This is a genomic window from Campylobacter concisus, assembly GCF_050447505.1.
Classification (GTDB): Bacteria; Campylobacterota; Campylobacteria; order Campylobacterales; family Campylobacteraceae; genus Campylobacter_A; species Campylobacter_A concisus_BP.
In genome coordinates this window covers 1,606,602-1,837,287 of sequence record NZ_JALMFZ010000001.1, presented here as the reverse complement: position 1 = coordinate 1,837,287, position 230,686 = coordinate 1,606,602, and the positions used below count along the sequence as shown (strand labels likewise).

The following is a 230,686-nucleotide window of genomic DNA, read 5'->3' as shown; positions in this document are numbered from 1 at the left end:
TGCGTAAATATCTTAGGCTCGTGCTTTGGCTCGACCTCGCCGCTAAGCGTGGATAGAAGTAGCGGCAAAGAGTATAGGCTAAATTTCCCAGTCCTTGCCATAAGCGACGTGGTAAAGGCGCAGATGAGGCTATTTAGCGAGCTTGGCATCACGAGGGCAAGAGCCGTGATAGGTGGCAGTCTTGGCGGTATGCAGGCACTTTGCTACGCTATCGAGTTTTCAGAATTTGCGCAAGATATCATAATGCTTGCAAGCACCTATCAGACAAAGCCTTGGGCGATAGCGTTTAATAAAATCGCCATCGAAGCCATTTTAAACGATGAAAATTTTAAAAACGGCGAATACGACGCAGAATTTATAAGAAAAAATGGGCTAAAAGGTATGGCTTACGGCAGGATGGCAGGGCACATCAGCTTCTTAAGCCCTGATAGCATGGATAAGAAATTTGGACGCAACTATGTTGAAACTGATGGCCTTTACGATCTTTTTGGACATTTTCAGGTCGATCGCTACATGGAGTATAACGGCTACAACTTCCCAAAGAGGTTTGACCCGCTAAGCTACCTATATATCGTAAAGATGATGAATATCTTTGACTGCACAAGGCACTACGATAGCCTAAAAGACGCCCTTACACCGATCAAAGCAAATTTGCACCTTATCGCATTTAAAGGCGATCTACTCTTTCCGCCAAGCTGCATGAGAGAAATTTACGACGCACTTTGCGAGATGGGGCGGGAGGCAAAGACAAATTTTGTAGAGATAGATAGCAATTACGGCCACGACGCCTTTTTGGTCGAGATAGAAAAATTTGATGGATATATAAAAAATATATTAAAAGGATAGAAAATGGAGCAAAAAGAGCAAAGTTTTGAAGAAAAATTAGCCCTTGCAGATAAAATTTTAAACGATCTAAATAAAGATGATGTGAGCTTAGAAAACAGCATAAAGCTACACGAGCAGGGCAAAAAGCTTTTAAACGAGGCAAGAGAAATTTTAGAAAACGCAAAGCTTAGCATAAAGCAGGTGGATGATGAGTAAAATTTGCGCCCTTCAGCTACCAACGCAGCCTTTAAGCGAGGCGAGGCTTGATTATTACCTTAAAATTTGCGCGGATGAAAACGCAAGGCTGGTTGTGCTTGGCGAATACGTGCTAAATAGCTTCTTTAAAGAGCTTGCCACCATGCCAAAAAGCCTCATAAAAGAGCAGAGCGAGCGCAAAAAAGAGGCGCTATTTGCGATGGCAAAAAAGTATGATCTAAACATCATCGCGCCTATCATAAATTTAAAAGGCAAAGAAATTTTTAAGAGCCTAGCTAAATTTAGCCCAACGCAAGTAAAGCTATACGATCAGCAGATCCTCATGCCTTACGCGCACTGGAACGAGGCGAAGTTTTTTAGCAATGCAAGCGATGAGCTAAATTTACCTATCTTTACCTACGATAAATTTAAAGTTGGTGTCATGTTTGGCTTCGAGGCGCATTTTGACATTTGCTGGGCGTATATGAGCGCTAAAAAGGTCGATATCGTGCTTGTGCCAACGGCTTGCACGTTTTTCTCGCAGGCGCGCTGGGAGGAGCTTTTAAAGGTTAGAGCCTTTACTAACAACGTTTATGTGCTTAGAGTAAACCGCGTGGGGAGCCACAAGAGCGAGGATGAGCAGTGGAGTTTTTACGGCGACTCGATGCTCATTAGCCCATTTGGCGAGGTCAAAAACAGGCTTGGCAAAAATGAAGAGATGATGATCGATGAGCTTAGCAAAAAGGAGCTTAGCGAGGCTAGAAGCACCTGGGGCTTTATGCAGATAGAGGCTAAATTTAAAAGATGAAGCGCTGCGCCTGGGCCAAAAAGAGCGAATTTAGCAAGAGCTATCACGACTTTGAGTGGGGCAGAGCGGTCAAAGATGATAAGAAATTCTTTGAAATGCTCATTTTAGAGGGCTTTCAAGCAGGCCTTAGCTGGGACTATGTGCTACGAAAAAGAGCTGGGCTTGCTCAAATTTTAGACGGCTTTGACGCAAAAAAGATCGCTAGCTACGATGAAACAAAGCTTCAAAGTCTTTTAAGTGATGATAGAGCGATCAAAAACCGACTTAAAATTTACTCCCTGCCAAAAAATGCCAAGGCTTTTTTAGAGCTTTGTGCCGAGTTTGGCTCGTTTTATAACTACATCTATAAATTTACAAATGGTAAGCGCGTCATAAATGACATAAAAAGTGCCAAAGACATGCCAGCAAGTAGCGAGCTCTCTAAGCGCATCTCAAAAGATATGAAAAAGCGCGGCTTTAAATTTGTAGGCGCTGTGATCATCTACTCGTTTTTACAAGGCGTTGGCGTCATCGACGATCACGAAAATGAGTGCTTTTGCAAAGGAATTTCGGAGTGAAATTTGAAACGAAGCGAAGTTGAAAAATATATAAAAGAGAAATTTGACATTTTAGGGGAGCAAATTTTTCCAAAATATCCAAATTTTAGTGTCTTTCGTCACAAGAAAAACAAGAAGTGGTTTGCGCTACTTATGCAGCTAAGTACAAGCAAGCTAGGTCTTAAAAGTGACGAAGTGATAGATGTTTTAAATCTAAAATGCAGTCCAGATCTAGCCATGGTGCTAGTTGATGAGAGGCAAATTTTTAAGGCATATCACATGAATAAAAAGCACTGGATCAGTGTAAATTTAAACTCCAAAATCTCACAAAAAACAGTTTTTGACCTGATAGATGAAAGCTTTAGCTTAAGCAAATAAAAGCCATTTTCAGCCTTAAATTTAGTAGTTTTTGTTAAAATCACGAAAAACTTAAGGATAAAATTTGCAAGAGCTAAATAACGAGATCAGAAAAGTCCATTTCATAGGCATCGGTGGCATCGGCATCTCAGCCATCGCTAGATTTTTACACGAAAAAGGCCACAAGATAAGCGGCAGCGACATCAAAGAGAGCAAGACGACGCTTGAACTTCAAAATGAGGGCATCGAGGTCATCACGCCGCACTGCAAAGAGGCGATAAAAGACCAAGACTTTGTGGTCTATTCAGCTGCGATAAAAGAGGATAACATTGAGCTAGTAGAGGCTAGAAGAAAGGGCATAAAGTGCTTTTCAAGAAAAGAAATTTTGCCTTATGTGCTTGAAGATAAGTGCGTTTTTGCAGTTGCTGGCGCACACGGCAAGAGCACGACTTCAGCGATGCTAGCAAGCCTAATTGAAGGCTCAGTCATCATCGGCGCCATCTCAAAGCAGTTTGGCTCAAATATGCGCTACGCCAAAAGCGATAACGTCGTATTTGAGGCTGATGAGAGCGACTCAAGCTTTCTAAACTCAAACCCATATCTAGCCATCGTCACCAACGCAGAGCCAGAGCACATGGAGCACTACGACTACGATCTAGCTAAATTTTACGCAGCCTACAAGGGCTTTTTGGAGCGTGCAAAGGTTAGAGTGATAAACGCTGAGGATGAGTTTTTAAGCACTCTTAAGCTTGATGCGATCAGGCTTTATCCAAGCAGTGATATCACTGAGCTAACAATGGTTGTAAGAGACTATCAGCCATACACCAGCTTTAATCTTAAAAATTTAGGCAAATTTGAAGCCTTTGGCATGGGCGAGCACATCGCTATAGACGCATCTTTGGCCATTCTAGCTGCGATGCACGAGACGCCGCTAAAAGATATCAGAGAAAATTTACTAAATTTTAAAGGCATCAAAAAGCGTTTTGACATCCTTAGTGCAAACAAGAATTTCGTCCTAATAGACGACTACGCGCACCATCCAACCGAGATAAAAGCGACGCTAAAATCAGTCTTTGAATACGCCAAAATTTTAGGTATTAAGAGCGTTACAGCGATATTTCAGCCACACCGCTACACAAGGCTTAGCACAAATTTAGCTGGCTTTAAAGAGTGCTTTAAGGGCGTTGATGAGCTTGTCATCTTGCCAGTTTATGCAGCTGGAGAAAATCCGATCGAAGTTGATATGAAGAGCGAATTTAGCGAGTATAACCCGATCTTTACCGACAAGGTTGAGAGGGTTGAAGAAGGGATAGAATTTACAGATGAATTTGGCGTGAAAAACCGCCTAAGTGACGGCATAGTAGTTGGCTTTGGAGCGGGCGATATCAGCGTGCAGCTAAGAGGCGGATATTAATGGATCTAAGTAGTTTCAAGCCTCAAGATGAAAATGAAATTTTAAAAGAGATAAAAGAAAAAGAGCTAAGCGAGGATGAAATTTCAAGCCTTATAAATTTAGGCAAAAAAGATATCTTGATCGCGCTTGCAAGGTCGCAAAAACTAAATAGCGCCCAGATAAAAGAGATGCTGCCAAATGCCCCCTATCTAGCCGTTTGCTTGCTGGTTGAAAAGCAAGATATAAGCGAGGTTAGGGCTGAAATTTTAGAAAAGATCAAGCCTCATGCTGAGCTTTACAAAGAGCTCATCGCAAAGTATAAAGGCGTGAAATGGTAAGAAATTTGATAATAATCGCTGGCGTGATGCTGCTTTTTGGAGCGATCTGGGCGATAAAAGATGAAAAGATAAGCAAAGGCGTTAAAGCGCTCGTTAGCGCGGTGCTTGTAGCGATCCTTGTTTGCGTCTATTTTTACGAGCAAAATTTATCAAAAAACGAGGACGCCATCTCAAAGCTAGTGACTGACTTTAAGCAGGGCAAAACACTAAAATGCGGCGAATACAACGTAAGCGCTGAGAAATTTAACTACGAATTTGGCACGGCTTCATTTTTGCCAAAGCGAGAATTTAGCGATCTCTCAGGCGTCATCGTGCCTATAAAAAGTTGTGAGCAATGACTGAAGAGATATTTTTAAAGCTCGATCTTGGCGAGTATCTGGATAAATTTAACTCATTTTTAGCAAGGCAAAAACCGCTATTTTTACAAGGCGACAGCAAGATCCACTTTGAAAACATTAGCGAGCTTTCAAAGTATGATTTTAAGGCGCCTGACGAGATAAAAGAGCTTGATGACGCGCTTATGAGACTTAGCAAGCAAGCAGTGCTTCACATCAGCGAAATTTACGAGTTTGCAAAGATCATTAAGTATTTTTCATATCTAAAAAAGCAAAAATTTGAAGGCAGGCTTGGCGAGTGGATCGCAAAGGTTGAAATCCCTGAAGCGATGAGCCAGATGGCAAACAGCTTTGATGAAAACGGCGAGTTTAGCGACAGCGTAGATGAGAGATTTGCTGCGATAAAGCAGGCATTTAGCGAGAAAAAGCGCCAGATCGACGCTGAACTTAAAAAGCTCATCTACTCAAAGCACATCACACCCTATCTAGTCGATACCCAGACGCACTACATCAACTCACAAGAGGCACTTTTGGTGCGTGGCGGCTTTAATCACGCCCTAAAAGGCACCGTGATCGCTAGAAGCTCAGGCGGCTACTTCTACGTCGCACCTGCAAGCACTGAGCGCCTAAAAAAGGAGCAAAGCGAGCTACTTGATAAAAAAGAGGAGATCATTTTTGAGCACTGTAAGAAATTTAGCTTGCAAATGAGCAAGAGCCTACTCTTTTTGAAATTTATAAATAATGCTTTTGATCAGTTTGATGCGTATCAAGCGCGTGTAAATTTGGCTAGATCGCGCGACTATGAGTTTGTTTTGCCAAATAGCTCGCACGTTATCAAGCTTGAGAAATTTGCCCACCCAGCGCTTAAAAATCCAAAGAGCGTGAGTGTGGATTTTAGCAAAAAGGTGCTCCTCATTACCGGCGTAAATGCTGGCGGTAAGTCAATGCTTTTAAAATCGATCATCTCAGCCACGCTACTTGCAAAGTATCTGCTGCCTATGCGTATCGACGCAAACCGCTCAAGTATCGGCTCTTTTAAAGAATTTGACGCTATTATCGAAGATCCGCAAAGTGTGAAAAACGACATCTCAACCTTTGCTGGCAGAATGGTGCATTTTGCAAAGCTTTTTACTAAAAAATCGATCATCATCGGTATCGACGAGATCGAGCTTGGCACCGACTTTGAGGAGGCTGCGAGCTTGTATGGCGTCATGATAGAGCGCCTCATCACTCAAGATATCAAAATGATCATCACGACCCACCACAAGCGCCTTGCGATGTTGCTAGCTAAGAATCCAGAGGTTGAGCTAGTGGCGGCACTTTACGACGAGGCGGCTCAAAGGCCTAAATTTGAGTTTTTAAAGGGCACGATCGGCAAGTCTTATGCCTTTGAAACTGCGGCAAGATACGGCATATCTCAAAATTTAGTGGCGCAGGCAAAGAAAATTTATGGCGAAGATAAAGAGAATTTAAACGAGATCATCACAAAGACGCTAAATTTACAAACCAAGCTTGATGAGGGGATAAAAGAGGTCACGGCAAAAGAGGAGCGGCTGGAGCGCTTGCTTGAGGAGCAAAAAGAGCTAAAAGAGAAAAATGAGATCAGGCTAAATGCGACTATTTCGCGCCTTGAAAAAGAGTATTATGAAGCGATAAATGCGGCAAAAGCTGTTATAAATTTCAAGGATATAAAAGACAAACAAAGAGCGCTAAATGTGGCAAATGAGAAAAAAGCTGCTATCGTTAAGCCTAAAAAAACTGAACGCGAGAGCCTAAAAGTGGGCGATAGAGTGAAGTATGAAAATATAAAAGGCACGGTTTTAAGCATCTCTAAAAATGACGCGATGATCGAGTCAAATGGCATAAATTTGCGCGTGCCACTCGAGCTTTTAAGAAAAAATGGCAACGAAGTGGTCTTGCCTAAAAAAGGCGGCGTAAGTTTAAGCGTAGATAAGCCAAAAACGGCCTCGCTTTCGCTTGATCTGCACGGCATGAGAGCTGACGAGGCGATAGCTAAGCTTGATAAATTTATCTCAGATAGTCTTGTTATGGGATTTGATGAGGTTAGCGTATTTCACGGCATCGGCACTGGCAAGCTTGCCTTTGCTGTTAAAAATTTCTTAAAAGAGCATCCAAGCGTGAAAGAATTTCACGATGCACCGGCAAATCAAGGCGGATACGGTGCAAAGATCGTTAAGCTTTGAGCTAAATTTTTAATTAAAAAATGAAAGAAATTTTTTATTTAGCTTGGATATAATCCAGTAGAAAAATTTAAATTTAAGAAAGGAAGTTTAAACTTTATGCCAAGCGACGAATCGCAAAAAAAGCACTTTAGTATGGTTAAAACCGTCACTTTGGTCGTGGTTTTGCTTCTTGCTTTCTTTGTAACTGAAAATTTAACGATCTACTCGTATAAATACAATAATGCGCTCTCTACAAACAACTTTGACCTTAAAAAAAAGACCGAGTATCTAACATCTCAATATGTAAATTACCTTAAAAATATAAGTAAATTTAACATTATAGATTTTCAAAATCATATAACCGACAATGCCGTTGGCGATATCTTTTTACTAAAAGAAAATGGCAAAAATGGCTTTAAGATAGAGGCATCGTCAGATAAAAGCCTCGTAAATAAAGACTACGAAGACAAGAGCTGTGGCGACATCTACTCGCATGATTTTCAAAAGGATTATTTCTGGGCTGAAATTTTGCCAGAAAACAGTGCCAAAGTATGTATGTTTGTCGCCGTAAATGACTATATTTTGGGCTTTAAAGCGCATATCGATCAAAGGATAACTGGCACTAGCGACCAATTTTATTTTCAGTGGCTGATGAAAAACATGACTCTTACTTTGATCTTAAGCTCGATTGGTCTATTTTTAGGGCTTGCAGTCTGTCTTTGGTTTGTATTTAAGTATCTAAACATCAAATTTGACTATCTAAAAGTAAAAGAAGAGAGCACTACTAAGATCGCCCAGCTACAAGAGAAGCTATATATCGATCCGATGACTGGGCTTTTTAACAAGGCAGCGCTCATAAAAGATGTGAGCGAGTATAAATATCCAAAAGTGATACTTATGGATATCGATGATTTTGGCAAGATGAACGACTACTACGGCAAATACGTGTGCGACCAGATACTAAAACAGATGGCAAATCTCATCAAAGAATTTGCAAAAAATGAGAATATGAAGGCTTATTGTATCGAGGCGGACAGATTTGCTTTAGTTGAAGACAACAACGACTTTATCGACAGATACGAGGAGCTAGCTGAAAATTTACTAGATATCTTTAAAGGCAGGATGCTTAGCATAAAAGATGAAAATGGCGTAGAGGTCGATGATATAGAAATTCACAACACCATAGGCTTTGCGCTTGATAGCGATCAGACTTTAAGAAAGGCAACCATCGCGTTAAAATCAGCCAAATCACTCGATAAAGACTATGTTTGCTACTTTAAAGGGCTAAGTCAAAAAGATGAATACGCAAATCAGATCGAGCGCTCAAAGCTTATCCAAAACGCTACGATAAACGACAACATCGTGCCGTATTTTCAGCCGATATTTGACGAGAAAAAGATCCCTATAAAATATGAATGCTTAATAAGAATTTTAGACCGCGACGACGTCATCTCGCCAAGCGTATTTTTGGATATCTCAAAGCGTATCAAGCGTTATGCAGACCTTGAAAAACAGCTCATTAAAAAGTGCTTTGAGCACCTCACTGAAGATCCAAATTTGGTTCTTTCTATAAATTTAAGCAGCCGAGATATGATAGATGGCGACGTTAGCGCACTTGTTTTAAATTTACTAAACAAGCACAATGTCGCTGGTAGGATAGTTTTTGAGATAGTTGAAGACGAGGAGCTAAAGAGTGCTGAGCGCGTCTCGGTCTTTATCGAGCGAGCAAAGAGCATGGGCGCTATGATAGCGATTGATGACTTTGGCTCTGGCTACTCAAATTTCTCTTACATCATAAAGATCAAGCCAGACTACGTGAAGATCGATGGCTCTATCATCAAAGACATCGATATCAATAAAGACTCATACGCCATCGCAAGCGCGATCGTGGCATTTGCAAAGGATCTTGGCATAAAAACGATCGCAGAGTATGTTCATTCTAAAGAAATCTTTAACGTCTGTAAGGAGATAGGCATCGACGAATTCCAGGGATTTTACTTGGGACTTCCTTCTAAAAAGGCGTTTTAGTGGTAGTTGGCTTTTTAAAAGAGCTTTTAAAATTTCGTTCTATCACGCCAGATGACGCTGGAAGTTTGGAGTTTATCGCTAAATTTTTGCCAGACTTTGAGGCGAAATTTATAGAAAAAAACGGCACTAACAATCTCATACTTTCTAAAATTTATGGAGACGGGGAGCATCTAGCCTTTGCAGGACACGTCGATGTCGTGCCGCCAGGTGATGGCTGGGAGAGCGAGCCATTTACCCCACTAGAAAAAGATGGCTACATCTACGCAAGGGGCGCGCAGGATATGAAAAGCGGCGTGGCTGCCTTTGCTTGTGCTGCTAAAGATGCAAAATTTGATGGCAAACTAAGCCTCATCTTAACAAGTGACGAAGAGAGCGATGGCACTTACGGCACGCCTTTAGCGCTTGAATATCTGCGTGAGATAGGGGATCTGCCCAAATTTTGCGTCGTGGCTGAGCCAACTTGTGATAAGAAATTTGGCGATAGCATAAAGGTCGGCAGACGTGGCTCGATAAATGGCAAGATCGTGATAAAGGGTGTTCAAGGCCACGTGGCATACCCAGAAAAATGCGTAAATCCAGTAAATTTGATAGCTCCACTTTTAAGTAAGATAGCTGACCATGATATGGACGGAGGGAGCGAGTTTTTTAGCCCAAGTAAGATCGTGGTAACGGACATTCGTGGTGGCATGCAGGTTTGCAACGTCACGCCAAGCGAGCTTAGCATAATGTTTAACGTTAGAAACTCAAATTTAACCGATGTAAATGACGTTGAGAGCTATCTTAGAAGCGTTTTAGATGGGCTTAGTTACGAGCTTAGTATAAAGCAAAGCTCAAAGAGATTTTTAACGAACAAAGATAGCAAGATCGTAAGAAATTTAATGGCATCTGTCACAAAGATCACTGGCGTTACGCCACTTTTAAATACAAAAGGTGGCACGAGCGATGCTAGGCACTTTGCTGAATTTGGTGTAAATGCGATAGAATTTGGCGTCATAAACGACCGCATACACGCCAAAAACGAACGAGTTAGCGTTGATGAAATAAATAAACTTTATGAAGTTTTTAAAGACCTCATAGAAAATTTTCACTAATCTCATTTGTCGTCAAATAGTTAAATTTAACCGACACTTCTAGCTTTTATAAGATAAATTTAAAAAACAGCTACATTTTACCTGAGAGTGAAACCACTTGCAAAGGCGATAGGACTTTTGCCAACTATCATTGCTATTTTATTTTTGATAGCACTTATCTTTGGTCTAAAACTTGGCGAAAATGGCGCATTATTTAGCTCAGAAAAAGGCCCAGGCTCACAGCATGCAAATTTATTTATCTCGCTTATTTGTGCCATCATCATCGGCGCATTTATGCAAAGAAGTAAATTTTGCTCAGTGGGAGCTATCAGTAAAATTTTTGAACGTGACTTCTCGATGTTTTATGGCATAGTCTCTATCGTTCTTTTTGCAAGCATCACAAATTTAGTGCTAGATCAATACAAATTTGGCTTTGAGGCTCAGCTCTTTTGTTTTAGGCATGGGAGCTGGAGCTGCTATAAGTCACAACTTCGTGCTTGCAAGCTCAGGTGCTGGCATCACACCTTTTGCTCCTTATGCTGTAGTAACCCTTATATCTACGCTATTTACGTTGAATTTTTCACTAAAAAGTTTAACTGAATTTGGCTGCTTTTGCAGGTTTTTGCTTATAAATTTTGAAGTTAAATTTTGGAGAAATTTAGCCACCAAAGTGGCTAAATTTGAAGTTATCTTAGGATTTGAATTTTTGCTTTTGCGCGGAGTTTTTCGAAGTAATCACTCATTAATTTTTCTTGCTCACCTTGATAAAGCTCGTTTATAACGTTATCTTTTACATCAGCAAAGCTTGGTGTGTATGAGCCGATCTTCTCTTTTACTAAAAACATATCAAAACTGTCAGGTCCTTGCAAAGGCTGTGTGTAGTCGCCGTTATTTGTGCTTGAGATGATCGCAGCAAGTCTTGGGTCTATGCTTTGATAGTCCAAGCTTACCTCTTGTGTTTGCACGCCGTCTAGTAGCTTTAGACTTGTCTTTTGAGCTTCAAGCAGATCAGGGTCTTTTGCTCTATAAACTACGACTCTAGCGGTGCTAAAGACCTTAAATTTATCAGGATTAGCGTCAAAATATGCCTTTGCTTTTTGCTCGTTTATGTTTTTGCCAGCCTCAGCAGCTATGCTTTTATAAAGTTTTTCTTGAAGCATCTTGTGCTCTAAGTTGTTTTTAAAGTCCAAAAAGTCCATGCCTTGAGCTTGGATAGAGTTTCTAAACTGCGAATTTGTCATGCCATTTTGCTTTGCGATCGCCTCGATCCTGTCGTTTAGCTCAAAAGGTGTCACGCTTAAATTTAAGTTTTTTATCTGCGCATCTTCAAGCCTATCTCTGATAAGCAAATTTAAAGCGTCCTGCTCTGTTGTCTTTAGCTGTTCCTTCAAGCTATAAACCTCGTAAAGCGTGATAGGCTCGTTCTCCACGATAGCTGCGATGCCGTTTATCATCTGAGCTGAATATAAATTTAAGGCACTTAACACGCCAGCAGCCAAAAAGAGCAATTTTTTCATAATGAAACCTTTATTTAAGTATTTAGTAAATATAATTTTGGGCAATTATAACATAAAAATAAGGCACAAAATGATAGTTACTAGATTTGCTCCGTCGCCTACTGGATACCTACATATAGGCGGACTTAGGACAGCTCTTTATAATTATTTATACGCAAGAGCTAACAATGGAAAATTTCTGCTCCGCATCGAAGATACTGACTTAAAACGAAACTCAGAAGAAGCCACGCAAGCGATAAAAGAGGCATTTGCTTGGTGCAAGCTAGATCACGACGGCGAAGTGACCTATCAGTCAAAGAGATTTGATCTTTACAAAGAGTACGTTAAAAAGCTGCTTGATGAGGGCAAAGCCTACAAATGTTACATGAGCAAAGAGGAGCTTGAGGAGCTTAGAGCTAGTCAAGAGGCAAGAAAAGAGCGCCCAAAATATGATAATAGATATAGAGATTTTACTGGCACGCCTCCAGCTGGTATCGAGCCAGTCATCCGTATAAAAGCCCCACTTAGCGGCGAGATCGTCATACATGATGGCATAAAGGGCGAGGTTAAATTTAAGGTTGAAGATATCTTAGACGACTTCATCATCGCTAGAAGCGACGGCACGCCAACATATAACTTCACAGTTGTGATAGACGATGCGCTAATGGGCGTCACAGACGTTATTCGCGGCGATGATCACCTCTCAAATACCCCAAAACAGATCGTTCTTTACGAGGCGCTTGGCTTTAAGGTGCCAAAATTTTATCACGTCGCTATGATAAACGGCGAGGACGGCAAAAAGCTTAGCAAAAGGCATGGTGCCACTGACGTTATGGAGTACAAAAAGATGGGCTACTTGCCTGAAGCGCTCTTAAATTTTCTCGTTCGTCTTGGCTGGAGCCACGGCGATGATGAGATTTTTACTATCGAGGATATGCTCAAATACTTTAATCCAAACGATATCAACAAAAGCTCAAGCACCTATAACGCTCAAAAGCTTGACTGGCTAAATTCTCACTACATAAAAACTTTGCCTTACGAGAGGCTAGCGCACGATATGCTCGAGTTTGGCGTTGATTTTAGGGCTTTGGCAAAGGGTGAGCTACTGCTAAATTCACTCCGTGAGAGATCAAAGACACTAATTGAAATGGCAAATAGCGCAAATGCTATCATCAACGCTCCAAAAAGCTACGACGAGAAAGCTTGGGCTAAATTTATAAATGAAAATAGCAAAGAAATTTTGGCGAAATTTGCTCAAATTTTAGACCGTGACCTTGACGCAAAGGGCTATGAGGAGCTAACTAATAAATTTTTAGAGCAAAATGGCTTAAAACTAAAAGACCTAGCTCAGGCCCTAAGGATAGCGCTAACTGGCTCAAGCGTGAGCCCAAGCATATTTGAGGTGCTTGAAGTAGTAGGTAGCAACGAGATCAAAAACAGAATACAAAATTTATTAAAGGAAGAGAAATGACACATGTAACTAAAGAAGAGGCACTAAACTACCACATCGGCGGTAAGATCGAGATCAGGGTAAAGACACCTTGCGAGACTTCAAGAGACCTTTCAATGGCCTATACACCAGGCGTTGCTGAGCCATGCCGTGAGATAAATGCAGACACTGAACTAGCTTATAAATATACAAACAAAGCAAATTTGGTGGCTGTCATTACTGATGGCACGGCTGTTCTTGGACTTGGTGACATCGGCGCTATCGCTGGCAAGCCAGTTATGGAGGGCAAGGCGGTGCTATTTAAGAAATTTGCAAACGTTGATGCCTTTGACATCGAGCTAGACGAGCATGATCCTGATAAGATCGTTGAGATTTGCAAGGCTCTTGCTCCTACATTTGGCGGTATAAATTTAGAAGATATCCGCGCTCCAAAGTGCTTTGAGATAGAAAGAAAGCTTCAAGAAGCAGTCGATATCCCTGTAATGCACGACGATCAGCACGGCACAGCGATGATAACAAGCGCTGGCATTATAAATGCGATGGAAATTTCTGGCAAAGATATATCTAAGATAAAGATCGTAGTTAGCGGCGCAGGTGCAGCTGGCATCGCTTGCGCAAAGATGTATAAAGCACTTGGCGCAAAACACATCGTGATGATAGATAGTAAAGGCGTCATCCACTCAAAAAGAACAGACCTAACTCCAGAAAAGGTTGAATTTGCGCTTGAGACTGAGGATAGGACACTAGCTGATGCGATGAAAGGCGCTGATATGTTTTTAGGTCTTTCTAAGCCTGGCGTTGTGACAAAAGAGATGGTTGCGTCGATGAACAAAGAGCCTATCATCTTCGCTTTGGCAAACCCAGTGCCTGAAATCTTCCCAGAGGACGTCGTAGCTGTAAGAGATGACGTTATGATGGGTACAGGCAGAAGCGACTATCCTAACCAAGTAAATAACGTTTTGGGCTTTCCGTTTATCTTTAGAGGCGCGCTTGATGTTAGAGCTAAAAAGATCACTGAAAATATGAAAATGGCAGCAGCTAAAGCACTTGCTCAGCTTGCAAAAGAGCCAGTGCCAGCTGAAGTTTTAAAAGCAAGTGGCGTTAGCGAGTTAAAATTTGGCAAAGAGTACATCATCCCAAAACCATTTGACAAGCGCGTGCTAACAGCGGTCGCTCCAGCAGTTGCAAAAGCTGCAGTTGAAGATGGCGTAGCGAGAGTAAAAGATTTTGATGTTGAGGCTTATAAAGCCAAACTTGCAAAAGGTTTTTAATCAAATTTAGCCCAAATTTGGGCTAAATTCTCCTCTTGGCATTTTGTAAAAGACAAACCTTGTAAAAACAGTAAATTTAAGGACAAAAAATGCAAAACGTGAAGCTCATCTCACACCCATTGATCGAGCATAAATTAACAATCTTACGTGATAAAAACACCCAGCCTTTTCAGTTTCGCATGCTAGTTGATGAGATCAGCTACCTTATGATCTTTGAGGCGACTAGAAATTTAAAGGTAAAAGATGTCAAAGTCCAAACACCAGTTGCGGTGGCAGACGCAAAAAGACTAACTACAAAGGTGATGATATGCCCTATTTTAAGGGCTGCTCTTGGCATGCTTGATAGCGTCTTTACCATCATACCAGATGCGAGCGTTGGCTTTTTGGGCTTTCAGCGAAACGAAGAGACAGCGCAGGCTGAGTTTTTCTACGCAAAGCTTCCAAAAGACGCAAAAGAGCGCATGGCCATCATCATCGACCCTATGTTTGCGACTGGTGGCACGGCGATAGACGCGGTTAAGTTCTTGCGTGAAAAGGGCGTTAAAGAGATCAAATTTATCTCTATCATCGCTGCACCTGAGGGACTAAAGAGATTTAGTGAAATTTACCCAGACGTCGAGGTATATACGGCATCGATCGATGAGAAACTAAACGAGAAAAACTACATCGTTCCAGGTCTTGGTGACGCTGGCGATAGAGTTTTTAACACTCTTTAAGGGCTAAATTTGAATAAAAGACTTTTGCCAGCCTTAGTTGCCTTTGTTATTGCCATCATCATCGGCACCTTCTTTTTTTCAAAAGAGGGCGGTGAGGCAAATAAAAACGCTCAAATTTTACTTGAGCAGCTTAATAAAGAGGGGCAAAAGAGCCAAAGCCTCGCAGAAAATGGCTCATATACCTCAAAAGACGAGGTCGCACTTTATATCTATAAATTTAACAAGCTACCAAAGAATTTCATAACCAAAAAAGAGGCACTTGAACTTGGCTGGGACGCAAAAAGCGGAAATTTATGGCAGATAAGCGGTGGCAAAAGCATCGGTGGGGATAGATTTTCAAACCGAGAAAAGAGGCTGCCTGAGGCTGATGGTAGAAAGTGGTTTGAGTGCGATGTAAATTATAATGGCGGCAGGCGCGGCGCTGAGAGAATTTTATACTCAAACGACGGGCTTATCTACTACACGCCCGATCACTACGAGCATTTTTACCTGCTTTATGAGAAGAGGATGCAATGAAAAGCGTGATCTTAGATGCTAAAAAGATGCTCGAAAAAGAAAAAATGCATGAGTATTTTGCTAAGAAATTTGACCTGCCAGAGTACTACGGCAAAAATTTAGACGCGCTCTTTGACTGCCTTTGCGAGATAAATGAGCCAACGCTCATAAAGCTAAAAAACGAAAATGCTTTGGATGATGGCACAAAAGAGAGCTTAACCCAGCTATTTCGTGATGTTTGCAGTGAAAACGCGCTAGTTAAATTTGAGCTTGTAAAAGATGAAAAATGATATTTGGAAAGATTGATTATCTAAATTTACTCCCATTTCACGTATTTTTAAAATCAGCCCCACTAAGCTCTCAGATAAAAAAGGCTATCGAGTTTAAAAAGGGCGTGCCAAGCAAGCTAAACAGAGCCCTAAATGCCAGAAAGATCGACGCTGCGGTCATATCAAGCATAGCTAGCAAAAAGGCAAATTTAAAGAAGCTAAATTTTGGAATAGTCGCCAAAAAAGATGTAAAAAGCGTGCTTGTGCGCAAAAACTCAGCCCCAAAGCCAGATCCTGCCTCAGCTAGCTCAAACGCCCTAGCCAAGGTGCTTAAGCTAAATGGCGAGGTGATCATAGGTGACAGAGCGCTAAAGGCATACTTAAATGAGGGCAAAGAGTACTTTTACGACCTTGGTCAAATTTGGCACGAAAAGACAAATTTGCCCTTTGTTTTTGGTAGATTTTCTTACGTAAAAAATGGCTCGTTTTACAAAAAGCTAGTCGCAAAATTTTTACAAAAAAATGTAAAAATCCCAAATTATATATTAGCCCAGTATGCCAAAAGCCGCGACATAAGCGAGCAAGATATCAAGTGGTATTTGAAATTTATAAGCTACAAGATCGGCCCAAAAGAGCAAAAATCACTCCGAAAATTTTTTAAAGAACATAGGTTTTTAAGAGAGGTAAAGTAAGTTAAATTTACTAGCATTATTTCTTTGCTATATTTGACCTTATAAATGGCGAAGATAACGAGGCTCGATACGCAATTTAATAAATTTTAAATATATTTTTAAATTTTAAGCTAGTATTAACTTTAGCGTGAAATTTATGTTATAAAGATTTACTACAATTACACACAAAGCAAATCATTTTTGTTATTCCTTTTACTGATTTAAGCCTTGGTTTTTGCCAAGGCTTTTTCTAAATTTTATAAGTCTTACGAGTAAGGTTTATAAAATTTATCTAAAGGAGATGTTATGAGAAAGACTTTGTGTTCTGTTGCGCTTGCTTCTGCACTTTGTACGGCTGCTTTTGCCATTGGTGGTCCAAGCGGAGCTAAACTTGACTACGCTATAACTGGGCAGATCGGCGAAGTAGTGGTAAATCCTTACGACACAGCGCCTCTTACTGCAGTCATCAAAAATGGCGGCTACACACTAAGCAACGCTAAGGTCACTATCGTGCCAAAACAAGGCGGTCAAACTATAAGCTACAAAGTGGCTGACAAGCATCTTCGCACACATGGTGGCATCCCAGTTTTTGGTATGTACCCTGACTATCAAAACACCGTTGAAGTCGAGTACGACAAGAGCTACAAGGGCAAGACTGAGCATATAAAAGAGAGCTATAAAATTTACGCCCCAGCTATCTACCTAGAGAGTGCTGGCACGCCAAATCAAAAGGGCGCGCTATTTGATAAGATCGAGGTTACTAAGCCTGCGAGTGCTAAATTTGCAAACCGCCTCTACTACGTAAATAACTTTGTAAATAAAACAGGCAAGGGCACAAAAGTCGTTTGGAACAACCCAGCTGGCGGTGCGATCGAGTGGAACTACAGCCCAAATAACTTCATCCTTGATACAAAAGGCGAGGTTAGATGGTACCTTGAGCCAAGTAAAATTTACGATCTTAAACAGCCATTTCACGCTGGTGTAATGATGGGCTTTAAGCAAAATGACGACGGTGCGATGACTTGGGGATATGGCCAAAGATACGCAAAATACGACATCATGGGTAGAGAAATTTTCAACCGCGAGCTACCAGCTAGCTACAACGACTTCTCTCACTCAATGGATGTAGCACAAAACGGGCACTACTTCTTGCGTGTGGCAAATGCTGACTACAAAAGGGCTGATGGTAAAAACGTAAGAACAGTGCGCGACGTGATCGTCGAGCTTGACCGCGACGGCAACGTAGTTGATGACTTTAGACTATATGAAATTTTAGATCCTTACCGCGATATCGTGCTAAAAACGCTTGATCAAGGCGCAGTTTGCTTAAATATAGACGCTAAAAAAGCAGGTCATACTGCAAGCTCTGATGAGCTTCAGTCTATGGATACACACGATCAGTGGGGCGACATAGTTGGCGCAGGTCCAGGACGCAACTGGGCGCACGTAAATAGCGTGGATTACGACCCAAGCGATGATAGTATCATCATCTCAAGCCGCCACCAAGACGCAGTTATAAAGATCGGCCGTGATAAACAAGTAAAATGGATCATGGGCGCTCACAAGGGCTGGAGCGATAAATTTAAAGATAAACTACTTCAACCAGTTGATAGCAAAGGCAACAAAATAGTCTGCGAAGATGAGTACTCAAAATGCCCAGGATACGAGAGCGACAAAGGTGGCTTTGACTGGCAATGGACGCAACACACGGCATTTAGGATAGATAGCAAGTCTAAAAAAGGCGAAATTTATCTAAGTGTTTTTGACAACGGCGACACGAGGGGCATGGAGCAACCAGCCATCGCTGGCATGAAGTACTCTCGCGCGGTCGTTTATAAGATCGATGAGAACAAAAAGACCGTTGAGCAGATCTGGGAGTACGGCAAAGAGCGCGGCAAAGAGTGGTATAGCTCAGTTACTAGCCTTACGCAGTATCAAGATGACCTTGATAGCGTGATGGTCTATTCAGCTGTTGCTGGCATGCAGTTTGACATCGCAAAAGGTCGCCCAGTAGGACTTCCTAGCCCACACATCGATGAGTTTGAGTGGGGCGCAAAAGAGCCTAGCATCGAGATAAAGATGACAAATGCTATGGGCTATCAGGCGTTTCCATTTAGCTTGCAAAAAGCTTTTGAGAAATAAAAATTTTCCTCCTTTGCTTTGGCAAGGGAGGCTTTTTGGTTTTGTGTGATTTTAAAATTTATTTGCTATTTTGCTCTTTTAAAACAACCTTTGCATTTTTCCCTTTTTTACAAAATTCCAGAAATTCTCTTCCATTTTTTGTATCGTCATTTAGCCCTATGCATCCAAAACCTCTCTCATCATGCGGATAAAGTGCTAAATTTAGGCTTGGAAAGATAAAAAAGCACCACTCATTTAAGGAGTATGTGTAGAGCATGAGTAGTTTAGCCAGATCTTTGATCTCATCAAATTTCAAAGCATCTATCCTAAGGCAGATGGCAGGTAGCAAAATCTCACCATCTAAACCAAGGTCAAAGTGCTCATTTAGCTCTTGCAAGATGCCTAGCTTTTTAAATTTATCGTGCAAATGTTTTATTTCAAGCGTTTCATCGCTCAAGTTAGTATCGTCGTAGTTTAAGGCGCTTATGACAAATACCTCTTTTTTAAATTTATTAAAATATTTATCAAAAAGCTTTAGCGCGGTATCTACACCAGAAGCCCAGCTTTCATCCTCTATCTCAAAAAAGCCTATCCAGTTTTTAGAGTGGCTAAAGGAGTTAAAATTTATATCGCTAAGCTTTAGAGCCTTATTTATCAAGCTTGATGATTTTTCCATTTTGTTTAATGCACTCTTGCAAGAGCTCTATAAACTAAGAGCCTCTCGCATAGAAATTTCTATCTTTTTCTCATCAAGGCTGCTGTTATAAAATAAATTTAATGCTAAAACCGCTTGGTACAAGAGCATATCAGCTCCGTATTTGCATGCTAAATTTTGCCTTTTAGCCTCTTTTAAAAATGGCGTTTGCTTGCCGTATATCACATCAAATGCAAATTTAGCGCTTTTTAAAATGCCATCTAAAATCTCTTTTGGTGCTGGCAAAAGATCATCTTTTAGCCCTGCTGAGGTCGAATTTACCACCAGATCAAATTTATGCTCTTTATAGTCATCCCAGCTAAAGCACTCATAGTGATCTTTAAATTTATCAAGTCTTGCCTTGCTTCTATTTAGTATGCAAACATCTATGTTTTTCGATCTAAGTGCGTAGGCTAGGGCATTTGCGGTGCCTCCAGCTCCAAGGATGATAGCGCTTTTTGCCTCTTTGAAATTTGATATCGCTTTTAAAAAGCCAGGTGCGTCAGTGTTGTAGGCATAAATTTTCTCATTTTTTAGCACCAAGGTGTTTGCAGAGCCTATTTTTTGGGCTGTCTCTGAGGCGTCGTCGGCTAAATTTAGAGCAAATTCTTTATGTGGGAGTGTGACATTTGCGCCGTTTAGTTTTAGGGATTTAAATTTATTGATTAGCTCATTGCCATCTTTTAGCAAAACCCTAGTATATAGGGCATCAAGAGCTAGATCGGCAATGGCTTTGTTGTGTAGTCTTGGAGATACCGAGTGAGCTATCGGATCTCCAAAAACTGCGAAGGTTTTCATTTTGCTCTAAAGACAAAAGCGTCTTTATTGACATCTTTTCTTATGTCATTTACAGCTTTTTGTAGCCCTTTTTCATCAAATGGACCAACTAAAATTTTAGTTAGCTCGCCAGCTTTTATAGTTTTGTAGCTATAACCTTTGGCTGCTATTTTTTTCATATAGTCGGCATTTGGGTTAAATTTGCTAGTTGCAAATACTTGAACATAAGAGCCTTTTGCAACGCTCTCGGCTTTTGCTGGAGCTTCAACTTTTTTCTCCACTTTTTCTGCTTTTGCAGGAGCTTCAACCTTTTTTTCTACCTTAGTTTCAGGTTTTTTCTCAGCTTTAGTTTCAGCTTTCTTCTCTGCTTTTGCCTCAGTTTTGGCTGGCTTTGCTTCAGCTTTTTTCTCTGCTTTAGCTTCGCTTTTTGTTTCAGCTTTTTTAGCTGGAGCTTCTACCTTTGTCTCAGCTTTTTTAGGTGTTTCAGCTGGATGCTCGACAGCTTTTACTACCTCTTTTGGCTCTTCAGTTTTAGGAGCTGATTTTGCACCTTCTTTGTCTTTTAGCTTTTTGATCATATCTTCAAAATCATCTTGTTGCTTGTTTTCAGGCACGATAGGCACTTGCTCGAAAAGTTGAGTATCGCCTTTTTTAACATCTGAATTTGTATCTTGTGCAGGCACCTGTGTATCGACTGGCTGCTCTGCTGGCACTGGAGGCAGAACTAGTCTTGAGTCAGCTTCGTTTTGTGCTTGTGTTGAGTCGCCTGAGTTTATAAGCTTCATGGCTACGATGATGATTAAAAATAGTATAACAAGAGCTGCTATAAACATAAGAAGTTTCTTTAGTTTCGCGCCCTTTGCCTCATCATCTTTTTCTAAAAGTATATCTTTTAACTCTTCGTTTTCCATTATCTCTCCTTACATATATTTTGACCAACTTGCCCCGCGCTCTTTTTGATAGAGGTTATATGGCAAAGTTAGGATGTTAAATTCTTTTGGCATGTCGATATTTGGGAACATTCTCCACTCTTTGGCTAACTTTTGTGAGAGCTTTGCGCTTAGCATATTTGCAAGCGTACAAGCCTCATTTAGCGTAGTGTGACCTTTATGCACATAAAGGTGTAAATGTCCTGGCGTCTTGGTCTCGTAGGCTGTGAAATTTATAAAGCCTTCTTCTCTTAAAAGAAGTTGAGCTCTATGCCAAAACCTATCTGGAGTTCTGCCGTTGTAGTCAAAGACTATATTTTCGACCTTGTCACTTGCATTGATTAGCGAGTGGGCGATTATAGCTTTGCCCTCTTCATGCTCTTTTATGACACTATAAGTTAGTGGTTCGTTGATCTTTTCAAATTTATCAAAGAAAATTTTACCCTTATACTCTATCTTATTGACGATCGTGTCACGTTTGATGTAGTAGTGGGTTGTTATTATCTTTATAAGAGATGTATCAATACTTTGCATCAAAATGTCGCTTTATCATAGATTATAAATTTATGAGCAAGATCGACTAGTTCGGCTTTTGTCTTCTCTTGCAAAGAGGTGTTGTTAATATCGCTTAGAACGTCGGCGATCTTGTTTGCTATTAGCTCAAATTCAGCCTCTTTCATGCCACGAGCTGTAAGAGCTGGGCTACCTACACGTATGCCGCTTGTGATAAACGGACTTCTTGTCTCACCTGGGACTGTGTTTTTATTTACTGTTATGCCGGCATTTCCAAGAGCGATATCTGCGTCTTTTCCACTAAAATCGCGGTTTAAGAAGCTCATTAGGATTAGGTGGTTATCAGTGCCGCCACTTACTAGATCAAAGCCTCTGCTTATTAGCACTTCGCCAAGTTTTTTAGCGTTTGCTTTTACTTGTTTAGCATAAATTTTCCACTCAGGGCTAAGGTTGTGCTTAAAGCCAACTGCTTTTGCAGCGATGACATGAACTAGTGGTCCGCCCTGGATGCCTGGGAATATAGAAGAGTTTATCTTTTTAGCGTACTCTTCGTTGTTTGTCATGATGATGCCGCCTCTTGGGCCTCTTAGAGTTTTATGCGTAGTTGAGCTTACGACGTCGCAGTGTGGGAAAGGATTTTGATGCTCACCGGCTACGACTAGGCCAGCGATGTGGGCAACGTCTGCAAAAAGTATCGCGCCAACAGCGTCAGCTATCTCTCTAAATTTCTTAAACTCGATCTCTCTTGTGTATGCGCTCGCGCCACAAACGATCATCTTTGGTTTTACTATCTTTGCGATATCCATAACTCTATCGTAGTTTATGCGACCATCAAGCTCAACGCCGTAAAAGAAGCTCTCATACATCTTGCCAGAGCTGCTTACCTTTGCGCCGTGTGTTAGGTGTCCGCCGTGGCTTAGATCCATGCCTAAAATTTTATCGCCTGGGTTAAGCAAAGCACCATAAACGCCTTGGTTTGCCTGAGAGCCTGAGTTTGGCTGAACGTTTGCAAATTCGCATCCAAAAAGCTCTTTGCATCTATCGATCGCGATTTGCTCGATCTCATCGACAAATTCGCAGCCACCATAATATCTCTTGCCAGGGTAGCCTTCGGCGTATTTGTTTGTTAGGATTGAACCCATCACCTCCATGACTTCTGGATATGTGAAATTTTCGCTAGCGATCATCTCAAGGTGGTCACACTGGCGTTTTAACTCTAAATTTACTAGGTCGTAAATATCTTTATCATAGCTTTGCAAACTCATTTTTCGTTCTCCTTTGTCTCAGTTTTTAGTGGCCTCATCGCTGGGAAGAGGACAACGTCGCGTATTGATTTTTTATCTGTTAAAAGCATGACAAGCCTATCGATGCCTATGCCTTCGCCTGCAACTGGTGGCATGCCGTATCCTAGGGCTTTTACATAGTCCTCGTCCATCTCGTGAGCCTCGTCATCGCCTGCATTTTTAGCGTCGATCTGCGCTTTAAAGCGGTTGTATTGATCAATTGGATCATTTAGCTCGTTAAAGCCATTTGCCAGCTCTCTACCAGCGATAAATAGCTCAAATCTCTCTGCTACGTCAGGATTTGTGTCGCTTCTTCTTGAAAGTGGGCTTATAGAGATCGGATAGTCGATGACAAAAGTTGGGTGTATTAGCTTGCTCTCTACGTAGTTATCAAAAAGTTCAGCCTGCAAGTGGCCAAGGTCAAGCTTCTCGTTTGCCTCAAAGCCATCAGCTCTTAGTTTTGCTAAAATTTTATCTTTATCACTTACGACATCTTCAGCAAGTCCGCCTATCTCAACTAAGGCTTTTTTATAGCTTATGCGTTTAAATGGCTTGCTAAAATCAATCTCCATGCCATCAAAATTTATCACTTTCTCCATGCCAAGTTTTTCTAAAATGACATTAAATAGATCCTCTGTGATGCCCATTAGATCATGGTAGTTGTGGTATGCCCAGTAAAACTCTATGCTTGTAAATTCAGGGTTGTGGGTTAGATCCATACCCTCATTTCTGAAGTTTCTATTCATCTCATAAACAGCTTCAAAACCGCCAACTACAAGGCGTTTTAGATATAGCTCGGGAGCGATTCTTAGGTATCTCTCAACTCCAAGAGCGTTGTGAAATGTCACAAATGGTTTTGCATTTGCGCCGCCAGCTATTGGGTGAAGCATCGGAGTTTCAACCTCTAAAAAGCCCTTTTCTTCAAAAAATCTTCTAATCGTGCTTATAATCACCGAGCGCTTTTTAAAGTCAGCCCTAACTTCAGGGTTCATTATCATATCAAGGTATCTTTGGCGGTATCTTGTCTCTACATCAACTAGCCCGTGGTACTTCTCTGGAAGCGGACTTATTGATTTTGTAGCTAAGCTAAGCTCATTTACATGCATTGAAAATTCGCCAGTTTTTGTTATAAAAGCGTAGCCTCTAACATAGACGATATCGCCTATTTCTACATATTTCTTAACGATTTTAAACCACTCTGGATCAAGCGTCTTGTTGCTAAAATAAATTTGTAAATTTCCATTTTCGTCTTCGATGTTTGCAAAGACCGCTTTACCAGCGTCACGGATCAGCTTTATCCTGCCTGCAAGGCCAACTAGCTGCCCCTCTGCTTTTTTCTCTTCTGTATCTTTTATATAGTTAAATTTAAGTCTAAATTTAGAGATATTCATATCTCTTCTAAGAAAATGTGGATATGGATTTATGCCTAAATTTCTAAGCTCATCTATGCTTTCTAATCTTTGAATTTCGTGTTGGTTGTCAAATATCACCTTACTTTCCCTTTATATTATTTTTTGAACATTTTTCGCAAATTCCATAAAGCTGCATCATGTGACCAGTTAGTTTAAAGCCATGCTCTTTTGCGATGCTTATCTGCCTTTTTTCTATCATAGTATCTTCAAACTCTATGATAAGGCCGCATTTTCTGCATATCATGTGGTCGTGGTGTGGCTTTGTGGCAAGCTCAAATTTCTTGCCTTGCGAACCAAAGCTAATAGATGTTACCATCTCTGATTCTTCAAGTAAATTTAGCGTTCTATAAACGGTTGCGATGCCGATATTTAGCTCAGGGTAGGTCTCTTTTATAAAAAGATATAGCCTCTCTGGCGTAAAGTGTTCGTCGTTGTTATAAAGCGTTTTTAGCAAAATTTCACGCTGTTTTGTATATTTTAAACCATTGTCGCGAAGAACTCTTTTAAATTTCTCAAGTAACGCATCGTATTCTAAATTTTCTATCATCTCACTCCCCTTTGGTGACGTTTGTGTCGGTATTTGTGCTCGCATTTGCATCCATTGATATAAACGCGTCAGTTTTGTTTGTATCCTTTGGTCTTGCTACCATTTCGTCTATTTCGTTTTTGATATTTTTCATATCGACGTTTGTTATCCATCTGCCAGTCTCAAGTAAAAGCGGATAAACCTTGCTGTTTGTAAAGTATGGCTCGATCATTTTGTTTAGCGAAGTGCCTGACATCACGGCAACAACTGCTGAAAATGTGAGGAAAATTTTGCCACTTCCCATGACAAATCCACCAAGCCTATCTAAAAAGCCAAGCCCACTTACTGAAACTATCTTTGATAAAAATTTACCAACCAGCAGACAAACCAGCCAAAAAACTAGCCAAAGTCCGATAAATGCGACAAACTGCAGCAACGAAGCATTTTCAAATTTATATATATTTTTACTTATAAAACCCTCAGCCACATCTGAAAACCTGCTAGCAACAACTAAACCTCCGATAAGTCCGATGAGCCCAAAAGTCTCTTTTATGAGGCCATTTATTATGCCCTTTACGCCCAGCATCAAGACAAGGGCGATAATGATAATGTCAAACCAAGTTACTAAATCCATCATACAGTTCCTATTAAATTTTGAAGTTCTTGCTGGCTAGTTGAGTAGGCTAGCGCGTTTTCTTTTGTGATCAAGCCCTCTTTTAGCGCTTTCATCAGTGCTTGAGTCTGCGTGCTCATGCCAGTTTGTTGCTGATTTAGCTGCATTTGAGAGTAAATTTGATGCACTTTGTTTTCGCGTATCAAGTTTGATATCGCCATGTTATTTATCAAAATTTCATGTACAGCACACCTTCCGCCGCCTATTTTTGGTATCAGACTTTGTGAGATGACGGCAGTTAGCGAAACGCTAAGCATATTTCTTACTTGAAGCTGCTCGCTTCCATCGAAGCTATCAACGATCCTATTTATAGTTTGTATAGTCGAGTTTGTGTGAAGCGTGCCAAAGACTAGGTGTCCAGTCTCAGCCGCTGTAATGGCTGTAGAGATCGTCTCTCTATCCCTCATCTCGCCCACAAGTATGATATCAGGGTCTTCACGAAGTGCAAATTTTAGCGCTTTTGAGTAAGAGTGCGTGTCGGTGCCTATATTTCTATGTGAAAATAGCGCTTTTTTGTTGTTATGTACAAACTCAACTGGGTCCTCAACGGTAATGATGTGCTTTCTATAATTTAAATTTATCTCATTAAGCATCGCCGCAAGCGTTGTTGATTTACCACTGCCCGTTGGTCCAGTAACTAGAATAAGGCCTTTTTCTCGTTTGATGATATATTTAAAAATTTGTGGTGCATTTAGATCATCAAGCGAAGGTATATCGATAGGTATGATACGAAAAGCTGCCGCTAGATCACCATTCATCGTGTAGTAGTAGTTGCCACGAAAGCGGCCGATATTTGGAAGCTCTATGGCAAAGTCAAGCTCTTTGTTGTTCTCAAGCTCGCTTTTTTGGGCGTCTGTGATAAGCGCGTAGCATAAATTTTCTATATCTTTGCCACTTAGCACGCCAAATTCAAGTGGCCTTAAAGTACCATCTATCCTTATTTGTGGCTCAGACCTTGAGACTAGGTGAAGGTCACTAGCTTTATTAAAAACAACGGTTTTTAGAAGCGTTTGGATGTCACCAGAGAGATTGCTCTCTGATGCTTTGATTTGAGCGTCCGAGCTTTGTGCTCTTAGTTGTTCGATTAGATCCATATTTTACTCTATGATCTTTGGCACGGCAAAAAAGTGTCCTTCGCGTGAAGGGGCGTGCTTTAAAATTTCATCTACAACGTCACTTAAATGTGGTTCATCTTCTCTTAATGGAGTGCCGCCTTTTATAGAGCTAACTACGGCCTCATCGCTGCTTAGATCAAGCTCGTTTAAAACATCGACAAAAGATACGATTTCACTTAATTGCTTCTTGATCTCTTCTCTTTTTTCATCATTAATTTGTAATGCTGAGAGTTTTTCTAGTTTATTTAAGAGAGTGTCGTCTATTTGCATTATTAAGCAACCTTTTAATTGATTTTGAGGCATTATATCACATTCAAGCTTTAATTTTGGGCTACTTTTAATTTAATTATGCTAAAATCTGCGAATTAAAATTTTTCAAAAACAAGGAAAAACGTTGGCTATAAAAGAAGACTTAACCGAGATAAAAAAAGAGATCGACGCTCAAGAGCAGTTTCTTGAGGGTATGATCAAGGGAGAGCGTTTTTTTAGGAAATACAAAACTTTGCTGATCGTGCTATGCGTGGTAGCTATCGTCGCACTCATAGGATTTTACGCTAGTAAGGTTTTAAACGACAACAGAGTTGAGGAGGCAAATTTAGCCTATTCAAAGCTTATCTTAAACCCAAATGACGCAAGTGCTTTAAATGTTTTAAAGGAGAAAGAGCCAAGCTTATATGCACTTTTTTCACTTGGGCAAATGCTCGATAAAAACGATACAAAAGGCATTAGCGAGCTTGTAAATTTAAAAGTAAATCCGATCGTAAAAGATATCATTCTTTCACAAACTGGCGATGCGAATACTCAAATTTTAAGCGAATATAACGCACTTTTAAAAGGTTTTGAGCTTTTAAAACAAAACAAAATCAAAGAGGCAAATGTGGAATTTGACAAGATCGCACTTGACTCACAACTACAAACTTTAGTTAAAAATTTAAAACACTATCAGGGAATAAAATAATGAAAAAACTTACACTATTCTTGGCATTTGCCATGGCTTTAGTTCTAAGCGGATGCGGCACAAAAAGACAATATTTTGAGCCTGCGCAAACTTCTGGTGAGATATCTTTGTCAAAAGATCTTCCTTCTTACATCAAATCAGCAAATGCAAATGGCGCAACGCTTGATAATGGCAACATAATCACTAAAAATGGGCTAAATAAAAGCGTTACCTTGCCTGAAAATTTCAACTTCTTAAACGAAAACAATGGCTTTGTCATCTCAGCTAGCATAAATGGCGATCTAAACGTGACTGATCCTAGCGGTCACAGCGTTTATAGCGGTAAATTTCCAACTGCGATCGTAGCAGCCTCGCTTGATCAAAACCAACTTGCGGCCATCAGTGCATCAAACCACATCTATCTAATCGACATCAACACAGCTACTACACTAATGGAGTATAGCTCATCTGACATCGCTGCGGTTGATTCAAGAGTTGTGGCACCTTATTTTATGAGCTCGCTCATCGTATATCCAGCACTAGATGGCAAAATTTACATCGTGCAAAAAGATAGTGGTAGAATTTTACGTGACGTTGTCGTAAGCTCTGAAAATTTCTTTAATAACATCATATTTTTAGGCGTTGAGGGCGATAACCTAATCGCAGCAACAGCTAAAAAACTAATCGTCATCAACCCAAGTCAGACAGTCTATTATGACGGCGAGATCAAAGATGTGCTAGTTCATAACGATGAAATTTACATCTTTAAAAAAGATGGCACGATCGTAAGAACAGACCTCATGCTAAAAGAGCAAAATAAGGTAAATTTCAAATTTGCTATCTTCTCAGCAGCTACTATCATCAACAATAAGCTTTATGTCATCGAAAAAACAGGCTATGTTATAAAGACAAATTTAGACCTTAGCGGAGCTGAAATTTATGAATTTAGTGACGAGATAAAAGATAAAAGCTTCATGGGCAATGGTGCATTTTACTACGATAACGAGTATGTTAATCTAGGGCAATGAACCAAAAAATTTGGGAGCTTTTCGAAGCTAAAAAGATCTTGCTAAGGGATCTAAAAAGACTTGACCTTAGCGAATTTACCAAGAAACGCTCTTTTGAAGCGTTTTTTGGTGTTGATACAAAAAATTTCTACGAGATCGTTTTTTTAAGAAGTGCAAAGAGCAGGCTTTTGCTCAAAGAAGCCAGCGAGATAAATGAAATTTGCACTAAATTTGAAGAAAAATTTCAAACCAAGATCAAAAAACGTGTGATCTTTTACAACTCTCAAATTTGCTCAAAATCCCTAAACTACTTAAAAGAAGAAGGCTGGAGCTGTTATGATTTTGTGTGATATCGGCAACACCAACGCCTCTTTTTTGCAAAATGGCAAGATCACACACATAAAAGTTAGTGAATTTAAAAACTACAAGCCAGACGAAAAGGTCTATTTTATCTGCGTAAATGAAGAAATTTTGCGCATGATAGATGATGACGAAATGTTTGTAAATTTAGAGCCTTACTTTGAGATAGACACGATCTATCAAGGTCTAGGTGTAGATAGAAAAGCAGGGTGCTATATGATAAATGATGGTGTTATAGTAGATGCTGGAAGTGCTATAACCGTCGATATAATGGCAAACTCACTTCATCTTGGCGGCTACATCTTGCCTGGCATCTCAACTATGTTAAATGCCTATAAAAGCATCTCGCCACGCCTTGATGTGACGCTAAATTCGCAAATAGACATCGATGCGTTGCCTCAAAAGACGAGCGACGCTGTGAGTTATGGCATCATAAAGCCCATTATCACGCTTATTTCAAAGTTAGCAGGTAGTAAAAAAGTCTATTTTACTGGCGGGGATGGTGACTTTTTGTCTAAATTTTTTAAAAATGCCATTTGCGACAAGATGCTGATCTTTCGCGCCATGCAAAAAATAATCGATGAGAAAAAGGAAATTTTAAAATGATAACAGTAGCCTTGCCAAAGGGCAGGATCGCAGAAGATACACTTGAAATTTTTAGAAAAATTTTTGGTTCGAGCTTTATGTTTGAGGATAGAAAACTCATCCTTGAAGAGGGAAATTTTAGATTTTTAATGGTTCGCAACCAAGACATACCAACATACGTCACTGAAGGAGCTGCAGATATCGGCGTGGTCGGCCTTGACGTGCTTGAAGAGCATAAGCCAAATGTAGTGAGGCTACTTGATCTGCAAATAGGCAAGTGCAAGGTCTGCATCGGCATAAAAAACAAAGATGAGCTTGACTTTTCAAGGTCTGAGTTAAAGATCGCTACTAAGATGCCAAATATCACGAGAAACTACTTTGCCAAGCTTGCCGTTGGCGTGAAGATCATCAAGCTTTATGGCTCGATCGAGCTTGCACCGCTTGTTGGGCTAAGTGACGCAATCGTCGATGTGGTAGAGACAGGCTCAACCATGAAGCAAAATGGGCTAAAAGTGGCTGGCGATATCATGCAAAGCTCAGCCTATCTGATCGCAAATAAAAATAGCTTCATCATCAAAAAAGATGAAATTTTGGAGCTTTATCAAAAGATAAAAGATGAAATTTCAAAGTAAAATTTGAAATTTTGGCTTCTAAATTTAAAAACGCCTAAATTTATCCACTTTGAAGTTAGTAAATTTAAGTTCATAGGGTATTAAATTTACACGGCTTACTTTGTCTAATTTTTTAAAAAACTTTGCTATTAAAATTTGGGCAAATCAAAAGTCGCAGCCGCTACTAAATTTACAAGTTAAATTTGAAGTTATTTGGTTGGGTTTGTGTGTCGCTATGATAGGTTTTAGTTTTATAGTCAAATTTTATTTTGGCGTGATGAAATTTGATGTAGATGAGGCAGGTTTAAATTTAAAAAAACTAATTTTACAGAAGCTACTTAAAGCAAAGCGTTTAAATTTCAAAACCTATTTTTAAAAGACTTTGCTATTAAAATTTGGGCAAATCAAAAGTTGTAACCGCCACTAAAGTTACAAGTTAAATTTGAATATTTTTATTGAGTAGTGGAGTAGGTAAGCTTTATGGTTAGGCTTGTGGGCTATCTTAAATTTTTATTTCAGACCGACTAAATTTTATATAGGTAAAGCCAGTTTAAATTTAGAAAACATAACCAATGTCGTAGAGGCTGTTTAAAAGCAAAACGTTTAAATTTCAAAACCTAATAAATTTAGCCTAAATTTTCCCGCCAAACATTTCATACATCGCTTTTTCTTCGCCCCAAAGCTCGCGGTGCTTTTTGATGGACGACTTGATAGCGTTTACGAGATAGAGCACGTCCTCTTTTGTATGCGTGTAGTGCATGCTCACCCTTACAAAACCTGGTTTTTTCTCTAAGATTTTATTCTCTTTAAGCCCTAGCAGATCAAAAGCGTAAGGCCCAGCGCACATCACGCCAGCGCGACTTTGTATGCCGTAGTCGTTGCTAAGTGTTGCGGCAAAGTCATATGGCGAAATGTCACGCACATTAAATGAAAAAATAGGCAGTTTTTCTGCACTTTTAGGACCATAAATGGTGATATCTTCGATGCTGCTAAGCTCTTTTTCAAAGAAATTTGCCAGCTCCTCTTCGCGTGCTTTGATATTTTCCACTCCGACACTTGCTTGCAGGCTGTAAGCTAGGCTTGCTCGCACCAGCCCCAAGATAGATGGCGTGCCAGCCTCTTCAAGCTGCTCGGCATTTTTTATAAAAAGGTGCTTTGATGGCGTCGCAATAGCGATAGTGCCACCACCTGCAAAGCTTGGGATATCGCTTGTATAAAGCTCTTTTTTGATCGCCAAAAGACCACAACTCCCAACTCCTCCAAGTAGCTTGTGGGGCGAGAAAAAGGCTGCGTCAAAGTAGGCGGAGTCTAAAATTTCATGCGAGCTGGTCGCTGCGCAGTCAAATGCCACCACCCCGCCAAATTTTTTAACGAGCGAGTAAATTTTCTTGTAGTCAGTTTTCACACCTGTGACGTTTGAGGCGGCGCTAAAGCAAGCGATGATCTTTCTTTTTGCGTTTAGTTTTAGCGTCCTCTCAAGCATCACGTAGTCTATCTCACCGTTTTCATCAAGCAAGGTGCGCTCGCAGTCGCAAAGCCCTTCACGAAAGCTGATCTCGTTTGAGTGGTGCTCATAGGGGCCAACAAGCACGAGTGGTAAATTTACGCTTCTTAAATTTGCTTCGCCGATCAAGGCTCTTGTTGTTGGTGGCAGATAAATTCCCATTATCTCTTGAAATTTCTTTATCGCAGCCGTTGCGCCTTGACCTGTTGCTATTAGATAAAAGCTCTCATCAAGTCCCAAAAGCTCCTTTAGCTCAGCCCTTGCGTTTTCATAGCGTTTTTGCGTTAGCACAGCGCTTGAACTGCTGTCTGAGTGAGTGTTTGCGTATGTTTTTAAAAATTTTGAAATTTCATCTTCGATAGGCGCATAGGCAAGACCTGAGGCCGTGTAGTCAAAATAGTAAATTCCATCTTTTAAAATGATATTTTTTCTTACTTCATCTATGGTTGGCACGATTTTCCTTTTGGTTAAAAGCGCGATTATAATGAAATTTTGTATAAAGTGAGGTTACAAGCGGGCAGGGCGCCCACTCGCGTGTGTTTATTTGTTTAAGAAGTTTTTCTCTAACCACTCGTTAGCTTTTGCTTCACTCTCAAATCTTTGGCTCTTAGCAACTTGGTTTGCACCCTCGTAGAAACGGATACGAATACCGTCTTGAACGCTATCGATCTTGATTCTAGTGATCTTATCTTTGTTTAGATAAGTCCTGTCATTTAGTTTTACATACATGTTTTTCTCCTTTTAAAAATTTGGTTTATTTTTTATCGTTTTTCTTCTCGTCTTGTTTTAAAAATAGCTCTTTAAAGCGCTTATTTGCGTAGTCTTCGATGTCATTTTGAAGCTGTTTATAAGCGTTTATGAGCTCATGGGCCCTATCATTTAGCGTAGTGCCAGCGCTATCTCCGCCACCTTGCTTGGTCGTAAAGAGATCTTCTTTTAAATTTTTTTGCAAAATTTGTAGGTGCGACCAGCATTTTTTATAGTTCATACCTAAAATTTCAGCTGCCTTTGATATCGAGCCAACCTCGGCTATAACGTCTAAAACCTCGGTTTTGCCCTTGCCAAATATAAGCTCGCCTTCGTCGTTTTCTATCCAAGTCTTTGTCTTTACTCTCATCTTTTTGCCTTTCTTTTCCTTAAAACAGCCTAGCTGACAGTACTTCACGTCAAAGCCGTAGTCTCTAAGCGTCGATCGCATGGTCTTTAGCCCGCCGTTAGCCGCCGCCATATCCCTTGCATCTTTGCAAAAAACTCTACCCTTTTCGTCGCTCACTTCTTTTAGTTTTAGTGACAATGTAAATTTACCGCGGTCTTTATCTAGGGCGCCAAACTGCCCAAGCTCGCAGTTGTCTATCTTGATGCCAAGTCTGGTTGCCTCGTCGCTTACCTCGCCAACCTCTATGCCAAGCTTGTTTGCGATCTTAAAAGCCGTTCCGCAGTCAAGTTTGCCGCTTTTATTTAGCGTTTGTTTTATTAGCTCTTCTAAATTTTTACTCATAAATTCTCTCTTCGCCGCTATAAACGTTGATATTTTCGCCCCTTGCAAAGCCACAAAGCGTCAGCTCAAATTTACGAGCGATCACCACGCCAAGGCTAGTCGGTGCTGTCCTTGAGATAAGCGCTGGCACCCCGTGCATAACAGCCTTTGCGACCATCTCTGAGCTAAGCCTGCCACTCACCATCAAAAATGAATTTGCTAAGTTAGCTCCGTCTAAAACAGCCTTGCCAACAGCCTTGTCTATCGTGTTGTGCTGAGCGATATCCTCACCTATGTAAAATTTATCTTCGCTCACAAAAAGCTTTGCCGTATGCACGCAGCCAGTCATCTCATAAAGCTCGCACTGCGTGTAGAACTCACTCATTTGAGCAAGGATCATATCTTTGTTAAATTTAGCCCCGCTTTTTACAGCTCTTGCCGCCATCGCTTGTGGGTCGATATTTGCCGTTGAGCTTCTGCCACAGCCACTTATTATGACCTTTTCTTCGTCAAACTGCTCTAGCCGTTTTTTATTCACTTTGGCGCTTACATAGACGCTTAACTCGTCGCTTGAGAGCCTAACTTCGGCTATGTCCTCTGGCTTTGTGATGACGTTTTCACTGATCAAATAGCCCACAGCAAGCGCCTTTTGATCCGTTGGCGTTGCCATAACGGCACCAAATTTTTTGTCATTTATGTAAATTTCAAGCTTGATCTCACGCACCAAGATATCATCAACCTGCGCTTTTTGCTCGCCTTTATATTTGATGATCTGCGTTTTATAAATCGGTTCCATCTTGCTCCTTGAAGTTTTCACAAATGATAGCCCAAAAAGCTAAATTTAATTTTGGATTGTAGTAAAAACTTGCTTAAACAAAGCAAAAAGCTTAAACACATTTTGATACGAAATAAACGTTATTGTAATTAAAATTTGATATGCAAAATAGGCATATTTCTTAAAGTATAAAATTAGAGAAAATAACAAATTTTATAGGTGCAAAAAGCACCTATAAATTTACGCTTTTAGTTTTAGTCTGTCGCCAGCGTAGTAAGCGATCTTCCAAACAGTAGTTTGTTTTAGGTTCTTTTCGCCGTAACCTCTTGCAGCAACTCTGTCATTGTAGATTTTTTCGATCACATCTGACTCGCCAACTAGTAGAGCTTTTGTAGAGCACATCGCAGCACAAACTGGCACCTTGCCCTCAGAAATTCTATCTTGTCCATATACTTCGCGCTCTTCTTCACTATTAGTTGGTAGCGGACCGCCTGCACACATGGTACATTTATCCATTACGCCTCTTGCACCAAAGGCACCATCTTTAGGGAATTGTGGCGCACCAAATGGGCAAGCATATAAGCAGTATCCACAACCTATGCAGATATCTTTATCGTGAAGCACGATGCCATCAGCTCTGATGTAGAAACAATCAACCGGACAAACAAGCGAACAAGGCGCGTCTTCGCAGTGCATACATGCTATTGACGTTGAAATTTCTTTACCTGGCACACCTTCATTTAGCGTTATAACGCGGCGTCTTCTAACGCCGATAGGTAGTTCATGAGCTTCATCACATGCTACTGCGCAGCCGTTGCAATCAATGCATCTATCTGTGTCGCAGTAAAATTTAAGTCTATTGTTATCGTTAAATGCGCTCATATTATGCCCTTTCTATGCGGCAAAGACCGCCTTTTGTTTCTGGAATTTGAGTGACTATGTCATATCCGTAGTTTGTTACGGTATTTGCGCTCTCGCCAACTGCAAAAGGTCTTGTTCCCTCAGGGAAATTTCCAGTCATATCAACACCTTGCATATATCCAGCCCAGTGGAATGGCAAGAAGATCATATTAGGCTTAACCGATGGCACGATCCTTGCGCGAACCTTGATCTTAGTGCCCTCAGGTGAATGAACCCAAACAAAATCCCAATTTTTAATGCCATGTTTAGCCGCTAGCTCTGGGTGGATGTCGGCAAACATCTCAGGCGTAATGCGTGATAGATACTTACTAGCACGCGTCTCCATACCAGCACCACTGAAATTTACGAGACGAGCTGTAATAAGGTTGATAGGGAATTCTTTTGAGAAGTCCTTACTTTGTTGCAAGCTCTTATACTTCGTATATACGCGGTAGTGATTTGGTTTATCCTCAAAGCTTGGATATTTTTGCGCAAGATCTTGACGCTGTGAGTGGATAGGCTCTCTATGCTGAGGTATCTGATCAACAAATGTCCAAACTATCGCTCTAGCACGTGCATTGCCGTATGGAGCTATGCCCTTTTGCATACATTTTTCAGCGATTATGCCACTGCCATCAGTCGCCCATGTAGCGCCCATTTTTTCGCGCTCTTCATCTGTAAGTTTTATACCAAGAACCTCTTCGATATTTTTCTTAGTTATCTCAGGATATCCGCCATTTATCGCACCTTGTGCTGGAGCAGAGCCCTCAGCGGCAAGCTGATTAACGCCGTTATGCTCTAGGCCAAAGCGGTTTCTAAATCCCATACCACCTTGCATTACTGGTTTGCTTATATCATATAAATTTGGACTACCAGGGTGCTTTTCCGTCCAGCAAGGCCATGGCAAGCCGTAATACTCACCAGCTACATCAGTGCCCTCTTTGCCCATAAGTGTTTTTTCATCAAATTTATCCCAGTTCTCTTGGTGGCGTTTTAGGCGTTCAGGTGTCCAGCCTGTAAGTCCGATACTTTTTACGATATTTGCTATCTCGCGTGTAGCAGCTTCTGGCCACTCTATTTTACCATCAGCGTCCCTTATAGTGCGAGTTAGCTCATCATAGAAGCCTATGCGTTTAGCTAGTTCAAATAAAACTTCATGATCTGGCATGCTCTCATAAAGTGGCTTACATACTTGGCTTCTCCATTGACCACTTCTGTTTGTAGCTACGACTGTGCCGCTAGTTTCATATTGAGTTGCTGCTGGGAGAAGATAAACGCCATCTTTTTTATTAGTGATAACGCCAGCATCATTTACAAATGGATCCATAAGCACTAAAAGCTCAAGCCCGTCAAGACCCTCTTGAACCTTTGCTTGCTGTGCAGTAGATGTTATGCCGTTACCTATAACTACAAGAGCTTTTAGGCTATCGCCTGCGTTTTCGATAGCGTCGTTGCCATCTTTGCCATCAAGCACACCAGCCCACCAGCGAGCTAGGGTAAATCCAGGCTTCATCATCCACTCTGGTTTTACGAAATTTCCTTGTAGCCACTCGTAATCCACCTTCCACATTTTGGCAAAATATTTCCATGTAGCTTCGTTTTTAGCGTAGTATCCAGGCAAGCTGTCAGGTGCGTTTGCCATGTCGCTAGCGCCCTGAACGTTGTCGTGGCCTCTTAGGATGTTGCATCCGCCGCCACTTACGCCCATGTTGCCAAGAACTAGTTGCAAGATCGGAGCTATACGAGTATTTGAGCTGCCTATTGTGTGCTGAGTTAGACCCATCGCCCAAACGACTGAGCCAGGGCGGTTTTTAGCATAAATTTCTGTGATCTCTTTTAGCGTTGCAGCGCTCACTCCAGTCACATCTTCAACAACTTCTGGTGTCCATTTTGCAGCCTCTTTGCGGATCTCATCGATGCCGTATGTGCGCTCATCTATAAATTTCTTATCTTCCCAGCCATTTTCAAAGATGAGATTCATCATCCCATACATAAATGGTATGTCTGTGCCTGGGCGAATTTGTGCGAAATAATCAGCCTTTGCTGCGGTTCTTGTATATCTTGGATCAACAACGATCAGCTTTGCGCCATTATTCTCTTTTGCTTTTAAAAAGTGTCTAAAGCCAACTGGGTGATTTACCGCTGGATTTGCACCGATTATAAAGATAGACTTCGCGTTTTGGATATCTCCAAGGTGATTTGTCATAGCTCCATAACCCCACGTATTCGCCACACCGGCGACTGTTGCGCTATGTCAAATTCTAGCTTGGTGATCTAGGTTGTTTGTCCCAAACATCGCAGAGAATTTACTGATGTAGTAGCTCTGCTCGTTGCTATCTTTTGCTGATCCTAAGAACATTACTTGCTCTGGATTTTTCTCGCGGTAAGCTTTTAGCTTTGCACCGATCTCGTCAAGTGCTTGCGTCATAGAGATGCGTTGCCACTTGCCACCAACTTTTTTCATCGGATATTTTACACGGCAGTGTGAGCGCACCATATCGATAACGTCTGCACCTTTACAGCAGTGACCACCAGCACTTACTGGGTGATCTTGTGCTACTTCTTGACGCACCCATACACCATTTTCTACCTCTGCTAGCACTCCGCATCCTACAGAGCAAACTGTGCAGACAGTTTTTACTATTTTTGAGTCTGGAAATGGGTTTGCCATCTCTTGAGCTGTTGCTTCTCTTGTGACATTGCTTGCTGCAAAGCCGGCCGCGCCACAAGTACTTGCTAATGCAGCCATTTTTAAAAACGATCTACGACCGATGTTGTTTGGCGTAGTGTTTAATCTAGCTTCAGACATTTTCATCCTTTCTTAAATTTCTATCAAATTTTATTTTGCTTGTTTGTAGTAAAGTTCCCAGTATTTGCTTCTTTTGTAAAGCACTTCGGTCTTTTTACTCTTTCCTGATTTTAAATTTTCATTAGCATTTGCTGCTACAGCACCGCTTGCTGCTACAGCGCCAACTAGACCGACTTTTTTTAGAAATTCGCGTCTATTTTGCATATGTACCCTCCGTTCTTAGTTTTCTTATCCTATTTTTTTCTCTTCTTATGCTTTCAGATCTTGAAAGACCATCGCTCTTTTTGTGGTCTATCTTGACTGGTTTTGGTGAGTTTAGTGCCACGCGCTCAAACGCGATAAATTCGTTTAGCAAAACGGCCACATCCTTGTAAATTTCACTATTTTTATGCTCATATAAATTCTCTATAAACTCATCAATGTTTGGATTTATAATATTTTTAAAAAGCTCCTCTTCGCACTCGTCAAATTTACCGATAAACTCGTTCATAAGTGTAAAGACAAAGCCTACATTATCTTCATTCTCTTTAAATTTACTCTCATCTCTTCTGATGTTTGTCTTAGCCAAAATTTTACGCACATCAGCACAAGCATGACCCACTTCATAACCCTCATCGTAAAAAGAGAGCGAATTTCGAAGCGGACTTGGCGGAGTGTGAAAAATGTCATCAAATTCGGTGATCAAATTCTCTGGATTTTTTTCATTAAATTTACTTTTTATATTTGCAACAGCTCGCGATACTTCATCGTTTAGGCTGTATTCTTCTATGAGATCAAGCATTTTACTAAGACCATCAAATCTCTTTTCATCTTCACTAAATACGAAGAATTTAGAGAAAGTAGCGTAGTAAAGTTTTCTGCCAGCTGCAAATTCCTCTTTTGTGCTCACCTTTTTCCTTAAATAGTTTTTTAACGACACTGAAACTATACAATTAATTGCCTTATTAATGTGGCTTAAAATAAAATAAATTAGAAAAGTTAAAAAAAGCTTAAATATGCCTTATATGCATATTTAAAAACGCCATTTTTAGGGAGTTATATAAGATATGATTTTTTAGCAGGATTATTAAAATTTAGCTATTTTTTGATATCCATTTTTAAATTTGGACTAAATTTAAAGAGTGGGAGTAAATTTTACTCCAAAGCTAACATAGAGCCATCTTCAAATTCTAAAAATACCCTCTCGCCGATCTTTGTAATTTCATCATCGTGGCTAAAAATTTTGATCAAAAAGTCGCCAACTTTGACCTTCAAAAGCTTTTCATCACCCATGTAGAGCGAGGCCGAGTGCAAAATCCCTGAAATTTGACCCTCACCACCTATTTTAGAAATTTTTATCTTGCTTGGGTTGATCGTGATTTTACTTTTGCCTTTAAAATTTAAAGGCAAATTTAACTTTGCTTCGTCGCCAAAGCTTAGCACACCATCCTCTATCTCGAAGATATTTTTGTATTCAAACTCGCAGACCTTGCCTTTGTGTAAAAACACGCACTCGTTTGCTAGCATGCTAAGCCACTTCTCGTCGTGACTTGCGATGACAAAGCCGCAGCCATATCTCTCGTGCATCAAATTTATGGCCTTGCTAAAGAGCTTTGAAGTGCCGATATCAACGCTATTTGTCGGCTCATCAAGCAGATAAAATGGCACCCTTAAAGAAAGTGCAAGTGCAAATGCGATGCGCTGCGTCTGACCAGAGCTTAGCTCAAAGTGGCGCTTGTCTAAAAATTTCTCATCAAGTCCCACAAGAGCGAGTGCTTCGCTGGTTCGCTCCTCAAATTCGCTTAGTAAATTTCTACTTTTTAAAATGGCTTTGAAATTTTCTCTAACACTTCTTTTTAAAAGGGCAGGCTCAGGCAGCAAAACGCAAATTTTACGCAGCATTTCAAGGCTTGGCCTATTTTCACCCCAAAGTGAAATTTCGCCACTATCTTGGCTTTGCAGGCGTGAGAGCACTCTTATTAGCGTGCTTTTGCCACTGCCATTACTGCCCATTAGAGCGGTTATCTTTTTAGTATTTATATCAAGGCTTGGGATATTTAGGATCTCGCTTTTGCCGTAGCTTAGGTGTAAATTTCTTATCTTTATCAAAATTTGCTCCTATTTATCTAGTTTTTTGAGCGCAAAGATCGCTAAATTTACTAAAAATGCGATGAATATCAAAACCATGGCAAGCGCAATACCCATGGCAAATTCGCCCTTGTTCGTCTCAAGCGAAACGGCTGTGGTGATCGTTCTAGTAAAGTACTTGATGTTGCCACCTATCATCATCGCAACGCCCACTTCAGCCACGATCCTGCCGTAGGCGGTGGCGATAACGACCATAAGGGCGTAGCGCAGCTCGTAAAGCACACAGCAAACTAGCCTTGCTGGCGCAAGGCGTAAATTTAGGATAGTTAGATAGTGCTTTTTCTCCATATTTTCAACCACGCTTGCAGTAAGCGAGATGATGATAGGAAGGGCAAGCACAAACTGACCCAGCATGACCGCTTTTAGCGTAAAGAGTAAATTTAAGCTGCCAAGCGGGCCGTTTCTAGTGATAAATGCATATAAAATAAGACCGATCGCAACTGTTGGCATGGCAAGAGCCGTGTCACTTAAAAGGCGTAAAATTTTGCGGCCCCTAAAGTCATAAAAGCCAAGCATGAAACCAAGTGGAAAGCCCACAATAACAGCAAGAAGTATCGACACGCTTGATGTGTAAAGGGTAGCCTTTATGGCTGAATATGTTTCAAGGTTGCCGTTTAAAAGTAGATTAAAGGCTTCTGTAAAGCCATTAAGTAAAAAATCCAATTATTCTTTCCTAGCATATTTCTTAAGATTATTTTAAATGTGCTATAATATCACAATTTTTTTTAAAGGAGAAAAATGAAAAAGATTATTTTAGGCTCACTAGCAGCCGCAGTTTTGGCGTTTGGCGCTGATAATGAACTAATCATGGCGACTACAACAAGTACAGATAACACTGGCTTGCTTGATGCGATCTATCCAGCTTATAAAGCAAAAACAGGTGTTGATATAAAATGGACAGCTGTTGGTACAGGCGCAGCTCTAAAGCTTGGCGAAGACTGCAACGCTGACATACTTTTCGTTCACTCACCAAAAGTTGAGAAAGAATTTGTAGAAAAAGGCTTTGGCTTAAAAAGAAATGCCGTAATGTACAATGACTTCGTCGTTATCGCTGATAAATCAATCGCTGATAAATTTAAAGGTAAAGATATCAAACAAAGCTTTGAGCTCATCAAAAAAGATGGTATCAAATTCTTCTCACGTGGTGACAAATCAGGCACAGACAATAAAGAAAAAGGCATCTGGAAAAAGATCGCTGGCGAAGTCCCTGAAAAAGATAGCTGGTATATGCAAACAGGTCAAGGCATGCTAGCTACGATAAATGCTGCTGCTGAGCAAAAAGGCGTTACATTTACTGACCGCGGTACTTACATTAAATATGAAGCAAACCAAAAAGGTCATCCTGAGATGGTCATCATCAACGAGGGCGACAACGACCTTAAAAACTTCTACTCTCTAATCGCAGTAAATCCAAAACACTGCCCTAAAACTGACATCGAGAATGCAGAGAAATTTATAAAATGGGCGACAAGCGAAGAGGGTCAGAAATTTATAGGCGACTTCAAACTTCTTGATAAGCCACTTTTCACTCCAGACGCAAACACACGCAAAAACTAATTCAAAGGGCGAGCAATCGCCCATTTTTTTATAAATTTTCATATTTTTTAAATTTATTTTTAATCACTTAAACTAAAAAACCAAATTCAAAATAAGACAAAAACAGCAAAAAGCTCCGTAAATTCAGCGTCAAAGAAATATGCAAATTTTGCATATTTACTTAAAAGAAAATTAAAAAAAAATATTAGTTTTAAAAATAATTTTATATTCTAAGGTATATAATAACCGAGTTATTAGAAATATTACTTGAAAGGAAATCTATGCAAAAGATTGTTCAAACAACCTGTCCGTATTGCGGAACTGGTTGCGGCATAGACCTTATCGTAGAAAACGGTAGGATAGTCGATGCGAAGCCAACAGACAACCATCATGTAAATGACGGCGAGTTGTGCTTAAAAGGTATGTTTGGTTGGGAATTTGTAAATTCTCCAAAACGTTTAACTAAACCAATGATGAGAAAACTAAACGGAGAGTTTAACAAAGAGGGCAAACTTGAAGAGGTTAGCTTTGAAGAGGTTTATGAATTTTTAGGAAAGACTTTTAAAAATAGCGTTGAAAAATATGGTCCAAGCTCTATCATGGGCTTTAGTTCGGCTCGTTCAAACAACGAAGACAACTATGTATTTCAAAAATTCTTTCGTGCTTTAGGAAGTAACAACGTAGATCACTGCGCTCGTCTTTGACACGCTCCAACAGTGGCAGGTCTTGCCAGCACCCTTGGAAACGGAACGATGACAAACGATCTTGTTGAATTTGCGACTGATACAGATGTATTTTTACTAATAGGCACAAACACAAGCGAATGCCACCCTATCATCGCTATGCAGATGCAAAGAGGCTTAGAGCGTGGTGCAAAAATGATCGTTGTGGATCCAAAACGCACCGATATGGCTAAAAAAGCCGATATATTCTTGCAAATTCCAGTTGGCTCAAACATCAAAACACTAAATACAATGATGAACGTCATCATCTCTGAAAATTTACAAGATACAGAATTTATCGAAAAATATGCAGAGGGTTTTGAGTATCTAAAAGAAGCGGTAAAAGACTTCACTCCTGAGAGATTTGAGCGTGAGACTGGCGTCAAAAAAGAGCTTATCACTGAGGCTGCTAGGATGTATGCAAAAGCTGGCAGTGCTGCTATTTGCTACACTATGGGTATCACTCAGTTTAGCGACGGCACATCAAATGTCTTCTCGCTTTCAAATTTAGCGATCCTAACAGGAAATTTAGGTAAAAAAGGCGCTGGAGTAAATCCACTTCGTGGACAAAACAATGTTCAAGGCTCATGCGATATGGGCGCACTACCTAACGTCATCCCAGCAGGTGCAGTAAATAGCGCTTACGCACAAGAGCAAGCTCGCAAAGTTTGGCACTTCGAGCTTAATCCAGTGCCCGGCTTTAAACTAACATACGCACCTGATAAGATGGATAGCGGCGAGCTAAAAGTGCTTTACGTTTACGGCGAAAACCCTGTTATGAGTGACCCTTGGACAGAGCACTTTGTGCATGCTACGCATCACCTAGACTGTTTCATCGTGCAAGATCTATTTTTCACTGAAAGTGCTCAAAAGGCCGATGTCGTCTTACCAGCAGCTGGTTGGGGCGAGAAAGATGGAACATTTATCAACACATCTCGCCGCGTTCAAAGAACTAGAAAAGCAAGCGAACCAGTAGGTGGCGTAGAGCCTGACTGGAAAGTAGTTTGCAACATCGCAAAAGCTATGGGACTTGAGGGATTTGACTTCTTAAGCGCAGAAGAGGTTTGGGACGAGCTTAGAAAACTAATGCCTAAATTCTTCGGCGGTATCAGCTACTATAGGCTTGAAAAACTAGGTGGCATCAGCTGGCCATGCCCTGATGAAGATCACCCAGGCACACCTGATCTCTATACCGATCACAAATCAATGCTACCTGATGGTAAATTCCGCCTAGCTCCAGTACTTTACGCTGACGATAAAGATAAGCGTGCGAGCATGGAGGCTGAATTTAAAGCCAAAATGCATATACCTGATGGCTATCCAGTAGGCTCAGGTGCGATGAGCGAAGTACCTGATGAGGTCTATCCTTGCTTATTTACAACAGGTAGAAAAGTTTATCACTACCACACTGGTACGATGACAAGAGAGTGCCCACCGCTAGAGTATGGTGCTGGTATCGAAGGTCCGCTAATCGAAGTAAGCCCTGATATCGCAAGAGAAAGAGAGCTAGAAGATGGCTGCTACGCAATGGTAGAGAATAAACGTGGTAGGATCGCAGCTAAACTTCGCGTAAATCCTGACCTTAGAGAAAGCACGATATTTACGACTTTCCACTATAGTGAGGCTGACGGTAACGAGCTTGCAAACGCACAAGACCACGACCCACTCTCAGGTATCACACCTCTTAAGATCACTATAGCTAACATAAAAAAATTAAGCGAAGAAGAGTATATAGCATTTAGACAACAAAACGAGATGTCTATGCACTCTGAAAAACCTTATCTTTCACCTGTTAGATCATAATTTCAAGGGCGCAATGCCCTTGAATTTTTAATTCAAATTTTCATAGCAAATCAACTTTTATTAATTAAATTTTTCTATTGTTTTAGATGAAATCTCATAGTAAGAATGGGTTGTTTTTATAAAATTGCTATGAAGTGCTATCTCTATTTTTTCTTTCACATCTATCAAGGCTCTTAGACTTTTAAAGCTTGTATGCGTCGGCTAAAAGCGTTGTTGGCTTTAACTTTTAAATTCTGTGATCACTAATTGGCGTGAGAGTTTAGGTATTATTTTTCTTTTAGCTGACTAAGGCAAAATTTTTGGCTGTTTTTGAATTGTCACCCAAATACTCAATATTTTTATGTATCGTAATTTGCCTATATTTGCTAACGCCTCCTTTTTGCTTGGCAGTCTTAACATTTATAAATTTTATGCCATCTTCTTCGCCTACGCTTTTACTATCAAGTTGCCAAATTTCATTAAGTCTTAGCCCAGTATGAAGAGCAAACATCATATAGTTTCGTAGATCAAGCCTTTTTGTAGCAAAAACTATTTTTAATTCATCTAGACTAAAGTTATCTTTTGGTGACTTCTCGTCGGCTGAAATTTTAAAAGATGTAAGCATTTTAAAAGGATTGGTCGTGAGCTTGCCCATCTTTATGGCATAGTCAAAGAGCCTCTTTGAGTAAGATGTGTAGTTGTTGATGGTCTTTTTATTAAGCTTTTTGCTAGCTAGAGTTGTTTGAAAATTTTCAGCATCGCTGTAGATAAACTCTTTACCTTGATGATCTTTAAAAAACTCATCAAGGAGCTTGCCAGTCTTAATATAATAGCCCTTGGTCTTATCACTAGATTTTAGCTTTAAACACTCTGTTTGCGCATATCTTTTAGCTACTGCTTCAAAAGATAGCGGCGAGGTTTCTTTTGGATTTAAAGATGCATCCAATAATGTTTTGAGCTCTTTTTCAAGCTTTTCTTCTGGAGCCACTAGATTATAAAATTTAGCTATCACCTCTTGTGAGAGCTCTTTATATTCGCTAACATCTAAAAATATGCCATTTTGTTTAATGCACCGCTCATTTAGTCTTTTAATGTTTATCAAGGCTCTTAGGCTTTTAGAGTTTGTATGTGTTGTGGTTATCTTTTTAGCAAGAGCTTCGTTGGCTGCGGCTTTTATAGAATTTGCCAGTTTTACCGCCTCATCTAGATCTTTTGTGAAAAGGCAAAATTTAACAGTTAGCTTTTTGCTATCTTTAAGAGCGGTATCAAAAAAGTAAAAATTTGGTCTGTTGGGAACCTTGGTGATCAATCTAGAGCTCATAGAATGATCCAAATAGTTTCTGTAACAAAAGTGCAAATTTTCTGTAACAAAGCTGATTTGTCTGAAATTTAAGACAAAAATATCTGCTAATAAATGCAGTTAAAACATCGAAATTTAGGGAAGTTTGGAAAAAAAATATTGTGTTGGTGGCGGACAGAGAGGGATTTGAACCCTCGAGCCCCGATTAAGAGCTGCACCCTTAGCAGGGGTGTGGTTTCAGCCGCTCACCCATCTGTCCATGTTTATGAAAAATTTTATTAAAAAGAAATGGTGGTTAGAGGCAGAATCGAACTGCCGACACGCAGATTTTCAGTCTGCTGCTCTACCGACTGAGCTATCCAACCACCTTGATAAAAGAAATTGGATTATACATTTTAAATATTTAAACTAAGTTTAAAAATATACAAGAAGCTTTTGTTTTTAAGAAATTTAAATCTAAAACTATAATTTTTAGCCTGACAGAGTTAAATTTAATGCACCAAATTTACTACACTTACATCTTTATCTATCTCGATAAAAAATGTTTGTGCGCCAGCTCCGCTGCCGTATGTGCCTTTATAGACTTGATTTATTGCATGTCCGCTAGCATCTACGTCTACTTGGTTGTGCGTATCGCCTGAAGCGCTATGTTTTAAATTTAGTGCTGCCACTTCGCTGTCTGTTGCTTGTGTGAAGATAGTGCCTTTGCCCTCTAGCGCCACTTTGTCGTTATTGTCGCCTTTGATCTTCAGCACGGTATTTACACTTTTTAGCCCACCATCTGTTACTTGTCGGTCTATGATATCAAGCACGCTTTTAGCATCCAGTCCTATCGAAACCGCCTGAGTGCTCTTGCTACCAAGCTGTAAAATTTCAAAGCTCTTTAGTTTATCATTTAGATCATCCACTCTGCTAAGATCGATATTTTCAGTAAAGATGAGCGTATCAACGCCACCTTTTGCGTCTATCTTGTTGCCTTCGTAGGTAAATGTATTGTTTTGATCATCTCCCTCGTGAGTGATCTTGATATTTTTATCTATCTCAACGAAAAATGTTTTTGTGTTAGCTCCATCAGTGTATGTGCCCTTATAGACGTGATTTACCGGAGTGTCGTAGGAGTCGATAATTGGCTTACCGCTTGCATCTTTATATGTTTTCCACACATCTGGGTTATGCGCCGAATCTGGTTGAAATTCTCTTACATGTCCGTTACTGTCAGTTTCTACTTTGTTGTAGCTGCCACCTATGGCTTTGCTGTGCTTCCAGTTTAGTAAAGTCACCTCTTCATTTGTTGCTAATTCAAATTTGTTTGTGCCATCGTTTATTAGTTTTACGATATCGTTGCTATCCCCTAGTATTTTTAAAACTGTGTTTATGCTTTCAGTGCCAGATACGGTTGTTAGGGTTGAGTATTCGCCCTCTGTTATCTTTGTTGTTCTAGAGTCTATTATGTCAAGAATATTTTTTGTGTTAAATGATATTGAAACAGCTTGATTTTCTGTGCCTAGCTGCAGGCGTTCGAAGCTTTTTAGGTTATCATTTAAATTACTCACCTTTTCTAATTTTGTATCTTCAACAAATATTAGTTTATCTACGCCACCTTTTGCATCTATGCTCTTGCCATTGTAGATAAAGACATCGTTTAGATTACTTCCTTCAAGAGTATCTGTGTTGTGTTTGAGATGTATTACTTTGTTAAAGTCATCCGTGTCATCGCCAAAATATTTTGTCGGCTTACTACTATCTTTTTCTTGATTTATTAAGCTTCTATATCCTTTTTTACCAGCTATAAGACCATCTTTTTCATCGCTAACATATCCTTTATCATGTAGGGCTTTTACATAGCTATCACTAAAAAGGTGCGTGCCACTACCCTCTGAGCCTATTATTTTATAGTCGCTAGCATTTTGTGACCTTTTCTTGATCATTATGTCCAAGAATGTATCTTGCGTCCTATCAACATAATCAACCTCTATCCTATAAAATCCTTTTTTAAGATTATAAATATGATTGCCTCCGTGAGGACCATTGTCGCCTGAACCAAACCAATACGCCCACTTTCCAAAACTTTCATCTGCTATTTTTACATCTACCATATCTTGAAAGTGCTTTGCTGCTATGTTGTATTGACCATCTTCTTTTATATATATCCAACCTTTCATTTTCATGATCAGATCAGTTCCTATAGGCTCCGCCTCCTCAAGGACGTAGTTTCCTGTCTTGTTTAGATTATAATGCGCCCCAGTGTGATCGGTATCACTTGCTTCTGGAGAGTGACCCACCTTTGCTATATCGTTTGTGTTTAGCTCACCTGCGTGTGGTCTTGTTGATTTTAGCTTCCAGTCTTTACCTCCTTGAAAAGAAAGCTCATTATAAGTAGTAGTAGCACTTACGCCAGTTCCTGCCCATTTGGTCCATGCCTCGTAGTGATTTGCTACGTGGTATCCATATCCTCCAGGTGAGATATTGTCCGCTCTTGGACCAGTCGTAACTGCTGGGTCATACGACCAAAATTTTGTATTAGTGCAGTCAAAAAACCACATATCAACATCAAGGCCTTTATTTGCCACCATAGTCACGGTTTGAACGGCTAAATTTCCCGCATCATCTAGTCTTTCAACGATGTAGTTTTTACTGCCAGTGTTTTGCGCTACGTTAAAGCTTCCAGAGTAGCTTAAATTTCTATCAAGTGTTAGTGTCGTCTTCTCAGATGTCTCAGCGTCTATGACCTCTACATCTTTTGATTTTTCATCGTGTGGATTGTTTGCAGCTTCGCCTTTGCCGCTAAAATTTATAGTGTAGTTGCCAGAGCTGTTTTTTATATTATCAAAGTCAGATTCTATTAGCTTGTCAGGCTTTGAGTCAAGATCGACTGTGATAGTTAGGTTATCATCTCTTTGAGGCACGCCGTCAGTCCCTACGTAGGTAGCGTCTATGATGTGGTGAGTTCTATCTAGCTTTTTGCCAACCTTTTCAAAGTCTGCTATGACGGTATTGTTTTCGATCTTAGCTATAAAGCTATCGCTTAGACCTCCATTTTCGTCTTTTATCTCGATTAGCACGTAGCCCTTGCCATCACTTGTGGTGTCAGGCTTATTTATGCCAAATTTAATGTATGGCTGTTCGTCATTCGTAAGAGCGATGTTGTAGTTTATCTTTTGGGTCGAATTTGACTCATACTGGCTTGTCGAGATGATATGCTCGTAGTTCTCTTCGTTTAGGTATTTTGCGGAGTGGATATCGGCATTATCTATCTTTGTAACAAGTTTTACATCATCTATATAGTCAAGCACTCCAAAGGCAAATAGCCTACCGCTTGAAGTGCCTGATATTGCACTTCCATCATCTTTTATAAGGGTCGCATCGACTAGGGTCGGACGCTTGCTACTTACCGTCACGTCTGGTATGGTGATAGCGCCGTCACTTATCACTTTTATATCGCTTGGATCTTTTTTGTTTATCATATGCACGCCGTCACCATCTAGGATGTAGCTCACGGTTGATTGTTTGTTGGTAAGTGGGTTTAGGATGCTTATCTTTAGCTCATCTTTTGGCACTGCGCTACTTGGGAGATAGACCTTTACATCAGAGGTCGTTATAGATCCGGTGGTGTCATCTATGAGCCCATCTCCGTCAGCGTCTTTGACAAATTTAGCCACTGGGCTGTCACTAAATTTTATCTCATTTGTGTCGCTCTCGCCTTTGTTGCCAGCCTTGTCCATCATGGTCGTCGTTATGCTTGTGGTTTTGCCATGCTCTATTGGCACTGTGATCTTAAATTTACCATCATTTAGTGGCACTTCATTGTGATCAGGGGCGATTATCTTGCCATTAGTGTATGTGTAAATTTTGTGCGTTTTACTGCCGTCTGGGTTGGTGACATCGATGGCTATCTTATCGCCTTCTTTTATCACGCTTGGGATTTTTATAGATGCCTCAGTTTTTGTTGGGTCGCCGTCATTGTATCTATTTTCTGAAGTGTCTATCTTGCCATCTGGTGTTCTATTACTAGAGCCCAAGTCACTATCAAAGCTTATCTTAGCTGATTTTGGAGGTGGAGTTACTACTACACTTGGGGTTGTTTGGCTGCTTGAGCCATTTGGTTTTGGCGTGCCATGCTCGTCATTAACCGTTGTGCTTATAGATACACTTGAGCTAGGTGTCACTGGCACGCTTACACCTGGCACTTCAAATTTACCATTAACTATTGGCACTACTACGCTTGGGTTATTTTTATCATAAACGCTTGTGCCATCGTCGCTTACGACAAATTCTTTTGGCGAGCCACCTATGTTGATAGTGACGCTCTCTTTTGGCTTTATGGTGCGAGGTAAATTTATCTCAACCTTTGAAGTGCCGTCACCTATCTCGTCGCTACTTATTAGCCCATCGCCGTTTTTATCAGCTGTTAGCGTCACTTTGACGGTGTCACTTACATTGCTGCTTGGCGTAGTGCTTGTGGCTGAGACGTTGCCAAATTTATCAACTACGCCAGTTTCTATGCTGCTTCCTGCCGTGATGTTTGCGATGTTTGGCACGCTAAAGCTAACCGCGCCATTTTCATCGGTTGTAAATGTATAGGTGTTGCCGTCCTCGTCAGTAGCCGTGCCATTTTCTTTATCTAGCGTAAATTTCTTCTCAACTGGTGGTTTGCCTGGTTCATTTAGCTTAAACGTGATCTTATCTCCAGTGCTAAGCTCGTCAGGCACTATAAATTTCATACCGCTAGTTTGCGTGCCGCTGCCATATCCTAGCTCGGTCGCATCTATCACGCCGTCGCCATTTTTATCAAGATCAAGCGTGGCTGTCACTTTTGAGATAGCCGGCGTGTCGTTTAGCTCATAAGCAGTTGGCGGCGCGGTAAATGTCTTGCCACCAGTGGTGTATGAGCTTGTCACGGTTGTTTTGCCATGGTTTAAAATTTCAACCTCAGTGATCTCTGCCTTGCCATTTACGATAGGTATAGGAGGTGCTCCAGTAGGCGTGCCAGTGCTATCAACTGGGATTAACTCGTTTGTAGCAGTATTTATTTTGTAGTTGCTAGTTTTGCCACCACCTTTCATATTTGTCTTTATTGTGATGATGTCGCCATTTTTGGCAACGTCTGGGATATCAACGCCTATGCTTGTGATGATTTTCTTGCCATCAGGAGTTTTTGGTAGCGAGTTTAGCTGAGCTCCTCCTAAAAAGCCTTTTTTCTCGCCAGTGTCGCTTGTGAGGTTGAAATTTAGCACGATGTTTGGCTCCGGAGGTACATAAGTGCCAGGATTTATAAATGTGTTATTGATAGGAGGTATGTATGTGTCATAGTTTATGACGTTGTTATTGGTTGCACTAGTATTTGACTCTAGTTTGTTAGACCCAGCGTATGAGACCCCACCGATCTTAGCCTCGCCAACTGGCCATTTGACCTCGTCATGCCTAGCTTCAAGAGCGCGCAAACCAGTGTAGAAGTCATAGATATTTGAGTAGTGGCCACCTAGTTCAAATTTGATGCCACCACTGCCCACTGAAGCAGAGTATTGCGATGATGAGCCGTGAGAAGATAGCTCTTGATGGGAGATTTGATCATCGTCATTTGCGTGTTCTTTGTGGTTTTCAAGGATGTTTGCGTTTTTTGGGATGACTAGCTCGCCTTTGTGCTCAGCAAAGACATTTATAGTGTGAAATACCGAGCTAAAGCCGACATAAGCCTTTTCGCCGTCATCAAAAACAATGGTAAGGTTCGAGTTTTCGCTCGTTTTTATATCATCACCAAGGTAAATTTCATCGCCTTTGTGCAGCACCCTCATAGTGCCGTCCCTGCTTATGGCGATGGCTTCACCCTTGATCTTTTTGATAACGCCGATCCTTATGGCGTCAAAATTTGGCATTTTTTCATCCCTGTAAAATGTGTGTATTGTAGTATCGGAAAACTCTTAAAATTTATATAGTTTGGTGGCGTTTTAGGATGAGGTTTAAATTTTTGATAAATTTACTACATCACCTCGACATGCACATTTTTGTCTATCTCTACGAAAAATGTCTGCCCAGCGTCGTTTTTGCCTCTATAGACTTGATTGACCGCGTCGCCACTTGGCTCTATTGTGAGCTTGTTATAATCAGCTCCGATGACGCTATGCTTTGTATTTAGGGCGGCTACTTCGCCATTTGTGGCCTTTACGAAATTTCCAACTAGCTGCACCACGTCGTCACTATCTCCTGAAATTTTAAGGATGGTGTTTAGGCTCTCTAAGCCATCAGGTCCTTTGGTAGGGTTGGAGTCTATCATGTCGATTATGTTTTGCCCGTTTAGCTTTAGCTTCACGGCCTTTGTGTGATCAAGCTCGATGCGCTCAAAGCTCTCAAGGCGCTTATCTAGCTCCTCGATCCTTGTTAGATCCACGTTTTGGGTAAAAAGTAGCGTGTCTTTACCGCCTTTTGCGTCGATATCGTGTGAGTTAAAGATAAATTTATCATCATCGTTGCTGCCAACGTCTTTAGTGCCTTCAAATTTTAGGTCATATTTCTCATTAAAGTCATTTGCATTGCTACCAAATATAGTGCCATCAGGCTTATTTGCTGCCTTATAAAACGTATCGCTCTCTTTTGTCACAAGATGATTGTGTTCAAGAGCCTCCATGTAGGCATTGCTGACTAGTTTTATGTTAGGGTCATCTGAAATAATTTTATTAGTAGGGCTGATGCCAGAGAATGCTGTAAAATTATAACTATATCTATCATCAGATACTTCTATATGTACTTTATAAAAGCCGTAGTCTTCTGTTAAATTTAGGCTACTTGTGCTTACGCCTTGTGAGGCATTGCCTTCATCTCTGCCGCCATTTTTACTTGCCGATCCAAATGGCTGCCATGAAATTTCTCTACCATCAAATTCAAACTTAATACTTTGCCTTTCAGGCTTTGCATCATAATAAAAATTGTTAATATCACTACGATTTTTTATAAATATCCAGCCATCCATGCTGACCATTACTCCATCTGCTGTTATCTTGGACTCATATAGTTTATAGTGTCCGTTTAAATTGTGTGGCTTGAATGGGCTAGTCATATTTTCGCTTAGTCTATCATTGGCATAGTCTGCATTTGAAGCTCTGCCTATCCTAGCGAGCTCCATAGCTGTCGGAGTACGGTCGCGTAGTCTGCTAGCTTTAGCTGAATCTGATGTGTCGAAATATCCAGGATCAGCCTGTTGCCCACTATAGTAATATAGGTCATTAAAAGTACTTGTCGCACTTACGTGATGGCTTGCACTCCACTCTTTTAGTATGCTTTTGCTATTATGCTCTATATCATAATAATCAAGCCCTCGCCCATGGTTTCTAGTTGAGTCATAAAGCCATATATCTGCGTCTAGTCCTCTGTTTGTGACATTTAACACATTTATGGTATCTATAAATGGCTCTTCTTTTGGCTCTGCAGCGCCGCCGCTTTTTTCTACCAGCGTGCTAGAGGCGCCTGAGACGCTTTTTAGCTCGCTTGGCTGGGCGCTACTTACGTTTGACTCTAAAGATCTGTGTTGGTTGTAAATTTGATGGATATTTGCGCTATGTCCGCTTGTGACAAAGCTCGCCGCGCTTAGAGATATGCCCTCACTCGCCGATGATCCATATCCGCTCTCGCTCTCGCCTTTTTCTTCTGCTGGTTTTGTTGAAATTTTTAAAATTTCATCGAAATTTATGCTTTGATGAGCGCTTAAATTTACCTGCTCGCCATCTTCTAAAGTGATCTTGGCGTCTAAATTTTTAGTAAAAATTTTCTGATCAGCGTAAATCTCATCGCCATCTTTTAGCATTTTTATGCTTCCATCTTGGCTTATGACGTAAATTTCACCCTGAATGTCTTTTATGATCAGTTTTTTATCTTTCATATCTTTCCTTGTTTTAGTCTAAGCCATATCGGATAAATTTATAAAATATGTATAGCTAAGGTTTTATTTTGTGGGGATTGTAGTGAAAGATGCTAGGTATTATCATTGTTTTACGTCAAAGTAATATCTATAAATTTATCATTTTTTGGTGAGTGTTTGGACTATTTGTAGTTTATTTTGGTTTTTATAAAACCATATTAAAATCACGGATACTCAAAACCAAATTCATATTCTTTTAAGTGCCGTCTATAGGTATATTAAATGTAGCCTTATATGAGTTTTTCATATCTGAGTCTTTATTTTTAACTAAAGAGCTGCTCTCATATATACTCTTATCACCGCAGTGGTGAAGATATACCTTATCTATATCACTAGCTTCACCTTTTTCGTTTTCAATGATGAGATTATCTAGTGTTAGAGCTAGGCTTGAGCTAGATGTTGATGTAGGTACTACATTGTTACCAAGAGCTAGACGAAGCTTCATATCAAACATAGCTGAGTCTTTATCATCTCTAAGGGTAAAGTTATTCTCCTTAGCGAAATTTAGAAGGTTGAAATTTAGATATTCGTCTTTAGATGAGGGGAGGTGGAAGTGGCTCATCTTTACAACACCATCTTCTAGCTTGTACTCTATCTCATCGCTACTTTGTCTTATACTAGTAAAGCAAGCACCCTTTGTCTTGTTTTTATCATCTTTGCCATCATCGTTTTCTTTATAGAGGATCACACTATCTGACTTGGTCTTTGCATTTTTAAATTTGATATCTCTATCAGACGAAGCGCCTTTGCTCTCTTTTTCGTAAGAGTCAAATTTAAAGTCAGTGAGTATTAGCTCGCATAAATTGTGTTTTATCACGGATACTCAAAGCCAAATTCGTATTCTTTTAAAATTCCACCAGAAAAGACAAATTTTTCATAGTAAAGTGGCATGTCGAATTCTTGCAAAAGTTTGCTTTCATTTTGTTCAGTGGTATAGGTAACAGTAGTTGTGTCATTTTCCTCTAGTATGTCGTTTGGCTTGCCAAGTTTTTTTAAAATTTGCTCTTGTTTGTCGCCAAGTTTGATACCAGAATTTGTAGTAAATTCTTTGAGTTTGCTGAAATTTATATAGTCTTTAGTCAAATTTTTATCATAAAATTTGACGTTTATCCTTTGAATTTCGCCGTTACCTCCACAGCAAAAATCAAGCGTCATGATCTGCGTTTTTTCTAAATTTATAAAGCTTGCCTTTTCGCCATCTAAAAAATATTTGACATTTTTTAGAGCTAAATTTTTATTAGATAAAATTTTGCCTACATTTATTTTGTCTATGCTTGTTGTGCGAGGTAAATTTTCGCTAGCTATTAAATTTAGAAAGCCTAAAAGTATATATAATATTAAAAAGCGTTTCACTGTGTTATTCCTTTACTGTAATTTTTTTGGTGGTTTAGAATTGTTTGGATTGTTTTCTATATTGATAGTAGCCTGAATATTCCTTTTTTGTTTTAGTAAATTTTTTAGAGTTTTCTCAAATTCCAAAAGTTCTTCTTGGGTACCAGTAACTCCAATACAACCAAGAGTACCTTTATTATTACCATCAGGGTGGATTCTTAGAAGTGATCTTTCGGTTTCAAATTGTGGATTTAGATTGAAGCTGAAGCCTACTCCAAGAATATTCATGCCAGGATTATAATCTTTGTCTTTTCTTCTGTTTCTATATGTGTCAACCGTGTACTCTCCATTTTGTGGAGCACCACTTCCAAAGCCACCAGCAACCATATTAATAGACAGAATAGTATCTTCATTTTCCCTTAAAAGTAAAAGTCCATTGCCCATTTTACTGGTTTCCATTGTTCTTTCAATTAATATATTATATGTTTTATTATTTAAATCAACCCCAACCCCTCTATCCCCATCCACCCACATACCTTTATCTACTCTTGTTATGCTCTTTGACTCATTAAAAGAGTTTATAAAGCTATTCATATTATCTTTGCTTAGTAGGTTGATGCCATATTTGGTATCTTGGTTTATCTTTGTTTTACCTGTTTGGTTTGTATTGCTTTGGTTTTGATTGTTTGCGGAATTTACTTCATCTATATAAATTTGATATCTCTTATTTGTACTATCTTCACTCTTTAGCTCTTTAGTAAGTTTGTCATCTTCATAGATATTTATATCCTGTGCTGACATATCTTTATTTATATATAAGTAGCCACTTTTATTTACTAAGGCATCATCATGATTTAGACTAGCTTTAAAGCTCTTCTCTTTTATAGCATGCTCAAACTCATATATGATGAGCTTATCATCTTTAAATTTAATATATAGAGGTATCTTTATATCTATCCTTATATGGTTTTTACCATATACGCTTTGGTATTTAAATTTATCCTTCTCTCCTTCAAGATATGCAAAAAATACTATAGTATGACCACCTTGCTTTAGCCTCTCTAGATCATCTTTTTTTATAAGATCTGAAATTTTAAATCTTATCTCTTTACCTTTTTGATCTTTTAAGGCTACAGCTTCTCTAGGTTGTTTCTTTGATAGCTCGTTATATTCTATGGTTTTTATCACCATATATCCCCAAAGTACCTCTTTATACCTCTTGCTACCTTTTTCTTGTTTATATATAGCCTTTAAACTTATCTCTTCATTTGTCTTAAATGGATACTGGCTATCAGATACTACATTTACTATATGATCTGTTATATCTCTTAAAGATACCTTGTTTGTATAGCTATAACTATCACCACTTTTATCTTTATATCCTATAGATATGATAGCTGTACCAGTGTAGGCATGTATCCCTTTGGTATCATAAATTTTGCTTAGATCACTTGAATAGACTATAAGCTTAGTATCTTTCTTATCATCTCTATCTATAGGGATATTAAATGTAGCTGTATATGAGTTTTTGATATCTGAGCCTTTATTTTTAACTAAAGAGCTGCTCTCATATATACTCTTATCACCGCAGTGGTGAAGATATATCTTATCTATATCACTAGCTTCACCTTTTTCGTTTTCAATGATGAGATTATTTAGTGTTAGAGCAAGGCTTGAACTAGATGTTGATGTAGGTACTACATTGTTACCAAGAGCTAGACGAAGCTTCATATCAAACATAGCTGAGTCTTTATCATCTCTAAGGGTAAAGTTATTTTCCTTAGCGAAATTTAGAAGGTTGAAATTTAGATATTCGTCTTTAGATGAGGGGAGGGAGAAGTGGCTCATCTTTACAACGCCATCTTCTAGCTTGTACTCTATCTCATCGCTACTTTGTCTTATACTAGTAAAGCAAGCGCCCTTTGTCTTGTTTTTATCGTCTTTGCCATCATCGTTTTCTTTATAAAGGATCACACTATCTGACTTTGTCTTTGCGTTTTTAAATTTGATATCTCTATCAGATGAAGCGCCTTTGTTCTCTTTTTCGTAAGAGTCAAATTTAAAGTCAGTGAGTATTAGCTCGCATAAATTTAGCTTGCCATAGTTTGGTCTGCTAGGATTTAGCTCTTTTGGGTTTAGCTCGCTGCAGTCAAATTCTGTTTGGCTGGCTAACACTATGGTAAAGTTGCTCTTTTTAGGCTGAAATATCCTAATAGGAGTAGCCGTCTTTATAGGGCAGAGTATGAGCATATCCTCTTGTTTATAAAGCTCTTCTTCTCTTCTTTTTAGGAGTTTGTTTATCCTTGAAGCGTTAGATGTAGAAGAGGAGGTTAAATTTACGCAGTAGATATTTTCGGTACTAAATTTATTTGATGTTTGGGAGGCTAAAAGAGAATTTAGCTTATCGGCAAATGGCTTAAATAGCTCCTCGCACTTTGAAGCGGTGCCGTTTGATCTCTCTTCGTCTTTTTGCATAAATTCTAAGTGAGTGACGTCTTCTTTGTGCTCTTTGCCGTTTTTGTCTTTTGTTTGACTATTAATTATTATAGTCCTCATCTTTTTTTAAGCTATTGCTGATATTTGTTTTGTAGCTTCTTGTAAAATTTTTCAAAGCTCGCAGGTAGCATTTTATCTATTTCTTTAAGTTTGGATAGGAATTCTTCTTGTTCTATCTGTTGTAAATCATCGCTTTTAAAAATAGTTTTTCCTTGCTTAAAAACGTTTAAATACATTTTTCCACCAGACATTATGTCGCCATAAATTTCATATATGTAGTTTGAATTTTTAAATTTATATCCCATCAAGCGCTCATTTACACTATTTTTTATCGGTGTGGGTTTTGATAAAATTTCTAAACTTTTGGCATTTCTTTTATTTACCCCAAAATAACCACCATTTGTACAATGTGTGTCACCCTCACATTCAAACATTGGAATAGCTATTAAAAATTTTTCATTTTCATAGTAATACCCGAATTTGTCAGCCTTGATAAATGCAAAGAATAAATTGATTAAAATAAAAAATCTAAAAACTATCATAAGTTCTTTCTATTAAAATTTACTGCAAAATAGTAATTACAAAATCACGCACGCTAGCCCTATTTATCAAATTTTAAGTATTTACTATCGCAATCTTCAAAATGATTATACTCGTTCATAGAGTTTCCGTAGTTTTGTATGACTATACTACCATTTTCATACACTCCGCCAATCTTTTTAAATTTTATGTAAAATCCACCTTCGCCGTTGCTTTTTATGCTTGATATATAGCCTTGTGATTTTGTCTGATTATTATCAACTATCTTGTAAAAATGCTTTGCCTTATTGGTATTTTTCGTTATTTCTATTGAAATATTACAAGGCTCATTCTTGTAAATCCCCGTTAAATTTATATCTTTTGCGCAGGCATTATGCGCTATAAAGGCTAGCACCATAAAATAAAAAATAAATATCTTGTTTGTCATATCTATCCACTCTTTTTTAAGTGCATTATATCTATTTAACAAAGGCAAAACTATATCTTTTTGATCTTCCCATTCTCAAATTTATATTTTCTTTCATTTGATAGTTTTCCGCTACTTTTAAAATTTGGCTCACCATTGTTGGTTAGTGCATTTTTGTGTGGTTTGTCTATTATCAAGATGCCTTCATTGGTGACTTCGAAAAATGGCACACTCGTGCACCAATCTATCTCACCTTGAAATTTTATCTTGTCGTCATCTTTCTTTTCAAAAATTCTCAAAGAGCCGTGTCCGCTGCAGGCGGCATAGTTTTGTATGTCTTGAAATATCCACACTTCGCTACGATTAAATTTGGTATAAAAGATCAAATTTGGTTCAAGCTCATACTCGCACTCCCTGCTATAAATCTCTTCATCATTTATACTTATGGAGCATTTGTTATCCTTGCTGTATGTTTCTATGCTTAAGTTTTTGGCATTAGAAAATATAGCTAAAAGTAGCAATAAGTATAAAAAACTAGTTTTTGACATCATTTTTTCTATTCTCTGGTAAAACTAAATGACCATTTTTGTCAATGAGTGAGTATTGCACGAGCATGATATATAGCATATCATCTATCTGTGGGTAGTCGTCATCATAGTGGTAACTTTTGTATTTTTGTAAAAAGTCGTTGTTTATTTCAGCTCTTTTTACATCTCTTGGTATGCTACCATTTTCTATCGGTACATATTTTAAAGTATCTTCAAATACCTCTTTAAATTTCTCGTAGTCTTTGCCGTAAATTCTTTTAAATAGCTCTTTATTGTTCTCATAAAGCATTAAAGATAGCTTAGCAGTGTACTCTCTATAGAAATTCTTTATGCAGTAGATACTTTCAGATACAAAAAATACTGACTTAGCAATAAAGCTATAGTCATACTCTTTTTTTGAGTATCTAATGCACTCTTTTTTGCTATCTTTTATCCTTTCTCTAGCTACCTTTTGAGCTTTGTCTTTTAAATTTGGAGCTTCTTTTATTATTAGATTATAAAGATCAGCAAAATAGTTATCCCTAAAAGAGTTATAGTCTGACTGGCATATAAAGTCTTCTAAGGAGTATTTTTTAAATTTATACTTTCCTTTGGTATCATAGCAGGCAAAGCTTGGCTTGCTTTTTGTGCCGTAATCTCTCCAGGGGCTTGAATCATAATCACTTAGTTGGCAAAAATCATTATTAAATTTATTGATAGCATTTTCAGGGCTTAAAGGTTCAAAAGCGCTTAAATTTAAACTAGCAATCAGGGCTAACAATATAGTTTTAAATTTCATCACAATATTCTACTTATTTAAATATATTTACTTTTAAATACGTTACTCAAATTACCTAAATTACTGCTTATTTTTATAAAAGTTTTTTCTTATGTCATTAAGAATTTTTGGAGTGATTTGATTTATATAAAGTCTATTCTTTTTACCATGATCTGTGTAGTAGTTTTCTATTTTATTAAATTTTTCATCGTTTGTAGGTTCATCTATATATCCAAATTTCCAAAAGTACTCATACAAATAAAATTCTGAGGCTAAATTTTTAAAAAGTATATAAAAATCTACTATGTTTCCGTTTCTATCTTGTGTTCCGCCTTTAAACTCAATTATATTGCCATTGGCCGTAACGCTCCACATAGACATATCGTCATAACAAAAACTCCATTTTTTTATCTTGTCTTTGCAAATAATGGCGCACTCTTTTATATCTATTGCCCGACCTAGATTGTCTTCATTATAATCACGTAAAACTTTTACAGAATAGTCATCATTGCCTATTTTAAAATAATAATTAGATGCGTCTTTGTATTTAAAATTTGGTATTTCATCTTTTCCCATACCATTGCAAGCCAGCAATAATATTAATAAAAATGCACTATTTAAAAATTTGAAAAAATTCATATTCTATGATCCCTCAATAATGTATCCATCGGGATTTTTTATTAGAAATTTTTTAACAGCATCCGCGTCATATCCTTCGCAATCGCCTTCACACTGAAAGTCTATGATTTTTGTTAGAGGTGAAATAATGATCGAATTTTCTTTTTTGTTTAACTCATAGCAGCTAGTTAAGTTGCTATTTGTGCCATTTAAAGAGTAGCTATTGATGACACAAAGATTTTTCTTTTTATTTATATCCGTAAAAAACACTGACTTTGTTTCATCAAAGATATCTATAATGTCAGGTTCTATTAAGGTTTTATCCGTGTTTAAAAGCGCCATTTGTGTTTTGTTGTTTTGTGTTTTTAAAAACGCAAGTACAGCTAAAGCACCGTCTAGTTTTACTACGACTGGTTTATGAGGCATTGTATCTTTGCTATCTATTTTGCATTGCTCCCAGTCATCTTTTATCCATTGGCTTTGAAGCTTTTTAGAGATAAACATGCAGTTTATTTCGGCTCTATTGGCATTTTTTGGAGGCTCGTACGCATATAAATTTAAACTCATTAGAAAGCTTAATAATAGTATGGTTTTAAATTTCATAGCTATTTTATAGGTGTATCGCAAGGTGTTCTTTTTGATATGCTTTTTAGCTTCATCTTGCCATTTTTAAGTGTTTTTAGTACAAAATACTCTTGTTTGCAAATATCTGTATCATTTTCTAGGTACTGAACTAGCATTAGAGTGCTATCTTCTCTAGTGGTAAGCAAAGTATATCCTGCTAAAAAATTATTCCCAACTGCAAAGTTGGCAAGATTATTATCAAATTTACTCATTCCATCTACTTTTACGCTCTTGCCTGCACTTAAGTCCTCAACTGTTCTATAATAACAACTAGTGCCACAGCTATGCGTGACTATCATATACTTACCTGCAAAATTTACGTAAAAATCTTGCTGATTACCTACGTATTTACCGGCACTATCTCTATATTTTCCTTCTTCATCTTTTTTGTAACTATTTGGAATTTTTATCTCACCTTTATATACTTCTTTAACCTTATATTTGTCAAATTTAGCTTCCAGTTTTTGCTCCAGCTCAGCACCAAAAGCTGATGTGAGCAAAGCAAAAATAAGCACCATTCTATTTAACTTCATAACATCTCCTTTAATCTAAAAATCTTTTAATCTCTTCATCATCTATAGCCAAGTCACTTATGTCTCTTTTTTCTAATTCCAAATGATGCATATAGTGTTCCAAAAACTCTTCCATAGTTATAGTTCTCTGTTTATATGGAGAATCTGGCATACTAGCCCATTCTCGATTTAATCTTTTATTTATACTGTCTGTTCTACTCCTAACTGCCTCATCAATTTTGTCATTAATTATTAGTTTTAGAGCGTCTCTTGTATGTTTTATTAATACAAGACATGCTTTGTCCTGATTTGCTGGTGAAAAATCAGTGATATTGTAAGTTTTTCCGTACTTTTTGATAATTGTATCCCAAGTATCAGGCATTATCTGATAGGCTCCGGCAGCAGTTGAATTAACAGATTTTACATAATATCTTGGATGATCTGAAAAGTCTTTTCCGTAATCTTTAGTAAATAACTTTCCACCGACATTTATTTCGTATCCGTTATTTCCACTTGTTCCTTCGCCGTATTTTATGGCACACATAAAGGCTCTTATTCTAAGGATTCTAATATCTCCATCCGTCTTTACCCCAACCCCTCTATCCCCATCCACCCACATACCTTTATCTACTCTAGTTATGCTCTTTGATTCATTAAAAGAGTTTATAAAGCTATCCATATTATCTTTGCTTAGTAGGTTGATACCATACTTGGTATCTTTATTTATCTTTGTTTGACCTGTTTGGTTTGTATTGCTTTGGTTTTGATAGTTTGTGGAATTTGCTTCATCTATGTAAATTTGATATCTCTTATTTGTACTATCTTCACTCTTTAGCCCTTTAGTAAGTTTGTCATCTTCATAGATATTTATATCTTGCTTAGATATATCTTTATCTATATATAAGTAGCCACTTTTATTTACTAAGGCATCATCATGATTTAGACTAGCTTTAAAACTCTTCTCTTTTATAGCATGCTCAAATTCATATATGATTAGCTTATCATCTTTAAATTTAATATATAGAGGTATCTTTATATCTATCCTTATATGGTTTTTACCATATACGCTTTTGTATTTAAATTTATCCTTCTCCCCTTCAAGATATGCAAAAAATACTATAGTATGACCACCTTGCTTTAGCTTATCTAGATCATCTTTTTTTATAAGATCTGAAATTTTAAATCTTATCTCTTTACCCTTTTTATCTTTTAGCTCTACCACCTCTCTAGGTTTTTCTTTAGATACTTCGTTATACTCTATGCTCTTTATCACCATATATCCCCAAAGTACCTCTTTATATCTCTTGTCTCCTTTTTCTTGTTTATATATAGCCTTTAGGCTTATCTCTTCATTTGTCTTAAATGGATACTCATTATCAGAGACTACATTTACTATATGATCTGTTATATCTCTTAAAGATACCTTGTTTGTATGGTTATAGCTACCACCACTTTTATCTTTATATCCTATAGATATGATAGCTGTACCAGTATAGGCATGTATGCTTTTAGTATCATAAATTTTACTTAGATCAGATGAATAGACTATAAGCTTAGTATCTTTCTTATCATTTCTATCTATAGGGATATTAAATGTAGCCCTATATGAGTTTTTCATATCTGAGTCTTTATTTTTAACTAAAGATGTACTCTCATATATACTCTTATCACCGCAGTGGTGAAGATATACCTTATCTATATCACTAGCTTCACCTTTTTCGTTTTCAATGATGAGATTATCTAGTGTTAGAGCTAGGCTTGAGCTAGATGTTGATGTAGGTTCTGCATTATTACCAAGAGCTAGACGAAGCTTCATATCAAACATAGCTGAGTCTTTATCATCTCTAAGGGTAAAGTTATTCTCCTTAGCGAAATTTAGAAGGTTGAAATTTAGATATTCATCTTTAGATGAGGGGAGGGGGAAGTTATGAAGAGTAGGCACACTACTCCTCTTTTCTATTCTCTGGCAAAACTAAATGACCATTTTCGTCTATTAGAGAGTATTGGACTAATACTATATAAATTAGATCATGGATTTTGTAATTACCATAATTGCCAGTATAGTCATCATATTTTCTTAGGAATTCGGCATATGGGGCATTGTCTGTTTTTCTTATATGTGTTATTTCTGGAGTAGAGTGGATTATGGGTACATACTTTAAAGTATTTTCAAATACCTCTTTAAATTTCTCATAGTCTTCGCCATAAATTCTACTAAAAAGCTCTTTATCATTTTTATAGAGCATAAGTGCAAGTTTTGCAGTGGAGTTTCTATAGTAAGATCTAGTACAATGGATAGAATTGCCGACACTATAATTATATTTAACCCGTACATAAAAATATTTAGAATGCCCATCTATGCACTCTTTTTTAGTTTTAGCTATCCTCTCTCTAGCTATCTTTTGAGCTTTTTCTTTTAAATTTGGATTTTCTTTTACGATTAGATTATAAAGATCAGCAAAGTAGTTATCCCTAAAAGCAAGAAATTTGGACTGACAAACAAAGTCTTCTAAGGAGTACTCTTTAAATTTATACTTGCCTTTAGCATCAGAACAATTAAAGCTGGGTAATATCTTAGTGCCATAATCGTTAAAAGAATAGTCATCACCAGTAAAAAATTCGTCTTCGATCTGTTCAAAATTTTCGATCACTTTTTTGGTAGCTATACTAGGATTCATAGGCTCAAATCCATATAAATTAAGGCTAACTACTAAAAATAAAAATACTAATTTTACAAATTTCATACTTCAGTCCTTTATTTAAATTTCTTAAATATATTTGCTTCTCTTATACGTTTATAAGAGTTTATTCTTAATTGTTTATTGCCATCATCTGCTCCAGGATTAACTACTTTTGTTACTTTATTTACTACGTCTTCATTATTTGAATCTGATTTGCTTTCGTCGGCTTTTTCATAAATCTTTCTTTTCTCGGCCCAATAATATGCAGCCGACACAAAAGCATAGGTTTTATTCTCAGCTACCAGCTCTGGATTATCTACAAAGCTTACTTCATCTCCTACTAAATTAATTTTATGTGCGAATGTATTAAATTTGGTATATATTTCCCTGCCAGTTATTTGTATTATCCCTCTGCCTCTATATTTCCAGCCATCGCCTTCTTCGGTATTGCCAAGTCGCAAGTCTTTAGGTCTATTTTCATCAGCATATCCTAGATTGGCTATTGCTTCTTGATTGGCTTTTTGAATTATTTCCCCTTTTTTGTTTTCTATTCTTCCTACATCCTTGCTTCTATCATAATTATTTTTAAAATAGCCAATATTAGACCCCACAAGACCTTTCACGCTATAATTTAATCTCTCTGTCAGGTTTGGAAAACTACTTTCTACCTCCACTGCGCATTGCCCAAAAAAATGCTCCAATCTATTTCTAGTATCAAGCTTATATTTTATATACATTTGAATTCCATCTTCATCATCTCTTCTATTTAGCTCATCTACCATCTCTTGTAATATATATTCTTGATTTGCTTTTGTATTTATAAATACCTGCTTTAGCATACTTAGCGTAAAAGGATAGTCTTTGATCTCTATTAAAATATTTGCCTCCTTATCCCCATCCACCCACATACCTTTATCTACTCTTGTTATGCTCTTTGACTCATTAAAAGAGTTGATAAAGCTATTCATATTATCTTTGCTTAGTAGGTTGATACCATACTTGGTATCTTGGTTTATCTTTGTTTGAGCTGTTTGGTTTGTGTTGCTTTGGTTTTGATTGTTTGCGGAATTTGCTTCATCTATGTAAATTTGATATCTCTTATTTGTACTATCTTCACTCTTTAGCCCTTTAGTAAGTTTGTCATCTTCATAGATATTTATATCTTGCTTAGATATATCTTTATCTATATATAAGTAGCCACTTTTATTTACTAAGGCATCATCATGATTTAGACTAGCTTTAAAGCTCTTCTCTTTTATAGCATGCTCAAACTCATATATGATGAGCTTATCATCTTTAAATTTAATATATAGAGGTATCTTTATATCTATCCTTATATGGTTTTTACCATATACGCTTTGGTATTTAAATTTATCCTTCTCTCCTTCAAGATATGCAAAAAATACTATAGTATGACCACCTTGCTTTAGCTTATCTAGATCATCTTTTTTTATAAGATCTGAAATTTTAAATCTTATCTCTTTACCCTTTTTATCTTTTAGCTCTACCACCTCTCTAGGTTTTTCTTTAGATACTTCGTTATACTCTATGCTCTTTATCACCATATATCCCCAAAGTACCTCTTTATATCTCTTGTCTCCTTTTTCTTGTTTATATATAGCCTTTAGGCTTATCTCTTCATTTGTCTTAAATGGATACTCATTATCAGAGACTACATTTACTATATGATCTGTTATATCTCTTAAAGATACCTTGTTTGTATGGTTATAGCTACCACCACTTTTATCTTTATATCCTATAGATATGATAGCTGTACCAGTATAGGCATGTATGCTTTTAGTATCATAAATTTTACTTAGATCAGATGAATAGACTATAAGCTTAGTATCTTTCTTATCATTTCTATCTATAGGGATATTAAATGTAGCCCTATATGAGTTTTTCATATCTGAGTCTTTATTTTTAACTAAAGATGTACTCTCATATATACTCTTATCACCGCAGTGGTGAAGATATACCTTATCTATATCACTAGCTTCACCTTTTTCGTTTTCAATGATGAGATTATTTAGTGTTAGAGCAAGGCTTGAGCTAGATGTTGATGTAGGTTCTGCATTATTACCAAGAGCTAGACGAAGCTTCATATCAAACATAGCTGAGTCTTTATCATCTCTAAGGGTAAAGTTATTCTCCTTAGCGAAATTTAGAAGGTTGAAATTTAGATATTCGTCTTTAGATGAGGGGAGGGAGAAGTGGCTCATCTTTACAACGCCATCTTCTAGCTTGTACTCTATCTCATCGCTACTTTGTCTTATACTAGTAAAGCAAGCGCCCTTTGTCTTGTTTTTATCGTCTTTGCCATCATCGTTTTCTTTATAAAGGATCACACTATCTGACTTTGTCTTTGCGTTTTTAAATTTGATATCTCTATCAGATGAAGCGCCTTTGTTCTCTTTTTCGTAAGAGTCAAATTTAAAGTCAGTGAGTATTAGCTCGCATAAATTTAGCTTGCCATAGTTTGGTCTGCTAGGATTTAGCTCTTTTGGGTTTAGCTCGCTGCAGTCAAATTCTGTTTGGCTGGCTAACACTATGGTAAAGTTGCTCTTTTTAGGCTGAAATATCCTAATAGGAGTAGCCGTCTTTATAGGGCAGAGTATGAGCATATCCTCTTGTTTATAAAGCTCTTCTTCTCTTCTTTTTAGGAGTTTGTTTATCCTTGAAGCGTTAGATGTAGAAGAGGAGGTTAAATTTACGCAGTAGATATTTTCGGTACTAAATTTATTTGATGTTTGGGAGGCTAAAAGAGAATTTAGCTTATCGGCAAATGGCTTAAATAGCTCCTCGCACTTTGAAGCGGTGCCGTTTGATCTCTCTTCGTCTTTTTGCATAAATTCTAAGTGAGTGACGTCTTCTTTGTGCTCTTTGCCGTTTTTGTCTTTTGTTACATACATAGCTTTAGAGATATTTAGGTGGGTAAAGATGTCTATGCACTCGCCAAAGCTGACGCGCTCCATGCTAGCCGCACTAGATGAGTCGCTTAGAGCTCTGTTGTTTTCGTCTGACTCATAAAGGCCAAACTGAGCTGATATCTTTTTTCTTAAAAGTTTAAGGTTGTGTGGATTATCACCGCTAAAGCTCTCGAAAGCAAGCCAAAACCACGCTTTAAAGCGGCTTTTGCTCTTAATGAAGCTTGCTAAGGCCGGGTCGATGTTTTTCTTGCTACTTATGTGAAGCAGGGCAAGAAGTGCGACGTGCTCTTTTGAGACATTAGACGTCCCAGATGAAGCGAGCTTGACCTCCTCTAAATTTGCAAGCGACGAGCCTCTTAGCTTCTCTTTTATATCAGCCGCTAGTGGCTTTAGTTTTGACTCTAAAATGGCATTTAACTGCTCATCTTGGCTAAATTTAAACTCAGGCAACTCTGCGCCGTAAGCAGCCCTTGCAGCATTATTTATATCATTAAAAAGCTTCTCTGCATCTATCTTTGAAACCACAGTTTTAGTCATAGTGTCGGTTATGGCTTTTCTAATAGCCTCGGTCACTTTTGCTTTGCTAGCACCATAAATTTGAGTGCATATCGCGTCTAGATCGTCTTTTAGGCTAAAGCTATATCCCATAAGCAGCTTGTCACCAGAGATAAAAGGCTTATTGATGTCGGCGCTATATGATAGTTTGATGATATCTATTAAGTTTTCTTTAAAATTTTCATCATTTCTAGGGGTAATTGGCATAAAATTCTTCCTTAATTTTTTCGCCAAATATTAGCATAAACTTAAAAAGTATTCAATAAAAAACTCTTATAGAGAAAATTTTTGCTTTTTCTCTAAATTTTGGTAGCAAATTTTAGACAAAACGCTAATATCTAAAAAATAGCTTAAAATCAAAGAGCCCTTATAAACTCTTTAAATTTATCTCCTCGCTCGGCGTAGCTCTTAAACTGATCAAGGCTCGCAGCCGCTGGGCTTAGAAGCGCTATCTCGCCACTTTTAAGCTCTTTACTTATCTCATTTACAGCGTTTTGCAAAAAGTCGCATTTTAGGGCAGGCACGTTAAATTTAGCAGCTAAATTCATAAGTTTGTCGCTGTTTGAGCCGATGGCGTAAATTTTGACTTTAAGACCCTTTAAATTTTCAAAGAGCTCATCCATGCTAACGCCCTTGTCGTCGCCGCCTAAGATCAGGTGCATGAAGTGATCTTTGTAGCGTTTCACGGCTTGAATGCTCGCATCTATGTTGGTCGCTTTTGTGTCATTTACCCAGGTTCTACCCTTGTTGTCAGTAAATTCTTCAAGCTTGTTTGCCTCGATAACAAAGGTGTTTAAAAGCCCTACATCGCAGCGGTCAAATAAAATTTTCTCCACCGCCAGTGCTAGCAGTGCGTCAAGTAAAAATGGCGTTTTAAAGGCTATATCGCCTAAATTTACAGCGCAAAAACAAGCTAAGTCGCTCTCATCTTTATAGGCGATCACTTTGGCCTTTGTAGGCGTTTTAGCGTAAATTTCAGGCACGATAGCTACGCTTGTTTCGCTCATGCTAGCAAGCGGCTTAAGCTTTGCCTTTTCGTACTCGCTCATGTTGCCATGCCAGCTTAGATGATCTGGAGTGATCGGCAAAAGCACGTAGATGCCAGGCGTTGCGCGCTTTGTGTAGTGCAGAGTAAATGAGCTAGTCTCAAGTATCCAAATTTTAGCGTGCGGGTCTAAATTTGCTAGTGCGATGCCGACGTTGCCTCCCATGACTGAGCCTTTGCTCTCTAGCAGGTGCTGCATCATCTTTGTAGTCGTCGTCTTGCCGTTTGTGCCGCTTATCCAGACGTTAAATGGCAGATGCGCCTTGTAAATTTCATAAAAATAGTCATATTCGCTGATCAAATTTTTAGCTTTTTTGACAAGCTCGTGGTGAGGCGGTATGCCAGGGCTTGGTATCTCTAGGTTGCTTTTTGCTGGGTCAAATTCGCTAACTGGCAATAGAGTGTTGCCAAACTCGTCCTTAGAAATTTCGCTAAATTTATCGTCATAAATATCCCAAAGCCCGTCATTTACGAAGTTTTTAGCGATAGCCTTTGTCGTGCCACCATAGCCAAATAGTGATTTTCTCATGCTTTTATCCTCTTTTGCCCCATAAAATTTCTACTATCTCGTTAGCACTTAGCTCACGCATTACGCCCTCTATCTCGCGGCGCTCAAAGAGTTCAAAGCTAAAGGTTTTGGCAAAATTTAGCTTCAAAAACTCTGCGAAATAAGCACCCTCGCAAGCAAATTTTACTCTTATATAAAATGCCTCTAAAAAATCATCATAAAATTCAGGCACAGGTGCCAACATACGCTCTACGATCACGCTAAGCTCGTCTTTTGTTATATCAGGCACCACTTTTGGCTCTGGCAAAGCGATGTCAAAGGCGAGATTTTCAGCGCCCTCGGCCTCCCACCACTCGTGCAGGCTAAATTTACTCATATCTTTGCCGCTGATCTTGGCTAAGCGCTGCTCTACCTTGCGGTACTCTTCGCCGTCCTCATCGCCAAATTCGTCGCAATAGTCGGTATAGGCTAAAATTTGCTCCAAAATTTCATCATATTTTTTTCTAGCGCTCTCAAAGTCTGGCTCTATCTGCGCTCGCATGATCTACCTGATCTTTAGCGCGGTCAGTGCGATCAAATTTGCCAAAAGCGCGATAATCCAAAAGCGCACGATGATCTTATTTTCCGCCCAGCCTTTGATCTCAAAATGGTGATGTATAGGTGCCATTAAGAAAATTCTGCGTTTAAAAATTTTAAAGCTGCCCACCTGCAAGATGACGCTTAGGGTCTCAACTACAAAGATGAGGCCGATGATGATGAGCAAAATTTCGTTTTTGGTCGCAACGCCCATAAAGCCGATATATGCGCCAACGCTTAGGCTGCCGCTGTCACCCATAAAGACCTCGGCCGGATGGCAGTTAAACCACAAAAAGCCCATGAGTGAGCCAATTAGCGCAGAGGCCACAACTACGCTCTCGCCAACGCCCGCGATCTTTGGTAAAAGTAGGTACGAGCTAAAGACAGCGTGGCCACAGATGTAGGCAAAAACGCCAAGTGTTAGAAGCGAAAATATCGATGGCACGGCGGCAAGTCCGTCAAGTCCGTCTGTTAAATTTACCGCATTTGAGGCTGCGACAATGACTAGCGTCCAAAAGAAAATGGCAAAAATTTTCATGTCAAAGATCGGCTGCTTGTAAAATGGCAGGTAAAACTCGGTGTTTAGCTCTTTGCTAAAATAGAGAAATGCTGCGAGTAAAAAGGCGATTAAAAATTGAAAAAAAAGCTTTGCCTTTGGACTTAGGCCGGCGTGGTTTTTCGCACCTAAAATTTTGCTGTAGTCATCCTTATAGCCAAGCAGAGTAAAGCAAACTAGGCAAAAGAGCGAGGCTAGCACGAAAGCGTTATCAAGCCTAGCACAGATGATCGTAGCGATCACGGCTGTAAAGACAAAGACAAGTCCGCCCATGGTTGGTGTTTTAGCCTTTTTTTGGTGAGTTTGCGGGGCTAGCTCGTAGATAGGCTGGGCGGCGTTTTTCGCCTTTGCCCAAGCGATAAATTTAGGCATCAGATAAGCTGTCAAGATAAATGCTATGAAAAACGCGATGCCAGCGCGAACGGTGATATACTGAAAGATATTAAAATTTAAAATTTCATAGATATAGTAAAACATAGGGGCCTTTATTTTAAAAAAAAGCAATTTTAGTATAATGGCCTTAAAAATTATCTAAATTTAAGGATAAAATTTAAAAATGGCTCAAAAAACTATACTTATAATAACTGACGGCATTGGTTCAAACAAAAATGGCAAATTTAACGCATTTGAGGCGGCTAAAAAGCCAAACTACGATAAATTTTTTAAAGAAATTCCAAACTCACTCATAAAAACCTCTGGAAACGCTGTGGGACTACCTGAAGGACAGATGGGAAACAGCGAAGTAGGACACATGTGCATAGGAAGCGGGCGAGTTTTGTATCAAAATTTGGTCAAAATTTCACGCGGCTTTAATGATGGCTCTATAGCAGAAAATGAAGCGCTAAAGGCTCTTTTTAAAAAGTGCAAAAAAATTCACGTGATAGGGCTTTATAGCGACGGCGGCGTGCACTCTCACATGGAGCATTTTGATGGTATGTGCGAGCTTGCTAGCAAAAGTGGCTGCGAAGTTTTTGCCCACGCTATCACCGATGGACGCGACGTTAGCCCAAATAGCGGTCTAAATTTCATAAAAAGCTTGGAGGCTAAATTTAAGGTAGCAACCGTTTGCGGCAGATTTTACGCGATGGATAGAGACAAACGCTGGGAGCGCGTAAAAGAGGCCTATGATAGCTTGGTAAAGGGGGCAAATTTAAGCAGCTTAACGCCAAACGAGTATCTACAAAAAAGCTACGATGAGGGCGTGACAGATGAGTTTGTAAAGCCAGCAAGTTTTAATGGCTTTAGTGGCATAGGCAAAGATGACGGCGTGATCGTAATAAATTTTAGAAATGATAGAGCAAGAGAGATTTGCCAGGCTCTGGGCGAAGAGAAATTTAGCGAGTTTGAGCGACCTTTTGCTATCAAAAATCTAATCACCATGACCGAATACGACGCAAATTTTAAATTTGAAGTGCTCTTTAAAAATGAAAAGATAAAAAACACTCTAAGCGAGGTCATAGCAGCTGCTGGACTAAGGCAGCTTCACACAGCTGAGACTGAAAAATACGCCCACGTCACATTTTTCTTTAATGGCGGCGTTGAGGAGCTAGCCAGCAACGAAACTAGGGTGCTCATCCCTAGTCCAAAAGTAAAAACCTACGATGAAAAGCCAGAGATGAGCGCTGCTGAGGTTTGCAAAGCCGTGCTAAAGGGCATGGATGACGAGCAAGACTTTATCGTGGTAAATTTCGCAAATGGCGATATGGTGGGGCACACTGGTAACTACGAGGCCGCTATAAAAGCAGTTGAGGCGGTGGATGCGGCTCTTGGAGAAATTTACGCCAAGGCAAAAGAGAAAAACTACGCTATGATCATCACAAGCGATCACGGAAACTGCGAAGAGATGCGTGATAGCAGTGGCGAGCTACTGACAAATCACACAACTTATGACGTCTTTTGCTTTGTGATGGCTGATGGGGTTAAAGAGCTAAAAAATGGCGGCCTAAACAACATTGCGCCTAGTGTTTTAAAGCTCATGGGGCTTGAGATCCCAGCTGAGATGGACGAGGCGTTATTTTAAATTTGATAATATAAGCAAAATTTATAAGGAGAATCTATGAAATTTAGCGGAAAAAACGTGCTAATAACAGGTGCAAGCAGAGGTATCGGTGCACAGATCGCAAAGACGCTTGCAAATATGGGCTTAAAAGTGTGGATAAACTACCGCTCAAAGCCTGAGATAGCAGACGCTTTGCAGGCTGAGATCGAGCAAAATGGCGGCAAAGCTGCGGTGATAAAATTTGACGCAACAGACGAAGACGAGTTTATAAAAGGTATAAATTTGATAGTTGATAGCGACGGCGAGCTAAGCTACCTTGTAAATAACGCTGGTATCACAAATGACAAGCTAGCACTTCGCATGAAAACTAGCGAATTTACAGATGTGATAAATGCAAATTTAACTTCAGCTTTCATAGGATGTAGAGAGGCTTTGAAAGTGATGAGTAAAAAGCGCTTTGGAGCGGTCGTAAATGTCGCATCTATCGTTGGCGAGATGGGAAATGCTGGACAGGTGAATTATTCAGCTAGCAAGGGCGGACTAATCGCCATGAGTAAGAGCTTTGCAAAAGAGGGCGCAAGTAGAAATATCCGCTTTAACAGCGTAACTCCGGGCTTTATCGAGACTGATATGACGCATGGGCTAAGTGATGAGGTGAAAAAAACTTATAGCGACAACATCCCGCTTAAACGCTTTGGCAGCGCTAGCGAGGTGGCTGAGGCTGTGGCATTTTTACTAAGTGATCACGCTAGCTACGTGACTGGCGAGACGCTAAAAATAAACGGCGGACTTTATATGTAATGAAATTTCAACAAGTTTTGAAATTTAAAATAAATAAAAGCGTAAATATTATAAGATAACAGACATTTTTTATAAGGAGACCTTAAATGGCAGTATTTGAAGACGTAAGAGACGTAGTTGTAGAGCAACTAAGCGTAGATCCACAAGCGGTAAAACTAGAGTCTAAAATCATCGAAGATTTAGGCGCTGATTCACTTGACGTTGTAGAGCTAGTTATGGCTTTAGAAGAGAAATTTGAAGTAGAAATTCCTGATAGCGAAGCAGAGAAATTAGTAAGCATTCAAGACGTTGTAAATTATATAGAAAAACTAGGCAAATAATTTAAATTTGCATAGTTTGATTTAAGGAGATGTATTGAAACGAGTCGTTGTAACTGGTATTGGCATGATAAACGCACTTGGTCTTGATAAAGAGAGCTCTTTTAAGGCTATTTGCGAGGGTAAAACAGGTGTGAAAGAGATCACGAGCTTTGATGTAAGCGAATTCCCTGTTAAAATTGCTGCCGAGATAACTGATTTTGATCCAAATAGCATTTTAGACGGCAAAGAGGTGAAAAAAGTAGATCGTTTCATACAGCTTGGCATAAAAGCATCTAACGAAGCTATGGCTGATGCAAATTTTAAGGAGTTTGACGCTCATAAATTTGGCGTTAGTTCAGCAGCTGGCATAGGCGGTTTGCCAAATATTGAGAAAAACTCAATCACATATTTTGAAAAAGGTGTAAAGAGAATTTCGCCATTTTTCATCCCATCTGCACTTGTAAATATGCTAGGTGGCATAGTTTCAATAAACCACGGACTAAAAGGTCCAAATTTATCAAGCGTAACAGCTTGTGCAGCAAGCACTCATGCGATATCACAAGCTGCAAAATGCATAATGATCGGTCAAGCAACAAATATGCTAGTTATCGGTGCTGAATCAACTATTTGCGGCGTTGGCATAGGTGGTTTTGCAGCGATGAAAGCACTCTCAACAAGAAATGATGAGCCAAGTAAGGCGTCAAGGCCATTTGATGCAAACCGCGATGGCTTTGTAATGGGCGAGGGCGCTGGCGCACTTGTACTTGAAGAGTATGAGTCGGCTGTTGCAAGAGGCGCTAAAATTTACGCTGAAGTAGTTGGATTTGGTGAGAGCGGAGATGCACACCACATCACATCACCAACACTTGAAGGCCCATTAAGCGCGATGAAGCAAGCACTTGATATGGCAAAAGGCGTAAAAATAGACTATGTCAATGCACATGGTACTTCAACGCCAGTAAATGATAAAAACGAGACAGCTGCGTTAAAGGCTGTTTTTGGCGGTAAGTGCCCACCAGTTAGTTCAACCAAAGGTCAGACTGGACACTGCTTAGGCGGTGCTGGTGCGATCGAAGCTGTCATATCTATAATGGCAATGAGAGATGGCATCATCCCTCCAACGATAAACTACGAAACGCCAGATCCAGATTGCGATCTAGACTACGTTCCAAATAAAGCCAGAAAAGCTGATATAAAAGCTGTTATGAGCAACTCATTTGGCTTTGGTGGAACAAACGGCGTCGTGATATTTAAAAAGTTGGATTAAGATGTCAAATTATTTAGATTTTGAAAAGAGCATAAAGCAAATTGATGAAGATATAGCAAATGCTAAGATCAGAGGCGATGAACATGCTGTTGAAATTTTAAATAAGAACCTATCTAAAGAGATATCAAAAGTATATAAAAATTTAAACGAATACCAACGTTTGCAACTTGCTCGTCACCCAGATAGGCCATACGCTATTGACTATATAAATTCATTTTTAGTTGATGGCTATGAGATCCATGGCGACAGGGCATTTCGCGATGACCCAGCAATAGTCTGCTACATCGGCTATATCGGAGGCAAAAAGGCTGTCGTTATAGGCGAGCAAAAAGGTCGTGGCACTAAAAATAAACTAAAAAGAAATTTTGGTATGCCTCATCCAGAGGGTTACCGAAAGGCTTTACGCGTAGCAAAATTGGCTGAGAAATTTAACCTACCTATATTATTTTTAATAGACACTCCGGGTGCATATCCTGGTGTTGGCGCTGAAGAGCGAGGTCAAAGCGAGGCCATAGCTAGAAATTTATTTGAATTCGCAAATTTAAAAACTCCAATAATAGCTGTCGTTATCGGCGAAGGCGGAAGTGGCGGCGCTTTAGCTATTGGTGTGGCTGATAGACTTGCTATGATGAAAAACTCTGTCTTTTCAGTCATCTCACCAGAGGGTTGTGCAGCGATACTTTGGAACGACCCAGCCAAACAAGAGCAAGCTACTAAATCTATGAAGATAACGGCTGATGACTTAAAAAATTTATCGCTTATAGATGACGTGATAAACGAGCCGATAAATGGAGCTCATAGAGATAAAGACGGTGCCGCAAAAGCACTTGCAAACTACTTCATCTCAGAGCTAGCCGAGCTTGAGAAGCTTGATATAAACGAGCTTGTCGCAAAAAGAATAGACAAAATCCTCTCTATCGGGGCTTATGAAGAGTAAAATTTATAGTCGCAAGTGAGTCGAAAGTTTAAGTAAATTCGCTTGCAGCTCTCCTTGACGCTAAATTTAATGTGCCTTTTTTTAAATTTTAAAAATTAAACAATTTTATATTTTTATCCCACTCTTTTAAATTTTAATAACTCATCTATGCGACTTTTAAGTCTTTAAAGCTAAAATTCTTAGCAAATTTCATAAAGGCTATTTGTGGATAAATTTCAAGAAAAATATATAAAGCTTTCAAAAGATTACTACAAAAATAACGGCAATGCGGCGAGCGTGGAGGCTTTGTATCAGTTCAAAGAAGAGCTTGAGGCAAGCGAGGATATGCAAGCAAAGAGCGTTTTAGTCGATATTTATCAACTTTTGTCTATGCAAAAGAGTGCTTACGAGCTACTTTTAAAGATACACGATAAAAACGACAAAAAGCAGCTAAAAACGCTTGGCTACCTTGCGCAGTTTTTGGATGAGGGCGACAAATGGGCGGTGCCAAGGCCAAAGAGCAAAGAGCAAATTTTAGCTCAAAAGGCAAAGGCTGCCACCTTGCCAAAATTTCGCTATCACCCAGAGCCATTAAAAACTGGCGCATTTAAAGATGATATGAATGTCATTTGCGAGTGCTGCGGCAAAAACACAGAAATTTATTACAACAATGGCGTCTATAGCGAGCAAGACGTCACCTATCTTTGCCCAGCCTGCATCGCAAATGGCGAGGCTGCCAAGAAATTTGACGCTACCTTTGTGCAGGGCGCCGACAAGCTTACCACAGATGACGCCAAAAAAGACGAGGAGCTCTTTAGAAGAACACCTGGCTATGAGAGCTGGCAGGGCGAGCACTGGGTGGCGTGCTGTGATGATTATTGCGCATTTTTGGGCGATGTGGGCACTAAGGAGCTTGAGGAGCTTGGCATCGCAGATGAGGTCTTTGATGACTACGCAAAAAGGGACGATTACGACGCGAAAATGGCTCGCGAGCTGCTTGTAGCGGGCGGCGACTTTGCTGGGTATTTGTTTCGCTGCTTGCACTGCAAAAAGTATCATATCTACATTGATGCTTGCTAGAAAGGGAAAATATGGATCTAAATGAAATTGCAAAAGGCTGCAAAGAGCGCGGTTTGGATGAGCTTTTTGAGTTTTTAAAGCCAATGGCTAAAAATGCTATAAAGATAGATACGCAGGCTAAAGATGACGGTGATATCGCTGTTGGAGCGTCTAAATTTGGCGGACAGCCAGATCTACCAGCTAGTGTGCCTTGGCCGTCAAATGAAAACGGCGCGCTTAGCTTTGTGGCGCAGATAAATTTTGCTGAAGCTAGTAAATTTGACACCGACGGGTTACTACCAAAAAGTGGCATTCTATATCTTTTTTATGATATAAATTTACGCATTTGGGGTTACGACCCTGCTGATAAAAAGGGCTTTGCTGTGATCTTTAGTGAGGCAGCTCAAGACCAGCTTGCTCGCCAAAACATGGATAGCGGAAATTTCACATTTGGCGTACGCTCTCTTAGCTTTAAAAACGAGCAAAATTTGCCAAGTTTGCAAAGCTCACTCGTGCCATTTGGCAAATTCAGCGAGGAGCAGTGGGAGGCATATCACGAGATCATCGAGCCAAGCTGGCAGGCCAAAGAAAACAAGCTCCTTGGTCACTCTGACAACATCCAAGATGGCATGGAGCTAGAGTGTGAGCTCGTGGCAAACGGCCTTGACTGCGGCGATGGTAGCGCTTATCACCACCCAAATATCGCGGAGTTTGAGAAAAATGCCACCCAGTGGCAGCTGCTTTTGCAGATAGATAGCGACTGGGATAGCGACATGGACTGGGACGGAGAGGGCAGAGTTTATCTGTGGATAAAGAGGGACGACCTGGCGGCGCGCGACTTTAGCAAGACGTGGCTAGTTTTGCAGACGAGCTAGGGGCGAAATTTAGCCAAAAGCTTTTGATATGCGTCCGGTAGTAAAATTATTATTGCTGTTTTTTGCGAGCTATCTAAATTTTGCGATTAGAGCGTGTAAATTTAAAGGCAAATGGCAGATGAAATTTATACTGGCTAGATCAAATTTAATTTTTTATAATTTGCTGCCAATTAAATTTATCTTATAAAAAGTTTTTGCTACCAAACTAGTGGCTCATCGCTAATTTGCCAGCATTTTTACATTCTTTTCCTAGGTTGCACTCGCGTTTTTTGTTTTTTGCGTGACCGCTCAAAACCTATCTTAATGTCAGTTGTGATATTTAGCCTTTATACCTTCTAAATTTCACAAAACTAGCAAGTCTATCCATGCGCCAAATTTAGGCAAAATTTAGTAAAATCCTTAAAAAATTTAAAGGCAAAATATGTTTAATGGCTTAATCAGGGAGCTTGCCGAGGTCATTAGCTACTCGCAAAATGTTTTACGGCTAAAGGCTAAATTTCGCCCAAATTTAGGCGACAGCATCGCAGTAAATGGCGCTTGCTTAAGTGTCATAAAACTATATGATGATGGCTTTAGCGTGGAGCTTAGCGCAGAGAGCAGGGCAAATGTCGCGGTTGAAAATTTAAGTGGCCTAGTACATATCGAGCCCGCTATGAAGCTTGGAGAGCGCGTAGATGGGCATTTGATGCAAGGGCACATCGACTTTATCGGCGTGATCTCGGCCATAAAAAAGCATGAAAACGGCGTTGATTTTTACATCGACTTGCCACGTGAGGCGATGGCTCTGATGGCAAACAAGGGCTCGGTGGGCGTTGAGGGCGTGAGCCTTACGATAAATGAAATTTTGCCAAAGGGCATAAGGCTAACGATCATACCGATCACGTTTAGAGATAGCCTTTTTGGCACTTTTAAGGTCGGCAGGCGCGTAAATATCGAGAGCGACTTGCTGGCTCGCTACGTGGCTAGGATGCTTGAGGCTAAGCAAAATGGCGGCCTTAGCTGGGACGAGGTCGAGAGAATTTCAAGCCTCTACTAAGCGAGCGAAGATGCGTGAAAATTTAGAGATCGTTTTTGATAAAAATGGCATAGTAGCTGGCTTTACAAACAGGCTTGGCGGCGTGAGTGAAGCTAAATTTAGCTCGTTAAATTTAGGCGATCACGTGGGCGATGAGCTAGGAGATGTCATAAAAAATAGAGAAATTTTGGCTAGAAATTTAGGCGTTAGGCAGCTTAAGTTTATGAAGCAGATCCACTCGGACAAGGTTTTTGTCCTTGAAAACGAGGAGGACGAGCTGCCAGAGTGCGACGCTGTGATCACAAATTTAAGCGATGTTGGCATCTGCGTTTTGGTGGCTGACTGCTCGCCGGTTGTGATGATAGATGAGAGGCAGGGCGCTATCTGCGTGGCTCATGCTGGCAGAGCTGGCGTGACGCTAAAAATTTGTACAAAAGCCGTTATGCTCATGGGCGAGAAATTTGGCTCAAGAGCGGGCGAGATCAGCGTCTTTGTCGGAGCAAATATAAAAGGCGGCTGCTACGAGGTGGGCGAGCTTGACCTTGGGGAATTTAATGCATATAAGATAGGTAGAAATTTTGATATGAACGCAGCCTTAAGGGATGAATTTAAGGCACTTGGGGTTAAAAATCTAAACTTTAGCGAGGTCTGCACGCACTGCGATGAGAGATATTTTTCATACCGAAGAGACGGCGTGTGCGGTAGATTTTGCGGATTTGCAGTGAAATTTAAGGATAAAAATGGGATATGAGAGCTTTAAAAATCCACTAGCGGCAAAAATAGCTCAAAATGCTAGAAATTTGGGCTTTGAGCAGCTTATGAATGAAGAGTTTGTGCAGATGCTACTTAGCTCAAAAAAGATGGAGCTAAGCGCCGTGGATAGGGAAAATATCGAGCAAATTTTTATAAAACTGATGGAGATAGAAGAAAAAGTACAACTTAGCAAATAAAGGAGAAAATATGCTTTTGCTTAAAAATGCTAATCTATACACGCCAAAATTTCTTGGCAAGCACGATGTTTTGGTAGGTGGCGGTAAAATTTTAGCTATCGGCGAGGGGCTAAGCTTTAGCGTAGAAGGGCTTAGCGTTTACGACCTAAAGGGCAAAATTTTAGCTCCAGGTCTCATTGATCAGCACGTGCATATCACTGGTGGTGGCGGCGAGGCTGGATATCACTCAAGAACGCCTGAGATCACGCTTAGCCAGATCGTAAAATATGGCACTACGACGCTTGTTGGCGTTTTGGGGACTGATGGCGTGACTAGAAGCCTAGAAAATCTCTACTCCAAAGCAAAAGCGCTCGAGTTTGAGGGCATATCGACCTTCATCCACACTGGCTCATACGCAAGCCCCTGTGTGACATTTACCGGCGACATCGCAAAGGATCTCATACTAATCGACAAAGTGATCGGCGTAAAGATCGCACTAACCGATAACCGCGGCAGCTACGTCTCAAAAGAGGAGCTCATCAAGATACTAAGCAAGATACGCATAGGCGGCATGGTCTCTAAAAAAGGCGGCGTGCTTCACATGCACATGGGCGGACTAAGCGAGAAATTTGATAACGTATTTAAGGTGATAAAAGACTACGAATTCCCAGTTCATTACTTCTCGCCGACGCACTGCGCTAGGACGAAAGACCTGTTTAACGAGGCTTTGAAATTTCAAAAAATGGGCGGAAACATCGATATCACAAGCGGCGGAAGTAAATTTGCACCACTTCACGAGGTGGTGGCTTACGGCCTTGAAAATGGACTAAATTTAGAGCGCCTAACGATGAGCTCAGATGGCAACGGCAGTGTGCCTAAATTTAACGAAAATGGCGAGCTTGTCGGATATGGCTGTGCCTCATGTGCGTCAAATTTAGAGGTATTGCAAGCTTTGGTAAGAAATAAAATTTTAAATATAGAAGATACCTTGGCTGTGATGGGCAAAAACGTGGCAAGATATCTAAATTTAAGCCAAAAAGGCGAGATAAAAGTTGGCAATGACGCTGATTTTTGTGTATTTGACGAGGAGCTAAATTTATACGACGTGATCGCAAAAGGCGAGTTTTGTGTTAAAGACGAAAAGGTCGTAAAAAAAGGCTTTTTTGAGTAAATTTAAAGAAATTTGAGCTTTATTTGTAGCTAAAGAAATCTTTAAATTTAGCTTCAATAAAGCCAAGTTTCAATATAATCCAAGCTTTATTTCACACACGACAATCCTAAATTTGGTTGTGCGAAAGCATTAATGGTCGTGGAGGATAAAACTAAATTCAAGGCAAAATGCCTAAAACAAGGAGAAACTCATGGTAACAATGAGAGATTTATTAGAGTGTGGTGTACATTTTGGTCACCAAACACGCCGCTGGAACCCAAAGATGAAGAAATTTATCTTTGGCGAGAGAAAAGGTATCTATATTATAGATCTACAAAAGACTATCCGCTACTTCCGCTACACTTACAACATCGTTCGTGACGCAGCTGCTGAAGGCAAGTCAGTGCTATTTGTTGGTACTAAAAAACAAGCTATCGACGCTATAAAAGAGTACGCTGAAAAATGTGGAATGCCTTATGTAAATCACCGCTGGTTAGGTGGTATGATGACAAACTTCGGTACTATCCGCCAGTCTATCCGCAAGCTAGAAGTTATCGAGACTATGGAAGAAGATGGCTCGATAAATTTACTAACTAAAAAAGAGGCTTTGATGCTTCGCCGCAAAAAAGAGAAACTTATCGCAACTCTTGGTGGTATCCGCAATATGAAAAGCCTACCTGATATGATATTTGTTGTTGATACAGTTAAAGAAAAGATCGCTGTTCAAGAGGCTAACCGCCTAAAAATCCCAGTTGTGGCACCGATCGATACAAACTGCGATCCTGACGTTGTTGATTATCCGATCCCAGGAAACGATGACGCGATCCGCTCTGTTCAGCTTTTCTGCCAAGAGATGGCTGAGGCGATCAACGAAGGCAAATCACTTCTTGAGCAAGATGGTGGCGAGCAAGCTGCTGGCGAAGAAGTAAGCCAAGATGAGAAAGACGCAGTTGTAGCTGAGGCTATGAGTGAAGAAGACTTTGGCGAGGACGAAGAATAATGGAAATAACTGCACAAATGGTAAAAGAGCTCCGCGAATCAACCGGAGCTGGAATGATGGACTGCAAAAAGGCACTTGGCGAAGCAAATGGTGACATGGAAAAAGCTGTTGACATCCTTCGTGAAAAAGGCCTAGGTCAAGCTGCTAAAAAGGCTGACCGCCTTGCAAGCGAGGGATTAGTAAGCGTTGAAGTTTGCTCAAAATGCAAAAAAGCAACTATCAGTGAGATCAACTCTGAGACTGACTTCGTTGCTAGAAACCCACAGTTTCAAGCGCTTGCAAAAGACACAACAGCTCACATCCAATCAAGTGGCATAAAAACAGTTGAAGAGCTAAATACAAGCACTTTAAACGGTGTTAAATTTGAAGAGTACTTCAAAACTCAGATCGCAACTATCGGTGAAAACCTTGTAGTTCGCCGCTTTGAGACTATTAGTGCTGATGACAAGGGCGTAGTAAATGGCTATGTTCACTCAAATGGCCGTGTTGGCGTGCTTATCGGTGCAGCTTGTGAAAGTGCTGAAGTTGCAAACAAAGCAGCTGAATTTATAAGAAATTTATGTATGCACGCAGCTGCTATGAAGCCAAGCGTTATAAGCTACAAAGACCTTGATAAAGATTTTGTTGAGAAAGAATTTATCGCACTTCGCGCTGAGCTTGAAAAAGATAATGAAGAGCTAAAACGCCTAGGCAAGCCACTTCACCACATCCCTGAGTATGCTAGCCGCTGCCAGATAGGTGAGGCTGAGCTTGCAAAAGCTACAAAAGCGATCGAAGAAGAGCTAAAAGCTGAGGGCAAACCTGAGAAAATTTGGGACAAGATCATCCCTGGCAAGATCGAGAGATTTTATGCTGATAACACAGTGCTTGACCAACGCCTTACACTTTTAGGTCAGTTTTATGTAATGGACGATAAAAAGACTATCGAACAAGTTATCGAAGAGAAGAGCAAAGAGCTTGGCGGCAAGATCGAGATCGTAAAATACGTTCGTTTCGAGCTTGGCGAAGGCTTAGAGAAAAAAGTAGATGACTTTGCTGCAGAAGTTGCTGCTCAAATAGGCTAATGGAAATTTTAAGAGCGTCTAATCTAGGTTTTGCGTATGATTATACGCTCTTTAACAATATAAATTTAACTCTCAATCAAAAACAAAGTATCGCGATAACAGGCGTTAGCGGTTGTGGCAAATCAACGCTTCTGCACATACTTTCAACACTTTTAAAGCCAAATTTTGGCGAGGTCATCTACCAAAATAGATCGATCTACGAGCTTTCTCAAAACGAGCTTTTGGCCATTAGAAGGCTTCATTTTGGTATTATTTTTCAGTCGCACTATCTTTTTAAAGGTTTTAGCGCTTATGAAAATATCGAGCTTGCAAGCATACTATCAGGCGAAAATATAGAAAAAAATGATCTTGAAGCGCTTAAAATTTCAAGCGTCATAAATCAAAAAGTTGGCGAGCTAAGCGGCGGTCAGCAGCAGCGTGTCAGCATCGCTAGAGTGCTTACTAAAAAGCCAAAGATCATCTTTGCAGACGAGCCAACGGGCAACCTTGACAAGCAAACGGCAAATGAAGTGATGCAAGTTTTATTTGACTACATAAATGAAAATAACGCCGCCCTTGTTCTAGTCACTCACGACAACGACCTAGCTGCAAAATGCGATAACTCATACAAGCTTGAGAACAAAGAGCTTGAGCAAATTTCTTAAAATTTAGCTTCAAATTTCTAAAAACGACCACATAAATTTAAAAACAAAGTAAAATTTTGTAAAATTAGCAAAAATTTAAAAGAGCAAAATGGAACTAGTAGAATTTTTTGGAGCCGATAAGACAATAGTTTTTATGCTTTTATTTGCACGTCTAAGCGGTCTCATCGTTTTTTTTCCATTTTACTCGCACAACCAAGTCCCGCTTACAGTAAAAACGCTTTTAGTCTTTGTCCTTTGCGTCGTGCTTTTTCCTCTCTCAAAAGCTCATGAAAACTCTATAAATTTCTTAATCGGCGAGATCTTAGGCGAGGTTATGCTAGGACTAAGCGCTGGACTTATGCTAACCATCATCTTTGCCACACTTCAAATGGCGGGCGAGCAAATCTCGATGGTCATGGGCTTTTCTATGGCCTCTGTGCTTGATCCACAAACTGGCACAAACTCCCCAGTCATAGCAAACGTTATAAATTTTATCGCGCTACTTACATTTTTGGCATTTGACGGCCATCATTTGCTCCTTCAGTTTTACGCTAGCTCGCTTGCTGTTGTGCCACTTGGTGACTTTTATCCACGCCCTGGTATCATGAGCTATGCGATAAATTTATTTACAAATTTGTTTATGTTTGGCTTTATCATGTCATTTCCTATCATCGCCCTCTCTTTGCTCTCAGACTCTATCTTTGGCATGCTTATGAAGACGATGCCGCAGTTTAACCTACTAGTCATCGGCTATCCTATCAAAGTGACGATCGGATTTTCCGTTTTGATAGCCATTTTAGCAGGCATTATGAAGATCATGAGCGACCTACTTTTAAAAGTGATAAATGATCTGCCGGCTCTGTTTTTTTAAGAAAATAGCAATGAAATTTATCATAGAATAGGCTTTTACTATTACAAGGAGGGATGATGAAAGTTGCTCTAATAAATAAAAATCCAGCAGTTTCACGTCTGATAACTTTAAGTCTGAATAAAATCGGTACCGAATATAGCGAATTTGAGGATCTAAATGGATTTGACGATGCTCAGTTTGACTTTATCATAATCGACAGTGACGTGGATAGTAGCGAGCTAGCTACAGATAAAAAGGTGATGTATCTAGCAAGTCGTGGCGAGAGCAAACCAGAGTTTGCTACTTTGATGCTTGAAAAACCATTTTTACCGACTGAATTTATAAGTGTTTTTGAGCAAAATATCCCAAAAGATGAGCCAGCTACTGAGCAAAATGCTAGTGAGCAGGGCGAAAGCGACTTTGGCGACTTTAGCGACGAGGCTATAAATTTTGACGAGATGTCAGGGTTTAAACTGCCTGATATCGATACAAATTTAGAAAATTTCGCAGATCTTGATAAAGAGCTTTTAGAAAGTGGCATAGATAGCCCAAGCGAGGAGATTAACGAGAGTGACTTGCAAGAGGAAAATGAAGCTAGCGATGTGGAGTCTTTAGAAGAGCTTGAGGACCTACAAGAGCTTGCTAGCGAAGATCTTGCTGATGAGAGTGTGGATGAAGAGACTAGCGAAGCGATAAGTGATGCAAATGAGAGCGAAGAGAGCAAAGATGGCGATCTAGCAGAGCTTAGCGCGCTTGTCGATGAGATAGAAAATATGCCAGAAGAGTCTGAAACAGATGAAGAGCTAAATAAAAATTTAGATGATATTATTAGCCAAAATGACGTTGTGGGCCTAGTTGATGATGAGAAGGTAGATGGCGAGCTTGATGAGATAGATCAGAGTAAATTTGAGCTTAGTGAGATTGATTCGCTTGATGAAGAGCTAAATAGTGAAGAGGCTGACGAAGAAAATAAAAATTTAGACGATACTGAGCTAGATGTTCAAAATTTAGAGCAAGAAGAGCTAAATTTAGACGAGCTAGCTAAATTTGATGATGAAGATAGCCTTGAAAATGAGCTAAATTTAGAAGATGAGCCTAAAGATGAGGAGAATTTAGATGAGATCTCTGAGGGCGATGAAGAGCAAATTCAAGTAGATGATGAAAAAGCAGAAGAAGATATAGAAGAAGAGGCTCTAGATGAAATTTCAAGTGAGGAGCTAGAAAATTTAGAGCCTAGTGATAGCGAGAACGCTTCTAGTGAGATGCCAGTAGAAGAGCTAGAAGAGGCTAGCGAGCCAGAAGCCAAAGAAGATCTAGGTCTTGCGGATGAAACTTTTGAAGAAGAAAATGCTCAAGAAGAAAACGCACAAGAAGAGAGCAAAGACGTGGCATCAAGTGAGGTAAATTTCGACGTGGCATCGATAGATGATATAGATGAAAATACGATGTTAGCGGCATTTGGACTAAAAGATATACCTCAAACAAGCTCAAAAAATGATGCAAAAGAGGACTACAAAGAAGAGCTAACTAAAAAGATCACAAAACACGTCCACGAGTCACTAAATGAGAGCTCACTAAGAGATGTGCTAAAAGATATGAACATCAAGATAAATATAAGTTTCGAGGAAAAGTAGTTGCAAGGACAAATTTTAGTAGTTTCAGGACCTAGTGGAAGCGGTAAAAGCACGCTTTTGGGCCGTCTTTTAAAGGAGGAGAAAGACCTATATTTTTCTATCTCAAGCACAACAAGAGCCAAAAGAGAAGGCGAAGTTGATGGGGTGGATTATTATTTTATAAAAGAAGATGAATTTAAAAGCGGCATAGAAAAGGGCGAGTTTTTAGAGTGGGCGCAGGTGCATAAAAACTACTATGGCACGAGCCTAAAGCCAGTTTTAGCAGCACTTGAAGCTGGAAAGATAGTGATATTTGACATCGATGTGCAGGGCTTTCACATCGCACTTGAGAAATTTAAAAGCTACATCACTTCAGTTTTCATCACAACTGCGAATAAAAAAGAGCTAAAAAGACGCTTGAAAAACCGCGGAACAGATAGTGACGAAACAATAGAAAATCGCTTAATGAACGCAGTTGGAGAGATGGAGCATATTTTAGAGTATGATTATTTTTTAGTAAATGATGATATAGAAAAGAGCTATAAAGGGCTAAAATCAATCCTCCGGGCGATGAGGTTAAAAAGTGCTAAGATTAACTTAAGAAACGTCATCGACGAGTGGATAGATTGTTAGAAATTCAGGAATTTATGATAATATTTTGAGAAAATTTGATAAGGAGAAAAGATGGGTTCTTTTAGTATTGGCCACTGGTTGATCGTTTTGGCGATCATTGTATTACTTTTTGGAGCAAAGAAGATCCCAGAGCTTGCGAAAGGACTAGGCAAAGGCATAAAGACTTTTAAAGCTGAGATGGAGGACACAACCCCTGAAAAAAGCGAAAAAGTCGAGCATAAAGAAGAGAGTGCAGCTAGTCAAAAGATAGAAGAAACAACTAAAAACGCGTAGGTTTTAGAGTTGAAAGATAAAGTAAAAGCTGAAATTTCAAAGGTTTTAGAGCGAGAATTTGTGCTTGAAAAGCCAAAGGATAAAAATTTAGCCCACTATGCGACGCCGCTTTTTAGCCTCGCAAAAGAGCTAAGAAAGTCTCCAGCTATGATAGCTAGCGAGTTTGCTGATAAATTTAGTGATAGTAAGATAGTTGAAGCTAGCGCGGTAAATGGTTACTTAAATTTCAAGCTTAAGAGTGAATTTTTAGATGAAATTTCAAAGCAAATTTTGCTAGATAGCGAAAATTTTGCAAAAGAAGATGCGAAAAAAGACAGCTATTTAATAGAATACATCAGCGCAAATCCGACTGGACCGCTTCACATCGGACACGTTAGAGGTGCAGTTTATGGCGATACTTTGGCTAGACTTGGCAAAAGACTTGGCTACGCCATCTCAACAGAATACTATATAAACGATGCGGGTAATCAAATAGATCTGCTTGGCACATCGATATCACTTGCGGCTAAAGAGCAGCTTTTTAACGAAAGTGTCGTCTATCCGGAGAAATACTACCGCGGGGATTATATTTTAGATATCGCTAAGCTTGCAAATGAGAAATTTGGCAAGGAAATTTTTTATGACGAGAGCAGAAACCTTGAGCTTGCCGAGTTTGGCAAGGATATCGTGCTTGAGATCATTAAAAAAGACTTGGCTGATGTTGGCATTTTTATAGAGAGCTGGGCCAGCGAAAAAGCACTTTACGACCGCCTGGAGCCAACTATAGAAAAGCTAAAACGTTCAAATCAAATGTATGAAAAAGAGGGCGCTACCTATATCGCTTCTACCACACTTGGTGACGATAACGATAGGGTTGTGGTTAGAAATGACGGCAGACCGACATATCTAGCTGGCGACATCATCTATCATAACGCTAAATTTGAGAAAAATTTTGACCACTATATAAACATTTGGGGCGCGGATCACCACGGATATATCGCAAGGCTAAAGGCTGCGATAAATTTCCTTGGATACGACGAAAATAGGCTTGAAGTGATACTTATGCAGATGGTTAGCCTGTTAAAAGAGGGCAAGCCATACAAAATGAGCAAGCGCGCTGGCAATGCTGTGCTGATGAGCGATATCGCGTGTGAGATCGGTGCTGAGGCGCTTAGATTTATCTTTATAAGCAAGGCAAATACGAGTAGTTTGGAATTTGACGTAGATGAGCTTAAAAAAGAGGATAGCTCAAACCCTATTTTTTATATAAATTACGCTCACGCTAGGATAAATCAGATCTTTGCAAAGGCTGGAAAAAGCGTTAGTGACGTGATAAATGCAGACTTTGAATGCCTAGATGAAAATGCTAAAAATTTACTTTTTGAAGCACTGATATTGCCTGAAATTTTAGAAGACGCTTTTATCTCAAGACAGCTTCAAAAGATACCAGACTATCTAAAGTCGCTGGCTGCTAGCTTTCATAAATTTTATAATGAAAACCGCGTGGTTGGAAATGAAAATGAAGATAGCTTGTTAAAAGTCTTTGCAGTCGTTGCTGTCTCGATAAAAACAGCATTTAATATAATGGGTATCACAGCTAAAGAAAGGATGTAATTACTATGTTAAGTTTTAATGATTTTAAAGAAATGGCCCAAAATACTTCTCTAAATAATATAGAAAAAGTTGGGTTTTCTAATTTACATAGAAAGGAAACAGAGGCAAATATTTTTCCGGATATTTTAAACAAATTAAAAATAAAGCAAGAATCTAAAGGATCAAAAATTATAATGGATATTGGGTGTGGTTGTTCTGGTCCTGTTAGATCTCTCATAGAATATTCTAAGCAAAATAACTTCATTTTATATTTAGTTGATTCGAAAGAAATGCTAGATAATTTACCAAATGAACCTTTTATAAATAAAATTCCATATGAATTTCCATACAATTACGATTATGGTCAGTTGTATTCAAAAGTTGACTATATTATTGTTTATTCTGTTTTGCAACTAGTTGTTTATCATTCTAACTATGTAAGATTTTTGGACGAATGTATACAGCTTCTTAAAGATACAGGAGGGAGAATGCTGATTGGAGATATTCAAAATATAAGTAAGAAAAAGCGGTTTCTCTCATCTGTGTCTGGTTGTGAATTTCATAAAAAATGGTCACATTCTGATTCTGTACCAGATATTTGTTGGAATAAGCCAGAACCACTTTGTTTTGACGATAGTATGGTTTTTTTTATACTTCAAAGGTATCGCTCTATGGGATGTGAGACTTATTTGCTAGAACAGTCGGATGATCTACCTTTAAATCATACTAGAGAAGATATTCTAGTAGTGAAAAATATATGAATATTTTAGACCTAATAGGTAGAAAAAACCATCTTTTTTTACAAGATTTATTGAAACTAGGAAATGAGTTAAAAAAAATAATTAACACTTCTTCCTTTCTAGTTATCGGTGGGGCAGGGTCTATAGGCTCTGCCGTGACAAAAGAGATCTTTATAAGAGACCCCAAAAAACTCTACGTCGTCGACATCTCTGAAAACAACCTTGTCGAGCTAGTACGTGACATAAGAAGCGAGTTTGGATATATAAATGGCGACTTTAAAACTTTTGCTATAGATGTTGCAAGTGCCGAATTTGACGCACTTTTGGCGCAAAGTGGTGGATTTGACTACGTGTTAAATTTATCAGCGCTAAAGCACGTTAGAAGCGAAAAAGATCCGTTTACACTCATGAGGATGCTTGAAACAAATATCTTTAACACCGATAAAACGCTAGCACAAGCTTGCAATATGAAGTCAAAAAAATATTTTTGTGTCAGCACCGACAAGGCCGCAAACCCTGTAAATTTAATGGGAGCTAGCAAGCGCATCATGGAGATGTTTGCGTTTAGGCACTCTTTAGAGATCGACGTCTCGATGGCTAGGTTTGCAAACGTGGCATTTAGCGACGGCTCGCTTCTTTTTGGTTTTCAAAAACGCATAGAAAAGGCTCAGCCCATAGTCGCTCCAAACGACGTTAAACGCTACTTTTTAACGCCAAAAGAGAGCGGTGAACTCTGCCTTTTAAGCACTATTTTTGGCGAAAATAGAGATATATTTTTCCCAAAACTAGATGAAAATTTAGACCTTATAACATTTAGCGAGATAGCCAAGCGGTACTTGGCAAATTTAGGCTACGAGCCATTTTTATGCGAAAATGAGGAGGAGGCCAGAAAGCTTGCAAAAGTGCTTCCAAAAGATGGCTTTTATCCTTGTCTTTTTGCGCCTAGCGACACGACTGGAGAGAAGGACTACGAGGAGTTTTTCGTTGACGGCGAGAGACTTGATATGCAAAGACTTCAAAACATCGGCATAGTCAAAAATGATGCAAATTTTGATAGCGAAAAGCTAGAAATTTTCAAAAACAATATCTTAAATTTAAAATCAAGCTTGACATGGAGCAAAGAGGATATTTTACACGAAGTTTTCGAGCTCATACCAAATTTTATGCATAAAGAAACAGGAAAATATCTCGATGAAAAGATGTGATTTTGACGAGGTTTTGAAATTTATAAAAAGCACTTTTTGCAAGGACAAAGTCCCACTTCACGAGCCTAAATTTATAGGCAATGAGAAAAAATATCTACTTGAGTGCATCGACTCTAGCTTTGTCTCAAGTGTCGGCAAATTTGTCGATGAGTTTGAGAGTAAGCTAGCTCAAATGGTAGGTGCTAAATTTGCAGTTGCCACGACAAATGGCACCTCGGCGCTTCACATCTGCCTAAAACTAGCTGGCGTAGAGCAAAATGACGAAGTGATCACGCAGCCAGTTACTTTTATAGCCACTTGCAACGCCATTAGCTACCTTTTTGCAAAGCCGGTTTTTGTGGACGTTGATCTTGATACGCTTGGCATGTCGCCAGCGTCACTTAGTGCATTTTTAGAGAAAAACTGCGAGCTAAAAGGCGGCAAATGTGTCAATAAAACTAGCGGCAGGATAGTGCGTGCTTGCGTACCTATGCACACTTTTGGACTACCTTGCAAGATAGATGAGATAGCTGAAATTTGCAAGCGTTGGAACATCGCTTTGGTGGAGGACTGTGCTGAGAGCCTTGGCAGCTACTACAAAGGCTCTCATACAGGGAATTTTGGCAAGCTTGCTGCGATGAGCTTTAATGGCAATAAGATAGTCACAAGCGGAGGTGGCGGAGCTATCATCACAAACGATGAGGAGATAGCAAAGCACGCTAAATTTATCACCACAACGGCCAAGGTGCCACATCCTTTTGAGTATCGTCATAGCGAGATCGGCTACAACTATCGCTTGCCAAATTTAAATGCAGCTCTGCTCGTGGCGCAGCTTGAAAATTTGGAACTATTTTTAAAGAGCAAACGCGAGCTTGCGATGATTTATAAAGAGTATTTTTCTAAATTTGATGATGTGAAATTTATAGATGAGCCAACGGACGCTAAGTCAAATTTTTGGCTAAACGCGGTGCTTTTTGAGAGCCGTGAAAAACGAGATGAGTTTTTGAAATTTAGTAATGAAAATGGTGTTTTTACGCGTCCTATCTGGCAGCTCATGAACGAGCTTGATATGTTTAAAGACTGTCAAAGAGATGAGCTAAAAAATGCTAAATTTCTAAGCGACAGGATAGTAAATATCCCAAGTAGCGCAAGAGTTTAGCCGTGCAAGATATAGTTTTGGTAGGTGGCGGTGGGCACTGCAAGAGTGTGATAGATGTTATCGAGAGCGAAGCTAAATTTAATATAATTGGTATCATAGATACGGCAGAAAATATTGGCAAAAAGGTGCTTGGCTATGAGATCATAGGTAGCGATGATGATCTGGCTGAGGTTTTTAAATCATGCAAAAATGCTGTGGTGACGGTTGGGCAGATAAAAAGCAGTGAGCCTAGAAAAAGGCTGTTTGCGCTACTAAAAGAGATAGGTTTTGGCCTTCCAGTCATTATCTCTTCGCTTGCGTATATTTCAAAGCATGCAAGTGTAGGCGAGGGAACGGTTGTGATGCATCATGCCTTGATCAACGCTGGTGCAAGTGTCGGTAAAAACTGCATCATAAATACAAAGGCACTTGTGGAGCATGACGCAACTATCGGCGATCATTGCCATATCTCAACAGCAAGTGTGGTAAATGGCGGCGTTGTCGTGCAGGATGGGAGTTTTTTTGGTAGCAATGCAACTAGCAAAGAGTATATAGTGATAGGCGAAAATTCTATCATAGGCGGCGGAACTAGCGTGATGAGAAGCTTGGAGAAAAACGCTTTTATAAAGGCGTAAAACTAGCATTTTAAAGGAAATTTGATGTCAAATAGAGTTTTTATCATAGCTGAGGCTGGGGTTAATCACAATGGTGATATAAATTTAGCTAAAAAACTGATCGACGTGGCAGCCAAAGCCGGCGCTGATGCAGTGAAATTTCAAACCTTTAAAGCTCAAAATCTAGTTTCAAAAAACGCGCAAAAGGCTAGCTATCAAAAAGAAACTACCGATAAAAATGAAAGCCAGTTTGAGATGATAAAAAAGCTTGAGCTAGATGAGAACACGCATAAAGAGCTTATAGCCTACTGCAAAGAAAAAAATATCACTTTTCTCTCAACTCCTTTTGATAGCGATAGCATAAAGCTTCTTGATGAGCTGGGGCTTAGTACATTTAAGATCCCAAGTGGCGAGATAACAAATTTACCTTATCTTAGGCAGATAGGTGGGCTTAATAAAAAGATCATTCTCTCAACTGGCATGGCAAATTTAGGCGAGGTGGAAGCCGCGATAGAAGCACTTGTAAAAAGTGGCACAAAACGTGAAAATATAAGCCTTCTACATGCAAATACGCAGTACCCAACGCCGATGAAGGATGTAAATTTAAAGGCGATGATAACTCTTAAAAATGCCTTTGGGCTTGAGGTCGGATATAGCGATCATACCATTGGCATCGAGGTCGATATCGCAGCGGTTGCTATGGGTGCAAAGATTATAGAAAAGCACTTTACGCTTGATAAGAGCCTGCCTGGACCTGATCACAAGGCTAGTCTTGAGCCAGACGAGCTAACGGCTATGGTTAGGGGCATTAGAAATATTGAGCTAGCACTTGGTGGTGGGCTAAAACACTTTAGCAAAAGCGAGAGTGAAAATATCAAAATAGCTAGAAAGTCGATCGTGGCAAAATGTGATATAAAAAAGGGTGAAATTTTTAGCGAGCAAAATATCTGCGTAAAACGCCCAGGAGATGGCATAAATCCTATGAGGTGGGATGAGGTGGTCGGGCAAATTTCACAAAAAGACTATAAACAAGATGAACTGATATGAGAAAAATTTGTGTAGTGACAAGCACCAGAGCTGAATATGGCCTGCTTTACTGGCTCTTAAAAGAGATCGAGGCAGATAGTGAGCTTAAGCTTCAGCTTATTGTCACTGGTATGCACCTAAGCCCTGAGTTTGGACTAACATACAAAGAGATAGAAAAAGAATTTAAGATAGATAAAAAGATAGAAATTTTAAGTAGTTCTCATACAAGTCTTGATATTTGCGCTGAGATGGCAAGAGTTTATGAGAAATTTGCTCCGGCACTAGCCGAGCTTAAACCTGATATATTAGTGCTTCTTGGCGATAGATATGAGATATTTGGAGTAGCAGGCGTGGCTAGTATCATACAGATACCAATAGCACATATCCATGGCGGTGAGACCACGCAAGGTGCGTTTGACGAGGCTTTTAGACACAGCATAACAAAGATGAGCCATATACATTTTGCAGCTACAAACGAGTACGCAAACCGCATAATTCAGCTTGGCGAAGAGCCTAGTAGAGTTTTTAATGTCGGCGGCCCTGGCATAGAAAATATAAAAAAGCTAAATTTACTAAACAAAGATGAGTTTGAAAAGTCTATAAAATTTAAGCTTGCTAAAAAAAATATCCTCATCACTTTTCACCCAGCTACACTTGAAAATAGTAGTGCAAGAGAGCAGTTTAATGAGCTTTTAAAAGCACTTGATGAACTAGAGGAAACAAATTTTATCTTCACAAAAGCAAATAGCGATACAGATAGCGATGTGATAAATAAAATGATAGATGAGTATGTGAGCGAAAACCCACAAAAAGCAGTGGCTTTTGCATCGCTTGGGCAGCTAAGATATCTAAGCGCGATCAAATTTGTTGATATCGTCCTAGGAAATAGCTCAAGTGGCCTTTTGGAAGTTCCAAGCTTTAAAAAGGCCACCATAAATATAGGCGACCGCCAAAAAGGACGTGCTCGAGCTAGCAGTGTGATAGACGTTAGGCCTGATAAAGAAGAAATTTTAGCTGCTATAAAAAGAGCATATTCAAAAGAATTTGAGCAAACTTTAAAAGATACGATAAACCCCTATGATGGTGGCAATCCAAGTAAAAAAATGGTTAAAATTTTAAAAGAGACCAAGCTTGAAGGTATTTTGAAAAAGAAATTTTATGACGTAAAGATATAAATAATGAAAAATATAAAAAACATAAAGCTAAAACAAAATGCTACTATAAAGGAAGCTTTGGGGATTATAGATAGCGGAGCTATGCAGATAGCTTTAGTTGTTGATGACAATGATAAGCTTCTTGGGACACTAACAGATGGCGATATAAGAAGGGGTATATTAAGGGGGCTAGACCTTGATAGTCCTATAGAGACGATTGTTTTTAAAGAGCCGGCTGTTGCAAAAATTTCTAGTACAAAAGAGGAAATTTTAAAGATAGCGTTATCTAAAAAACTTCACCAGATACCAATAGTAGATGATAATGGAATAGTTTTAGACTTAAAAGAGATAGAAGAGCTTGTTGAGCCAAAGATCAAGACAAATAGAGTTATCCTAATGGTAGGAGGTCTTGGCACTAGACTTAGACCACTCACGCAAGATACGCCAAAGCCGATGCTAAAGGTTGGAAATAAACCAATCCTTCAAACGATAGTCGAGAAATTTGCAGAGTATGGCTTTGTAAATATCACGATGTGCGTAAATTTTAATGCAAGCATTATTAGAGACTATTTCGGCGACGGAAAAGAATTTGGCGTAAATATAGACTATGTTTTAGAGCAAAAAAGGATGGGCACAGCAGGGGCGTTAAGCTTGCTAAAAGAGCGCCCAAGTGAGCCATTTTTCGTAATGAACGGCGATCTTCTTACAAATGTAAATTTCGAGCATATTTTTAACTACCACATGCTAAATAAAACTACAGCCACAATGTGCGTCAGAGAGTACGACTATGAGGTACCTTACGGCGTGGTAAAGATGAATGATAATAAAATAATAGAGATCGCAGAAAAACCGGTGCAGAAATTTTTCGTAAGTGCTGGGATATATATGCTCTCACCTGAAATTTTAGATCTGATCCCTAAAAATGAGTTTTACGACATGCCTGCGCTATTTGAAAAGCTTATAAAATTAAGTAAAAATGTTATATCATTCCCGATCAGAGAGTATTGGCTTGACATCGGACGTATGGAAGAATATCAAAGAGCAAATGAAGAGTATAAAGAAGTTTTTTAATGTATAAAAATAATAGTTTTTTAGCGATTGTACCGGCAAGAGGAGGCAGCAAGGGTTTGCCTGGAAAAAATATTAAAGAATTATGTGGAAAGCCACTTGTTGCGTGGAGCATAGAGGCTGGACTAAAAAGTAAATATGTAGATGAGGTCATGGTTAGCACTGACGATGAGAAAATCGCAGAAATTTCAAAAAAGTATGGTGCAAATGTCCCATTTTTAAGACCAAGTGAGTTGGCAAGTGACACCGCCACAACCTTTGATGCCATAAAACACACTATAGATTATTATAAAAATGAATTAAAAAAAGAGTTTGACTATATCGCTTTATTAGAGCCTACGTCCCCTTTGAGAGAAGTTTGTGATATAGATAGGGCTATTGAAATTTTACTAGAGTCAAAAGCTGATTCGATTGTTGGAATTTGTAAAACAGAGAGTCAAAATCCAGCTTTTTTAGTCTCAAAAGATGAAAAAGGCTTAATTTCTGGATATGAAAATAAAGATATGAGGGTTTTAAGAAGGCAAGAGATAAAAGATGTTTATTTCTTTGAAGGAACGATCTATGTCTCTAAAACGGATGTTTTGCTTGATAAAAAAACATTTTATCACGACAACACCATAGGCTATGAAGTTCCAAAATACAAATCACTAGAGATAGATGATATTGATGATTTTGTAATGATTGAAGCAATAATGAATTATAAAGGTTATAAAAAATGACTTATCAAGATAGATTATTAAAAGCAATACCAGGTGGTGCACATACTTATAGCAGAGGGTTTGATCAGTATCCAGCTAATGCTCCACAAATTTTAAAAAGAGGGAAAGGCGCATATGTATATGACGAAAATGGTAGAGAATTTTTGGACTATGGAATGGCGCTTAGGGCTGTAAATTTAGGCTACGCGAATGAAGAAATAAACAAAGCTGCGATTGAGCAAATAGAATTTGGAAACAATCTAACTAAGCCTAGCATGATCGAGCTAGAGGCTGCTGAATTATTAATAGATATGATAGATAGTGTTGATATGGTTAAATTTACTAAAAATGGCTCAACAGCAACAACAGCAGCTATCAAACTTAGTAGAGCATACACTGGAAGGGAGCTGGTTGCAAGATGCGCAGAGCACCCATTTTTTAGCTATGATGATTGGTTTATTGGCTCTACACAACTTACCAAGGGTATACCGCAAAAGGATACTGAAGGCACAAAAACGTTTGGCTATAACAACATTGAAAGCCTAGAGAGGCTTTTTGATGAATTTCCTAATCAAATAGCTTGTGTGATTTTAGAGCCAGCGGCAACAGAGCATCCAAAAGATAACTTTTTACATAAAGTAAGAGATCTGTGCCATAAAAATGGAGCAGTATTTATACTTGACGAGATGATAACTGGCTTTAGATGGCATTTAAAAGGGGCTCAATATTATTACGACATTAAGCCTGATTTGTGCACTTTCGGAAAGGCAATGGCAAATGGATTTTCAGTTGCAGCTATAGCTGGAAAAAGAGAGATAATGCAGCTTGGCAGTATAGAATTTGAAGGAAAAGAGAGAGTCTTTTTGTTGTCAACAACACATGGTGCAGAGATGAGTGGCCTAGGTGCTTTTGTTGCGGCTATGAAATTTATGAAAGAGCATAATGTGGTTGAGTATATTTGGAACTATGGCACAAAACTAATCTCGATGATAAATGAGCTTGCAAAAAAATATGAAATCGAAAGAAATTTCGTAGCAGGTGGGATCGAGTGCAGCCCATACTATTTGACCTTTGATAAAAATGGTCAAAATTCTTTAGGGCTAAGAACTCTTTTTTCTCAAGAAATGATCAAAAATGGTGTGCTTATTCCTTGGGTGGCACTTTCTTATGCTCATGGAGAAAATGAACTTGCAAAGACAAAAAACGCGCTAGAAAAAACTTTTGAAGTTTATAGAAAGGCAGTTGATGAGGGATATGAAAGATATTTAGTAGGTAGCCCTATCAAGCCAGTGTTTAGAAAATTTAACTAAAAGTAAAATTTATATAAGGAACAGCAGTGTTAAAAGATAAAGTAGTTGTAGTTACTGGTGGAGCTGGACTTATTGGTAAAGAATTTATAAAAGCCATTGTTGAAAACAACGGCATAGCTATTATCGCGGATATAAATGAAAAAATAGGACAAGAGGTAAAGGAGGAGCTATCTAAAGAGCTAAATTCAAAAAATATAGACTTTGTGAAGCTCGACATCACGTCTAAAGACTCTTTGGAGGCTTGTATAAAATATTTGCATAATAAGTATAAAAGGATAGATGCACTAGTAAATAATGCATATCCTAGAAACAAGAACTATGGAAGGCACTTTTTTGATGTTGAGTATAGTGACTTTATAGAAAATTTGGGGCTAAATTTGGGTGGTTATTTTGCCGCATCTCAGCAGTTTGCAAGATATTTTAAAGAGCAAGGATATGGAAATATCATAAATATATGCTCGATCTATGGCGTGGTTGCTCCAAAATTTGAAATATATAACAACACAACAATGACTATGCCGGTTGAATATGCTGCCATAAAATCAGGGCTTATACACCTTACTAAATATATGGCAAAGTACTTTAAGGGGATGAATATAAAGGTAAATGCACTAAGCCCTGGCGGTATATTTGATAACCAGCCAGAGCCTTTTTTGGAAAAATATAAAGATCAGTGCCTAAACAAGGGTATGTTAAACAATAGTGACTTAAAAGGCACCTTGGTATATCTGCTTAGCGATATGAGTAGGTATGTGAATGGTCAAAATATCGTAGTTGATGATGGATTTAGCATATGATAGTGCGCTATAAAGAGGATAGTGAGAATTTTGAAGCTAGATGGCAGGAATATATCTCAGAAAATATTCACAGCCCAAGATATCTAAACTCATATCTGGACTATATGAAATTTTATTCCAAAGATATACTTAGCGATGAAAGCTTTGTGGTTGTTGAGAGCAACAAATGTGTTGGAATTTGTTTTTTGCCAGTAGAGCAAGCAAATGGCGTTGTCTATATATCTTTGTCTGGATATTTTACGGTTGCTCCGCTTGCGATAAGCGATAGAGTTTATGACATAGTTTTTAAAGAAATTTTTGAGATAAGTAAGAGCTATAATGTTTGTAAGATAATGTTTTATTTGGACTCTTTGGTTATGGAGTTTTTTAACAAATATAACTATCTTATCAAATATGGCTTTATAGATGCTACGGGCAGCAACTGCGTGCTTGATCTTTGTGGCGAAAAAAGCACTTTGTGGTCAAGACTAAGAAAACGATACAAGTCATCCATAAATGCAATTTTTAAAAATAGTGAATATGACTTTGTTGTAGTATCTAAAGAAAATCCAAGCTATGAAATCCATGAGGCATATAGAGAGCTTCACAAAAAGGCTGCTGGTAGAGAAACAAGACCTAAAACAACCTTTGATAAGCAGTATGAAATGCTACAAAATGGCAATGCTACTATTATAGGATTAAGATATAAAGGCCAATTTATAGGTCTTTGCTATTTTTTACATGCGAGCGAAGTTGTTGTATATATGAGCGGCGCAGATGATCCAGAATTTACAAATATGAGAATTCCTATATATCACGCCATTTTGCAAAAAGCTACTGAGTATTTTCATGATATGGGTTTTAAGTATATGGAGTACTCTCAGCCTGCAGGGTATAACTTAGTGGATGGATTTTTAGACTATTTGGACGAAAAACAGATAAATATAGCACATTTTAAAAGAGGTATGGGTACAAAAATGGTGCCACTATTTCGAGGAGTAAAATACTTTGATAAAAATTTACTCTTAAAAGATATAGATAGTTTTAGAGAAAAATGTGTTTCTTCTTTTGAAAGTATGACATGAAGTTTTATTTAGATATTTACTGCTCTCCAGATATATCATATCAATCTTCTATTAATCAAGGGGATCCTGTTGATTGTGATGATGTTGATGGGTTTGTTGAAAAAGTATTTGATTTTCTTTATTTTGACTATATAAAAAATAAAGATGATGAATTTTCGGAAGTTTTAAGAATAGTATCCCCTTTTATTGTGTCTAATTTGACTACTTTATATTCTAATATTCTTGTGGGGTTTCGTCTAAAACAAAAAGGTTTTGAGCTAGTTTTTACCGGCAAAGATATAATTGATAGTAGGATTGGTAAAAGATGTCTCTCCCCATATTATTTGCCAGATCTGTATTCTGATGGGAAAGAAGTGCCATTTGTTGATTTTTATCTATCTGAGATATATAATAAAAAGGACTATAAGTATTTTTTGAAAAAAATATTTATATTTTTTTCAAAAAAAGAACAGGTTGTTGTTTTAAATAGAAATAAATGGCTAATAGAGTTTTTAAATAATTCAAATATAAAATATTCAATTATAGACTTTGAATATTTTTTTGACGAGATAAAAGTAAACGATATTGTGAAATTTGATGATCCTAGTTTGAATAGTTTCATTGAGAACATATCGAAAAATATAACCCAAATAATCTCAGAAGATATGGATAAAGATAAATTTTATAACCTTTTGGTGGCAATTTTAAGAAAAATAGTTTATAAAGGACATATTGATTATAAAAACTGCAAAAATGCAATGAAAAATAAGAAAATATATTTTAATAAAATATTTACTGGAACGATGGGTAATTACAAAAGCAGAGTCATTTTTTCTGTTCTTAAGAATTTTGGCGTAGAAACAAATTCTTGTATGCATTCTGGCTCTATATCTCATATTGATTATAAATTTGATCCTAGGCTGTATATAGAATATTTAATACCTAATAATTTTTATATATTTAATAAATTTGATGTCGATACAATACATAAAAGGGTAGATAAATACGGGCTAAACATACAATTTAAGTGTCTTAAAACAAAAAAAAGTGTTGGTTGTAGCAGCAATAAAGAGCATGTGGTTGTCGAAGGTAAAAATATTAAAAAAATAGGGATACTTTCTTCAAATTTATGGGTCAACAGAAGGGCTATTTTTAACCCTAGTGATTTGCAATATTTCGAATTTAAATATAAGTTATTAAAGTTAATAGGCGAAGATTACGAAGTATGTATAAAATCACATCCAAAAGGGGCCTTAAGGCCTAAGGATAAGGTATTATCATTATTTAATAATGTTAGTTATGTGGATGAATGCCCTATGGATAAATTTTTAGAAAGTGTAGATTGTGTTATTACTCCGTTTGCTGATTCTACATCTTTTAATGAAGTTGTTTCTTCTAATACTCCGTTAATCTTAATAGATTTATGTAAAGCAGGGCTTACATCTGAGGCAAAGGAAACACTAAAAAATAGAGTAGCTTTTGTTGATTGTTCTTTTGAAAATGGTTTGGCTATAATCAATAAAGATCAATTTACTGAAGCTTTTAATAGAAAGTATATTATGGATTTTGAATTTGCTGATAGGTTTCAATAGGACATGAGCATAAAGATATTAAATTACTTTAGAGAAAATATTCCAATTCCAATTTTTATTTTATTCTTTATAATGATCATAAGTGCACTTTTCGAAATAGTTGGAATCGGTTTTTTTATTCCTCTCTTGGATACTCAGAGTAGTTCTGATCTTGTTAATATAATCAATTTTATATTTTCTAGCATTGGCTTACAATATTCAACAATTAATATTGCTATTTTAATTGTTGTAGTATTTGTTGTTAAATTTATGTTTTTAAACATTCAAAATTTCTACATTTATAAGTCTAGTTATCAGTTTATGTTTAATGTAAAAAAGAACATTATGACAAATTTGTATAGTATGGATTTTGTAGAATATAACAAAATGGGCATTGATGTATTAAATAATATTTTTGTAAAAGAGATAGAAAAGAGTGCCTTGTCTATACGTTACTTTCTCCAAATTTGGGTTAATGCTATTTATTCTTTGGCATATTTACTCTTTGCCATGTATATTAGTTTTACGCTTGTTTTAGTGTCTTTGGGGGTCGGATTAGTCGTGGTTGTGCTTCAAAGAAAAATTACAAAAGCTATTATTAGGTATTCTAAAACGGTTGTTGATTATAGTGCCAAAACAAATCTTGTAGTACTACAAATATTAAATAGCATGAAATATATTAAAGCTACCAATAGGTGTGAATATAATAATATAAATTTTAATAAAATTTCACAAGACTATAGTAATAATATGGAAAAAATGTCTTTTTTAAATTCCATACCAAAGAATATGTCCGAATTTATTGGTGTAATGGCTATTTCGGCAACAATTATTATCAACGAAATCATGTTTCATGAAAGTACTGTGACGGTTGTGTTTTTAGGATTGCTACTATATAGAACCTTGGTTAAGATACTTAGTATACAGCACTCGTATCAAGACTTTTTAATAAATATAGGCTCAGTGGAAGTTGTTATGAATGTATATAATTATATTTTAAAAAATACAGAAAAACAAAGCCAAAATGATACTTTACAACATATTTCAACCATAGGCTCTGCCAAAATGGAGAATGTCTTCATTTCTGTAGATAGCAAGGTTATACTAAAGGATATAAATGTTGAATTTAAAAAGGGTAACAACTACGCTTTAGTTGGACAATCTGGATCTGGTAAAAGTACTCTTTTAAACACACTTACTTTTTTATATAGGCCATTGTCGGGACAACTAACTATTAATAAAAATAGTATCGATAATCTAAGTTTTAGAAATAAGATCGGATATGTATCACAAGAAGTCATTATTTTTGATGGAAGTATTATGGATAATATTGTTTTTGGTGAATTGTTTGAAAAAGAAAAGTATGATGGCATAGTAAATTTACTCGGAATAGATAAGATAAGGGTTGAAAAACTAAATATGAATGGATCAAATATATCTGGTGGACAAAGACAACTTATTGCTTTAGCTAGAGAGTTATATAGGGAGCCAGATCTTTTAATATTGGATGAATTTACTAGTGCTCTGGACTCGATCACAGAAAAACGTATAATAAGTGTTATAAATTACATAAAAAAAGATAAGATAATTATAACCGTAGCACATAGGCTATCTTCTGTAATGGGCAGCGACTTAATATTATTAATGGAAAATGGAGAAATTTTAAGCCGTGGCACTTTTAAAAATTTATATGATCAAAGTTCTAAATTTAGATCTATGTGCAATGAGCAGAGTATTTTTATGGATTAGGTAGGAATGGTATGGTAGTTATAGATATAAAACAAGATCAATTTTGGAACAAATTTGAAAAAGACGAGATGAGTATATATTTAAAAGGGCATATATATTCTCACTCTATAAATGAATTAATAGAGCTACTTTATGGTATAGAGGATGAAAGTAGCATAGCAGAACTATCACATAGTATTGATGGGCACTTTGCCATTGCTGTACAAAAAAATGATCTATCTTTTATACTAGTAGATAAAATAAGAAGTACACCGTTGTTTTTTTATAAATTTGATAAAAATTTTTACGTTAGTAACAACCCACAGAATATAATTAATCAAAATGATTCAAGAGTAGGTGTTGATACAACAGTACTTTTAGAAGCTTCTATGTCTGGCTATACGATAGGCAATAAAACTTTTTACAAAGGGTTATATGCTTTAAAAGCTGGAGAGTTAGTAGTTTTTAAAGATGATAATTTTAAGTATATACAGTACTATAAATATTTTGGAGAAATAGAAAAAAAAGATTATAAAAGCTATCAAGAAGAGTTATTTGACGTAACATTAAAAATTTTTAAAAAAATTTTAAAAGATATAGGTGATAGACAGATAGTGGTGCCTTTGAGTGCTGGAAATGACTCTAGGCTAGTGGTATCTGCGCTAAAGTATCTGTCCGCTAAAAATGTTAAATGCTTCTCTTACGGTACACAAGATAATTCTGAAGCAAAAGTTGCTAAGATTGTGGCTGAGAAGTTGGGCTATGAGTGGATTTTTATTCCTTTAACTCATTGCACCGAGAAACATTATTATAGTTCAAGTGATTATGCTGAATACTTAAAATATAGTGAGAGTTTTGCATCAGTGCCGTATATACAAGGATTATCTGCACTTAAATATCTAAAGGATATTGGCTATGTAGATAGTGATGCTATATTTATAAATGGAAATAGTGGCGATTTTATTTCAGGTGCACATATTAGCAAGATGATGGAGAGTGGAAAAAATTTAAGCTCATATGAAGATAGAAAAGAAAATATTTTAAATAGCCTTATTAATAAGCATTTTTCTCTTTGGGGGTATTTAAAAACAGAGAAAAATATATCATTGATCAAGAAAAAGTTGTGGGATGAAATCGTCTTAGCCTGTGGTGATTTAAGGAGTGATAGTTCTCAGGATCATTTGTTTTACGAGTATTCTGAGTTCATAGATAGACAAACTAAGTATGTAATATCTGGTCAAAGAATTTACGAGTATTATGGATATGAGTGGAGAATGCCATTATGGGATGATGAATATTTATTTTTTTGGCAAAAGGTTCCAGCAGAATTTAAAGACGAGCAAAATCTATATGTTAGTATGTTAAAAGATAAAAATATGTGTAATGTATGGGGTGATGATATCCCTGTTAATAAAAAAAGTATTGTCCCAAGCTGGATCATCCCGTTAAGGTTTATTTTTAAAATTCCTTTTGTTTTTTTTGGTAAAAACGCAAAGAAATATTGGAGAAATTTTGAGATAAGCTTTTTTTATTATTGGATGGATGTTACTCATATGATGGATACTGTAAAGTATACAAGAGCTATGAAAGATATATTTAAGAAGCCAAGAAGTCATGTTTCATGGCAGACTGAAGATTATTTGTCAAGGTTTAGAAAATGAAAAAGACATACATTAAGTTACTTGAATTATATTTGTGTAAATGCAGTTTGAATAAACTAAATAACATGAATATAGATATTGAAAAAATAGTAGCTATTGATTCTATTAAAAATCATATAATCGATTTAAATGAAAGAAATATTGATTTAGTAGATAAGAAAAAGTGGTTTAATAATACAAAGAATAAGTATAGATTATATTCTTCTGTTTATAGGTATATAAAAACAAAAGAAATTATAGAAAAATACATTGATATAAAAAATAATAAGATTGTTGATTTTGGTGCTGGAAATGGTGTTTTCCTAGAATTTTTGGGATTGGGTGGTGTTGGTGTTGATATAAATAAAAAATGCGTTGAACATATGAAATCAAAAGGAATAGAAGCATATACGGTAGATGAGTTGTCTTCTCTTGAAAATAAATTTGATAGTGCTTTTGCTTTTGAGGTTATTGAGCATGTAGAAAATCAGTTGATGGTATTAAAAAATATTTGCGAATATATAAAAAATGGTGGCTACTTATTTTTATCTATACCTTATGTAAAAAACAGTCATGTGCTAAAAAAACAACAAGAGGATACGGCAACTAAAAGGTTAGAGAACTATCATATATTTGAGCTAGATACTACAGATTTCAAAAATTTAACAACATATACAGATCTTGAGATTGTGGAAGTTGTACATTTAAACCCACATAAAGGTTTTTTTGGAGTTTTTAGTATATTTTTTGACCTATTTTTTAGATCAAAAAGGCCAAAATGGACAATTTTTATATTGAAAAAGAATAAGAATGTCAAATAGTGCTAAAGAGATAAAAGTATTAGTAGTTTCAAGTAAATTTATAGAGGAGTATTCTGGGTCTGGACTGCGGGCTTATAATACATACAAAAGACTTTCTGATAAATATGGTATTAAATTTGATGTTGTATCAAATTCTGTATCACTTAATAATAATCTAAAATATAAATATAATGATGTGGATGTGTATAGAATTTCATCTCCATTTAATGTTCCTAAAAAAAGATCACTAAAAAGAAGCGTTATAGTTTTAGCTGATATGCTTTGGGAGTTTTTTTATAGCTGGCTATATATACGAAAAAACATAAAAGACTATGACTTGTTACATACTTTTGGCAATACATTTACTATAGGGTTTTTGACATGGTATTTTTCTAAAAAAAATAAACCCATCATAAGAGAGCTTTGCAATGATATGCCAAACCCATTTTACCCCATACAGTTTTCAAGAATTATGCAAAAGATTTTTTCAAAAGAAAATACTGTGGTTGTTGCTATATCTAAGCGGCTTGAAATCCTAGCAAGAAAATTTGCTATTAAAAATATATGGTCAAGGCCCAATCCTGTAAACGAGGATAAATTTAATTTGTGTAGTGAAGAGTTAAAAAGTATATTGAGAGAAAAATACACCAAATTTTCTGATCAAGATACTGTATTGTGTTATATCGGCAGTTTGCGTAGTAGCAAAAATCATATTTTTTTACTTGATGTCTTAAAGTTATTGCCATATCACTTTAAGTTAGTAATAGGTGGTCCTGAAAATAAACGAGAGCCTTATATGTTTGATAATATAATCAATAAAATAAAAGAATTTAGATTAGAAGATAGAGTGCAGTTTAAAATAGGCTTTGTTGATAATATGGATGAATACATAAAACTAAGTGATATTTTTGTGTTTCCATCAAAAGATGAAGGATTTGGAACGCCTATCATGGAAGCCCAAGCCTGTGGGGTGCCTATAGTGGCAAATATTATAGAAAATATAACTGATGTTGAGATAGTTGATGGAGAGGGTGGGTATTGTTCAAGCTTGGATCCGAAAGAATTTGCTAATAAAATAATAATGTCATTAAAAATTCCAAAAGAAAAGCTTACTAAAAACGTAGAAAATATTATAAATAGGGCATCTACAAAAGTTATAGATGAGGCGTACTACAAAATAATATGTGGACTAGTAAATGCATAAAAAAATAGTTATTCATCAACTATCGCTTGTTGGCATAGGAGGAGTTCAGCAGTCTTTTGTTCCATATTTTAAGATGGCGCTGCAAAAAAGTGAGTTTGACCATCAGATCTATGGCACTTATCCATTAGACGATTATTTTAAGGAAATAGGGTGTTATTATAAAAATATAAGCAGTTCCGTATTTAACAAACTAAAATTTATCTATTTTTTATACTCCAAAGACTACATAGTTCACTTTTATAATAATATAGGAAGCCACTCTTTGCATAGAATTTTAAATTCACTGCCTTTGTCAAATATTATATTGCACGAAAGGGGAGTTGCTTGGAATTTAAAAGATGAAGATATTCGTGTGTATAGAGATAATGCCAATAAAGCAAATTTATTGCTTGCAAATTCTAATGCGTCAAAAACTATGATGATTGAGAGATTTGGTGTAGATGCAAGTAAAATTCATGTTTTGTATAATGGTTTTTTAAGTGGTGATATGATTCTAAACAATAACGCATTTGCTACTAATGATAGTAATAAATTTAAAGTCGGATATATAGGCAGGCTTGATACTCCAAAAGGAGTTCATACTTTTATAGAGGTTGCAAAAAAGTTGCCACAATATGAGTTTTTTATAGCTGGGAATGGCCCATGGGAGCTGTTGCTAAAAGAGATGGCGGGTAAAAGAGACAATATATTTTTCGTTGGTAGAGTGAAGAATCCACTTGATTTTATAAATAGCATGGATCTAATCATTGTGCCATCTATTAGAGAGCCACTTGGCAACACCATAATCGAGGCTGGGTTTTGTAAGAAACCTGTAATTGCTTCATGCATAGATGGAATTTTAGAAATTATAGATAATGGGATTAGCGGTGTGCTTATAGAGCCTAAAAAGGAAATTAGTATTCGTCAGATACCTATTAATTCTGTTCCGATGCCAGAATATGTGGTCAATCCAAAAACAAAAAAGCTACAACAGCCAAAAGAGATAGAGTCTGATGAATTGGCAAATCATATAATTAACTTGGAGCAGGACTATGCGCTAAGGCAAAAATACGGGAATGCTTTATATGATAGTGTTGTAGATAAATTTAATATTAAAAAATATTTTTCAGAATTAGAAAAAATATATAAAAATATAAATTCTTAAATCATGCAAAAAATAGCTATATTGATTAACTCTCTTGGTGGTGGTGGTGCAGAGAGAGTTGTTAGTACCTTATTAAACGAGTTGTGCTTTGAATATGAATGTTATCTGATTTTATTAGAGAACAACATAGACTATCCACTTGATAACAGAATAAATGTTATTTGTTTAAACGAAGATGTAAATTTAAGTGGCGTAAAAAAACTAATCAGGCTTCCATTTTTGGCCTTTAAGCTAGCTAAAATCATTAAAAAATTTGGCTTTAATCAGGTAACAAGCTTTTTGTATAGGGCAAATTATATAAATATATTATCTAGTTTTTTTGCAAAACATAGGGTTGTTATTAGCGAGAGAATAGCGCCTACTGCAATGTATCGTAAGAATTCTCTCGAAGATTTAATTAGCAAAATTTTATTAAAAACTCTATATAAAAAGGCAGACTTGATAATATCGGTTTCAAAGGTAATAGAATTTGACTTGATTGAAAATTTTAATATTGGTGTTAAACAGGTGGTAATTTACAACCCATATGATATAGAGAGTATAAACAATAAGACCAACGAAAAAGTTTGCGTTGATATTGACAAGAAAAGTATAATCGCAGTTGGAACATTGTGTGATAGGAAAAATCAGCAGTTGATATTAAGATCATTTGCAAGAATAGCTGATAACGACTATGTATTATATCTACTGGGAAAAGGCGAAAATGAGAGTAAACTAAAAGTTCTTGCAAGAGAGCTTGGTATCGCCACGAGGGTAGTTTTTTTGGGTTTTGATAATAATCCATATAAATATCTTTCAAAATGCAGTATATTTGTACTCGGTTCAAATGCTGAAGGCTTCCCAAATGTGCTGGCAGAGGCAATGGCTTGTGGATGTGCAGTTATAAGTACGGATTGTCTTAGTGGTCCAAGGGAGATTTTAGCACCAAAAAGCGATATTAAATTTGAATTAAGAGATGATATTGAGCTTGCAGAATTTGGTGTGTTAGTGCCGGTGCAAGATGAGGCAAATTTGACAAAAGCGATAGAAGTTGTAATAGGTGATAATGAGTTAAGAGAGAAGTACCGACAAGTTGCTAAAGAAAGGGCTAATGACTTTAACATTGATGGTATTATAAAACGATACAAGGAAGTAATATGTGCGGGTTAGTTGGTTTTATAGATAAAAATAAAAATGAGCAAATTTTAGTAGATATGCTAGAGATACAGGCATATCGCGGTCCAGATGATAGAGGTGTTTTTTTTGATAAAAAAAGTGGCGTTCACCTTGGACACAACCGCCTATCCATAATGGATCTAAGTTCAAATGGACATCAGCCTTTTGTGAGTGATTGCGGTGGATATGTGATAGTTTTTAATGGAGAAGTTTATAACTTTAAAGCTATAAAGGGAGAGCTATTAGCCCTTGGCTATAAATTTGTATCAAATTCTGATACCGAAGTTATTTTATACTCTTATAAAGAGTGGGGTGATGAGTGTCTTGCTAAATTTATAGGAATGTTTGCATTCGCTATTTTGGATAAAAATAAAAATGAGCTATTCTTATGCCGTGATAGAGCTGGTGTAAAACCACTTTATTACTATTTTGATGGTATAAATTTTATTTTTTCTTCTGAGATCAAATCTTTTCACAAGCATCCAAAATTTAAGAAAGAGCAAAATTTAGATGCGCTAGCTTATTTTTTTCGGTTTGGCTACATTCCTGCACCTTATAGTATTTTCAAGGATTGTTTTAAACTTCCTGCTGGTTGTTATTTAAAATTTGATATTGTCAAAACAACATTTAAAATAACAAAATATTGGGATGTAGGATATTTTTATGCACAGCCAAAATTTAATAAAAATGAGAGTGAAATTTTAAACGAGCTTGAAGGTCTTTTAGATAGTGCAATAAATTTACGTACTATCGCTGATGTACCAGTTGGTGTCTTTTTAAGTGGCGGATATGATAGCTCACTGGTGGCTGCTTTACTAAGCAAAACGCAAAAGATTAATACATTTACCATAGGTTTTGATGACTCTAGATTTAACGAGGCTGCCCACGCAAAGCAAGTGGCCACGCACTTTGGTACAAATCATCATGAGTATTATATAAATGAAGCCGACATGCTTGCATATATCGACACTCTTTCTTTCTTTTATGATGAGCCTTTTGGGGATAGCTCTGCAGTAGCGACCATGGCAGTTTCAAAAATGGCAAAACAAGATGTAACAGTTGCACTTAGCGCAGATGGTGGAGATGAACATTTTTGTGGATATAGCAAGTATTTCTTTTTACATAAATTTCAGGGTATTTTTTCTACTTCGTTCAAGAAAAATTTGATAAAAATTGGATTAAATTTAATAAATGAAAAAATAGCCGACATGGCAAATCAAACCCTGCCAAATAATATCCGCCAGACAAATTTCAGAGATAAATTTCTAAAGTTAAAAAGAGCTATAAATAGTAAAAATTTAGACGAAATGTTTATAAATGCAAGTAGTTATGTAGATAGGTCGGACGTAACTAAATTTCTAAAAATAGGGCTAAAACAAGAGTATATGAATGTGTGGAAAAATGAGCTCAAGCTTGATTTTTTAGATCATATGATGATGTGTGATTATAAACTTTTTATGTGTGATGATGTGCTTACAAAAGTTGATCGCGCCACAATGAGTGTTAGCTTAGAGGGACGTGAGCCACTACTAGATCATCGTTTGATAGAGTATTTGGCACGCGTTCCAGTAAATATAAAATATAAGAATAATCAGCCAAAATATTTGCTAAGACAAATTCTGTACAAATATATCCCAAAAGATATAATAGACAAGCCAAAATCAGGCTTTCAGATCCCACTTGCAAAGTGGCTAAGAGGTGATCTAAGATGGCTTGTTGAAGAGAATCTGGACTCTAGGGCTTTAAATGATGAGATATTTGATGTAAAACAAATACAAAATTTAAAAGATAGATTTTATGCTGGAGAAGAGCTTCAAAGTCTTATTTGGTTTATTGTGGTTTATCAAATGTGGAAAAGGAGATGGCTTGAGTAAAAGCATCTTTATAGTGACAAATAGTGCTTGGAGTGGGTATAACTTTAGACTGAGCCTTGCAAATCACCTAAAGAAAAATGGTTTTAAAGTGTCGTTTGTTGTTCCGTTTGATGAAAAATACTCAGCTTTGTTGGAAGAAAATTTTGAAGTTTTTCATATAAATTTTGATGCAAAAGGGATAAATCCGTTAGTTGATCTTAAAACTTTTTTTAGTTTGCTAGCCCTTTATAAAAAGGAGAAGCCAGCTTGTGTCTTAAATTTTACTATTAAGCCAAATATTTATAGCTCACTTGCCTGTAAAATTTTAGGCATTTGTTGTATTAGCAATATCACGGGACTTGGGACAGTTTTTATAAAACAAAGTTTTGTAACAAGCATAGTTAAAATTCTTTATAAAATATCGCTAAATGCAAACAAGGTTGTATTCTTTCAAAATTTAGACGATCAAGACCTCTTTGCAAATTTGGACATTATTTCAAAAGGAAAATGCGACCTGCTACCAGGAAGTGGTGTAGATATAAATAAATTTGCCCCAAGACAAGAGAGCAAAAGCGACGAAAAATTTAAATTTTTATGTGTAGCAAGACTTATAAAAGATAAGGGCATTGTTGAGTTAGTTGAGGCTGGTAAAATTTTAAGAAAAAAAAGAGATGATTTTAAGATATTGCTACTCGGAGAAAAAAATGTCAAAAATAATACTGCCATTAGCGACGAAGAGTTAAATTTGTGGCTCAAAAACGACTTTTTGGACTATCTTGGTATGAGCGATGATGTAAGTAAGGTTGTGGCTAGTGCTGAGTGTGTCGTGCTGGCATCGTACAAAGAGGGAATGTCAAAAAGTTTATTGGAGGCCGCGTCCATGGCAAAGCCCTTAATAGCTACAAATGTTAGTGGTTGTAAAGAAATAGTAGATGATGGAGTAAATGGCTTTTTGTGTGAGCCAAAAAACTCTATAGATCTCGCTGAAAAAATGGAAAAAATTTTAAATCTTGACAAAAGCATTCTTGAAAAAATGGGTAAAAACGGTAGAGAAAAGATGATTTTGTCTTTTGATGAGAATATCGTCCTAGAAAAATATACGAAAGCTATTATGGACTAAACAGCTAAATACCTTTTTTGCCTAGTATTATCTCAAATGTTTTAAATATGGTTTTTATCTCCAGCCAAAGCGACCAGTGCTTGATGTAGTAAAGATCATACATCAGCTTTTGTTTAGCGTCGTGTGTGTTTGCGCCGTAAGGGTAGTTTACCTGTGCCCAGCCGGTGATGCCAGGGCGGACGATGTGACGTTCATTGTAGTAAGGGATCTCTTTTTCAAAGAAATTTATCCAATATCTTCGCTCTGGTCTTGGTCCTATTAGGTGCATCTGCCCGCGAAGTACATTTATGCATTGTGGCACCTCGTCGATGCGAGTTTTACGCATAAATTCGCCAAATTCAAAGACTCTCTCATCGTTTTTGCTAGCAAATTTTGCCCCATCTTTTTCAGCATCAACTACCATTGAGCGAAATTTGATACATTCAAATTCCCTGTTGCCCAGCCCAACCCTATTTTGCAAGAAATAAAGGCTGCCAGGGGACTGTTCGTCTATCTTTTTCTTTACGTAAAATTTAAGCACAAAAAGTACCACAAGAAGCATCGAGCAGCTTACATAGTCGATCACGCGTTTTAAGGCGTATTCAAGGGTATTATAAGGCTTTATGTCGTTCAAAAAGTTTAAATTTTCGCCATTTTCTGGGATGTAGCACTTTTGCAGATAAATTTCTAAAAAGCTCTCCACATTTAGAAATTTGATCTTTTTATACTTCGTCTTAAACTGCAAAAGCGTGAGAAATCTCACCAGCTTGCCATCAACTGGCTTTGCAGTATTTAGTACGATCAGCCTTTGATCGCCTGATTTTATGAGATTTTCTAGTGCGCTTCGCAAGGCTTTCGCATCGCTATTTTCATGGGATAAAAAATTTACCTGGCCAAATTTCTTCCTAAGCTTCTCTAGCTCGAGTTTGGTGAAAGTATATTTTTCGCCAAGGATGATCATAGGCCTATCCCTTTATCTTTATTTTAAATTTGCATTATAAAATTCGTCTAATTATACCCAAACGTGCTAATTGCATTTTTAAAAAAAGAGTTAAGGTTAAAATATGTCTCATAAATTTCTTGCTGTGCTTGTTCTAGCACTAATCTGCGCCATTTCTTTTGCGCTCTCAAACACGGTTTTGGCTAAATTTCACACAAGTCCGCTCATCATCTCGATCATTCTTGGCGCCATTTTTGCAAATCTTTTCACCAAACAAACTCAAATTTTAAAATCAAGCGGCGTCGTGGCGATCGCTGGGAAGCAAATTTTAAGGCTTGGTATCATACTTTTTGGCTTTAACATAAGCTTTAACCAGATCGCAAGCGTCGGTGCTCTTGGCGTGATATACTCAGCTTTTATGGTATTTGCGACCTTTTGCTTTGCGCTTTTTACCGCCAAAGCCTTAGGACTTAGCAAAGATAGTGCCGTGCTCATTGGCTCAGGGGCAAGCATCTGCGGTGCAGCTGCTGTTATGGCTACTCAAAATGAGATAAAAGCGGACGCAAACAAGCTTGCTATCGCCATTTGCACGGTGGTGCTCTTTGGGACGATTGGTATGTTTATCTATCCATTTATCGCTAAATTTCTAGCTCTCACGCCACACCAAACCGGCTTTTTTATCGGCGGCTCGCTTCACGAAGTAGCCCATGTAGTGGCAGCCTCAGCAGCATTTGATAGCACGACAAGTAGCACCGCTGTCATCATAAAAATGCTTCGCGTCATCATGCTAGTGCCATTTTTGTTTTTGCTAAATTTCTTAAATTTAAGCCAAAATAGCGGTGGCTCAAAACTAAAAAGCATACCATGGTTTGCGCTATTTTTCCTAGTGGCGATCTGCGTTAGGTCTTTGCCATTTTTCCCTGAAAATTTGGTACAAATTTTAAAGCTAGCCGCCAGCATCTGCCTTTGCGTCGCGATGTGTGCTTTGGGGTTTGGGATAGATAGGAGTATATTTAAAGCGACGGGCAAAAAGCCATTTTTGCTAGCATTTTTTATATTTTTATGGCTTATTTGCTCATCGCTTGTGTTTGTTAAGACTCTTTGCTAGTTTTTAGCTTTTGCAAAAACTCTTCGATGTTGTATTTTGCTCTGTAAGCTGGGCTTAAAAGGTGTATCAAGATGTCGCCAAGGTCCATCACGATCCAATCAGGCGAGCTCTCCGTACCTATAAATTTCTCTCCAAGAGGCTTTAGCTCCTCTTTTAGGTCTTCTCCTAGCGAGTAAGCATGCCTTTCACCAAGCGTAGTGGCGATAATTACGGCCTTTACGAAATAATCATCCCCGCTCATATCAAACACTTGTATCTCTTCGGCCTTTTTTGCGTCTAAAACCTTAACTATACTTTCGGTGCGCTCCTGCATCGATCTTTCCTGCATCTTTAATCCTTGGTAAAAATTTATAATCTCATCTTTTATCTCGCTAGGCAGCTCATCAAGCCCCTTTTGGTGCCTGATCTGCGACGAGCTAACATCGACGTGCACGTCCATTTTTTGTAAATTTTGTGGAATTTCTATGTGATTGCGCTTAGCGATCACAAACTGCACTAAATTTCTAAGCTCCTCGTAGCCATGCCACTTATCAAGCGTAGCTAGGTGGTCCGCGCCTATTATGAGATAAAATTTCTCTATCTTGAATTTCTCATACAAATACTTAACCGTCTCTATTGTAGGCACTGGGCGAGCTAAATTTATCTCATAGTCTGAGATCTCGACCTTCTCTAGGCCGCCCCAAATTTCTCTTATCCACTTTAGGCGAAGCTCTGGCGGAGCTGAAAATTCGCTCTTAAAAGGACTTATAAAAGTTGGCATGATGATGAGCTTGTCGATGTCAAGGCCGCTTAGTGCCATTTTCACAATGCTATCGTGTCCTAAATGAACCGGGTCAAAGCTCCCGCCAAAAAGTGCTAACTTCATCTATTAAAGTGCCTTGTTTATATTTGTTTTAAAATTCTTTTTTGTAGAATTAGGCGTAATTATATCAAAAGGAGCTAAGATGTCAGTTAAAGTAGCAATAAACGGCTTTGGGCGTATCGGTAGGTGTGCTGCTCGTATTATTTTAGAGCGTGATGATGTTGAGCTTGTCGCTATTAACGACACCGCAACAAGGGATATGACGAGGTATTTGCTCAAATACGACAGCGTTCATGGCGAATTTAAGCAAGACGTTAAGGTGATAAGCGACGATTTTATAGAAGTAAATGGCAAAAAGATAAGAGTTTTTTCTACAAGAGATCTAAACGAGCTTAGCTACGCAGACTACGGCGTAGACGTGGTTTTAGAGTGCACTGGCAAGTTTTTAACCACTGAAAAATGTGAGCCATATCTTGCTCGCGGCGTCAAAAAAGTCGTCATGAGCGCTCCAGCAAAAGACGACACTGCGACATTTGTAGTTGGCGTAAATGACGATAAATACGCGGGCGAAGCGATCGTCTCAAACGCAAGCTGCACCACAAACGGCCTAGCTCCAGTGGCAAAGGTGCTAAATGATAAATTTGGCATCGTAAAAGGGCTGATGACTACGATCCACGCATATACAAATGGTCAAAGCCTAGTTGATGTAAAAGCTAAAGACTTCCGCCGCTCACGCGCTGCAGCGCTAAATATCGGACCTACGACCACTGGAGCTGCAAAAGCGATCGCTAAAGTGCTTCCAGAGCTAAGTGGCAAGCTGCACGGCCAAGCAGTCCGCGTGCCAGTGGCAAACGTCTCAATGGTCGATCTAACGGCGGTTTTAAAAAGACCAGCTAGCAAAGAGGAGATAAACGAGGCATTTAGAGCGGCTGCGGAGTCAAATTTAAAGGGAATTTTATTCGTCGATGACGACTACAGAGTTAGCAGTGACTTTTGCACAAGCACCTTTAGCAGCATCGTAGCGAGCGACACTACACAGGTTATCGCTGATGATATGGTGAAGGTCTTTGCGTGGTACGACAACGAGTGGGGCTACTCAACAAGGCTTGTTGATCTTGCCAAGATCGTGGCTACAAAGTAAATTTAAAGGGTGAAAAATGAGTGATATTTTATCGATCAACGACCTTGAGCTTAATGGTGCAAAAGTCTTTATAAGGTGCGATTTTAACGTGCCTATGGACGAGTTTTTAAACATCACTGATGACCGCAGGATCCGCTCGGCGATACCAACTATCCGCTACTGCCTAGATAATGGCTGCAGCGTGGTTTTGGCTAGTCACCTTGGTCGTCCAAAAAATGGCTATGAAGAGAAATTTTCACTTCAAGGTGTTGCTAAGAGGCTATCAAGACTGCTTGATAGAGAGGTGATATTTGCTGAAGATGTGATCGGAAATGACGCTAAAACAAAGGCTGCGGCTCTAAAAGCTGGCGAAATTTTGATGATAGAAAATTTACGCTTTGAAAAAGGCGAGACCAAAAACGATGAGGCTTTGGCAAAAGAGCTTTCAGAATTTGGCGAATTTTACATCAATGACGCATTTGGCGTCTGCCACAGGGCACATAGCTCGGTTGAAGCGATCACTAAATTTTACGATGAAAAGCACAAGGCAGCGGGATTTTTACTACAAAAAGAGATAAATTTCGCTCAAAATTTGATAAAACATCCGTCACGTCCATTTGTTGCAGTCGTGGGCGGCTCAAAGGTGAGCGGCAAGCTTCAAGCATTGCATAACCTTCTTCCGCGCGTGGATAAGCTCATAATCGGTGGCGGTATGGCATTTACATTTTTAAAATCACTTGGCGAGAACATCGGAAATTCGCTCCTTGAAGAAGAGCTCATCGAAGATGCAAGGCAAATTTTACAAAAAGGCAAAGAGCTAGGGGTTAAAATTTACCTGCCAGTGGATGTCGTCGCTGCTCAGACATTTTCAGCTGAAAGTGCCGTAAAATACGTCCCAGCTCAAGAGATCCCAAGTGGCTGGATGGGGCTTGATATAGGACCAGCGTCGATTAGGCTATTTAAAGAGGTCATCGCCGATGCGCAAACCATCTGGTGGAACGGACCTATGGGCGTTTTTGAGATGGATAAATTTAGCAAAGGTAGTATCAAAATGAGCCACGCTATCATCGACACTCACGCGACAACTGTCGTTGGCGGCGGTGATACGGCTGACGTGGTTGAGCGCGCAGGCGACGCTGATGAGATGACATTTATCTCAACTGGCGGCGGTGCGAGCTTGGAGCTAATAGAAGGCAAAGAGCTGCCTGGCATAAAGCCGCTTAGAAAAGAGGAGTAGGTCTTGAAATTTCTAGCGAATTTAAAGTGCAACCACACAAGAGAGAGCTTTAGAGAGTACGCGAAAATTTTAGACGCAAATTTAAGCGCAAATGACGACGTGAGCGTATTTGCCCCAGCTAGCTCCTTTGATGAGAAAAGGCATCTTTTTAGGCTTGGAGCGCAGAATTTCTACCCGTGCGAGAGTGGGGCATTTACCGGCGAGATCGGCAAGGCAATGCTTGATGAATTTGAGATCAAAGATGTGCTGATCGGCCACTCTGAGAGGCGTGAAATTTTAAACGAGAGCGAGGAGTTTTTGCGAGCGAAATTTGACTTTGCCGCAAAAAATGGCTGGAATGTCATCTACTGCATCGGCGAAAATTTAAGCACAAACGAAAGCGGAGCGACCAAAGAATTTCTAAGCCGCCAGCTTGAAAATATAGACCTTGGTTATAAAAATTTAGTTATCGCATATGAGCCGATCTGGGCGATAGGAACCGGCAAAAGCGCTAGCATAGAGCAGATAGATGAGGTGCTAAGTTTCTTAAAGACAAAGGCAAACGTGCCGCTACTTTACGGCGGAAGCGTCAATGCAGCAAACATAGCTGATATCGCAGGTATAAAGAGCTGCGATGGGGTTTTGGTAGGCACAGCCAGCTGGGATGCGAATAATTTTTTAAATTTGATACGCGTTGTCTCGTGAGCGCTTTTAAATGAGTTCGAAATTTTAAGTCCGCGACAGGCTATTTGCCTAGTCTTGACCTAAAATTTCTACACAACATTAAAATTCATCTCACGATACTGCCGCTATTAAATTTGGTTTAAAATTTAAATATCGCTTAAAAGTCAAACAAAATAAAAAGGAGAAATGATGATACTAAAAGGTAAAAAAGGTCTAATCGTAGGCGTTGCAAACGCCAAGTCAATAGCTTACGGTATCGCAAAAGCTTGTCACGATCAAGGTGCGCAGATGGCATTTACATACCTAAATGACGCTCTTAAAAAGCGTGTAGAGCCGATCGCTGAGGAGTTTGGTAGTAAATTTGTCTATGAGCTTGATGTAAATAACCAAGCTCACTTAGATGGGCTCGCTAGCCAAATCAAAAAAGACCTTGGCGAGATCGATTTTGTCGTACATGCGGTGGCTTACGCACCAAAAGAGGCGCTTGAGGGCGAGTTTGTAAACACAACAAAAGAGGCATTTGATATAGCGATGGGCACTAGTGTTTATTCGCTACTAAGCCTTACTAGAGCGGTTTTGCCGGTGCTAAAAGAGGGCGGCTCGGTGCTAACTCTTACATATCTTGGCGGACCAAAATTTGTGCCACACTACAACGTCATGGGCGTTGCAAAAGCGGCACTTGAAAGCTCAGTTCGCTACCTAGCACACGATCTTGGCGCTAAAAATATCCGCGTAAATGCTATCAGTGCAGGTCCTATCAAAACGCTTGCTGCAAGCGGTATAGGCGACTTTAGGATGATTTTACGCTACAACGAAGTAAATAGCCCGCTAAAACGCAACGTCACGACTGAAGATGTCGGCAACAGCGCTATGTATCTGCTTAGCGACCTAGCTAGCGGCGTAACAGGCGAGGTTCATTACGTAGACTGCGGCTACAACATCATGGGCATGGGCGACGTAGCTACCGACGCCGAGGGCAACACGATCCTAGCTTGGGACGCAAAATAATCTACTGACATAAATTTGGCGGGGCGACTCGCCAAATTCTTCTTTTAAATTTCACCAAATTTATCGCAAGGAAAGAAAATGAGGGCTTTAGATGAGCTTATAGATACAAATGAGCCAGGCTGGGCGCTGATCGAAGAGTGGCTAAAAGAGGCCAAAAATGGCTATGAAATTTTGCCTCGCGATGAGAGCAGGGCGCAAAGCGAGCTTCTAGGGCTTCAGGTCACCACTCGCTCGCCGATGGGAGCGCTTGTTTATGGGTGCGGCGGCATAGTGATAGATGGCGGTTGGCTGCGCCTACTTGGCTCAGGATGTGAGCAGATGAAGCGCGGAATTTACAGCTTTAACCTTGGCAAAAGCTTTAGCGAAGTAGGGCAGATGCCTGGCTATTTGCTCGTTGCGGATGATGTTTTGGGCGGATTTTTTGCGGTAAACGGCGGCGCCTTTGGTGGCAAAGCTGGCAACGTCTTTTACTATGCACCAGATAGCGGCGAATGGGAGGATACGCAGCTTGGCTACTCGCAGTTTTTATACTGGGCGCTAAGTGGGGATATATCTAAATTTTACGAGCTTTACCGCTGGGATGGCTGGCGCGAAGATGTGAGAAATTTTAGCCTTGATAAGGTGATGTTTGCGCTACCACCGCTTCTTTGGCAAGATGCCGACGTAAGGGCGAGGCTAAAAAATATGAAAAAAGATGGCGTTAATATTGATGAGTATTTTGCTTCTTTGTTTAAGGGTGAGAAATAGGATTGATTTTGTAAATTTCGGCTTTTGCAAATTTTAAAATCTTACTCACTCACCTTAGCAACTTACTAAATTTTGAAGCGTGATATGCTCGCTCATTAATTTTTAAAATTTGCCTGACACTCGCATGATGATAAAACGCATGCGGCGCAAAGAGCTTTCGCATGCCACCTCTAACGTTGTCGGGGCTTTACTTCGACTTCGTCTCGTAACTGCGGGCAGACAGGGGATTTTATTAAGGGGGAAGGGAGCTCTTTTGCTTCGCTAGCTCGCAACTGCAAGCAGAACGTAATTCAAGCCTCTTCCCCCTTAATAAAGAAACAAACATTTAAATTTGATTAGATTGCTTTACAAATTTTAAAACATCACTCACTCGCAAGGATTGACTACTAAAATTTGGCTTCGCTTACCGCTTAGCTCAAATTTTAGAGCCGAAATTGCTCGTTCATGAAATTTAAAAATTTGCCTGATGCTTGCCTGATTTAACATAGCAAATTTACAAATTTTAAAATTTAAATTTCACTGAGCGGTAGGTCTGATCAAACCTAAACGTTAGCAGATTTTGTAGTATCCCAAAAAGTACCATAAAGGTGACGAAGCTGCTTCCGCCGTAGCTAAAAAACGGCAGCGGTACGCCCACAACTGGTGCAAAGCCGATCGTCATCGAGACATTTACCCCCACGTAGACAAAGATTAGTGCGGCTATGCCAGTGGCGGTCACCTGCGTGAAATAATCATTCTTAAGCCCGTAGTTTAGGCTAAGTAAGTGCGTTATAAGCGCTCCATAAAGCCCAAGCAAAAGCAGCGCCCCATAAAAGCCAAAACGCTCGATATTGTAGGCAAAGATGAAGTCACTTGTGGCGATTGGCAAAAATTTAAAGTGCGTCTGCGTCGCCTCGTCCTTTGGCTTGCCTTTTAGCCCGCCGCTACCTATGGCGATGATACTTTGTTTGACGTGGTAGCTTGGCTCTTCGGCGATGAAGTCGTGGATCCTCTTTTTTTGATAATCATGCAAATTTTCATACAAAACTGGCGCCGAAAATCCTATGGCAAGGATGATGCAGATCCAAATTTTCTTATTTACGCCGATGACAAAAAGGATGGTGTAGCCAACTATCAAAAGTATGAGCGCGGTGCCAAGATCAGGCTCTTTCATGATGAGTGCAAAAGGCAAAAGTATGTAAAAACTAAGCCTTAAAAAGTCTTTTAGCCCGTATCCATCGACCTCTGGAGGTCGCTGCTTAACTAGATAGGCTAGCATCAGCAAAAAGGCTGGCTTCATGAGCTCTGAGGGCTGAAGTGTGAAGTGAACAAATGGAATTTCAAGCCAGCGCCTAGCTCCAAGCTTGCTAACTCCAAAGATATCAACGCTTAAAAGCAGCACGATGCAGACCCAGTAAAACATCGGGATGATCCAGTCGATACGTCTAATAGGCAGCAAAAATGCGATGCAAAATGAGACAAATCCTATGCCAAAATATACAAGCTGTTTGTTAGCCAAAATGTCGTTTGCTTCGGAGACTAGGATGTATGAGATGGCTATGATTGGGATGATCAAAAACGGCTGAATAAAATCAAAATGTGTTAAAATACGCCGATCTAGTTTTATCAAGAAGCAAACCTTAATTTTTGGGCTAGATTATATCACAAACAAGGCTTTGATTTTGGTTAAATTTAATGTTTTAAATAGCTCAAGACTCGACGTTGCAGTGGCCAAAGAGCTTCAAATTTCACGTAATCAAGCTTTAAATTTGATAAAAGACTCCCTTGTAAGCGTAAATTTAAAACCAGTCTCGAAATCAAGCTTTTTACTGAGCGAAAACGATGAAATTTGCGTAAATTTTGCCCCAAAAAAAGAGGTGCAAAACGAATACGAAGTAAATTTTGACATCCCTATCATCTACGAGGACGACGATCTCATAGTGCTAAACAAACCCCCACAAATCGTCGTTCACCAAGCACCAAGTGTCAAAGAGGCGACACTTGTTGAGTGGCTAAACAAAAAAGGCTTTATGCTTTCAAATTTAAACGGCGACGTAAGAGCTGGCATCGTTCACCGCCTAGATAAGGGCACGAGTGGCGCTATCGTCGTTGCTAAAAACAACTTCGCCCACGCAAAACTTAGTGAGCAGCTAAGCGATAAAAGCATGGGACGAATTTATCTAGCGCTCACCGACCTGCCTCTAAAAGAGGACGTCATCATCGATAAGCCAATCGGCAGAAATCCAAACAACCGCCTAAAAAAAGCGATTGTCGCGGACGCTAAATTTGCAAAAAGCGCCTTTGTAAATTTGCTAAGCGAAAGCGGAGTAAATTTAATAGCGGCAAAGCTTTTTACAGGTAGGACGCACCAAATAAGAGTGCATCTTGCAAGCATAAATCGCCACATTTTAGGCGATGATTTATACGGATTTAAGAGCCAAGGCGATAAAATAAGCAGGGTTATGCTTCACGCTTATATGCTCTATTTTATCCATCCGCGAACTGGCAAAAGGGTAGAATTTACCGCAAAAACGTATGATGACTTTAACCAAATAATTTACAAAAAAATTCCCAAGGAGATTTTTGATGAAAAAATTTGCCCTACGCATATTGACACCATTTTTAGTAGCTTTCTTAGCGGGATGCGGCTCTAGCGTACCGACTCAGCAAAGCACGTCACTACCAACTATTACAAGCTTAAAAACTATTTCAGACATGACAGAAGTTGGCTTTGAGTGGAACCCAGTGACCGACGAGAGCGTCGTTGGCTACTACCTTTACCGCTCAAATCCAAATGAAGCAAACTCAAAAATGCAGCTAGTTGCAAACATCAAAGACCGCTTCTCGACGCACTACGTAGATCGCAACCTAGCGCCAGAGACCACATATACATATCAAATGAGAACATACTCAAGTAACGCCATCTCTCAACCAGGTGCGATCGCAACTGCGACTACTAAGCCACTACTTGACTCTGTGCCATTTGCGCAAGCTATCACAGGGCTTCCAGGCCGTGTAAAAGTGATCTGGAGACCACATCCTGATAGCACTGTGGCTAGCTACATCATCCAAAGAAGCGATGCAGGAGCTAATAAATTTAGCCAAGTAGCAGAGGTAAATGGCAGACTAAACGCCGAGTATATCGACACTGAGGTAAAACCTGGCAGATCTTATGAGTATAGGATCTTAGTTAAAACTTCTTCTGGCGTCATCTCAAAACCAAGCCAAAACATAAGCGCCACAACAAAGGAGTTACCCTAAATCAGTAACGAACGTCCAAGCAACCAAAAATGCTCCAAAAAAGATCATCTTAACGTGGGATTACGCGCCAGCTGAGGATTTTGCTTATTTTAAGGTTTATAGAACGACAAGTAAAATTTTGCCTTATACATACCTAGCAAAAACGACTAGCAACACCTATGAGGATCTCATAAATACAAACGCAGCGACAAGGTATTATAGAGTCACAGCTGTCGATAAAGACGGTCTTGAGAGCTTAAAGCAAGATGAGCCGATCGTTGGTAGCACACTTGGCGCACCAAAAACTCCAAGCATAAGCGCTAGCTACGATGGCAGCGGCGTAAATGTAAGCTGGAGTGCAGTTGATAGAGCTAGCTCATATACAGTTTATAGAAGCGGTGCTAGCGAGAAAGTCTTTAGCGGTATAAGTGATACTGGGCTTAGAGATGACAGTGTCCAAAAAGGAGCTAGCTACTCTTACAGCGTCGTAGCAGTCGATGAATACGGCATCGCCTCTGATAAGTCATCAAAAGCAGAAGTTAGCATAAAATAATGCCAAATTTCATCGCTTCGTCCTTAAAAGAGCTCTCGTTTCCATTTGGTAACGACAAGATCAAATTTCTTTGGCAGGCAAATGGCCGAAACGAGAGGCTCATCTACACAAAAAATGAAGATGAAGGCTTTTTTCTAGTCGTAAAGCCAGGCAAAAATGGCGTCGTCGTAAAGGGAGAAAAGCTTACAAAGCCTGCTAAAGTTGGACTTTTGCAAGAGGCACTTGAGCTTTTTAAAGAGCAAAGTTGTAACGGCGTCATCAGTCAAGCATTTGCTGTAAAAAAGACAAATTTAACCAAAAAAGTTAGTGAAATTTTAAGCCTTGAAGAATTTGTGCCAGCTTTTTGCGAGCTAAAAGGTAAATTTAAAGAGATTTTTATCGAGATCGGCTTTGGCTCTGGCAGGCACTTGCTCTATCAGGCTAAAAACAACCCAAATGCCCTAGTTATTGGCATAGAGGTATATAAACCAAGCATCGAGCAAGTAGCAAAGCTAGCTAGGGCAAATGCCCTAGAAAACGTGAGGCTTATAAATACCGACGCAAGGCTCTTACTCTCGCTTATTGGATCAAATTTAGTTGATAGAGTATTTTTGCACTTTCCAGTGCCGTGGGATAAGGCTGAGCATAGACGCGTGGTCTCATCGGCGTTTGCGCTTGAGTGTGAGAGGATACTAAAGCTTGGCGGTAAATTTGAGCTAAGGACTGATAGCAAGGAGTATTGCGACTTTAGTTTGAGTAAATTTTTAGAGCCTACAAACTCAAAGATAGAGGCTTTTAAAAATAGAAATTTAGAAGTAACAAGCAAGTATGAAGACCGCTGGAGACGCCAAGATAAGGACATTTACGACGTTATTTATACTTGCGAGGTTGAAAGTGGCGAGAGCGTTTTGGCTGGGGATTTTAGCTTTAAAGAAAAGACAAGCGTAAAAAATATCATTAAAAATTTTAAAAATTTCATCATAAAAAAAGAGGATCATTTTTTACATTTTGAAGAAATTTACACCATAAATGAGGGTGAAATTTTGCTAAAAGTCGCCTTTGGAGCGTTTAACAAACCAGAGCAGTGTTTCATCAAAATAAGCGATGAGAAAAGCGAATATTTTATAAAAAAACCGATCTTAATTCGTGAAAATTTAGCAGCACACGAGCTTTTGAAGGAGTATTTGGCTGATGCAAGAGATAATTAGCGCAAGAAATTTAAGCCTAGCTTACGAGCGCAACGAGGTTGTGATCAATAGCGTAAATTTAGACATCTATGCAAATGACTTTGTCTTTATCACAGGCAAGAGTGGAAGCGGAAAAAGCACGCTTTTAAAGTCATTTTACGGAGAAATTTCGCCCCTTGCTGGCGAGCTAAATGTCTGCATGACGCAAATGGACGATATCGATGACAAAAGACTTTGCGAGCTTAGGCAGCGAGTTGGCATTATATTTCAAAACTATCGCTTGATAAATGAGTGGAATGTCGAAAAAAACGTCATGTTACCCCTCATCATCAAAGGCGTCAATCAAAATGTGAGCAAAAAGCAGGTGGCTAAACTTTTAAAGCACGTAAATATGCTTCATAAAGCCGATAAATACCCTCGCGAGCTAAGTGGCGGCGAACAGCAAAGAGTTGCCATGGCAAGAGCACTCGCGCACAATCCAAATTTACTCTTATGCGACGAGCCAACGGGAAATTTAGACGAATACTCAAGCGACGTCATCTGGTCGCTTCTAAAATCAGCCAGGGAATTTCTAGGCACAAGCGTCGTCGTGGTGACGCATCACATCCCATCAACGCTTCGCATCCCATACCGCCACTTCGTCATAGAAAATGGAGGCGTGCATGAGATCGCTTAAAAACCACCTTGGATTTATCCTGCCGTTAATCGCGCTTTTATTTTCAGTGCAGTTTAGCCTCACAGCAGACAAGATCGTAAGAGAGTATGAGAGGCTTATGGGAAATGACTACAACATCGTGGTGGTCTCAAACAAAGAGCTAAGCGAGCCAGTGCTAAAGCCAGTGGTTAGCATGCTAGCTAGCGTTGAGCCACTAAGCCCACAAAAGATAATAGATCGCCTATCAAACGACATCTCGGCTAAAAATTTATCCATCCTTCAAAACGCCTTGCCTAAATTTTACTCGCTAAGACTAAGCGAATTTCCATCGCCAGAATATATGGAGGAGATAAAGCAAAAGCTTTTGAAATTTGATGGTATAAGCAAGGTCGAGACATTTTCAAAGACCCATGACAAGGTCTTTAAGATGCTAAATTTAGCCAAAAGCATATCGTATGCATTTATGGCGATACTTTGTGTCGTTGGGCTTATGCTTATGCTTAAACAGACTAAAATTTGGCTATTTGAGCATAGAGAGCGCATCGAGATCATGACGCTTTTTGGCGCGCCATTTTGGCTAAAATCAGCTATGCTCTATAAATCAGCCATGGTTGATAGCATAGTTGCGACCATTGTTGTTGGCGCATTTTTCTTTTTCTTGCCTAGTATTGAAATTTTTAGAGAAAATGCCGCAAGCATCGATGTAGTCTTGCCTAGTCTTGATCTTTCAAGAGATATATTTATCTTATTTGGCGTGGCTGTGGTTTTAAGCATTTTTGCTGTTAGTTTAGTGATGAGTAAGGCTAGAAAAAGCACGATATGAAAAAAGGAATTTTTACACTTTTGCTAGCATTTAGTCTAGCTTTTGCATCAAATACTAAAGAGAAGATAAAAGACTCCAAAAACTCGCTAAGATCGACACAGGCGATGAGCGAGCAGCTTAGTAAAAAGCTTGATGACTTGGCCGGCGATATCGTAAATGGCGAGAAAAAACTGCGCGGCATAAGCGGCGATATCACAAATTTAAAAGGTCAAATTTCTGTTCTTGAGACAAATGCTTCAAAAGCGCTTCTTGAACTTGATGATCTAACAAAGCAAAACAAAGAGCTAGAGCGCACCCAAAAAGAACTAGAGCAAAATATGATAAGGATCATCGCAGAAGATCTCTCTTTTGATCTTATGATGTCAGCAAGCGAGGGCAAACAAAGCGAAGAGAGCATCATCTCGTCGCAAATTTTAACCAAGCTAAATGCCATAGCAAAAGAGGACTTTAAAAGACTTAGTGAGAACTACGAAGATACGATAGAAAAGATAAAAAACAAATCAAGCAAGATAAATGAGATAAACTCAAGCATAAAAAACTATAGGCGCAAGCAAAATGATCTACAAAGCCTAGAGAGCACGCAGAAAAATACAATAAACGGGCTAAAACGTGATAAAGAAATTTACAGCAAAAAGCTAGCCAAGCTTCAAGCCCAACAAGACGAGCTAAGAAAGACACTTGAGCAGCTTGCTATTATGCAAAAGCAAGAGGATGAAGCAGCCAGAGCTGCCAGAGAAAAGCAAGAAAGAGCAGCTAGCAAAGGCGGCAAAAAGGGCGAAAAGAGCCAGCCAATGGGTGGGGGCTATCAGACAAGCTCAGTTAAAAGATACTCAGGCGCAAGAACGATCGCTCCGCTTGATAGCTACTCTGTAAAGCAAAAATTTGGCAATTACGTAGATCCGATATATAACATCAAAATTTTTAACGAATCAGTCATACTTCGCTCAAGCACGCCAGATGCGAAGGTTAAAAGCGTGCTAAATGGCAAGGTCGTCTTTGCAAAAGCAACTCCGATGCTTGAAAATGTCGTCATCATCGAAAACGAAAACGGCATCCACACGATATACGCTCACCTAAGCCAGATCGCGCCAACTGTAAAGGTCGGTTCAGTCGTGCAAAAAGGTTATGTTATAGGCCGAGTTAGAAACGATCTAACCTTTGAAGTAACGCAAAGAAACTACCATATCGACCCGCTTGAAATGATCTCAAAATAGTCACTTTGTAAGCGTTATTAGCTAAATTTAAAGGCTTTTTGGCTAAAATGCGTGAATTTCAAGGAGCATGACAATGAGTAAGAGAAAACGCGTATTGGTCAAATTTTCAGGCGAGGCCTTGGCTGGAGAAAATGGTTTTGGTATAGACACAGCTGTGCTTAAATTTATAGCAAGCGAGATAAAAGAGCTTATAGAAAATGATATCGAAGTTGGTATCGTAATAGGCGGTGGCAACATAGTGCGCGGTGTGAGCGCTGCAAAAGATGGTATCATCAAGCGAACAAGTGGCGATCACATGGGCATGCTAGCAACTGTCATCAACTCGATCGCGATGCGTGAAGCATTGGAGCGAAGCGGGCTTGAAGTAAGAGTGCAAAGCGCGATCAAGATGGAGGCGATCTGTGAGACATTTATCGTGGGACGTGCGCAGCGCCATTTAGAAAAGGGCAGAGTTGTCATCTTTGCTGCAGGCACGGGCAATCCCTTCTTCACAACAGATACAGCAGCTACGCTAAGAGCTATCGAGATCGGCTCAGATATGATCATAAAAGCGACAAAAGTTGATGGCGTTTATGATAAAGATCCTAAAAAATTCAAAGATGCAAAACTTTTAAAATCACTAAACTACGAAAAGGCGATGAGCGATGATATCAAGGTTATGGACGATACTGCCATAGCTTTAGCAAAGGACAACGCACTGCCGATCTTAGTTTGTAATATGTTTAAGGCTGGAAATTTATTAAAAATAATAAATGAAGAAGAAGCAGCCCTATACTCAGTTGTAAAATAAATTTCAAAAAGGATAAAAATGAGAACAGAACAAATCACAGCAAGAGCGCTAAAACAAGTAGGAGATGACAGATATAAGCTTTCACTTATCGTTGCAAAGCGTGCAGAAGCGCTAGCAAATGGCGCCATAGCTTTAGTTGATGCTGATACTTCAAAGATGAAATTTGCAGACATCGCACTACTTGAAGTGGCTGAGGGTAAAATAGGCTTAGAGGCAATAGTTGAAGGAAAATAGTCTTTTTTTAGAGCAGCTTATCGAGCAAATTTTAGCTTGCAGAAACGTCCCAGACGCTATGGCGCTGCTCTTTTCTCTTTGTGAAAGAAGTGAAATTTTAGACAAAGCTGTAGATAGCTGCGTCACATCTCACGCTGGACAATACCGCAAAAGCGGCGAACCATACGCCATCCACCCCATCTTAGTAGCCTCTATCGTAGCAAACATGGGCGGCGATGAGAGCATGGTCATAGCTGCACTTCTTCATGACGTGGTCGAAGATACCGACGTAACGCTAGGTGAGCTTCAGGCTGAATTTGGTGATGAGGTGGCAAAGCTGGTTGAAGGGCTTACAAAGATAGTTGCCATTAGAGAAAACAAGCTCGCAAGCTCAGACAGCAACGAAAAACTAGCAAGCTCGGCGCTAACTTTTAGAAAGATGCTCTTAATCTCCATAGAAGACGTCAGAGTCCTTGTCGTAAAGCTTTGCGACAGACTTCACAACATGCTAACCCTTGAAGCGCTAAGGCCTGAAAAGCAAAAACGCATAGCCGAAGAGACGCTTATGGTCTATGCTCCGATCGCTCATAGGCTGGGAATTTCATCGATCAAAAACATGCTTGAAGATCTAAGCTTTAAATACGCGATGCCAGAAGAATACGCAAAGATCGATAGCTACCTAAACAAAAATAAGCAGCAGCTTAGCCTAAAACTAAATGCTTTTCACGAAAAAGTAAGTCAAATTTTGCTTGAAAATGGCTTTATTGAGGGCACTTTTGAGATACAAAAACGCATAAAACACTACTACTCGATCTATCTAAAGATGCAAAGAAAGGGCATTTCTATCGAAGAGGTGCTTGACTTGCTTGCTATTAGGATCATCGTGCAAAAGCCGCTTGATTGCTACCTTGCACTTGGAAATTTGCATATAAATTTTAATCCTCTCATCTCAAGATTTAAAGACTATATCGCGCTTCCAAAGCAAAATGGCTATCAAACGATACACACAACCATTTTTGATAACAAAAGCATATTTGAGGCGCAAGTTCGCACTTATGATATGCACAAAACCGCTGAATACGGCGTTGCCGCTCACTGGAAATATAAAAACGGCGAGGGCAGCCTCTTAAATCCAAAGCTTGACTGGCTAAATGACATCAGCATGCAAAATAGCGAGAACGAGAGCAACGTCGAAGAGCTTTATGAATACGCAAAAGATAGCCTTTATATCGAAGATATCGCAGTTTATTCTCCAAAGGGCGAGGTCTTTACTCTGCCACGTGGTGCTACGGCGCTTGATTATGCTTATGAGATTCACTCAGAGATCGGACTTTACGCAAAAGAAGCTTATATAAACCGAGTTAGGATGCCACTTCTAACAGAGCTAAAAAATGGCGACATCGTTAGGATAGTAACTGGCGAAGAGGCTAAATTTCGCTGTTCGTGGATAAATAGCGTACGAACAGGCAAGGCAAAGGCGACGATAAGGTCATTTTGTAAGCAAAAGATCAAAGATATAAACTACAAAATGGCGATAGATATCTTAAAATCAGTGTTTAACGTCTCAAAAGATAGAATTTTAGAGTGGGTAGAGTGCGAAAATTTAGGCAAAAAGGTATTTCGTGCAGCAACTGATAGCGAGTATCTGCAAGAAGTGGCAAATATGCTTAAAAAATACATTAGAAAAGAGCGCCCTTTTATGATCTCTTTGGGCGACAAATACCAGATCAAAAAGCAAAAATTTGAAAACATAGTGATCTACTCAAATCACAAAATTTCAAATGTCGAGTTTGATTATTGCTGCAATCCAAAAAGGGGCGATAGCATAGTTGGCTTTAAAAATGGTCACACCGTGACAGTGCATCACAAGCTTTGCGAGCGCGCTGGCAAGTTAATGGATAAAGGCGATGAGATCATCTTTGTCAAATGGACGAGAAATGCCCCACATAGGTATAAAATTTTATTAAATTTAGAAAATAGAAAAGGTGCGTTGGCTGAATTTTTAACATATCTTGCTAGACTTGATATAAATTTAGCTACAATCTCGCTAAACGAAGCAAATGATCTTAGCGGAGATACGTTTGAAATAAGCGTCGAAATAGCAGAAAATATCGATGCAAACGAGATCAAAGAGAAGATCAAAGATAGATATAAGATTATTGATTTTGTTTCGCAAAGCGACCCATATCATAATTAGGAGAGAAAAATGGTTCAAGATATAGACGATATTTTACAAGAGATAAACCGCGGCGTTGCCGAGATGATCGATGCTGAGAGAGTTGAAAATTTGGTTAAAAATTATTATGAAAAAGGTGAAAATTTCTACGTAAAAGCAGGCTTTGACCCAACAGCTCCAGACCTTCACCTAGGTCACACAGTCGTTTTAAACAAGATGGCTTTGCTTCAAAAGCATGGCGCGATAGTGCAGTTTTTGATAGGCGATTTTACCGCTCAAATAGGCGATCCAACAGGCAAGTCAGCCACTAGAAAAAAACTAGATCAAGAGACCGTTTTAAAAAATGCAAAAACTTACGAAGAGCAAGTTTTTAAAATTTTAGATCCTAAAAAAACTGTGATAATGTTTAACTCAAAATGGTCAAATGAGCTTGGCGCTGCTGGTATAATTGAGCTAACTAGCACATTTTCAGTAGCTAGGATGCTAGAGCGAGATGACTTTGAAAAGAGGATAAAAGCGGGCAATCCTATATCAATCTCTGAGTTTATGTATCCGCTTCTTCAAGGATATGATAGCGTTGCTATGAAGTGCGACATCGAGATGGGTGGCACAGATCAGAAATTTAACCTTCTAATGGGCAGAACTTTGCAGCGAACATATAATATCGGCAAAGAGCAAGCTGTCATCATGATGCCACTTCTTGAGGGGCTTGATGGTGTAAATAAGATGAGCAAAAGCCTTGGCAACTATATCGGCGTAACTGAAAATGCAAATGATATGTTTGCAAAAACGCTTAGCATAAGTGATGAGCTTATGTGGCGCTGGTACGAGCTACTAAGCACAAAAACACTAGGCGAGATAGAAGAGCTGATGAATGACGTAAATAGTGGCAAATATCATCCAAAAAAGGCGAAAGAGGATCTTGCTTATGAGATAACAGCGAGGTATCACGGCGAGGAGGCTGCTAAGGCTGCTATGGCTGAATTTAACAGCGTTCACTCTCAAAATCAGCTACCAACTGATATGAAAGAATTTAGCTTAAAAGCGCCGATTTGGATAGTAGAGGCCTTATCTCAGTGTGGGCTAAGTGAGTCAAACTCTCAAGCAAGGCGAGATATAAAAGCAAACGCAGTTAGCGTCAATCAAGAAAAAATTAGCGATGAGCAGTTAAAATTAGGAGCAGGCGAGTATATCTTGCAGGTTGGAAAGCGTAAATTTGCGAAGATAAAGGTTGAATAAATGGAGTTAAAGCCGTTAAAAATAGGTAAATACGAGATAAAATACCCGATATTTCAAGGCGGTATGGGACTTGGCATCAGCTGGGACAAACTAGCTGGCAATGTGAGCTTAGAAGGCGGTCTTGGCATAATTAGCTCAGTTGGCACAGGCTACTATGAAAACCGCAAATTTATAGATAAAGAGCTAAATGCAAAGCCTTTTGGAAGCGAAAATTTCTACTCCACAAGAGGCCTTCGAGCTGTAATAGAAAATGCACGTAAAATTTGTGGTGACTTGCCACTTGGCGTAAATATAATGTATGCAGCAAATGACTACGCAAGGGTGGTTAAAGACGCTTGCGAGGCTGGTATAAATATCATAGTATCTGGTGCAGGGCTACCTACAAATTTACCTGAATTTACACAAAATTTTAAAGAGATAGCACTAGTTCCGATCGTCTCAAGCGCAAAAGCACTAAAGATAATCTGTAAGCGCTGGCTTCAAAGATATGAGCGCTTGCCAGATGCTGTCGTGCTTGAGGGACCGCTAAGTGGCGGCCACCAGGGCTTTACATACGAGCAGTGCCTTGATCCTGAGTTTTCACTATTTAATCTCATCCCGCAGGTAAAAGCTGAGATCAAAGAGTGGGGTGACTTTCCGCTCATCGCAGCTGGTGGAATTTGGGATAAAAACGACATCGAAAAGGCGATATCGCTAGGCGCAGACGGCGTTCAAATGGGTACACGCTTTATTGGTACACACGAGTGTGACGCAGATATCGGCTTTAAAGAGGTCTTGCTTGCAGCTGAAGAGAAAGATATCGAGCTTATAAAGAGCCCAGTTGGCTATCCAGCTCGCGGGATAAGAACAAATTTGATAAATTTAGTCGATAAAAGAATGGGGCCAAAGATCCAGTGCATAAGCAACTGCGTGAGCCCTTGCCAAAGAGGCAAAGAGGCAAAGCAGGTGGGATACTGCATCGCGGATAGGCTATTTGACGCATATAGTGGCAAAAAAGAGAGTGGGCTATTTTTTACGGGGGCAAACGGCTACAAACTAAAAGAGCTAATAAGCGTAAAAGAGCTAATACATAAGCTGGTACATGGTGAATGAAACGGGTTTTAATATCTCTTTTTCTAGCATTTAGCTTTCTTTTTGCGGCGACAAATTCGGAGACTTTTGCCAAATTTGATAGAAATTTTATGGCTCTAAATAGAAGCGCTAAGATAAAGCTTCACAACGATATAAAAAATATCTACGTTGATGCGATCATTAAAAACGACAAAAACACGAAAAAGCAGGCACTTACTAGGCTCATAACAAGCTCAAAAGCGCTTGGCTTTGACTCAAGCGCATATATAAGAGATCTAAATTCGATAAACGGCGTAAAAGGTGCCAGCGCGCCAGCGGTTTCGCCAGCTTTAACGCTACTAAGTGCCACAAAGGTAAATGACACCTTGGTGCTTAAATTTAACACAAAGCTAGACACCGCAAGGCTAAAAACATCGTTTGCCAAACAGCAAAATGCCTACAAAAATATCATGGACATCGATGGCAGGCTAAATGGCAACCCACTAACTTATAAAAATTTCATCTCAGACTACATCCACATCTCGCAGTATGATAAAAACACCGTCAGGATCATCTTTTCTGACAAGGTGCAAAAGACGATAAAAGCAAATGCAACTGGGGATTTGTTAATAATTAGCGCTCAAAATTTCATCTCAAATGAAAATGTAAGAGCGCCACTTCATAAGCTTAAAAATAAAAACGAAAAGCCAGCACAAAGCGCGGTAGAGCCAAATTTAAAGTCTGAGCCAGCGCAAAGTGAGCCAGTAGAAGAGCCTTTACCTCCAGTTGCGGCGGGTAAGTTTTCACGCAACAAAACGATCGTCATCGACCCAGGGCATGGCGGCACAGATCCTGGTGCGGTAAATGGTAGTTTAAAAGAAAAAACAGCCGTTTTAGGTGTAGCCAAAAAGCTTGGCGAGATACTAAAATCTCGTGGCTACAAGGTCTATTTCACCAGATCAACTGACGTTTTTATAAATTTAAGATCAAGAACGAAATTTGCAAACGACAAGATGGCTGACCTCTTTGTATCCATCCACGCAAATGCCGCTCCAAACGCTGCTAAAGCAAAGAGCATGCATGGCATCGAGACATTTTTCTTATCGCCTGCAAGGAGCGAGCGCAGCAAAAACGCAGCCGCACTTGAAAACAAATCAGACATCGAAGAGATGAACTACTTTTCGCAGCAAACGTTTCTAAACGTGCTAAACCGCGAGAAGATCATCGCCTCAAACAAGCTTGGCATCGACATCCAAAAAGAAATTTTAGCAAGCGCTAGAAAGGTCTATGCAGCCAGCGACGGCAGCGTGCGAGAGGCGCCATTTTGGGTGCTCGTGGGCGCTCTTATGCCAGCGGTTCTTGTCGAGATCGGATATATCACGCATCCAGTCGAGGGCGAAAAACTCTTTAACGAAGCCTATCAAAAAGCCCTTGCAAACGGCATCGCAAACGGCATAGATGGATATTTCGCAAAAAATAGATGAAAAATGCAAATTTAAGCTTTAAAGGACAAATTCCATTTAACGAAGAGTTTGGCGACATCTACTTTAACACCGAAAAACCTTGGCTTGAGAGCGAATTTGTCTTTGCGAGCGCACTTGATGAAATTTGGCAGAGCAAAGATAGCTTCATAGTTGCTGAGACTGGCTTTGGCGCTGGGCTAAATTTCTTCACGCTTTGTAAGAAATTTAAAAATAGCTCCAAAAAACTTCACTTCGTTAGTATCGAAAAAAGCCCCATTAAAAAAGAAGATCTTTTAAAAATTTATGAAAATTTAGGCATTTTTAAAGCCTATGCTAAAAAGCTAGTTTCGCTCTATCCACCGCTGATTTCTGGCATACACCGCATAAATTTCGCCCCAAATATCACCCTTGATCTTTGCTACGGCGAAGCAGATCAAATTTTGCCTGAGCTTGATTTTGCCGCTGATATCTGGTTTTTAGACGGCTTTGCCCCAAGCAAAAATGGCTCGATCTGGAGCGAGGACGTCTTTAAGCAGATCGCAAGGCTAAGCAGGGTTGGCACCATAGTTAGAACTTACTCGTGCGCAAAAATGGTAAAAGATGGGCTAAAAAATGCTGGCTTTTTTCTGAGCCTAAAAGAGGGCTACGCTAGAAAACGCCAGATGAGCAGCGCTGTGCTAGAGAAAAAGGATGAAAATTTAAAGGACGCTTGGTTTGCGAGGTGCGAGCCGGTTGCCAGCGTAAAAGGCAAAACAGCGCTTGTTATAGGAGCAGGTGTGGCTGGACTTGCCACCGCTGGAGAGCTAGCCAAAAATGGCTTTAAAGTGGTGATCGCCGAGGCAAAGAGTGAGGTCGCGACAAATGGCTCAGGTAATCACTGCGGCGCCTTGATGCCACTAGTTACGAAGCCTGGGGTAAATTTAGGCCGCATGCACATAAATGCGTTTTTGCAAGCAGTGAGATTTTACAAGGCAAATTTACCAAAAAGCCTCATCAAATTTAATGGCTGCATCGACTATGCATTTGACGATGAGCTCATTAAAAGATACGCCTCATGGCAGGATCAAAGTGCGGAGGATCTTTTTAAATTTGATGAGAGTTTAAAGCCATATCCTGGGATATTTATAAAAGAGGCGGCTTATGCTAGGCCAAGAGAAATTTGTAAATTTCTATCAAGTAACTTTGAAATTTTATTTAACCACGAGTATGAGAGCAGGACGCACCTACAAAATGGCAAGATAAGCGTTAAATTTAAAAATAAAAAAAGCTTGGAGGCTGATATTTTGATCTTTTGCACAGGTAGCAAGAGTAGCGAGATATTTAGAAGTTACGACATGCAAATAAGTAGTGTCAGAGGTCAAGTCACGCACCTAAAACCAGTGCTAAAAAATGAGCTGCCACTAAGTGCAAAAGGCTACATCTGCCCAGCCGTAAAAGGCGTGCAAGTTATCGGTGCAACCTACGCTAGAAATGAAATTTGTGACATGCCTAAAGACGAGGATAATGCTAAAAATTTAAGCGACGTGAGCGAGTTTTTTGACACCACAAAAGTCACTATCATCGGCTCACGTGTGGGATATAGAAGTTATAGCGGAGATAGATTTCCGATAATTGGCGCCTTGCACGATGAGGAGTTTTACAAGCAAAACTACAAAGGGCTATTTTGGAGTAAAAATAAAGATAATAACCCAAAAGCAAGCTACGAAAAAAATCTCTTTGTAAATTTCGCTCACGGCTCACGTGGCCTTGGCACAGCGATACTTGGAGCAAATTTGATAACAGATCTTGTGCTTGATCGCCCACTTTGCATAGAAAGATCGCTATTTTTTGAGCTTCATCCTGCTAGATTTTTGATAAGAAAGCTAAAAAAAGGACTAAAATAGTCAAATTCCTTAACATAAGTTAAGAACTGTTATCAAAACTTGCATTATAATCCTTCGCAAAAAAGGATACAACTTGAGTAAAATTTATAATCTTGACAAAGACACAAAGATAGTTGAAAAAAGCGTCGTTAGCAAAAGGCTCTTTCAAAATAAAAACGCAAGCATCGATATATACGCATTTGATGAGGGCGAGGAGCTTGATCACGAGATGCTTTTTATAGATAGCCTTGCCTTCGTCATTGACGGCGAAGCGCAGCTTGAATACGGCGAAAAGCAGATGAAGCTTGGACGTGATGAGGCCTGCCTTATCGAGGCAAAAACCTGGCGAAAGCTCAAATTTACAAAGAAGACAAAATATTTACTAATAGATTTTAAGGAGAATGTTATGATAGATCATTTAGACAAAGCGAGTGTCTTTAGCCTCGCAGATGCCGTTAGCTACGAGAGTGGCAAGATAGTTAGTAAGACGCTTGTCAAAAACGAAAATGGCTCGATGTCGCTACTTAGTTTTGACAAAGACCAAGAGCTCTCAACCCACGCTGCCCCTGGCGATGCGCTACTTATCGCGCTTGATGGCGAGCTTGATTTAAAGATAGCTGATGAAAGTTTTCATCTAGTAAAGGGCGATAGCATCGTGCTTCCAGGCAAGATCCCACATGGCCTAAAAGTGAAAGATAAATTCAAAATGCTTCTAATCGTCACAAAAGACAAAATGTAAAAATAAGCCCTATTTTAGGGCTTTTCTCTTTTATAAATCACATTAAATTTACCCTTAATAACCCAAAAAGCAAAGTCATAATATAATCCCTTTAAAATTTAAAGAAGAGCTATGAAAAAAGAAAATTCCAAACTATTTTTACTACTATTTTTGGGCGCGCTTTCAGCTTTTGGACCATTTGTCACAGACCTTTACCTGCCAGCACTTCCAGCCATAACTGAGTGGTTTGGCACAAGCGTTTCAGCAACCCAGCTAACCCTTACAACCTCGATGGCAGGCCTTGCGATAGGCCAGCTAATAGTTGGTCCAATCAGCGATAAATTTGGGCGAAAAACGCCACTTACCATCTCGCTCATCATCTACACGATAAGCACGATTTTTATATTTTTTGCGCAAAATATCCAGTTTTTTATCTTTATGCGCATCATACAAGGGCTTGCAAGTGCGGGCAGTCTGGTTATCTCAAGAGCCGTTGTGAGCGACCTTTACAAGGGTCACGAGATGACTAAATTTTTTAGTCTTATGATGGTTGTAAATGGTCTTGCTCCGATATTTTCGCCCATAGGCGGCAGCTTGCTACTTAAATTTACCGACTGGCGCGGCATCTTTATGGCGCTAACGATCATTGGCATTTTGCTATTTATCGCAAATTTTTACTTCAAAGAGAGCCTAAGCCCTGCTAACCGCCTAAAAGTGCCTTTGCTTCAGACCTACAGCGTCTTTGGCAAAATTTTAAGAAAAAAGAAATTTATGCTATTTATTGCGATCCAGACATTTACGATGGCTGCGATGTTTGCCTATATCGCGGCATCTTCTTTTATCTTACAAGAGTTTTACCTGCTAAGCCCAGTAAGCTACAGCTTTTGCTTTGCGGCAAATGGTCTAGCCATCGTCATAGGTGCTAGGCTTGCAAGCTTGCTAAATGAACGAAAAGCACTAAAAACTGGGCTTTTTGGCACCTTGTTTGCTAGCATTTTTATAGCGTTTATGCTTTGCTTTAAATTTGAAGTGATCGGCGTTATCATCGCATTTTTCTTACTTTTGCTCTTTACTGGCTTTATCTTACCAACAGCCTCTTCACTTGCGATGAATGAGGGCAGAGAGTACGCTGGCTCAGCCTCGGCGGTGCTTGGATTTTGCCCATTTTTCTTAGGTGGCATCATCTCGCCATTAGTTGGGCTTGGTGACATTTTTTACTCGACTTCAATAGCTATTTTAGCTTGCAGCGTGCTTGCTTTTATATCATTTGTGGGGTTAAAAAGAGTTGCGTAAAATTTATCTTGTTTCAAACACAAAAACGACTGATGAGAGCGTTATAAATTTAAGCGTTAGTAAGATAGAGTTTTTGAAATTTGAGATAAATTTAAGCGAATATGACGCGCTTGTGGCAACCTCCAAAAATGCCTTTAAAGCTTTAAAATTTAATGGCATTTCGCCTATAAATTTGCCAGTTTTTGCTATCGCAAATAGTTGCGCAGCGGCGGCAAGAGAGTTTGGCTTTAGTGAAATTTACACTGGGCAAAATGCACACGGAGATGACTTTGCAAGAGAAATTTTGCCACTTTTAAAAGGCAAAAAGGTGCTTTATCTAAAGGGCAAAGATAGCGCTTCAAATTTCTTAGAAATTTTACAAAAGGGTGGCGTAAATATAAAGGCGGTCATCGCTTATGAAAATGTCTTAAATCCTTGCAAAATGGAGCTAAAACCGCCAAAAAATAGCATTTTGATCTTCTCATCTCCGATAAATGTGAGAAATTTTCTAACTAATTTTGGCTGGGACGAGAGCTACCAGACGATAAGCATCGGAAAGATTACTGCAAAAGAGCTAAAATTTAGCACGCCACTTGTTAGTCAAAGTCAAGATATAAACGCTTGTATCGCACTTGCCAAAACGTTACTTTAAGCAAAGAATTTATATAATTTTATTGCCTGAGTGAAGCGAGTCAGCATTTTACGGGGTCCAACACTTTTTTGTTAGCGAAAAGGTATGGGTGCCTTGCGATGTGGCTTCGTTTGAGCCTTAAACAGCGAGAAGTTGCAACCTTTTGGTATCCATCTATTTGCAAGATTGGCTTTGTTTATGGGCCACTCTTCTATGCGACGCCCACTTGGGTTTTTAAATTTACGGAGATAATATGAACATTCTCATAATAGGAAGTGGCGGCCGCGAATACGCCATTGCTCTAAAACTAAAAAGCGAAAAAAATATAAATTTATACTTTGCGCCTGGAAATGGTGCGACCTCACGCCTTGGTGAGAATTTAAACATAAAAGACTTTCATGAGCTAGCAAATTTTGCCAAAAAAAATAGTATCGAGCTAACTATCGTGGGACCTGAAGCGCCTCTTAGCGAAGGCGTGGTGGATATCTTTAAAAAAGAGGGTTTGCTCATCTTTGGACCAAGCAAAGCAGCTGCTAGACTTGAGGCTAGCAAGGCCTATATGAAGGACTTTTTAGCTAGAAATGATATAAAAACTGCAAAATATTTAAACACAGACGATAAAGAAAAAGCATTTAAATTTATTGATACCCTAAGCACTCCGATGGTTGTAAAGGCTGACGGACTTTGCGCTGGAAAAGGCGTGATCATCGCAAATTCTAAAGAAGAAGCCAAAGAGGCAGTTAGCGACATGCTAAGTGGGGCTAGCTTTGGTGATGCTGGTAAATTTGTGGTGGTTGAAGAGTTTTTAGACGGCTTTGAACTAAGCTTTTTTGCCATTTGTGACGGCGAAAATTTTGTAAGCTTGCCAGTTGCACAAGACCACAAACGCCTGCTTGACAACGACGAGGGTCCAAATACTGGTGGCATGGGTGCTTACGCTCCAAGTCCGCTTGCTTCAAAAGAGCTGATAAAAAGGGTCGAAGAAGAGGTGGTAAAACCTACGTTAAAAGGGATGAAAAACGAGGGCAGTCCGTTTTGTGGAGTGCTTTTTGTGGGGCTAATGATCGTGAAAAATGAGCCTTATGTGCTTGAGTTTAACGTGAGATTTGGCGATCCTGAGTGCGAGGTTTTGATGCCATTAATCGACGGAAATTTGAGTGAAATTTTACTAAACGCTGCAAAAGGCGAGCTAAAGCCTATTAGTTTAAAAGATGAATTTGCTGTTGGCGTCGTGATGTCTAGCAAAAATTATCCTTATAAAAGCAGCCCAAAGGCTAAAATTTCAGTTTTAAATGATGTAAAAGATGCACATATAGCTTACGCAGGCGTGAGCAAAGATGGTGATGAAATTTACGCAGATGGTGGCAGAGTGCTAGTCTGCGTGGCGACTGCAAAGAGCATAAAAGAGGCGCGTGATAAGGCCTATGAGCTTTGCGAAAATGTCAAATTTGACGGAGCGCACTTTAGAAAAGATATCGCGTGGCAGGCTCTAAAATGAGTATGCAGATAGAAGAGAAGCTTCAAAACGAAGAAATTTCACTTGCTCCTTTTGCTAAGAGGATCATGGCGTTTTCTATCGATGAGATCATAGTTTCGTTTCTTTTTATGATCATCTATTGGGAGCCTCTTTCTACTAGCACTAACTATGATGATGCTAGAAATTTAGTATTAAATTTATTTTGGCAAGTGGTCGCTTTAAAAGTAATCTATCACACATTTTTTGTTTGGTATTACGGCGCAAGCCTCGGGCAGATGATAACAAAGACGATGTGTATAAATGTAGAAATTTTAGACAAGCCAAATTTAACTCAAAGTCTTGTTAGGGCGATCTTTAGGATAGTTAGTGAAGCTTGTTTTTATCTTGGCTTTGCTTGGGCACTTTCAAACCCTGCAAGGCAGACTTGGCAAGACAAAATAGCAAAAACAGTGGTGATAAATGCGTAAAATTTTATTTTTAATTCCGGTTTGTGTTTTTAGTTTAAGTGCAGCAGTGCAAGATGTGCAGCTATTGGCTGATGATGTGAAGCAAGATAAGGGCATCGTAACGGCAAACAAAAACGTCGTTGTATATTCGCAAGAGTATCTTGTGACGGCTGATTGTGCTGTTTATGATCAAAACAACTCAGTCATTGAGCTCTTTGGCAATGTTAATATGATGAAGGGCAAAGACGAGGTCTCTCGCTCAAACTACGCTAAGCTAAATTTAAAAAACAACAACGCTGCTTTTGAGTCGCTCTTTATGATGAACAAAGATATGGAAGTGTGGATGAGAAGCGATGAGAGCAGCTCTGATAGTGAGTACTACAGGGTAAGAAAGGCGATGGTTTCAAGTTGCAACGTCCAAGATCCTGACTGGAGCATCACCTCAAGCTCAGCCATGCTAAACAAACAGAGTAAATTTTTGCACCTTTTTAACCCAGTCTTTCGCATAGCAAACGTGCCAGTCTTTTACCTGCCATACTTTGGCTTCTCAACTGATACTACAAGAAGGACAGGCCTTTTGCCACCAGAGCTTGGATACGGCAAGTCAGAGGGCTTTTACTACAAGCAGCCAGTCTATTTTGCACCTTATAATGAGTGGGATCTGGAGTTTGATCCGCAGATAAGAACAAACAGGGGCGCTGGAATTTACGGTGCTTTTAGATTTACTGATTCGCCTGATTCAAGAGGTGAGATCAGTTTTGGTTCATTTACTGATAAAAACAGCTACCGAGCCAAGCAAAAAAGCGAGACTTCAAACAGAGCTGAGCTAAAAAACAAAACCCATAAAGGTGTCGGGCTAAAATATGAAAGAGATAAGCTTATAAAATACCTTAGCGAGGCCGATCTGCAAGAGGGCATGTGGATAGATGCAACCAAGCTAAATGATATAGACTATCTAAATTTAAAGGGCAGAGACGATGACTATGACTCGCTTATCACCTCTAAATTTAACTACTTCATAGCAAATGACGATCACTACTTTGGTGCCTATGCGAAATACTACATAGATACCGAAAAGATCGGCTCAAAGAACGAAAACAAAGATACGCTTCAAGAGCTTCCATCGCTTCAGTATCATAAATTTACAGATGATATAGTCTTGCCAAATATCTTATATTCAATCGATCTTCAATCACATAGATATGATAGAAAGATAGGCGTTAGAGCAACTCAGTATGAATTTACTCTACCAGCTTCAGTGCATGTGCCACTGTTTGATGATAGCCTAACGTTTTCTTTTTACGAGTACCTTTACGCTTCAAGGATAAACTACGAAAACAAGATAAATTCATTTGATGACAAAAGAGAAGATAAACACGCAAATTTTGTAAATAACTACCATAAATTTGCTCTTCACACAGACCTTGCAAAGGCGTATGAGAGCTTTTACCACACTTTAAATTTTGGTGCTGAATACTTGCTGCCAGGCTATAGAAAAGGAAATTTAGACGACGAGTTTATCTATGACAAAGATCTAAATGAGTATGAAAATTTCTTAGCTCAAGATCAGAGCAAAGAAGAGGTTTCTGGCTATTTGACGCAGTATTTCTTTAACGGCAGTGGCAGAAAAGTCGTCAAACACAGCATCTCACAAGGTTACTACACAAAAGATGATGAGTATTCAAATTTAAAAAATGCCATCTACCTATATCCGTTTGAGAATTTTAGCCTTTATAACAAGCTAGAGTACTCACACAAAGATAGAGAGCTTAAAAAGGTGCAAAACGGACTTTACTATACGCACGATCTATTTTGGATAAATATGCTCCATACGATGAAAAAGAGCGATAGCAAGGCTAAAAATAGTGCAACAAAAGATAGCTACTTTACAAGTAGCGCTGGCGTGAAGCTCCCTCATCAATATAGCTTAATTGGCGGCTGGCAATACGACCTTGAGAGAAGCTACACAAAGAGCTGGAGAGTTGGCGTGCTTCATCAAAGGAAGTGCTGGAACTACGGGCTAATTTATCAACACGATGTCGAGCCGACAACAACGACAAATGGCTCAGCCTCAACTAAGAAAAGCGGCATCTACTTTACTATAAATTTCTATCCGATGGGCGGCTTGCACTATGACTTTTCACAAAGCAGCACCACTTCATCAAGTAGCAAATAAGATGGCTAGATAAATGGCAAGCGTTAAATTTAAAGATCAACTAGATGCAGCTAACAAGCTCATCGAGATCTTGCCAAAAAAAGAGCTAAATGACACTAAGACGATAGTTCTTTGCATGTCACTTGAGTCAGTTATCCTGACTGATGTGGTTTGCAGGGGGTTAAATTTAAGCTATGAGATGCTCTTTAGCGAGCCAATCCCTGCGCCAAATAACAGCGAATGCGACGTAGCAATAGTTAGTGAAACTGAGGATATCGTGCTAAACGATCCTCTCATAAAAGCTTTTAACATAAGCTATGACTACATCTACGGCGAGGCACATAGAAAATATGAAGAGAAAATTTTAAAAAATGTCTATAAATACAGAAAAGGAAATTTGATAGGAGAGCTAAAGGGGAAGAATATTTTACTGATCGATGAGGGGTGTGAGACTGGCATGACGGCACTCATCTGCATAAAGACGCTGCTTGATGTGAAGGTAAAATCCATCTCATACGCAACGCCGATGATAGCCACTGATGTCTTTGCAAATTTAAATGATATGGTCGATGAAATTTACACGATAAACAAGATCGTTGATTTTATCGATGTGGATTCGTATTACGAGAAAAAGATCGAGGCTACGAGCGAGCGCATCATGTCGATATTAGAAGAGAGCCCTCACTATTTACCGTTACAAAAACAACAAGGAGATAAAAATAATGCAATATAGTATAGAAGTCAATAATCAGGTCGAAATTTTTGACCTTAATAAAGTAGCTAAACAAGCTAGCGGGGCAGTGCTTTTAAGAGTGAAAAACACCGTAGTTTTAGCAACTGTGGCAAGAGAAGATGTGCAAGTTGAAGAGGACTTTTTGCCTCTAACGGTGCAATACATAGAAAAAGCTTACGCTGCTGGTAAAATTCCAGGCGGTTACGTCAAGCGTGAGACCAAGCCAGGCGACTTTGAGACGCTAACAGCTCGCATCATAGATAGATCACTTCGCCCACTTTTCCCAAAAGGCTACGCATATCCAACGCAGATCGTTGTCATGGTGCTTTCGGCTGATCCTGAGGTTGATTTGCAAGTTGTGAGCCTAAATGCGGCTTCAGTTGCGCTTTATCTTAGTGACATCCCTGTAAATCGCCCAGTTTGTGGTGTAAGAGTTGGCTATATAGATGATAAATTTGTCATAAACCCAAGCAACTCTGAGCTAAAACAAAGCGCGATCGATCTATATGTGGCTGGCACAAAAGATGAGCTTTTGATGATCGAGATGAGAAGCTTGCCTCAGCAAACTACGCAGCTCATACCGATGGTAGCGATTGAGCCGATGATAGATCCAAGCCTAAGCGATAGCATGGCGCAAAAGCAAGTGATGAATGAATTTAGTGAAGATAAGATGGTTGAGGCGATCGACTTTGCTGGCAAGGCTATACTAAGAGCTAGCAGCGCTTACGAAGAGGCGTTTAAAGAGCATAAAAAAGAGGACGCTGCACTTGAGCTAAAACCAGAGATAGAAAACGAAAATATCGCTATTTACATCGATAAATTTTATAAAGCAGAGGTTAAAAACGCGATCAATCAAATGGCAAAGAGTGAGCGTGCAAGCGAGCTTGGCAAGATCGCTAAGCAAATTTCAAGCGATGAGGTAGCTCAAAAAGAGGGCTGGGACGAGGCTGTTATCTCAAATGTCCTTGGTAAATATAAAAAGAAAATAGTAAGAGAGCAGATCATAAATGAGGGCGTTAGAGCCGATGGACGCGGGCTTGAAGAGGTTAGACCTATTAGCATCGAGACAAATGTCCTTCCAAATGCTCACGGCTCATGCCTCTTTACAAGAGGTCAAACTCAGGCGCTAGTTGTCGCCACTCTTGGCACAGATAGCGACGCTCAGATGTATGACATCCTTACTGAAAAAGCTCCTTTGGTTGAGAAATTTATGTTTAACTACAATTTCCCAGGCTTTAGCGTAGGCGAAGCAAGCCCGCTTAAAGCTCCTGGCAGACGTGAGCTTGGACATGGAAATTTAGCCAAACGTGCCCTTGCACCAAGCATCGACCTAGCATCTCCATATACGATAAGAGTCGTTTCAGAAATTTTAGAGAGCAACGGCTCAAGCTCTATGGCTAGCGTTTGCGGTGGTTCGCTCGCACTTAGAGCTGCTGGGGTCAATACCCAAAAACTAGTCGCAGGTGTTGCTATGGGTCTTATATTTGAAGGCGATAAACACGCTGTTTTAACTGATATCATGGGACTTGAAGACCACGACGGCGATATGGACTTCAAAGTTGCTGGCACAAGTGACGGCATCACAGCACTTCAGATGGACATCAAGCTTGGAGGCATCAGCTTAGAGGTGCTAAAAGAGGCGCTTTATCAAGCAAAACGTGGCAGAGAGCACATCCTTGCTCTAATGACACAGGCCGATAAAAATATAGAGATAAACGAGGATGTATTGCCAAAACTTGAGCTATTTAGCGTTGATCCAAGCAAGATCGTAGATATCATCGGTCAAGCTGGCAAGACTATAAAAGAGATCATCGAGAAATTTGAAGTCTCGATCGACCTTGATAGAGAAAAAGGCGAGGTTAAAATCGCAGGCGGTGCTAAGAAAAACGTCGATGCAGCAAAAGACTACATCATCTCTATCACTTCAAAAGAGAACTCTCGCTCATTTGGCAAAAAGCCGTTTAAACACGACAAAGACCGCGTAAAACCGACATTTAATATCGGAGATGAGTTTGTTGGAAGCGTAAAAAGCGTGGTTGATTTTGGAGTATTTATCGAGTTAAAAGACGGTGTAGATGGTCTGCTTCACATCTCAAAGATAAAGAGCCCATTAAACGTAGGCGATCAGGTAAAAGTGTGTGTGAGCGAGCAAAAAGGAAACAAAATTTCGCTCTCTTTGGTTGAATAAATTTTTAAAGGATAGATGATGAAATACAAAAAGTTGCTTTTTCCAATAGGAGCAGGGGACGATATCGAGCCAAGAATTTACGGTGCTTTAAAGGTTGCACAATGGTTTAAAGCTCACATGGAGATCCTCACTTGCCAACTAGATCCAAGCGTGGTTTATAATATGAAAATGACGCTTCGTGGTGGAGTGCTTTTTGAGGAATTTTTAAAATCAGCCAAGTCAGAGCTTGCGGTTGAGCACGAAGAGAACGAAAAGCTTTTTAATAAAATTTGCGCAGAGTTAGGCATAAAGGTGAGCGACGAGGTCATCGAAGATGTCTGCACTGCAAATTTCACGATCCATAATGGAAAAAGAAGCGCCATAGTCGAGCAAGAGAGTAAATTTTGCGATCTAGTCGTAGCTGCAGTGCCACTTGATGGCAAGATCACTGGCACATTTGAGTCAGCTGTTTTAAAAAGTGGCAAAAATGCGATCGTTATCCCTAGAAAGATGCGTGAATTTAGGGCTGATAACATCCTTGTAAGCTGGACAGGAACAACTCAAAGCTCAAGAGCTCTAACTGGCGCGATCGATCTTTTAAAGAGCGCTAAAAAGGTTCAGTGCATCACTTCAAAAGCAAGCCTTGGCGATAATGCCGAGCTAAATCTTAAAAAACTTGAAGAGTACTTTAAAGTTCATAATATCAGTGCTAGTTTTGAAGTTATAGCAACTACAACGATACCTGGCGAGGCGCTTTTAAAAGCTGCAAATGACAGAAATGCAGATCTCATCGTAGCTAGCAGATACGGCGAAAACGGACTAATGGAGATGGTCCTTGGCGGAACATCAAGATTTTTCTTAGAACATACAAATATCCCAGTTTATTTATAATGGATTGCGGCTTGGTCCGCGATCTAATTTTTTATTTTGCAAATTTTAAAATCTTACTCACTCGTCTTAGCAACTTACTAAATTTAGCCCTCGTAAAACTCGCCACTAAATTTAGAAGCGTGATATGCTTGTTCTTAAATTTTTAAAATTTGCCTACACTTGCCTGACGATAAAACGCATGCAGTGCGAAGCACTGAACATGCTACCTCTAACGTCGTCGGAGTTGAGGGATCGTTAAGGAGGGGGCTTCTTTGCTTCGCAAGCTCGTAACTGCAAGCAGACCGTAATTTAAGTCCCCTTGTCTCCCTCTGATAAATTTATATCGCAGAGTAAATTTTAAAATTCCATTCACTCGCAAGAATTGACTACTAAAATTTGGCTTCACTTGCAGCTTAGCTCAAATTTTAGAGCCGAAATTACTCGTTCATGAAATTTTAAAATTTGCTCGAGCCTCTTTGTTATAAAACGAACGCAGCATGACAGCTTAACCATGCGCTTTGCTCTTGCCACATACTAAAAATCTCTAAATTTTAAAGCTATCATTAAGCTTTCATCAAGCGCCTTATTAGCCAAAATTTTGTAAAATCCGCTCATTAAAAAGGATAAAAAATGAGTGAAAATTCTGGCTTTACGCACCTACATTTACACACCGAATACTCCCTACTAGACGGAGCAAACAAGATAGAAGAGCTAGCTCATATGCTCCATGACAGAGGTGACACGGCAGCAGCGATCACGGATCACGGCAACATGTTTGGCGCGATTGATTTTTACAAAAAGATGAAAAAAAATGGGATAAAACCGCTAATTGGCATTGAGGCATACGTGCATAACGGCGAACAGCTCGATGACAAGAGTACCAAACAGCGCTTTCACCTCATCTTAATCGCCAAAAACGAGACTGGCTATAAAAATTTGATGTATCTTAGCTCCATGAGCTACATCGAGGGCTTTTACTACTATCCTCGTATCAATAAAAAAATCCTAAAAGAGCACAGCGAGGGCCTAGTTTGCAGCTCTGCTTGCTTGCAGGGCGAGGTGAGCTGGCATCTAAATTTAAGCGAGCGCAATGTTAAATTTGGCGCAAAAGGCTACGAGCGGGCAAAAGAGGTCGCGCTTGAATATAAAGAAATTTTTGGAGATGACTTTTACCTTGAGATCATGCGCCACGGCATCGGCGATCAAAGGCGTATAGACGATGACATCTTGCGTATCGCAAAAGAGACTGGCATCAAGGTCATCGCCACAAACGACACCCACTACACTTTTAAAGAAAGAGCCGCCGCACACGAGGTTTTCATGTGCATCGCGATGAACAAAACTCTAGATGATCCAAACCGACTTCGCCACAGCGTCCATGAGTTTTTTGTCAAAAGCAAAGAGCAGATGAATGAGCTATTTTTAGATATCCCTGAAGTGATAGAAAATACCCAAGAGATCGTGGATAAGTGCAACCTTGAGATCAAGCTTGGCAACCCAACTCCGCCAAATTTTAAATTTACTCTTGAGTGCGCCAAGGAGAGAAATTTGACCCTCCCAGAGCCAGAAAACAGATATAGCTTCAAAAATGACGCTGTATTTTTCGAGCATGAGTGCAGAAAGGGCCTTGAAGAGAGGCTGAAATTTGTCCCTGAAAATTTACACGAAGAGTATAGAAAGCGCCTTGAGATAGAGATCGGCATCATCAATAAGATGAATTTCCCAGGATATATGATGATCGTTTGGGACTTCATCAACGAAGCCAAGCGCAGAGGTGTACCAGTTGGCCCAGGGCGTGGCTCGGCGGCTGGTAGCTTGGTCGCTTACTCGCTAAAGATCACCGACCTTGATCCTATCCCATACAACCTGCTTTTTGAGAGATTTCTAAACCCAGAGCGCGTTAGCATGCCAGATATCGACGTGGATTTTTGTCAAAGTAGACGTGGCGAGATCATCGACTACGTCACGCAAAAATATGGCAAATTTAACGTTGCTGGCGTTATTACATTTGGTAAATTGCTCGCAAAAGGTGTCATTAGAGATGTCGCTAGAGTCTGCGATATGCCTTATGCTGAGGCTGATGCGATGGCAAAGCTTATCCCTGATGAGCTTAACATCACGCTAAAAGATGCCTACGAGAAAGAGCCAAAGATAGCTGAGCTAATAAGTCAAAATCCAAAGGCGGCAAAAATTTGGAAATTTGCCCTTGATCTTGAGGGGCTAAACAGAAATGCCGGCCAGCACGCAGCAGGCGTTGTCATCTCAAACGAAGAGCTTTGGAACAAAACCCCGCTATTTCGCCAGCCAAACAGCCCAGAAGATCGCTTTGTGACGCAGTATAGCCTAAAATACCTTGAAGACGTTGATTTAATAAAATTTGACTTTCTTGGTCTTAAGACGCTAACGGTTATCGATAATGCGATCAAGCTCGTTAAACAGCGCACTGGCAGAGACATCATCTGGGAGCAGGTCGATAAAAACGACTCTGGCGTTTATAAGATGATACAAAGTGGCCAAGCCATCGGCATCTTTCAGATAGAGGGCGAGGGCATGAGAAAGCTAGGAACTAGCCTGCGCCCAGACTGCTTTGAGGATATCGTCGCGATGCTAGCACTCTACCGCCCAGGACCGATGGAGAGTGGTATGCTTGATGACTTCGTCAAGAGAAAACATGGCGAGGCGGAGATAACATACGCATTTAAGGAGCTTGAGCCGATCCTTGCGCCAACATACGGCGTCATCGTCTATCAAGAGCAAGTCATGCAGATCGTGCAAGCCATAGGTGGCTTTAGCCTCGGTGGGGCGGACCTTGTGCGCCGTGCGATGGGCAAAAAGATCAAAGAGGAGATGGATAGACTAAAGGGCGAGTTTGTAAAAGGCGCTGAGGCCAAGGGGCTAGACGGCCAAAAAGCGGACGATCTTTTCGAGCTGATCGTTAAATTTGCAGGATATGGCTTTAACAAGTCTCACTCTGCAGCCTACGCTTATGTCACATTTCAGACAGCTTATCTGAAGGCTTACTATCCGGCTGAATTTATGGCGGCACTTCTAACAAGCGAGGAGAGTAACGTCGATAAGATCGTTCGTTACATCGACGAGATAAAACGCATAAACATCGATACTTTGCCACCATCTATCAATAAATCAACCAAAGAATTTAGCGTCGTTAAAAATGAGGGTCACGACGGCATTATTTTTGGACTTGGAGCGATTAAAGGCGTTGGTGGAGCGGCAATTGAGAACATCATCGCTGAGCGTGACGCAAAGGGCGAGTTTAAGAGCATGGACGACTTTGTCTCAAGGATCGATCCATTTAAGGTCAATAAAAAGGTCTTTGAAAGCCTTATAAAAGCTGGCTGCTTCGATGAATTTGGCTTTAGCCGTAAGATGCTTTTGCAAAATGTAGAAAATATCGTAGAAGCTTGCAAAAATGCAGCTCAGATACGTAAAAATGCGGCTGAGAGCCTCTTTGGCGAAGATGATAGCATGAATGATGTGAAGATAAATTTCGTCACTATAGATGATGAATTTGACATCAAGCAGATCTTGAAATTTGAGCAAGAGAGCGTTGGCATCTACCTCTCAGGTCACCCGCTTGATGACTATAAGGACGAGATAAATAAGATCAAATACACGCTAAGCTCAGAGTTTGAGACCTTGCCACAAAGTGCTGAAATTTTAGTGGTTGGCAAGATCGAGGACTTTAGCACGAGGATCACAAAAAGCGGCAAAAAAATGGGCACTATAAATGTGCTTGACTTTCACGGTAACATCGAGATAGCCGTCTTTGAAAGAGAGCTTGGCAACATCGAAGATATCGTAAAAGACGAGGCAAAGCGCGATCTGCCTTATGCTTTTAGGATAAATATCTCGCGCGACGATCAGTTTGTTAGGACAAATTTAAATGAGGTTTATAGCCTAGAAGATGCGCAAAATTTAGACTTTAAGACTAGAAAGCTAAAGCAAAACTCTAAATTTAGCAAAAATGAAGAGGCGAGCGCCCCTCAAAAAGTAAGAGAGTATGCCGAACTAGAGGTGCTTTTAAGCCTTAGTGAGCTTAGCAGGCAAAAGCTGGAGCAAATTTACTCGCTAGTTTTTAGCAAAAATGCTCCAAATAATCAAAAACGGCTAATTTTGAAGATAAAAAATGAAGCAACTGGCGAAATTTTCATCTATAAGACTGAGTTTATCGTAAGTGATGATGTGGGCGAAGAGATAGAAAAGCTCGCTGCTTCGGCGTAAATTTAAGGACGAGAAATGTTTGATATTTTTAGAAAAAAGGGCCATCTTTTAGATGAACTTGGTGTGGATAAGTCTAGCTGGAGTGAGCTTTTTAGTGCTTGCCTTGGCAGAGCGATGCTGCTTCAAAAGAGATTATTTAAGCAAGTGGTTGAGGCTAGTAAGTGGCAGGCTGACTTTGAAAGCGGCAAAATTTACTTTGATGAAAAAGAGTTTGATATGCAGTTTATCGGCTCTGAGAGCTTTTCGTCTAACACTTGGCTTTGGGGATATGAAAATATAAATGGCTTTGACGAGCACTTGCTTGGCCTTGCAAACAGGGCGCGTGAGTTTGGCGAGAAATTTGGACTTGAAGCGTTTAGCACGGCGCAGTTTGAGCTAGATGAAGAGATAAATGGTCATACGATTAGCTTGGTTGCTTGCGTGGCGCTTGGCGAGGAGCTAAGCTACTATAAGATCGATTACGACGGAGGTGCTGCGTATGTTGCATTTATGGCGGAGGCTATCTTTAAAGAGCCAGTTTTAGCAAATGAAGTAATAAGCGTAGTAAATGAGTGTATAAGTGCCTATGAGCTTGATCACAAGCTTTTTATAAAAGGGTTTTTGCTGGGCTGCGAGATAAAATTTAGCGAAAACAAAGATGAGATAGTAGCTAAGTTTAAAGATGAACTTAGCTTCAAATTTGATGATCTTAATAGGCTGATAAATATTTCAGGTGTGATTTAGCAATAATTCAGCCATATTTTTAAGTCTAAATTCATAAAGCAAGTTTGAAATTTTATCTGCTGAGCTTAAATTTAGTCCTAGATCACTTGCTAACATTTTGTAATAAATTTGAGGATTTTGGCTTAGATCTATTGGCGGCGACTTGGAGCTTTTAGAAAGCTTTTTGGCTCCGTCTAAAAGTAACTTGTGGTGGATAAATTTAGCATTTAAAAAGCTAAAATTTAGCCTTTTTGCAAGGTATCTTTGAGCTAGCGTGCAAGGCAGCAAGTCCTCGCCTCTAACGACCAAATTTACCCCCATATCCTCATCGTCTATGACGCTTGCGAAGTTGTAAGCTGGAGTAAAATCCTTTTTATAAATGACAAAATCGCCCATCTGCGCTGCCACTTGCCTGCCAAGCTCGTCATTTTCATCAATGCTTAGTCTGATAGCGGTTTTATCTTTTATAAAATTTAGCTTTTTATCTTTGCAAATTTTAGTGTAAATGCCGTTTTCATAGGCATCTTTGGTGGCTCTTGTGCACTCACAAATGTAAATTTCATCTAGCTTTTTAAGTGCATTTTCATATCTTTTAGCCCTTGTTTTAAAGCTAAAATTACGCTCAAAGTCGCTAACGCTTGTAGCGCCTTTGTCATAATCTAGCCCCAAAAATTCTAAAACGTCAAAGATATTTTGAACAAATTCGCGCCGGTATCTGCCAAGGTCATAATCATCGATCCTTAAGTGCAAAACGCCACCCAGTGAGCGCGTCAGAAGATAAGTCAAGATGAAGTTATAGGCGTTGCCAGCGTGCAGATAGCCGCTTGGCGTCGGAGCTATGCGAGAGACTATGCCACCAGATGGTGGCAAATAGTCATTAATCCCTTGGTCTAGCCTCATTTACTCTTAAAGTGCGTCCGCCAAGTTCTTTTTCATTTAGTGCGTCGATCGCCTTTTGGCCCTCGTTCGCGTCGTCCATTTCAACAAAGCCAAAGCCCTTTGAGCGGTCTGTTTCTCTATCTTTTACGATTTTTGCGCGCTTTACTTCACCAAATTGTGCAAAAGCTTCCTTCAACTCTGCCTCTGTCGTTCTATACGACAAATTTCCTACATAAATGTTCACAGGATTATTCCTTAAAAAAATTATCGATCTGATCGATTAGAGAAATAATAGCTTATTTCCGTCAAAAAGATGTAAAAATCAAGAAAAATATTACAAAATTTTAAAAAATATCCTTAAATGCAACAAATCGCAACAATACGGCATTATAATATCTATCACTAAACAAAATTTATTCTTAAGTTTAAGTGGAATAATTAAATAAAAAATTACAATTTTTTTATAAACTATTTATAAAGTAAATCATTTTTTACTTTAAGATAGACCTCTTCGCCAAGCAAATTTTTCACTATAAAAAGTGCAAATTCCATAGAAAAAGCAGGTCCCTTGCCAGTGATGATATTTTGATCTTTTAGCACGTTTTTATCGCTCACGTAGCCTCTTTTGTCACTTCTTACATTCTCTTCAAAGCCAGGATAGCAAACAAAATGCTCTTTAAGCACACGAGCTCGCTCAAGCACCATAGGAGCGGCACAAATGGCACAAATTAGCTTACCCTCTTTATCAAATTTTTGCAAAATTTCTCTTAGTTTGGCGTCATTTGCAAGATTTTCTGCGCCAGGCAGACCCCCTGGAAGCACGATCGCATCATAGCCTAGCTCCTCCACCTCACGAAGTGTAACATCAGCTTTTACATTTATATTGTGAGCACCCCTGATCTGCGCGTCTTTTAAGCTAGCGATAGATGCTATCGCGCCTGCTCTGCGTAAAACATCGACGGAGGTTAGCGCCTCGATCTCCTCAAAACCATCAGCTAGGATTACGGCTACCTTTTTCATAAAATCGTCCTTTCTCATGTTATCTGTTCGTTAGGATAAATTTTATATAATCAAAGCTTATTTCACAAGAAAGGACAGAGCATGCAAGTAAAAATTATTTACTGCAACTCTTGAAACTATCGTCCGGTAGCTTCTCGTGTAGAAGATGAAATAAAAGCGAACTTTAGTGATGCAAGAGTCGAGTTGGTTGTAGGAGATGGTGGAAATTTCATCGTCGAGGTTGATGGAAACGTTATCTTTTCTAAAAAGGATCGCATCGGAAACGATGAGTCAAGGTTCCCACACGGCGAAGAGATCACAACTCTTATAAACAAGTATCTCAAAGAAAAGTCGGCTTAATGCTAACTAGCGGGGCAGGTGACTGCCTCGTTTTATTTTTTTGCCTAAATTCCACTCTCTTTTCTTAGTAAATTTATCTCATCTATCACCATTTGTGGCTTTAGATCTTTCATGCAAGCATGCGTTTTCAGCGGGCAAACTCGCTTCATACAGGGCATGCAAGCTAAATTTAGATGCACTATCTTTGCAAATTCGTTTCCCCAGGGCGAGGTCTCGCTAAATTTTGTCGGTCCAAAAAGAGCGATCGTTGGCACATGAAAGGCGGCAGCTACGTGCATAGGACCGCTATCGTTTGTGACGAAAATGCCATTTTTACTAAGCCCAGCTATGTGCGCACAAAGCTCTTTGATGCTGGTTTTGCCAACTAAATTTTGGCAAGCTACGCCATTTTCTTTTAAAATTTGCTCTATTTTTTCACAAATTTCTTGCTCGCCTTTGCCACCAAAGATAACGATATCAAACTCATCTTTGAAATTTAGTGCCACCTGCGCAAAATACTCTGGGTACCATCTTTTCGCACTTCCGTAGCTAGCACCTGGATTTAGAGCTAGTGTTTTTTTGCTTGAAATTTGAGGTGTAAAATGTAGCTTTAACTGAGTAGAAATTTCGCCCAAGCCAAGGGCATTTTTTACAAAATTTGCATATTTTAGCACCTGATGAAGGACGGTCTTACTCTTTTTAAATATGGCTTTTTTCTTAGCGTTTATAAAAAATAGCAAAAATTTGCTAGCAAACGAGCTTCTAAAACTAAGCGCTAGATCAAATTTACCAAGACTTTTTGCACTTTTAGCAAGAGATAAAAATCTAAATTTAGCCTTTTTGCTCTCATCAACGACCACTTTTTCGCAGTTTGGATGCGATTTAAAAAGCTCGCAGGCTACAAATGAGCCAAAAAAAACGATTTGTAAATTTTTCTCATTTTGCACTAAATTTTCGATCGCAGCGCTTGCCATCACGCTATCACCAAGCCAGGTTGGAAGCTCGATAAAAACTCTCATCTTAAAAGACTTTTTATCACATTAAGAGTGAGCTCAGCGTTTTTTTCGATGCTAAAATTTAGCGATAGCTCGTAAGCCTTCTCTTGCAGGCTCGCTAAAAGCTCGTGGTTTGTGAGAATTTCATCTATAAACTCCAGCGCGTTCTCATCATTTGGGCTTTGAAGTACAAATTTATCTTCTAAAATCTCGCTAGCGCCATTTTGAGCCGTCGTAAAGACCACGTTTTTAAAGCTAAGCGCTTCTAGTACGACATTTGAAAATGGTTCATAGTGCGTTGGAAAGATAAAAATATCGCTCGCCTCATAAAATTTCGCCGTGCTCTTTTGCTCGCCGACAAAGTAGGCGTTTAGTCCAAGTTTTTTAGCTAGGCGTTTGTAGCTTGAGATGTTTTTGTCTTTGCCGACAATGAGCGTATTTACGGGCGTTTTTAGCTTTGAAGCAAGGAGTAAAAACTCTTTTAGCCCCTTTCTTTTAAAGCCATTTCCCACAAAAAGCAGGGTCGCAAGCTCAAATTTAAGTCCAAATTCCTCACAAAGTGTGAGCTTTGCCTCAGCTTTTTGCACCTTTTGGGGTAAATTTACGCCGTTATAAATGGTCGTGATCTTTTCAGGCTCTATGCCGTAAGTCGCGATGATCTGCTCTTTTATGAAATTTGAGTTTGTGATGATCTTTTGAGAGTTTTTAAAGCACTTTTTCTCTAAGTATGGATAGACGAAATTTAGGGGGTTTAGCCACCAAAAGCTCTTTGTCGCCCTATAAACCTTATGCACGCCGTCTCCTGCCCTGTAGATATCAGCGCAGCTTACTCGCTCTAGGCTAAAGTAAAACTCGTCCTCTTTTTTTTGGCGTTTTACTTGGCGGTTAAAATTTAGAGCTTTTTTCCAAGAAGATATGCCAGCATCTCCAAGATATGAGCGAATTTCTGTTTGGATACCAAGCTCATTTAGGGCCTTAACAAGCCTTCTTAAGTATCTTTCAGCACCTCCAACTGCGTTTGGATTAGTTCTTAAAAATACTATTTTTTTCATCGATAACTCCTAAAGCCAGTGCCCAAAATAAGAGCATCAAAAGTGCGTTTTCATGGTGAAATGTCGTGTTTACAAGTGAAATTACATTTTGAAAAACAAGCATCAAAAGCGCTAGAAAAACTATGTTGTTTTGCCTGAAATTTTTAATAAATTTAATAAAAAGTGATAGTTGAAATACTAAATATGCAAGCAGGGCGATGATGCCTTTTTCGGTTAAAAATGTTAAAAAGGTGTTGTGCGCATGAGATACATTGACTTCAACGTTACCTGGAAAATATTTTGTTATATCTATGGTTTTAAACTCGCCAGATCCTATGCCAAAGAAAGGATGCTCAAGCCAAGTATAAAAGGCACTTGCAAAGATAGGATATCTTGTCTCTGATCCTGTTATACCCTTTGTTAGCTGACTGTAAATTCGTCCATCTTGCGTGATATTTGCTGATATATAAGTATAGGATATAGATATGACGCTAAATAAAATTATTAAGACAAATGATGTTTTTAGGTTAGCTTGTTTGTAAAAAAATTGATATAGTAGTATAGAGAAAACTGCAACAGGCAAAAGGTACATGGTGGCTCTTGAACCAGCAACCATGATGCCAAATACACAAATCAGGGCTATAGTTATACCTAAATATTTTTCATATATTTTTTTAAGCTCGGATACCGATATTAAAGCCACGCAAAAAACTAGCAGCATAAAGATGGCGCTATGGTTTACATGACCTATTGATTTAAGCTCTAAGAGTGCGGTTGAGTCGCTTGATGTAAATTTTTTAATGCAAGCAGGTACAAAGGCGACGATAAATCCAGCAAATAAGGCAAAAAATAGAAATTTAAAGTTTATCTTCTCGACACTAACACTTCTAGCTACAAAGAAAAACAACATACATCTTAATGGATCAAGCACTCTTGAAGGCGAAACCCCATTTACAAGGCAGCTTATAAAAGTGGCCAAAACAAAAATGAAAAGAGAGATATTGATAACATCAAATTTGAATTTCTTTTTTTCTTTAACGCAAATACAAATTCCAACTAAAACAAAAAGTATGAGTGAAATTTGTTTTAAGCCTTCGGTAACAGGTAGTGTGAATAACATCAAAAGCAAAAAAAAGTTGTAAAGTTTTGACATAATGTCATTTTTCATGCGTATCCTTTAAAATTTAAGTTTGTATTTTATCATTGATGAACTAAAAATAATATACAATATTAACAAAAAGTTAAAAGGAAGTATCGTGCGTGGCGTGAAAATAAGCTTTATAGTGCCTGTTTTTAACAAAGAGGAGCATATTAGAGATTGTTTAAATTCGCTTATATCTCAAGACATGGATGATATTGAAATCATAGTTGTAGATGATGGAAGCAGTGACGATACATCTAAAATTTTAAAAGAGTATGAAGATAAAATAATTTTAAAAACAAAAAACAATGCAGGTGTAAGTGCTGCCAGAAATGATGGTATATTGCTAGCTAAAGGAAAATACACTATCTGTATTGACGCTGATGATTACGTAGAAAAAGACTATGCTTCATCTGTTTACGATATCGCTGAAAAATTTGATGCTGATATCGTGATAACAGATATGTGTAAGATTTATGGTGATAAAAAGCTCTTGTTTAAGGATTTTGATACAAAAGAGGATGGCATTATCGATAAAGACGAGTATCTAAAAAGGCTTTTAATATCAAGGCACAACAAAGTTTTACACAATGCTGCAAACAAGGCAATAAAGACTAAAATTCTAAAAGAAAATTTATTCCCAATCGGGATCACACAGGCTGAAGATTTTCACGCTGTTGTGAGAAATGTTATCGCTTCAAAGACACTTGTAAAGCTAAATAGGACGTTTTATAATTACAATATCGGAGAAAATAATACAGGTGGCTTTGAAAAGCTAAAAGCTGTGATGGATCATAAATTTGTCTATGAGGACATAATCTCAATTTTAAAAAATAAAAATTTAGCTCTTGAGATGGTGCCAGATCTAGAGTTTAGAAAGATAAAAAGTGTCTATATGCCAGCTATCTCATCAAGGCCAAATTTAAAAAATAGTAGCTATGTAAAGGCGCTTGATCTTTTTTATGAGGATATTGACAGCATTATAAACTCAGCTGGTTTTTCAAAGCTTAGACTAAAATACAGAATTTTGATAAAAATGCTAAAAAATGTAAAATCATACGAAAATGTATCAAAAATTTTAAAAATATTTAATACAATAAATGGCTTTTTATCAAATAAAAAAATGAAAGAATTTAAAGAGTAAAAAATGATAAATATACTTGAGCTTGAAAGCTCTTTAGGATTTGGTGGGCAAGAGCACCGCACGCAGCGCGTGATAAATGGGTTAGATAAGAGCAAATTTAAGGTTTTTTATGGGCTAAATCCTGGCTCAAAAAGCTTTGAAAAGCAAATAGAGTGCGAATTTGTCGAGTTTAATCTCAAAAAATCTTTTAATATCTTTGAAATTTTAAAAATCTGCAAATTTGTAAAACAAAATAATGTAAAAATCATCTCAACTCACTCAGGCAAAGATGGCACCATAGGCGCGATCGTAGGCAAAATTTGTGGAGTTAGCGTGGTTCGCACTAGGCATTTGCAGCTGCCTATAACATCGCCCTTGCCATATAACCTAAGCACCAAAGTAGTTGGCGTTTGCAACTCAGTTTGCGCTGATCTTATTAAAAGAGGTGTGAAAAAAGAGAAGGTGCTAAAAATCTACACTGGCATCGACACGCAAAAATATACGCCAGAATTTAAGATAAATATAAAAAAAGAATTTGGCCTAAGTGACGATGTAGTGGGCGTTTGCATCGTTGCAGTGCTAAGAGCTGCTAAAAATCATAAGCTCTTAATCGATGCATTTAGCGAGCTAAATTTAGAAAAATCAGCCCTTTTTATCGTTGGCGACGGTCCTCAAAATAAAAATTTACACGAGTATATAAAAGATAAGAAAAATATCTTCATGCTTGGCAACAGAACCGACGTGAGCGACTTTTTGAGCTCGCTTGATATCTGCGTGCTACCTTCAGACATGGAGGCTATCGGCGGGGCGCTACTTGAGGCATCTTCGTGCAAACTAGCCACCATTGGGAGCAATGTGGGCGGCCTTGGCGAGGCAGTGAGTAATGGCAAAAGCGGATTTTTATTTGAAAATGGCAACAAAGAGGAGTTAAAAAGGGCGCTTGAAAGGCTCATTTTAGATGAAAATTTAAGAAAGCAGATGGGTGAATTTGGCAGAGAGTACGTCAAAGAGACATTTAGCATCGAAAAAATGATAGAAAACACACAAAATTTATATATGGAGCTTGTAAAATGAGCGTACCAGTTTTGATGTATCACCACGTGCTTGAAAAGAGCGGATTTATCGCTAGTAGCGTGGATGAGTTTAGATCGCACATGAAATTTCTAGCCGAAAATGGCTATAAAACGTTAAGTATAAATGAATTTATCGCGTACAAAAAGGGCGAGCTTGAGGTGCCCAAAAAGAGCGTTTGCATAACATTTGACGATGGCTGGATGGATAACTACATCTATGCCTATCCTATCGTGAAAGAATTTGGACTAAAAGCAAATATATTTATAATAACTGGCTGGATAGAGGCAGCGCAAAAGGCCCATGAGATGAGGCCTGCTAGTTTTTTAAACGTCGATCACAACGAGTGCAAGAGGCTTGCTCCAAGTAGGCCGCAAGATGTGATCTTAAATTTAGAGCAGATTGAGAAGATGAAGGACTGCTTTTATTTTCATTCGCATACGCACGGGCATTTTGATGGATATTTTGGGCAGCTTAGTTTGGACGAGGAATTTGGTCTTTGCCGTGAATTTATGAAGAAAAATTTTGGCTTTGAGGACGACGCACTTTGCTGGCCAAGAGGCAAATATAATGATGAGTATCTAAATGCCGCTAAAAAGCATGGTTACAAGGCATTTTTCACGACAAAGCGTGGCATAAACAAGGCTGATGGCAACTTAGAGGAGATAAAACGCATAGTGACAAAACGCGACGAAAAGTGGCTTAAAAAGACCATGTTTATCTACCAAAATGACTTTTTGGGATCGATCTACGCGGCGATAAGGTCCTAGTGGGCTAAACTATTTAGTAAAAATTTTCTCATTCTTTGTTAGATGCTTTTCGTAAGATCTAGGGAATTGCTTGCGTTTAAATATTTTGTTTTATTGGTGATTTAAATTCTAATTTAATTTTATATTCAAGACCTACTAGATCAAGCTCTTTTTTATCTATGTGCCTTTGTGTATTGTTTTGATCTTCTACTGGATTTCTTTTGTAAATTCTAGCGATCCTATCTTCTTCATTGATATTTAAAATGCAGAGTATATCGCATTTGCTGATGCGCGAAAGAGGATTGGCGCTTGCGTAGATCACAACCTTTACAAATGGCATGATAAATTTAAAAAATGGCCTTAGTTCATCTCTTTGATCACTCTTGATTTTTACTCTTGGGCGTATAAAAAAGAGATTTACACTCATCACTCCATCATCTATGACAGCGATCTGATATGGTTTAAAGTCACCAAAACCTTTGCGTCTTAGCTCTTTACCAAGTGTGCTTTTGCCACTACCATGAAGTCCGGTAAGAGCGATAAGCACCCGTTTTTTTTCTTTTAATATCTCTTTGCAAGCCGAATTTAATGCTTTTAGCATTATTTATAGCCTCTATTCCTAAAATTTGAATATAAATTTCCTATTATTGGTGTCGAATAGATAAAAAGCTTCTTTTTGATCCTAAAAATGTAGTCGCTCTCGCTCTTTGCGTTGTTTGAGATATCGATACGCCTTATCTTAAATTTATCATCCCCAGCGCAAAATCCGCCATCTATCACGCTAAAAGCAAAGTCATAATACTCTTTAACTATCCTTTGTGAAAGCTCGTTAAAATGCCCTTTTGGAAAGCAAAAACCAAATTCTTTTTTTTCAGGAAATAGCTCTTTTATCTTGGCAAGCGAGCTAGAAAACTCCTCTCTTAGCTTTGCCTCATCGTCACTCCTGCAAGAAAAGTGGCTCGCTGTGTGGCTATCAAACTCAAAAAGCCCACTCTCTTGCATCTGCCTGATCTCATCTAAATTTAAAAAATACTCCGCGTCTTTGTCGTAGTCGATCTCTTTGTGTTTTTTAAACAAAAAATCATAATCTTGCCTTTTAAAATCCTTGATCTTATTTGTTATCAAAAAACAAACGGCTGGGATATTTAGCTCTTTTAAGATAGGAAATGCAAATTTATAATTGTCAAAATATCCATCATCAAAAGTTAGTAAAATGCTCTTTTTGGAGGCTTTTGACCTGCCAGCAACGATATCTTTAAACTGGCCATAATTTATAAATTTATAGCCCTCATCTAAAGCCATAAGAAGCGCTTTTTTAAATAGCTCAGGCCTTATGGCAAAGTCGTTTTCATTGTTATTGCAGTGGTGCATCGTTAGCACGCAAACTGGGTAGTTCATTTTTGCTCCAGTAAATTTCTTATAGCCTCTTTTAGCGCCTTGTGGCTAAAGTTTTCATCCACAAATTTAAAGGCGTTTTGAGAGTAAATTTTGGCTTTTTCAGGCTCATTTATCAGCTCTAAAATGCACTCTTTTAGTGAAATTTTATCTAAATTTCTAGCACAAAGCCCACGTTCTTTATCTTTAACCAGCATGTTCATCGGCGCGTTATCATAGACCACGACTGGCACCTTTGAGCTCATCGCCTCAAGCAAGACCGTACCAAGCCCCTCAGAGTGCGAGGCAAATACATAGATATCAAAGCTTTTTATAACATTTGCCGCATCATTTCTAAAGCCAGTGAAGATGATCTTATCTTTTTCATCAAACATAGAGGCGATCTGCTCTTTTGTGCCGTCACTAATGTTGCCAGAAAATACAATAGTTGCATCCTTTGTCTTTAAAATTTCTTTTGCAGCACTTGCGAAGTCAAATACCCCTTTCTTGCGGTAAAGTGAGGTGAAAGTACCGATGACTAGCTCATCTTTGGCGATATGAAACTCATCTCTAAAAGTGCTTTTTGTGCTATCAATCTTTTCGACATCAACCGTGCTTGGCATAAAAAAGAGCCTATCTTCGCTAACGCCGATGCTTAGGAGATACTCTTTGACACTACCTGAGATGTATAAAATTTTGTCAAAAAGCTTTTTATGCATAAATTTAGAAATAAGCCCCTTTATAGGGAAAAGATTGTGTCTTTCTTTATAAAATTTAACGCCTCTTTTGCGGTAAAAAAGCCCAGCTATGGCGCCGACCCAGCTATCAGTAGAGCCATGTGTGATCACGACATCTATGTTGTTTGATCTTATCGCTTCGCAAAGTGCTGGCACGCTTTTATGAAAATTTTTCTTATTCATCTCGTGCGTGATGACCTTAAATCCATCTTTTTTTGCGATGCTTTCGATCTGCGAATTTGGGTTGCAAAAGAGCATCACTTCATGACCCATTTCACGCATAAAGCGCATCTCGTTTAGCGTCTTGTTTTGCTCGCCACCCCAGTTAAAAAGCGTCTGCGTATGGAGGATATTCATCGCTCTAGTCCTAAATTTTGCTTGATTTTTGCTTTTATCTGCTCCATCTCGTCGCTAAAGTCCATTAAAGTCTTCTCGATGCCGTGCTCTTTTATGCCCTCTTTGTCGCAAGGCACAAAGTCCCAGTCCTTTTGATATACGATATGCTTGCCCATGCTTTGGATGCCATTTTGCGCTGTGTAGCCATTTTGCATCAAGCTATTATCCCAAGGTCCCCATTCAAAAGCATTGCTAGGGCCAAAAAAGGCGATCACTGGCACGTCATTTGCTGCGGCTATATGCATGATGGCAGTATCGACGCCAATAAAGAGACTTGAGCGCTTTGAGAGGGCGATCGTTTGTTTTAGGCTTAGCTTGCCACCTAAATTTATAGGCTCACTTTTGCAAATTTTTAGCACGCTTGCGAGCTTATTTAGCTCATTTTCTTTGTTGTCGCTTGTTAGCACGACTTTTACATTTAGCTCATTTTCGCAGTAGTCGATGAGCTCTGCCATGCTCTCGTCGTTTGCGCATTTAAACATCCAGCGGCTTGTTAGATGCACATGCACAAAGCGTTTTGGTAAATTTAGATGCTCCACGCTCTCATCTGAAAAAACTCTCACTTTTTTACTCACCGGCTCAAAACCCAAAGCCCTTAGCGCGTTTAAATTTAGATCAACCGTGTGCGAGAAATTTTCGTAGTATTTTGCCTTTACGCTTAAAAGCTTGTTTATCGCCTTATGCTTGCCTAAAAAGCCAACTATCTTTTTGATCTTGGCGTACTTTGAGATGATGACGCCGCGGTCTCCAGTGGTCGTTTGCACCGCCATATCGTATTTCTCTTTTTTGATCGCTCTTATAAATTTTAGCTCGGTCATTAGCTTTTTAAAAAAGCCAGAATTTGCACTTTGCCTATCGTAAATGTGGATTTTATTTATGTAAGGGTTGCCTTCTATCATCGCTTCTGTCCCTTTGTTTAGGGCAAAGTCGATGGTTGCCTCTGGGTAGTAGTGGTGCAGGTTTTCAATGAGCGGCGTTGTCAAAAGCACGTCGCCGATGTTTCTAAATTTAATCACAAGTATTTTCATTTTATATATTTCCAAAATGTGTACTGGGCGTAAAGTCTAGCGATAATGTAGCCCGTAAAGCCCTCTTTAAAGCCGCCTTTTAGCACGTAAAGCTTAAAAAATGTCCAAGCTGGGCTTGTAAGCGCCTTTAGCAAATTTCTTTTTGCGCCCATGCTTGAGTAGCGATTTTGCTTGGCGATAAACTGCTCGATGCTCTCATACGCGTAGTGCAAGAAGTGATTTTTAAGCGCTCCAAGCTCTTGTGAGCCGTCATTTAAAACGACCTTTTCATGCACAGCTCTGCCATCAAATTTGGCAAAATTTTTATTAAAAAGTCTCACCGTGTAGTCTGGATATAGCCCCATATTTTTTATCGCTTTACCAAAAAAGAAATTTAGCCTAGCAACGTTGTAAGCGCTAAATTTAGGCTCTTTTAGCGTGCTAATGATCTCATTTTTAAGCTCGTCTGTAATCACCTCGTCGCTATCAAGCACAAATACCCACTCGTTTTTGGCTAGATCCACGCCCTTTTGCTTTTGCGCGCCAAATCCAAGCCAAGCTTGCTCGTGAAATTTCACGTTACTAAAGCCATCACAAATTTGCTTTGTGCTGTCTCGTGAGCCGCTATCAACTACGATGATCTCATCAGCAAATTTAGCGCTATCTAGCACCTCTTTTAGGTACTTTTCGCTATTAAAAGTCAAAATGACAACGCTTAACATTTATACTCATTTTCGTAAAATCTCTTAAACCTTTGGTGAAACCAAAAGTACTCTTCTGGCCTTGCTCTAACCATCTCTTCGCACGCACTACACTGCATCTGCGTCGCTTTTTGCACGGCATCTTCTTTGTCAAACGTGCTTATGTCTATTGGCTCTTCAAAGCAAATTTCGTTTAAATTTTCATCTTTTTTGTAAATAAAAGCGTTTATGATAAGGGCATTTGTCTTTTGCGCTAGCACGCTTGCCGCTGGCGTATGAAGCACATCTTTGCCAAAAAACTGCACCTTTATGCCATCTTTTGGAGCGGTGTTTTGATCGACTAAAATTCCTACTATTCGCCTAGCTTTTAGCGCTTTTAAGATATCTTTTGCGCCGCCATTTTTGTCAATGAGTTCCATGTCAAACTGCGCTCTGTTTGCCCTTAAAATTTTATCCATGACGCTGCTATCAAGCTTTCTGCCAAGCGCTGAAGAAGCTCCAAAGCGAGCTGCGACAGCTAGGCCAAATATCTCCCACTGCCCAAAGTGCGCCGTTGTGACGATGATAGGCCGGCCAGATCTTATCGCATCAAGTAAAAAGTGCTCATTTTTAAAAACAACTTGTTCAAGTATCTTTTGCTTTGTCGTGTTTTGATTGAGGATGAAATTTATACCAAGATATTTTGCAAAGTTGTAGTAGCATTTTTTAGCGATTTCTAGCTTCTCTTCTTTGGTTTTTGTCTCGCCAAATGCAAGGTTTAAATTTGTCATCACGACGTGAAAGCGCTTTTTTTTAAGCTTCATAAACGCAAATGCTAAAAATTTAGCAAGCAGGTTTTGAAGCGAGCTTGGCAATATAAATATAAGAAATTTCAAGGTATAAAAGCCAGCTAGATAGAGCCTATCCATTTAGCAGCCTTTTTGCGAAATTTGCAACCGTTTCAGGATAAATTTCTCTTATGCAAAAGTCGTTTTTATCGATGCTTCTAGCATCTATCTCCTTGCCCATATCAACAACAAGGTTTTTGTCCGTGACGTAGGCATTTCGGTGGCTTGGTCGGTTACCAAAAAGCGTGATAGAAGGCCTGTTTACAGCCCATGCAAGGTGCGTTAGACCGCTATCATTGCCGATTACCAGATCGCAGCTCGCGATAAAATCTATCATATCTTTTATGCTTAGCTTTTCAAGCAGTCTTGCTTTGGTGCCTGAAATGATCGCCTCAGCCCTTGTTTTTTCGCTCTCACTCCCGTAGCAAAGGTAAATTTCACAACCATCAAGCAGTCTGATCACATCTTTAAATTTGTCATAAATTTTGCTCTCTTCGCTTGCAAATGCAGCGATTAGTATGCGTTTTTTGCCGTTTTCATTTTTAAATTTTTTGCAAATTTCAAAGCAGGGCGATTTTTTTAAAATTTCATCTCTGTCAAAGCTAAAATTTAAGGCGTATCCAACGAGGCTTAGGTTTCTAATTATGATATTTTCATTGTAGTCGATCTTAAATTTATGCCTATAAAGCCTAGCTGCGATCTTTTCTTTGACGCTCTCTCTGCTAAAGCCATAAATTTCTTTGCCAAGTAGTTTTGCGACGACGGCTGACTTAAAAAGTCCTTGCAGGTCGATGATCTTATCAAATTTACCAAGCGTTTTTATGATCTTGTAGCTCTTTTTAAAGCTCTCTTTAAGCGGCAAAACGACTAGTTCGTCGATTAGGGGATGGTCTTTTAAAAGGCTTGCAAAACGGGCATCAACTAGCCATGTGATGTGAGCATTTGGGCAGTGCTTTTTGATAAACTGAAGCACGATGGCTGCATGGACAATGTCACCAAGTGCCGAAAGCTTTACTATGGCTATTTTTAGTTGATTTTTATCTTGCATTGGCTACTTTAAATATAAATTTTTGGTATGATTTTAAAAAAAAATGCTTAAAAAAGGGCTAAAATGGCGAAAAATTACATCTGTGTCTTTGACTGCGAGACGATACCTGATGCAAATTTGATAAGAAAAATTTACGGCATTGATGGAAGCGACGAAGATGTGAGCGTGCAGGCTATGGCCTTGCAAAAAGAGGCCAGTGGGAGTGAGTTTTTGCCTGTGATGTTTCATAGAGTTGTGGCGATCTCTGCGGTGATGGCCGATGAGTACGGCAAATTTTTAAAAGCAAGCACGATGGAGGGCAAGGACGAGCGCGAGATCATCGCTAAATTTTTAAAATTTATAAATGATTATAACCCAAGGCTTGTTAGCTTTAATGGCCGTGGTTTTGACCTGCCAATGCTTATGGTGCGTGCGATGCGCTACAACCTAAATGCGGCAGCATATTATGAGAGCGAAAACAAAGAGCTAAACAAAAACAAATGGGAAAATTATAGGGCAAGGTATTCGCCTAAATTTCACCTTGACCTGCTTGATTTTATAAGCGATTTTGGAAGCGTAAGAGGGCTAAAGCTTGATACGCTTTGTGCTAGCTTAAATTTACCTGGCAAGTACGACGTGCACGGCGATCAGGTGCTTGAGCTATACTATGCTGGCGAGCTTGATAAGATCAACGAATACTGCGAAAGTGACGTGCTTAACACCTACTGGCTCTTTTTGAAATTTGAGCTTTTGCAGGCAAATATCTTGCAAGATGACTACATAAATCACCTAAACGTGATGAGTGAATTTTTAGCTAAAAACTGCGCTCACAGGGGATACACTGAGGTCTTTTGCTCAGCGATAAGTGACGAGCTAGCAAGGCTTGGCGGACAGCTAGACTATGAGATAAAGGTAGATAAAGAGGCTTTGGAATTTAGCGAATTTGATGATGTAAGGCCGATTAGCAAAGAGGAGCTAAACCGCGATATGCTAGGCGGTTTGCTTAAAAAAGCAAGCGATCTAAAGCCAAAAGAGCCAAAGAGCAAGACACTTTTTGAAGAGAAAGTGCCTGAGATAAATTTAGACGACGAATAAGCCAAAATGAAAGGAAAAATATGAAAATTTTAGTAACTGGAACAGCTGGATTTATAGGATTTCACCTTGCAAATGCCCTTGTGGCGCGTGGGGATGAGGTTGTTGGATATGACGTGATAAATGACTATTACGACGTAAATTTAAAGCTTGCACGCCTAAAAACGGCTGGCTTTGACGTGAGCGAGATAGACTACGGCAAGCTTATCACCTCAAAAACGCATCCAAATTTAAAATTTATAAAAGCAGACCTCGCTGATGAAAAGACGATGAAAGAGCTTTTTGAGAAGGAGAAATTTGACGTAGTGGTAAATTTAGCCGCACAAGCTGGAGTTCGCTACTCGCTTATAAATCCAAAAGCCTACATCGACAGCAACATCACAGGCTTTATGAATATCCTAGAGTGCTGCCGCCACAATGAGATCAAAAATTTAGTCTATGCAAGCTCTAGCTCGGTTTATGGTCTAAATGAAAACATGCCATTTTCTACGCACGAGGGGGTCAATCACCCAATAAGCCTCTATGCAGCGACCAAAAAGAGCAACGAGATGATGGCGCACACTTATAGCCACCTATTTAACGTGCCAACGACTGGACTTCGCTTTTTTACGGTTTATGGACCATGGGGACGCCCTGATATGGCGCTATTTTTGTTCGTTGATGCCGCACTTAAAGGCAAAAGCATCGACGTCTTTAACTACGGCAAGATGAAGCGCGACTTTACCTACGTGGACGACATCGTAAAGGGTATCATTAAGTGCATCGACAACCCTGCTAAGCCAAATCCAGCTTGGGACGCAAAGCACCCAGACCCTGCCACCTCAAAAGCGCCGTTTAAGGTCTATAATATCGGCAATAACAGCCCAGTCGAGCTCATGGACTACATCAAGGCAGTTGAGATAAAGATCGGCCGTGAGATCAAGAAAAATTTTCTCCCACTTCAAGCAGGCGACGTGCCAGCGACATTTGCAGACGTGAGCGATTTGGTGGCTGACTTTGACTACAAGCCAAATACAAAAGTAAATGATGGCGTGGCTAAGTTTGTCGAGTGGTATAGCGAGTTTTACGGCATAAAAATTTGAAATTTATAGCCGTTTTCTTGGTATTTTGCCTTAGCTTTGCCTTTGGAGCAGGGCAGGGCAAGCTTGAATTGCTGCGACTTAGCGAATTTAAAGATCAAAATGTCTCAGGCTGGCTAGCTAGCGAGAAGCTTGATGGTGTGCGTGCCTACTGGGACGGAGAAAATTTGCTCTCAAGGCAGGGCAAAAAGCTAAATGCACCGCTAAGTTTTACTAAAAATTTCCCTAAATTTGCACTTGATGGCGAGCTTTACGCAAAGAGGCTTAAATTTGAAGAAATTCAAGCGACCGTAATGGATAAGCTGCCAGATGAGAAGGCGTGGAGCAGGCTTAAATTTCACGTTTTTGATGTGCCAGAGACAAGTGGTGGCTTGCTTGATAGGCTTGAAGTTTTGGCTAAATTTCTAAAAAATGAGCCAAATGACAATTTAATCATCATAAAACAGATAAAGATGCGTGATAACGCCCAGTTTTTAAAATTTACAAAGGACATTATCGCAAAAGGCGGCGAGGGAGCAGTCGTGCGTGAGCCAAATGCGCCGTATGAGCGAAAAAGAAGCAAAAATGTACTTAAATTTAAGAAATTTAAAGATGCCGAGTGCGAGGTTGTTTCTATAAATAAAGGTAGCGGCAAATACGCAAATCTTGTTGGCTCGCTCACCTGCAAGGCGCTTGGTGGCAAAGATGATAGAGAAAAAGCTGGCGAGCCAAAAGAGGGCACTATCTTTAAAATAGGCTCAGGGCTAAGAGATGAAAATCGTCAAGAGCCCCCAAAGATAGGCTCTATCGTCACATATAAATTTCAAAATTTAACCTCTAACGGCAAGCCAAGATTTCCTATATTTTTAAGGGTTAGAGAGGATTAAATTTCGTCCGCGATCTCTTTTAAAGCCCTAAAAGAGTCAAACTGTGCCTCCTCATCAAAAATGAAACTTTGAGCCATTATTTCATCGACTGCCAGTCTATTTTGAAACTCTAAAATTTGCTCTTTAACGCTTTGCCTTGAACCTATAAAAGAGCACGCCATCATCTCTTCTGTGACGGCTCTTTCTCTGTTTTTTAGCTCTATTTGCCTAAAGTCGATCGGCCCAAATTGTGGAGCTTTGGCGCCTGTTTTACAAAACGCAGCAAATACTTCGTCGTTATCCTTTTTTGGTGGCTGCAAATACTCTTTTTCGCCAGTGACTACATTTAAGAAAAACTGCGTTTTCGTGGTTGCCAAACTCTTTGCTAGCTCGTCAGTTTGGGCTATTATCACATTTGCTCCTGCGATGACATAAGGGGCGGCAAGAAAGTGTGAGGGCTTAAAATTCTGACGATAAATTTCTACCGCTTTCTCTAGCGCACGTGGTGCAAAGTGCGACGCAAAGGCGTAAGGCAGGCCAAACTCAGCCGCCACGTATGCGCTATATATGCTTGAGCCAAGTATGTAGATGGGCGGAATTTTGTCTACTTTTGGATAGGCTTTCACGGCTCTTTTGGCGTTAAAATAGTCCATTAGCTCGTTTATCTGCATGTCAAATTCTATCTCTCTAGCTCCTCGTCTAAGCACTGCAGCCGTCTCTTGGTCAGTCCCTGGAGCTCTGCCTAGCCCAAGATCGACGCGGTTAGGAAATAGCGTCTCAAGGGTGGCGTACTGCTCGGCGATAGAGCAGGGGCTGTGGTTTGGTAGCATCACGCCGCCAGAGCCCACGCGCAGGTTCTTTGTGTGCTCTAAGATGTGCGCGATGATGAGCTGCGTGGCCGAGCTTGCTAAGTTTCTCATATTGTGATGCTCGGCAACCCAGTAGCGCTTCATGCCGATATCTTCGGCAAAAATAGCTAGTCTAACGGCTGCATCTATGGCAGCTTTTGCATCACTGCCTTGCTTTATCGGTAGTAAATTTAATATTGAGACATTCATTTTTATCCTTTTTTTAGATGAAGGATTATAAAGATTAAATTTAAAATAGATTGTAAGTCTATTTTAAATTTATAAAGAGAAATATCTATTTTGCAGCTTTTAGGCAAATTTTAAAAACTAACCTTGCTTTACTTTTGCTTTACTCTATTTTTGATAAAATTACACACTTTTAATGAAAGGCTTAAACTTGAAAATTTTAGTAACAGGTGGAGCTGGATACATCGGTAGCCACGTAGTAAAAGCACTTTTAAAGCAAGGCAAAGATGAGATAACCATCATCGACAATCTCTGCAAGGGCTCACAAAAAGCACTTGAAGCACTCCAAAAGATAGGAAATTTTAAATTTATAAACGCAAATTTAGAAGATGATCTAAGCGAAATTTTTGCAAATGGCAAATTTGATGCGATTATCCATTTTGCAGCGTTTATCGAGGTTTTTGAGAGTATGAGCGAACCGCTAAAATACTATCTAAACAACACCGCAAACGTCGCAAGGGTGCTAAGATACGCAAAAACTTACAATGTAAATAAATTTATATTTAGCTCGACTGCCGCAGTTTATGGCGAGCCAGACGTGGCGGAGGTGAGCGAGACAACACCTACAAATCCGATAAATCCATACGGCAGAAGCAAGCTTATGAGCGAGCAGATTATCAAAGACTGCGCCGCTTCAAATGAAAATTTCAAATTTGCGATTTTGCGCTACTTTAACGTAGCAGGCGCGGACGAAGAAGGGCTTATCGGTCAGAACTATCCAAACGCCACGCACCTTATTAAAGTAGCCGTGCAAACTGCCCTTGGCAAGCGTGAGAGCATGGGTATCTTTGGCGATGACTACGCGACAAAAGATGGCACATGCGTAAGAGACTACATTCACGTTAGCGACCTAGCAGACGCTCATATAAGCGCGCTGGAGTATATCGGCCAAAATGGCAGCGAAACCTTTAACGTGGGATATGGCAGGGGATTTAGCGTAAAAGAGGTCATCGAGACCGCAAAAAAAGTAAGCGGGGTAAATTTTAAGGTGCTAAATGCGCCAAGAAGGGACGGCGACCCAGCTATCCTAATCTCGAACGCAAGCAAACTGCGCTCGCTAACAAGCTGGAAGCCAAAAAGAGACGATCTGGCGCTCATCATAAAAACCGCCCTTGAGTGGGAAAAGAGAATTTAAGGATAAGCATGAAAATAGCAGTAATTGGAACTGGATATGTTGGACTAGTAAGTGGTGCATGCTTTGCTAAGATGGGCAACAGCGTGATCTGCGTCGATGTTGATAGCAAAAAGATCGAAGCGCTAAAAAACGGCGTCGTGCCTATATATGAGCCAGGGCTTGCTGATATCGTGAGTGAGTGCTATAAAAATGGCTTGCTTAAATTTAGCACGCAGATAACTGAGGCGCTAGAGCATGCAGATGTGCTATTTATCGCGGTTGGCACGCCTATGGGTGCTGATGGGCAGGCGGATTTAAAATACGTCCTCTCAGTTGCGAAATCTATCGGAGAAAATTTAAGCAAACCGCTAATCGTAGTCGATAAATCAACCGTTCCAGTGGGCACTGGAGCTAAGGTGCACGAGGTGATCGAGGCTGAGCTTAAAAAGAGAAATTTAGATGTTAAATTTGAAGTCGTCTCAAACCCAGAGTTTTTAAAAGAGGGCGCGGCGGTTGAGGACTTTTTAAAGCCAGACCGCGTAGTTATCGGAGCTAGCAGCGAGTGGGGCTTTAGCGTGATGAGAGAACTTTATGAGCCATTTATGAAAAATCACGACAGGCTCATTTGCATGGACGTAAAATCAGCCGAGATGACAAAATACGCTGCAAATTCGATGTTGGCAACCAAAATAAGCTTTATAAACGAGATAGCAAATATCTGCGAACGCGTGGGCGCTGATGTAAATTTAGTAAGAAAAGGCATCGGCAGCGACTCAAGGATCGGATACAGCTTCATCTACCCAGGCTGCGGATATGGCGGCAGCTGCTTTCCAAAGGATGTCGAGGCGCTCATCTACACAGCTAGACAAAATGGCTTTGAGCCAGAGCTTTTAAACGCGGTCGAGTCAAGAAATAAGGCTCAAAAAAGAGTGCTATTTGATAAAATTTATAACTTCTTTGACGGCGATCTAAAGGGCAAGACGATCGCACTTTGGGGGCTTGCGTTTAAGCCAAATACCGATGATATGAGAGAGGCTAGCTCACTAACTTTGATAAAGCTTTTAGACGAGGCTGGCGCAAAAGTGGTCGCTTACGATCCAAAAGCGAGCGAAGAAGCTAAAAAATATATGCCAAATTTAGATGTGAAATATGCTAAAAATAAGTATGACGCTCTTAATGGCGCCGATGCTATGGTACTTGTGACGGAGTGGAGTGAGTTTAGATCGCCTGATTTTATGGAGATCAAACAAAGGCTAAAAAATGCCGTCATATTTGACGGACGCAACCAGTATAACGCTAAAGCTTTAGCCGAGCATGGATTTAAGTATTTTCAGATAGGCGTCAAAGCGTGAAGCAAATTTTATCTCTCATAGCTTGTTTATTGCCTTTTGTGCTTTTTGCTAGCGAGGCAGCAGGTAAAAGCGAGGTAAAGACGCAAGAGCAAATTTTTGAGCTGCCTGTCTCAAAGATGCCGAATGATTATTTTAAATATGAAGCTACATTTTTTAAAGAGGTGCAAACGGATTGCGAATTTGCTATGCTAGATGGTGGGCATTTAGATAAAAAAGAGGATAAAAGCGGGGTTTATTATGAATTTAGCGCAGATGATGAGCTGCTTAAGCCTTGCAATGTCAAAAATAAAAAGAGGCAAATTTATTATGAATTTACTCAAATTTTGCCTGGCATTAGCCCCATTAAGATCGTAACCCCACAAGGCGTGGGCGCAGAGATAAGAATTTATGAACGTGTAGAAATAATAAAACCAAAAATTTTAAAAAGGAAAGAGAAATGAAAATAGCAGTAGTAGGACTTGGATATGTGGGACTTCCACTAGCAGCAGCTTTTAGTGAAAAGTACGAAGTAGTCGGCTTTGATGTAAATGCAAAACGTATAGAAGAGCTTAAAAGTGGCTATGATAGAACGCTTGAGCTTAGCAACGAGCAGATGAAAAAAGCGATCGATAATGGCATGAAATTTAGCCTAAATTTAGATGACATCAGAAGTTGCAACTTCTTCATCGTAACTGTCCCAACTCCGATAGATAAGAACAAACGTCCTGATCTAACTCCAGTGGTAAAAGCTACGCAAAGTGTGACAAAAGTGCTTAAAAAAGGCGACATCGTAGTCTATGAAAGCACCGTTTATCCAGGCGTTACAGAAGAAATTTGCGTGCCGCTACTTGAAGAGAGCGGGCTTAAATTTAATAAAGACTTTTTTTGCGGATACTCGCCAGAGCGTATCAACCCAGGTGATAAAGAGCACACGGTAACTAAGATCAAAAAGATCACAAGTGGCTCAACCCCAGAGATCGCTGACAAGGTCGATGAAATTTACCGCTCTATCATCACAGCTGGCACGCACAAAGCTTCAAGCATCAAAGTAGCCGAGGCTGCAAAGGTCATCGAAAACACTCAGCGCGACATCAACATCGCTTTTATAAACGAGCTTGCGATGCTATTTGAAAAGCTTAATATCAACACCATAGACGTTTTAGAGGCGGCTGGTACGAAGTGGAATTTCTTAAATTTCCGTCCAGGACTAGTTGGCGGTCACTGCATCGGCGTGGACCCATATTATCTCACTCACAAAGCTCAAGAGGTTGGCTATCATCCAGAGATGATCCTAGCAGGTCGCCGCATCAACGATGATATGGGCAGATATGCAGCCGATCAAGTGATAAAACTAATGATAAGAAAAGGTGTGCTTATCAACAAAGCGCGCGTGCTTGTTCTTGGTATGACATTTAAAGAAAACTGCCCAGATATAAGAAATTCTCGCGTTATAGACGTGGTTGATGAGCTAAAAGACTTTGGCTGCAAGGTCGATGTGACTGATCCTTGGGCTGATAGCGCTGAGGTAAAACATGAGTACGGCTTTGATCTAGTAAAAGAGTATAACCTAGACGACTACGACTGCATCGTGATCGCCGTAGCGCACAATGAATTTAAAAAGCTCAACCTAAAAGGCCACTTGGTTTATGATATAAAAAATATCTATCCAGAGGCTGACGCTAGGCTGTAAGTGAAGGTTTTTTTAAAATTAATAAAGCTCACCTTGCCTAAGGGCGGGGTGGCTAATAAATTTTGCTTTTTAAATTTAGCTAATTCGCTAAATTTCAAAGGTTAAAAGTCTAATGCTAATCAATCTAATAAGCTCGATCGTCGTTTTTGTCGTATCAATGGGCATAAATTTTTTTCTTACGCCATTTATTTTAAAAAGCCTTGGCAACGAGGCATTTGGCTTTGTGGGACTTAGCAACGCCATCGTTAGCTACGCAGCGGTCGTAAGTGTAGCCATAAACTCGGTTAGTGGGCGCTTTGTCGCTCATGCGTGGCACAAAAAGGATCTAAGCCTTGCAAACACCTACTACTCATCAGTCCTTGTTGTAAATATCTTCTTTTGCGCCGTTGTCGTGGTGCTTAGCTCTGTTTTTATACTAAATTTGCAAAGCTTTTTAAATGTCCCTGAAAATTTACTCTTTGACGTGAGAATGACCCTTGTTTTTTACTTTATAAATTTCTGCGTTGGGCTATTTAACGGCGTTTTGACGGTCTGCGCCTTTGTGACAAATAAGCTCTACCTACTCTCCATCAGAAACGCCATCTCAAGCGCGATCCTAGCAGCCCTCATCGTGGCGCTCTTTTTCTTTTTTAAGCCGTTCATTTCATACATCGCCATCTCAGCGCTAGTTGCTAGCCTTTTTGTCTTTTTTAGCACCATTTTTATGTCAGCTCGTATCACGCCGGAGCTAAAATTTAGCCTTGGTAAATTTGACTTTTCTAAGATCAAAGAGCTTCTAAGCTCTGGCATTTGGAACAGCTTTAATGCGCTAAACCGCATACTTTTAACGGGTATGGACCTTTTTATCTGCAACATTTTTGTAAGTGCAAACGCCACTGGTCTTCTTTCTGTCGCCAAGGCCGCTCCTATTATACTTGAGAGCTTTGTAGCGCAGCTTAGCGGTATCTTTGCGCCAAAATTTGTCGAGCTTTACTCTAAAAATTTGATCACGGACCTCATAAAAGAGGCTAAATTTTCGATGAAGGTGATCGCCTTTGTGATGAGCGCTCCGGCCGCATTTTTCGTCGTTTTTGGGCTTGATTTTTACACGCTTTGGCTACCTTTTAAAAGCGCAGATGAGGTTAAATTTATCTACAATGTCTCGATGATCACGCTAGTGCCTATCGTATTTATAAGCTTTGTTTTTTCGCTTTTTAACCTTGATAGCGCGACAAACAAGCTTCGCCGCCCAGCCATTGCCAACACCATCCTTGGCGTTAGCACGATCATAGCGCAGATCGCACTGCTTAAATTTAGTGACTACGGCGTTTATGGTATCGTCATCGTCGCAGCCATTTTTTATAGCATAAGAATTCTTGGCTTTGACCTCATAAATGCCGCTTTAAATTTAGAAGTGAAGCTCACCACATTTTACGGGGTCTATTTTAAAAATTTAGCCGTTTTTGCGCTTTGCGTGCTTGCGATGTTTGCCTGCAAGGACTTTGTGAGCCTAGATAACTGGCTAAAATTTGCTATCTTTGCTGCGATATACGCCAGCGCAGCTTATGTTTTGGGATATTTTTTGTTTTTTAATGCCTTCGAGCGAGGCATAGTCTGGCGTAAAATTTTAAAAAAATTTAAAAGGTCTTAAATGAATGAAATTTATCTGATCTCTTTAGCAAAAGACACCAAAAGGCGCGAGCTTTTGCAGCAGAAATTTAGCTCTTATGATAGCTTTAAGCTAATAGACGCAGTTGATGGCAGGGAGCTAAACGCGAGGGAGTACTACAAGATCATCTCGCCATCATTTAAAGCTTACGGCAAGGTTTTAAGCCCAGCAGAGGTTGGCTGTTCGCTCTCGCACGTGAAGGCTTATGAGGCGTTTTTGGCAAGCGAGGCTAAATTTGCTCTCATCTTTGAAGACGACGTGATCGGAGATGATAATGCCATAAAAGAGGCCTTTTTGGCAGCTAGCAAGATACCAGAAAATAGCGTGCTCATATGTGGCATGCAAGATGGGCTAGAGGGCAGGTTTAGCGCCTTTGGCAAAAAGGTGGATACTAGCCTAAGTAAGCCGCTTTGGCAGGTCTCAAAGCACTCATTTTCGAGCATTTATAGAGCAGGGGCTTATGTGCTAACTAAAAAAAGCGCTAAAAATTTGCTTGAAATTCATAAGCGTGCGCTTTGCACGACCGATGTTTGGGACTATTTACTAGGCGTTAATGATATGCAGATGTATTTTTGCGATCTTTTTGCGCACCCAACTGATCTTAGTGGCTCAAACATCGAGGGCGAGCGCCTTGAGAGAGGATACAGCGCAAATTTAAAGGCATACATAAAAACATTTAAATTTATACTTTTCTCACGACTTGAAAAGCTTCAAGGCTATGAGAGAATTTTTAAAAGGGGCTAGATGAGCGAGCCATTAATCAGCATAGTAACAGCGACTTACAAGCGTCCAGAGCTTTTACAAAAGGCCATAAAAAGCGCTCTAGCTCAAAGCTATAAAAATTTAGAAATAATTGTGACCGATGACGGCGATGACGAGAGTGCGAGTGAAATTTGTAAGAGTTTCAACGACGCAAGGATCAAATTTGTAAAAAACAGCGCTCACAAAAAGAGTCCAAATGGCAACAAAAATAACGGCTTTGACAACGCAACAGGCGAGTTTGTCTGCTTGCTTGACGATGATGACGAGCTTTTGCCAGAGGCGATAACAGAGTGTTATGAAATTTTAAAAAGTGGCGAGTATTCGTGCGTTTTTGCAGACGCTATCTGCGAAAAAGATGGCGTGATGACCGAGGTCGTGGCTGGCAGAAGCCCGTATAGCAAGAGTGGGGCGATGAGCAAGGTTGATTATCACTGTGGGCGGATAAATGGCGAGTATTTTAAGCTTTTTTCGCGTGAATTTATAGACGGCTTTAGGTTTGATGAGAGCAGTTTTGGCGGCGAAAATGAGCTTTATATCCGTTTTTTTGAAAAAAATGTCTTCTATCTTAAAAAGCCACTTTACATCTACCGCATCGCAAGAAGCGATAGTGCGACGCTAAATGCTGGTAAGCACGCGCTAAACGTGGCAAACGCTTACATTAAAACAGCAAATTTACACTACGACATCGCTATAAAAAATGAGCCAAAATTTCTAGCTATGCAGTATAAAAATGCCGCTTACTACGCCAAAATAGCAGGCGAATATGGCCTTATGCTAAGGTGTATCTTTAAAAGTCTTAGCATTAAATTTAGTAAAGAAGCGTTTATTTTTTTACTGCTTAGTCCGCTCCCAAGTGGCATTTTATCAGCACTCTCAAAGCTTAGAGTAAAAATCAAGCAAAGGTTTGGCGTATGAAGATATTATTTGTCACATCAACGCTTAGAAGTGGTGGTGCGGAGCGAGTTTGCGCGGTGATCGCATCAAGATTTAGCGTGGATCACGAGGTAAGCCTTGTTAAATTTGACAAGGACGAGCCATTTTACGAGCTAGCAAGTGGTGTGAAGCTCATAAATTTAGGCGTTGGGGCTGATGAGCTTGGCTTGGTTGGAAATTTAAAAAAGAGAGTTTCAAAGGTGCTTGCTTTAAGAGCACTCATACGAGAGGGCAAATTTGACGCTGTGATATCCTTTTTAGACGCCGTAAATACCTTGGTTCTCTTTAGCTCAGCTGGACTAAAAACGCCTATAATCATAAGCGAGCACACAAACTATCTTGCGCCAAAAAGAGCCATTTTTAAGGTGCTAAGACGCATAAGCTATCCATTTGCAAATGCACTTAGCGTCCTAAGCGATGAGGATCTTAGCTACTACTCTAAATTTTGCAAAAATGTGATGAAAATTTACAACCCACTCTTTGAAGAGATGCGCAGTGAGAGCTTTGCTAAAGAAAATTTAATCATCTTTGTTGGCAGGCTAAATAAGATAAAAAACTGCGAAATGTTTGTAAGAGTGGCTGCAAGCTTAAAGCAAAGCGGCTATAAATTTGCTGTCGCTGGAGATGGCGGAGAGAGGGCAAATTTAGAAAATTTAGCCAAAAGTTTAGGCGCTGATGTTGAATTCTTAGGCAATGTAAGCGATATCGCTTCGCTTTATAAAAGGGCAAAGGTGTTGCTCTCTTGCTCAAATTTCGAGGGTCTTGGAAACACATTGATAGAAGCTATAAACTACGACTGTGTGCGGGTTGCGACAAGAACTAGCGGGGCAAAAGAGCTTATAAAAGATGGCTTTGATGGCTTGCTTTGCGAGATAAATGATGCTGATCAGATGAGCGAAAAGCTTGCAAATTTGATCCAAGATGAGGCAAAAATGGGCGAATTTGTCAAAAATGCAAGAGCTAGACTTGATGAGTTTAGTGTGGAGCAAATTTATAAAAAATGGCTGGAGCTTTTAAGGCTTGGAGGTGTGAAGTGAAAATTCTTTTTGTAATAGCTGCGCTTAGAAACGGCGGAGCCGAGCGTGTGCTAAACGTGCTTGCAAACGAGCTTTGCAAAGATAATGAGATCACTATCGCTCTTCTTGAAGAGGACCTTGGACTTTATAAATTTAGTGAAAAGATAAAGATCATAAATGTTAGCGTCACTGGCTCAGGGCTCGCTTTAAAATTTAAAAAAATCCTAGCTCTTAGAGCGCTTTTTAAGGAGCAAAGGGCTGATCTGATAATGAGCTTTATCGACTGGACAAACGTCGCTTGCGTGCTGGCAAATGCTGGGCTAAAGAGCAAGCTAATAGCAACCGAGCATCACGAGCACAGCTACCTAAAAAGCAAAATCGCAAGCGCTATGCGTGATATTAGCTACCGCTTTGTAGATGGCTTAAGCGTGCTAAGCAAAAGCGACTTCAACTACTATAAATTTGCCAAAAATCGCGAGGTCATCCACAATCCACTTTTTATCGATGTGCCTGAAATTTGCGAGAAGCAAAACGTTATATTGAGCGTGGCAAGGCTGGAGGCGGTAAAGGGCTATGATATCTATTTTGAGGCGCTTAGTAAGGTAGATAAGAGCTTGCTTGATGGCTGGGAGATAAATATCGCAGGCAGTGGCAGGCAAGAAGTGCAGCTAAAGCAAATGGCATCAAATTTAGGGCTTAATGTCAAATTTCTAGGTCACATGAGCGACGTTAGCAAGCTTTATAGTGAGGCAAAAATTTTCACTCTTAGCTCAAGAAGCGAGGGACTTTCAAACGTGCTAATAGAATCAGGCGCTTTTGGTTGCGCTAGGCTAAGTAGCGACACCGTGGGCGCAAGTGAGCTTATAAATGACGGCATAGACGGACTTATCTTTAAAAATGGCGACGCAAATGATCTAAAAGAGAAGCTTGAGATGCTTTTAAAAGATGAAAATTTAAGGCTAAAACTAGCAAAAAACGCCAGAGAAAATGCAAATTTATTTAGCAAAGAAAATATCATCAAGCAGTGGCGAGAATTTATAAAAAAGGTTGTTAGCAAGTGAAAAAATTAGCCGTTTTTTTATACTCGATGGGGCCTGGTGGGGCTGAGCGAAATGTGGCAAATTTACTGCCATTTTTGGTTAAACGTTATGAAGTTCATCTCATCTTAATGAGCAAGGTCATCGCTTACGAGATCCCAAGTGAGGTGCAGATCCACTTTATAGAAAATAGCGATCCTTACGAGAGCGGACTAAAGAAGCTTGCAAGGCTCTTTTTAGCGATGCCGTTGCTTGCCTTTAAGTATAAAAAGCTCTGTCAAAGCTTAAACATCGACACGCAGTTTGTGCTGATGAACCGCCCTTGCTATATCGCTGGGGTTGCTAGGATTTTAGGGCTAAAGGCTAGGCTAGTTATCAGCGAGCGAAGCTGTCCGTCGATCCTATATAAAGACGATCTAAGCGGGCGAGTTAATAAATTTTTACTCACTCATCTTTATAAAAAAGCTGATCTAATCCTCGCAAATGCAGCTGGCAATAAAGAGGATCTGGTGCTAAATTTTGGCATGAGTGAGGCAAAAACAAAGGTGCTTTATAACGCACTTGATCTAAAAACTATAAATTTGCTAAAAGATGAGCCGCTTGAGAGCGACTTTAAGCCATTTTTCATAAACATAGGCCGCCTTGATAGCGGTAAAAATCAAGCCATGCTAATAAAAATAATAGCTTCAATTAACGACCCTCGAGCCACGCTTGGCATCCTTGGCAAAGGGCCTTTAAAAGATGAGCTACAAAATTTGATAGACAAATTTGGCGTGGGTGATAGAATAAAGCTTCTTGGCACTGATAAAAATCCTTTTAGGCATATAAAAAACGCCTCTTGCTTGCTTTGTGCCTCGCGTTTTGAGGGCTTTTCAAATGTGCTTTTGGAGGCACTAGCGTGCGAAAAAACTATCATCTCAACCGAGCACAAGAGCGGTGCAAAGGAGCTTTTGGGTGATAGCGAGTTTGGCATCTTAGTGCCTGTTGATGACGAAAATGCGATGAAAGAGGCGATGTTAAAAGTGCTTAACGAGCGTGAAATAAGGCAAAATTTTGAAAATGTTGCGTATAATCGGGCTAAATTTTTTGATAGTGAAAATATAGCGAGCGAGCTTATAAATTTTTTGGAAAATCCTAATGAATAGAAATTTGTTTTTTAAAAATTACTCTTTATACCTTATGATATTTGTCGCAGTCCTTTTTGGCATGGTTTGCAGGCTTTACTGGGTCTTTTGGGCGAGCGAGTATCCAGTCTTTTTTTGGAACAATGAGCTGATGATCAGCACAAACGACGGCTACGCATTTGCCGAGGGGGCAAGGGATATGCTAGCTGGCTTTCATCAAGAAAACGACCTTAGCTACTACGGCTATCCGCTCTCTACGCTTACTTACTGGATCGTGAAATTTCTAGGTGTCAAGCTTGAGACGGCGATGATTTATATGAGTGTATTTTTCTCATCGCTTGTGGCTGTGCCTGTTATCTTGATCGCAAACGAATACAAAGCAAAAATGGCTGGCTTCATCGCTGCGCTTCTTGCAGTGATCGCAAATAGCTACTACAACCGCACGATGGCTGGTTACTACGACACTGACATGCTCATCATCCCGCTTAGCGTCTTTGTTGTTTGGGGGCTTGTTAGAGTGCTTGAGAAAAAGGACGCAAAGAGCCTGATAATAGCACCTTTGAGCGTGCTTATCTATATGTGGTGGTATATGAGTGCCTTTTCGCTTATTAGCATTTTAACTGGGCTATTTTTACTTTATACGCTCATTTTTGATAGGAAAAATCCACTTTTTTACATTGAAATTTCGCTGCTTTTACTTGCTATCTCAAACCTTGATCTAACTCTTAAATTTGTCGCTGTTATCGTTATTTATGCACTTTGTCTATTTAAAAAAGAGGTGATAAATTTAAAAATTGCTCTTGGCGTTTTGGCGGTTATCTTTGTTATCTTTGTCATCCGTGGTGGGCTAAATCCGATAATCTTTCAGCTTAAATTTTACGTCTTTAGAGATGCGCCTGAAGTTGGCGGCATGAGCTTTCACTTTTTTAATGTCAATCAAACTATCCAAGAGTCAAGCGTCGTCGATTTTACACTATTTTGCGAGAGGATCAGCGCAAATGTCATAACGTTTTTGATCTCGCTTGCTGGTGTTGCTCTTTTTTGCTACAAACACCGCTCATTTGCCGTCTCGCTTGGTATGCTCGCACTTGGCTTTTTAGCCTTTAAAAGCGGCCTTAGATTTACCATTTACGCCGTGCCTATCATGGCACTTGGCTTTGGCTACTTAGTAGAGTTTGTGCTTGTAAATTTAAAGCTAAAAGAGGCCGTTTTAAATCTCATAAGAGCCTTCATAGCAGCTCTGGTGCTTGCTCCAGCGCTCATTCACATCTATGGCTACAAGGCTGAGCCAGTCTTTGTAAATAAAGAGGTTGAAATTTTAAATAAGCTAAAAAGCATCGCAGGACGCGAGGACTACGTGGTTGCGTGGTGGGACTATGGATATCCGATTAGATATTACAGCGATGTTAAGACGCTAATTGACGGCGGAAAGCACCTTGGACGTGAAAATTTTGCCGTGAGCTTTGCGCTTGGAAGTGACGAGATGAGCTCGGCAAATATGGCAAGGCTCGATGTAGAATACACTGAGCGAAATTTCAAAGAGCACTTTAATGGCAACTTGGCGCAAATTTTAAAAGATAGAAATTTAAGCGTTGATCAGTTTTTTAGCGAGATAAAAGAGGCAAATTTTAGCCTACCAGTAAAGAGCAGAGAGATATATTATTATCTGCCAGATAGGATGCTTAGCATCTTCCCGACCATTTTGCAGTTTAGCAAGATCGATCTAAAAAGTGGTAAAAACCTAAACAACGGACTTTTCATCACCACAAGAGCGATCTCGCAAAGCGAAAAGGGTATTAGGCTAAGTGGTGGATTTACTCTAACAAGTGATGTCACAAATTTGATCTATGATGGTAATGTATTACCACTAAGATCTTTCATAGAGACCGACTACAACGAGGCTGGCAAGTTAAATGTCAAAGAGTATAAAAATAATGAAAGTTCAAACATTTCTGTCATTTTCATGAGGGATTATGGTAGATTTATCATCCTTGATGAGAGCATTTTAAATAGCGCCTACATCCAGCTTTTCGTGCTTGAAAGATACGATCCAAAAGTCTTTGAGCCAGTCATACTTGATGGGGCGGCAAAAGTTTATAGGCTAAAGAGGTAGAGATGGCAAGGATAGGATTTTTAAGCCATGCTGATATGAGCATACACTTTTTTAGACGCCCTATTATGCAGGCTTTAAAAGATATGGGGCATGAGGTTTTTGCTATCGCTCCAAAAGGAAATTTCACTAATGAGCTTGCTAAAAGCTTTCACACCGTCACCTACGAGCTTGATAAGGCGAGCCTAAATCCGCTAACCGTGATAAATAACTCAAAAAAACTATCTCAAATTTTAGGCGAGCTAAATTTAGACTTGCTTCAAACTGGCGCTCACAAGTCAAATGTCTTTGGCACGTTTGCTGCTAAAAACGCTGGCATAAAGCACGTGATAAATTTGGTCGAAGGCCTTGGTAGCTTTTATATCGATGATGATCTTAAGACAAAGGCTGTGCGTTTTGTCATGGAGAGCCTTTATAAGCTCTCTTTTGCAAAAGCTGATGCTTGCATCTTCGTAAATGACGCAGATCCAGACTATCTGATCTCAAAAAATTTGATAGATAAAAGCAAGGTGTATCGCATAAAAAGTGTCGGCGTCGATACTGCTAAATTTGACCCAGCTATCACGCAGGCAGCTGACTTGGGTGAAAAAAAGGTCATTTTAATGATCGCAAGAGCCATGTGGCACAAGGGCGTTCGTGAATTTTACGAGGCAGCAGAAATTTTAAATGGCTACAAAAACTGCGAATTTGTCTTTGTGGGCGAGGGCTTTGCTGGTAATAAATCAACCGCGGACGAGAGCTTTTTAAAAGGTGGCAAAGTGCGATATCTTGGCGCTAGGAACGACATACCGCAGCTTTTAAAAGCCTCTTATTTACTTGCTTTGCCAAGTTATAAAGAGGGTTTTCCAAGAACGGTTTTAGAGGCGATGAGTATGGCAAAAGCAGTTGTCGCAAGTGACGTTACAGGCTGCAATGAAGCTGTAAAAGAGGGCTACAACGGACTTTTATGCAAGGTAAAAGACGCAAATGACTTAGCAGAAAAGATCAAAATTTTGCTTGATGACGAAGCGCTTTGCGTAAAACTTGGTCAAAACGGCAGAGAGTGGGCGGTGAGTGAGTTTGACGAGAAGCAAATCGCAAAAAGATATATAGAAATTTATAGGAAATTTATAGATGTATAGAAATTTTTTAAAAAGGGTGATTGATATTTTGGGAGCTTTGTTTTTGCTCATTTTAACATCGCCTATTATCATAGCAACGGCGATATTTATCTATTTTAAAGTAAGCCGTGATGTTATTTTCACGCAGGCTAGACCAGGGTTAAATGAGAAAATTTTTAAAATTTATAAATTTAAGACGATGAGCGACGAGCGTGACGCAAATGGCGAGCTCTTGCCAGATGAACAGCGTCTTGGTAAATTTGGCAAGCTAATCCGCTCACTTAGCCTTGATGAGCTACCACAGCTTTTTAACGTGCTAAAGGGCGACATGAGCTTCATCGGACCAAGGCCGCTTTTGGTCGAGTACCTACCCATCTACAACGAAACACAAAAGCACCGCCACGATGTGCGCCCAGGCATTACCGGGCTAGCGCAGGTAAATGGCAGAAACGCCATAAGCTGGGAGAAAAAATTTGAATACGACGTCTATTACGCTAAAAATTTAAGCTTTATGCTTGATGTAAAGATCGCTTTGCAGACAATAGAAAAGGTGCTAAAACGAAGTGGTGTCAGCAAAGAGGGGCAGGCTACGACGGAGAAATTTAATGGCAAAAACTAAGAAAATTTATATCTACGGAGCGAGTGGGCATGGGCTTGTGATCGCTGACATCGCTAGAGATAATGGCTATGATGAGATAGCTTTTTTAGATGATGCTAGTGAGCGTAAATTTAGCCCAGAGCTTGAAAAAGCTGACATCATAATAGCCATAGGCGATAATAAAACAAGGCAAAAGATCAGCCAAAAAGTAGAGGCCGCTGGCTTTGAGATAGTAAATTTGATCCATAAAAGTGCGGTTGTGAGCGTGAGTGCTGTGATAGAAAAAGGCGCAGTGGTCATGCCAAATGCCGTGATAAACGCAAAAGCTCGCGTAAAAGAGGGCGCTATCATAAACTCTGGTGCAGTGATAGAGCATGAGTGCGTGATAGGCAAATTTGCTCACATCAGCCCAAATGTAGCCCTTGCTGGAAACGTTAGCGTGGGAGAATTTACGCACGTTGGCATTGGCTCAAGCGTCATTCAAGGCATAAGCATCGGCAAAAACTGCATCATCGGCGCTGGAAGCGTGGTCGTTAGAGATATAAAGGACGGCATAAAGGCGTATGGCGTGCCTGCATGTGAGCGCGCTAAGATATAAATTTAAAAATAAGTGCTAAAATCGCCAAAAAATCACGAAAGGTATGAAAATGGATAGGGTTTTTTTATCTCCACCAAATATGAGTGGAAAAGAGCAGGAATATATAAAAAAAGTTTTTGAAAGCAACTACATAGCGCCACTTGGCGAATATGTCAATAAATTTGAAGATAGCATAAAGGCTTACACTGGCGCCAAAGATGCGCTTGCACTATGCGCTGGAACTGCGGCACTTCACCTAGCACTCCGCGTCCTTGGTGTAAAAGAGGGCGATCTTGTGCTAGCTTCTAGCTTTACTTTCATGGCTTCAGTCTCGCCGATACTTTATGAAAAGGCAACTCCAGTCTTCATCGACTGCGACGAGAGCTGGAATTTAAGTCCAGAGCTACTTAAAAAAGCGATCTCAAATTTACCTAAAAAGCCAAAAGCGCTGGTCGTCACTCATCTTTATGGACAAGCTTCAAAGATGAAAGAAATTTGCGAAATTTGCCAAAATGAAGGCATCGCTTTAGTTGAAGATGCAGCTGAAGCGCTTGGTGGATTTTACAGCGGCAAGGCACTTGGCACATTTGGCGTGATGGGCGGATATAGCTTTAATGGCAACAAGATCATCACTACTTCAGGTGGTGGCATGCTAGTTGGAGATAGCGAATTTGTAGAAAAAGCTAGATTTTACAGCACTCAAGCAAGAGAACCTTTGCTTCACTACGAGCACAAGGATTATGGCTACAACTACCGTTTAAGCAACGTCCTAGGCGCTATTGGCGTGGCTCAGATGGAAGTTTTAGAAAAGAGGGTCGAGCAAAAGAGAAAAGTATTTGAAATTTATGAAAAAGAGCTTGGCGATATTTTAGAATTTATGCCAGAGCTACCAAATTCTCGTGGTAACAGATGGCTCACAACTGGCGTTTTTGCTAAAAAAGATGCACACTTAAAGGTTATAAAAGCACTAGCTGATGCAAACATCGAGAGTCGCCCACTTTGGAAGCCTATGCACTTGCAGCCTGTCTTTAAAGGTGCGTTAAGTTTTGTCGATGGATATAGTGAAGATCTATTTTCAAGAGGAATTTGCTTGCCAAGCGGCAGCGATATGAGCGAGCAGACACAAGAAAGAGTGATAAAAATAGTCAAGGAAAATGCGTAAATGTTTCATGCAACGAAGTTAAAAAGGCTCGTATTTTTCCTTCTTGGCGATGTTTTTATATTTGTTTTTTCGATATATGCAGCATATCTTTTAAGATTTAACGCCGACATCCCAGATATCTACGTGCAAGGGCTTTTTGTAACGGCTGGATTTTTGATCGTATTTAAGCTCTTTTTTATGTGGATGTTTAAAATTTACAAGGTGCCGTGGAGATTTTTTGGCTTAAATGAAGCTCGTAAAATTTTCCTAGCTCACGTTTGCGCGGCGATCTTATTTACGATCGTATTTTTCATCATACAAGATTTTTTAAATCCTTACCCAAGAAGCGTCATATTTATCGATCTTCTCATCTCGTGCCTACTTATCGGGCTTTTGAGGATTTCAAAGCGTATGGTACTTGACTTTTCAAACAGACCTCACAAAGGCGAGCCATGTGTGGTCATCGGCGCTACCTCAAAGGCACTTCACGTTTTACGCGGCTTAAAGCAGGGCTATCTTGACTACTATGCAGTTGGCGTGGTAGATGGCAGAAGCGATCTTGTTGGCACATATTGTGATGGATTTTTAGTTCAAGATAAAAAAGATATACCAAGCCTTATAAAAGACTATGACGCAAAGACTGCTATCATCGCACTTGCGCTTGATCAAGACGAGCTTCAAGCTTTAGTTGATGAGCTAACTGGATATGGCATAAGAGATATGAAGCTCTTTTCGCTTATCGAAAATGAGCCGATCAAAGATATCTCGATCGAAGATCTGCTAGCTAGAAAGCCAAAAGACCTTAATCCAGAGGCCATTTCAAATTTCTTAAAAGATAAAAGAGTGCTTGTCACTGGAGCTGGCGGTAGTATAGGAAGCGAAATTTGTAAGCAGTGCTTGAAATATGGCGTCAGTGAGCTTATAATGGTCGAGCACAGCGAGTTTAACCTTTATAAAATAGGCGAAGATACAAGAGATAAAAGAACTGTTAGCAAGCTTGTAAATATCACAAATTTAAAAGACTTTGAAGAGGTTTTTGAAGAATTTAGACCAGAGATCGTCATCCACGCTGCAGCCTACAAACACGTGCCACTTTGTGAACTAAATCCTCGCTCAGCAGTTGAAAACAACATCCTTGGCACAAAAAATGCAGTCGATCTTTCTAAAAAATATGGTGCTAAGAAATTTGTCATGATCTCATCAGACAAGGCTGTGCGCCCAACAAACATAATGGGTACAACTAAGCGTGTTTGCGAGCTTTACGCACTAAATTCAAACGAAGCAGGTGTGTGCGAGATAGTTTGTGTGCGCTTTGGTAATGTCCTTGGCTCAAGTGGCTCAGTCATACCTAAATTTAAGGCGCAGATCGCTGCAAACAAGCCTTTAAGCGTCACTCATCCAGAGATCACAAGATATTTTATGCTTACATCTGAAGCGTGCCAGCTAGTCCTTCAAGCAGCCTCTATCGCAAAAGGTGGAGAGCTTTTCGTGCTTGACATGGGCGAGCCTGTTAAGATTGTCGATCTTGCTAAAAAGATGCTTCTGCTTTCAAATAAAGAGCATCTGGGTATCGAATTTGTAGGGCTTAGACCTGGCGAGAAGCTTTATGAGGAGCTACTTATCAACAAAGATGACGTTCAAACTAAGTATGAGTCGATCTTCGTGACACACTCGCAGCCTTATGATCTAACCCTTTTAAATTCGCAGATAAATGGGCTTTTACAACTTGAAGATGACGAGGTAGCACCTGCTCTTAAGGTGATCGTGCCAGAGTTTAACCATGCATTAAATTTAAAAGGCTAGTTTTGGTTATAAAAGATATTAAGAGATTTAGTGACACGAGATATAAGGCAAGGGCGTATATCTGCTATTTATTTAGTAGAAATTTACCAAACAGACTGCCTGGAGTATGCTTAGAAAACATAAAAGCTGGCTTTGATAAGATCAGCCACGAGATAGAAAATTTTGATGCACTATACATTTTGGACGAAAATGGCATACAGATCGAAGACTCGATCAGCCTAAATGAAAAGTATAAAATTCCAAAAGGCGAAAACCGCGCAAATAAAGCCTACTACTACACCGCTGTGCGCGAGAAAAGGTGCGTTTTAAGCGATCCATATCCATCAAGCCTAAATGGAGGTTTGTGCGTCACAGCAAGCGTGCCTATCTATAATGAAAAAAATGAGCTTAAATTTATCGCTTGCATCGATATAAGCCTAGAAAATATCCTAAATATGGTCGATAGCGGCTTTGTCGAGGAGCATTTTGGTAGATTTTTAAAGACAGTCTATGCGCTCTTTTGTGCATCGCTTTTTATGATCTGCGCATTTTTATTTTGGCACGGCGTAAAGAGCTTTATCTCAAAGAGCATCGAGCATATAAATGTCGAAGAAATTTTTGAATCAACCATCATTTTAACGCTAGCCCTCGCCATTTTTGACCTTGTTAAGACGATATTTGAAGAAGAGGTTTTAGGCAAAAATCACGAGGAAAATAGCGTTATTTATAAGACGATGGTTAGATTTATCGGCTCTATCATCATCGCACTTGCGATAGAAGCGCTTATGCTTGTGTTTAAATTTGCTATTACTGCACCTGAAAATATCATAAACGCTATCTACTTAATAGGCGGCGTGGCTATGCTAATGGCGGCACTTAGCTTTTATCTCTTTAGCGTAAAAAGACAAGAGAACAGATGATCGCTATTATTGATTATGGTGCGGGCAACATCAAAAGCGTGATAAATGCTTTTAAATTTCTTGGACATGAGTGCGTTTTAGTGAGTGAGCCTGAAAGTTTAAAAGAGCACTCTCACATCGTTTTACCAGGCGTTGGGGCGTTTGGCGAGGCGATGAAAAAGCTTAAATTTAACGGCATGGATGAAGCGATAAAAGAGGCTGTGAAAAGTGGAAAAGCCTTTATAGGAATTTGCCTTGGTATGCAGCTTTTATTTGAAAAAAGCTTTGAATTTGGCGAGCATGAGGGGCTTTCTCTTTTGCCAGGCGAGGTTGTTAAATTTGATGAAACTAAATTTGATAAGCCGCTAAAGATCCCACACATTGGCTGGAATACGCTTAGCTTTAAACAAAAAAGCCCTTTAAGATTAGGATTAAAAGAGCTTGAATATTTATACTTTGTGCATAGCTACCACGTGGTTTGTGATGATAAATTTGCACTTGCAAAGACAACTTATGGATACGAATTTACAAGCGCGGTGCAACATGAAAATCTCTTTGGTTTTCAGCCTCATCCAGAAAAAAGTCATGAGGTTGGGCTTAAAATTTTAGAAAATTTTGCGAGGTTGTGATGGAAATTTTCCCAGCGATAGATCTAAAAGAGGGGCAAGCAGTTAGGCTTAGTAAAGGGCTAATGCAAAGCGCTAAAATTTATAGCAGTGAGCCAAGTGAGCTTGCAAAGAGGTTTGAAGAATACGGCGCAAAATGGCTACATGTGGTCGATCTTGACGGAGCATTTGCAGGAGAAGCTATAAATTTTAACACGATAGAAAAGATAGTAAAAGCTACAAATTTAAAAGTGCAAGTTGGTGGCGGCATAAGGGATGAAGAGCGAATAAAGCGCTATTTGGACCTTGGAGTTAGCAGAGTGATCCTTGGCTCAGTTGCTCTAAAAGATCCAGAATTTACAGCAAAAATGGCTGGAATTTATAGAGTCGTAGTTGGCATTGACGCCAAAGATGGCTATGTGGCAGTGCAAGGCTGGGGTGAGGTTTCAAACATAAAAGCGGTCGATCTTGCAAAAAAATTTGCAGATGTGGGTGTAGAAGCTGTGATTTGCACCGATATTAACAAAGATGGAATGCTTGGCGGAGTTAATGTTGATTTTAGCTTGCAAATAGCTAGAAGCAGCAAGCTTGAGACCATAGCAAGTGGCGGTGTGAGCGATATAAACGACATTTTAGCACTAAAAGAGACAAATGAGATAGCTGGCGTGATCGTTGGTAAAGCTTACTACGAGGGACGACTTGATTTAAAAGATGCTTTCAAACAAGTTGGCTAGCGTTAAAGCTTTTATAAATTTTAATTAGCTAGAATAGGGCAATTTTTACTAAAAGGATATTATGTGAAGATTTTGGTTGTAGATGACAGCTCAACAATGAGAAGGATCATAAAAAATACTTTGCAAAGGTTAGGACATCAAGAAATTCTCGAGGCTGAGCACGGGCTTGAAGCTTGGAATATCTTGACACAAAACGAGGGTATTGAGGTTCTTATTACTGACTGGAACATGCCTGAGATGAATGGTCTTGAGCTTGTTAAAAAGGTAAGAGCTGAGCAAAAATATGTTGATATGCCTATCATAATGGTAACAACAGAGGGCGGAAAAGCCGAGGTTATAACAGCTTTAAAAGCAGGTGTTAATAACTACATCGTTAAACCTTTTACGCCACAAGTTTTAAAAGAGAAGCTTGAAGACGTTCTTGGTTAATGAAAGATAAATTTTACGAATTAAGCATCAAAACATCAAATTTTTATGATGAAATTTTAGAGTTAGTTTTTTCTTTTGGGGTCACCTGTGTAGAAGAGCTAGACCATGAGATCATCATCAGGGAAGAGTATGATCTAAAAGATATAGCTTGGGGTGTCGAAGAGTATGCAAAAGGGCTCTCTAGCGTTCGTAAAATTTCAAATGATTTAAAAATTTCTCTTAATTTAAAAGAAAATAAAGACTGGCTAGGCGAATATAAAAAGGCAGTTAAGCCTATTTTGGTTGATAAAATTTATATTAGACCTAGCTGGGAAGAGCCACTTAGTGGCGTAACAAATATCATAATCGACCCAGCTCTAGCCTTTGGCTCAGGGCACCATGAAAGCACAAATTCTTGCTTGCAACTTTTACAAAAATATGCAAAAAGTGGCGATAGCGCTTTAGATGTGGGATGTGGAAGCGGGATATTAAGCATAGCTTTAGCAAAGCTTGGCTGCAAGGTCGATGCTTGCGATACAGACGAGCAGGCCACGCAAAGCTCGCTAAGTAACGCCCAGCTAAATGAGGTTAAATTTAATAAAATTTGGACAGGATCTATTGCAAATTTAGAGCAAAAATATGATATCGTCGTAGCAAATATCATTGCTGATGTCATTTTTATGCTCTCAAATGACTTGAAAAAATCGCTTAAAAAGGGCGGTTATTTAGTATTGTCTGGAATTTTGAATAAATACGAAGATAGGATTAAAGATACGTTTAAGGATTTGGAGCTAGTTGAGATAAAACAGGCTAATGATTGGGTTAGCTTTGTTTATAAGGAAATAGATGAATAATCAAAATAATAACCAAAATAATGGCGATAATAACGGTTTTTTTAACAAAAATCCCATTTTTATCTTTGCTATTTTTGCAATAGTTATAGTTCTAGCTTTTAGAAGCTTTAGTGGCGACGGACTAGGCGGTACTTTTGGGCTTGGCAGCAACGCTCAAAGCAAGATGATAGCTTATTCTGAATTTAAGGATATGCTAAAAAATAAGCAACTAAATGAGGTTGCGATATCTGAAACCACGATAAAAGGCGTTGGTAATGACAAAACCATCTACCTCGCAAAGCGCATAAATGATCCAACGCTCATTGGCATACTTGAGCAAAACGGCATAACTTACAGCGTTTATAGCGAAAATAACTGGTTTGGAGATCTTATATTTTCATGGATCATACCGGTATTTATATTTTTTGCTATTTGGATGTTTATCGCTAGTCGTATGCAAAAGAATATCGGCGGTGGCATACTTGGCATAGGAAGTGCGAAAAAGCTTATAAATTCTGAAAAGCCAAAAGTTAAATTTGACGACGTCGCAGGCGTTGAAGAGGCAAAAGAAGAGGTTCAAGAGATAGTTGATTATCTAAAGAGCCCAGATAAATACCTAAGACTTGGAGCTAAAATTCCAAAAGGTATTTTACTAGTTGGCCCTCCAGGCACTGGTAAAACACTTCTTGCAAGGGCAGTTGCAGGCGAGGCTAGCGTGCCATTTTTCTCTATGTCAGCGTCAAGTTTTATCGAGATGTTTGTCGGTGTTGGTGCAAGCAGGGTTAGAGACCTTTTTGAAAATGCAAAAAAAGAGGCTCCAGCGATTGTATTTATAGACGAGATCGATGCGATCGGCAAGAGCAGAAATTCTGGTCCGATGGGTGGCAATGACGAGAGAGAGCAGACGCTAAATCAGCTTCTTTCTGAGATGGACGGCTTTGATGCGGACAAGTCGCCAGTCATCGTTATAGCAGCTACAAATAGACCTGAAGTTTTAGATGCTGCACTTTTAAGACCGGGTAGATTTGACAGGCAAGTGCTTGTTGATAAGCCTGATTTTAAAGGACGTTGCGACATATTAAAAGTCCATATGAAAGATGTTAAAATCGGCAAAGATGTAAATATCGAGGACATCGCAAGGCTTACTACTGGTTTAGCAGGTGCTGATCTTGAAAATATCATAAATGAGGCGGCACTTCTTGCAGGACGTAAGTCAAAGACTTTTGTCGAGCAGGCTGATCTAGTGGAGGCTGTCGAGAGATCGATAGCTGGTTTAGAGAAAAAATCACGCCGCGTAAATCCAAAAGAGAAAAAGATAGTCACTTACCATGAAAGTGGCCATGCCTTGGTAGCTGAGCTAACAAAAGGTGCAAAAAGAGTAACAAAGGTCTCAGTCGTGCCACGCGGTCTTGCAGCGCTTGGCTATACGCTAAATACACCTGAAGAGAATAAATTTATGATGCAAAAGCATGAACTACTTGCAGAAGTGGATGTGCTTTTGGCTGGTAGAGCTGCTGAAGAGGTATTTATAAAAGAGATATCAACTGGAGCTAGCAACGACCTAGAGCGTGCAACTGATATCATAAAAGCTATGGTTAGCATGTATGGTATGAGCGATGTCGCTGGTCTTATGGTGCTTGAAAAGCAACGCGCAACATTTTTAAATGGCGGACAAAGCATTAAAGACTATAGCGACAAGATGGCTGAAAAAGTCGATGAGTTTGTAAAAACACTTCTTCATGAGAGATATACAGCTGTGCTTGGTCTTCTTGAAATTTATAAAGGTGCCATTGAAAACATGGTTTCAGCACTTTATGAAGAGGAGACTATCGAGGGAAAAAGAGTTAGAGAGATCATCAAAAGCTATGAAGAAGAAAATGGTCTTGAAAGCAGGCTTGTAGAGCTTGAAGAAGAGGAAAAAGGCAAAAAAGAGGAATAAAAATGAGTGGCTACATCGCAAAAGCAGGGTATAAATTTATATTATTCTTTTTGATTTTATTTGCTATATCTGCATTGTTTGGTATTGCGCCACTATTTTTTCTAGCGCTACTTCTTTTAACCCTTTATTTTTTTAGAGACCCTGAAAGAGAGCCTTTTACTGACGATAAACTAGCCTTACTTTCGCCTATAGATGGCAAGATAAAAGAGATCAGCGTTTCAAATTTTGATGATAAAGAGGTAGCTAAGATAGTTATCTCAAAGCCTTTTTTTGGCGTTGGTACGCTAAGAGCTATAAGCGATGCTAACGTCACTGAAGTTAAAAAAAGGCATGGACTCTTTTTATGCCAGGCGATGAAAATTTCAGAGATGCTAAATGAAAGAGCGATAATTCGTTTTGAAAAAGGAAATATCAAATTTGCTATGAAGATCATAGCTGGAGTTTTTAGTAGAAGTTTAGAAATTTATAACATTACCACTCTAAAAGCCTCTAGAAAATTTGGCTTTTTAGGAAGCGGTGAAGTGATTTTATACTTGCCAAGAGATATTAAAATTTGCGTAAGCGTTGGCGAGAGCGTTAAAGCTGCTTCACTTCTTGGATACTTTGAAGAGGAAAAATAAAATGAATAGCATACAAAAAATGCAGTTAATGTATATCTTGCCAAATTTATTTACCGCAGCAAGCGCTTTTTTGGGCGTTATAAGCATTATTTCATCTATTCAGGGGAACTATTTTAAAGCTATTATTTACATCATTCTTTCACTGATTTTAGACGGACTTGATGGACGTGTGGCAAGACTTACAAAGACTACAAGTAAATTTGGTGTGGAGTTTGATAGCCTTGCAGACCTTGTAGCATTTGGTGTGGCTCCAGCGATTTTATTTTATCTAACAGTTGGTGCAAAATTTGGCAGATTTGGCGCACTTATAGCAGCTATGTTTGTAGTCTTTGGAGCTATTAGACTAGCTCGTTTTAATGTCACTACTGGCACATACGAACCAAATGTTTTCATTGGACTTCCTATACCATCAGCAGCGATTGTCAGTGTGCTTTGGATCGGCATTTATGTAGATTACACGTTTTTAGAGGGCTTTGAGTGGTGCTTGATATTGCTTGAAGCAGTTTTAGCTATCTTGATGGTTAGCAATATCCGCTACCCAAGCTTTAAAAAGATGAATTTAAAACAAACTCATGTTATACGAATTTTAGTAGCACTTGTAGTTGTTTTTTCTATGCTTTATCTATATCCATTCGAGAGCGCAACTTTAGTAATGAGTGTTTACGTGCTTTATGGTATTATTAGAGCGGCTATAATGTTTAGCAAAAATCACAAAAAAAAGGAGAGCGAATGAGCGAAAATGGCATAATAAAATCGCGTAAATTTTTACCAAAAATCGAAATCAAAAACTCTCTACTGCTGCTACTTAGGTAGCAAATTCTTCTTTACTTAACTCATTAAATTTAAATATAAAAAAATCATATAAGGATAAAAAAATGGATAAAAATAAAATTATAATCTTTGATACGACTTTAAGAGATGGCGAGCAAAGCCCAGGAGCTTCTATGAACACAGCTGAAAAGCTTCAGATCGCACTTCAGCTTGAAAGGCTTGGTGTAGATGTGATGGAGGCTGGATTTGCAGCTGCTAGCCCAGGGGATTTTGACGCGGTAAATCAGATCGCAAAGCAAGCTTCAAATATCACTGTCTGTTCACTAGCGCGCGCGGTTGAGCGCGATATCAAGGCAGCTGGCGAGGCACTAGCTCCAGCAAAAAATAAAAGAATTCACACCTTCATAGCAACAAGTCCGATCCACATGCAGTACAAGCTAAAAATGAGCCCAGACGAGGTGATCAGGCGTGCAGTTGAGGCGGTACAATACTCAAAAACATTTTGCGATGATGTGGAGTTTAGCTGCGAGGATGCGTGCAGAAGCGAGATGAGCTTTTTAAAAGAAATTTGCGACGCAGCGATAAACGCAGGGGCAAAAACCATAAACATCCCAGATACGGTTGGCTACTTGTATCCAGAGGAGATCACAGCTCGCATCAGCGAAATAGTAAAATTTATAGGCGATAGAGCGGTAGTTTCGGTACATAACCACAACGATCTTGGCATGGCTACGGCAAATTCACTAGCTGCTATAAAAGCTGGTGCAAGGCAGGTTGAGGGCACGATAAATGGCATAGGTGAGCGTGCTGGAAACGCTGCGCTTGAAGAGATCGTGATGGCTATCAAAACTCGTCAGGACGTCTTTGCGCCGCTTTACACAGGCATCATCTCAAAAGAAATTTATCCAACTTCAAGGCTGATCGCTAGCATCACAGGCATCGAGCCACAACCAAACAAAGCAATCGTTGGCAAAAACGCCTTTGCGCACGAGAGTGGCATCCACCAAGACGGCGTACTAAAGCACAAAGAGACTTATGAGATCATCAGTGCTGAGAGCATTGGTTTAGAGAAAAACTCGCTCATTCTTGGCAAGCACAGCGGCCGCCATGCGTTTAAAGATAAGCTTGCTAGCCTTGGATTTGACCTTGATAGCGATGCGCTTAATAAGGCGTTTGAGAAATTTAAAGACTTGGCAGATAAGAAAAAAGAGATATTTGACGACGATATCAGGGCACTTGTGGCAGAGGAGATCACCAAGATCCCGCAAGCTTACGAGATCACAGACTTGCTTCAAAGTAGCGGTGGCAGCTTAGCAAGTGCCTCTATGAGCATCAGACACAACGACGAGATCGTTAGCGACTCAGCCCTTGGCAATGGCACAGCAGATGCGATATTTAAGGTAGTTGATCGCATTAGCGGCATTAACGGCATGCTCAAAGATTACAAGGTAACAGCTGTTTCTCAGGGCAAAGACGCTCTTGCAAAGGTCGATGTAAAAGTCGAGTTCGAGGGCAAAACAGCCGTAATGGGTCACGGACTTGATATCGATACGATGATGGCAAGTGCTAAGGCCTATGTCGGCGCACTAAATAGCTACCTTCGCATCCATAAAAACTAAAATTTTGCTGGCTGCTGAAATTGCAGCTGGCTAATTTAAATTTAGCTACTCTTTAAATTTACTGCGTTTTTCAAATTTCAAAACTTTCCACCACTAAGAATTAACTACTAAAATTTGGCTTCGCTTAGCGCTTAGCTCAAATTTTAGAGCCGAAATTACTCGTTCATGAAATTTTAAAATTTGCCTGACACTTGTCTGATTTGACAAAATAAATTTGTAAATTTTAAAATCTTACTCACTCGCCTTAGCAGACTACTAAATTTAGGCTGCACTTCGTTTAGCACTAAATTTAGAGCCGTGATATGCTCCTTTATAAATTTTAAAATTTATCCGAACTTTCTAAGTTGCAAGAAGTAAATTACTACATATCCAAGAATTTAAACAAATATCCTAAAATAACCAAAAAATTTAAAGGAGATTTCATGCAAAACAAGCTTTTTACGCCGCTTAAGATAGGCGGCATCGAGATCAAAAACCGCATCATCATGGCTCCGATGTGTATGTATGAGGTCAAAAAAGAGGATGGCCGTCCAAGGTGCTTTCACAAGCTCCACTACGCTACAAGAGCGATCGGCGGCGTTGGCATGATCATCGTTGAGGCGACGGCTGTGGAGGCGCATGGTAGGATCACCAAAAAAGACCTTGGGCTTTGGAGTGACGAGCAGATCGAGGCTCACGCGGAGCTAGTAAAGGGCTGCGCTAAATACGGCGCCAAAATGGCCATCCAGCTTGCTCACGCCGGCAGAAAGGGCACCTGTGAAGGCATTATCGCGCCAAGTGCTATCAAATTTAGTGATGAGTATGCAACGCCAAAAGAGATGAGCGCAGAGGATATCGCAAGCGTCAGACAAAGCTTTGTGGATGCGGCCATTAGGGCAAAGAGCGCAGGATACGAGGCTGTGGAGATCCACGCGGCACATGGATATTTGATAAATCAATTTTTATGCGTTGGCACGAACAAGCGAGGTGACGCATACGGCGGCACATTTGAAAACCGCATAAGGCTGCTGCTTGAAATTTTAAGAGAGATCAAGGCTGGCGCTAATATCACTGTTGGAGTTAGGATAAGCGCAAGTAGCTGGCTTAAGGGCGACTGGGACGTAGAGGAGAGCGTAAAGCTAGCGTGTGAGCTAGAGAAAAATGGAGCTGACTTCATCCATGTCTCAGCTGGCGGAGTCTACGCAAAAGTTGATAATGCGCCTAAATTTACGCCTCTTTATCAGGCTGGCTACGCAAAAGCGGTGAAAAATGCAGTCAAAATCCCAGTCTTTGCAGTTGGTCTCATCACAAAGGCAAGCGAGTGTGAGGTGTTGCTGCTTGGCGATGTTTGCGACGGCGTGGCGCTTGGCAGGGAGCTACTTAGAAATCCTTACTTCGCTTTTAGCGCCATGAAAGAATTTGGCGAAAATGACAAAATAGAAAACGCCTACAAAAGGGCTTACTAAATTTTATTGGCAAGGTGAGTGCCTTGCCAAATTTCACTTTTACACAGCCTATTTTTCACACCTCGCTTTTTGCTGTTTGATTTAAATTTAATATAGTATCATTTGTGCGACTAAACTTTCAGGGGAGAAAATGAGGCAAAAGCACTTTGAAGTGGCAATTGTTGGAGCGGGCATTAGTGGGACGGCACTCTTTTACGAGTTGGCTGCATTTAGCGATATAAAAAAGGTCGCGCTTTTAGAAAAATATGACGGCGTAGCGACGCTAAATTCAAGCGGCAAGGGCAACTCGCAGACCATCCACTGCGGCGATATCGAGACAAACTACACGCTAGAAAAGGCAAAAAAGGTCTCACAAGTGGCAAATATGCCAGTAAAATACGCTCTAAAATACAACCTAGAGGGCAAATATATGTTCGCTCATCAAAAGATGACGCTAGCCATCGGAGATGCCGAAGTAGAGCGCATCAAGGAGCGATATGAGAGCTTTAAAGAGCTGTTTGCTTATCTTGAAATTTATGACAAAGAGAAGTTAAAACAGATCGAGCCAAACGTCGTTTTTGATGCAAATGGCAATGATCGCCCAGAAAATATCATCGCTATTGGCACGCAAAATGGGCAGTATACTACGATGGACTTTGGTGGTGTGGCAAATTCGCTCGTTCAAAATGCGCTAAATTTAGGCGGAGATGGCTATGAGATCAGCCTAAGCTCAGAAGTGACTGATATGAAAAAGGTGGGCGATACCTTTCACATCAAGATAAATGACGGCGAGGTGATCACCGCAAACTACGTAGTAGTCGATGCTGGAGCGCACTCGCTATTTTTAGCTCATAAGATGGGTTATGGGCTACATCTTAGTACGCTGCCAGTTGCTGGAAGCTTTTATTTCGCGAACAAGCGCCTGCTAAACGGCAAAGTCTATATGGTGCAAAACGACAAGCTGCCATTTGCCGCACTTCACGGCGACCCAGACATCCTAGCTAATGGCAATACCCGCTTTGGGCCAACTGCCCTTGTCATACCAAAGCTTGAGAGATTTCACGGCTGTTCTAGCTTTTTTGACTTTTTAAAGTGCCTAAAATTTGACAAAAACGTCCTTGAAGTCTTTACAAATTTACTAAAAGACGAGGATATAAGGTCGTATATACTAAGAAATTTCTTGTTTGAAGTGCCATTTATCAACAAAAAAGAATTTGTTAAAGACGCTAGAAAGATCGTGCCAAGCCTAAGCGAAAATGACCTAAGCTACGCTGTAAATTTTGGTGGCGTAAGGCCGCAGGTGATCGACCGCAACAAAAAAAGGCTAGAGCTTGGCGAGGGTAAGATCAGCACAGGCGAGGGCATAAGTTTTAACATGACGCCAAGCCCGGGAGCTACTAGCTGTTTTGAAACGGCGAGGGCCGATATGGAGGAAATTTGTAAATTTTTGGGCAAAAAATTCGACGAAGAGAAATTTAACGCCGAGTTTTTTGGGTAGAAAATGGGATTATTTGATATTTTTAAAGGAGGTGCGGATATGCCAAAAACAGCGCAACAAAGAAAAGATGAGAATATAAAAATTTTAAAAAAAGAGGGCGTAGCGGTGCTTGAGAGCTTGCCGCTTCGCTATGAAAATAGCGAGGTTACGCCAAGAGATATTGACGAGATAGTAAGGCGCGCAGTTTGCTCATTTACAGCGATAATGTGTGCTTGCACGATCCGTGATGAAGGCTCTTTGGGCGAAGAAAATATGGCGTGGGCAAAGAGCTTTTTAGGTGATGCCTACGAGGGACTTAGCGTAAAAGAAAAAGAGGTTGTTGAAGACAGAGCCGATATGAAAACAGCCGTAAATATGGGCTGGAAATATGAGTCGCTTTGGATCTTGCTTTGGGCGCTTGGCATAGCTGAAGATATCGGACAAATGGATAAAATTTGCGACTGCGAGTTTGTGATGAATGTCTTTAGAGAGGGCGGGCTAAAAAGCCGCTCAAAGCTTCGCAGCATGGATGAAATTTTAAGTAAGCTTGATCTAGTTTATCGCTACCACTGGGCGTGCGTAAATGCAAGAGTAAATGGCAAAAAGGCGGCTGGACTTGACGAAGAGGTCGTTATGGAGAGGCGAGCAGGGCTTGAGTGGCTATGCTGCAAAGGGCAGGAAAATGACGACTTGAGCGCTGAATTTAACTGCTGGGACTATCCTGATCTAAACACTTGATCTAAGAAATTTTAAGTTCAAATGAGCTTAAAATTTATCTTAATGTAAATGCTATCGGAAAGCGAAGATAGCGAGCTTCTTTTGGTTTTGGAAACTTTTCTATCTTACCTTTCTGTAAGTGACTCAAATGATCGAATATTTCGCCATAAATATAAAGCAAATTTAACTAGCTTAGCGCGGTTTAAACGGTAAAAACTAGCTCTCAAGGCCTAAATTTGCTCTGTATTCTTCGTATGTGCCTTTAAAATCAACAACTTCGCCGTTACCTTTTAGGTGTAAAATTCTATTTGCAAAGGCATCTATCAGCTCCCTGTCATGGCTTACGCAGATGACTGAGCCATTAAAGTTGTAAAATGCCTCGCCAAGTGCGATAATAGCTTCGAGGTCGAGGTGGTTGTTTGGCTCGTCCATGACAAGTAAATTTGGCCTGTGAAGCATGAGCTGAGCTAGTCTCACGCGGTGTTTTTCACCACCACTTAGCGCGCCAACTGCTTTTTCTTGCTCGGCACCACTAAAGAGCATCCTGCCAAGGCACTTTCTGATCTCGTCGATGTCCTTGTTTTTGGCATCTTGTAAGTACTCATAAAGCTTTAGCTCGCCATCTATCTTATTTACAGTATCTTGCGCAAAATATCCTAGCTCAATGGTCGCGCCTATATGCACCTCGCCCGCGTCAGGCTTTATCTCGCCCATTATGATCTTACAAAGTGTGCTTTTACCAACGCCGTTGTGGCCGATGATAGCTAGTTTGTCGCCCTTTTCAAGCTTAAAGTTAAAGTTTTCAAATATCACTTTATCATCAAATTTCTTACTTATATTTTTAAGCTCAATTAGTTCATTGCCTATCTCGCGGTTTGCACGAAACAGAATGCTTGGATCACGCCTACTTGATACTGCGATCTCAGCGATATCTAGCTTTTCAAGCTGCTTTGCACGTGAAGTTGCCTGCTTTGCCTTGCTCGCATTTGCTGAAAATCTCGCGATAAATTTCTCCAGCTCCTCTTTCTCTTTTAGCTTCTTATCGCGCTCCATCTCATGCTGCTTTGCGATCAAATTTGCAGCCATATACCAGTCGTCGTAGTTGCCTGAAAACTCGCGAATTTTCTTAAAATCCACATCCAAAATGTTTGTACAAACTCTATTTAAAAAGTGTCTGTCGTGGCTGATAACCACAAGTGTGCCCTCATGGCGGTTTAGCTCGTTTTCTAGCCATGCGATCGCGTCTATATCAAGGTTGTTTGTCGGCTCGTCTAAAAACAAGATGTCTGGCTTTGGAAAGAGCACTTGAGCCAGCAAAACTTTAACTTTATCTGAGTTTTCAACCTCGCTCATCAGCTTATCAAATTCATTTAGCCCTAGCGAGCTTAGGATTTTTTCTATCCTAGTCTCGTACTCGTAGCTTGGGTCTTCCTCAGCGCTTATCATCTCAAGCTCGCTTAAACGCTCGTTTATCTCATCTGTAAATTCCTCGCTCATATAGAGCTTCTCTTTCTCTTTGACAGCGTCATATAGGCGCTTGTTGCCATAAAGCACCGCATCTTTTAGCGTAAAATTTTCAAATGCAAACTGATCTTGCCCAAGCACGCCAACCTTTAGTCCATTTTCTATGATGATCTCGCCGCTAGTTGGCTCGATGGCTCCGCTTAAAATTTTTAAAAATGTCGATTTACCAGCGCCATTTGCACCGATTAGTCCGTATCTGTTGTGGCGATTTAGCTTTAAATTTACATCCTCAAATAGCAAACTGCTTGCAAATCTTTGAGTAAGTCCCCTAACTTCTAACATTATTTTTCCTTGAATTTATTTTTTGCGATTTTGCCTTAAAATTGATTAAAAAGCCATTTTGCTACTTTAGCCTAAAATGCCCCGTGATCTTGTAGCTATAAAGTATATTTTCTTCTTGCACGCCAGAGCCGATATTGTGGATGACAAGCGGCGTTTGGCCTTCAAATTTATCTGAGATCACGCCGATGTGAGGCAAATTTCCTGGTAGCATCCAAGTGACGATATCGCCTGGCAAAAATTTATCATCACTCACCTCAAAACCTTTTCTTTTTAGATAGGTAGCGATGTTTAAAACACGCCTGTGATCGATGTTTTTATCAGCCTTTTTAAGTCCCCATTTTTTAGGATAGCTTGCGAAATTTCTACTCATATCTTCAAAAATGAGCCTTTGCAGATCCATATCCTGATGACGTAGCGCCCTTACCACAACGTCGGTGCAAACTCCCTTTTTGATATCCACGTCGCCCATTGGGTAAGCGAGCCTTTCATAGCTTGGATCATAACTTAGCGTCACACCGATCTGCGACCTAGCGTCATTTACAAATTTACTCTCCGAAAAGGCAAAAATTTGCGTGGCAAAAATAGCTAAAAGTAGAAATTCTTTCATTTTCTACTTTAAAAGCATGGTTTTTAAGATACGTTTTCCTATCTCAACGCCTGGCTGATCGTAGGTGTTGATGCCTAGCATGATACCAGTTGCCGAGGTTAGTAGCTCGTAGTAAAAAATGAGCCAGCCAGCATGAAACTCATCAAGCCTCTCAAGTGTGATCGTATCGACACTTATACCCTCTTGCACTAGCGCCATAGCCGTCGCGTCGCACTGCAAATTTATAAGCTCATTTAGGCTTAGACCTGCGACAAAATCGCACTCTTCAAGCCCTTTTAGGCTAAAGCTTGGGATAGTCTTGTCGCTTGCGTGATCTTTTATCTTTATAAATGTCACGCTCTTATCTTTTACGCCATCCATGATAAGCTGCAAAAAGCTGTGCTGATCACGGCTGCCAACAAGTCCAACTGGCGTAAGGCCGACCCTTTTATAGCCTCGTTTTTTGCCAAGGCTCTCCGCCCAAAGCTGCACGTACCAGTCGTTAAATTCAAAAAATCTATCGCAATAGCTAAAAATGACATTTATGCTGGCATTTCTGCTAGTGGCGTAGTGGTAGGCTTTTGCGACTATGGAGCTATCTTTTTGCTCGATGTATTGCTTCTTGCAAGCAAGCGCGCCCTCCAGTAGTGCCTTTATATCGTAGCCACAGATACCAAGAGGCACAAGGCCGATCGCACTTAGCACGCTAAATCTCCCGCCCACGTTTTTTGGGATATTAAAAAATTTGATCCCATTTTCTTTGGCAAAATTTTCTAAATTTGTCCCAGGATCAGTTATGATGAGGAAATTTTTGCCTAAATTTTGAGGTTTAAAGTCATCAAGCAAGCACTTAAAAATAGTGATCGTCTCGATCGTGTTGCCTGATTTTGAGCTTATTACAAAAAGCGTCTCGTTAAAATTTACCCCATCAAGCGTGCTTTTGTAGCTGCAAGGATCAACGTTATCTAAAAATAAAAGCTCTCTTTTTATCCCTTTTGTGCCATCAAGCATTGACTTTAGCGCCTTTACGCCAAGACTGCTACCGCCAATGCCAACAAGTACTACATTTTTGATATGAGCTAGCCCTTTTTCGTATTCCTCGATCTCGCCAAGCAAATTTTGCCCAAGAGCTGGCAGGTGGTAGTAGCCTATCTCGCCGCTTTCGTACTCGTCGTTTATGCGTTTGGCATAGGAGTCAATGACCTCGCTGCTTGCAAAGTTAAATTTAAACGAAGTCTCTATCATTTACTGCGCTCGTAAAAGAAATTTGTAGCCTCGACAAAGCCATCAATGCTGCCACAGTCAAACCTCTTGCCCTTAAATTTATAAGCTAGCACCATGCCATCTTTTGCCTGCGTTTTTAGTGCGTCTGTGATCTGAATTTCGCCGTTTTTGCCTGGTTTTGTTCGCTCTAAGATATTAAAAATATCTGGCGTTAAGATGTAGCGTCCTATTATCGCTAAATTTGTCGGAGCCTCGGCAGGATCGGGCTTTTCAACCATATCATCAACCATTATAAGATCATCTTCTATAAACCTACCGCTTACGACGCCGTAAGACTTGGTCTGCTCTTTTGGCACTTCCATCACAGCAACAACGCTGCAGCGGTACTTTTCATAAATTTTAACCATTTGAGAGAGCACGCCCTCGCCATTTTCATTTATGCATAGATCATCTGCCAAAATGACGCCAAATGCCTCATCTCTAACTAGTGTTTTGCCCGTATAAATGGCATGTCCAAGCCCTCTCATCTCATTTTGTCTAGTAAATGAAAATGTGCATGAGTTCATCAAATTTCTTATCTCACTAAGTAGCGACTCTTTTGAGCTGCCCGCGATCTCTTTTTCTAGCTCGTAGCTAATATCAAAATAGTCCTCAAGCGCCCTTTTTCCGCGTCCTGTGACAAAGGCCATATTATCCATGCCAGCCTCAAGCGCCTCATCAACGCCGTAGTGAATGAGCGGTTTTGTAAGGATCGGCAACATCTCTTTTGGGAGCGATTTTGTAGCTGGTAAAAACCTCGTTCCATATCCAGCCGCTGGAAATAGGCAAGTTTGTATCATTTTAGTCCTTCGTGAAAAATTGCAAAATTCTACTATCTTTTCCTTAATAATATAAATTTGTTTGAATTTACAAGGCTTTAATTAGCAAATTGATAAGATTTTTAAAATTTTTAAAAAAGAGCAAATTTGCAGACGATTGATAGGATTTTCAAAGCCCAGCTTGATATAAAAAAGTCAAATTTCTTAGCGTTTTTGTGCCCGATAAGCTCGTTTAAAAGCTTGCACGAGAGCCTAAAAGAGGAGCATTTTAAGGCTGTTCACGTAGTTTGGGCGACAAGGGAGCTAAACAAATACGGACAAATCGTTGAAAATCAAAGTGATGATGGCGAGCCAAAGGGCACTAGCGGCCAGCCAAGCCTAAACGCGCTAAGAGGAGCCGAGCTTATAAACGTTGGGGTCTTGATAGTTCGCTACTTTGGCGGGATAAAGCTTGGCACTGGAGGGCTTGTTAGAGCCTACTCAGGGGCTGTGAATGAAGCGATAAACGAGGCGATAAAAGATGGTGGCGTGATGAAATTTGAGATAAAAAATGAGATCAAATTTTTTACGCCATTTTCGCTGATGAGTCGCTTTGAGCACTATTTTGCTACTAAAAATTTAAACGAGTTTGAAAGAGAATTTAATGACCTTGGAGCGATCTGGAGCGTAAATTTAAACGAAGCCGAGTTTGCTGAGCTATTTAAATTTTGCAAAGAATTTGAAGCAAGCGAGTTTAAATTTCTAGCCTTGCCACTTGGTAGCAAAGCGCTGTTTATTTATTAAAAGCCAAATCATTGTAAAATATCAAAAATTAAAGCAAAAAGAGAGAAAATGATAACAAAGGAAAATTTAAGAGAAGTTCTCCAAAAACTAAATTTTACGTTAGACGAAAATGGTGAAATTTTTACTAAAAATTATCAAAACGACAATATCCTAGTAAATTTTAAATCTCAAAAAATTATCTATCCAAAAGAGCTTATTTGCGGCGATAAAACTAGCTCAAATTTCGATCATCCCGAAAATTTCGTCGTTTTAGAGTGTATAGATCGCCTTTTAACTAGCGGTTATGCACCTTCAAATTTAGAGATAGAGCGCAAATGGAAACTCGGCAGAGATCAAAAAAGCGGCAAAGCCGACATTATCGTAAAAGACAATCAATGCTCAACATATATGATAATAGAATGCAAAACTTTTGGCATGGAGTATAAAAAAGAGCTATCCAAAATGAGAGAAAACGGTGGTCAGCTTTTTAGCTATTATCAGCAAGAAACATCTGCAAAGTTTTTGCTTCTTTATACGGCTGATTTTGATAGTAATACACCTAAAAACGAGTACTTTGCGATAGATTTAAGCGACGATGAAAAGATAAGTAAAAACACCGATAAAACCTATGAAAATGCTACGAATAATATAGAAAAATTTCAAGTTTGGCGAGATACTTATATGAGTATGATGGCTTTAGTGTAGGCGTATTTGATAGCAAGCCGTTTAACATAAAACAAAATCAAAAAACATTACGTAGCTTACAGGAGATTACTTTAAGCGACGTGGGCGGTAAATATAATGAATTTGCAACAATTATGCGAAAGCATAACATTAGTGGACGTGAAAATGCTTTTGACAAACTCTTAAATTTATTTCTTTGTAAGATTATTGATGAGTTAGAAAATCCAAACGAGCTTAAATTTAACTATCGCGGAAAAAGATATGACGATATTTATGCTTTTAGCGATAGGCTCCAGCAACTTTATCAAAAAGGTATGATGAAATTTTTACAAAAAGAGATCGCATACGTCTCTGACAAGCAAATTCAAGATGCTTTTAAATTTCTTAAAAAAGATCCCGACGAGACTAAAAAGACGATAGAAAAATATTTTAGAGAGCTTAAATTTTACACAAATAACGACTTTGCTTTTGTAGAAGTTTATAATGAAGAGCTTTTTAAGAAAAATGTCAAAATTTTGACCGAAGTAGTCGAAATGTTTGAAAATATTCGTCTAACAAATAGCGAGCATAATCAATTTTTAGGCGATTTATTTGAGGGCTTTTTGGATCAAGGCATCAAGCAAAGCGAAGGTCAGTTTTTTACTCCGCTTCCTATCGTTAAATTTATTATTCAAAGCCTGCCAATAGAGCAAATTTTAAAAGACAATGAAGACGTTAGAGTAATTGACTACGCTTGCGGTGCAGGACATTTTATAAACGAATACGCAAGCTTTATTAAGGCTAATTATATAAAAGACGCGGACGAGTTAAAGCGCCATCACAAAAATATTTATGGCGTAGAAAAAGAAAGCCGTTTGGGTAAAGTAAGCAAGGTTGCAAGTTTTATGTATGGGCAAGACTTAAACATTATAGATCAAGACGCGCTAGCCCACCATAAAGATATCGATAAAGGAGGTTTTAACATTTTAATTGCAAATCCGCCTTATTCGGTAAAAGGCTTTTTAACGACACTAAAAGAGGATGATAATTATGAAAAATATGAGCTTAGCGCGTTAATTGAAAATCTAGAAACCAATAGAGCCATCGAGTGTTTTTTTGTGGAGAGGGCTGCCCAAATTTTAGATAAAGACGGTGTTTGCGGTATCGTTTTGCCAAGCTCGCTTATAAATAAAACTGGTAAAATTTACGAGAAAACACGCGAAATTTTGTTAGGAAATTTCGAGATTATCGCTGTTAGCGAATTCGGAAATAAAACATTCGGCAAAACTGGCACAAATACGGTTATTTTATTTTTACGCCACCTAGCAAACAAGCCGAATGCCTTACTCCACGCCAAAAACCGCGCCGTTAGCGTTATAAACGATGGCAGCTTTTTAGCACAATATAACGATAGGCTAAATTTAGGCGAATACTGCGAATTTATGGGCTATGACAAAGATAAATACGAAAAATTTATAACGCAAAACGAACTTTTTGAAAATGAGATTTTTAGCGAATACGAATCAGCATTTAAATCTAGTAGCGAGTATAAGAATATAGATAAGAAAAAAATTCCTGATGAACAAAAGAAGACTGAAATTTCTAAAAAAAAGATTGAGTTCATAAAGGCCATCGAGATAGAAAAATTTAGCATCTTTCAGCTTGTAAATTCTCAAACAACGCTCATAACTAAAGCGCCGAGCAATAATGAGGAACAGAAAAAATTTTTAGGCTACGATTGGAGTGATGCCAAAGGTAACGAAGGGATAAAATACATAACGGATGCGGCGATAGGCGGCGATGACGACGAAACGATAGAAAATATAAAAAAAATAAGCTCAATTAAGACCGCACTTTACGATCCAAGCGATTTATATAATCCCGAAAAATTAAATTTTATTATTCGCGAAGCCTTCGACGGAAAATTAAAACGAATTAACGAGGACTTAAAGCCGTATGCAAATTTGGTAAATTTACGTGATTGCATAGATTTTCGCCGTGCAAGCTTTGATAAAGCGATAAATTTAAGAGCGAAAAGTAAAGTCGAGATAACGAGTAAGTATCCACTTGTTAGATTAGTAGATTTTCCTTCTCAAATTAGTAAAGGTAAATCTATCACACAAAAGGATACAAGAAGTGGTGTTTATAAAGTCGTTGCAGGTGGTTTAAATTATGCTTATTTGCATAATGAATTTAATAGAGATGAAAATACGATAACGGTTAGCGCATCGGGCGCAAATGCTGGTTATGTTAATCTATGGAAAGAGAAGATATTTGCATCGGATTGCACAACAATAAGGGCAGAATCAGACGATGAAACATTTTATATTTTCTACTTCCTAAAAAATATACAACAATATATTTTTACCTTAGCTAAGGGTGCGGCACAACCACATGTTTATCCTATAGACTTAGAAAATTTAAAAATCCCGAAACCGCCGATTGAGATTCAAAAACAAATCGTAGTTGAATGCGAAAAAGTAGATAATGAGTTTAAAACTATTAGAATGGAGATTGACGAGTTAAAAGCTAAAATGAGTAAAATTTTCTCTAAGTTTGGTATAAGTTTTGAAACAAATGGGGGGGGTATGAGCTAATTTCTAAATTTTGCGATATTTTAATAGGTGGAACGCCCAAAAGAGGTAATTCCGCATATTATGGCGGAGAAAATTTATGGCTAAGTATTTCAGAGATGAATTCAAACTTAATAACCGACACTAAGGAAAAAATTACAAATTTAGGGGTAAAGAACTCAAACGTTAAACTTATACCAGAAGGTACAACTCTTGTTAGCTTTAAACTAAGTATAGGGAAAACTGCCATTGCAGGAACTGATTTATACACAAATGAAGCAATAGCTGCCTTTGTTATCAAGAAAGAGTTTAAGGATAAAATTTTGGATAAATTTATCTTTTGCTTATTTGATACAAAGTTTATAAAATTACAAAAAAATGGATTGAATGCTTTTGGTCAAAGCCTAAATTCAAAAGACTTAAATTTGATAAAAATCCCACTTCCGCCGCTTTCTACACAAAAGCAAATCGTCTCCGAATTTGAAAAATTAGAAGACGAAATTTTGCAAAGAGAACAAAAACTAACAAATTTACAAGGTGTATACGGTAAAATTTTAGATAAATATTTATGATTTTAAGCCTTTCTATTATAGAATCCATAAAAAATAAAATGAGATTCTATGGAAATTTGGAACGACATTTATAACCACTTTAACCCAGTCGCCTTTAGCCTCTTTGGCTTTAGCGTGCACTGGTATGGGCTTATGTATATTTTGGCCCTTGTTTTGGCACTTGCCATGGCAAAGTATCTCGTTAAAAAAGATGATATCCCTATCTCAAATCAACTTTTAGATAACTATTTTTTTTGGGTAGAGATAGGCGTTATTTTAGGCGCTAGACTTGGCTGGGTTTTAGTTTATTCTGGCGAAGCGGGATATTATCTAACGCAGCCTTGGCAAATTTTTAATCCATTTCACAACGGCGAGTTTATAGGAATTCGTGGCATGAGCTATCACGGCGCTGTGGTTGGCTTTTTGCTAGCGACAATTTTATTTTGCAAAAGATATAAGCAAAACGCTTGGCAGCTACTTGATCTTTGCGCCATCTGCATACCTTTTGGCTACACCTTTGGCAGGATAGGAAATTTCTTAAATCAAGAGCTTTTTGGCAGGGTCACAGACGTGCCTTGGGCGATAAATGTCTTTGGTCAGCCAAGACATCCAAGCCAGCTTTATGAAGCATTCTTAGAAGGTTTAGTTATTTTTGTCATTTTATTTTTATATAGAAAATATAAGAAATTTAATGGCGAGCTGATTGCTCTTTACGCCATTTTATACACATTTGCAAGATTTATTTGTGAATTTTACAGAGAGCCTGATTCTGGACTTGGATTTATTATTTTTGGTCTATCAATGGGGCAAATTTTATCACTTATTATGTGCGGGTTCGGAATTTTTGTCTATATTAAACTCTATAAGAGATTTACGAAAATTTAATGTCAATATTTAAAATTTATTAAAGTAAAGTTCTGATAACATTAGCTTTATCAATTAATACTAATGTTTAAATTAGTATTAAGAAATGATAACTTATTTCAAATTTCTTAGGAGGGCTCATGACCGGGCTTATAGAAGGTTTTTTGGGGAAACGGTCGGACGGCAAAAAAAGCCGCACTCCAGCCGCTTGGGATAGATGGCAAAGTATTACAGGATTTATTCTAGCCTGTTTCATATTGTGCCATATGGTTTTTACTTCTACTATACTACTTGGCAAAGACGCATTTAACGCTGTCGTAGGATTTGCAGAGGCTAAATTTTTATTTGGCGAGGCTACTTGGTGGATCACAAATGTTATAGCTGCTGTTATCTTTGTAGTTTTTGTAACTCACGCCTTCTTGGCAATGAGAAAATTTCCTGCAAATTATAGACAATACTTAATGTTTAGAGGCCACAAAGACCGCATGAAGCACCTTGATACCACACTTTGGTGGTTCCAGTTTTTAACAGGCTTTGCTCTATTTTTTGCAGCAAGCGCCCACCTCATCGACATCATCTTTGGTGGACACATCACTGCTGACAAATCAGCTGAAGCTTTTCACAAACTAGAAATTTTCTACTTCGCACTACTTGTTTTCATGGTCGTTCACGCTAGCGTTGGCATGTACCGCTTATATGTCAAATGGGTAAGCATTGATGGCGTAAATAAACACGAAATGTTTGCCAAAAGAAATAAGGCAAAGACAGTTGTATTTGTCATTTATGGCATACTTGCCGTGATCGCTTTGATCGCTGATTTCGTGTGGATCAGCCATTAAAAAGGAGCTAGAAGATGAATGTAAAATATTATGACGCATTGGTAATTGGTGGCGGTCTAGCTGGTCTTAGAGCTGCTGTGGCTGCTGGAGAAAAGGGCTTAAGCACCGTAGTTTTGAGCCTCATCCCTGTAAAACGCTCTCACTCTGCTGCTGCACAAGGCGGCATGCAAGCAAGCCTTGGTAACTCTAAAATGAGTGAAGGTGATAACGAAGATGTACACTTTGCTGACACAGTAAAAGGTAGCGACTGGGGTTGTGATCAACAAGTTGCACGTATGTTTTGTCAAACTGCTCCAAAAGCTATTAGAGAGCTTGCAGCTTGGGGCGTGCCTTGGACTAGGATCACAAAAGGCGAAAGAAGCGCTATCATCAACGCTCAAAAGACAACTATCGTTGAAAAAGAAGAGGTTCATGGCCTTATCCACTCACGTGACTTCGGTGGTACAAAAAAGTGGAGAACTTGCTACACAGCTGACGCAACTGGTCACACCATGCTTTTTGCTGTTGCAAACGAAGCGCTTAAGCACAATGTAGAAATTCACGACCGCAAAGAGGCGATCGCTTTGATACACCAAAATAACCGCTGTTACGGCGCGATCGTTCGTGACCTAGTAAATGGCGAGATCACAGCTTATGTTTCAAAAGGCACACTTATAGCAACTGGCGGTTATGGTAGAGTTTATAAACACACTACAAACGCTGTTGTTTGCGAGGGTATCGGTGCTGCGATCGCACTTGAGACTGGCGTAGCTCAGCTTGGCAACATGGAAGCTGTTCAGTTTCACCCAACTCCGATCGTCCCATCTGGCATTCTTTTAACAGAAGGTTGCCGCGGTGATGGTGGAATTTTACGTGACGTTGATGGCTATCGCTTTATGCCTGATTATGAACCAGAGAAAAAAGAGCTAGCTAGCCGTGACGTCGTTAGCCGCCGTATCATGGAGCACATCCGTGCAGGCAAAGGTGTGCCTAGCCCTTATGGCTATCACGTTTGGCTTGATATCTCTATCCTTGGACGCGAACACATCGAGAAAAATTTACGTGACGTTCAAGAAATTTGCGAAATTTTTAACGGCATCGATCCTGCTGACACTGAAGTATATACTGACGAGACAGGACATCAGCGTGGCAAAGGCTGGGCGCCGATCCTGCCTATGCAGCACTACTCAATGGGTGGCATCAAGACAAAACCAACTGGAGAGAGCCCAACACTAGCTGGTCTATTTAGTGCTGGCGAGGCTGCTTGCTGGGATATGCACGGCTTTAATCGCCTTGGTGGTAACTCAGTTTCTGAGACAGTCGTCGCTGGTATGATCGTTGGTGATTATTTTGCAGATTATTGCGCTAGCCACGAGATCGAGATAAACACAGCTGACATCGAGAAATTTGTTAAAAAACAAGAAGATTATCTACTAAGTCTTGTCAATAAAGAGGGTAAATTTAACGTCTTTGATATCAAAAACAAGATGAAAGAGGTAATGTGGGAACACGTTGCGATATTTAGAACAGGCAAAGGTCTAGAGCTTGCTGTTAAGGAGCTTGAAGCACTCTATAAAGAGTCACTTGATGTAAAAGTAAGCAACAAAGCACTATTTGGCAACCCAGAGCTTGAAGAGGCTTACCGCGTGCCAAAAATGCTAAAACTAGCGCTTTGTATCGCAAAAGGTGCGCTTGATAGAACAGAGAGCCGTGGTGCTCACTGCCGTGAAGACTATCCAAAGAGAGATGACCTTAACTGGCTAAATAGAACGCTTACAAGCTGGAAAGAAGGCGACACTATGCCAACTATCACTTATGAGCCACTTGATATCATGAAGATGGAGATGCCGCCAGCATTTAGAGGTTATGGTGCAAAAGGAAATATCATCGAGCATCCAAACAGCGCTATCCGCCAAAAAGAGGTTGATGAAATTCGCGAGAAAATGCAAGCAGAAGGCAAGAGCAGACAAGAAATTCAAGAGGCTTTGATGCACTATGACCTTCAACCAAAATATAAAGCACCAAATGAAAGAGCAGGTATAGGAAATGAGTAGAAAAATAACCATAAAAGCTTTTAAATACAATCCTTTAAGCAAAGTTTCAAAGCCTCATTTTGCGACTTATGAGCTTGAAGAGACTGATGGTATGACGCTATTTATAGCGTTAAATCAAATTCGCGAGAAATTTGATCCAGATCTTAGCTTTGACTTTGTTTGTCGTGCGGGAATTTGTGGAAGTTGCGGCATGCTAGTAAATGGCAAGCCAAGCCTAGCTTGCAGAACCCTAACAAAAGACTTTGAAAGCGGTGTCATAGAGCTTATGCCTTTGCCAGTCTTTAAACTACTAAAAGATCTAAGCGTAGATACTGGCAACTGGATGAACGCTATGAGTAAGCGTGTCGAGAGCTGGATACACACAGATCATGAGACTGATATCTCTAAGCTTGAAGAGAAAGTTGAGCCAGAAGTCGCTCAAGAAGTTTTCGAGCTTGATCGCTGTATAGAGTGCGGAATTTGCGTCGCATCTTGTGGAACAGCTATTATGAGACCTGATTTTATCGGCGCTGTTGGTCTAAACAGAGTTGCTAGATTCAAGATAGACGCACTTGATAAGAGAACTGACGAGGACTTTTACGAGCTAATCGGCGATGACGATGGTGTATTTGGTTGTATGACTTTGCTTGGCTGCGAAGACAACTGCCCAAAACACCTACCACTTCAAAGCCGCATAGCTTATATGCGTAGAAAAATGGCTGCTATAAAGTAGCAAAGGGGCTGTAAAAAGCCCCAAATTTATTTAAAAATTCTACAAACTGACGCCAAGATACATATACAAATATCTAACGCTGCAAATAAGAAAAATACAAATATTAAAAGCGGAAACGACAAGACTATGCCCATTATATAGCCAAGCGGCAAGGTAATAAAAAACAAAAGATCAAATCCAGTGCTAAAGCAAAAAAATAGCGCAAATAATGAAGCGATCACGTTCATAAATAAATTGATATTATCAGAGAAAAACTCTGTTAAGCTTATATATTTCATGCGGTGATTATAGCTTTTAAGATTAAAAAAAATTGATGAAAATTTATCTAGCATTTTAGAAAAAATGGACTATGAAGCCGGAAGTTTTACAAACAAAGGTCCAGATGGTGGGATAGATGGCATAATAGACGAAGATGAGCTAGGACTTTCTAAAATTTACATCCAAGCAAAAAGATATAAAGATGGTAGCAACAAGGTAGGCAAGAGATACAGCAGTTCATCGGCGCTATCTCAAATAAAAATACCAAAAAAGGCGTCTTTATTACAACGGCAAAATTTACAAAAGAGGCCCAAACGTTTGCCAAAGATAGTCAAAACTTTAGCGTGGTCTTAATAGATGGTGACAGACTAACTGAGCTAATGATAAACTATAAAGTAGGCATTCAAATAGGCCAGATATATGAAATTTGCAAGATCGACACCGACTTTTTTGAGGAAAATAATTTTTAGCTACCAAATAAGCAATCTTTTGCTTTTTGTCATATAAATTTTACTGTGCACAACACAAATAAACCCAAATGTACCAATCCAAAACACTTTTTAAACCAAATTTCACTCTTATAAACGCCGTCTAAATTTTAAGTGTTATAATTACGGCAAAATAACGATTTTAAGGAGAGTGTATGTCTTCACGCATTATCACTGGCGTTTTGATGTTTGTTGCTATTTTGGTAGTTTTTTTTATAGATAATTATATTTTAAATTTTATTTTGCTTGGCGCTGTGCTTTACTTTGCCTTTAATGAGTCGCTCAAGCTTTATGGCATCGATCACAAACAGCTAGTTTATGCAGCGCTCGCATTTTACGTGCTTACATATTTTACAAATCCGATCTTCATCGCGATCCTTGCGATCATGCTGGTAGCATCTATCCTTGCGCACATAAAAAGCGAAAATTTAAAGCTTGTCGCCCCTTTTGTCTATCCGACAACTCCTATCTTTATGATGTGGATGCTTTATTCAGAGTATGGTATGGGCTATCTTGCGTGGCTTATCTTAAGCGTCGTTGCAAGCGATAGCGGCGCATTTTTCGTTGGTAAGATGTTTGGCAAGCATCCATTTAGCCCAAGCTCACCAAACAAGACCATCGAAGGCGCAGTTGGCGGCGTGGTAGTAGGCACCATAATTGGCTGCGTAGTTGGAAATTTCGTAACAGATGGATTTTTCCAAATTCTATTTTCAAGCTTTTTAGTCTGCGTCTTTGCGGTCTGGGGAGATCTCTTTGAGAGCTATCTAAAGAGACTTTGCGGCGTCAAAGACAGCGGCACGCTTTTCCCAGGTCACGGCGGCATGCTTGATAGGATAGATGGCTATTTATTTGGCGTTGTTGCGCTACTTTGGTCGCTATCGTGGTAATACTTGGCTCAACTGGCTCGATCGGCAAAAATGCTCTTAATCTTTGCGAGAAATTTGACATTAGCGTCGAGGCATTAAGCTGCGCTAAAAATGTTGATCTTCTAAACGAGCAAATTTTAAAATTTAAGCCAAAATTTGTCTGTGTGGGCGATGAAAAGCTAGCTAAAAATGTAAAAAACGTTGAAGCTAAAAACATCTTTTTTGGCGAGGCTGGACTGCTAGAAATGCTTGAAATTTCAAGCTCAAAAAAGGTGATAAACGCCCTTGTTGGCTTTGCTGGTCTTGCTCCTAGCCTAAAGACGCAAGCACTTGGTAAAAAGCTAGCACTTGCAAACAAAGAGAGCCTCGTAGTTGGTGGCAAGTTTTTAAAAACAAGAGAAATTTTGCCCATTGATAGCGAGCATTTTGGGCTTAAATTTCTACTAGAAAATAAAACTACCCCAAGCAAGCTCATCATCACAGCAAGTGGCGGGGCATTTTATAAAAAACCGATCAAATTTCTAAAAGGTGCCACGCCAAGCGATGCGCTAAAACACCCAAACTGGGATATGGGCGCAAAGATAACGATTGACAGTGCGACGATGACAAACAAGCTTTTTGAGGTGATGGAGGCCTACTGGCTTTACGGCATAAAAGATATCGAGGCAGTTATTGAGCCAACCTCAGCCATCCACGCCGTAGTCGAGTTTATCGATGGCTCAAGCACGATGCACCTCTCACGCCCTGATATGAAGCTAGCTATCGCGCATGCTATGCTTGAAAACATGAGCGAAAATATCGTCTCTCGCGCAAATTTACTTAATCTTAAAAATATCAAATTTCACAAGATCAGCCCTAAAAAATATCCGGTTTTTTCACTAAAAGACGAAGTCTTGGCTAGTCCTGATCTAGGTGTTGTAATAAACGCTGCAAATGAGGTTGGAGTGTTTAGCTTTTTAGAGAAAAAGTGCTCATTTTTAGATATATCAAGGCTTATTTTGGGCTTGGCTAAGAAATTTAAAGATATAAAAATTTCAAGCGTAGATGAAATTTATGAAGTTGATAAAGAGGTTAGAGAATACGCAAAAAGGATGCTAAATGCAAAGGTATGAGGGGTATAAATTTGATCTTAGGCAAAGCCTTATTGGTGTGCAGTTTCTGTTCGTCGCCTTTGGCGCGCTGGTGCTCGTGCCTATCCTTACGGGGCTTGATGCAAACGTCGCGCTCTTTACAGCAGGTCTTGGCACGCTGCTTTTTCAGCTAATAACTAGAAAAAACGTCCCGCCGATCTTTCTAGCAAGCTCGTTTGCCTTCATCGCTCCGCTTCAGTACGGCATCGAAAAATGGGGCATACCAGTGACGATGGGCGGCGTTATATTTGCTGGATTTTTCTACGTCGCATTAAGTCTTGTAGTTCGCTTTGGCGGAGAGAAGATTTTGCATAAAATTTTACCTCCAGTCGTCGTTGGTCCAGTCATCATGACCATAGGTCTGATACTAGCTCCAAATGCCGTCAAAATGGCTACTTCAGCTACTGAGGCTTACACTCAAAACGTAGCTATGATAGTTGCAGCCACATCGCTTATCGCTACTATCGTTGTCATGATGCTAGGACGCGGGATGTTTAGGCTCATACCGATCTTGCTTGGCATCATTGCTGGCTACATCGTGGCTTACTGCTTTGGCATGGTTGATTTTAGCGCCATCGCAAGCGCCCCTTGGTTTAGAGTGCCAAGCTTTAGCGCACCAAAATTTGAAATCGAAGCTATCATATATATGATACCTATCGCCATCGCCCCAGCGATCGAGCACATCGGCGATATGCTCGCTATCTCAAATGTGACAAAAGAGGATTTTTTGAAAAATCCAGGCCTTAAAAACACCCTTTTAGGTGACGGCCTAGCCACCTCGCTAGCTGCTGCCTTTGGTGGTCCGCCAAACACCACCTACTCAGAGGTCACAGGCGCGGTTAGCCTTACAAAAGCGTATAATCCAGCGATCATGACCTTTGCAGCGATCACTGCTATCGTGCTAGCTTTCGTTGGCAAGCTAGGGGCTGTGCTCTCGACCATCCCAGCTCCAGTCATCGGCGGCATCATGCTGCTACTTTTTGGCATCATCGCAAGCGTTGGCATGGAGACACTTATAAAAAACAGAGTAGATCTTGCTGATCCTAGAAATATGATAATCGTGGCCCTCATCTTCATCTTCGCTATCGGTGGCATGGTGCTTGATCTTGGAGCGGTTAAATTTTCAGGTATCGGACTTGGCGCGGTTACTGGTATAGTTTTAAATTTGCTTTTGCCAAAGACAAAGCATTACGAAGGATATTAATGCGTAAATTTAGACTTTTTCTAGCAGCTCTTGCGGCTGCAAGCCTTGCAAATGCAAGCGCACTGGACTATGCACTTATCAAAAAAGGTGAGCCAAGTAGTAATACTATGCTCTTAATCGGTGGCATACAAGGCGACGAGCCAGGCGGCTTTTTGGCGGCCTCTATCGTAGCGACTGATTATAACATCACAAAAGGCTCGCTTTGGGTCGTACCAAATTTAAATTTCCCAAGCATTATCGAGCGAAGTCGCGGCACAAAGGGCGATATGAATAGAAAATTCGCCCACGTCGAAAAGGACGATCCAGACTACAACTCAGTGATGAAGATAAAAGACGTCATCACCGACAAAAACGTCACTCTCATCTTAAATTTACACGATGGCAGCGGATATTACAGAGATACTTTTATAAATAAGGATGAAAACCCCGACAAATGGGGCAACACCTGCATAATCGATCAAAGCACGCTACCAGGCTCAAAGTACCCAGAGCTTGAAAGCATCGCATCAAGCGTAAAAGACGTGCTAAATAAGCACCTCATAGATCCAAAACATCAGTATCACATCAAAAATACGCACACCGCGATGGGTGATAAAGAGATGCTAAAAAGCCTCACCTACTACGCTATCACGCAAAACAAATCCGCCTTTGCAAACGAAGCTAGTAAAAATTTAAACGCCGAGCAAAGGACGTATTATCACCTAGTAGCGATCGAGGAGTATATGAAAAAGGCTGGCATTAGCTTTACTAGGCCGTTTGATCTCGATGTTAAAAACGTGAAAAAGGCGATCGAAAAGGAGATCAGGCTTGAGCTATTTGACAGCTACGCTCTTAGCCTTAAAAATTTAAAACCAGTGATAAGCTTCGTGCCATTTAAAAAGGGCGAGCTAAGCTACCACTCGCCAAATCCGCTAATCGCCGTCATAAAAGATAAAGATGCTTACAAAGTGCAGTATGGCAACCGCTCTGTCACAAGGCTAAAGCCGCAATACTTCGAGTTTGCAAAGCCGCTTGATAAAATTTCTCTTTTGATCGATGGCAACGAGCAGGTGCTAAAAAGTGGCGACAAATTTAGCGTTAAAAAAAGTTTTAAAGTAAAAGCTCTCAAAAATGTGCGCGTAAATGTCATAGGATACGGCACTAAAAGCATTGATGAGAGCGAGCAAGATATCGATAAAAACAGCCTAAACAAAAGCTATAGCATAGATAAAGATGGCAAAATTTACCGAGTTGAGTTTTACAAAAGCGAAAATGGTAAAGAGAAATTTGCTGGCATGATACTAGCGGAGTTTAGATGATACTTGGCATCGAAAGCAGCTGCGATGACAGCTCTGTTGCGCTCATAGATGAAGAGACGCTGGAGCAAATTTATTATAAAAAGATCTCGCAAGAAGAGGAGCACGCTATCTTTGGTGGAGTGGTCCCAGAGCTTGCAGCAAGGCTTCATACAAAGGCGCTGCCAGCACTTTTAAATGATATCTTGTCAAATTTAAAAGATATTAAAGCGATCGCTGTGACAAACGAGCCAGGGCTAAGCGTGAGCCTGATAGGAGGTGTGAGCATGGCAAAAGCGCTAAGCATCGCTCTAAATATCCCACTAATTGCTGTAAATCACCTAGTTGGCCACATCTACTCGCTATTTTTAGACCACGAAGCCACCTTTCCGCTTGGCGTTTTGCTAGTAAGTGGCGGACATACGATGATTCTTGAGATTAGTGAAAATGGCGAGATTACAGAGCTTGCAAGCACAAGCGATGATAGCTTTGGCGAGAGCTTTGACAAGGTGGCAAAGATGCTTGATCTTGGCTACCCAGGCGGTGCTGTCGTGCAGCAAAACGCACTTTTGTGCGAGGACAAAGATAGGTTTAAATTTACCGTCCCACTTCTTCACGACAAGCGCCTTGAATACAGTTTTTCAGGGCTTAAAAACCAAGTCAGAGTTGAAATTTCAAAGCTTAAAACTATTACACAAAAAGATATCGCAGATATTTGCTACGCTTTTGAAAATACAGCCTGCGAGCACATCTTAAATAAGCTTGAAAAGGTTTTCAAACTAAGAAATTTCAAGCGTTTTGGCGTGGTTGGTGGAGCAAGTGCAAATTTAAATTTACGCAAAAGGCTTGAAGCTCTTTGTCAAAAAAATGAGTGCGAGCTTTTGTTAGCACCGCTTGAGTTTTGCTCTGATAATGCGCTAATGATAGCAAGAGCTGGACGTGAGAAATACTTAAAAAAAGAGTTTATCTCGCATGATAAACTAACTATAAATCCAAGGGTTAGTTTTAAGAGGTTTGAAATTTAAAATTAGAGTAAATTTGATGGTGGCTAAAGCTAGCCACCTTGTTTAAATTTAAAGCCTTGTTTTCATCTTTTCAAATTCATCTTTTATCACTTGCTCGTGTGGCTCGCTAGTCATTTTATTTATCGCGTCGCCCCAGATACTGACCATGATGATGGCTAGACTTGAGGTTAAAATGCCTGGTAAAATTTCATAAACATAGGCATTTAATCCTGATGTTATCCAAAATATTACGGTCGCACCGCCAGCTATCATGCCAGCAAGCGCTCCAAGTGCGCTCATACGTTTCCAGTAAAGGCTAAAAAGTAGCACCGGTCCAAAGCTCGCGCCAAATCCAGCCCAAGCGTTGCCAACGACGTTTAGAACGTTATCTGTAGAGATAAAGGCAAGCACTGTGGCAATTAGCGCTACAACCACGACTGCATAGCGGCTGATCGCTGTTTGCGTGCTTTGGCTCACCTCTTTTTTATAAAAGGCAAATATGAAGTCCTTTGTGACCGAGCTTGAAGTGACTAAAAGCTGGCTTGAGATGGTGCTCATGATCGCTGAAAGAACAGCTGAGATGATGATACCTATAAAAAATGGCGGGAAAAGTAGCTCGCCAAGCTTTAAAAACACGGTCTCAGGGTCGCTTAGTCCGCCTCTTTGGCTAAAATAGACAAAGCCGATAAGTCCGCTCATAATTGCACCAAGTAGGCCGATCGTCATCCAGCCAATGCCGATCCTTCTTGCCTTTGCAAGCTCTTTTGAGTCACGTATCGCCATAAATCTAACGATGATATGTGGTTGCCCAAAGTAGCCAAAGCCCCAAGCTAGAAGGCCCAAAATGCCCCAGAAAGTCTGATCTCTAAATGGATTTAGGTGACTTGCATCAAGTCTGCTTATTTCTTTTATCAAATTTGTATCGCTTGGCAGGTCTAAATTTAGATATGCCACGACTGGGATCGAAACTAGGACACAAAACATCAAAAGGCCCTGAAATGCGTCAGTTATGCTAACGGCTTTAAATCCACCAAAAAATGTGTAAAAGACCACGATTATGAGCGTAAAGACCGCTCCGTATGCAAATTTTAAGCCAAAAAAGCTCTCAAAAGTTTTGCCACCAGCGATGATACCACTACTTACGTAAAGCGTGAAAAATATCAAGATGATAAGACCTGAGATGATCCTTAAAATTTTCGTTCTGTCTTTAAAGCGGTTTTCTAAAAAATCAGGTATCGTGATACTGTCGCTTGCAACCTCAGTATAGACCCTAAGCCTTTTTGCTAGAAATAAGTAGTTGCAGTATGCTCCCACGATAAGACCAGCTATCATCCAGACATTTGCCACGCCAGTTGCGTATAGAGCCCCGGGCACGCCAAGTAGCATCCAACCACTCATATCAGAAGCACCGGCACTAAGTGCAGTGACTACTGGACCCATTTGACGGTTATCTAGCAGATACTCGTTCATACTTGCATTTTTATCGTAGAAATATCGTCCGATGAATAGCAAGAAACCAAAATAGATGGCGATGGCTAAATAAGACCCAAAGCTCATAAATTTCCTTTCAAATAAAATAAAACGCTTATGTTATTACAAATTTATTTAAATTTCAATGCTAAAACAATCCTTAAATTCATTTAAGCAAAATGATATATTTTTTTTCGTATCATTTAAGGCTACATTTTAAAGAAAGGACGAAGTTGAACGCTCAAAATTTAGCCAAATTTCTATTTTTTATAATAATTGTCTCGCTTGGAACATATTTTTTCTATCCAAGAGATCTTAGCGAGGCGCAAGAGATCGCATATATTAAAAGTTATGGAGTAACACTTGGCCTTACGATAGGCGGTATTGCTATAGGTATAACACTTGGATTTATTTTAGCTTTTATTAAATTTTTAGATATCAAGATTTTAAATTTCGTCATAGATGAGTATATCGACATCTTGCGTGGAACGCCTGTAATACTTCAACTTCTAATATTTTCAGTGGTGATTTTTGCCACTTGGAGTGACAACTTCTATGTCGCCGTGATCGCACTTGGACTAAATAGCTCGGCTTACGTTGCTGAGATCGTAAGAAGCGGCATAAATAGCGTCGATAAAGGTCAGATGGAGGCTGCTCGTGCGATGGGACTAAACTACTACGTTTCGATGCGTGAGATAGTCTTTCCGCAAGCTACTAAAAATATCTTGCCAGCGCTTGCTAATGAGTTTATCTCACTTTTTAAAGAGACCTCAGTCGTTGGCTACATAAGCGTCGTTGATATCACGATGCAAAGTAAGAGCCTTCAAGCGGTCTTTTACAGCCCAGAGCCAGTCATTTTTACGGGCATTGTATATTACGTGAGCGTTAAATTTTTCACCCTTTTGGTGAAACTACTTGAGAGGAGACTAAATCGCCATGATTGAGATTAAAAATTTAAACAAAAGCTATGGCGATTTGCGTGTTTTAAATGACATCAGCGTGGATATCAAAAAAGGCGAAGTTATAGCGATAATTGGTCCAAGTGGCGGTGGAAAAAGTACATTTTTACGTTGCATAAACCGTCTTGAAGAGCCAGATAGCGGACATATCAAGATAAATGGCGAAGATATCCTCAATAAAAAATCAGACATAAATAAAATTCGACAAAAAGTGAGCATGGTATTTCAGCACTTTAATCTTTTTGCAAACAAAAATGTCTTGCAAAATTTGACCCTTGCTCCGATAAAAGCCGGGATTTTAGACAAAGAGAGCGCTGAGAGGAGGGCAGATGAGCTGCTAAAGAGTGTTGGGCTAAGCGATAAGAAATTTGCCTATCCGCACAAGCTCTCAGGCGGTCAAAAGCAGCGTATCGCGATCGCTAGAAGCTTAGCTATGGATCCAGAGGTGATACTATTTGACGAGCCAACAAGTGCGCTGGATCCTGAGATGATCGGCGAGGTGCTTGATATCATGAAAGATGTCGCAGCAAAGGGTATAACGATGCTTGTTGTGACTCACGAAATGGGCTTTGCAAGAAACGTGGCAAATAGAATTTTCTTTATGGACAAAGGCAAGATAGCAGTTGATGATACGCCAAAAAATGTCTTTACAAATCCGCAGCACGAGCGTCTGCGAGAGTTTTTAGGTAAAATTTTAAATCACTAATAAGGAGTAAAATGAAAAATTTATTAAAAGTTTTAGCGTTAGGGTTGGCTCTGTTTTTTATAGGTTGTGGTGATAATAGCGACAAAAAAACCGCTGCAAATGCGCCAGAAGCTAGCAAGGAGGTAGTTTATAAGGTGGGTTCAAGTGCTGATTACCCTCCATTTGAGTATCTTGATGATAAAAATCAGATCGTTGGCTTTGAGATCGATCTTCTAAATGAGATCACTAAAAAAACTGGGATCAAATTTGACGTTGCAAATATGAGTTTTGATGGGCTGATACCAGCTCTAAAAACAGGCAAGATAGATATCGCGATAAGCGGCATGAGCGCGACTGATGAGAGAAGAAAGTCTGTTGATTTTACTAAGCCATATTATTTTTCAGAGAATTTATTTATCCGCAAAAAAGGCTCAGATGTAAATAAAGACAACCTTAAAGACAAGAAAATTTCAGCCCAAGTTGGCACACTTCAAGAAGAGGCAGCTAAAAAGATCACAACTCAGTCAATCCCAGCTGAAAACGTAGCGGCAGCTATAATGTCACTAAATGCCGGTAAGATCGATGTTGTGCTTACTGATAGCCCTATAGGTGTTGAGTTTTTGAAACAAAATCCAGATTTAGAGGAGTTTTTAAGACTTCCTGACGGTACAGAGGGCTTTGCGATGGCATTTGATAAGGGCAAACATACCGATCTTATCAAAAAGATAGATGTTGCGATCGAGGAGCTACAAAAATCTGGCGAATTTGACAAAATGCTCGCTAAATACGACCTTAAAAAATAAATCCTAATATAAATTTGCAAGAGACAAAAATGCTTCTTGCAAAAAATCTCACAAATTTCTAATTTATAAAATTTAATATTATTTAAATATATTGTAATAAAATTGTCAATTTACTTTAAGGAGAATACAATGAAATCACTCAGGATGAGAACGGCACTTGTGCTAAGTGTCATGCTTTTGGTTTGTGTTAGTGTGGTTGGTCTTGTGACCTATAACATGGCTAAAAATTTATATACCGATAGGGTCGAAAGTAAAGAATTCCCACTTGCTGTCAATGAAGTTGGTTATAAAATAGAATCTTACATCGATAAGATAATCGACGCTTCTTATCAAATAACTCAAAATAGCTTCTTAATAGACTGGGTTAAAAATGGCGAGGATGAGCATGGCAGAAAGGTCTTATTTGACTATTTTCAAACTCTTGCTAAAAATTTAAAGCTAGACACGATAATGTTTGGCTCAGACAGAACTCTAAACTACTATGTCGAAGATAAAATTTTAAAGGTCATTAACCCAGAAAATGACAAATGGTACTACGCCTTAAAAGATGGCAGCAGCCCAAGCCTAATCGACATCAACAAGGCTGAAGACGGCAGCGGCAAGATAATGATGTATATAAACTACAAAGTTCAAAAAGATGATAAATTTTATGGCATCGCAGCAACTGGCGTAAATTTAAGCGAGATAGTAAATTTTGTCCAGTCACAAAAGATAGGTCGTGGCGGTAAATTTCTACTGATCGATGAAAAAGGCGACATAAAGATCGGCAAAGACGTAAGCGGCAATCTAAAAGATATAGTAGGTGAAGCAAATCTTAAAAAGCTAATCAACGAAAATGGCAGCTACATATCGCTAGATAAAGATGGCAGAAATTTATTGATCGGCTCAAAATATATCAAAAGTATGGGCTGGTATCTGATCGGCGAGCTTGACAAAGACGAGCTTTTAGAGGATCTAAACTCACTTGCTTATGCGTCTGTCGGAGTGCTTGTAGTGGTGCTTATTTTAGGGCTATTGCTCTCGCTTTATCTATCTTCATATCTTTTAAAAATCATCCTCAAACTAAAAACAGGCCTACTATCTTTCTTTGATCTACTAAATCACAAGACAAACAAAGCCCAGCCTATAGAGATAACATCTAAAGATGAATTTGGCCAAATGGCAGAGCTAATAAACAAAAACACAAAGGCCATTGAAGATGGTATGAAAGATCAAAGTATCTTCATCCAAAAAGCCAACACCTTTGTAAATGAGATAAAAGATGGCAACTATGAAGCAAGCCTAGAAGCTGATACTAATAACCCAGCTCTAAATCAACTAAAAAGCACATTTAAAGATCTACAACTTGCTCTTAAAAATGCAATCTCAAGTAATGGTAAAGATGTACTTGATCTACTAAACACTTATAAAAACCAAGACTTTACAAAAAGACTTAATGATGATGGTAAGATAGCAAGTGGTATAAACTCTCTAGGCATTGAAATCTCTAAAATGCTAAATGACAATCTAAACCAAGCACAAGTACTAGAAGAAAAAGCTAAACTTTTAGCTAGCTCAGTATCTAAAGTAGCAAGCTCAGCAAACACTCAAGCAAATAGCTTACAAGAATCAGCTGCTGCAGTTGAGCAAATGTCAAGCTCAATGAATGCCATCTCTCAAAAGACAGCTGATGTTATAAGACAAAGTGATGAAATTAAAAACATCATAACTATCATTAGAGATATAGCAGATCAAACAAATTTACTTGCTCTTAATGCTGCAATAGAAGCAGCACGTGCAGGAGAACACGGCAGAGGATTTGCAGTTGTGGCTGATGAAGTTAGAAAACTAGCTGAGAGAACTCAAAAATCTCTAGGTGAGATAGAAGCAAATACAAATGTATTAGCTCAATCAATAAATGAGATGAGTGAATCAATCAAAGAGCAAAGCGAAGGTATAAACATGATAAATCAATCAGTTGCTCAAATAGATCACCTAACAAAAGAAAACGTTGTAATTGCAAACCAAGCAAACGAAGTAACATCTGAAGTAGATGAGATGGCTAAAGCTATAGTTGAAGAGGTTAGGAAGAAGAGGTTTTAACTTCTTAATAAACAAACTTAAATTTATTTAATGCAAACTACTTAATTTAATAAACTCCAACCTGGTTTAGGCTGGGTTGGGGTTTAATCTTTTTAAATTCCAAATCTTAAGTTTAACACTCAAGAAGTTTCTAGTAAATTTTAAAATTTTATGAGCGAGCATATCATGCTTCTAAATTTAGTGGCGAATGGCTATGAGCCCTAAATTTAGTAAGTTGCTAAGGCGAGTGAGTAAGATTTTAAAATTTGCAAAATAATAAATTTCTACTTTTAAAATATAGACTTTAATTTTTAAGCTCTTTTTTATTCAAAAGGGAGACAAGGGGACTTAAATTACGAAGCCGTCCCCTTATCTCCCTTTAGATCCCTCAAACCCCTCGCACGTTAGAAGTGGCATGCCTCAGTGCTTTGCACTGCATGCAGTTTATATTCAGATAATTTTTGAGCTATTTTTAAAATTTGATCAAAATCTTTCTAGTGTATTTACCTATACACTTTACAAGCTTGTCTAAATTTCTGTCATTACGCTAAATTTAAACAAATTTTAATAGATAAATGCCGATAATTAGGGCTTTAAATCACTTTAAAGGATAGACATGAAAAAGATCTTTGCTCTTTTACTGACAGCTTTTGTTGCTCTTTGTGCAAACGAGCTAAAATTTGGTACAGCGGCAAACTACCCGCCATTTGAATACATCGATGAAAACAACAAAATAACAGGCTTTGACATCGATCTGATAGATGAAATTTCAAAGCGTGCTGGCTTTTCATACAAGATCATAAATATGAGCTTTGATGGCCTTATCCCAGCGCTTAAAGCTGGCAAGATAAATGGCATCATAAGTGCGATGAGCGCGACTCCAGACAGACTAAAGTCGATTGACTTTACAAAGCCATACTATCTAACTGAAAACATCTACCTAAAGAAAAAAGGCAACGACGCTTTAAAAGCTAAAGAGGAGCTAGCTGGCAAAAAAGTAGGCGTGCAACAAGGCACTATCCAAGAGCTAGCTGCAAATGCGATAAATGGCGCAAAAGTAGTGCCTTCAGAAGATACTGTACCGCTCATTATGGGGCTAAAAGTTGGCAAATTTGACGCAGTCATCCTTGATAGCTCGATCGGCTATGGCTTTATTAAGAAAAACCCTGAAGTAGAGGCATTTTTCAAAGAGGTTGATGGTAGCGAGGGCTTTTCAATCGCTTTTGATAAAAATAAGCAGAGCGAGCTTATCGCTAAGATAAATCAAATTTTAGATGAGATGAAAAAAGACGGCAGCTACGACGCACTGCTTAAAAAATACGAACTAAAATAACACCTCTCAACTAGCCTGCAAATTTAGCAGGCTAGCTTTATCTTGCATTTTAAAATTTATACTAAAATCCGCTTTTACATAGAAATTTAAAGGACGGATTATGAGAAAAATTCTGCTACTTTTGTGCCTAGTGCTTAGCCTCTTTGCCTTGCAAAATGACAAAGATATGCTAAGTGGCGAGCTAAAAAACGGGCTTAAATACTATATAAAAGAGAATAAACTCCCGCAAAATACAGCCATCTTTTACCTAGTCGTAAACTCAGGCTCGACCGATGAGAGAGAGGGCGAGCAGGGGCTTGCGCACTTTTTGGAGCACATGGCGTTTAATGGCAGCCGTGACTTTAGCAAAAATGAGCTCATTAAACAGCTTGAGAGCCTTGGGGTTAAATTTGGCGCTGATCTAAACGCGCAAACAAGCTACGATCAGACGAGCTACACGCTAAGCATAAATGTAAATGAGAAAAATTTAAAGGATGTTTTCAAGGTCTTTTCAAACTGGATCGATGGCGTGAAGATCGATGCAGGCGAGCTTGATAAGGAGCGTGGCGTCATAATGGAGGAGGAGCGCCAGCGAAACACGCCAGCATATAGGCTCTATCTTGCCCAGAGCAAGGACATCTTTGCAGGTAGCATCTATCAAAAAAGAGTGCCTATAGGCGACATGAACGTGATAAAAAGCGTGGATGCTAAGCATATGCAAGAGTTTTACGAGAGGCTATATCAGCCAAGATTTATGAGCTTTGTGGCAGTTGGCGACTTTGATAAAAACGAGATAAAAGCCCTGATAGAAAAAAGTTTTAGCGCAGCAAAAAATAGCAACTCATACGTTCATCCAGACAAAAGCATCGCTTTTAAAGATGGGCTAAATGTTTTCAACTACGACGCAAACGAGACGGCAGCTCAGTTTGTAAGACTTAGCTTTTTTGATAAATTTAAGCCAGTCTCAGACGAGGCTGATGTGAAGCGAAATTTAAAAGATGCACTAATAGCCAGCCTTATAAATATGCTTTATGAGCAAAAAAATGCAAATAATTCATCAAATTTAAGTGTTGATTTTATGGCGCAAACGCTTCAAGCAAAGCAAAAAATTTATAGCTTTGAGGCGAATGTGATCGGAGATGATTTTAACGCTAGCCTTAAAGATATGTTAAGTGTTTTAAAGGGCATTGAGAAATTTGGCTTTAATAAAGGCGATTTTGCCGATGTGAAAAAGGCGTTTGTGGCAAACGTGGAGGCTAAATTTAAACGCTCAAAAACTAAAAAATCAAGCGTTTATGCAAGCGAAATTTTAAATATGATCGAAAATGGTGGCTTTGTACTAAGCGATGAAGATAGCAAAAACCTTAGCCTAAAGCTCTTAAACGAGATCACGCTTGAAGAGGCAAATGCTAGATTTAGGCAAATTTTGGCCATACCTGATGAGCGTGTGAGGGTCTTTAGCAAAGATGGCTTTAGGCTTAGCAAAGATACATTTTTGAAGCTAAAAGATGAGGCAAAACCTTACGATACAAATTTAGTTAGCCAGAGCCTAAATAAGAGCCTTGGCAATGAAAATTTAGAGCCAAAAGATATAGTCTCTAGCGAATTTGATCAAAAGCATGGCATCTACACTTATAAGCTGCCAAATGGCTCGCAAGTCATCTTTAAGCCACTAGCTACCAAAAAAGATAACATCTTGTTTGCGGCCATTAGCAAGGGTGGCACTTCAGATCTTGCCGATCCTAAGCTTGGCGGCTTTGCGGTTGCGCTTACAAATGAAAGTGGCGTTGGCAAATTTAACAACTACGAGCTTTCAAAGGTGCTAAACGACAAGATAGTAAGCTACGAAAAGAGCATAGAGGCGCTTACACAGGGCATTTACGGCTCTTCAAGCAGTGGCGATCTTAGCTCGCTGCTAGCTGTTATAAATTTAGAGTTTAGCTCTCCAAGAGCCGATGCAAACGTGCTTGAGAGGATAAAGCAAAGAGCAAAAGATGAGCTAGCTAAAGAGCAAAATTTACCTGAATATAAATTTAGCACCGAATTTAGCAAGTTTTTTTACGAAAACAACAAGCGTGTAGCGCCCATTGAGATGGCGCAGATTGATACGCTAAAGCTAAATGAGCTAAAAAAGATCATCAAAGATAAATTTACAAACGCAGCCTCATACACCTTCGTAATCATCGGCGACACCGACGAGGAGAGACTTTTGCCACTTGTTAAAAAGTATATCGCTACGTTGCCAAAGCTTGGCGAGGCTGAAAATTTTAAAGATGATGGTGTGCGAAGCATCAAAGGAGAGCACACCTTTAAAAGAGAGTATCAAAGCACAAAAAGAAGCGATGTGAGCGTGGATATAATAAATTTAGATACAAAATACAGCTTCAAAGAGGTGGTCAAGCTAAGAGCGCTAAGCTCGGTCTTAAAAACGGCACTTCGAGAAAAGATCAGAGAAGACAAAGGTCAAACATACGGCTTTAGCCTAAACGTTAAGCTCGCTCGCTATCCGTATGAGCACTCAAAGGCGGTGATCGGCTTTACTTGCGACCCTGCAAACACGGACAAGATCATCGCCGAGATAAAGGAGATAATAGCTAGCATCAAGCGTGATGGCGCGCTCTTGCCAAAACATTTGGAGGATTTTAAGGCGCAGAGTGAAATTTCTATAAAGAAAGACTACGAAAAGCCTGAGTTTTGGCAAAATCTCATCATCTCAAATAAAATTTTTAACACGCCACTTTACACGGCTGATGAGTATATAGATGCGGTCAAAGCACTCACAAATGACGACATCAAAGAGGCTGCTAGGCTATATCTTGATGAGAAAAATATGGTGATAAGTATAAATAATCCGAAGTAGAAATTTTTTGGGGCTGGGCTGGCTGGTTCTTAAATTTTAAACCTGATTAGAAATTTTGGAGCTAAGCTAGCTTTTTATATTTAAACATAAGTAGAAATTTGGAGAGCTAAATCAGTCCCCAGAAATCTAAGCCTAGGCAGAAATTTGAGAAGTGAAACTAGCCTCCAGAAATTTAAACCTGAGTAGAAATTTAGAGGGCAAGACCAGCCTCAAAAATTTAAGCAAAATAAATTTAGCGCGCCAAGCCAGCCCCAAAATTTAAACCCTAAAGCTAAGCCAGTATATCCTTTGGCTTTAGCTTGTTTAGCTTTTGCACTAGATCATCAAAGCTTGCGCCATTTTCGACCTCGCGCCTGATAAATTCTTCAAAAAATTCGCGTTTTATATCCTTATCCGTGTAGGTCACGCTCTTTTTGGTAACTTGCATAGGCTTAAATTTCTCTTCTTCTATCTCTTCACCGCCATCTTCTCTAACTGGCGTAAGAGCGATATTTTGCAGCACATCAGCGATATTTTCGCCCTTTTCATAGCTTGTTTTTAGAAATTTCAAAAACTCATCTTTGCTGTTTTTATCAGCGTAGCTTACACGATGCGCCATCGCTTGACCTATGATTTCTATGCGCTTTTTAGCCGATGTTTGCTCGTAGTGCAAGGCACCGTCTTTAAAAGAAATTTTCACATTTGCATGCTCGCCAAGTATCCTTTCGGCGGTAAATTCCAGCCATTTGTCTTTAAATTTATCTATGCTTAGATCAGAGTCTAGTAAATTTGTAGCTTCGCGGTTTAGATAAAGTGTGCCATTGGCGTGGTTGATTAGAATTTTCAGGTTGTCGGTGGCAATAGCATATATATTGTAAGTTTTGTTAAACTCATCTACGCTAAAGCCGTTTTTCTCGCTGGTTAGAATGGAGCTTGCTCGCCAAAGCTTCGTGCTATCAACGAAATTTTTAAGGCTAGCAACTTCATCTTTACCCATAGAGCTATCAAGCCCGTTCATCTTGCCCCAGATAGAAATTTTATCATTTGACGAGTAGCCAGAAAGTGATAGATGCTTGATGTCTAGGGTTTGAGGAGAAATTTTTACTTTGCCTAAATTTGCGATAGTCGTTGGCTGCTTATTAAAAGTGTCTTGATAATTAAAGCTTTGATTAAATCCATTTAGCGCATTTATCATGTCAAATCCTTTAACACTATATCGGCAAATGGATTTAAAATTTAAATGGATTATTTTTTATTGCGGTATTTTTCAAAAATGGCGATCATCTGGTGCGAGTCTTGCGCGACTTTGAGCTTGTTTGGGTTTTTGCTAAGTAGCTCTTCTCTTAGGGCGTCTATAAATTCCTTGTCCTTTTTGCAGGCTTCAAGGCTCACACGTCCTCTAAGTATAGCCATAAACATAACATCGGCAGTCGCATTTATCATCTCAAGCATCTTTTCTTCGCTCATTTTTCTAAATTTTGCCCCTTTTTAAGCAAATATTATTCCTTCACGCTTACAAAATTTATTATTTTTACCTCTTGGCTCTCTTTGCAAGCCTCCAGAGCAGCTGCGTTTTTCACCATGTGAGCGCTCTTCATGTGCTCTTTTTGGCTCTCTAAATTTTCCCAGCTCTCCATAAAGCAGTATTCGCTTTTAGTGCCCGTAACCACGCCACACTCGTAGCTTATGCAGCCTTTGTCTTTTCTTGAAGCTGGCACGATCTCTTTTAAAATTTCTTCAAATTTCGCCTCGTATCCAGCTTTTAACTTTACATTTACATAAAATCCTACCATTTCTTATCCTTTAATATTTTTTTAGCTAAAATAACGCAATTTAGACGCAAGTTTGCGTATTACATTACAAGGCCTTTTCATGACAAGATGATACAAAATACTAAATTTATAACTCATAAAACTAACCAAAAACAGTAAATTTAACCAAAATCGGAGAGAAAATGAAAAGACGAGACTTTTTGAGACTTGGTGCCTTAAGTGCAGCAAGCCTTCAAGCAAAAGAGCTTGACGGAGCAGCTCAGGCGCTTTTTGACAAGCAAAGCGGGCTAAGTGCAAACAAATTTGGCCCATTTTATGTGAAAACTATCGCAGGGCGCGTGGTAGAGACTGAGCCATTTGAGGGCGATGCGTGCCCAAATGAGCTAAACAACGCACTTCTTGATCATATCCAAAACGAAAGCCGTGTAAAATATCCATTTGTTAGAAAGAGCTTTTTGGCTGACCCAAACAACCCAAAGCCAGAGCTTCGTGGCAAAGAGGAGTTTGTGCGCGTGAGCTGGGATGAGGCGATAAAGCTAAGTGCGAAAATTTTAAAAGAAAATTTCGATAAATATGGCGCTGAAGCGATATACGGACAGGTTTATCAGTGGGGTAGCCTTGGCAAAGTTGGTCACAGTCAAAAGACCGCAAAGAGGCTACTTAACGTGCTTGGTGGATATGTAAATGAGCTTGGCGGTTACTCATACGGCGCAGCAACCGTCATCATGCCTCACATCACTGGCTCG

General features: G+C 39.5%; 217 protein-coding genes, 2 tRNA genes and 2 pseudogenes (2 of these 221 only partly in view). 154 read left to right on the top strand and 67 right to left on the bottom strand.

What is annotated here, in order from left to right:
- The 12 genes from metX to MTT09_RS09220 form a co-directional block, all read left to right on the top strand.
- A protein-coding gene (gene metX / locus MTT09_RS09275; RefSeq protein WP_429803607.1) for a homoserine O-acetyltransferase MetX crosses the window boundary here: on the top strand, window positions 1-846 show its 3' portion. Its footprint begins 261 nt before the window's first position; the window shows 846 of its 1,107 coding nt (coding positions 262-1,107); the start codon falls outside the window, past its left edge; the stop codon is at window positions 844-846.
- Window positions 847-849: 3 nt separating this feature from the next.
- Complete coding sequence (gene xseB / locus MTT09_RS09270) at window positions 850-1,041, top strand: exodeoxyribonuclease VII small subunit (RefSeq protein WP_004317712.1); 192 nt, start codon at window positions 850-852, stop codon at window positions 1,039-1,041.
- Window positions 1,034-1,828: a carbon-nitrogen hydrolase family protein gene (locus MTT09_RS09265; RefSeq protein WP_429803606.1), complete on the top strand. Its 795-nt coding sequence runs from the start codon at window positions 1,034-1,036 to the stop codon at window positions 1,826-1,828. Before xseB ends, MTT09_RS09265 begins: the two co-directional genes overlap by 8 nt.
- A complete protein-coding gene (locus MTT09_RS09260; protein ID WP_429803605.1) occupies window positions 1,825-2,385 on the top strand; it encodes a DNA-3-methyladenine glycosylase I in 561 nt (186 codons plus the stop codon). Before MTT09_RS09265 ends, MTT09_RS09260 begins: the two co-directional genes overlap by 4 nt.
- Window positions 2,386-2,388: 3 nt before the next feature.
- On the top strand, window positions 2,389-2,742 hold the full coding sequence (locus MTT09_RS09255) for an MmcQ/YjbR family DNA-binding protein (protein WP_429803604.1): 354 nt from the start codon (window positions 2,389-2,391) through the stop codon (window positions 2,740-2,742).
- A gap of 85 nt (window positions 2,743-2,827) precedes the next feature.
- Window positions 2,828-4,135, top strand: a complete 1,308-nt coding sequence (gene murC / locus MTT09_RS09250; protein WP_103566698.1) for a UDP-N-acetylmuramate--L-alanine ligase — start codon at window positions 2,828-2,830, stop codon at window positions 4,133-4,135.
- Entirely contained in the window at window positions 4,135-4,452 is a 318-nt protein-coding gene (locus tag MTT09_RS09245) for a hypothetical protein (protein ID WP_149711219.1), read from the top strand. Before murC ends, MTT09_RS09245 begins: the two co-directional genes overlap by 1 nt.
- On the top strand, window positions 4,446-4,790 hold the full coding sequence (locus tag MTT09_RS09240) for a hypothetical protein (RefSeq protein WP_103616419.1): 345 nt from the start codon (window positions 4,446-4,448) through the stop codon (window positions 4,788-4,790). Before MTT09_RS09245 ends, MTT09_RS09240 begins: the two co-directional genes overlap by 7 nt.
- On the top strand, window positions 4,787-6,991 hold the full coding sequence (locus MTT09_RS09235) for an endonuclease MutS2 (protein WP_429803603.1): 2,205 nt from the start codon (window positions 4,787-4,789) through the stop codon (window positions 6,989-6,991). The genes MTT09_RS09240 and MTT09_RS09235 overlap by 4 nt, the downstream gene beginning before the upstream one ends.
- 96 nt (window positions 6,992-7,087) lie before the next feature.
- Window positions 7,088-8,998 carry an EAL domain-containing protein gene (locus tag MTT09_RS09230; RefSeq protein ID WP_429803602.1) on the top strand — a complete coding sequence of 637 codons (1,911 nt, stop codon included), beginning with the start codon at window positions 7,088-7,090 and terminating at the stop codon, window positions 8,996-8,998.
- On the top strand, window positions 8,998-10,089 hold the full coding sequence (gene dapE / locus MTT09_RS09225) for a succinyl-diaminopimelate desuccinylase (RefSeq protein ID WP_429803601.1): 1,092 nt from the start codon (window positions 8,998-9,000) through the stop codon (window positions 10,087-10,089). The genes MTT09_RS09230 and dapE overlap by 1 nt, the downstream gene beginning before the upstream one ends.
- An 87-nt stretch (window positions 10,090-10,176) precedes the next feature.
- Window positions 10,177-10,668, top strand: coding sequence for a hypothetical protein (locus tag MTT09_RS09220; RefSeq protein WP_429803600.1), 492 nt, complete (start codon window positions 10,177-10,179; stop codon window positions 10,666-10,668).
- A gap of 86 nt (window positions 10,669-10,754) precedes the next feature.
- On the opposite strand, the gene MTT09_RS09215 is transcribed toward MTT09_RS09220, so the two are convergent.
- The gene (locus tag MTT09_RS09215) at window positions 10,755-11,585 is read right to left on the bottom strand and encodes a peptidylprolyl isomerase (protein ID WP_103598029.1); all 831 of its coding nucleotides are present in this window, start codon (window positions 11,583-11,585) and stop codon (window positions 10,755-10,757) included.
- A 70-nt stretch (window positions 11,586-11,655) separates the two neighbouring features.
- Here MTT09_RS09215 and gltX point away from each other — a divergent pair, with 70 nt between their 5' ends.
- The 7 genes from gltX to MTT09_RS09180 all read left to right on the top strand — a co-directional run bounded on the left by gltX (window position 11,656) and on the right by MTT09_RS09180 (window position 18,578).
- A complete protein-coding gene (gltX, locus tag MTT09_RS09210) occupies window positions 11,656-13,035 on the top strand; it encodes a glutamate--tRNA ligase (protein WP_103590408.1) in 1,380 nt (459 codons plus the stop codon).
- On the top strand, window positions 13,032-14,285 hold the full coding sequence (locus MTT09_RS09205) for a malic enzyme-like NAD(P)-binding protein (protein WP_004317644.1): 1,254 nt from the start codon (window positions 13,032-13,034) through the stop codon (window positions 14,283-14,285). Before gltX ends, MTT09_RS09205 begins: the two co-directional genes overlap by 4 nt.
- 89 nt (window positions 14,286-14,374) lie before the next feature.
- A complete protein-coding gene (upp, locus tag MTT09_RS09200) occupies window positions 14,375-15,001 on the top strand; it encodes a uracil phosphoribosyltransferase (protein WP_004317747.1) in 627 nt (208 codons plus the stop codon).
- Between the two features lie 9 nt (window positions 15,002-15,010).
- Window positions 15,011-15,517 (top strand): ribonuclease domain-containing protein, encoded by a 507-nt coding sequence (locus MTT09_RS09195; RefSeq protein ID WP_021092069.1) that lies wholly within the window; start codon window positions 15,011-15,013, stop codon window positions 15,515-15,517.
- Window positions 15,514-15,786 (top strand): barstar family protein, encoded by a 273-nt coding sequence (locus MTT09_RS09190; RefSeq protein ID WP_429803599.1) that lies wholly within the window; start codon window positions 15,514-15,516, stop codon window positions 15,784-15,786. The genes MTT09_RS09195 and MTT09_RS09190 overlap by 4 nt, the downstream gene beginning before the upstream one ends.
- Window positions 15,783-16,457: an MqnA/MqnD/SBP family protein gene (locus tag MTT09_RS09185; protein ID WP_429803598.1), complete on the top strand. Its 675-nt coding sequence runs from the start codon at window positions 15,783-15,785 to the stop codon at window positions 16,455-16,457. The genes MTT09_RS09190 and MTT09_RS09185 overlap by 4 nt, the downstream gene beginning before the upstream one ends.
- A 285-nt stretch (window positions 16,458-16,742) precedes the next feature.
- On the top strand, window positions 16,743-18,578 hold the full coding sequence (locus tag MTT09_RS09180; RefSeq protein WP_429803597.1) for an aryl-sulfate sulfotransferase: 1,836 nt from the start codon (window positions 16,743-16,745) through the stop codon (window positions 18,576-18,578).
- A gap of 58 nt (window positions 18,579-18,636) precedes the next feature.
- Here the strand turns inward: MTT09_RS09180 and MTT09_RS09175 are convergent, their stop codons facing one another.
- Genes MTT09_RS09175 through gatC form a run of 10 tightly spaced genes read right to left on the bottom strand, consistent with a single transcriptional unit; the run spans window position 18,637 to window position 26,749 of the window.
- Window positions 18,637-19,233: a hypothetical protein gene (locus tag MTT09_RS09175; RefSeq protein WP_429803596.1), complete on the bottom strand. Its 597-nt coding sequence runs from the start codon at window positions 19,231-19,233 to the stop codon at window positions 18,637-18,639.
- A 27-nt stretch (window positions 19,234-19,260) separates the two neighbouring features.
- Window positions 19,261-20,049: a shikimate dehydrogenase gene (locus MTT09_RS09170; RefSeq protein ID WP_103644801.1), complete on the bottom strand. Its 789-nt coding sequence runs from the start codon at window positions 20,047-20,049 to the stop codon at window positions 19,261-19,263.
- Window positions 20,046-20,939 carry an SPOR domain-containing protein gene (locus tag MTT09_RS09165; protein WP_429803595.1) on the bottom strand — a complete coding sequence of 298 codons (894 nt, stop codon included), beginning with the start codon at window positions 20,937-20,939 and terminating at the stop codon, window positions 20,046-20,048. Before MTT09_RS09165 ends, MTT09_RS09170 begins: the two co-directional genes overlap by 4 nt.
- A gap of 9 nt (window positions 20,940-20,948) precedes the next feature.
- A complete protein-coding gene (locus MTT09_RS09160) occupies window positions 20,949-21,491 on the bottom strand; it encodes a DUF1882 domain-containing protein (protein WP_429803594.1) in 543 nt (180 codons plus the stop codon).
- Entirely contained in the window at window positions 21,491-22,735 is a 1,245-nt protein-coding gene (locus MTT09_RS09155; protein ID WP_429803593.1) for a serine hydroxymethyltransferase, read from the bottom strand. The genes MTT09_RS09160 and MTT09_RS09155 overlap by 1 nt, the downstream gene beginning before the upstream one ends.
- Window positions 22,732-24,240 carry a lysine--tRNA ligase gene (lysS, locus tag MTT09_RS09150; RefSeq protein ID WP_234409671.1) on the bottom strand — a complete coding sequence of 503 codons (1,509 nt, stop codon included), beginning with the start codon at window positions 24,238-24,240 and terminating at the stop codon, window positions 22,732-22,734. Before lysS ends, MTT09_RS09155 begins: the two co-directional genes overlap by 4 nt.
- Window positions 24,241-24,244: 4 nt before the next feature.
- Complete coding sequence (locus MTT09_RS09145; protein ID WP_429803592.1) at window positions 24,245-24,712, bottom strand: Fur family transcriptional regulator; 468 nt, start codon at window positions 24,710-24,712, stop codon at window positions 24,245-24,247.
- Between the two features lies 1 nt (window position 24,713).
- The gene (locus tag MTT09_RS09140) at window positions 24,714-25,325 is read right to left on the bottom strand and encodes a CvpA family protein (protein ID WP_103558726.1); all 612 of its coding nucleotides are present in this window, start codon (window positions 25,323-25,325) and stop codon (window positions 24,714-24,716) included.
- Complete coding sequence (locus MTT09_RS09135) at window positions 25,325-26,458, bottom strand: type IV pilus twitching motility protein PilT (RefSeq protein ID WP_429803591.1); 1,134 nt, start codon at window positions 26,456-26,458, stop codon at window positions 25,325-25,327. Before MTT09_RS09135 ends, MTT09_RS09140 begins: the two co-directional genes overlap by 1 nt.
- Window positions 26,459-26,461: 3 nt before the next feature.
- Complete coding sequence (gene gatC, locus MTT09_RS09130) at window positions 26,462-26,749, bottom strand: Asp-tRNA(Asn)/Glu-tRNA(Gln) amidotransferase subunit GatC (protein WP_021085025.1); 288 nt, start codon at window positions 26,747-26,749, stop codon at window positions 26,462-26,464.
- A gap of 124 nt (window positions 26,750-26,873) precedes the next feature.
- Between gatC and MTT09_RS09125 the strand changes: the two genes are divergently transcribed.
- The 5 genes from MTT09_RS09125 to hisG are packed head-to-tail and all read left to right on the top strand — an operon-like array spanning window position 26,874 to window position 30,000.
- Complete coding sequence (locus MTT09_RS09125; RefSeq protein WP_149714010.1) at window positions 26,874-27,437, top strand: hypothetical protein; 564 nt, start codon at window positions 26,874-26,876, stop codon at window positions 27,435-27,437.
- Complete coding sequence (locus MTT09_RS09120) at window positions 27,437-28,444, top strand: L-seryl-tRNA selenium transferase (RefSeq protein WP_148803526.1); 1,008 nt, start codon at window positions 27,437-27,439, stop codon at window positions 28,442-28,444. The genes MTT09_RS09125 and MTT09_RS09120 overlap by 1 nt, the downstream gene beginning before the upstream one ends.
- Complete coding sequence (locus MTT09_RS09115) at window positions 28,441-28,773, top strand: hypothetical protein (RefSeq protein ID WP_429803590.1); 333 nt, start codon at window positions 28,441-28,443, stop codon at window positions 28,771-28,773. Before MTT09_RS09120 ends, MTT09_RS09115 begins: the two co-directional genes overlap by 4 nt.
- Window positions 28,760-29,389: a type III pantothenate kinase gene (locus tag MTT09_RS09110; protein ID WP_429803589.1), complete on the top strand. Its 630-nt coding sequence runs from the start codon at window positions 28,760-28,762 to the stop codon at window positions 29,387-29,389. The genes MTT09_RS09115 and MTT09_RS09110 overlap by 14 nt, the downstream gene beginning before the upstream one ends.
- Window positions 29,386-30,000: an ATP phosphoribosyltransferase gene (gene hisG, locus MTT09_RS09105; RefSeq protein WP_429803588.1), complete on the top strand. Its 615-nt coding sequence runs from the start codon at window positions 29,386-29,388 to the stop codon at window positions 29,998-30,000. The genes MTT09_RS09110 and hisG overlap by 4 nt, the downstream gene beginning before the upstream one ends.
- Before the next feature lie 610 nt (window positions 30,001-30,610).
- On the opposite strand, the gene MTT09_RS09100 is transcribed toward hisG, so the two are convergent.
- The 10 genes from MTT09_RS09100 to tupB form a co-directional block, all read right to left on the bottom strand.
- Complete coding sequence (locus MTT09_RS09100) at window positions 30,611-31,936, bottom strand: aminotransferase class V-fold PLP-dependent enzyme (RefSeq protein WP_429803587.1); 1,326 nt, start codon at window positions 31,934-31,936, stop codon at window positions 30,611-30,613.
- Window positions 31,937-32,023: 87 nt separating this feature from the next.
- Complete coding sequence (locus MTT09_RS09095) at window positions 32,024-32,212, bottom strand: hypothetical protein (RefSeq protein ID WP_002941192.1); 189 nt, start codon at window positions 32,210-32,212, stop codon at window positions 32,024-32,026.
- Between the two features lie 25 nt (window positions 32,213-32,237).
- Window positions 32,238-32,981 (bottom strand): winged helix-turn-helix domain-containing protein, encoded by a 744-nt coding sequence (locus MTT09_RS09090; RefSeq protein ID WP_429803586.1) that lies wholly within the window; start codon window positions 32,979-32,981, stop codon window positions 32,238-32,240.
- Window positions 32,974-33,756 (bottom strand): formate dehydrogenase accessory sulfurtransferase FdhD, encoded by a 783-nt coding sequence (gene fdhD, locus MTT09_RS09085; RefSeq protein WP_429803585.1) that lies wholly within the window; start codon window positions 33,754-33,756, stop codon window positions 32,974-32,976. The genes MTT09_RS09090 and fdhD overlap by 8 nt, the downstream gene beginning before the upstream one ends.
- A 219-nt stretch (window positions 33,757-33,975) precedes the next feature.
- Window positions 33,976-34,617, bottom strand: coding sequence for a formate dehydrogenase FDH3 subunit beta (fdh3B, locus tag MTT09_RS09080; protein ID WP_009294800.1), 642 nt, complete (start codon window positions 34,615-34,617; stop codon window positions 33,976-33,978).
- A 1-nt stretch (window position 34,618) separates the two neighbouring features.
- Window positions 34,619-37,444, bottom strand: a complete 2,826-nt coding sequence (locus tag MTT09_RS09075) for a formate dehydrogenase subunit alpha (RefSeq protein WP_429803584.1) — start codon at window positions 37,442-37,444, stop codon at window positions 34,619-34,621.
- Window positions 37,445-37,474: 30 nt separating this feature from the next.
- A complete protein-coding gene (locus MTT09_RS09070) occupies window positions 37,475-37,648 on the bottom strand; it encodes a twin-arginine translocation signal domain-containing protein (protein WP_021085020.1) in 174 nt (57 codons plus the stop codon).
- On the bottom strand, window positions 37,638-38,333 hold the full coding sequence (locus MTT09_RS09065; RefSeq protein ID WP_103614305.1) for a TorD/DmsD family molecular chaperone: 696 nt from the start codon (window positions 38,331-38,333) through the stop codon (window positions 37,638-37,640). The genes MTT09_RS09070 and MTT09_RS09065 overlap by 11 nt, the downstream gene beginning before the upstream one ends.
- A 245-nt stretch (window positions 38,334-38,578) precedes the next feature.
- Entirely contained in the window at window positions 38,579-39,532 is a 954-nt protein-coding gene (tupC, locus tag MTT09_RS09060; RefSeq protein WP_429803583.1) for a tungstate ABC transporter ATP-binding protein TupC, read from the bottom strand.
- A 9-nt stretch (window positions 39,533-39,541) separates the two neighbouring features.
- Complete coding sequence (gene tupB, locus MTT09_RS09055; protein WP_429803582.1) at window positions 39,542-40,234, bottom strand: tungstate ABC transporter permease TupB; 693 nt, start codon at window positions 40,232-40,234, stop codon at window positions 39,542-39,544.
- 75 nt (window positions 40,235-40,309) lie between these two features.
- On the opposite strand from tupB, the gene tupA reads away from it, so the two are divergent.
- Together tupA and MTT09_RS09045 are read left to right on the top strand one after the other, a co-directional pair.
- Entirely contained in the window at window positions 40,310-41,128 is an 819-nt protein-coding gene (gene tupA / locus MTT09_RS09050) for a tungstate ABC transporter substrate-binding protein TupA (protein ID WP_002941321.1), read from the top strand.
- Window positions 41,129-41,388: 260 nt separating this feature from the next.
- Complete coding sequence (locus MTT09_RS09045; protein WP_223227570.1) at window positions 41,389-43,632, top strand: molybdopterin oxidoreductase family protein; 2,244 nt, start codon at window positions 41,389-41,391, stop codon at window positions 43,630-43,632.
- 277 nt (window positions 43,633-43,909) lie between these two features.
- Here the strand turns inward: MTT09_RS09045 and MTT09_RS09040 are convergent, their stop codons facing one another.
- The 21 genes from MTT09_RS09040 to mraY all read right to left on the bottom strand — a co-directional run bounded on the left by MTT09_RS09040 (window position 43,910) and on the right by mraY (window position 69,981).
- On the bottom strand, window positions 43,910-44,932 hold the full coding sequence (locus MTT09_RS09040; protein ID WP_188116270.1) for a tyrosine-type recombinase/integrase: 1,023 nt from the start codon (window positions 44,930-44,932) through the stop codon (window positions 43,910-43,912).
- Window positions 44,933-45,079: 147 nt separating this feature from the next.
- A tRNA-Ser gene (locus tag MTT09_RS09035) sits at window positions 45,080-45,170 on the bottom strand.
- Between the two features lie 30 nt (window positions 45,171-45,200).
- Window positions 45,201-45,276: transfer RNA gene (locus MTT09_RS09030), tRNA-Phe, on the bottom strand.
- A gap of 126 nt (window positions 45,277-45,402) precedes the next feature.
- The gene (locus MTT09_RS09025) at window positions 45,403-50,784 is read right to left on the bottom strand and encodes a hypothetical protein (RefSeq protein ID WP_429803581.1); all 5,382 of its coding nucleotides are present in this window, start codon (window positions 50,782-50,784) and stop codon (window positions 45,403-45,405) included.
- Window positions 50,785-50,888: 104 nt separating this feature from the next.
- The gene (locus MTT09_RS09020; protein ID WP_429803580.1) at window positions 50,889-52,781 is read right to left on the bottom strand and encodes a hypothetical protein; all 1,893 of its coding nucleotides are present in this window, start codon (window positions 52,779-52,781) and stop codon (window positions 50,889-50,891) included.
- A 235-nt stretch (window positions 52,782-53,016) separates the two neighbouring features.
- A complete protein-coding gene (locus MTT09_RS09015) occupies window positions 53,017-53,637 on the bottom strand; it encodes a hypothetical protein (protein ID WP_429803579.1) in 621 nt (206 codons plus the stop codon).
- Window positions 53,634-54,173 carry a hypothetical protein gene (locus MTT09_RS09010; protein ID WP_219809428.1) on the bottom strand — a complete coding sequence of 180 codons (540 nt, stop codon included), beginning with the start codon at window positions 54,171-54,173 and terminating at the stop codon, window positions 53,634-53,636. Before MTT09_RS09010 ends, MTT09_RS09015 begins: the two co-directional genes overlap by 4 nt.
- 12 nt (window positions 54,174-54,185) lie before the next feature.
- Entirely contained in the window at window positions 54,186-56,708 is a 2,523-nt protein-coding gene (locus MTT09_RS09005; protein WP_429803578.1) for a hypothetical protein, read from the bottom strand.
- An 11-nt stretch (window positions 56,709-56,719) separates the two neighbouring features.
- Complete coding sequence (locus MTT09_RS09000) at window positions 56,720-57,190, bottom strand: hypothetical protein (protein ID WP_429803577.1); 471 nt, start codon at window positions 57,188-57,190, stop codon at window positions 56,720-56,722.
- Between the two features lie 59 nt (window positions 57,191-57,249).
- Window positions 57,250-57,663 carry a hypothetical protein gene (locus tag MTT09_RS08995; protein WP_103558690.1) on the bottom strand — a complete coding sequence of 138 codons (414 nt, stop codon included), beginning with the start codon at window positions 57,661-57,663 and terminating at the stop codon, window positions 57,250-57,252.
- A gap of 2 nt (window positions 57,664-57,665) precedes the next feature.
- Complete coding sequence (locus tag MTT09_RS08990) at window positions 57,666-58,142, bottom strand: hypothetical protein (protein WP_103558689.1); 477 nt, start codon at window positions 58,140-58,142, stop codon at window positions 57,666-57,668.
- On the bottom strand, window positions 58,129-58,920 hold the full coding sequence (locus MTT09_RS08985; RefSeq protein ID WP_103558688.1) for a hypothetical protein: 792 nt from the start codon (window positions 58,918-58,920) through the stop codon (window positions 58,129-58,131). Before MTT09_RS08985 ends, MTT09_RS08990 begins: the two co-directional genes overlap by 14 nt.
- Window positions 58,921-58,980: 60 nt before the next feature.
- Entirely contained in the window at window positions 58,981-59,538 is a 558-nt protein-coding gene (locus tag MTT09_RS08980; RefSeq protein WP_103558687.1) for a hypothetical protein, read from the bottom strand.
- 3 nt (window positions 59,539-59,541) lie between these two features.
- Window positions 59,542-60,084, bottom strand: coding sequence for a hypothetical protein (locus MTT09_RS08975; protein WP_141090415.1), 543 nt, complete (start codon window positions 60,082-60,084; stop codon window positions 59,542-59,544).
- A 38-nt stretch (window positions 60,085-60,122) separates the two neighbouring features.
- Window positions 60,123-60,674, bottom strand: coding sequence for a hypothetical protein (locus MTT09_RS08970; protein WP_429803576.1), 552 nt, complete (start codon window positions 60,672-60,674; stop codon window positions 60,123-60,125).
- A gap of 10 nt (window positions 60,675-60,684) precedes the next feature.
- Window positions 60,685-62,595: a glycoside hydrolase family 24 protein gene (locus tag MTT09_RS08965; RefSeq protein ID WP_141090414.1), complete on the bottom strand. Its 1,911-nt coding sequence runs from the start codon at window positions 62,593-62,595 to the stop codon at window positions 60,685-60,687.
- Window position 62,596: 1 nt separating this feature from the next.
- Window positions 62,597-63,397: a hypothetical protein gene (locus MTT09_RS08960; RefSeq protein ID WP_429803575.1), complete on the bottom strand. Its 801-nt coding sequence runs from the start codon at window positions 63,395-63,397 to the stop codon at window positions 62,597-62,599.
- 11 nt (window positions 63,398-63,408) lie between these two features.
- Window positions 63,409-67,026: a glycoside hydrolase family 19 protein gene (locus tag MTT09_RS08955; RefSeq protein WP_429803574.1), complete on the bottom strand. Its 3,618-nt coding sequence runs from the start codon at window positions 67,024-67,026 to the stop codon at window positions 63,409-63,411.
- A 149-nt stretch (window positions 67,027-67,175) separates the two neighbouring features.
- Window positions 67,176-68,393 carry a UDP-N-acetylmuramoyl-L-alanine--D-glutamate ligase gene (murD, locus tag MTT09_RS08950; RefSeq protein WP_429803573.1) on the bottom strand — a complete coding sequence of 406 codons (1,218 nt, stop codon included), beginning with the start codon at window positions 68,391-68,393 and terminating at the stop codon, window positions 67,176-67,178.
- 4 nt (window positions 68,394-68,397) lie between these two features.
- Entirely contained in the window at window positions 68,398-68,913 is a 516-nt protein-coding gene (locus MTT09_RS08945) for a hypothetical protein (protein ID WP_429803572.1), read from the bottom strand.
- 3 nt (window positions 68,914-68,916) lie between these two features.
- On the bottom strand, window positions 68,917-69,981 hold the full coding sequence (gene mraY / locus MTT09_RS08940; protein WP_002941305.1) for a phospho-N-acetylmuramoyl-pentapeptide-transferase: 1,065 nt from the start codon (window positions 69,979-69,981) through the stop codon (window positions 68,917-68,919).
- Between the two features lie 79 nt (window positions 69,982-70,060).
- Between mraY and gpmI the strand changes: the two genes are divergently transcribed.
- The 39 genes from gpmI to MTT09_RS08745 all read left to right on the top strand — a co-directional run bounded on the left by gpmI (window position 70,061) and on the right by MTT09_RS08745 (window position 110,429).
- On the top strand, window positions 70,061-71,524 hold the full coding sequence (gpmI, locus tag MTT09_RS08935; protein ID WP_429803571.1) for a 2,3-bisphosphoglycerate-independent phosphoglycerate mutase: 1,464 nt from the start codon (window positions 70,061-70,063) through the stop codon (window positions 71,522-71,524).
- Between the two features lie 36 nt (window positions 71,525-71,560).
- On the top strand, window positions 71,561-72,304 hold the full coding sequence (gene fabG / locus MTT09_RS08930) for a 3-oxoacyl-ACP reductase FabG (protein ID WP_021083753.1): 744 nt from the start codon (window positions 71,561-71,563) through the stop codon (window positions 72,302-72,304).
- 86 nt (window positions 72,305-72,390) lie between these two features.
- On the top strand, window positions 72,391-72,624 hold the full coding sequence (acpP, locus tag MTT09_RS08925; protein ID WP_002941395.1) for an acyl carrier protein: 234 nt from the start codon (window positions 72,391-72,393) through the stop codon (window positions 72,622-72,624).
- A 34-nt stretch (window positions 72,625-72,658) separates the two neighbouring features.
- A complete protein-coding gene (locus MTT09_RS08920; protein ID WP_103616151.1) occupies window positions 72,659-73,870 on the top strand; it encodes a beta-ketoacyl-ACP synthase II in 1,212 nt (403 codons plus the stop codon).
- A gap of 1 nt (window position 73,871) precedes the next feature.
- Window positions 73,872-74,807, top strand: coding sequence for an acetyl-CoA carboxylase carboxyl transferase subunit alpha (gene accA / locus MTT09_RS08915; protein WP_002941254.1), 936 nt, complete (start codon window positions 73,872-73,874; stop codon window positions 74,805-74,807).
- 204 nt (window positions 74,808-75,011) lie between these two features.
- Entirely contained in the window at window positions 75,012-75,866 is an 855-nt protein-coding gene (locus MTT09_RS08910; RefSeq protein WP_429803570.1) for a CbrC family protein, read from the top strand.
- Between the two features lie 11 nt (window positions 75,867-75,877).
- On the top strand, window positions 75,878-76,720 hold the full coding sequence (locus MTT09_RS08905; RefSeq protein ID WP_429803569.1) for a YwqG family protein: 843 nt from the start codon (window positions 75,878-75,880) through the stop codon (window positions 76,718-76,720).
- Between the two features lie 421 nt (window positions 76,721-77,141).
- On the top strand, window positions 77,142-77,756 hold the full coding sequence (locus MTT09_RS08900) for a riboflavin synthase (RefSeq protein ID WP_103572033.1): 615 nt from the start codon (window positions 77,142-77,144) through the stop codon (window positions 77,754-77,756).
- 10 nt (window positions 77,757-77,766) lie between these two features.
- Window positions 77,767-78,486, top strand: a complete 720-nt coding sequence (locus tag MTT09_RS08895; RefSeq protein ID WP_429803733.1) for a polyphenol oxidase family protein — start codon at window positions 77,767-77,769, stop codon at window positions 78,484-78,486.
- Entirely contained in the window at window positions 78,476-78,685 is a 210-nt protein-coding gene (locus MTT09_RS08890) for a hypothetical protein (RefSeq protein ID WP_002941393.1), read from the top strand. Before MTT09_RS08895 ends, MTT09_RS08890 begins: the two co-directional genes overlap by 11 nt.
- 10 nt (window positions 78,686-78,695) lie before the next feature.
- Entirely contained in the window at window positions 78,696-79,835 is a 1,140-nt protein-coding gene (gene iadA, locus MTT09_RS08885; protein WP_429803568.1) for a beta-aspartyl-peptidase, read from the top strand.
- A 190-nt stretch (window positions 79,836-80,025) separates the two neighbouring features.
- Complete coding sequence (gene rpsB, locus MTT09_RS08880) at window positions 80,026-80,814, top strand: 30S ribosomal protein S2 (RefSeq protein WP_002941277.1); 789 nt, start codon at window positions 80,026-80,028, stop codon at window positions 80,812-80,814.
- Window positions 80,814-81,878 carry a translation elongation factor Ts gene (gene tsf, locus MTT09_RS08875; RefSeq protein ID WP_194170733.1) on the top strand — a complete coding sequence of 355 codons (1,065 nt, stop codon included), beginning with the start codon at window positions 80,814-80,816 and terminating at the stop codon, window positions 81,876-81,878. Before rpsB ends, tsf begins: the two co-directional genes overlap by 1 nt.
- Entirely contained in the window at window positions 81,878-82,522 is a 645-nt protein-coding gene (locus MTT09_RS08870; RefSeq protein WP_429803567.1) for an ABC transporter ATP-binding protein, read from the top strand. The genes tsf and MTT09_RS08870 overlap by 1 nt, the downstream gene beginning before the upstream one ends.
- Before the next feature lie 88 nt (window positions 82,523-82,610).
- On the top strand, window positions 82,611-83,372 hold the full coding sequence (gene fliR / locus MTT09_RS08865; protein WP_429803566.1) for a flagellar biosynthetic protein FliR: 762 nt from the start codon (window positions 82,611-82,613) through the stop codon (window positions 83,370-83,372).
- A 56-nt stretch (window positions 83,373-83,428) separates the two neighbouring features.
- Window positions 83,429-84,985 (top strand): Highly acidic protein, encoded by a 1,557-nt coding sequence (locus MTT09_RS08860; RefSeq protein WP_429803565.1) that lies wholly within the window; start codon window positions 83,429-83,431, stop codon window positions 84,983-84,985.
- Complete coding sequence (gmk, locus tag MTT09_RS08855; protein WP_009294763.1) at window positions 84,986-85,597, top strand: guanylate kinase; 612 nt, start codon at window positions 84,986-84,988, stop codon at window positions 85,595-85,597. It abuts the gene before it with no gap.
- A 51-nt stretch (window positions 85,598-85,648) separates the two neighbouring features.
- Window positions 85,649-85,870 carry a twin-arginine translocase TatA/TatE family subunit gene (gene tatA / locus MTT09_RS08850; protein ID WP_021087958.1) on the top strand — a complete coding sequence of 74 codons (222 nt, stop codon included), beginning with the start codon at window positions 85,649-85,651 and terminating at the stop codon, window positions 85,868-85,870.
- 9 nt (window positions 85,871-85,879) lie between these two features.
- On the top strand, window positions 85,880-87,463 hold the full coding sequence (gene argS / locus MTT09_RS08845) for an arginine--tRNA ligase (RefSeq protein ID WP_429803564.1): 1,584 nt from the start codon (window positions 85,880-85,882) through the stop codon (window positions 87,461-87,463).
- Between the two features lie 5 nt (window positions 87,464-87,468).
- Complete coding sequence (locus tag MTT09_RS08840) at window positions 87,469-88,203, top strand: SAM-dependent methyltransferase (RefSeq protein ID WP_103641992.1); 735 nt, start codon at window positions 87,469-87,471, stop codon at window positions 88,201-88,203.
- A complete protein-coding gene (locus MTT09_RS08835) occupies window positions 88,200-89,387 on the top strand; it encodes a UDP-N-acetylglucosamine 4,6-dehydratase (RefSeq protein ID WP_429803563.1) in 1,188 nt (395 codons plus the stop codon). The genes MTT09_RS08840 and MTT09_RS08835 overlap by 4 nt, the downstream gene beginning before the upstream one ends.
- On the top strand, window positions 89,374-90,525 hold the full coding sequence (locus MTT09_RS08830) for a LegC family aminotransferase (RefSeq protein ID WP_429803562.1): 1,152 nt from the start codon (window positions 89,374-89,376) through the stop codon (window positions 90,523-90,525). The genes MTT09_RS08835 and MTT09_RS08830 overlap by 14 nt, the downstream gene beginning before the upstream one ends.
- 2 nt (window positions 90,526-90,527) lie before the next feature.
- On the top strand, window positions 90,528-91,139 hold the full coding sequence (locus tag MTT09_RS08825) for a NeuD/PglB/VioB family sugar acetyltransferase (RefSeq protein ID WP_429803561.1): 612 nt from the start codon (window positions 90,528-90,530) through the stop codon (window positions 91,137-91,139).
- A 24-nt stretch (window positions 91,140-91,163) separates the two neighbouring features.
- Window positions 91,164-92,165, top strand: coding sequence for an N-acetylneuraminate synthase (neuB, locus tag MTT09_RS08820; protein ID WP_429803560.1), 1,002 nt, complete (start codon window positions 91,164-91,166; stop codon window positions 92,163-92,165).
- Window positions 92,162-93,319: a UDP-N-acetylglucosamine 2-epimerase gene (gene neuC / locus MTT09_RS08815; RefSeq protein ID WP_429803559.1), complete on the top strand. Its 1,158-nt coding sequence runs from the start codon at window positions 92,162-92,164 to the stop codon at window positions 93,317-93,319. The genes neuB and neuC overlap by 4 nt, the downstream gene beginning before the upstream one ends.
- Before the next feature lie 3 nt (window positions 93,320-93,322).
- Window positions 93,323-94,369, top strand: a complete 1,047-nt coding sequence (locus MTT09_RS08810; RefSeq protein ID WP_429803558.1) for a nucleotidyltransferase family protein — start codon at window positions 93,323-93,325, stop codon at window positions 94,367-94,369.
- The gene (locus MTT09_RS08805; RefSeq protein ID WP_429803557.1) at window positions 94,369-95,085 is read left to right on the top strand and encodes a cytidylyltransferase domain-containing protein; all 717 of its coding nucleotides are present in this window, start codon (window positions 94,369-94,371) and stop codon (window positions 95,083-95,085) included. Before MTT09_RS08810 ends, MTT09_RS08805 begins: the two co-directional genes overlap by 1 nt.
- Window positions 95,082-96,374, top strand: a complete 1,293-nt coding sequence (locus MTT09_RS08800; protein ID WP_429803556.1) for a glutamate-1-semialdehyde 2,1-aminomutase — start codon at window positions 95,082-95,084, stop codon at window positions 96,372-96,374. Before MTT09_RS08805 ends, MTT09_RS08800 begins: the two co-directional genes overlap by 4 nt.
- A gap of 26 nt (window positions 96,375-96,400) precedes the next feature.
- Window positions 96,401-97,171 (top strand): oxidoreductase, encoded by a 771-nt coding sequence (locus MTT09_RS08795; RefSeq protein WP_429803555.1) that lies wholly within the window; start codon window positions 96,401-96,403, stop codon window positions 97,169-97,171.
- On the top strand, window positions 97,168-98,235 hold the full coding sequence (locus MTT09_RS08790) for a hypothetical protein (protein WP_429803554.1): 1,068 nt from the start codon (window positions 97,168-97,170) through the stop codon (window positions 98,233-98,235). The genes MTT09_RS08795 and MTT09_RS08790 overlap by 4 nt, the downstream gene beginning before the upstream one ends.
- Window positions 98,232-99,806: a hypothetical protein gene (locus MTT09_RS08785; protein ID WP_429803553.1), complete on the top strand. Its 1,575-nt coding sequence runs from the start codon at window positions 98,232-98,234 to the stop codon at window positions 99,804-99,806. The genes MTT09_RS08790 and MTT09_RS08785 overlap by 4 nt, the downstream gene beginning before the upstream one ends.
- Before the next feature lie 3 nt (window positions 99,807-99,809).
- Window positions 99,810-101,534 (top strand): ATP-binding cassette domain-containing protein, encoded by a 1,725-nt coding sequence (locus MTT09_RS08780; protein WP_429803552.1) that lies wholly within the window; start codon window positions 99,810-99,812, stop codon window positions 101,532-101,534.
- Between the two features lie 11 nt (window positions 101,535-101,545).
- Window positions 101,546-103,174 carry an asparagine synthase-related protein gene (locus MTT09_RS08775; protein ID WP_429803551.1) on the top strand — a complete coding sequence of 543 codons (1,629 nt, stop codon included), beginning with the start codon at window positions 101,546-101,548 and terminating at the stop codon, window positions 103,172-103,174.
- A gap of 65 nt (window positions 103,175-103,239) precedes the next feature.
- Complete coding sequence (locus tag MTT09_RS08770; protein WP_429803550.1) at window positions 103,240-103,974, top strand: class I SAM-dependent methyltransferase; 735 nt, start codon at window positions 103,240-103,242, stop codon at window positions 103,972-103,974.
- Window positions 103,964-105,157: a glycosyltransferase family 4 protein gene (locus MTT09_RS08765; protein ID WP_429803549.1), complete on the top strand. Its 1,194-nt coding sequence runs from the start codon at window positions 103,964-103,966 to the stop codon at window positions 105,155-105,157. The genes MTT09_RS08770 and MTT09_RS08765 overlap by 11 nt, the downstream gene beginning before the upstream one ends.
- Entirely contained in the window at window positions 105,150-106,301 is a 1,152-nt protein-coding gene (locus tag MTT09_RS08760) for a glycosyltransferase family 4 protein (RefSeq protein ID WP_429803548.1), read from the top strand. Before MTT09_RS08765 ends, MTT09_RS08760 begins: the two co-directional genes overlap by 8 nt.
- 3 nt (window positions 106,302-106,304) lie before the next feature.
- Window positions 106,305-107,450, top strand: a complete 1,146-nt coding sequence (locus MTT09_RS08755; RefSeq protein ID WP_429803547.1) for a glycosyltransferase — start codon at window positions 106,305-106,307, stop codon at window positions 107,448-107,450.
- Entirely contained in the window at window positions 107,438-109,330 is a 1,893-nt protein-coding gene (asnB, locus tag MTT09_RS08750) for an asparagine synthase (glutamine-hydrolyzing) (protein ID WP_429803546.1), read from the top strand. The genes MTT09_RS08755 and asnB overlap by 13 nt, the downstream gene beginning before the upstream one ends.
- The gene (locus MTT09_RS08745) at window positions 109,323-110,429 is read left to right on the top strand and encodes a glycosyltransferase family 4 protein (RefSeq protein WP_429803545.1); all 1,107 of its coding nucleotides are present in this window, start codon (window positions 109,323-109,325) and stop codon (window positions 110,427-110,429) included. Before asnB ends, MTT09_RS08745 begins: the two co-directional genes overlap by 8 nt.
- A gap of 4 nt (window positions 110,430-110,433) precedes the next feature.
- Here the strand turns inward: MTT09_RS08745 and MTT09_RS08740 are convergent, their stop codons facing one another.
- A complete protein-coding gene (locus MTT09_RS08740; protein ID WP_429803544.1) occupies window positions 110,434-111,369 on the bottom strand; it encodes a sugar transferase in 936 nt (311 codons plus the stop codon).
- Between the two features lie 103 nt (window positions 111,370-111,472).
- Here MTT09_RS08740 and MTT09_RS08735 point away from each other — a divergent pair, with 103 nt between their 5' ends.
- Entirely contained in the window at window positions 111,473-112,456 is a 984-nt protein-coding gene (locus MTT09_RS08735) for a YeiH family protein (RefSeq protein WP_429803543.1), read from the top strand.
- Here MTT09_RS08735 and nadD read toward each other — a convergent pair.
- Window positions 112,440-113,321, bottom strand: a complete 882-nt coding sequence (gene nadD / locus MTT09_RS08730; protein ID WP_103573482.1) for a nicotinate (nicotinamide) nucleotide adenylyltransferase — start codon at window positions 113,319-113,321, stop codon at window positions 112,440-112,442. The two genes, MTT09_RS08735 and nadD, sit on opposite strands and share 17 nt — an antisense overlap.
- A gap of 79 nt (window positions 113,322-113,400) precedes the next feature.
- Here nadD and gap point away from each other — a divergent pair, with 79 nt between their 5' ends.
- The 5 genes from gap (at window position 113,401) to MTT09_RS08705 (ending at window position 118,033) form a co-directional block, all read left to right on the top strand.
- Window positions 113,401-114,399, top strand: a complete 999-nt coding sequence (gene gap, locus MTT09_RS08725; RefSeq protein WP_009294741.1) for a type I glyceraldehyde-3-phosphate dehydrogenase — start codon at window positions 113,401-113,403, stop codon at window positions 114,397-114,399.
- Between the two features lie 16 nt (window positions 114,400-114,415).
- On the top strand, window positions 114,416-115,615 hold the full coding sequence (locus MTT09_RS08720) for a phosphoglycerate kinase (RefSeq protein WP_429803542.1): 1,200 nt from the start codon (window positions 114,416-114,418) through the stop codon (window positions 115,613-115,615).
- 3 nt (window positions 115,616-115,618) lie between these two features.
- Window positions 115,619-116,299: a triose-phosphate isomerase gene (locus tag MTT09_RS08715; RefSeq protein ID WP_429803541.1), complete on the top strand. Its 681-nt coding sequence runs from the start codon at window positions 115,619-115,621 to the stop codon at window positions 116,297-116,299.
- A 168-nt stretch (window positions 116,300-116,467) separates the two neighbouring features.
- A complete protein-coding gene (gene fabI / locus MTT09_RS08710) occupies window positions 116,468-117,286 on the top strand; it encodes an enoyl-ACP reductase FabI (RefSeq protein ID WP_021088025.1) in 819 nt (272 codons plus the stop codon).
- A gap of 78 nt (window positions 117,287-117,364) precedes the next feature.
- Window positions 117,365-118,033, top strand: coding sequence for a DUF2625 family protein (locus MTT09_RS08705; protein WP_429803540.1), 669 nt, complete (start codon window positions 117,365-117,367; stop codon window positions 118,031-118,033).
- A 502-nt stretch (window positions 118,034-118,535) separates the two neighbouring features.
- Here the strand turns inward: MTT09_RS08705 and MTT09_RS08700 are convergent.
- Window positions 118,536-119,642 carry an FtsW/RodA/SpoVE family cell cycle protein gene (locus MTT09_RS08700; protein ID WP_021088649.1) on the bottom strand — a complete coding sequence of 369 codons (1,107 nt, stop codon included), beginning with the start codon at window positions 119,640-119,642 and terminating at the stop codon, window positions 118,536-118,538.
- Between the two features lie 52 nt (window positions 119,643-119,694).
- On the opposite strand from MTT09_RS08700, the gene MTT09_RS08695 reads away from it, so the two are divergent.
- The 25 genes from MTT09_RS08695 (at window position 119,695) to MTT09_RS08575 (ending at window position 149,890) form a co-directional block, all read left to right on the top strand.
- Entirely contained in the window at window positions 119,695-120,666 is a 972-nt protein-coding gene (locus MTT09_RS08695) for an RluA family pseudouridine synthase (protein WP_149713411.1), read from the top strand.
- Window positions 120,599-121,273, top strand: coding sequence for a fibronectin type III domain-containing protein (locus MTT09_RS08690; protein WP_429803539.1), 675 nt, complete (start codon window positions 120,599-120,601; stop codon window positions 121,271-121,273). The genes MTT09_RS08695 and MTT09_RS08690 overlap by 68 nt, the downstream gene beginning before the upstream one ends.
- Window positions 121,274-121,391: 118 nt before the next feature.
- Window positions 121,392-121,805 (top strand): hypothetical protein, encoded by a 414-nt coding sequence (locus MTT09_RS08685; RefSeq protein WP_429803538.1) that lies wholly within the window; start codon window positions 121,392-121,394, stop codon window positions 121,803-121,805.
- Entirely contained in the window at window positions 121,805-122,992 is a 1,188-nt protein-coding gene (gene trmB / locus MTT09_RS08680) for a tRNA (guanosine(46)-N7)-methyltransferase TrmB (protein WP_429803537.1), read from the top strand. The genes MTT09_RS08685 and trmB overlap by 1 nt, the downstream gene beginning before the upstream one ends.
- A complete protein-coding gene (locus tag MTT09_RS08675) occupies window positions 122,976-123,647 on the top strand; it encodes a cell division ATP-binding protein FtsE (RefSeq protein ID WP_004317228.1) in 672 nt (223 codons plus the stop codon). Before trmB ends, MTT09_RS08675 begins: the two co-directional genes overlap by 17 nt.
- The gene (locus MTT09_RS08670; RefSeq protein WP_103612972.1) at window positions 123,634-124,449 is read left to right on the top strand and encodes a cell division protein FtsX; all 816 of its coding nucleotides are present in this window, start codon (window positions 123,634-123,636) and stop codon (window positions 124,447-124,449) included. Before MTT09_RS08675 ends, MTT09_RS08670 begins: the two co-directional genes overlap by 14 nt.
- Window positions 124,446-125,663 carry a murein hydrolase activator EnvC family protein gene (locus MTT09_RS08665; protein WP_021088579.1) on the top strand — a complete coding sequence of 406 codons (1,218 nt, stop codon included), beginning with the start codon at window positions 124,446-124,448 and terminating at the stop codon, window positions 125,661-125,663. Before MTT09_RS08670 ends, MTT09_RS08665 begins: the two co-directional genes overlap by 4 nt.
- 73 nt (window positions 125,664-125,736) lie before the next feature.
- A complete protein-coding gene (gene pyrH / locus MTT09_RS08660) occupies window positions 125,737-126,453 on the top strand; it encodes a UMP kinase (protein WP_009294284.1) in 717 nt (238 codons plus the stop codon).
- Window positions 126,454-126,471: 18 nt separating this feature from the next.
- Window positions 126,472-126,687 (top strand): DNA-directed RNA polymerase subunit omega, encoded by a 216-nt coding sequence (locus MTT09_RS08655; RefSeq protein WP_004317259.1) that lies wholly within the window; start codon window positions 126,472-126,474, stop codon window positions 126,685-126,687.
- Complete coding sequence (locus tag MTT09_RS08650; protein ID WP_429803536.1) at window positions 126,674-128,863, top strand: RelA/SpoT family protein; 2,190 nt, start codon at window positions 126,674-126,676, stop codon at window positions 128,861-128,863. Before MTT09_RS08655 ends, MTT09_RS08650 begins: the two co-directional genes overlap by 14 nt.
- A 9-nt stretch (window positions 128,864-128,872) precedes the next feature.
- Entirely contained in the window at window positions 128,873-130,081 is a 1,209-nt protein-coding gene (gene tyrS, locus MTT09_RS08645) for a tyrosine--tRNA ligase (RefSeq protein ID WP_103607601.1), read from the top strand.
- Window positions 130,082-131,173: a nitronate monooxygenase gene (locus MTT09_RS08640; RefSeq protein ID WP_429803535.1), complete on the top strand. Its 1,092-nt coding sequence runs from the start codon at window positions 130,082-130,084 to the stop codon at window positions 131,171-131,173.
- The gene (locus MTT09_RS08635) at window positions 131,170-132,615 is read left to right on the top strand and encodes an N-acetylmuramoyl-L-alanine amidase family protein (protein ID WP_429803534.1); all 1,446 of its coding nucleotides are present in this window, start codon (window positions 131,170-131,172) and stop codon (window positions 132,613-132,615) included. Before MTT09_RS08640 ends, MTT09_RS08635 begins: the two co-directional genes overlap by 4 nt.
- Entirely contained in the window at window positions 132,612-134,477 is a 1,866-nt protein-coding gene (gene mnmC, locus MTT09_RS08630) for a bifunctional tRNA (5-methylaminomethyl-2-thiouridine)(34)-methyltransferase MnmD/FAD-dependent 5-carboxymethylaminomethyl-2-thiouridine(34) oxidoreductase MnmC (protein ID WP_429803533.1), read from the top strand. Before MTT09_RS08635 ends, mnmC begins: the two co-directional genes overlap by 4 nt.
- A gap of 73 nt (window positions 134,478-134,550) precedes the next feature.
- Window positions 134,551-135,195 carry a cupin domain-containing protein gene (locus MTT09_RS08625; RefSeq protein WP_149713404.1) on the top strand — a complete coding sequence of 215 codons (645 nt, stop codon included), beginning with the start codon at window positions 134,551-134,553 and terminating at the stop codon, window positions 135,193-135,195.
- A 111-nt stretch (window positions 135,196-135,306) separates the two neighbouring features.
- Window positions 135,307-136,467, top strand: a complete 1,161-nt coding sequence (locus MTT09_RS08620; protein WP_429803532.1) for a multidrug effflux MFS transporter — start codon at window positions 135,307-135,309, stop codon at window positions 136,465-136,467.
- A complete protein-coding gene (locus MTT09_RS08615) occupies window positions 136,460-137,098 on the top strand; it encodes a uroporphyrinogen-III synthase (RefSeq protein WP_429803531.1) in 639 nt (212 codons plus the stop codon). Before MTT09_RS08620 ends, MTT09_RS08615 begins: the two co-directional genes overlap by 8 nt.
- 232 nt (window positions 137,099-137,330) lie before the next feature.
- Window positions 137,331-138,575 carry a phosphoribosylamine--glycine ligase gene (gene purD / locus MTT09_RS08610; RefSeq protein ID WP_429803530.1) on the top strand — a complete coding sequence of 415 codons (1,245 nt, stop codon included), beginning with the start codon at window positions 137,331-137,333 and terminating at the stop codon, window positions 138,573-138,575.
- Window positions 138,572-139,021: an RDD family protein gene (locus tag MTT09_RS08605; protein WP_002941696.1), complete on the top strand. Its 450-nt coding sequence runs from the start codon at window positions 138,572-138,574 to the stop codon at window positions 139,019-139,021. The genes purD and MTT09_RS08605 overlap by 4 nt, the downstream gene beginning before the upstream one ends.
- Window positions 139,014-141,176 carry an LPS-assembly protein LptD gene (locus tag MTT09_RS08600; protein ID WP_429803529.1) on the top strand — a complete coding sequence of 721 codons (2,163 nt, stop codon included), beginning with the start codon at window positions 139,014-139,016 and terminating at the stop codon, window positions 141,174-141,176. Before MTT09_RS08605 ends, MTT09_RS08600 begins: the two co-directional genes overlap by 8 nt.
- 13 nt (window positions 141,177-141,189) lie before the next feature.
- A complete protein-coding gene (locus tag MTT09_RS08595) occupies window positions 141,190-141,888 on the top strand; it encodes a sodium:proton antiporter (protein ID WP_429803528.1) in 699 nt (232 codons plus the stop codon).
- A complete protein-coding gene (locus MTT09_RS08590; protein WP_103599107.1) occupies window positions 141,878-144,076 on the top strand; it encodes a polyribonucleotide nucleotidyltransferase in 2,199 nt (732 codons plus the stop codon). Before MTT09_RS08595 ends, MTT09_RS08590 begins: the two co-directional genes overlap by 11 nt.
- A gap of 18 nt (window positions 144,077-144,094) precedes the next feature.
- The gene (locus MTT09_RS08585) at window positions 144,095-144,946 is read left to right on the top strand and encodes a universal stress protein (protein WP_012140217.1); all 852 of its coding nucleotides are present in this window, start codon (window positions 144,095-144,097) and stop codon (window positions 144,944-144,946) included.
- A 609-nt stretch (window positions 144,947-145,555) separates the two neighbouring features.
- Entirely contained in the window at window positions 145,556-149,167 is a 3,612-nt protein-coding gene (gene dnaE / locus MTT09_RS08580) for a DNA polymerase III subunit alpha (RefSeq protein ID WP_429803527.1), read from the top strand.
- 15 nt (window positions 149,168-149,182) lie between these two features.
- Window positions 149,183-149,890 (top strand): DUF6882 domain-containing protein, encoded by a 708-nt coding sequence (locus tag MTT09_RS08575; RefSeq protein WP_429803526.1) that lies wholly within the window; start codon window positions 149,183-149,185, stop codon window positions 149,888-149,890.
- Here the strand turns inward: MTT09_RS08575 and MTT09_RS08570 are convergent.
- From MTT09_RS08570 to MTT09_RS08560, 3 genes are all read right to left on the bottom strand, one after another.
- The gene (locus MTT09_RS08570; RefSeq protein ID WP_429803525.1) at window positions 149,876-150,769 is read right to left on the bottom strand and encodes a glutamate--tRNA ligase family protein; all 894 of its coding nucleotides are present in this window, start codon (window positions 150,767-150,769) and stop codon (window positions 149,876-149,878) included. The genes MTT09_RS08575 and MTT09_RS08570 overlap by 15 nt on opposite strands.
- Window positions 150,747-150,992: an RNA recognition motif domain-containing protein gene (locus tag MTT09_RS08565; protein WP_035142802.1), complete on the bottom strand. Its 246-nt coding sequence runs from the start codon at window positions 150,990-150,992 to the stop codon at window positions 150,747-150,749. Before MTT09_RS08565 ends, MTT09_RS08570 begins: the two co-directional genes overlap by 23 nt.
- A gap of 224 nt (window positions 150,993-151,216) precedes the next feature.
- Window positions 151,217-151,768, bottom strand: coding sequence for a DJ-1 family glyoxalase III (locus MTT09_RS08560; RefSeq protein WP_107791524.1), 552 nt, complete (start codon window positions 151,766-151,768; stop codon window positions 151,217-151,219).
- An 81-nt stretch (window positions 151,769-151,849) separates the two neighbouring features.
- On the opposite strand from MTT09_RS08560, the gene MTT09_RS08555 reads away from it, so the two are divergent.
- Window positions 151,850-152,107, top strand: coding sequence for a SelT/SelW/SelH family (seleno)protein (locus MTT09_RS08555; protein WP_257639680.1), 258 nt, complete (start codon window positions 151,850-151,852; stop codon window positions 152,105-152,107).
- Window positions 152,108-152,151: 44 nt separating this feature from the next.
- On the opposite strand, the gene waaF is transcribed toward MTT09_RS08555, so the two are convergent.
- From waaF to MTT09_RS08540, 3 genes are read right to left on the bottom strand one after another with little or no spacing between them, the layout of a single operon-like run.
- A complete protein-coding gene (gene waaF / locus MTT09_RS08550) occupies window positions 152,152-153,105 on the bottom strand; it encodes a lipopolysaccharide heptosyltransferase II (protein ID WP_429803524.1) in 954 nt (317 codons plus the stop codon).
- Window positions 153,102-154,133: a glycosyltransferase family 4 protein gene (locus MTT09_RS08545; protein WP_429803523.1), complete on the bottom strand. Its 1,032-nt coding sequence runs from the start codon at window positions 154,131-154,133 to the stop codon at window positions 153,102-153,104. Before MTT09_RS08545 ends, waaF begins: the two co-directional genes overlap by 4 nt.
- Window positions 154,105-155,280: an O-antigen ligase family protein gene (locus tag MTT09_RS08540; RefSeq protein WP_429803522.1), complete on the bottom strand. Its 1,176-nt coding sequence runs from the start codon at window positions 155,278-155,280 to the stop codon at window positions 154,105-154,107. The genes MTT09_RS08545 and MTT09_RS08540 overlap by 29 nt, the downstream gene beginning before the upstream one ends.
- Before the next feature lie 88 nt (window positions 155,281-155,368).
- Between MTT09_RS08540 and MTT09_RS08535 the strand changes: the two genes are divergently transcribed.
- Genes MTT09_RS08535 through MTT09_RS08525 form a run of 3 tightly spaced genes read left to right on the top strand, consistent with a single transcriptional unit; the run spans window position 155,369 to window position 158,217 of the window.
- The gene (locus MTT09_RS08535) at window positions 155,369-156,397 is read left to right on the top strand and encodes a glycosyltransferase family 2 protein (RefSeq protein ID WP_429803521.1); all 1,029 of its coding nucleotides are present in this window, start codon (window positions 155,369-155,371) and stop codon (window positions 156,395-156,397) included.
- Between the two features lie 3 nt (window positions 156,398-156,400).
- Complete coding sequence (locus MTT09_RS08530) at window positions 156,401-157,450, top strand: glycosyltransferase family 4 protein (RefSeq protein WP_429803520.1); 1,050 nt, start codon at window positions 156,401-156,403, stop codon at window positions 157,448-157,450.
- On the top strand, window positions 157,447-158,217 hold the full coding sequence (locus MTT09_RS08525) for a polysaccharide deacetylase family protein (RefSeq protein ID WP_429803519.1): 771 nt from the start codon (window positions 157,447-157,449) through the stop codon (window positions 158,215-158,217). Before MTT09_RS08530 ends, MTT09_RS08525 begins: the two co-directional genes overlap by 4 nt.
- 76 nt (window positions 158,218-158,293) lie before the next feature.
- Here MTT09_RS08525 and MTT09_RS08520 read toward each other — a convergent pair whose 3' ends face one another.
- Genes MTT09_RS08520 through waaC form a run of 7 tightly spaced genes read right to left on the bottom strand, consistent with a single transcriptional unit; the run spans window position 158,294 to window position 164,286 of the window.
- On the bottom strand, window positions 158,294-158,797 hold the full coding sequence (locus MTT09_RS08520; protein WP_429803518.1) for a hypothetical protein: 504 nt from the start codon (window positions 158,795-158,797) through the stop codon (window positions 158,294-158,296).
- Window positions 158,797-159,594: a polysaccharide deacetylase family protein gene (locus tag MTT09_RS08515; RefSeq protein WP_429803517.1), complete on the bottom strand. Its 798-nt coding sequence runs from the start codon at window positions 159,592-159,594 to the stop codon at window positions 158,797-158,799. The genes MTT09_RS08520 and MTT09_RS08515 overlap by 1 nt, the downstream gene beginning before the upstream one ends.
- The gene (locus tag MTT09_RS08510) at window positions 159,591-160,664 is read right to left on the bottom strand and encodes a glycosyltransferase family 4 protein (RefSeq protein ID WP_429803516.1); all 1,074 of its coding nucleotides are present in this window, start codon (window positions 160,662-160,664) and stop codon (window positions 159,591-159,593) included. The genes MTT09_RS08515 and MTT09_RS08510 overlap by 4 nt, the downstream gene beginning before the upstream one ends.
- Window positions 160,661-161,731, bottom strand: coding sequence for a putative lipopolysaccharide heptosyltransferase III (rfaQ, locus tag MTT09_RS08505; RefSeq protein WP_429803515.1), 1,071 nt, complete (start codon window positions 161,729-161,731; stop codon window positions 160,661-160,663). The genes MTT09_RS08510 and rfaQ overlap by 4 nt, the downstream gene beginning before the upstream one ends.
- Window positions 161,728-162,432, bottom strand: a complete 705-nt coding sequence (locus MTT09_RS08500; protein WP_429803514.1) for a glycosyltransferase family 2 protein — start codon at window positions 162,430-162,432, stop codon at window positions 161,728-161,730. The genes rfaQ and MTT09_RS08500 overlap by 4 nt, the downstream gene beginning before the upstream one ends.
- Entirely contained in the window at window positions 162,426-163,319 is an 894-nt protein-coding gene (locus MTT09_RS08495; RefSeq protein ID WP_429803513.1) for a lipid A biosynthesis lauroyl acyltransferase, read from the bottom strand. Before MTT09_RS08495 ends, MTT09_RS08500 begins: the two co-directional genes overlap by 7 nt.
- Complete coding sequence (gene waaC, locus MTT09_RS08490; RefSeq protein ID WP_429803512.1) at window positions 163,312-164,286, bottom strand: lipopolysaccharide heptosyltransferase I; 975 nt, start codon at window positions 164,284-164,286, stop codon at window positions 163,312-163,314. The genes MTT09_RS08495 and waaC overlap by 8 nt, the downstream gene beginning before the upstream one ends.
- Before the next feature lie 63 nt (window positions 164,287-164,349).
- Between waaC and MTT09_RS08485 the strand changes: the two genes are divergently transcribed.
- From MTT09_RS08485 to MTT09_RS08475, 3 genes are read left to right on the top strand one after another with little or no spacing between them, the layout of a single operon-like run.
- Window positions 164,350-165,360: a 3'-5' exonuclease gene (locus MTT09_RS08485; RefSeq protein WP_429803511.1), complete on the top strand. Its 1,011-nt coding sequence runs from the start codon at window positions 164,350-164,352 to the stop codon at window positions 165,358-165,360.
- A gap of 20 nt (window positions 165,361-165,380) precedes the next feature.
- Window positions 165,381-166,439, top strand: a complete 1,059-nt coding sequence (locus MTT09_RS08480) for an NAD-dependent epimerase (protein ID WP_087581538.1) — start codon at window positions 165,381-165,383, stop codon at window positions 166,437-166,439.
- Window positions 166,436-167,302, top strand: coding sequence for a DNA ligase (locus MTT09_RS08475; protein WP_429803510.1), 867 nt, complete (start codon window positions 166,436-166,438; stop codon window positions 167,300-167,302). The genes MTT09_RS08480 and MTT09_RS08475 overlap by 4 nt, the downstream gene beginning before the upstream one ends.
- Here MTT09_RS08475 and MTT09_RS08470 read toward each other — a convergent pair.
- Window positions 167,299-168,339 carry an LLM class flavin-dependent oxidoreductase gene (locus MTT09_RS08470; protein WP_429803509.1) on the bottom strand — a complete coding sequence of 347 codons (1,041 nt, stop codon included), beginning with the start codon at window positions 168,337-168,339 and terminating at the stop codon, window positions 167,299-167,301. The two genes, MTT09_RS08475 and MTT09_RS08470, sit on opposite strands and share 4 nt — an antisense overlap.
- 187 nt (window positions 168,340-168,526) lie before the next feature.
- Between MTT09_RS08470 and galE the strand changes: the two genes are divergently transcribed.
- From galE to MTT09_RS08330, 28 genes are all read left to right on the top strand, one after another.
- Window positions 168,527-169,510, top strand: coding sequence for a UDP-glucose 4-epimerase GalE (gene galE / locus MTT09_RS08465; protein ID WP_429803732.1), 984 nt, complete (start codon window positions 168,527-168,529; stop codon window positions 169,508-169,510).
- Between the two features lie 8 nt (window positions 169,511-169,518).
- Window positions 169,519-170,841 (top strand): UDP-glucose dehydrogenase family protein, encoded by a 1,323-nt coding sequence (locus MTT09_RS08460; RefSeq protein ID WP_429803508.1) that lies wholly within the window; start codon window positions 169,519-169,521, stop codon window positions 170,839-170,841.
- Window positions 170,838-171,281, top strand: a complete 444-nt coding sequence (locus MTT09_RS08455; protein ID WP_429803507.1) for an ecotin — start codon at window positions 170,838-170,840, stop codon at window positions 171,279-171,281. The genes MTT09_RS08460 and MTT09_RS08455 overlap by 4 nt, the downstream gene beginning before the upstream one ends.
- Window positions 171,278-172,510 carry a nucleotide sugar dehydrogenase gene (locus MTT09_RS08450; RefSeq protein ID WP_429803506.1) on the top strand — a complete coding sequence of 411 codons (1,233 nt, stop codon included), beginning with the start codon at window positions 171,278-171,280 and terminating at the stop codon, window positions 172,508-172,510. Before MTT09_RS08455 ends, MTT09_RS08450 begins: the two co-directional genes overlap by 4 nt.
- A 112-nt stretch (window positions 172,511-172,622) precedes the next feature.
- Complete coding sequence (locus MTT09_RS08445; protein WP_429803505.1) at window positions 172,623-174,140, top strand: MATE family efflux transporter; 1,518 nt, start codon at window positions 172,623-172,625, stop codon at window positions 174,138-174,140.
- Window positions 174,141-174,902 carry a glycosyltransferase family 25 protein gene (locus MTT09_RS08440; protein ID WP_429803504.1) on the top strand — a complete coding sequence of 254 codons (762 nt, stop codon included), beginning with the start codon at window positions 174,141-174,143 and terminating at the stop codon, window positions 174,900-174,902.
- On the top strand, window positions 174,903-175,835 hold the full coding sequence (locus MTT09_RS08435; protein ID WP_429803503.1) for a glycosyltransferase family 2 protein: 933 nt from the start codon (window positions 174,903-174,905) through the stop codon (window positions 175,833-175,835). It begins immediately after the preceding gene.
- Window positions 175,832-176,890 carry a glycosyltransferase gene (locus tag MTT09_RS08430; RefSeq protein WP_429803502.1) on the top strand — a complete coding sequence of 353 codons (1,059 nt, stop codon included), beginning with the start codon at window positions 175,832-175,834 and terminating at the stop codon, window positions 176,888-176,890. The genes MTT09_RS08435 and MTT09_RS08430 overlap by 4 nt, the downstream gene beginning before the upstream one ends.
- Window positions 176,887-177,930: a glycosyltransferase gene (locus tag MTT09_RS08425; protein ID WP_429803501.1), complete on the top strand. Its 1,044-nt coding sequence runs from the start codon at window positions 176,887-176,889 to the stop codon at window positions 177,928-177,930. The genes MTT09_RS08430 and MTT09_RS08425 overlap by 4 nt, the downstream gene beginning before the upstream one ends.
- Entirely contained in the window at window positions 177,927-179,051 is a 1,125-nt protein-coding gene (pglJ, locus tag MTT09_RS08420; protein ID WP_429803500.1) for an N-acetylgalactosamine-N,N'-diacetylbacillosaminyl-diphospho-undecaprenol 4-alpha-N-acetylgalactosaminyltransferase, read from the top strand. The genes MTT09_RS08425 and pglJ overlap by 4 nt, the downstream gene beginning before the upstream one ends.
- Entirely contained in the window at window positions 179,044-181,143 is a 2,100-nt protein-coding gene (locus tag MTT09_RS08415) for an STT3 domain-containing protein (protein WP_429803499.1), read from the top strand. Before pglJ ends, MTT09_RS08415 begins: the two co-directional genes overlap by 8 nt.
- Before the next feature lie 2 nt (window positions 181,144-181,145).
- Entirely contained in the window at window positions 181,146-182,261 is a 1,116-nt protein-coding gene (gene pglA / locus MTT09_RS08410; protein WP_429803498.1) for a N,N'-diacetylbacillosaminyl-diphospho-undecaprenol alpha-1,3-N-acetylgalactosaminyltransferase, read from the top strand.
- Window positions 182,254-182,859: an undecaprenyl phosphate N,N'-diacetylbacillosamine 1-phosphate transferase gene (gene pglC / locus MTT09_RS08405; protein WP_021088589.1), complete on the top strand. Its 606-nt coding sequence runs from the start codon at window positions 182,254-182,256 to the stop codon at window positions 182,857-182,859. The genes pglA and pglC overlap by 8 nt, the downstream gene beginning before the upstream one ends.
- Window positions 182,846-183,436, top strand: coding sequence for a UDP-N-acetylbacillosamine N-acetyltransferase (pglD, locus tag MTT09_RS08400; protein WP_429803497.1), 591 nt, complete (start codon window positions 182,846-182,848; stop codon window positions 183,434-183,436). The genes pglC and pglD overlap by 14 nt, the downstream gene beginning before the upstream one ends.
- A gap of 49 nt (window positions 183,437-183,485) precedes the next feature.
- A complete protein-coding gene (gene pglE, locus MTT09_RS08395) occupies window positions 183,486-184,577 on the top strand; it encodes a UDP-N-acetylbacillosamine transaminase (protein WP_429803496.1) in 1,092 nt (363 codons plus the stop codon).
- Entirely contained in the window at window positions 184,578-186,359 is a 1,782-nt protein-coding gene (gene pglF / locus MTT09_RS08390) for a UDP-N-acetylglucosamine 4,6-dehydratase (configuration-retaining) (RefSeq protein ID WP_429803495.1), read from the top strand.
- A gap of 2 nt (window positions 186,360-186,361) precedes the next feature.
- Window positions 186,362-187,258: a PDC sensor domain-containing protein gene (locus MTT09_RS08385; protein ID WP_009294679.1), complete on the top strand. Its 897-nt coding sequence runs from the start codon at window positions 186,362-186,364 to the stop codon at window positions 187,256-187,258.
- Window positions 187,255-187,866, top strand: a complete 612-nt coding sequence (gene hisH, locus MTT09_RS08380; protein ID WP_429803494.1) for an imidazole glycerol phosphate synthase subunit HisH — start codon at window positions 187,255-187,257, stop codon at window positions 187,864-187,866. Before MTT09_RS08385 ends, hisH begins: the two co-directional genes overlap by 4 nt.
- Window positions 187,866-188,576 carry a 1-(5-phosphoribosyl)-5-[(5-phosphoribosylamino)methylideneamino]imidazole-4-carboxamide isomerase gene (gene hisA / locus MTT09_RS08375; protein ID WP_429803493.1) on the top strand — a complete coding sequence of 237 codons (711 nt, stop codon included), beginning with the start codon at window positions 187,866-187,868 and terminating at the stop codon, window positions 188,574-188,576. Before hisH ends, hisA begins: the two co-directional genes overlap by 1 nt.
- 63 nt (window positions 188,577-188,639) lie before the next feature.
- Window positions 188,640-189,005, top strand: a complete 366-nt coding sequence (locus MTT09_RS08370; protein WP_002939933.1) for a chemotaxis response regulator CheY — start codon at window positions 188,640-188,642, stop codon at window positions 189,003-189,005.
- Window positions 189,005-189,838 carry a 50S ribosomal protein L11 methyltransferase gene (locus MTT09_RS08365; protein ID WP_103573198.1) on the top strand — a complete coding sequence of 278 codons (834 nt, stop codon included), beginning with the start codon at window positions 189,005-189,007 and terminating at the stop codon, window positions 189,836-189,838. Before MTT09_RS08370 ends, MTT09_RS08365 begins: the two co-directional genes overlap by 1 nt.
- Window positions 189,831-191,756 (top strand): ATP-dependent zinc metalloprotease FtsH, encoded by a 1,926-nt coding sequence (gene ftsH, locus MTT09_RS08360; protein ID WP_429803492.1) that lies wholly within the window; start codon window positions 189,831-189,833, stop codon window positions 191,754-191,756. The genes MTT09_RS08365 and ftsH overlap by 8 nt, the downstream gene beginning before the upstream one ends.
- A gap of 2 nt (window positions 191,757-191,758) precedes the next feature.
- Window positions 191,759-192,376: a phosphatidylserine decarboxylase gene (locus MTT09_RS08355; RefSeq protein ID WP_429803491.1), complete on the top strand. Its 618-nt coding sequence runs from the start codon at window positions 191,759-191,761 to the stop codon at window positions 192,374-192,376.
- 1 nt (window position 192,377) lies between these two features.
- Window positions 192,378-193,109 (top strand): CDP-diacylglycerol--serine O-phosphatidyltransferase, encoded by a 732-nt coding sequence (gene pssA / locus MTT09_RS08350; RefSeq protein ID WP_021086093.1) that lies wholly within the window; start codon window positions 192,378-192,380, stop codon window positions 193,107-193,109.
- 142 nt (window positions 193,110-193,251) lie between these two features.
- Window positions 193,252-194,766 (top strand): 2-isopropylmalate synthase, encoded by a 1,515-nt coding sequence (locus MTT09_RS08345; protein WP_429803490.1) that lies wholly within the window; start codon window positions 193,252-193,254, stop codon window positions 194,764-194,766.
- 422 nt (window positions 194,767-195,188) lie between these two features.
- Window positions 195,189-196,211 (top strand): NADH:flavin oxidoreductase/NADH oxidase, encoded by a 1,023-nt coding sequence (locus tag MTT09_RS08340; protein ID WP_429803489.1) that lies wholly within the window; start codon window positions 195,189-195,191, stop codon window positions 196,209-196,211.
- A 130-nt stretch (window positions 196,212-196,341) separates the two neighbouring features.
- The gene (locus MTT09_RS08335) at window positions 196,342-197,688 is read left to right on the top strand and encodes an FAD-dependent oxidoreductase (protein ID WP_429803488.1); all 1,347 of its coding nucleotides are present in this window, start codon (window positions 196,342-196,344) and stop codon (window positions 197,686-197,688) included.
- Between the two features lie 39 nt (window positions 197,689-197,727).
- Complete coding sequence (locus MTT09_RS08330; protein WP_429803487.1) at window positions 197,728-198,405, top strand: DUF4272 domain-containing protein; 678 nt, start codon at window positions 197,728-197,730, stop codon at window positions 198,403-198,405.
- A gap of 195 nt (window positions 198,406-198,600) precedes the next feature.
- On the opposite strand, the gene abc-f is transcribed toward MTT09_RS08330, so the two are convergent.
- The 4 genes from abc-f to galU form a co-directional block, all read right to left on the bottom strand.
- Entirely contained in the window at window positions 198,601-200,190 is a 1,590-nt protein-coding gene (abc-f, locus tag MTT09_RS08325) for a ribosomal protection-like ABC-F family protein (protein WP_103612354.1), read from the bottom strand.
- 61 nt (window positions 200,191-200,251) lie between these two features.
- Window positions 200,252-200,797, bottom strand: a complete 546-nt coding sequence (locus MTT09_RS08320) for a DUF1287 domain-containing protein (protein WP_429803486.1) — start codon at window positions 200,795-200,797, stop codon at window positions 200,252-200,254.
- Between the two features lie 3 nt (window positions 200,798-200,800).
- On the bottom strand, window positions 200,801-202,021 hold the full coding sequence (locus MTT09_RS08315) for a glucose-6-phosphate isomerase (protein ID WP_429803485.1): 1,221 nt from the start codon (window positions 202,019-202,021) through the stop codon (window positions 200,801-200,803).
- Window positions 202,018-202,839, bottom strand: a complete 822-nt coding sequence (galU, locus tag MTT09_RS08310) for a UTP--glucose-1-phosphate uridylyltransferase GalU (protein ID WP_194170084.1) — start codon at window positions 202,837-202,839, stop codon at window positions 202,018-202,020. The genes MTT09_RS08315 and galU overlap by 4 nt, the downstream gene beginning before the upstream one ends.
- A 126-nt stretch (window positions 202,840-202,965) precedes the next feature.
- On the opposite strand from galU, the gene MTT09_RS08305 reads away from it, so the two are divergent.
- The 15 genes and pseudogenes from MTT09_RS08305 to tsaD all read left to right on the top strand — a co-directional run bounded on the left by MTT09_RS08305 (window position 202,966) and on the right by tsaD (window position 218,060).
- A complete protein-coding gene (locus MTT09_RS08305; protein ID WP_429803484.1) occupies window positions 202,966-203,601 on the top strand; it encodes an IMPACT family protein in 636 nt (211 codons plus the stop codon).
- A gap of 48 nt (window positions 203,602-203,649) precedes the next feature.
- Entirely contained in the window at window positions 203,650-204,285 is a 636-nt protein-coding gene (locus MTT09_RS08300; protein ID WP_429803483.1) for a type I restriction enzyme HsdR N-terminal domain-containing protein, read from the top strand.
- On the top strand, window positions 204,246-206,840 hold the full coding sequence (locus MTT09_RS08295) for an N-6 DNA methylase (protein ID WP_429803482.1): 2,595 nt from the start codon (window positions 204,246-204,248) through the stop codon (window positions 206,838-206,840). Before MTT09_RS08300 ends, MTT09_RS08295 begins: the two co-directional genes overlap by 40 nt.
- The gene (locus MTT09_RS08290; RefSeq protein ID WP_103596899.1) at window positions 206,840-207,388 is read left to right on the top strand and encodes a restriction endonuclease subunit S; all 549 of its coding nucleotides are present in this window, start codon (window positions 206,840-206,842) and stop codon (window positions 207,386-207,388) included. Before MTT09_RS08295 ends, MTT09_RS08290 begins: the two co-directional genes overlap by 1 nt.
- Before the next feature lie 48 nt (window positions 207,389-207,436).
- A complete protein-coding gene (gene lgt, locus MTT09_RS08285) occupies window positions 207,437-208,252 on the top strand; it encodes a prolipoprotein diacylglyceryl transferase (RefSeq protein WP_103644084.1) in 816 nt (271 codons plus the stop codon).
- A gap of 119 nt (window positions 208,253-208,371) precedes the next feature.
- Entirely contained in the window at window positions 208,372-209,070 is a 699-nt protein-coding gene (locus tag MTT09_RS08280; protein ID WP_103651712.1) for a fumarate reductase cytochrome b subunit, read from the top strand.
- A gap of 14 nt (window positions 209,071-209,084) precedes the next feature.
- Window positions 209,085-211,103: a fumarate reductase flavoprotein subunit gene (locus MTT09_RS08275; protein WP_103568587.1), complete on the top strand. Its 2,019-nt coding sequence runs from the start codon at window positions 209,085-209,087 to the stop codon at window positions 211,101-211,103.
- Window positions 211,096-211,815 (top strand): fumarate reductase iron-sulfur subunit, encoded by a 720-nt coding sequence (locus tag MTT09_RS08270; protein ID WP_004317555.1) that lies wholly within the window; start codon window positions 211,096-211,098, stop codon window positions 211,813-211,815. The genes MTT09_RS08275 and MTT09_RS08270 overlap by 8 nt, the downstream gene beginning before the upstream one ends.
- Before the next feature lie 342 nt (window positions 211,816-212,157).
- A pseudogene (locus MTT09_RS08265) lies at window positions 212,158-212,396 on the top strand (restriction endonuclease); the annotation flags it as partial.
- A gap of 21 nt (window positions 212,397-212,417) precedes the next feature.
- Window positions 212,418-212,543: a hypothetical protein gene (locus MTT09_RS08260; RefSeq protein ID WP_429803738.1), complete on the top strand. Its 126-nt coding sequence runs from the start codon at window positions 212,418-212,420 to the stop codon at window positions 212,541-212,543.
- Window positions 212,544-212,716: 173 nt separating this feature from the next.
- Window positions 212,717-213,448: a phosphatidate cytidylyltransferase gene (locus MTT09_RS08255; protein ID WP_103596897.1), complete on the top strand. Its 732-nt coding sequence runs from the start codon at window positions 212,717-212,719 to the stop codon at window positions 213,446-213,448.
- On the top strand, window positions 213,430-214,539 hold the full coding sequence (gene dxr, locus MTT09_RS08250) for a 1-deoxy-D-xylulose-5-phosphate reductoisomerase (RefSeq protein ID WP_429803481.1): 1,110 nt from the start codon (window positions 213,430-213,432) through the stop codon (window positions 214,537-214,539). Before MTT09_RS08255 ends, dxr begins: the two co-directional genes overlap by 19 nt.
- The gene (locus tag MTT09_RS08245) at window positions 214,526-215,761 is read left to right on the top strand and encodes a uracil-xanthine permease family protein (RefSeq protein ID WP_429803480.1); all 1,236 of its coding nucleotides are present in this window, start codon (window positions 214,526-214,528) and stop codon (window positions 215,759-215,761) included. The genes dxr and MTT09_RS08245 overlap by 14 nt, the downstream gene beginning before the upstream one ends.
- Entirely contained in the window at window positions 215,761-217,059 is a 1,299-nt protein-coding gene (locus tag MTT09_RS08240; RefSeq protein ID WP_429803479.1) for a M99 family carboxypeptidase catalytic domain-containing protein, read from the top strand. The genes MTT09_RS08245 and MTT09_RS08240 overlap by 1 nt, the downstream gene beginning before the upstream one ends.
- Window positions 217,056-218,060, top strand: a complete 1,005-nt coding sequence (tsaD, locus tag MTT09_RS08235; RefSeq protein WP_429803478.1) for a tRNA (adenosine(37)-N6)-threonylcarbamoyltransferase complex transferase subunit TsaD — start codon at window positions 217,056-217,058, stop codon at window positions 218,058-218,060. The genes MTT09_RS08240 and tsaD overlap by 4 nt, the downstream gene beginning before the upstream one ends.
- Before the next feature lie 48 nt (window positions 218,061-218,108).
- Here tsaD and putP read toward each other — a convergent pair whose 3' ends face one another.
- The gene (gene putP, locus MTT09_RS08230; RefSeq protein ID WP_429803477.1) at window positions 218,109-219,596 is read right to left on the bottom strand and encodes a sodium/proline symporter PutP; all 1,488 of its coding nucleotides are present in this window, start codon (window positions 219,594-219,596) and stop codon (window positions 218,109-218,111) included.
- Between the two features lie 146 nt (window positions 219,597-219,742).
- Here putP and MTT09_RS08225 point away from each other — a divergent pair, with 146 nt between their 5' ends.
- From MTT09_RS08225 to MTT09_RS08195, 7 genes and pseudogenes are all read left to right on the top strand, one after another.
- Window positions 219,743-220,453, top strand: a complete 711-nt coding sequence (locus MTT09_RS08225) for an amino acid ABC transporter permease (protein WP_429803476.1) — start codon at window positions 219,743-219,745, stop codon at window positions 220,451-220,453.
- Window positions 220,446-221,174, top strand: a complete 729-nt coding sequence (locus MTT09_RS08220; RefSeq protein ID WP_103558564.1) for an amino acid ABC transporter ATP-binding protein — start codon at window positions 220,446-220,448, stop codon at window positions 221,172-221,174. The genes MTT09_RS08225 and MTT09_RS08220 overlap by 8 nt, the downstream gene beginning before the upstream one ends.
- Window positions 221,175-221,185: 11 nt before the next feature.
- On the top strand, window positions 221,186-221,956 hold the full coding sequence (locus MTT09_RS08215) for a basic amino acid ABC transporter substrate-binding protein (RefSeq protein ID WP_429803475.1): 771 nt from the start codon (window positions 221,186-221,188) through the stop codon (window positions 221,954-221,956).
- A gap of 129 nt (window positions 221,957-222,085) precedes the next feature.
- Window positions 222,086-222,868 (top strand): annotated as a pseudogene (locus tag MTT09_RS08210) (cache domain-containing protein); the annotation flags it as partial.
- A complete protein-coding gene (locus MTT09_RS08205; RefSeq protein WP_429803731.1) occupies window positions 222,860-224,038 on the top strand; it encodes a methyl-accepting chemotaxis protein in 1,179 nt (392 codons plus the stop codon). The pseudogene MTT09_RS08210 and the gene MTT09_RS08205, both read left to right, overlap by 9 nt.
- Window positions 224,039-224,633: 595 nt before the next feature.
- Window positions 224,634-225,350 (top strand): basic amino acid ABC transporter substrate-binding protein, encoded by a 717-nt coding sequence (locus tag MTT09_RS08200; RefSeq protein ID WP_012140154.1) that lies wholly within the window; start codon window positions 224,634-224,636, stop codon window positions 225,348-225,350.
- Window positions 225,351-225,450: 100 nt separating this feature from the next.
- Entirely contained in the window at window positions 225,451-228,189 is a 2,739-nt protein-coding gene (locus MTT09_RS08195) for a M16 family metallopeptidase (protein WP_429803474.1), read from the top strand.
- A 271-nt stretch (window positions 228,190-228,460) separates the two neighbouring features.
- On the opposite strand, the gene MTT09_RS08190 is transcribed toward MTT09_RS08195, so the two are convergent.
- Genes MTT09_RS08190 through MTT09_RS08180 form a run of 3 tightly spaced genes read right to left on the bottom strand, consistent with a single transcriptional unit; the run spans window position 228,461 to window position 229,961 of the window.
- Entirely contained in the window at window positions 228,461-229,363 is a 903-nt protein-coding gene (locus tag MTT09_RS08190; RefSeq protein ID WP_429803473.1) for a hypothetical protein, read from the bottom strand.
- A gap of 50 nt (window positions 229,364-229,413) precedes the next feature.
- On the bottom strand, window positions 229,414-229,635 hold the full coding sequence (locus MTT09_RS08185) for a nicotinate phosphoribosyltransferase (protein WP_298038594.1): 222 nt from the start codon (window positions 229,633-229,635) through the stop codon (window positions 229,414-229,416).
- 32 nt (window positions 229,636-229,667) lie between these two features.
- Entirely contained in the window at window positions 229,668-229,961 is a 294-nt protein-coding gene (locus MTT09_RS08180) for a putative quinol monooxygenase (protein ID WP_429803472.1), read from the bottom strand.
- Between the two features lie 161 nt (window positions 229,962-230,122).
- Between MTT09_RS08180 and MTT09_RS08175 the strand changes: the two genes are divergently transcribed.
- A protein-coding gene (locus MTT09_RS08175) for a molybdopterin-dependent oxidoreductase (RefSeq protein WP_429803471.1) crosses the window boundary here: on the top strand, window positions 230,123-230,686 show its 5' portion. The gene runs 1,890 nt beyond the window's last position; the window shows 564 of its 2,454 coding nt (coding positions 1-564); its start codon is at window positions 230,123-230,125; its stop codon lies off the right edge, out of view.

Excerpts from the sequence above, each read along its gene's own strand:
- xseB (WP_004317712.1), top strand. The coding sequence starts at position 850 with ATGGAGCAAAAAGAGCAAAGTTTTGAAGAAAAATTAGCCCTTGCAGAT.
- MTT09_RS09265 (WP_429803606.1), top strand. The coding sequence starts at position 1,034 with ATGAGTAAAATTTGCGCCCTTCAGCTACCAACGCAGCCTTTAAGCGAG.
- MTT09_RS09260 (WP_429803605.1), top strand. The coding sequence starts at position 1,825 with ATGAAGCGCTGCGCCTGGGCCAAAAAGAGCGAATTTAGCAAGAGCTAT.
- MTT09_RS09245 (WP_149711219.1), top strand. The coding sequence starts at position 4,135 with ATGGATCTAAGTAGTTTCAAGCCTCAAGATGAAAATGAAATTTTAAAA.
- MTT09_RS09240 (WP_103616419.1), top strand. The coding sequence starts at position 4,446 with ATGGTAAGAAATTTGATAATAATCGCTGGCGTGATGCTGCTTTTTGGA.
- MTT09_RS09235 (WP_429803603.1), top strand. The coding sequence starts at position 4,787 with ATGACTGAAGAGATATTTTTAAAGCTCGATCTTGGCGAGTATCTGGAT.
- MTT09_RS09230 (WP_429803602.1), top strand. The coding sequence starts at position 7,088 with ATGCCAAGCGACGAATCGCAAAAAAAGCACTTTAGTATGGTTAAAACC.
- MTT09_RS09215 (WP_103598029.1), bottom strand. The coding sequence starts at position 11,585 with ATGAAAAAATTGCTCTTTTTGGCTGCTGGCGTGTTAAGTGCCTTAAAT.
- gltX (WP_103590408.1), top strand. The coding sequence starts at position 11,656 with ATGATAGTTACTAGATTTGCTCCGTCGCCTACTGGATACCTACATATA.
- MTT09_RS09205 (WP_004317644.1), top strand. The coding sequence starts at position 13,032 with ATGACACATGTAACTAAAGAAGAGGCACTAAACTACCACATCGGCGGT.
- upp (WP_004317747.1), top strand. The coding sequence starts at position 14,375 with ATGCAAAACGTGAAGCTCATCTCACACCCATTGATCGAGCATAAATTA.
- MTT09_RS09190 (WP_429803599.1), top strand. The coding sequence starts at position 15,514 with ATGAAAAGCGTGATCTTAGATGCTAAAAAGATGCTCGAAAAAGAAAAA.
- MTT09_RS09185 (WP_429803598.1), top strand. The coding sequence starts at position 15,783 with ATGATATTTGGAAAGATTGATTATCTAAATTTACTCCCATTTCACGTA.
- MTT09_RS09180 (WP_429803597.1), top strand. The coding sequence starts at position 16,743 with ATGAGAAAGACTTTGTGTTCTGTTGCGCTTGCTTCTGCACTTTGTACG.
- MTT09_RS09175 (WP_429803596.1), bottom strand. The coding sequence starts at position 19,233 with ATGGAAAAATCATCAAGCTTGATAAATAAGGCTCTAAAGCTTAGCGAT.
- MTT09_RS09170 (WP_103644801.1), bottom strand. The coding sequence starts at position 20,049 with ATGAAAACCTTCGCAGTTTTTGGAGATCCGATAGCTCACTCGGTATCT.
- MTT09_RS09165 (WP_429803595.1), bottom strand. The coding sequence starts at position 20,939 with ATGGAAAACGAAGAGTTAAAAGATATACTTTTAGAAAAAGATGATGAG.
- MTT09_RS09160 (WP_429803594.1), bottom strand. The coding sequence starts at position 21,491 with ATGCAAAGTATTGATACATCTCTTATAAAGATAATAACAACCCACTAC.
- MTT09_RS09155 (WP_429803593.1), bottom strand. The coding sequence starts at position 22,735 with ATGAGTTTGCAAAGCTATGATAAAGATATTTACGACCTAGTAAATTTA.
- MTT09_RS09145 (WP_429803592.1), bottom strand. The coding sequence starts at position 24,712 with ATGATAGAAAATTTAGAATACGATGCGTTACTTGAGAAATTTAAAAGA.
- MTT09_RS09140 (WP_103558726.1), bottom strand. The coding sequence starts at position 25,325 with ATGGATTTAGTAACTTGGTTTGACATTATCATTATCGCCCTTGTCTTG.
- MTT09_RS09135 (WP_429803591.1), bottom strand. The coding sequence starts at position 26,458 with ATGGATCTAATCGAACAACTAAGAGCACAAAGCTCGGACGCTCAAATC.
- gatC (WP_021085025.1), bottom strand. The coding sequence starts at position 26,749 with ATGCAAATAGACGACACTCTCTTAAATAAACTAGAAAAACTCTCAGCA.
- MTT09_RS09120 (WP_148803526.1), top strand. The coding sequence starts at position 27,437 with ATGAAAAAACTTACACTATTCTTGGCATTTGCCATGGCTTTAGTTCTA.
- MTT09_RS09115 (WP_429803590.1), top strand. The coding sequence starts at position 28,441 with ATGAACCAAAAAATTTGGGAGCTTTTCGAAGCTAAAAAGATCTTGCTA.
- MTT09_RS09110 (WP_429803589.1), top strand. The coding sequence starts at position 28,760 with ATGATTTTGTGTGATATCGGCAACACCAACGCCTCTTTTTTGCAAAAT.
- hisG (WP_429803588.1), top strand. The coding sequence starts at position 29,386 with ATGATAACAGTAGCCTTGCCAAAGGGCAGGATCGCAGAAGATACACTT.
- MTT09_RS09095 (WP_002941192.1), bottom strand. The coding sequence starts at position 32,212 with ATGTATGTAAAACTAAATGACAGGACTTATCTAAACAAAGATAAGATC.
- MTT09_RS09090 (WP_429803586.1), bottom strand. The coding sequence starts at position 32,981 with ATGAGTAAAAATTTAGAAGAGCTAATAAAACAAACGCTAAATAAAAGC.
- fdhD (WP_429803585.1), bottom strand. The coding sequence starts at position 33,756 with ATGGAACCGATTTATAAAACGCAGATCATCAAATATAAAGGCGAGCAA.
- fdh3B (WP_009294800.1), bottom strand. The coding sequence starts at position 34,617 with ATGAGCGCATTTAACGATAACAATAGACTTAAATTTTACTGCGACACA.
- MTT09_RS09070 (WP_021085020.1), bottom strand. The coding sequence starts at position 37,648 with ATGCAAAATAGACGCGAATTTCTAAAAAAAGTCGGTCTAGTTGGCGCT.
- tupA (WP_002941321.1), top strand. The coding sequence starts at position 40,310 with ATGAAAAAGATTATTTTAGGCTCACTAGCAGCCGCAGTTTTGGCGTTT.
- MTT09_RS09040 (WP_188116270.1), bottom strand. The coding sequence starts at position 44,932 with ATGAGCTCTAGATTGATCACCAAGGTTCCCAACAGACCAAATTTTTAC.
- MTT09_RS09025 (WP_429803581.1), bottom strand. The coding sequence starts at position 50,784 with ATGCCAAATTTTGACGCCATAAGGATCGGCGTTATCAAAAAGATCAAG.
- MTT09_RS09020 (WP_429803580.1), bottom strand. The coding sequence starts at position 52,781 with ATGAAAGATAAAAAACTGATCATAAAAGACATTCAGGGTGAAATTTAC.
- MTT09_RS09005 (WP_429803578.1), bottom strand. The coding sequence starts at position 56,708 with ATGAGGACTATAATAATTAATAGTCAAACAAAAGACAAAAACGGCAAA.
- MTT09_RS09000 (WP_429803577.1), bottom strand. The coding sequence starts at position 57,190 with ATGATAGTTTTTAGATTTTTTATTTTAATCAATTTATTCTTTGCATTT.
- MTT09_RS08990 (WP_103558689.1), bottom strand. The coding sequence starts at position 58,142 with ATGTCAAAAACTAGTTTTTTATACTTATTGCTACTTTTAGCTATATTT.
- MTT09_RS08985 (WP_103558688.1), bottom strand. The coding sequence starts at position 58,920 with ATGAAATTTAAAACTATATTGTTAGCCCTGATTGCTAGTTTAAATTTA.
- MTT09_RS08980 (WP_103558687.1), bottom strand. The coding sequence starts at position 59,538 with ATGAATTTTTTCAAATTTTTAAATAGTGCATTTTTATTAATATTATTG.
- MTT09_RS08975 (WP_141090415.1), bottom strand. The coding sequence starts at position 60,084 with ATGAGTTTAAATTTATATGCGTACGAGCCTCCAAAAAATGCCAATAGA.
- MTT09_RS08970 (WP_429803576.1), bottom strand. The coding sequence starts at position 60,674 with ATGAAGTTAAATAGAATGGTGCTTATTTTTGCTTTGCTCACATCAGCT.
- MTT09_RS08960 (WP_429803575.1), bottom strand. The coding sequence starts at position 63,397 with ATGAAATTTGTAAAATTAGTATTTTTATTTTTAGTAGTTAGCCTTAAT.
- MTT09_RS08955 (WP_429803574.1), bottom strand. The coding sequence starts at position 67,026 with ATGCCAATTACCCCTAGAAATGATGAAAATTTTAAAGAAAACTTAATA.
- murD (WP_429803573.1), bottom strand. The coding sequence starts at position 68,393 with ATGAGAAAATCACTATTTGGCTATGGTGGCACGACAAAGGCTATCGCT.
- MTT09_RS08945 (WP_429803572.1), bottom strand. The coding sequence starts at position 68,913 with ATGCGAGCGCAGATAGAGCCAGACTTTGAGAGCGCTAGAAAAAAATAT.
- mraY (WP_002941305.1), bottom strand. The coding sequence starts at position 69,981 with ATGTTTTACTATATCTATGAAATTTTAAATTTTAATATCTTTCAGTAT.
- gpmI (WP_429803571.1), top strand. The coding sequence starts at position 70,061 with ATGGCTCAAAAAACTATACTTATAATAACTGACGGCATTGGTTCAAAC.
- fabG (WP_021083753.1), top strand. The coding sequence starts at position 71,561 with ATGAAATTTAGCGGAAAAAACGTGCTAATAACAGGTGCAAGCAGAGGT.
- acpP (WP_002941395.1), top strand. The coding sequence starts at position 72,391 with ATGGCAGTATTTGAAGACGTAAGAGACGTAGTTGTAGAGCAACTAAGC.
- accA (WP_002941254.1), top strand. The coding sequence starts at position 73,872 with ATGTCAAATTATTTAGATTTTGAAAAGAGCATAAAGCAAATTGATGAA.
- MTT09_RS08905 (WP_429803569.1), top strand. The coding sequence starts at position 75,878 with ATGGATCTAAATGAAATTGCAAAAGGCTGCAAAGAGCGCGGTTTGGAT.
- MTT09_RS08900 (WP_103572033.1), top strand. The coding sequence starts at position 77,142 with ATGTTTAATGGCTTAATCAGGGAGCTTGCCGAGGTCATTAGCTACTCG.
- MTT09_RS08895 (WP_429803733.1), top strand. The coding sequence starts at position 77,767 with ATGCGTGAAAATTTAGAGATCGTTTTTGATAAAAATGGCATAGTAGCT.
- MTT09_RS08890 (WP_002941393.1), top strand. The coding sequence starts at position 78,476 with ATGGGATATGAGAGCTTTAAAAATCCACTAGCGGCAAAAATAGCTCAA.
- iadA (WP_429803568.1), top strand. The coding sequence starts at position 78,696 with ATGCTTTTGCTTAAAAATGCTAATCTATACACGCCAAAATTTCTTGGC.
- rpsB (WP_002941277.1), top strand. The coding sequence starts at position 80,026 with ATGGTAACAATGAGAGATTTATTAGAGTGTGGTGTACATTTTGGTCAC.
- tsf (WP_194170733.1), top strand. The coding sequence starts at position 80,814 with ATGGAAATAACTGCACAAATGGTAAAAGAGCTCCGCGAATCAACCGGA.
- MTT09_RS08870 (WP_429803567.1), top strand. The coding sequence starts at position 81,878 with ATGGAAATTTTAAGAGCGTCTAATCTAGGTTTTGCGTATGATTATACG.
- fliR (WP_429803566.1), top strand. The coding sequence starts at position 82,611 with ATGGAACTAGTAGAATTTTTTGGAGCCGATAAGACAATAGTTTTTATG.
- MTT09_RS08860 (WP_429803565.1), top strand. The coding sequence starts at position 83,429 with ATGAAAGTTGCTCTAATAAATAAAAATCCAGCAGTTTCACGTCTGATA.
- tatA (WP_021087958.1), top strand. The coding sequence starts at position 85,649 with ATGGGTTCTTTTAGTATTGGCCACTGGTTGATCGTTTTGGCGATCATT.
- MTT09_RS08840 (WP_103641992.1), top strand. The coding sequence starts at position 87,469 with ATGTTAAGTTTTAATGATTTTAAAGAAATGGCCCAAAATACTTCTCTA.
- MTT09_RS08835 (WP_429803563.1), top strand. The coding sequence starts at position 88,200 with ATGAATATTTTAGACCTAATAGGTAGAAAAAACCATCTTTTTTTACAA.
- MTT09_RS08830 (WP_429803562.1), top strand. The coding sequence starts at position 89,374 with ATGAAAAGATGTGATTTTGACGAGGTTTTGAAATTTATAAAAAGCACT.
- neuB (WP_429803560.1), top strand. The coding sequence starts at position 91,164 with ATGTCAAATAGAGTTTTTATCATAGCTGAGGCTGGGGTTAATCACAAT.
- neuC (WP_429803559.1), top strand. The coding sequence starts at position 92,162 with ATGAGAAAAATTTGTGTAGTGACAAGCACCAGAGCTGAATATGGCCTG.
- MTT09_RS08810 (WP_429803558.1), top strand. The coding sequence starts at position 93,323 with ATGAAAAATATAAAAAACATAAAGCTAAAACAAAATGCTACTATAAAG.
- MTT09_RS08805 (WP_429803557.1), top strand. The coding sequence starts at position 94,369 with ATGTATAAAAATAATAGTTTTTTAGCGATTGTACCGGCAAGAGGAGGC.
- MTT09_RS08800 (WP_429803556.1), top strand. The coding sequence starts at position 95,082 with ATGACTTATCAAGATAGATTATTAAAAGCAATACCAGGTGGTGCACAT.
- MTT09_RS08790 (WP_429803554.1), top strand. The coding sequence starts at position 97,168 with ATGATAGTGCGCTATAAAGAGGATAGTGAGAATTTTGAAGCTAGATGG.
- MTT09_RS08785 (WP_429803553.1), top strand. The coding sequence starts at position 98,232 with ATGAAGTTTTATTTAGATATTTACTGCTCTCCAGATATATCATATCAA.
- MTT09_RS08780 (WP_429803552.1), top strand. The coding sequence starts at position 99,810 with ATGAGCATAAAGATATTAAATTACTTTAGAGAAAATATTCCAATTCCA.
- MTT09_RS08775 (WP_429803551.1), top strand. The coding sequence starts at position 101,546 with ATGGTAGTTATAGATATAAAACAAGATCAATTTTGGAACAAATTTGAA.
- MTT09_RS08770 (WP_429803550.1), top strand. The coding sequence starts at position 103,240 with ATGAATATAGATATTGAAAAAATAGTAGCTATTGATTCTATTAAAAAT.
- MTT09_RS08765 (WP_429803549.1), top strand. The coding sequence starts at position 103,964 with ATGTCAAATAGTGCTAAAGAGATAAAAGTATTAGTAGTTTCAAGTAAA.
- MTT09_RS08760 (WP_429803548.1), top strand. The coding sequence starts at position 105,150 with ATGCATAAAAAAATAGTTATTCATCAACTATCGCTTGTTGGCATAGGA.
- MTT09_RS08755 (WP_429803547.1), top strand. The coding sequence starts at position 106,305 with ATGCAAAAAATAGCTATATTGATTAACTCTCTTGGTGGTGGTGGTGCA.
- asnB (WP_429803546.1), top strand. The coding sequence starts at position 107,438 with ATGTGCGGGTTAGTTGGTTTTATAGATAAAAATAAAAATGAGCAAATT.
- MTT09_RS08740 (WP_429803544.1), bottom strand. The coding sequence starts at position 111,369 with ATGATCATCCTTGGCGAAAAATATACTTTCACCAAACTCGAGCTAGAG.
- MTT09_RS08735 (WP_429803543.1), top strand. The coding sequence starts at position 111,473 with ATGTCTCATAAATTTCTTGCTGTGCTTGTTCTAGCACTAATCTGCGCC.
- nadD (WP_103573482.1), bottom strand. The coding sequence starts at position 113,321 with ATGAAGTTAGCACTTTTTGGCGGGAGCTTTGACCCGGTTCATTTAGGA.
- gap (WP_009294741.1), top strand. The coding sequence starts at position 113,401 with ATGTCAGTTAAAGTAGCAATAAACGGCTTTGGGCGTATCGGTAGGTGT.
- MTT09_RS08720 (WP_429803542.1), top strand. The coding sequence starts at position 114,416 with ATGAGTGATATTTTATCGATCAACGACCTTGAGCTTAATGGTGCAAAA.
- fabI (WP_021088025.1), top strand. The coding sequence starts at position 116,468 with ATGATACTAAAAGGTAAAAAAGGTCTAATCGTAGGCGTTGCAAACGCC.
- MTT09_RS08705 (WP_429803540.1), top strand. The coding sequence starts at position 117,365 with ATGAGGGCTTTAGATGAGCTTATAGATACAAATGAGCCAGGCTGGGCG.
- MTT09_RS08690 (WP_429803539.1), top strand. The coding sequence starts at position 120,599 with ATGAAAAAATTTGCCCTACGCATATTGACACCATTTTTAGTAGCTTTC.
- trmB (WP_429803537.1), top strand. The coding sequence starts at position 121,805 with ATGCCAAATTTCATCGCTTCGTCCTTAAAAGAGCTCTCGTTTCCATTT.
- MTT09_RS08675 (WP_004317228.1), top strand. The coding sequence starts at position 122,976 with ATGCAAGAGATAATTAGCGCAAGAAATTTAAGCCTAGCTTACGAGCGC.
- MTT09_RS08670 (WP_103612972.1), top strand. The coding sequence starts at position 123,634 with ATGAGATCGCTTAAAAACCACCTTGGATTTATCCTGCCGTTAATCGCG.
- MTT09_RS08665 (WP_021088579.1), top strand. The coding sequence starts at position 124,446 with ATGAAAAAAGGAATTTTTACACTTTTGCTAGCATTTAGTCTAGCTTTT.
- pyrH (WP_009294284.1), top strand. The coding sequence starts at position 125,737 with ATGAGTAAGAGAAAACGCGTATTGGTCAAATTTTCAGGCGAGGCCTTG.
- MTT09_RS08655 (WP_004317259.1), top strand. The coding sequence starts at position 126,472 with ATGAGAACAGAACAAATCACAGCAAGAGCGCTAAAACAAGTAGGAGAT.
- tyrS (WP_103607601.1), top strand. The coding sequence starts at position 128,873 with ATGGTTCAAGATATAGACGATATTTTACAAGAGATAAACCGCGGCGTT.
- MTT09_RS08640 (WP_429803535.1), top strand. The coding sequence starts at position 130,082 with ATGGAGTTAAAGCCGTTAAAAATAGGTAAATACGAGATAAAATACCCG.
- MTT09_RS08635 (WP_429803534.1), top strand. The coding sequence starts at position 131,170 with ATGAAACGGGTTTTAATATCTCTTTTTCTAGCATTTAGCTTTCTTTTT.
- mnmC (WP_429803533.1), top strand. The coding sequence starts at position 132,612 with ATGAAAAATGCAAATTTAAGCTTTAAAGGACAAATTCCATTTAACGAA.
- MTT09_RS08620 (WP_429803532.1), top strand. The coding sequence starts at position 135,307 with ATGAAAAAAGAAAATTCCAAACTATTTTTACTACTATTTTTGGGCGCG.
- purD (WP_429803530.1), top strand. The coding sequence starts at position 137,331 with ATGAACATTCTCATAATAGGAAGTGGCGGCCGCGAATACGCCATTGCT.
- MTT09_RS08605 (WP_002941696.1), top strand. The coding sequence starts at position 138,572 with ATGAGTATGCAGATAGAAGAGAAGCTTCAAAACGAAGAAATTTCACTT.
- MTT09_RS08600 (WP_429803529.1), top strand. The coding sequence starts at position 139,014 with ATGCGTAAAATTTTATTTTTAATTCCGGTTTGTGTTTTTAGTTTAAGT.
- MTT09_RS08595 (WP_429803528.1), top strand. The coding sequence starts at position 141,190 with ATGGCAAGCGTTAAATTTAAAGATCAACTAGATGCAGCTAACAAGCTC.
- MTT09_RS08590 (WP_103599107.1), top strand. The coding sequence starts at position 141,878 with ATGCAATATAGTATAGAAGTCAATAATCAGGTCGAAATTTTTGACCTT.
- MTT09_RS08585 (WP_012140217.1), top strand. The coding sequence starts at position 144,095 with ATGAAATACAAAAAGTTGCTTTTTCCAATAGGAGCAGGGGACGATATC.
- dnaE (WP_429803527.1), top strand. The coding sequence starts at position 145,556 with ATGAGTGAAAATTCTGGCTTTACGCACCTACATTTACACACCGAATAC.
- MTT09_RS08575 (WP_429803526.1), top strand. The coding sequence starts at position 149,183 with ATGTTTGATATTTTTAGAAAAAAGGGCCATCTTTTAGATGAACTTGGT.
- MTT09_RS08570 (WP_429803525.1), bottom strand. The coding sequence starts at position 150,769 with ATGAGGCTAGACCAAGGGATTAATGACTATTTGCCACCATCTGGTGGC.
- MTT09_RS08560 (WP_107791524.1), bottom strand. The coding sequence starts at position 151,768 with ATGAAAAAGGTAGCCGTAATCCTAGCTGATGGTTTTGAGGAGATCGAG.
- waaF (WP_429803524.1), bottom strand. The coding sequence starts at position 153,105 with ATGAGAGTTTTTATCGAGCTTCCAACCTGGCTTGGTGATAGCGTGATG.
- MTT09_RS08545 (WP_429803523.1), bottom strand. The coding sequence starts at position 154,133 with ATGAAAAAAATAGTATTTTTAAGAACTAATCCAAACGCAGTTGGAGGT.
- MTT09_RS08540 (WP_429803522.1), bottom strand. The coding sequence starts at position 155,280 with ATGAAAAATGACATTATGTCAAAACTTTACAACTTTTTTTTGCTTTTG.
- MTT09_RS08530 (WP_429803520.1), top strand. The coding sequence starts at position 156,401 with ATGATAAATATACTTGAGCTTGAAAGCTCTTTAGGATTTGGTGGGCAA.
- MTT09_RS08525 (WP_429803519.1), top strand. The coding sequence starts at position 157,447 with ATGAGCGTACCAGTTTTGATGTATCACCACGTGCTTGAAAAGAGCGGA.
- MTT09_RS08520 (WP_429803518.1), bottom strand. The coding sequence starts at position 158,797 with ATGCTAAAAGCATTAAATTCGGCTTGCAAAGAGATATTAAAAGAAAAA.
- MTT09_RS08515 (WP_429803517.1), bottom strand. The coding sequence starts at position 159,594 with ATGAACTACCCAGTTTGCGTGCTAACGATGCACCACTGCAATAACAAT.
- MTT09_RS08510 (WP_429803516.1), bottom strand. The coding sequence starts at position 160,664 with ATGAATATCCTCCATACGCAGACGCTTTTTAACTGGGGTGGCGAGCAA.
- rfaQ (WP_429803515.1), bottom strand. The coding sequence starts at position 161,731 with ATGAAAATACTTGTGATTAAATTTAGAAACATCGGCGACGTGCTTTTG.
- MTT09_RS08500 (WP_429803514.1), bottom strand. The coding sequence starts at position 162,432 with ATGTTAAGCGTTGTCATTTTGACTTTTAATAGCGAAAAGTACCTAAAA.
- MTT09_RS08495 (WP_429803513.1), bottom strand. The coding sequence starts at position 163,319 with ATGGATAGGCTCTATCTAGCTGGCTTTTATACCTTGAAATTTCTTATA.
- waaC (WP_429803512.1), bottom strand. The coding sequence starts at position 164,286 with ATGCAAGATAAAAATCAACTAAAAATAGCCATAGTAAAGCTTTCGGCA.
- MTT09_RS08485 (WP_429803511.1), top strand. The coding sequence starts at position 164,350 with ATGGCGAAAAATTACATCTGTGTCTTTGACTGCGAGACGATACCTGAT.
- MTT09_RS08480 (WP_087581538.1), top strand. The coding sequence starts at position 165,381 with ATGAAAATTTTAGTAACTGGAACAGCTGGATTTATAGGATTTCACCTT.
- MTT09_RS08470 (WP_429803509.1), bottom strand. The coding sequence starts at position 168,339 with ATGAATGTCTCAATATTAAATTTACTACCGATAAAGCAAGGCAGTGAT.
- MTT09_RS08460 (WP_429803508.1), top strand. The coding sequence starts at position 169,519 with ATGAAAATAGCAGTAATTGGAACTGGATATGTTGGACTAGTAAGTGGT.
- MTT09_RS08450 (WP_429803506.1), top strand. The coding sequence starts at position 171,278 with ATGAAAATAGCAGTAGTAGGACTTGGATATGTGGGACTTCCACTAGCA.
- MTT09_RS08445 (WP_429803505.1), top strand. The coding sequence starts at position 172,623 with ATGCTAATCAATCTAATAAGCTCGATCGTCGTTTTTGTCGTATCAATG.
- MTT09_RS08440 (WP_429803504.1), top strand. The coding sequence starts at position 174,141 with ATGAATGAAATTTATCTGATCTCTTTAGCAAAAGACACCAAAAGGCGC.
- MTT09_RS08435 (WP_429803503.1), top strand. The coding sequence starts at position 174,903 with ATGAGCGAGCCATTAATCAGCATAGTAACAGCGACTTACAAGCGTCCA.
- MTT09_RS08430 (WP_429803502.1), top strand. The coding sequence starts at position 175,832 with ATGAAGATATTATTTGTCACATCAACGCTTAGAAGTGGTGGTGCGGAG.
- MTT09_RS08415 (WP_429803499.1), top strand. The coding sequence starts at position 179,044 with ATGAATAGAAATTTGTTTTTTAAAAATTACTCTTTATACCTTATGATA.
- pglA (WP_429803498.1), top strand. The coding sequence starts at position 181,146 with ATGGCAAGGATAGGATTTTTAAGCCATGCTGATATGAGCATACACTTT.
- pglC (WP_021088589.1), top strand. The coding sequence starts at position 182,254 with ATGTATAGAAATTTTTTAAAAAGGGTGATTGATATTTTGGGAGCTTTG.
- pglD (WP_429803497.1), top strand. The coding sequence starts at position 182,846 with ATGGCAAAAACTAAGAAAATTTATATCTACGGAGCGAGTGGGCATGGG.
- pglE (WP_429803496.1), top strand. The coding sequence starts at position 183,486 with ATGGATAGGGTTTTTTTATCTCCACCAAATATGAGTGGAAAAGAGCAG.
- pglF (WP_429803495.1), top strand. The coding sequence starts at position 184,578 with ATGTTTCATGCAACGAAGTTAAAAAGGCTCGTATTTTTCCTTCTTGGC.
- hisH (WP_429803494.1), top strand. The coding sequence starts at position 187,255 with ATGATCGCTATTATTGATTATGGTGCGGGCAACATCAAAAGCGTGATA.
- hisA (WP_429803493.1), top strand. The coding sequence starts at position 187,866 with ATGGAAATTTTCCCAGCGATAGATCTAAAAGAGGGGCAAGCAGTTAGG.
- MTT09_RS08365 (WP_103573198.1), top strand. The coding sequence starts at position 189,005 with ATGAAAGATAAATTTTACGAATTAAGCATCAAAACATCAAATTTTTAT.
- ftsH (WP_429803492.1), top strand. The coding sequence starts at position 189,831 with ATGAATAATCAAAATAATAACCAAAATAATGGCGATAATAACGGTTTT.
- MTT09_RS08355 (WP_429803491.1), top strand. The coding sequence starts at position 191,759 with ATGAGTGGCTACATCGCAAAAGCAGGGTATAAATTTATATTATTCTTT.
- pssA (WP_021086093.1), top strand. The coding sequence starts at position 192,378 with ATGAATAGCATACAAAAAATGCAGTTAATGTATATCTTGCCAAATTTA.
- MTT09_RS08345 (WP_429803490.1), top strand. The coding sequence starts at position 193,252 with ATGGATAAAAATAAAATTATAATCTTTGATACGACTTTAAGAGATGGC.
- MTT09_RS08340 (WP_429803489.1), top strand. The coding sequence starts at position 195,189 with ATGCAAAACAAGCTTTTTACGCCGCTTAAGATAGGCGGCATCGAGATC.
- MTT09_RS08335 (WP_429803488.1), top strand. The coding sequence starts at position 196,342 with ATGAGGCAAAAGCACTTTGAAGTGGCAATTGTTGGAGCGGGCATTAGT.
- MTT09_RS08330 (WP_429803487.1), top strand. The coding sequence starts at position 197,728 with ATGCCAAAAACAGCGCAACAAAGAAAAGATGAGAATATAAAAATTTTA.
- abc-f (WP_103612354.1), bottom strand. The coding sequence starts at position 200,190 with ATGTTAGAAGTTAGGGGACTTACTCAAAGATTTGCAAGCAGTTTGCTA.
- MTT09_RS08320 (WP_429803486.1), bottom strand. The coding sequence starts at position 200,797 with ATGAAAGAATTTCTACTTTTAGCTATTTTTGCCACGCAAATTTTTGCC.
- MTT09_RS08315 (WP_429803485.1), bottom strand. The coding sequence starts at position 202,021 with ATGATAGAGACTTCGTTTAAATTTAACTTTGCAAGCAGCGAGGTCATT.
- galU (WP_194170084.1), bottom strand. The coding sequence starts at position 202,839 with ATGATACAAACTTGCCTATTTCCAGCGGCTGGATATGGAACGAGGTTT.
- MTT09_RS08300 (WP_429803483.1), top strand. The coding sequence starts at position 203,650 with ATGATAACAAAGGAAAATTTAAGAGAAGTTCTCCAAAAACTAAATTTT.
- lgt (WP_103644084.1), top strand. The coding sequence starts at position 207,437 with ATGGAAATTTGGAACGACATTTATAACCACTTTAACCCAGTCGCCTTT.
- MTT09_RS08280 (WP_103651712.1), top strand. The coding sequence starts at position 208,372 with ATGACCGGGCTTATAGAAGGTTTTTTGGGGAAACGGTCGGACGGCAAA.
- MTT09_RS08275 (WP_103568587.1), top strand. The coding sequence starts at position 209,085 with ATGAATGTAAAATATTATGACGCATTGGTAATTGGTGGCGGTCTAGCT.
- MTT09_RS08270 (WP_004317555.1), top strand. The coding sequence starts at position 211,096 with ATGAGTAGAAAAATAACCATAAAAGCTTTTAAATACAATCCTTTAAGC.
- MTT09_RS08255 (WP_103596897.1), top strand. The coding sequence starts at position 212,717 with ATGTCTTCACGCATTATCACTGGCGTTTTGATGTTTGTTGCTATTTTG.
- MTT09_RS08245 (WP_429803480.1), top strand. The coding sequence starts at position 214,526 with ATGCAAAGGTATGAGGGGTATAAATTTGATCTTAGGCAAAGCCTTATT.
- MTT09_RS08240 (WP_429803479.1), top strand. The coding sequence starts at position 215,761 with ATGCGTAAATTTAGACTTTTTCTAGCAGCTCTTGCGGCTGCAAGCCTT.
- tsaD (WP_429803478.1), top strand. The coding sequence starts at position 217,056 with ATGATACTTGGCATCGAAAGCAGCTGCGATGACAGCTCTGTTGCGCTC.
- putP (WP_429803477.1), bottom strand. The coding sequence starts at position 219,596 with ATGAGCTTTGGGTCTTATTTAGCCATCGCCATCTATTTTGGTTTCTTG.
- MTT09_RS08220 (WP_103558564.1), top strand. The coding sequence starts at position 220,446 with ATGATTGAGATTAAAAATTTAAACAAAAGCTATGGCGATTTGCGTGTT.
- MTT09_RS08215 (WP_429803475.1), top strand. The coding sequence starts at position 221,186 with ATGAAAAATTTATTAAAAGTTTTAGCGTTAGGGTTGGCTCTGTTTTTT.
- MTT09_RS08205 (WP_429803731.1), top strand. The coding sequence starts at position 222,860 with ATGGGCTGGTATCTGATCGGCGAGCTTGACAAAGACGAGCTTTTAGAG.
- MTT09_RS08200 (WP_012140154.1), top strand. The coding sequence starts at position 224,634 with ATGAAAAAGATCTTTGCTCTTTTACTGACAGCTTTTGTTGCTCTTTGT.
- MTT09_RS08195 (WP_429803474.1), top strand. The coding sequence starts at position 225,451 with ATGAGAAAAATTCTGCTACTTTTGTGCCTAGTGCTTAGCCTCTTTGCC.
- MTT09_RS08190 (WP_429803473.1), bottom strand. The coding sequence starts at position 229,363 with ATGATAAATGCGCTAAATGGATTTAATCAAAGCTTTAATTATCAAGAC.
- MTT09_RS08185 (WP_298038594.1), bottom strand. The coding sequence starts at position 229,635 with ATGAGCGAAGAAAAGATGCTTGAGATGATAAATGCGACTGCCGATGTT.
- MTT09_RS08180 (WP_429803472.1), bottom strand. The coding sequence starts at position 229,961 with ATGGTAGGATTTTATGTAAATGTAAAGTTAAAAGCTGGATACGAGGCG.